Genomic DNA, 229,872 nt, shown 5'->3' with positions numbered 1-229,872 from the left:
CCGCCGCAGCGAGATTGAGCAACGTGTCTTCCGCGATCCGGTCCGACACCCTGCTCAGGGAACGCACTTTCGAGTAGGAGAGCTCGCCCCGACGGAAGCTGGCGCTGATCTTGGGCAGTTCGCCGAGCGCTCGCGCCACCCGCAGGTGCTCCCGCGCTGTGTTCGGCGCGACGCTGCAGTGCAATGCCAGCCAGTGGGCGCAGGACTTGATGCCCGCACCCGACCAGCCGTGCCGGCGGTCGAACTCGGCAATCATCTCCAACCAGCGGCAGGTGGCCTCGGCTATTCGCCCGGCCAGCTCACAGATCCGGCCGCCGAGCGCATCGTCGCTGAGGTCAGCGAACCCGGGCGCCGCGTTCTCGCTCGGTGGCGAGCCGGGCACTGGCGTGATGGAGTCGGCCGGCGATCGGTCGGTCTGCTTGTGAACGGTGCTGAGTGCCACCTGCTGTTCTCCCTGGATCGATGGGTCGGCGCGCGACGCGGCTCCCGGCGACCCGATTGCCACGGAGCCCACGCGCTTTCGTCATGACCCACACGCTAGAACACAGCACCGACACTGCCGGTTTGACCAGCTAGGAAGGCAGAATTGAAACAGCGGCTTCGACGCTTGGGTGCTGACCAGATTGCACCCCATCAGCGGTGCCGGTGGCCACCACCGCATCGGGCGCTTCCGCGGAAGCGCCCAGATGGCCCGGGTTTGGCGGTGGGGCGCTGTGGAGGCCGGTGGAAGGTCGCATGCGGTTGCTGGCGGGTAAGACCTGCGGCACGGGTACCGCCCGGCAGTGATGTTCCGTCTGCGCACCGATGAAGGTCCGGCCGTCGAGATCAATGAGGAGGGCCGACCGTCCGCATGAGTGGTGCTTCACGGAAGTATTCGTGTATCGCGGTCCGTGCGCTGCGGTGTGAACCGTTGGGATGCCGGACGATCTCACGCCCAGGGCGCTTCCGCGGAAGCGCTCGGCACGGCCGGTGGTGCTCGCCAAAGAAGCGGTGCGCTCGCCGGAGAAGCGGTGTGCGCGCCAGGAAGGATCAATCGCTGCGGGCGGAAGAAAATCCGGTCACCGGGGTCTCGTGTGACCACGCCTGCCGCGCTTCCGCGGAAGCATTATCGAGTGGACGGTGCGTGCCCGTGAAGGTCCGGTTGCGGGCCGACGCGCACCCGGTGGGGACCGGCCCGATGGTCCGCCCGTGTCGCGCTTCCGCGGAAGCAGGACACGCTCACTCTCAGACGCCCTTCCGGCGCCAGTAAGCCGTCGGGCTGCCGGCATCTGTTGTGCTGCATCCCTCGCCATCTGTGTCTCTCGCCAAACTAGTTTCTCGTCAAACTAGGAACTCGCCGCTGGTAGCGAGCTGGTTGTCGATGAGCAGGCTGATGCTGAAGTCCCGGAGAGTTGAGGCGAGTTCTGCGTCCCGCGACAGTCTGCTTGGCTTTCCGGGTTTGCCCTTCGTGAAGTACTGGCCGTTGGTGTCTGCGAACTCGGGTGCTGTCACGAGGTGGTAGGGAGTCTGCACTGCCTTCTCGGGTGAGTCCTGGAAGATCCCAGCCATCCTCAGGAAGAGTGCGAATCCTCCAGTCGCGTGTCTTCCGAGATTTGTTCGGACGAAGCCGGGATCAGCAACATTGATCGTCACGCCGCTCGTTGTCAGAAGAGGCGCGAGGGCGGTGGCGTGCAAGACGTTGAGCAGCTTCGAAGTCGAGTAGCTGTTGGCGTGCCGAAAGTCCGGGGCAGTGGCAAGTCCCTCGAGGTCGATCGTTTTGATGTGCGAGTGGTTGGACGACGAGACGGTCACGATGCGAGCGGGACGCGACCGTTTCAGGAGCGGCATGAGCAGTTCGGTCAGCAGAAACCCTGAGAGATAGTTCGTGGCGAAGTTGGTCTCGAAGCCGTCGGGAGTGATCACGCGCGTGGTTCGGACCTCCGCCGCGTTGAGGACGACTCCGTCCAACCGAGGGACCGCCTCGCGGACTTGCTCTGCGAGCGCCCGCACTTGCGTCATCTCTGACAGGTCACCGCTGACGACGCTGAGACTTGCGTCAGGGATGTCGGTGCGGATCCGCTCGGCCGCCAGCTGCCCACTCTCGGTGGTCCTCGCTCCGAGGAGAACTGACCTTCCGGTGCTCGCGAGTCGGCGCGCGAGCGCGTGGCCGATCCCGCTGGTAGCGCCCGTGACGAGGTACGTCCGGAAGATAGACATGTTCCATGTCTATCATAGAATATGTCCATGGCTGAAGACGCACTCCCGTTTGAGTCGGCAACGGGATTCCTACTCGCACGGCTCGGATCGATGGCGACGCGCAGTTGGCAGGCGATGCTGCAAACCCACGGCCTCAGCCCTCACGAGCACGCAGTGCTGCTCGCCCTGCAGTCTCACCACCAGGTTGGCCAGCAGGCGCTGGCCAGATACATCGCGGTCGATCCGCGCAACGTCGTGCCGATAGTGGACAGCCTCGAATCGAGGGGACTGGTCCGGCGAGCAGTCGACCCGTCAGACCGCCGACGGCGCTTGATCGACCTGACACCCAAGGGCCGAAGAACAGCTGAGCGACTGGCAAGCTCGGCCACCGGGAGCGAACGCGAGTTTCTGCGCGGTCTCACCCTGCGGGAGCAAGACACGCTGAATCGGTTGTTACGCAAGCTACGTGCGGCGCTCGTCGAGGCAGGGGACTGACCCGGCACCCGTCCCAGGTCGATCTCACGCCGCGCAACCAGAGAGAACACCCCAGGTGACCACGCTCAACCCGCCGACCAGGCGCTTCCACGCAAGCGCGACGATGCGAACGGAGGCAGGGCCGCACACGCCGGGCACCGTCGCGGGTGCGCGCGGACCGGACTCGCCGCGCACACTGGAGGTGTTGCGCAACAGATGCCACGCACTGGAGGGGGCGGGATCGTCCGAGTGAGACGTGATCGGACCGACCCGACGAGCGGAAGACAGGGCATCGCGAACGGGCACGAACAGAAGGAGATCCGGTGAGTATCCCGCTGACCCCACCCGAGCAGACCACGGTTGTCGTGCCAGCGCCGGCGTCCGGTGAGGGCAACTGGTCCGGTGCGGCCAGCGCTGCCGTCCTCGACGGGCGGTACTGGCTGACGTGGCGAGAGCGGCGGCCGCTGCACGCCGGCCGTGGCGTCGCGGCGCACGTTGCCGTCAGCTCCGACGGCGTCAACTTCGAGACCGAGGGCAGCGTCACCGTCGACGATTTTCCGGACGATCTACGGCCGGCGTCGCTGGAGCGTCCGGCGCTGGTACGGCTCGCCGACGGGCGGCTGCGACTCTACTTGTCCTGTGCCACAAGGGATTCCAAGCACTGGTGGATCGAGGCAAGGACCGCAGCGACTGCCCGCGAGCTCGCGTCCACCGCCGATCGTCTCGTGGTGCTTCCCGGCAGCGACGAGGTCGGCGTGAAGGACCCGGTGATCTGGCACGACGGCACCGGCTGGCTGATGCTGGTCACCTGCCACCCGCTCGACATCCCGGACGCCGAAGACCGGATGACCACGCGGCTGTACACCAGTGCGGACGGGCTCGGCTGGTCGGACCGCGGCGACGTGCTCGCGGGACGGCCGGGCGCCTGGGACGAGCACGGGGCGCGGGCCACCGCGGTGCTACCGCCGATGACGCAGGATGCCGGCCGCGGTGCCGGTCCCGATGCCCGCGCCGGGGCTGGCCACGGTGCCGATGCGGGTGATCCCGCCGGTGCGGGCACCGCTGACGGAACCGAAACGCTAGACGTCGCAACGGAATCCGGCGTCGGCGCCATGCCGCCTTACCTGTTGTACGACGGACGTCCCGACGCCGAGTCGAACTGGGAGGAGACCACCGGACTGGCCCGGTGGGACGGCCGGCGCTACGCATCGGTGCCGTTCGAGTCCGGCATGCGCGCCGGCGCCGGCGGTCAGACCTGGCCGGTGCGGCACGTCAGCGTTGTGGCGGAACCCGGTGGGGGACTGAGGTTCTACGCGGAGGCGCCCCGCCCGGACGGCGCGCACGACTTGGTCAGTTGGACGGCTGGACAGGTGGCCGGCTGAGCAGGTGCACGGTTGGTCAGTCGAACGGCGCGCACGACTTGGTCAGGTGGACGGCTGGTCAGGTCGACGGCTGGTCAGGTGGACGGCTGATCAATGGGAGGGCTGATCAATGGGACGGCTGGGCAGACCCGGCAGCAACTGCCACCGGCGTGAGCGACCCGGCACCACGCTTGCTCCAACCACGGCGCACCCGGATCGCACCGATCACCCTGCACACCAAGTAGATGGCGAATGCGAGCGAGGTGATGAACGGCGACGTCGGCAGCCCAGGCGTCAGCGAGAGAATGATGCCGCCGACCGCGCTGACCACCGCGAAGATCACCGACCACACGGTGACCCACAACGGCGACGCGGTGATGCGGGCCGCCGCCGCGGTCGGCGTGATCAGCAGCGCCAGCACCAACAACGCACCGACCACCTGCACCGTCATCGCCACCGTCAGCCCCAGCAGCAGCATGAACACCAGGGTGAGCCCGCGAACCGGAACTCCGCGTGCCGCAGCAACATCGGGGTCGACGGAGGCAAACAGCAACGGCCGCGCCATCACCGCAAGCCCGGCGATCACCACCACCGCCACGCCGGACAGCAACCACAGCTGATTGTCCGATACTGACACGATCTGCCCGATCAACAACCCGAACTTGTTCGACGAGCGCCCCGGGTACAGCGCCAGGAACAACACGCCCAGCCCGAGCCCGAACGGCAGGATCACCCCGATCGCGGAGTTGCGATCACGAGCTCGCTGTCCCAATACCCCGAACAACACGGCCGCCAACACCGACCCGACAATCGAACCGGTCGCCACGATGGTGCCCGTGGCGGCGACGCCCTGGCCGAAGAACAACAGCGCGGCCGCGCCCCCCGCGAACGACATCTCCGAGGTGCCGTGCACGGCAAAAGCCAAGTCCCGCGCCTGAATCAACGGGCCGATCAACCCGCCGAGCACCCCGAGAATCAGCCCGGCGATCAGCGCCCCGTGCACGTAAGGCAGTTGCTCGGAGATCGATGGCAACGAGAACCACTCTGACCGCAACGGATCTGGCAGCGCGGACGGCATCAGCAGGCTGGTCGACATCATGGAATCGCCTTCACCACATCGTGTTCGCCGTGATGGGCATGGTGATCGGTGCCGAGCACCACGATCTGATCGCCGGCGTGCAGCACATCGATCGGCGCGCCGTACAGCTCGCTCAGCACAGACGACGTCATCACCTCGTCCGGCGCCCCGATCCGGAACCGCCCGTCCACCAGATACAGCACCCGGTCGACCATCGGCAGGATCGGGTTGATCTCGTGCGTGACGAACACCACCGCTGTGTCGAACTCCTTGCGGCGCTTGTCAATCAGGTCGGCCACCGCCTGCTGGTGGGCAAGGTCGAGGCTGAGCAGCGGTTCGTCGCACAACAGCACGGACGGATCGGTCACCAGCGCTTGCGCGATCCGCAGCCGCTGCTGCTCACCGCCGGACAGCATGCCGACCGGGGCGTCGGCGTAGCGGGTGGCGCCGACCTGCGCCAACGCCCGGTTGACCGCAGCGGTGCGGCTGCGCGACGGCAACGGAATGCCCCAACGGTGACCGTCGACGCCGAACGACACCAGATCGCGTGCCCGCACCGGCAGCGTCGGGTCGAAGTTCCGTTGCTGCGGGACGTATCCGATCCGACGCGACCCGCGGTTCACCGGACGTCCGTCAACGGTCACCGAACCGGTGGTCAGCTTCTGCATGCCGAGCAGCACCCGCAGCAAACTGGTCTTGCCCGCGCCGTTCGGTCCGAGCACCGCGACGAACTCACCCGGCGCGATGTCCAAAGACAAGTGATCCCACAGGGTTCGGTCGCCGAACGTCAGGCCGGCGTCCCGCAGATGCACCGCCGGAGTGGGATTGCTGGCCGCCAGCGCGTGATCGTTGGCCAGCCGCTGGACCGCCGGACGCTCTGTCATCGGCCGGCCTCCGGTGCCGCCGCCAATGCCGACGCAAGGCCGCCGATGGTCCGTTGCTGCCAGGTGAGGTAGCTGTCGACACCCGGCGGCAGGGTTTCGCTCACCGGCGCCACCGGAATCCCGGCGGACTCGGCCGTGCGCTGCACCTGGTCGGTGACAGGGCCGGACGTTTGATCGTTGTACACCAGCAGCGAAACCTGGTGCTGCTTCAGCAGATCAGACACCGCGGCGACGTCCTTCACCGAAGGATCGTTCTCTTCTTCGACGGCCTCGGCGAAGCTCTCCGGGGTGGCGTCGGCGATGCCGATGGTGTCGAGCAGGTATCCGGCCACCGGCTCGGTGACCACCGCCCTGCGTCCTGGGTACTTCTTGCCGACATCCGTTGCCTGAGCGGTGAGCTTGTCCAGACCGGCAGTGAAGCTGGCGGCATTCTTCCTGAACGCCGCGGCGCCGGCCGGATCGTCAGCAGAAAGCTTGTCCGCCAGGGCATTCGCCAGCTTCGCCATTGCCGGATAGCTGTAGAACACGTGCTCGTTGAACACGCCGTGGTCGTGCCCGGCTGGTTCGCCGGCGCCCGAGGCGGCATCGGCGGATGCGTGCGGGTGGCCACCCGCGTCCAGCCCGGAGATCTCGACGGCATCGAGCAACGCGGGATGTGACGGCGCCGCCTCCACCATCTTCATGGCGAAATCGTCGTACCCGCCGCCGTTGGCGATCACCACGTTCGCCTTGCCGATGGCGACCTGGTCGGCGGGGGTGGCCTCGAACGAGTGCGGATCGGCCGACGGATCGTCCAGAATCGCCGTCACCCGCGCGCGGTCGCCAGCCACCGCGCGAGCGATCGCCGCGTACACGTTGGTGGTGGTCACGATCGACAACTGGCCACCACCGGCGCCGCTGCTGGAGGCGCCGCTAGTGGCCGACTCGGCGCTGCCACAGCCGGCGACCAGCAGGCCGAGCGTGGTGGCCAGCGCGAGCAGCGCGGTTCGACGGTGGGGCGGGTGCACGCAGCTCTCCTGGGCGAATGACAGTTAATGGGAATGGTTTCCATTAACACTAGCACCTCGACGGTTCTTGAGGAACCAAGCGCCCAAGACGCAAGCGCGCAAGGGAACCAAGCGCCCGACGAATCAAGCGCCCGAAGAACCCGCCGTCAGCAGAACTCGCCATCAGAAGAACCGTCGTCAGGAGAAACCAACAAGGGCGGCCACCACCGGAAGTCCGATGGTGACCGCCCCTGCTCGGCGGTACTGCTGTTATTTCAGGCTGTGTGGTCAGGCCGTGCCCAGGCCGTGTGCTCAGGCGTCCTTGCTCAGCGATGCCGGCTGGGTGCCGCCGGTCTGCACGGCGCCCGCCGCACCGGCCGGCCCGTCTGCGGCCGGGACCGCCGACGACGACTTCAGCCGCTCGCCGTTGGTCGGGTTGAACACGTGGACGTGGTCGCCGTCCTGCACGGTGGCGCGCACGGTGGCGCCCTGGGTGAGCTGCACCCTGGCGTCGGTGCGGATCACCAGGCGTTCGCCGTCCGGCCCGTGCCCGTGCACGTACGAGTCGGCGCCCAACTCCTCGACCAGGTCGACCGTCACCGGCACGCCCTCGCTGCCCAGGCGCAGGTTCTCCGGGCGGACACCGAAGGTGACCTCCTTGAGGCCCTCGGACGACGCCTCGGACAGAATGTCGCGCGGCAGCGGGACGATGGTCTCGCCCAGCTTGACGCCGTTGTCGGCCAGCGGCAGCGTCATGATGTTCATCGCAGGCGACCCCATGAAGCCGGCGACAAAGACGTTGGCGGGACGGTCGTAGAGCGCGCGCGGGGTGTCAACCTGTTGCAGCAGACCGTCTTTCAGCACAGCCACCCGGTCGCCCATGGTCATCGCCTCGACCTGGTCGTGGGTCACGTAGACGGTGGTGGTCTTGAGCCGGGCCTGCAGCTCGGCGATGTTGGCGCGGGTCTCGACGCGCAGCTTGGCGTCAAGGTTCGACAGCGGCTCGTCCATCAGGAAGACGGAAGGCTCGCGAACGATGGCGCGACCCATCGCGACACGCTGGCGCTGGCCGCCGGAGAGGGCCTTCGGCTTGCGGTCGAGGTACTTCTCCAGGTCGAGCAGGCCGGCGGCCTCCTTGACCTTGGTGGCGATCTCGCTCTTGGACACGCCGCGCAGCTTCAGCGCGAAGCCCATGTTCTCGGCGACCGTCATGTGCGGGTACAGCGCGTAGCTCTGGAACACCATGGCGATGTCGCGGTTCTTCGGCGGCACGTTGGTGACGTCGCGGTCGGCGATCAGGATGCGCCCCTCGTTGACGTCCTCGAGGCCGGCCAGCATGCGCAGCGCCGTCGACTTTCCGGAACCGGACGGGCCGACCAGCACCAGGAACTCGCCGTCGGCGATGTTCAGGTTGAGCTTGTCGACGGCGCGGACCGGCGGGTTACCGGGGTAGATGCGGGATGCGCTGTCGTAAATGACGTCTGCCATCGGGTGGGGTTCCTCTCGACTCTGGGAGTGCCACGCAAGCGAGTGCGCGTGCCGATTGCGGCACCACCCACGCTAACCACCCGATTGCCGACACGGAAGAGCGGCTTGGAAAGCGCTTTCCAGAATCACCCGTTCGGGCGCCGAGGAGCGCGCCGGACGGGTGCTCCGGCGGCTCCGCTACCGTGCTGGGATGCATTCGGGTCGGCTGGTCGGGCGCGGGGGAGCCACCCTGGCGTCGCTGGCGCGGGAACTCGGGGTGTCTCGCACCACGGTGTCCAACGCCTACAACCGGCCGGATCAACTCTCGCCCGCGCTGCGCGAACGGGTGATGAAGGCCGCGGAGCGGCTCGGCTATGCCGGACCCGATCCGGTGGCCAGGTCGTTGCGGACCCGCAAGGCCGGTGCCATCGGTCTGCTGCTCACCGAGCAGGTCTCGTACGCCTTCCGCGACCCGGCGGCGGTGGCGTTTCTCGAGGGCCTGACGCTGGAGTGCGATCGCGCCGGCATCGGGCTGCTGCTGGTGCCTGCCAGCCCCGATTCCGACGACGTCCGCAGTGTTACCCGCGCCGCGGTCGACGGCTTCGTCGCCTACTCGATGCCCGAGGACGACCCGTTCTTGGCGGCGATGCTGGCCCGGCCGGTGCCGACGGTGATCTCCGACCAGCCGGCGACCGACGCTGCCGATCTGGTCGGCATCGACGACAGAGCGGCCATGCGGAACATGGCCGATCACCTGATCTCGTTGGGGCACAAGCGGATCGGCGTGATCTGTATGCGGCTGGGCCGAGATCAGCACAACGGCGTGGTGGACGAGCGCCGCCAAGAGGGCGCGGGATATCACGTGCAGCGCAACAGGTTGGCCGGTCTGCGCGACGGTTTCGAGGCGGCGGGGGTGGCCTGGGACCGGATCCCGGTGGTCGAACGCTTCGACCATTCGATCGCTGCCGGAGCCTCGGCCGCCGGCCAGGTGTTGGAGCTCGACCCCGGCATCACCGCGCTGGTCGCGACCTCTGATGTGTTGGCGATGGGCGCCATCGGCGAACTGCGGCGCCGGCACAAGCGGGTGCCGCAGGACATCTCGGTGACCGGCTTCGACGGTGTCAAGGCGGCCCTCGACGCCGGCGTCACCACCGTGTCGCAGCCGGTCACCGCCAAGGGCCGCGAGGCCGGACGTCTGCTGCTAGATCCGGCGGTGCGGCACCGCGCCCGGCAGGTGATGCTCCCGACGACGTTCGTCGCTGGCACCTCCACCGCGCCGCATCACGGCTGACGCTGTTGCCCGGACGCCCGCGGCTGCCGGCGTTGGCAGTGGTAGCGCGGATGCGCACCGGCCTCGGCGCTTCCGCGGAAGCGCAAGGCGCAGATGCGCGAGCAGCAGGTGCGCAAGCGAGAGAAGCGCAGTGACGAGCGGCGCGAGCAGGTGGTGTGTCGGTGGCCGGCGTTACGGTGCCGATCATGACTGAACCGATCGGTTCCGATGACGGTGCGGCGGAACGGCATCGTGCGCTGGTGCACGAGTACTGGCGGCTGGCCGAGGCCAGACAGTGGGGCAGCTACGCCGAGTTGCTGCACCCGCACGTGGTGTATCACCTGCCGCAGACCGGCGAGACCATCCGTGGTGCTGAGCGGTACCTGCGGTTCAACACCGAGTATCCCGACATCTGGCATGCCACCGTGCGGACCGTTGTGGCCGACGCCGAGGGTGCGGTCTCGCGAATCGACATGGAGGTCGGCGCCGAAACCCTGCCTGCTGTCAGCTTTTTCACCTTCGACTCGTCCGGGCTGATCACCGGCATCACCGAGTTCTGGCCGGAGCCGTACCAGCCACCGGCCGGGCGTGAACATTTGGTGGAGCCCGCCCGACACAGCTAGCTGCGAGCTGTTGCCCGCCCGCGGCGGCGACGCTGGTCGGCCCGCTGCGAAGCGCGCTCAGTAGGCGCGGGCGACGATCGCCGTGAGCTCCGGTTCCACCGCAACGTCGTCGGTGTCCGGCACCCGGTATCCGCCCTCGACGTCGGCGTCCGGCACCACCAGACAGCGCACCGTGATGCCCTGCCCGGCGATCCGCGCTTCGCCCTCGTCGCCCAGCAGCTTCCACGGCAGCCGAGCCCAGCCGGTCTGCGCCGCGTCGACGGCCTCGTCCACCGAGCCGGCGTCGACGGTGGCGGCATCGCGGCGCTGCAGCGCCTCGTCGTAGAGTGCCTGGTGATCGGCGGCCAGTGCCGAAACCACTTGCTGGGCAACCTCTCCCACCCGCACCGGCTCCTTGCTGCCCGGCACCCGGCGAACCAGCGTCACCTGGCCGTCGGCGAGATCACGCGGCCCCACCTCGACCCGCACCGGGATGCCCTTGAGCTCGGCGTCCACCGCGCGGCGGCCGTAGGGGGTGTCCACCCTGTCGTCCAGCCTGACCCGCACACCGGCCGCGGCCAGTTCCGAAACCAGCTGTGCCGCAGTCGAATCCACCTCCGGTGCTGACTTGACGATGGTCACCAGTGCCTGGGTGGCGGCCAGCCGCGGAGGTATCCGCAGGCCGGCGTCGTCGCCGTGGCACATGATCAGCCCGCCGACCATCCGGGTGGAGGTACCCCACGAGGTGGTCCAGGCCAGCTGGCGCTGCTGATCCACATCGGTGAAGCCGATGTCGAAGGCGCGCGCGAAGTTCTGGCCGAGCTCGTGACTGGTGCCCATCTGCAGCGCCTTGCCGTCGCCCATCATGGCTTCCAGCGTCATGGTGTTGGTGGCGCCGGCGAAGCGTTCCCGCTTGGTCTTGCGTCCGGCGAGCACCGGCATCGCCAACTCGGTGCGCATGAAATCGGCATACACCTCGTGCAGGATGCGCCTGGCATAGGCACTGGCGTCCGCCTCGGTGGCGTGCGCGGTGTGTCCTTCCTGCCACAGAAACTCACTGGTACGCAAGAACACTCGCGGCCGCATCTCCCAGCGCACCACGTTGGCCCACTGGTTCAGCAGCAGCGGAAGATCGCGGTGGCTGGTCACCCACTTGGCCATGAACTCGCCGAACACCGTCTCGCTGGTGGGTCGCACCACCACCGGCTCTTCCAGGTCTTTGCCGCCGGCGTGGGTCACCACCGCCAGCTCTGGCGAGAAGCCCTCGACGTGCTCGGCCTCGCGTGACAGGTACGACTCGGGGATGAACAGCGGCAGATAGCAGTTCTCGGCGCCGGCGGCCTTGATGCGGGCGTCCATCGCCGCCTGCATCCGCTCCCAGATCGCCCAGCCGTACGGTCGGATCACCATGGTGCCGCGCACCGGGCCGTTGTCGGCCAGCTCGGCCTTGGCAATGACGTCCTGATACCAGCGCGGGAAATCTTGGGCGCGCGGGGTCACCACGGGTTGCTTGGGCATGCGGGTCAGCTTATCCGCAGGTGCCGCTGCCGAGCCGCGGCCAGGGCGGTGAACAGATCGGCCACCCGTCGTGGATTGTCGATGCGGAACTTCGCGATGGTGTCGCCCGGGCCCACCTTGATGCCGATGTCCGGGCCCTGCGCCTGCGGTTCGTCGTGCACGTCCAGCACCGCGAAGGCGTGCTCGTCCGTCACGTCGTCGCCGACGAAAAGCGCTGCGCTGGAAGACAAACCGTTCTTCAGGGCAGCAAGTGCCGCGCCCTTGTCTGCGGACACGACGGACAGTTCAAGCACCTTCTTGCCCGGGAGCAGCCGCACCCCGTCCCAGCTGCCGACACCCTCGCGCACCCGCTGGTCCACCTGCTTCTCCACCTCGGCCGGCAACCCGCGTACGTGCACCGTCACGCCGGTCGGCTTGTGCTCCAGCCTGACCCCGGGAAACTGCTCGGCGATGCTCGCGGTCTCCGCCTCGACCCTGTCCTTGAGATCCTGCTGCGCTGCGGTCAGCGTCGGCGGGGTCGGACCGGCCTCGGCGGGTTGTTGTGGTTGCGGCACCCCGAGAATGCCGGCGTCCTCGGCGCCGTGCGAGCCGATCATGTACACCGGGCCGGCGTCGCCGAGCAGCGCCCGCAACGATTCCAGCTGCCGCCCGGAGATCACCGCGACCGAGGTGTTCGGCAGCATCGCAAGGGTGCGCAGCGCCTGCACCGAGTCCGGCAGCGGCCGGGCCGAAGCCGGGTCGTCGACAATCGGCGCGAGCACCCCGTCAAAGTCCGTCCCCACCAACAGGTTCGGGGTGGCGGCGAGCTGGTCGATCACCTCGACGATGTCGCTCGGCAGCCGCCGCAGGGCCGCCCCTGCGGGATCGCGGGTGTCCTCGAGGGTGGACAGGAACGAGCGCGCCCAGGCATCGACGTCGTGGGTGGCGACCTGCCGCCGCATCGCCCGCATCCGCTTCTTCTGCTCCGTCATCGGCATCTGCAGCGCGCGACGCAGCGCCTGTTTCACGCCGTTGGTGTCGTACGGGTTCACCAGCAGCGCCTGCTTGAGCTCGTTCGCGGCCCCGGTGAACTCGCTGAGCAGCAGTACCCCGTCGCCGGCGGACCGGCAGGCCACATATTCCTTGGCCACCAGGTTCATTCCGTCGCGCAGTGGGGTCACCGCCATCACGTCGGCCGCGACGTAGAACGCGGCAAGGTCCTCCCGCGGGAACGACTGGTGCAGGTAGTGCACCGCGGGCCGGCCGATCCGTCCGTAGTCACCGTTCAGTGCGCCGACCTGACGCTCGATGTCCTCCCGGGTGCGCACGTACGAACCCAGCCGCTCCCGCGAGGGCGTGGCGATCTGGATCATCACCGCGTCGTCCACCGCCGGGTCGCGTTCGGCCAGCAACTCGCCGAAGGCGCGCAGCCGCACGTTGATGCCCTTGGTGTAGTCGAGCCGGTCGACGCCGAGGATGATCTTGCGGGGCAGGCCCAGATCCTCGCGCAACTGGGCGGCAGCCTCGGTGACGTGCGGCTGGGTGGCCAGTTCGCTCTGCGCTTCGCTGTCGATCGAGATCGGGAAAGCCCCCACCCTGATCTGCCTGTCGTCGTAGCGCAGCGTGGTGCCGGTGACCTCGGCGTCCAGCAGCGTGCGGGCCAGCCTGGTGAAGTTGCGGACGGCGCCCGGCACCTGGAAACCGATCAGGTCGGCACCCATCAGGCCCTCCATGATGGCCGCGCGGGCCGGTAGCCGCATGAACAGCTCAGCCGGCGGGAACGGGATGTGCAGGAAGAACCCGATCCGCACATCGGGCCGCAGCTGCCGGAGCATGGCCGGCACCAGCTGCAGCTGGTAGTCGTGCACCCAGACCGTCGCCCCTTCGGCGGCGACCGCAGCGGCCTTCTCCGCGAAGCGGCGGTTGACCCGCTGGTAGGCGTCCCACCAGTGCCGGTGGAACTCCGGTTCGGCCACCGCGTCGTGGTACAGCGGCCACAGCGTTGCGTTGGAGAAGCCCTCGTAGTAATTCTCCACCTCGTCGTGGCTCAACGGCACCGGGTAGAGGGTGAGTCCGTCGGTGGTGGTCGGTTCCAGCGCGACGTCGGCGTCACCCGGCCAGCCGATCCAGGCGCCTTCCCGGCGGGACAGGATCGGGGCGAGCGCGGTGACCAGACCCCCCGGCGCCTGGGTGGCCTTGGTGCTGCCGTCCGGCTGCTTCTTCAGGTCGAACGGCAACCGGTTCGCGACCACCACCATGTTGGCGCGTTCGTCCGGGGCGGGGGCCGTCGTCGAGTCGAGCGGATGGAGCTTGCGGGACGGTTTAGCCGCTTTGCCTGATCCTGCGGTGGCCTTGTCTTGCTTGGCTTTTCGTTCGCTGCTGTCCTTGCTCACAACTGCCGAGTCTAGTGATCGCGGGGGCTGAGCACCGTTGGTGGGCAGTCGGGCGAGGGTCCCTCCGGCGACGGGAGCGAGCCGGCCGTTGGACCGAACGAGGCGCTCAGTGCCCGAACGGGTCGGGCACCGAACCGGGGAGCCAGCTGTTGCCCGGCACCGTCCAGCCGTTGGCCTTGACCATCTTCTTGGCGGCCCTGGCGTACCTGCCGACCAGGCGGTCCAGGTACACGAACCCGTCGAGATGATCGGTCTCGTGCTGCAGGCAGCGGGCGAAGTAGCCGGTGCCTTCCACCTCGATCGGGTTGTTGTCGGCGTCGACGCCGGTCACCTTGGCCCAGCTGGCCCGGCCGGTCGGGTAGTTCTCTCCCGGGACGGAAAGGCAACCCTCCCAATCGTTGTCGGGATCGGGCATGGTCTCCGGGATCTCGCTGGTCTGCAGCACAGGGTTGACGACGTAGCCCTTGTGGCGGACGCCCTCGTCGTCCGGGCAGTCGTAGATGAACACCCTGCGGTCGTCACCCACCTGGTTCGCCGCCAGTCCGGCTCCGTGTGCCGCTGTGTTGGTTTCGAACAGATCGTCGACGAATTGCTTGAGCTCGTCATCGAACACGGTCACCGGGGTGGTGGCGCGATGCAGCACGGGTTCGCCGTAGATCACGATCGGGCGCACGGTCATGTCAGCAGCATAAGATGGGTCACTGAGAGTGATCCTCCCGAGAGCGTCTCACCTATTTGGTGTAATGTTCCTGCCTATCGAATTGCCGCTCTGTTACCCCGTCGGATGGATGTGAGCCCGTGCCGCCGCTGGACGCCGATCAGCAGGCTGGATTCGCCGCAGCGCTCTGTGCGCAATTGCGTGAGTCTCGCCGCCGCCAGAGTCTTACCCAGGCGCAAGTCGCCACCCGCACCAATGGACTGGTGTCGAAGGCCGCGCTGGCCAACTACGAGACCGGGCACCGCTCGCTGCGAGTCGACGTGTTCTGGGTGATCGCCAGGGCGCTCGGCGAAGACTGCGGAGCGCTGATCGCCGCGGCGGAGCGGTCGATCGTGCCGGCCGGTCAGCTCAGCGGCCGGGCCACCATCTCGTTACGGGTGGCCGACGTGCTCGCCACCACCGACGAGGTGCTGGCGCCGGTGCGCCGCTGGTTCTCCATCCGGCACCCGGAGGGCGCGGTGGACGGCGTCACCGAAAGTCTCGGCGAGGGCGCGTTGAAGGCGCTCGCGCACCTGATGGGGATGACGGTGCCCGAGTGCAGGGCCCGCCTCATCGATCTGGCCGTCGCCGGCTCGGCGGGCGAGGCGGAACGTACCGCGGCCGGCTCGCGGGCCCCCGGGTCGGCTGTCAGATCCGCCGCCGGTGGCGCTGGTGTCGGCGGTTCGGGTGTCGGCGGCGCCGGTGCCGGTGGAGCTGGGGCCGGCGGTGCCGGGGCGCGGATGCCGCGGCCGTCGGCCGAACTGTCCGGCCTGCGGGATCCCGCGCGTCACACACCGCAATTCGCGCGGCGTCCCGGCCGTTAGTCTTGGTGCTGGCCGCCGGGCGCAGGTTCGGCGTGGCCGGCCACCATGGCGCAATCGGTAGCGCAGCGCTCTTGTAAAGCGAAGGTTGACGGTTCGAGTCCGTCTGGTGGCTCCGCTTCACCATCCAGCAATTACGGGTTGCCGCTCGCAGGCCCGCTGCCGTTGTCGGTGGGGTTGTTGGCCGCCGGTTGGGCCTGCGCGGCCGCGAACCCGCCGACGGTCTTCGGCGCGGTGGTGTCCTGATCGTCCGGCACGTCGTCGACCGAGCCGATGCCCATCAGCGCCGGGTCGAGCAGCGCCGCCTCCTCGGGACGGTAGGGCAGCACGTTGTCGATGTACGAGCGGGTGGCGTCGGCCATCGACACCTCGCGACCGGCCGCCTCGGACAGGAACCAGCGGTGCTCGAGCACCTCGTGGAAAATCTCCGCGGGCTCCAGCTTGTTGCTGAGCTCCGGCGGGATCGCCTCGATGACGGGCTCGAACACGTCGGTCAGCCAGTGGTGCGCGACCGTCAGTTCGTCGACGTCGGTGTCCGGCATCACGGCCTGGCCGCGGAAGGTGTCGAGGTCGTTGAGGATCCGCCGCGCCTGATTCTCCTGCACGTCGAGTCCGGTCAGTTGCATCAACCGGCGGCGATGGTGACCGGCCTCCACCACCTGCGTCTGCAGATACTGCTGGCCACCGTTCTCGCCGTCCTCATTGATCTGAATCTGCCCGACGTCGTAGCCCAACTCGTTGAGCCGACGGATCTTTCGCTCCACCTGCCACCACTCGTCGTCGCCGAGTTGTTGCGGCGCAGTGAGTTCGCGCCACAGGTTGTTGTAGCGGGTGACCACCGACTGGGCGGTCTCGACCGGGTCCACCGATTCCGGCAGCAGCCCTGACATCTGCAGATCGAGCAGCTCCCCGGCCAGGTTGGTCTCGGCAATGTCCAAGTCTCCCAACCGTTGTCCGTCGGACAGCGTGGGGCGAATGGACCCGGTCTCGGCGTCAACCAGATAGGCGGCGAGAGCGCCGGCGTCGCGGCGGAACAACGTGTTGGACAGCGAGCAATCGCCCCAGTAGAAGCCGACGAGGTGCAGCCGGACCAGCAGCTCGGCCAGCGCGTCGAGCAGCTTGTTCTCCAGGTCGGGGTCCAGCCGGCGGGAGAACAGTGCTCGGTAAGGCAACGAGAAGCGCAGGTGCTTGGTGACCAACGCGGCGTTCAGCGGCTCACCGTCCGGAGTGGTGCGCCCGGCCACGACGCCGACCGCCTCCACCACCGGCACCCCGGTCTTCGCCAGGGCGCGCAGCAGGTCGAACTCGCGCTGGGCGAGGTCGGTGTCGATCTCCTTGACGGCGTAGACGATGCCGCCGATGCGAACGAACCGGACCACGTGCCGGGAGATGCCGCGGGGCAGGCTCACCAGCTTGTCCCGCGGCCAGTCCTCCAGCGGGGTGGACCAGGGGAGCGTCAACAGGTCCGTGGGATCCGGTCCCGCCGCGAATTGCATCCGCACCGAACCAGCCTAGGGGAGCTACGGGTGGAATACCCGGCAAATAGTTCACATTGTGAACTCTTGATCCTTCAAGCAACTCGGCGGCGTGGCCGGGCGGCCCGCTGACCGCGGCCGGCGCACGGATCGCGAACGAGCACCCCGTCCGAGTGGCGTCCAGCGCAGCTGAAACGTGTCCAGCGCAGCTGAAACGTCCTGAGCAGAACCTGAAAGAAGAGGATTCGTATGGCCCACATCCTGTTGGTGGTCGGAAGTACCCGGCCGGTCCGCGTCGGCGACCAGCTCGCCGAGCAGATCGCCCCGCTGTTGAGCGAGGGCGCCGGGCTGCCGGTGCGGGTCGTCGACCTGGCCGAACTCGACCTCCCGCTGCTGAACGAGCCGGTGATGGCCGGCGCCAGCATCGACTATGCGCACGAGCACACCAAGGCCTGGAGCGAGCTGGTCAAGGACGCCGAGGCGGTCGTCTTCCTGACGCCGCAGTACAACTCCGGCTACCCGGCCGGGCTGAAGAACGCCATCGACTATCTGTACGTCGAGTGGCAGGCCAAGCCCGCGCTGATCGTCAGCTACGGCGCCTTCGGCGGCGGTATGGGGGGCGCCCAGCTGCGCGCCGTCACCGAGTTCGTCAAGATGCGCATGGCGGCCGACAACGTCGAGATCACCATCCCGCGGGACGCCTACGTCGACTGGCGGCTGGCCGACCCGGCCGCGGTGGTCGCGCCCTACCGCGAGCAGCTCACCGCCGCCGGCCCGGCGCTGGGCAAGGACCTGGTTCCCGCCTCCTGATTGCGGCACATCTGGATTCCGGGACAACGGGATTCCGGGACAAGGGGATTCCGGGAGCAGGGTAGTTCCGGGACATCGGGGTAGTTCCGGGACATCCGGGTAGGTCTGGAACTGCAGCCGATCTCTCGGTACCGTGACGGGCAAATGTCCGTACATTCCCGGAGCTGATGACGATCGCCGCCGCCCTGCCGCCCGAACCGCTGCCCGCCGAACCGCTGGCCGCCGCCCCGCTTCCGGCCCCGCCGCCCGCTGACCCCACAACGCAAGCGCCGCTGCCCACGTCGGCGCCGTCGATTCCGCCTGGGGCCGGCCCGCTGTGGGCCCGGCTGCGCGACCATCTGCGGGACCGCGTGCTCGCCGGCGACTTCGATGACGCCTTTCCCGGCGAGCTGGCGCTGGCCGAGCAGTTCGGGGTGAGTCGGCACACCGTCAGGGAGGCGCTGCGCGAGCTGCGCGCCGACGGCACCGTCACCGCGAGTCGGGGACGGCACCCCCAGCTGGCCGCGCCGGATCAGATCAGGCAACCGCTGGGTGCGCTGTACAGCCTGTTCGCGTCGGTCGAGTCGCAGGGTCACACCCAGCGCAGCCGAGTGCTCACGCTGGACGCCCGCCGCGATCCGGCGGCGGCCGCCAGGCTGGAGCTGCCGGAGGACGCCGAACTGGTGTATCTGGAACGCATCCGGCTGCTGGACGAGGCGCCGTTGGCGCTCGATCGGGTGTGGTTGCCGGCCGCGGTCGCCCGGCCGTTGCTGCAGCTCGACTTCTCCAGAACCTCGCTGTACAACCAACTCTGGTTGGCCTGCGGGGTGCGGCTGACCGGCGGTAGCGAAGAGATCTCGGCCGCGGTGCTGAGCCAGGAGCACCGCCGGTTGCTGGCCTGCGGCGCCGACGTCGCCGGGCTGTCGATCGACCGGCTCGGCTGCTCGGCGCAGCGGCCCGTCGAGTGGCGGCACACCCTGATCCGCGCCGACCGGTTCAGCCTGACGGCGCGATTCACCCAGCACCGGTACCAGTTCACCCCGGTGGAAAGCGGTGTCGGCGCGGCAGCGCCCGAGCCGGTGCCGGACCTGGCTCCCGATCCGGTACCGGCCGCGGCTGCGGAGACGTCGGCATGAGCGCCCGACGCACGACCGTCTCCGCGCGCGATTGGGGCGTGATCGCGGTGGTGGCCGCCGTGGTGATCGGGCTCGGGATCTACCTGCTGGTCCGGCCGGCCGCCACCGACAGTTCGAACTCTTCTCGCCAGGCCAACACAGCGGGTGTGGGAAGCGCCGGAAGCGCGGCGCCGGTGAGATCGACTGCCCCGCCTGCGGTTTCGGCCACACCTGGCGCGGCCGGCGGGTCGGAAGCAGCGCCCGGTTCGGCCGTGACGAACGGCTCCGGCGCGCTCGGATCGGCGGTGAGCTCCGCCGACACTTCGGCGGGCGATTCAGCGACCGACCAGGCGGGGGTGTCGTTGGGTGACGCGCCGGAGGCTGGCGTCGCCGGATCGACGCCGGTGGCCGCGAGCACCGCGGCGAGCAAGGCGCCGAAGATCGGGCCGTTCGGCGACCTGGCCCGTCGGCAGCCGGACGATCCGCGCGCGCTCGGCAAGCGGGACGCGCCCGTCGTGATGGTGATGTACTCCGACTACCGCTGCCCGTTCTGCGCGCAGTTCAGCCGCGACACCGAGCAGAAGCTGGTCGACAAATACGTCACCCCAGGCACTTTGCGCATCGAGTGGCGGGACGCACCGATCTTCGGCGAGCAGTCGATCAAGGCCGCGATGGCCGGGCGGGCGGCCGGCGAACAGGGCCGGTTCTGGGAGTTCACTTCGGCGGTCTACGCCGATGCCCCGAAGACCGGGCACCCCGACCTGACCGACGACGCACTGGTGCGGTATGCGACAACCGCTGGCGTCAAAGATCTTTCGGCCTTCCGGGCCGGCCTCGCCGATGCCGGCACCCGCAAGGACGTGATGGCGGAGCTGGATGCCGCCAACCAGATCGGCGTGCCGTCCACCCCGGCGTTCATCATCAACGGCTACCCGTTGGTCGGTTCGCAGCCGCTGGCCGAGTTCACCCGGCTGATCGACACCGTCCAGACCCTCAAGTAGCGACTCCGAAAGAGTTGAGCCAGCAGCGATGACCGAGCAGCGATGACACCGCAGATCGGTGTGGCCGGCGCGTTTCTCGGTGGTCTGCTGGCGTTGATCAGCCCGTGCGCGGCGCTGTTGTTGCCGTCGTTCCTCTCGTACGCCTTCACCCGTACCGGAACGTTGGTGGCGCGCACCGCGGTGTTCTACCTCGGCATGGCGCTGGTGCTGGTGCCGCTCGGGGCCGGCGTCGGCGCCGTTGGCGCCGCGCTGACCCGCTACCGCACCACGGTGACGACGATCGGCGGCTTCGTGATCATCGCGCTGGGCGTTGCGACCATGCTCGGCTGGGGCTTCCGGCTGGACGCGGCCGGGCGTTGGCTCGGCCGGCTGCGGCTCGGGTCGTCGCTGTCGGTGCTCGCTCTCGGTGCCCTGTACGGGTTGGCCGGGTTCTGCTCGGGTCCGTTGATCGGCAGCGTGCTCACCATTGCCGCCACCGGCGCCGATCCTGGCTACGGCGGGCTGCTGATGGCTGTTTACGCGCTGGGCATGACGGTGCCGCTGCTTACGCTCGCGCTGCTGTGGGATCGACTGCAGCTGCGCGAGCGAAAATGGCTGCGCGGCAGGCAACTTCGGCTCGGGCCGATCACCACGCACACCACCAGCCTGATCAGTGGGCTGCTGTTTGTCGGCATCGGGACGTTGTTCGTGCTCACCGATGGCACCGCGAACCTCGGCGGGTTCAGCAGCGTCGACACCCAGTTCCAGTGGCAGGCAGTGGTGCAGCGGGTGAGCCGTGGCCTCAGCGACGCGTTGGTGTGGTGGATCGTCGCGGCGCTGGTGTTGGCGGGCCTGCTGATCAGGGTGCTGGTGATCTCCCGGCGCGGCCGCCGCTCGGTCAGTGCCCCCGAAGCGGAGCCGGAAGCGGAGTCGGAAGGGGAGAAGGCGCCGGTACCAACAGATCCCGGGTCAATTGCGCGGCCGTAGCGGCACCGCTGGATGCCAGCGCGGTGGCGAACTCGTCGGTGAGCAGGTCGAGCACCGCCCGCACCCCGTCGGCGCCGCGCGCGGCCAATCCCCATAGTGCTGGCCGGCCGATGCCGACCGCTGCGGCGCCCAAGGCCAAGGCGCGCACCACATCCGCGCCGCTGCGCACCCCACCGTCTACCAAAACGGGTACGTCGGCGCCGACCGTGTCCAGCACCGCGGGGAGCGCATCGACCGCTGCCATCACCCCGTCCAACTGGCGGCGGCCGTGGTTGGAGACCATCACCCCGGCGGCGCCCGCGGCGACCGCATTGCGGGCATCGCCGGGGTGCAGCAATCCCTTGGCCCACACCGGGAGTCCGCTGTTGTCGGCCACCCAGGCGATGTCGTCGGGAGCCAGTGCCTGCTCCACCTGGCGGCTCATCCGGTGCCAGCCGAGGTCGGGATAGGCACCGGAGTCGGTGACCAGGCGCGACTGCACCACCGACCGGAACCGGGACCAGCCGATCCGGCCGCCGAAGTCGCAGGTCAGCACGATGGCACCGGCGCCGGCCTCGCGCACCTCGTCGAGGAACTGCCGGCTGCGGCCGCGGTCGGTGAGCAGGTACTGCTGCGCCCACCACGGGCCGGCGGCGGCCGCGCCCACCTCGGCAGGGGTGCGGGTGGCCGAGTTCGAGTAGATGTACAGCGCGTCGCCGGCGCCGCGGTGGGTGGCGACCTCGCCGTCCGGATGGACCAGTCCGTGCGCGGCGGTGGGCGCGACGAAAACCGGTGTGGGGAGGGTGATCTCGGTGCCGGCACCGGCGCCGGTGCTGTTGCGGAAGGTGATGGCGGTGTCGATGTCAGGCAGCCCACGCAGGTAGCGCGGGCGCAGCAGATAGCGATCCCAGGCCGCGCGTTCGGTGTCGGTGGCGGCCGGGGCCATCGGATCGCCGGCCATCGCCTGGTAATACGCCCAGGCGTCCGGCTCGGCGTTGCGCTGCGCCTCGGCGAAGACCTCGCTCAGGCCGGCCGGCTGCCACGGTGTGCTCACCCCGTCATGCTAGGAGCCGCGGCGTCGATAGGTGCGGCTGACCGTTTCGGCCGTGCTGCGCATCAGCTCCCGCAGTTCGGGAGGCTCCAACACCTCCAGCCAGTCGCCGAACCCCAGCATCACCCCGACGGCGCCGCGCAGGGTGGAGACCTGCGCGGTGACCAGGTCGTGACCGTCGCCGTCCGGAGCCACTCGCGGCGGCGCGACCAGCGCGATGCCGAGCAGTTGCACCAGCGGGTCGCTCTGTTTCGCCACCACCCGCACGGTGATCCGATGCCCCGGCCTGGCCGCCCGCCACACCGCTTGCCGGTCGCGCCACTGCGCCAGCAGATCGAGGTTGGCCGGTTTGCGGCACGGCTGATCGATGCGGCGCGCCGACGTCATCCTGGTCAACCGGTAGCTGCGCGGCCGGCCGCGATGGGCGCCGAGCAGGTACCAGGCCGTCCCGGCCAACACCAGCCCCCACGGATCGACGGTGCGGTGTCCCGCGGTGCCACTGGACGGCGAGCGGTAGCCGATCAGCAGCCGGCGGTCGCTCAGCACCGCGTCCAACACGGTCGACAGCAGCGGCGGCGGCGCGGCCGCGCCACCCCAACCCGTCGGGTCGATGACGATGCGTGAGGCGATCTCGCCGACCGCCCCGGCCTGCCGATCGGGAAGGCCCGCGGTGAGTTTGCGCAGGGCGCTGGCGAAGGACGACCCCATGCCGAGTGCGTCCGCGACGCCGGCGCCACCGGCCACGAACAAGGCCTTGGCCTCGTCCGCGGTGAGGTCTTCGGCCGGCGGCCGATAGCCGGGCAGCAACGAGAACCCGCCGGTGCGGCCGCGTTCGGCGTACACCGGCACCCCGGCCGCCGACAACGCTTCCATGTCGCGCATCACGGTTCGGGGTGACGCCTCCACGCGTCTGGCCAGCTCGGCTGCGCTGAGCCGGCCGTGGGTGCGCAGCAGCGCCACCTCCGACAACAGCCGATCTGCGCGCATGGCAAGGATTCTTGCGCAAATACCTGTCACAAGCTGGCAGATATTGGGTTGCAGGGTGAAAGCCAGCCGCACCGCGCGGCGCCATCGGGCACCAGTGACCTGCATCGGAACTCGCCAACGCAACGACCGCTTCAAGTGCCGCTGGAGGGTCGCATCGGAAGCACCGGGCGGAACACCCCGATGGATACACCGCAACGAAAGGAATGCCGATGTCCCCGACGTCCAGCTCCGACCCCCGTCCCGGTTCCGGTTCCCATCCCGGTACTGGCACCGATTCTGAAACGGCACCGGTCGACCAGCGGGCCGAGCTCGCGGCCGCGCAACAGTGGGTGGCGCGGTTGATCGACGGCATCGACCAGCAGCAGCTGGACAATCCGACGCCGTGCACCGAGTTCACCGTGCGACAGCTGCTGGAACACCTGCTGGCGGTGCAGAACCGCATCGCGGTGGTTGCCGAGACCGGCTCGATCGAAGGCTCGCCGACCAGCTTGCCGCTCCCCGAAGACGGCGCAACGGTGGCCGCGGCGTTCCGCGCTGCGGCGGCGCGCACGCAGCGGGCTTGGTCCGGCGACGACGCGCTGACGGCCAGTTACCAACTGCCGTGGGGGACCGTCCCGGGGTTCGCCGCGGTGGCAGGCTACGTCGCCGAAAACGTCGCCCACGGCTGGGATCTCGCCGTCGCCACCGGTCAACCGGCGGAGGCTGATCCGGCGCTGGCCGAGCTGGCTCTGCGCAGCTACCAGGGCATGCTGCCCGACGAGGTACGGCTGCTGCCCGAGGTGCCGTTCGGGCCGCGCGTCGAGCCCGCCGCCGACGCCGGCCCCACCGAGCGGCTGGCCAACTTCCTCGGCCGCAGCAGTCGCTGACCGCCTCGGAACCGGCCCTGCGGCAGCATCACCCGCGGATCATCTGCGGGCCGGATCGCCCGTGCGCCGGATCACCTGCGGCAAGATGCAGGGATGGCCGACCCCCCGCCGCAGCTGCCGCGCTACCTGGTGGTGTCCGGGCCGCCTGGGTCCGGAAAGTCAACGCTGGCAACCGAACTCGCCGATCGGACCGGCCGGGTGCTGCTGAGTAAGGATGTGGTCAAGGAGACGTTGATGGACCAGCTGCCGGTGGACTCGGTGGCGCAGTCCAGTCGGCTGGGCCGGGCCGCCGCTCAGGTGATCTTGGCCGTGGCTCGGCAGGCTCCGGCGGCGGTGCTGGAGAATGCCTGGCCCGCGGACTACGCCGTCGCCGAGTTGCTGGCGTTGCCCGGCGCCCCGGAGTCGGTGGTGGAGCTGTTCTGCCGAGTGCCGAAAGAGGTTGCCTGGCAACGGTATCAACAGCGCACCGATCGACACCCTGGCCATTTCGACGCCCAGCGGCGTCCCGGCGAGCTCTACGCCGAGCGCCAACTGCGACCCCTCGCCGGGGGTTGGCGGGTGCTGGTGGTGGACACCGGCCAGCCCGTGGACGTGGCGTCCCTGCTCGCCCGGATCGCTGAGCTCGGCTGAGGCGGTGAGCTCGGCTGAAACGGTGAGCTGAGTTGGCCGTGCGGCCGACGCCACGACGCGGCGGCAGGGATGCGCCGCGTCCATCGGCACCTTCACCGCAACATTCATCAGAGACAACAACAGTGGGCGATATCCGGGATGGTGACCCGGACATCGCCCACTGTTGCACCAGGTGATGAATCGCGAGCGGCGTCAGCCTACGGTGCTGACGGTGTCTGCTCCGGCCGCGATGGCCTGGTCGATCGGGTAGCCGGTGACGGGACCGTCGGTGTTCGGCTGCCAGCCCAGCGCCGGCGCGACGTGCTTGGCGAACGACTCGAGGATGTGCAGGTTGTACTCGGGGCCGAGCTGGTTCGGGATGGTGAGCATGACGGTGTCGGCGCTCATCACCGCGTCGTCGGCCTTGAGCTGCTCGATCAGCTGATCCGGTTCCGCCGCATAGGTTTTGCCGAACGTCGAGCGGTAGCCGTCGATGATGCCGACGGTGTCGTGGGCGTCCATCCCGCCGCGGCGGATGCCGAAGTAGGCCGCGTCGGTGGCGTCCATGATCGGGAAGATGCTGCGGCTGACCGACGCGCGCGGATCGCCCGGATGCCCGGCGTCCTTCCAGGCCTTGCGGAAGGTCTCGATCTGCTGCGCCTGCAGCTGGTGGAACGGCACGCCGGCGTCCTCGGTGAGCAGCGTGGACGACATCAGGTTGACGCCCATCTCGCCGGTCCACTTGGCCGAATCCCTGGTCGCCGATCCCCACCAGATGTGCTCGCGCAGTCCCGCCGAATGCGGCTCGATCGGCAGCCGGACGCCCGGTCCGTACTGGTTCGGGTCGGCGTCGGCAACGTCGTCGCCGTCCACCGCCCGCATGAACAGGTCGAACTTGTCGCGGGCCAGATCGGCGCCGCGCGGGTCCTTCGACCCGGTGTAACCGAAGGCCTCGTAGCCGCGCAGTGCCGGTTCGGGTGATCCACGGCTGACGCCCAGCGCCACCCTGCCGTCGGCGATGATGTCCAGTGCGGCGGCCTCCTCGGCCAGCTGCAGCGGGTTCTCGTAGCGCATGTCGCGGTTGCAACACTCGCCTTATCGGTCGCTCTCGCCGCCTTGCATGCGGTCGCGCAACGCCTCATCGATCTGTGTTGCCGCCGGTGCGCCGGCGAACCCGTTCTCAGCCACATAGACACGGCACGCCAGTGAGTGAACGAGTGTTGTCGGGAACAGGTCGATGCCGTCGACGAGAATCGTAGGCGAGCCTCCGAACCCAGTGTTCGCCGCTTCGGCCTCGGTCCCGATCGTCACCAGCTCGACAGGCACGGCCCCGAGTCCGAGAGCGTCCAGCGCTGCCCGTGCGTTGGCTTCGGCGATTCCCGTGTTCGGGCAGTCGGCGATGTGCAGCAGTTCCACCTTCATGAAGCTTCTTCCGTTCGTTCACCCTCAGCTGTCGTGCGAGGGGTCTGCGTGAGGAGGTTCAGACATACCAGGCCGACACCGGCGACGACGAAGACGTCGGCGACGTTCCCGACGAACAGGTCGCCGTAGGCGAGGAAGTCCGTGACGTGCCCCTGCCCGAACGCGGGCGAGTTCACGAGCCGGTCGACGAGGTTGCCGACCGCGCCGCCGAGGACCAGCCCCAGCGCGACGCCCCACCGCGCCCCGCGCATCCGTGCGGCAAACACGACCACCGCCACGGCGGCGAGGAGGCCGCTGATCGCGAAGATCCAGGTGGCCCCGGAACCGATCGAGAACGCGGCTCCGGGGTTGTAGACCAGCGACAGCCCGAACAGGTCGCCGACCAGCGGGATCCGCTCGCCCTGGGTCAGCTGCGCCGCGGCGAGGACCTTCGAGCCTTGATCGATCGCCAGAGCGAGCGCCGCGACGACGAGGGCGACGACGAGCGCCTGCCTGCTCCTCGTGGATGCCCCGCCCGTCGACTCGACGACAACGGCGTCCTGCGCAGTCACGCGGCGCTCTTCGGGGTCCGGGCAGCCCGCAGGCCGTTGAGGATCACGACGACCTCGGCGATCTCGTGCACGAGCACCACGGCCGCGAGCCCCAGGACGCCGAAGAGGGCGAGCGGGAGCAGGGCGGTGATGATCAGCAGCGAAAGGATGATGTTCTGGTTGATGATGTGCCGTCCGCGGCGGGCGTGGTCGAACGCACGCGGCAGCAGGCGCAGGTCGTGGCCGGTGAACGCGACGTCGGCGGACTCAATCGCGGCATCCGAGCCGGTCGCGCCCATCGCGATGCCGATGTCGGCAGCGGCGAGGGCGGGAGCGTCGTTGATGCCGTCGCCGATCATCGCCACAGCCCCCTTCTCGCCGAGTTCTGCGATCGCGGCGGCCTTGTCCTCCGGGCGCAGCTCGGCACGCACGTCGCCGATCCCGGCTTGGGCGGCGAGGGCGCGGGCGGTGCGAGCATTGTCGCCGGTGAGCATGGTGACCCCGATGCCCTGTGCGGCGAGGGTGCGGACGACCTCGGGGACCTCGGGACGCAGCTCGTCGCGGACGCCAATCGCGGCGACCGGCGTGCCGTCGCGGTGCACGATCACGACCGTCATGCCCTGCTCCTCCAGCCCAGCAACCTGCTCGCCGAGCGTCCCGGCGTCGAGCCAGCGCGGGCTGCCGACCGTGATCCGCGCACCGTCGAGGGTTCCCTCGATGCCGTGCCCGGCCTGCTCGGTCACACCGTCAGCCGCGGGGGCCCCGGGGGCCGCGGCGGTGATCGCGGCCGCAAGGGGGTGGGTGCTGTGCTGCTCGAGCGCGGCGGCCCAGGCCAGCGCCTGCTTCTCGGTCACGCCCTCGGCGGTGAGGACGGCGGTGACGGCGGGCTCGTTGCGGGTCAGGGTGCCGGTCTTGTCGACGGCGACGTGGCGGATCACGCCGAACCGTTCGAACACGGCCCCGGACTTGATGATCACGCCGAACTTGCTCGCCGACCCGATCGCGGCCACCACGGTCAGCGGCACCGAGATCGCCAGCGCGCAGGGAGATGCCGCCACGAGCACGACGAGGGCGCGGGTGATCCACAGCTCCGGGTCGCCGAGCAGCGACCCGATGATCGCGACGAGGGCGGCGAGGATCAGCACGCCCGGGACGAGGGGCCGGGCGATGCGGTCGGCGAGGCGGGCGCGGTCGCCCTTCTCTGCCTGCGCCTTCTCCACCAGGTCGACGATCGTGGTCAGCGAGTTGTCGGTGCCCGCCGCGGTCGTCTCGACCTCGAGCGCCCCAGCGGTGTTGATCGCGCCCGCGGAGACGGTGTCGCCGGGTTCGACTTCGACCGGGATCGACTCGCCAGTGATCGCGGACGTATCCAGGCTGGAGCGTCCCGTGCGGACGATGCCGTCGGTCGCGATCCGCTCACCCGGCCGCACCAGCATCAGCTGACCGACAGCCAGGTCCTTCGCCGGGACCTCGACCGATGCTCCGTCGCGGCGGATGGTCGCGGTCTCCGGGACGAGCTTGAGCAGCGCCCGCAGCCCGCCGCGGGCACGGTCCATGGCCTTGTCCTCCAGCGCCTCAGCGATCGAGTACAGGAACGCCAGGGCGGCGGCCTCCTCGACATACCCGAGGATCACCGCGCCGACCGCGCTGATCGTCATCAGCAGGCCGATGCCGAGCTTGCCCTTGAACAGCTTCCGGATCGCGCCCGGGGTGAAGGTCGACGCGCCCAACAGCAGACCGATCCAGAACAGCACCAGCGCCGGGACCTCCAGCCCCGCCCACTCCAGCACCAGGCCGGTCAGGAACGCGACGCCGGAGAAGACCGGGACCATGATCCCGCGGTCCCGCCACCAGGGACGCGCCGCCTCCTCGGCTTCCTCTCCCGAAGTGGTCTCAGGCTCGTCGTGCTCGCAGCCGCACGCCGCGCTCACTCGCCCGCCCCCGTCCCGCAGCAACCCGGCACTGTGCACGAAGAGTCCACGCAGGGCGCGTGCTCGTCGACAGCGAGCGTCACGTCCACCAGTGCGGTGAGCGCCGCCGCCAGATGCGGGTCGGCGATCTCGTAGCGCGTCTGCCGCCCCTCCGGCTCGGCGACGACGATGCCGCAGTCGCGCAGACAGGTCAGGTGGTTGGAGACGTTCGAGCGAGTCAGCTCCAGCTCGCGCGAGAGCACGGCCGGGTAGCTCGGGCCGTCGAGCAGGGTCATCAGAATCCGGGAGCGCGTCGGGTCCGCCATGGCCCGGCCGAGCCGGTTCATGACGTCGAGACGAGAAGCAACAGTCAGCATGCACTGAACTATACAGTGTTGGCTGACTTATTGTCGACTCGCCAGGGCTGCCGCACGCGCTCCGCGCGCTTGCCCTCGGGAACCCTGGTCGCCTACTTTCGCCAGCGCGGCCACTTCGGCAGCCCGCGGTCCTTCCAGGTCTCCACGAGGCCAGCGACCCAGCGGACGGACGCGAAGAGCCCGTAGCTGGCCCCGGCGAGGCCCACACCGACCACGAGCCAGCGCCCGATTCCGAGCCACACGCTCCCGTTTACGTCCAGCGCCCACTGAGCGCCCGTGATGAGCCCGGCGATGCCCATCCAGAGCCCAGCGATGACCACGACCACCGGCAGGAGTGCGAGGCACATCGCGGCGGCAGCCGACCAGAGCTGACGGGTCTCCAGCTTCGCCGTGGCGGCGATGATCCGCTCGGCCCGCTCGTTCGACGCGTCGAGGTTTGCCGTCATCGTCGCCGAGGCCTCCCCGGTGACCTGCTCGACGGCCTTCTCGACCCGCTCCTCGGTGCGCTTCTCGATCCGCTGCACGGCTCCGCCGACCTGGCTCACGAGCTTCTGGTTCGCTGCGGCCTGCGCCTTGAGCCCCTCAATCGCCGAGGCCGTAGCCGCGTGATTCTTCTGCGCCTCCGCGACCAAGCTCCGCGACGCGGCGTTCAAGCTCTCGCCGTTGAGACTCCGCGCGAACTCGCCGAGCGTGCTCGCGATCTCGTTCTGCCTGCTCTCGATACTCGCGATCCTCGCGGACACGTCGCTGGAGGGCGAGGAGGTCGACGCCGGGGCCGCGATCCTCTCCAGCCGCCTCGTCGTCTCCTCGTCCATGACCTTCACGAACCCCGCGAGCTTCTTCTGCTGCTCGGCCAGCCGGTCGAGCCTCGCGTTCTGCGCCTCGACGGCGGTGAGGATCGAGGTCAACACCTCCATCGTCGCCGGACTGCCGAGCTGCTGCGGCGGCTGCTCGTGCGCGTTCTGCTGCTTCAGCCTGTCGAGCGCTGCGCTCATGTTCCTGCTCCTTCTGCTGCTGGTGGTAGTCGAAGAACGCGGCTGCGCCCTCCGGTGTGAAATCCGCCGAGAGCGCACTCGTGCGCTTGCGGCGCTCAGCGCGCCCGGACTCGCCGCGGCGGTCCTCGATGTAGAGCGTCCAGGTCTCCTGACCGGCGCGCTTGCCCTTCTTGCTGACTGGGCTGTGCAGGCGCATCCGCGGCACCCGCTCCCCGTCGCCGCCGAGCTGCTGGTTCTGCTCCGCGATCACCGCCTCAAGACCGGCCTTGTCCACCGACCGGGGATCGGCCAGGGCGGCGCTCATCCGGTCGCCCATCTCGCGGTCGAGACCGCCCTCGGCGAAGTCCTCGCGGCGCAGCTCCCAGTCCTTCGGGGCGTGCTCCAGCCGCTTCACGACCGAGAGGCCGTGATCGCGCATCAACTCGTCGTTCGCCGACTGCACGCCCCGCTGGTTCCCGGCTTTGCGGTCGTGGAACGTGCGGTAATCCGAGAGGGCCTTTCCGGTCCGGTTGCTGTGATTGATCACGAGGATGTGGTTGTGCGGCTTCTTGCCCCGACCATCCACGTGGCTGACCACGAGGCAGTCCGAGTCCGGGTGCATCTTCTTCGCGAGCTGGTAGCCCAGATCGTTCACCCGCTGCACGTCCTCCGGGCTGCTCGAGTCGAACTCCTCGTCGCTGAACGACTGCCGGTAGTGCAGTGCCTCGACGTCGCGCTTCGTGTTCTGCGTGAGCGCGCGGGCGCGGGCCGAGAATGCGCCGGGGCCTCCCGGCACGTCGCACGTGATCGCGACCCCGCGCTCGTCCTCCTTGCCACGGATGTAGCGCTCCGTGTCTCCGACGCTGGTGCTCGGGCTGTAGTGCGTGGTGCTCATGAGGCCGTCCGATCCCCGAGCAGGGTCCGGACCTCGCGCAGCAGCTCGATCAGCTCGGGCACCTCCGCCGACAGCGCGACCGCCTCGCCGGCCCGCGCGCGGCGGTCCAGGTCGTTGACGTTGATCGCCAGCGGGCGCACCTGCGCGGCAAGCTCCCGGGCGTCCGCCGAGGCCTGCACGCGCGCCTCGACGCCGAGCAGGTGCGCGGCCACGGCGGCGTCCAGCTCCTCGCTCCGGGAGGCGTGCAGAGCATCGCGCACGACGCTCCGCACCCAGGTGCTCGGAGCCAGCCCGAGCCGCTCCGCACGAGTGCGCAGCGCCCCGAGCGTGGCCTCATCGAAGCGCGTATCAAGCCGCCCGCCGCCCCCACGACGACGCTTCGCGCCGCCGTGACTCTGGCGCACAGCCTCCGCATCAGCCCGACCGGTTTTCACCTGGGAGTCGGCCTGCTGCTCCACCTGTACGCCAGAGTGGCAAGCAGTAGGCCTGTCGGACACATCGCTGACGCTCGTGTCCTCCAGCCCTGCTTGCGAGGGGGCTCCGCCCCCTTCGATCCCCTGGAAGAGCGGGTGCTGATCGGCGCTCATGCCGCACCTCCGATCAGCGCCAGCGGCACGTCCGGGCTGCGCACCGCGAGCCCGCTCAGCAGTTCGACAACCGCGCTCTCGGCGTCGTGCTCCGCGGAGGTCTCCGGACCGTAGGTGAGCTCGCGCGACGGAGCCACCTGCTGGTGGTACGAGTTGCCGTTGACGCCCGGCGTGTGCGCGGCCGCCGGAAGGCTGCACTGATGCCACTCGTAGGGCTCGATCTTCCCGATGTGCTGCACGAGGTAGCGGTTGATATCGTCGGCGCGGAACACCTTCACGACCGATGCCAGGCGACGGATGAACTGGTCCAGCGCCTCGTCCACGTTGCCCTTCTGGCGGGCGTAGAAGAAGAACTCGACCGGCTCGATGGTGGCCGTGATGACGATCAGTCGCGGAGCCACCTCGCCCTTGTTCTTGTAACGCGCCTTCGCCGGGGAGGCGTTGTACGGATCGAGCAGCAACAGCCAGTCGTTCGCATCCATCGCCGAAGCCCGCAGATCGTCGAGCAGCAGAACCTCCTCCCCGCGCCAGTCATCGAGCGGGTTGCCCGTCGCGGCCCGGTAGACCTGCCACCGCTCGCCGTTCGCGTTCGCCGCGTCAATCGCCGCCATGATGAAGTCCGTTGCGAACCGCGTCTTGCCGATCCCGGCATCCCCGTGGACGAACACCACATGCGTTGAGAAATCACCGGCGCGGAGCTTCGCTGCCGCCCGATACGCGCGGCGCTGACCATAGGCCGACAGTGCGTCGTCGATCTCCCGCTGATGCCGCGAGTAGATGTCGAACAGGCCATCGGTGAGCATGATCTGATCGCGCGTGATCTCGCCCTGGAGCACCCGCTCGCGCATGTCCTCGAAGTTCTCGGCGACGACCTTCTTCTTCACGTGGGCGCGGCCCTTGAGCCACGTCTCCCGGCGCAGGGCGTCGATGCCGAGGTAGTCCGGCCCGCGCACCGTGGCGACCTCCGAAGGGGCGTACTGGTGCTTGTCCGCGTACTTCACGTGCGTCAGGTACGACAGCATGTTGTCGAAGGCGTAGCGTCCGCGACCGGGCTTCTCGACGTACTGCGGCTCGACGCCGATGCCGAACGCGAGCCGATCCAGCGGCGCGCTCTTCGAACGACTGGCGAACTTGATCACCGCGTGCAGGTGATCCGGCTTCGGCTCGACCACGAGTGCCTTCTCCGTGTCGCTCCAGACCTCGCGCTCGTCCTTGTCGTGCACGATGCCGTAGGCCTCGACGACTTCGCAGCCGACCGCCTCGAGCCGCTGCACGATGTAGGTGAGGATCGGCCCGGCCCCCTGCTGGAGCAGCGCGGCCCCGTTCGCATCCTCGGCAGCCCAGGTCCAGTACGACGGATCGAGGTACTGCGTGAGTCCGATGCTCGTGGGGTTGTTCTCCTGCTTAGCCACGGCGACCACCGCCCGCGACATCGTAAGGAGCGTGCGGCGCCTTAAATGACCCCCTATTGACCCCCAAATGAGACCCCAAATGATCCCGCGAGGTCACGCGGCGGTGCGAGGGCGGAACCGGCTCCTGACCAGGCATGTTGGTGCATGGCGCGGCAATCGACAAGCCCTTGCCGCGCCCGTAGGAACGAATGAAGCTCCCGAAACTCTTGGAGTGCGGAACACGGCTTCCGGCGGTCATCACGACGACGGGCAGCCCGCCTCCGGCGGGTGCCAGGGCAGGCCCTCCGGGCGGGGTCAGGTCGGCGGACACGAGGGCGCTGGTGCAGTCGGTGGTGCTCATCGGGCACCGCCCTTGCGGTAGCGCTTGATGACGGCCTGATGCGTGACGCCGAGGGCATCGCCGATCCTCGCCCAGGTCACCCCATCGGCGCGGGCGTCGGCGACGGCGATCTCGACGGCTTCTTCCAGCACGGAGCGGAGCACGCCGAGGTCGTAGAGATGCGCTTCCGCGTCGGCGAGAGTGGGATCGCCCAGACGCCAGCGGAAGCCGTTCACGTGGTCGAAGGCAGCGGAGTTGGCGCTCATCAGCGACCACCACCCATCACGGCGGCGACGGCGGCGCGCTGGCGCGGGGTCAGCGGCGTGCTGGTCAGGCGCTCACCGGCACGACGACCGGCGGCGAGGGCAACGGCGATGACGGGATCGAGCCCATCAGCTTGCGAAGCGGGGATCAGGTCCTGGTCGAGCCCAGGACGGTCCAGCGCGGAGGCGCGGGGAGCGTCGATAACGACAGACATCGGAAGTCCTCAAACATGAGTGTGCTTCCGGTTCCCCGCCACGGTAGTTGGGCTGTTTGACCGGCTACTCATCCGGGAGTAGAACCCGCGCTTCTAAGTCGCGGCCCCGGTGGGATCTTCTTGTCTGCAACCATTCTCCCATGACTCGACTCACCAGTCCACTGACGAGTCGACTCGCGTGTCAGTCGCGACGCGGCTCTATTCGAATGAGGTCGGGGTCGAACTTCACGTGACCCGGCGCGATGGGTTCGATGGTCACCGTTACCAGCTCGTCCACGAGCATCCGGCGGCGGTCCATGTCCAAGGCCTTCCACTTCGACTCGACGACCTCCCGGCGCTCCATGGTGCCGAGCGACTCGTCCACGTCCCCCAGCAGCTTCGCCGCCACCGACACCGAGCGGTCGAGTATCTCCGCGTCGATCTGGTCGATGCGGGCCTTTCCGCCCCTGATCGCCTCCGTGATCTCCAGGACGGGCTGGCGCACGTCCAGCAGCAGCGGGCTCAGCTCCTTGACGCGCTCGACCAGAGCGTTCCGCTCGGTCAGCAGCGCCTCGCGGTCCGGCCCGTCGTCCTCCTGCGGCATCACGAGGTCGTGCACGTCCACCGACGACAGGCGGGTGAGCACCGCCTCGGTGACCATCGCATCGACGGGCTCGCGCTGGCGGGTGAGGTGGAACTGCTCGCCGCAGCGGTACGTCGGCTGCTTGCGGCTGTTGGTCCCCGAGACGAGCGTCGCGCCGCACTTCCCGCACAGGCCAATCGTGGACAGGAGGTACTTCGGCTGGTTGCCCTGCCTCGCCGACCTCCGCACGTTGTCCTCCAGCTTTGCCACCGCGGCCCGCCACGTCTGCTCGCCAACGATGGGCGGGAACGCGTCGCCCTGCACCGGGTACAGCTCGCCCGAGGCGTAGTGCTTGATGTAGCCAGCGTAGAGCGGGTTCGCCAGCAGGTACCGCACGGCATCGACGGAGAACGCCGACCCGCGCGCGGTCAGATGACCGGCGCTGTTCAGGTCCTCGCGGATGCGACGGATCGACAGCGACGGCTCGCCGAGGAACGCATCGAAGGCCCGCCGTACGGCGTCGGCCTCCGCCTCGATCAGCTCACCCTCCCTCGTCCAGCCGAACGCCTTCCAGGAGGACGCCGGGATGCCCTCGGCGCGGCGGCGCTCGTTCGACCTGATCTGACGCTCCGCCTTGCGGCGCGCCTCGAACCGCGCGAGAGCGGCGAGCATCGTCGCCCGGAACTCGCCGTCCGCCGTCGAGAGGTCGATCTCGCCGTCCACGGTGACGACGCGCAGGCCGAGGTCGATCAGCGTGTTCAGGTCCTTCGTGCTGCGCAGGAGGCGGTCCATGTCCACGGCGACGACCATCGAGAACCTGCCCGCGCGGGCGTCGTCCAGCATCTCGGCCCACCGGGTGCCAGCGCGGCGCTTCTTCGTCGCCGACACAGCGTTGTCGTCGTAGACCTCGACGACCTCCCAGTCCTTGGCCTCGGCGAGAGCCCTGATCTTCCGCAACTGGGTCTCGACCGTCCACCGGTCGCCCTTGCGATCCATCGAGGCGCGGACGTACGCGGCGACCTCGTTCGTCTTCCTCAGCGATACCAGTTCAACCATGCAACCAAGCTTACGTGAACGAGTGTTGCAACCGCGATATAAGCTACCGCAGGTCGATGACGCCGGTGCCCACCTCGATCCGCGAGGTCTTGGCCGCGATCGCGGTCAGCAGCGGCATCGGCGAGGCCTGCTGCGGGGCGAAGTGGTGGACCCGGAAGTAGGCGCCGTTGACGCCGATCTCATCCGCCCCAACGCCGATCTCGATGGACTGCTTGATCATGTCTGCCGCGGTTCGAGTCGCCGAACCCGGCACGTCTTGATAGTGACCGAACGAGAGAAATCCGAATGCCTTCATGTCTCTCCTAACGTTGACGTGTCAAGAAACATTCCAGGCGCCCGGGTGGGCTCAACAGGCACTCCAGTAACAACAATCCCACACGTCACGAGACCTGCGACAACCGCGCGACACGCTGACGATCCAGCGGTGCGACACTCCGCGCCGGGCTGGACCGCGACGTCGCAACGATGGTGCAATGACCCCGGGAGTTACACGGATGTGATTCCGGCGCCGCCGGGATCGCGACCGGAACGAAATCGGACCGGAACTGGACCCAAGACCGGGCTCAGGGCCCGGCACGGCCTGATCCGGAGAGACCGGGCCGGGGCGATCGGCGTCCGGCAGGTGAATCCGGCTCCCTTGGCACGAGCGGCACGGACCGGCAGCAGGCGGAGGGACGCATGGCAGGCAACACGGGCGACAACACCGCCGAGCAGCTCGGGGCGGAGCAGGTACCCGACGGGCTGAACCGTCGCGACCGCGACATCCTGCAGTTCGAGCGGCAGTGGTGGCAGTACGCCGGCGCCAAGGAGCAGGCCATCAAAGACATGTTCGACCTGTCGCCCACTCGCTACTACCAGGTGCTGAACGAGATCATCGACAACCCGGCAGCGCTGGCCCACGACCCGCTGCTGGTGCGCCGGCTCCGCCGGATGCGCGCGTCCAGGCAGGCCGCCCGCTCCAAGCGGCGACTCGGCATTGACGACTGACCGCGACGACTGACCCCGGTCCTGTCGAAGTCGGCCCGGTACCCGGCGGCGCGCGCCGCGGCGTTCTCGCAGGCAGCAGGGTCTGCCGTCGGCCGTCCCCGCTAACCTGTGCCGATGCTGCTGGCTGAGGTGGTCGAGGCGGCCGCGACGGTGGCCGGCACCCCGTCCCGGCTGGCGAAGGTGGGCACGCTGAGTGCGCTGCTCCGCCGCCTCGCGGACGAGCCGGACCAGGCGCCGATCGCGACCGGACTGCTGCTGGGCAAGCCGCGCCAGGGCCGCACCGGTATCGGCTGGCGCACGCTGTCCGCGGTCACGCCGCCGGCCGCCGAGGCCGCCACCCTGACGCTGCCGGACGTCGACGACGCGTTGCAGGCACTCAAGTCCGTCGAGTCCGGCGCCGGCGTCGGCGCCCGCCGCGGCGAACTGCTTGGCGAGCTTTTCGGCCGGGCCACCGGAGCCGAACAGGATTTCCTGCGCAGGGCGCTGCTCGGCGACATGCGCACCGGGGCGCTGGACGGGGTGCTGCTGGACGCCGTCGCCGGCGCCGCCGAACTGCCGGCGGCGCGGGTCCGCCGGGCGGCCATGTTGATCGGCGACCTTGGGCTGACGGCGCAGCGGGCGGTTTCCGGTGACGATCTCGGCGCGGTCGGACTCACCCCCGGCGTTCCGGTGCTGCCGATGCTGGCCGCCAGCGCCCCGACGGTGACGGCCGCGCTGGCCGAGCTCGGCGGGCCGGCGTCGGTCGAGTACAAGATGGACGGCGCCCGGCTGCAGGTGCACAGGGTCGGAGGTGAGGTCACCGCGTACACCCGCAGCCTCGCCGACATCACCCCGCGGGTGCCAGAGCTGGCTGAGATGGTGGCCGGCTTTCCCGGCGGCGACCTGATTCTCGACGGGGAGACCCTCACCCTCGACGCCGACGGCAAGGCCCGCCCGTTCGCCGACAGCATGTCGCGGTTCGGCGCCACGGCCGTCCGGCCGGCGGAGCTGTCGGCCTGGTTCTTCGACGTGTTGCACGCCGACGGGGTCGACTACCTCGACGAGCCGCTGGAGCGCAGAAGGATTGCGCTGCAACGCATTGTCGGCGACAGAATGATGCCGGGCGAGGTGACGGCGAGCCCTGCGGAGGCCGAGCGGGTGTTCGCCGATGCCGTCGCCGCCGGGCACGAGGGCGCCGTGGTGAAAGACCTGTCGGCGCCCTACGCGGCCGGGCGGCGCGGCAAGTCGTGGATCAAGGTGAAGCCGGTGCACACCTACGACCTGGTGGTGCTGGCGGCGGAGTGGGGGTACGGGCGTCGGCAGGGCTGGCTGTCGAACCTGCACCTCGGAGCCAGAGATCCGGACGGGCAATTCGGGCCGCCCGGCGGATTCGTGATGGTGGGCAAGACCTTCAAGGGACTCACCGACGCGGTTCTCGAGTGGCAGACGGAGTACTTCCCGACCATCCAGACCCGGTCAACCACCACGACGGTATTCGTGCAGCCGACAACGGTGGTGGAGATAGCCATCGACGGGGTACAGCGGTCGACCAGGTATCCGGGCGGGGTGGCGCTGCGCTTCGCGCGGGTCAAGCGTTACCGCAGCGACGCTTTCGAGCCGGGCAGCGGTAAACCGGCCGACCAGGCGGACACCATCGAGGCGCTGCGTGCGTTGCTGCCCATAGCCGACTGACCGGTCCGTGCGCGATCGCGGAAGATCGGCCACCGACTACGGTGCACGATCTTCCGCCAACTGACGCCGGTGCTTGCTGAGGTCGGCTAACCGATGTCGGGGGCACTGGCGCTGGGAGCACTGGCGCTGGGGTTCCAGCGGAGCCGCACTGGATCGCCGCGCCGCGGCGGTGCGCGCGCTGGTGCCCGCAGCCGACTGACCGGTGCGTGCGTGATAGCGGAAGATCGGCCACCGACTACGGTGCACGATCTTCCGCCAACGGACGCCGGTGCTTGCTGAGGTCGGCTAACCGATGTCGGGGGCACCGGCGCCGGGGGCACTGGCGCCGGGGCTCCAGCGGAACCGCACCGCCGCGCCCGGCCGCAGCTGCGCCAGCGCGTCCAGTCCCGCGTCGGCGACGACGCCGATCACCGGGTAGCCGCCGGTGGTGGGGTGGTCGGCGAACAGGATCACCGGCTCACCCGAGGGCGGCACCTGGATCGCGCCGCGCAGCATCGGCTCGCTCGGCAGCTCACGATCGGCGAAACCCGTTGCCCTGGCGAACTTCTCACCGCCGGGATGCAGCAGCCGCAGGCCGATCCGGTCGCTGTGCGGCGAGACGGTCCAGGCCGAACGCACCAACAGGTCGGGGTCGGCGAGGTAGTCGCTGCGCGGGCCGGGGATCACCGGAAGGGTCAGCGCCTCCGTGGCGTCGAGCGCCCGCGCATTGTCCGCGGGCGCCGGATCGCTGGCCACCGGGTGATGGGGGACAGCGCTGTTGGGAACAGAGCCGCGAGAAACCGGGCCGGTCCCAACGGGATCGGTGAAAACCGGTTCGCCGGGCGCCGATCCGACCGGCAGCCGATCGCCGGGTCGCACCGGCGCCGGGCCGAGACCGGACAGCGTGTCGGTGGATCGCGATCCGAGCACGGCCGGCACGTCGATGCCGCCGGACACCGAGAGATAGTTGCGCAGCCCGGATCGCGGAGTACCCAGCCGCAGCACATCACCGTCCGCCAGCTGCAGCACCGTGTCGCAGCTCGGCCGCTGCGTCGAGCGATCGGCGGCACGCTGATGCCGCAAAGGGACGCCGGCGCCGGTCACCGCCACCCGCACCGCGCCGACCGCGCGCACGGCCAACCCGCCCAGCACCACCTCAAGGGCCGGCCGGCCGACATCGTTGCCGACCAGCGCGGCACCGCGCCGGAACGCGGCCCGGTCGGCGGCGCCGCTGTCGCTCACCCCCAGATGCGCCCAGCCGGGGCGGCCCAAGTCCTGCACCAGCGTCAGCGGCCCGGTGCTGATGACGTCCAGCTGCGCGGGCGGCGTCATCGACCGTCCCGGACGGCGACGAACCGCACCAGCGTGCCGGGGGTCAGCAGCGCGGGCGGATCGCGCCGCTCGTCCCACAGCACCGCATCGGTGCGGCCGATCAGCTGCCAGCCGCCGGGCGACCGGCGCGGGTAGATGCCGCAGTACTCACCGGCCAAACCCACTGCGCCTGAGGGGATCTCGGTGCGCGGGTGGGTGCGTCGCGGCACCGCCAGCCGCGGGTCACCGCCGGTGAGGTAGGCAAAACCCGGCGCGAAGCCGGCGAACGCTGCCCGCCACACGGAGTCGGTGTGGGCGGCAATCAGCTCGGCGACGCCGAGCCCGGTGAGCGCGGCCACCTCGCCCAGGTCGGCGCCGTCGTACCGCACCGGGATCTCGACCGGCAGGTCGGCAGCCGCGCCCGACCCCGCGCCACGACCAGCGTCCGCCTCCGCGCCGGACCCAGCGGCTGACCCCGGGCCGGACCCGGCGCCGGCGCCCAGAACGGTGGCGGCCGGGTTGGGCTGCTCGGCATCGAGCCCGCCGCCAACGACACCGCCCCCAACAACACTGCCCCCAACAACACCGCCGCGCACCAGCGCGCCGAGCGCCTCCCACAACGCTGCCGACGGCACGTCGCGGGTGCGCACCAGCAGCGTCCGGGCCGCCGGCACCACTTCGACGATCTCGGACGCAGTGGCCGAACCCGACGATGCCCGCCCGGAAACCCGTTGCCGCAGCAGCTGATCCAGCGCTGCCACCTGGTCGGCGGAATCCACCTCGAGCAGCAGCGCACGGTCGCCCATCGGCAGCACCCGCACCGTCAGCTCCGTCCCGGTGCCGGCTGCGTGAAGGCGGCCACCGCCAGCCCGGCCGCCACCAGCGCGGTGCGGACCGCGGTGGCGATGGCGACGGCGCCGGGGCTGTCACCGTGCACGCAGACCGAGTCGGCGTCCACCGTCAACACCGTGCCGTCGACGGCGGTGAGGGTGTGATCACGTGCCAGACCGACCACCCGGCGGGCGATCTCGTCGGGATCGTGCAGCACCGCGCCGGGTTCGGCGCGCGGCACCAGGGTGCCCATCGGGGTGTAGGCGCGGTCGGCGAACGCCTCCCGGACGGTGCGCAGCCCGGCAGCGTCGGCCAGCTCCAGCAGCGCCGAGCCGGGCAGCCCGAGCACCGGCAGGCTGGCGTCGTACCGGCGCACCGCGGCGACAACCGCGGCCGCCTGCGCCCGGTGGTGCACCACCGTGTTGTACAGCGCCCCATGGGGTTTCAGGTAGCTGACCCGCGAGTCGGCAGCGCGCGCCAGCCCGTCCAGCGCGCCGAGCTGATACAGCACGTCGGCCTCCAGATCGGCGGGGGCAACGTCGATGAAGCGGCGGCCGAAGCCGGCCAGGTCGCGGTAACCGACCTGGGCGCCGATCCGCACGTCGTGCGCGGCGGCCCGCTCGCAGCACTGCAGCAACACCGTTGGGTCGCCGGCGTGGAAGCCGCACGCCACGTTGGCACTGGTGACGATGGCGAGCATGGCCGCGTCGTCGCCGAGCGTCCAGCGGCCGAACGACTCACCGAGGTCGGCGTTGAGGTCCATGCGGGTCATCCTGCCCGATCGCCCAGCAAGCGCCGGGCGAGCTCAGCGCAACCGCCGGCGCCCGATCGGCCGGGACGGGCGCTGCGGATCGGCCGGGCGCGGCCGCCGCTGACCGGCGACCCTGCGCACCGATGCCCGCCGGGGCCGCAGCCGCGCGTTGCGGTGCGCCCTGGCCCGCAGCGCGGACCTGCGGCGATTGTCGTACCACAGGTCGGGTTGATGCCTGATGTGCTGGCGCTTCCAGGCCGCATAAGGCAGGTGCGCCAGGTACACCAGCAGGCCGAGACCGACCATGATCACCGGCTGGTAGAAGGTCAGCGCGACGGCGACCACCAGCAGCACCAGCGCCGGCAGGATCAGCTGCGGCGGGAAGATCACCGACTTCAGCGCGATCGACGGGAGCCGCGACACCATCAACAGCCCGACGATGCCGATCCACAGCCCGGCCAGCCACTTGTTGGTCCACCAGCCGTCGCCGAACCTGGTGTCGAGCAGCATCGGGTAGATGGCCAGCAGCGCGCCGGCCGGCGACGGGATGCCGGTGAAGAAACCCTTGGCCCATGGCTGGGGCGGTCCGTCGTCCAGCACCGAGTTGAACCGGGCCAGCCGCAGCGCGGTGCACACCGCGTACAGCAGACAGAACACCCAGCCGATCGGCTGCTGATCCAGCCCCCACAGGTACATCACCATGGCCGGAGCAACACCGAAACTCACGCAATCGCTGAGTGAGTCCAGTTGCGCGCCGATCCGGCTCTCGGCGTTCAGCAGCCGCGCCGCCGGTCCGTCGAGGGAGTCGAGAATCGCTGCGGTGGCAATCATTCCGGCGGTCAGCAGCCACCAGCCGACGCCGGTCTCCATGGTGGCGCGATGAGCGAACGCCACCGACGACAGCCCGGCGCACAACGCCAGCACGGTGATGGCGTTGGGCAGGAACTTCACGCCGGGAGGTATTGCCACCTGGGCTCAGCCGCCGCTGTCGGACGCCGGCGTCAGCCGCGCCAGCACCGTCTCGCCGCCGACCATCCGCTGCCCCGGCCGCACCAGCGTCGTGGTGCCGACCGGGAGGTAGACATCGACGCGGGAGCCGAACCGGATCAAGCCGTAGGTGCTGCCGAGCTCCGCCTGGCTGCCGGCCCGCAGGTCGCACACGATCCGGCGGGCCAGCAGCCCGGCGATCTGGACGACCACCACCGGATCGCCGCCGGCGGCCGGTGCGATCACCACACTGTTGCGCTCGTTGTCGGCCGACGCCTTGTCCAGATCGGCGGACAGGAAGGTGCCGGCCCGGTACGCCACTTCGGTGACGACCCCGGCCACCGGCACCCGCTGCACGTGCACGTCCAGCAGCGACAGGAACACCGACACCCGCGGCCGCGGGGTGTCGGGCAGACCCAGCTCCGGCGGGGGAGCGGCCTGGTCGACAAGCGCCACCAGGCCGTCGGCGGCCGACACCACCACGCCGATGTCGGCCGGCGGTACCCGCTTCGGCTCCCGGAAGAACAGCGCGGTCGCTGCGGTACCGGCCAGCCCGAACCGGCCCACCGCTGCGCCGGCCCGGCGCAGCCCGACCCTGCGCAGCAGCGTGCGGGCCAGCAGCGTGCCACCGGCCGCTGCGGCCACGATGCCGCGGCCGCCGGGGTGCAGCGGCGGCACCGCCGAGCGCACCAGCTCGAGGGTGTGCCGCAGACCGCCGCCGGCGTCTGCGGTGGCAGGCGGGGCGGCGGGCGGCGCGGTGTGGTTTCCGGAATGCGACATTGCGCACCACGGTAGTGCAGGGACCTTCCGCCCCCGCGCCGCGAGCCCCGGGGCATGCGCCGCGTCGGCGCCGCGTCGGCAAGCGTCGGGTCGGCAGCGTCGCGTCAGGCACGCGCCGCCGCGTCGGCCCGCGCCCCGGCGGCGCACGGCCCCAGGCAAGCGCCGCGTCGGCCCGCGCCCCGGCGGCACACGGCCTCTACGATGACGCCGTGACGAGTCCGCAGATCATCGACATGAACACCCAGACCACCGACATCGACGGGCTGCTGGTGCTGACCATGAAACAGGTCACCGACGACCGGGGCACCGTGCGCGAGCTGTACCGGGCGTCCAGTTACGCCGACGCGCTGGCTGGTCTGGGTGCCTGGCAGCAGATCAATGCCACCGAGACCAAGGCCGGCGGCATTCGCGGGCTGCACGGCGAGGCGATGGTCAAGCTCGTCGCCTGCGTCGCCGGCGAGGCGTTCGGTGCCTACCTCGACGCCCGCGAGGATTCGCCGACCTACGGCAACGTGGTGACGGTGCCGTTGCGGCCCGGCACCCAGGTGCTGGTGCCGGCCGGGGTGTGCAACGGGTTCCAGGCGGTCACCGACTGCCAGTACCTTTACTGCTTCACCGACGAGTGGAAGCCGGGCATGGCAGGGGTGGCCTACAGCCCGCTCGATCCCGGGCTGAACATCGGCTGGCCGGTGCCGGTGGACCCGGCCAACCCGGCGCAGGTTTCGGCCAAAGACGCTGGGGCACCGGTGTTCTCGCAGGCGCGCACGCACTGACCCGGCGGCCAGCGCGCCGGTCAGCCGGGCGCGAAACCGGCGGTAGCGCCAAGCTGCCGGGCCGCACCTGAGTGACGCCGGTGCCGGTGCCGGCACCCGGGCCGGGTGCTGGTGCTGGCCTACCGGTCGGTCGCCGGCTCCACGTGCAGCGTGCCGAGCTCCTGGGTGCAGCGCGTCATCGCCACGTAGAGCGCGTTGGCGCCGCGGCGTCCATCGGCGATGGCGTCCGGATCGACCAGCAGGACCGCGTCGAACTCCAAACCCTTGCTCTGCTGGGGTGTCAGCACGCTCACCTGCGCCGACTGCAGCGGTGCCAGCGCCGGCAGCCGGGATTCAGCGGCGATGACGGCGAGCTGGCCGCCGGCGTAGTCGGCACCCCAGCGCTCCAGCACCTCGGCGGCGGTGCGCGCCAGGTTCGCTGCCGGCACCCGCTGCTGCCACGGCGCGACCCGCCCCGGCCGCACCGACCGGGGCGGCGCCACCGTGGCGCCGGCAGCCGAAAGTGCCTCAGCCGCAACGGACATCACCTGTTGCGGGGTGCGGTAGCAGACGGTCAGGTCGGTCCGGCTCCAGCGCTCGCCGAGCACCGGCGTCAGCGCCGCCGACCAGTCGGAGTGCCCGCCGGGCGCCTCCACCTGGTTCACATCACCCACCATCGTCATCGAGCCGGTGGGGCAGCGCCGCGCGATCGCCCGCCACTGCAGGTCGGAAAGCTCCTGCGCCTCATCGACAATCACATGCCCGTACGCCCAGCCGCGGTCGGCGGTCGCCCGCTCGGCCAGGGTCGGCTCGCCCTGCCGCAGGGCGGATTCCGCCGGGACCCCCGGCCAGTGCAGCACCGCGGCCAGCTCATCGAGCAGGGCGGTATCCGCTGTGCTCCAGTCAGTTTCGTGCGCGTCCCTGGCCACCGCGGTGCGCTCGGCAGCGGTGAGCTCTGGTGCGGTCCGGGCCAGGAAGGCGGATTCGGTGAGCAGCCGGTGCAGTGCCGACCGCGGGTCGATGGCCGGGCGCAGCCGCTCGACCGTGGCGTCCAGTGCAGGGTCGGCGACGACCTGCTGCCGGATCTCGGCAGGGTCGACGGCCCGCAGCGGGGTGTGCTGCTCGCCGGTTTCCTTGGCCAGAGACCGATCGACGGTGGCCAGGATGTCTTCGAAACCCCGCTCCACGTCGTCGAACTGCTGTTGCGCTTGCGCGACGGCGAGCCTGGTCAGGTCGGTGACCAGCAGCCGGCGCAGCGTTGCCGGTCCGTCCGCGGCGTCGGCCTGACGCAGCAGCTGCGCCACCCTGCCGGCGGACAACGACACGTTCTCGCCGGCCACGCTGACCTGTACCGGCACGGCCGCCGGCAGCAGCTCATCCGCGGCCCGCCGCAGGATGGCCGCCCACACCGCCCTGCCCTTGATCTCGGCGCCGGCGTCGCTGTCGGTGAGTGTCGGAACAACGCCGGGCAGCAGCCCGGCAAGGGTCAGCCCGACCACCTGGGTCTCACCGAGCGCCGGCAGCACCTGCCCGATGTAATCCAGAAACCGTTGCGACGGACCAACAATCAGCACGCCGCGCTCGGCGATCCTGGGATGGGCGAAGAGCAGATACGCGGCCCGGTGCAGGGCCACAGCGGTCTTGCCGGTGCCCGGCCCGCCCTGAACCACCAGCCCGCCCTCGCGTGGCGCCCTGACGATCGCGTCCTGCTCGGCCTGCAAGGTCGCGACGATGTCGCCCATGGCGCCGGTGCGGCGTTGCTCAAGGGCCCGCAACAGCGCCGCCTCGCCCACCAGCGCGGTATCGCCGGCCGCGGCACCGGACAGCGCCTCGTCGTCCACTCCGGTCACCTGGCGCCCCTGGGTGCGGATGTGCCGGCGCGACAACACGCCTTGGGCGTTCCGCGCGGTGGCGGTGTAGAACGCTCGGGCCGCCGGAGCCCGCCAGTCGATCAACAGCGGATCGTCGTGATCGTGACCCGGCGGGAAATCGTCTGGCTCGCCCCGCAACCCGACCCGACCGAGATGCCGGCTGCCATGGGCGTCGTCGATGCGGCCGAAGTACAGGCCTTGCTCGGCGCGGCGCAGTTCGGCCCGCCGCGCGCTGACGGCGTCCCGATGCGCCTGCCGGCTGAGCCCGTCCTCGTCCGGCTGGTCCGGGCGGTCCAGGTCGGCCTCGGCCGCGGTCAGCTCGCGTTCCCGGACCCGGTGCAGCAGATCGAGGTAGTGCTGTTCGGCTTCGAGCGCGCGGCGGTGATCAGCGGTGCTGCCGGTTGGCCGGGCTGGGCTGGGCTGGGTGGCACGCTCGGGTTCGGTGGCACGGTCGGGCTTGGTGGCACGGTCGGGCTTGGTGGCGGGGCTGGGTTTGGTAGGGCCGGATTCGGTGGCTGGCACGAGGCTCCTCGGTGTCGCGGTGGCGCTGTCACGACGGTAGTTCCGTACGCTGTACGGCGAAGAGAACGCGAGTGGTGGGAGGCTTGTTCCCGATGCCAGCAAAAAACCCGGCCGAGAATCCGGCGGATGTCCCGGCAAGGAGGCCGGCGGAGCCGGCGCCGGGCGCTGCCAGCGACCGCACCGAGCAGCTGCTGCGTTTGCTCTGGCAACCAGCCACCGGCCCCGACAGCGACGCGAGCACCTCGCCCACCAGCACCGCGTCCACCGGTAGCACCGGGCCCTCCGGTAGCACCACCAGCGCCGGAAACCCGCGCCGGACCGGCCGCACCGATCGCAAACGTCGCGCCGGTCTGACCGTTGACGATTTCGTCGACACCGGCATCGCGCTGGCCGACGCACACGGCCTCGCCGGGCTGACCATGCGGGCGGTAGCCGGTCGGCTGGGCGTCGGCGCGATGACGCTCTACGGCTATGTTCCCGGCCGGGCCGAGGGGCTGGCGCTGATGATCGACAGGGTGCACGGCACCGCCTACGCCGATCCGGACGAGCTGGCCGCGGTGGCGGCCGCGGACGGCTGGCAGGCAGCGGCCGAGCGGCTGGTGCTGGCGAACTGGCAACTGCTGCAGGCCCATCCATGGCTGATCGAATTACCGCCGGGGCGTCCGCCGATCGGGCCGGGCACCGCCCGCAAGTACGAGGCCGAGCTGGCCGGGCTGGCCCCGTCCGGGCTGCCCCCCGCCGAGTTGGACCGGTTGCTCAGCACTCTGTTGGCGCTGGTGATGCAGGCCGCCCGATGGGAGATCGGGCTGGCCCGCGACCGCGCCAACACCGGCCTCGACGACGCCGGCTGGTGGGCTCAGGTGGGGCCGGTGCTGGCCGAACTGGCCGCGGGCCAACGCTTTCCGCACGCGGAGGCGGTCGGTGCGACCATGCAGAGCGCGGGTGAGCCGTGGCAGACCCTGCAATTCGGGGTGGCGGCGGTCTGCGCCGGGATCGGCCCGCGGGAGTAGCCGCCCGCGCGACAGACTTCTCCGCGTCGGCGCCAACGAGTGGCGGCGCCCATCGGGTGGCGGCGCCCATCGGGTGGCGGCGCCCATCGGGTGGCGGCGCCCATCGGGTGGCGGCGCCCATCGGGTGGCGGCGCCCATCGGGTGGCGGCGCCGGTCAGCCTTCCCGCGCCGCTGTGCGGATGCGGTCGACGATGTCGGCGACGAACTCACGCACCGAGGTGAGTTCCTGCAGGCCGGCCCAGTAGTTGGGGTGCGGCCGGTCCCAGGCCTGCACGGCGCGGTCAACCCTGGCCGCCTGGGCGTCGAGCACACTGGCCCACTCGGACTCCAAACCCCTTGCCACCACCAGCCTTTGGGCATCCCGAATTGCGAACCGGGTGGGCCCGATGGCGCTCTGCCGGTCGGCCTTCACGGCGCGCAGTGCGGCCAGCCGATCCGTCACCGCCTCCAGCAGATCGTCGGCCCGGCCGGCGTGCTCCCTGGTGGCGGCGATGGCGCGGTCGGCACCCTCGGCGTCACCGCTACCGGCAAGCCGCTCGGCATCGGCGAACGACGAGCGAGCGGCGGCCAGCTCGGCGTCGGCCAGCCGGCCGTGATCGTTCAGATCGACGGAGTTGGCCTGGCTGAACTCCCGCCACATCGTCGACTGCGCCTCGGGCAACCGGTGCATGCGGGTGGCCAGCGAATCCAGCCGGGTGCGCAGCGACGGCAGCGTGGAGCGGACCCGTCCGGCCAGCTCCGGCGCCGCTTGCACCGCCGCGTCGAGGGCGGCGGCGGCCGAGGTCACCTGTTCGGCGGCGGCGGCCTGCTCGGATGGCGCGCCCGCCGCGTTCAACACCGCCATCGCTCCGGACAGTTGGTCGATGGCGCCGGACACCGACGTGTAGTCCAGCAGCGCCGGCTGCTTCTCGCCGAGTTCGGCGGCCCTTGTGGTGGCGGCCGTCGCCGCCTGCTTGGCCTCGCCGATGCGTTGCGGCAGCAGCGCCAACGTCCGCTTGGCCGATTCCACCTGGTCGCGGTGCCGCTGATAAAAGCTGTCGACGGCGTTGGCGGCGTCGGTCATCGCCCGATGCGCGGTGGTGAAGGCCCGTCGTGCGGTCTCGACGTTGAGGCCGGCGTTCGGCTCGCCGAAGGCGTCGGTGAGCGGGTACTGCGCCACCGCGTCCATGTACTGGGCCGAGGCCTCGAAACTGCGCTGGGCCACCGGCGTCCACCCCGACGCCAGGTCGGCGGCGGCCGGGGCGCGCAGATCCTTGAGCGAGCGGATCGCCTCGTCGACGTAGTTCTGCCTGGTGTCGAGATCGATCAGGGCCTGCGCCGCGCCGTCCATCGCCCGCTGCACTGCGGACAGGTCTACGGACGGCCGGCCGCGGCGGCCGAACCCGCCGAAGCCGCCGCCGGGGGAGCCGCCGGAGCCGCCGAAAAAGCCCGATGTCATCGGCAGCGATGCTAGCGCTGTCCGGCCGTCACGGTGAGGCTGGCCGGTCGGTGGACCCGGCACCGTCGATCGGGATCGACTGCCGGGCAGCTGCCGCGCCGTCACCGACCGCGGTGGCGGAAGCCTTGCCGCCGCTGGCCTTTCCGCCCGTCGACCCGCCCGCTGACCCACCCGCTGACCCGCCACCGGCGGCGCCGGCCGGGTCAGAGCGGCCGCCCAGCTTGGCCAGCAGCCCTGGCAGATCGACACCGGTCAGGTCGGACGACAACTGCAGCCCCTGCGCGACGTTGCTTGCCACCGATTTGGTGAGCGAGCCGGGGCCGTCCGCGGAAATCACCGTCATCTTGTCGACACCGGACAGCGGCTCAGCGGCCTTGCCGACGATGTCCGGCAGCACCCGCACCAGCAGGTCGAGGACGGCGGCCTCTCCATAGCTGGAGAATGCGTCCGAGCGCTTCTGCATGGCCTCGGCCTCGGCCTGGCCCCTGGCCAGAATGGCTGACGCTTCGGCGGCACCCTCGCGCTCGACGGCATCGGCGATAGCCTGCCGGCGCATCCGTTCCGCCTCACCCTGCTTGGCGCCCTCGATCGCTTCGGCCTCGGCCAGCGCCTGCCGGCGGGCCCGCTCGCCCTCGCCGACCAGCTTGGCCTGCTCGGCCTGCGCCGAGGCGCCCGCGATGGTGGCCTGCCGGTCCGCCTCGGCCTTGGCGATGGCCGCGTTCTTGTTGGCCTCGGCCTGCTGTTCCACCCGGTACCGCTCGGCGTCGGCGGGCTTGCGCACCTCGGTGTCGAGCTGGCGTTCCTTCAGCGCCGCATTGCGTTCGGCGACCTTCTCCTGCTCGGTGAGCACCTTCTGGTCCTGCGCCGCCTGCGACAGCGGGCCGGCGGACGCGGCCTGCGCCCTGGCCGCGTCGATCTGCGCGGACACCTCGGCCTTCTTCAGCTCCAGCTGCCGGTTGGCGACCGCGATGGCCTCCTCGGCCAGCAGCTTTTCCTGCTCGGCGGCCTGCCGGGCCCTGGCCTCGGCGATGGACGCCTCCTTGATCACCCTGGCCGCTTCCGGCCGGCCGAGATCCTGCAGGTAGCTGCCCTCCGCCTGGATGTCTTGCAATTGGAAGGTGTCAAGCACCAGGCCCTGACCGGTCAGCGAGCTCTCGGCCTCCTCGGCGACGGCGGAGGCGAACGCCGCGCGGTCGCGGATGATCTCCTCGATGGTGAGCCGGCCGACAATGGACCGCAACGCACCGGCCAGCACCTCGGAGGTGAACACGTCGATGCCGTCCTGCTGATTCAGAAAGCGTTGCGCCGCAGCGCGAACCGACGATTCGCTGCCGCCGACCTTGACGATCGCCACGCCCTCGAGATCGCACTTGACGCCCTGCTTGCTGACCGCGCCGCGGATACCGACCGGGATGCGCCGGCTGGACAGGTCGACGGTGTGCAGCTTCTGCACGATCGGCAGCACGAAGACGCTGGCGCCCATCACCACCTTCTGCCCAGACAGGTCGGTGGAGACGGACCCGTCCGAGCCGGTGACCGCCCGGCCGCGCCGGCCGGTGACCAGAAAGGCCTGGTTCGGCCCGGCCACCTTGATCCGGGAAAGGATCAGCAGCACCACCAGAATGATGAGCACCACCACCCCGCCAATGGCGTACACAATCGGAGACATCGCCAGCCCCTTCCCAACTCTGTTGCCAGCCCGCGCTGGTCTGCTCAGCGCGCGGCGGTGGACACGACCTCGACCGCGGTGGCCGAGAGCGCTTCGGTGACGAACACCGGGGTGCCGATCGCCAGCGGTTCGTCGCTGCGAGCGGCGTACTTCAAATCTTGGCCGTGCACCCTGATCCGGACCTCGCCGTAGCCGCCGGCGCCGATCGGGGTGATCACCACGCCGAGCGCGCCGGCCAGTGCCTGTTCGGTCAGCGTCGGATCGGTGCGCATGTGCATCACCGCGGCGGTCAGCCGCAGCGCGCCGAAGGCCAGCGGAAGCGCGCCGAGCAGCCCGATCACGGCCGACAGCGCGATCCGTCCGCCCGTGCCCATGGCGTCCGGCAGCAGCGCGGCCGGGATCGCACCGACGAAGCCGGCGCCGCCGACGAACGCCGCTATCACCGGCAGCGAGAACGGCCCGTCGGCGTCGGTCCCGGCCAGATGCAGGAACTCACCGCCGAGCAACGCCACCACCAGTACCACCAGGCCCAGCGCACCCACCAGCAGGAAGGCCAACGTCACCGGATCCATGCGCCCCGACCCCCTCCCGCCCTGCGGCGTTTCATTACTCGAAATCCTAATCGAAGCGGTGCGTCCGGTCGGCGGATATCCAGACAGTCGCCCCGTTGCCGGGAGCCGGCTGCCACCGGTGCCCGCCGGCTCGTCGTGCCGGGGCGTCCTTCGGTGGAAATTCAGGGCCTTCCCCCAGTGCGCGCTCGCCGGGCGTCGGTAGGGTTCTGGTCAGGATCACCACAGCAACACCATGAACCAGCAACACCACGAACACAGCACGACCAAGAACACAGCACGACCAAAGAGCACGACCACAGAGCACGACCAAGACAGCACGACAACGGAATCGTTGCGAGAGGAGTCGAGAGATATGGGTGTGAGCCTGTCCAAGGGTGGGAACGTCTCGCTGACGAAGGAGGCGCCGAACCTCACCGCCGTCACCGTCGGGCTGGGGTGGGACGTCCGCACCACCACCGGTGCCGACTTCGACCTCGACGCCAGCGCCCTGGCGCTGGGCGCGAACAACAAGGTGCTGTCCGATCAGCACTTCGTGTTCTTCAACAACCTGCGCAGCCCGGACGGCGCCATCGAGCACACCGGCGACAACCTCACCGGCGAGGGCGAGGGCGACGACGAGCAGATCAACGTCAACCTTGCGGCCACCGCGCCGGACGTGGCGTCCATCGTCTTCCCGGTCTCGATCTACGAGGCCGAGCAGCGCGGCCAATCGTTCGGCCAGGTGCGCAACGCCTTCATCAGGGTGGTCGACCAGAGCAACGGCAACGAGCTGGCCCGTTATGACCTGACCGAGGACGCGTCCACCGAGACCGCGATGGTGTTCGGCGAGCTGTATCGCAGCGGGAACGAGTGGAAGTTCCGCGCGGTGGGCCAGGGCTACGCCTCCGGGTTGTCCGGCATCGCCCGCGACTTCGGCGTCAACGTCTGACCTTCCGCTGACCTTTCGTCGGCTGACCTTTGGCCGTTTGACCGAACCGGCCGGTCGGAGGGGATCCGGTCGGAGGTGTCCGATCGGGAGCGCCTGACCCGCTGGACGCCGCAGCACCGGCGCACCGGCTCACCCGGTGAGCCGGCGCTGCGGTCGACCTGAGCTTGCATAAGAGATTGAGTCGAAGAACGCGCCGGATCGGGAACCAGTGACCGATCCGGCGCGTTCTTCGCGCTGGTGCCGTCGTCCGGTACCGATCTGAAACCGTCAACGCTCGACTCGACCGGGACGACCCCGCGGCCGCCCGGCACCGGAGTCGAACTGCCGAAAGTTGCCCGATGCGCATCTTCTTCTGGTCGATCCTGGTGACGATCGCCTCCCTGATCACGGCGTTCATCTACGGGTCGTGGACCGCCCTGGCGCTGTGTCTGATTCTCGGCATCCTCGAGATCTCGCTGTCGTTCGACAACGCTGTGGTGAACGCCAAGATCCTGGAGCGGATGTCGGAGTTCTGGCAGAAGCTGTTCCTCACCGTCGGCATCGTCATCGCCGTGTTCGGCATGCGAATCCTGTTCCCGGTGCTGATCGTCGGCATCACCGCCAAGCTCAACCCGATCGAGGCGTGGGAGCTGGCGATGAAGAAGCTCCCGGAGGACGACCCGAACTCCTACGCACACATCCTGGAAGAGGCGCATCCGCAGATCGGTGCCTTCGGCGGCATGTTCCTGCTGATGCTGTTCCTCGACTGGATCTTCGAAGACCGCGACATCAAGTGGCTGCGCTGGATCGAGGCGCCGCTGGCCAAGCTCGGCAAGCTGGACACGCTGTCCATCGTGGTGGCCGGTGTGGTGCTGGTGATCACCGCGCAGCTGGCCGACGACAGGCACTACGCGGCGGTGCTGATGTCCGGCATCCTCGGCCTGCTCACCTACCTGGCCGTCAACGGGCTCAGTTCGCTGTTCGAGAGCGCCGGCGACCTTGATGACGACTCGGCCGACGAGACCGCGCCCGCCACCGGCCCAGCCGGCACCGTGCGCGATCCGGACGCCGTCGCGGCCAATGCCACCGTCGCCGCCACCAAGGCGGCGGGCACCGACCCGGCGCCGGCCCAGCGCCGCGGCCCCACCGAGACCACCAAGGCGGTCGGCAAGGCCGGCTTCTTCCTGTTCCTGTACCTGGAGGTGCTGGACGCCTCGTTCTCGTTCGACGGCGTGATCGGCGCGTTCGCGATCACCTCCGACCCGATCATCATCGCGCTGGGCCTCGGCCTGATCGGCGCCATGTTCGTCCGGTCGCTGACGGTGTTCCTGGTGCGCAAGGGCACCCTGAGCGAGTACGTCTACCTCGAGCACGGGGCGCACTGGGCGATCGGCGCGCTGGCCGCGATCCTGTTGCTGTCCATCGGCATCGAGATCAACGAGGTGATCACCGGCCTGCTCGGTGTCGCCTTCATCGGCGCCGCCTTCGCCTCGTCCCTGCTGCGGAACAAGCGATTGCGCGCCCACGGCATCGAACCGGAGCACCTGCACGCCTGAACATCGGCTCGTGATCGGGCGCCGGCGACGACCACCCGGCCGAGTGATTGATTCGGAACGTCGTTTCATGTGAGGCTGCTGGGCGCGGGCAGGGTTGCCCGCGGGTCGGGGGCGGTTGACGCAGCACTGCCGGCGACCGCCGCTCGGCCCTTCCGTGAGGAAGGTCGGATTTCGTGCAACGCTCCCACCGCAGCAGGCACACTGCGCCCCATTCCCAGCATCGGCTCGGGGTCCATCCGTCCGGGGCCAACCAGTTCGGTGCCGGACGCACCCGCCGGGGCGTCGTCGCCGTCGTCGGCACCGCGGCGCTGGTCGCGGGTCTGGTGACCGCGACCCAGATCCCTTGGGCGGCAAGCAGCCCGGCCCCGCAGCTGGTGCGGGCGGCCGCCGGCTCACCCGGTGATTCCGACCTGCGGCGCTGCGCCCGCCAGGTCTCCGACACCGGCAAGGTGGTGCGCCCCACCAACGGGTACGCACTCGACACCGGCACCGCCAGCAACATCACCGGCCCGTCGGCCGCCGACCCGACGCCGAAGCACCGCGACTACGGCGGAAACATGAAAACCGTTTGGGACGACCCGGATTCCGGCCAGACCAACTATCTCGGCGCCAATGCGATGATCTTCGGGGTGGACGCCGGCACCGCCGCCAGCCCGTCCACCACGCTGAGCGGGCTGTGGACCGCGAGCCCGGACACCGGCAACGCGACGATCCAGAACTACTCCGCCCAATCGGGCAATGGCGGCGCGAGCTGGTCGGCGGCCGCGTTCTCCACCACCGAGAAGCCGTCCTTCATCCAGCAACTGCGCGACGGCCGGGTGTTGTCTTTGGGGTTCAAGGCAATCCGGTTCTCCGGCAACGACCAGATCCTGGTCGGTAGCCTCACCGACAGCACCGGCAACCCGGCCACCGCACAGCCGATGGAGGTGACCTTCCGGGACACCACCAGCCAGCCGTACGGGCCGCTCAGCTGGCTGCGCACGGCCGGCCGTCCGGTCCAGCGCGCCGACGGCACCGTGCTGGTGCCGGTCTACGGGGCCGACCGCACCGACCCGCGGGAGCAGGACACCGATCCGAACACCAAAGGTCATGGCTCTGTGACGCTCCTGGCAGCCACCCCGCCCGCCACCGGCGGCACGTGGGTGTTCACCCCGCTGCGTCCCGACATGAGCGCGCCGCTGTCGGCGACCAACCGTGCGGTGACGCTGGGCACCACCGTCAACAAGACCACCAACTACACCGAGGTCGGCCTGCTGGAACGGTCGGACGGGTCGCTGATCGCCGTCATCCGGAACCTGGTCGAGGGCCAGTCCAGCGGCTCCGACGTGATGCAGTGGACCAGCTCGCCCGACGGTGGCCTCAGCTGGACGGCGCTCACCAACCTGCAGGGGACGTTGACCGGGTGGAACGGCAACGGCAGCCCGCAGCCCGGCGCCGGTGCCGCCGGACTGCCCGGCATCAACCCGCAGCTGGATCTGCTCACCAACGGCGTCATCGTGTTGAGCTCGGGCAAGCCGGACAACTGGATCGCCTACTCCACCACCGGAAATGCCACCGGCTGGTCCGGCGCGTACACCTACCGGAACTGCCCAACCACGGCCGTCACGCCGAGCTACATCTACGGTGCCGGCGGCGACCCTGACCAGTGGCGGTACGGGTCAAGCGGCAACACCGCCATCACCGCGGTGAGCTCCAAGCGGGTGTTGCAGTTCGGCGACAACTGCCACAACTTCTACTGGGGTTGCGTCCGCACCGACGCCAGCAACAACCCGCAACCGCAGCAGTCGCCGTACACCGTCGATCTCACCAACCGCATCTGGCAGCGCCAGGTCGACGTCGTCACACCCAACGTCGGCAAGCTGGATCTGGCCGGCATGCAGCGTTCCGGGCAACTCAGGGTGTCCGGCAACATGACATGGACGTCGGCGGCTCACCCGCGGGCCGGCGCGGCGGGCGCCTTCGACGGCAGCAACAGCTACTGGTCGTCCGCGATCGCCAGCGGCGCCGCCGGAACCATGACCTTGGATCTGGGTCGCAGCTACACCCTGAACCGGATCGGGCTGAGCCTTCGGCCGCAGCTGCCGGAGTCGGCGACGGTGGCGGTGTCCAGCGACGGCAGCGCCTTCAGCACCGTGCACAGCGTCACCAACGCTCGCTCAAACGCGTTGGCGTACAAGGACATCACGCCGGTGACGGCACGCTACGTGCGGATCACCGTGCCGGCCACCAGCGGCTGCGATGCCGGTCTGGCGTCGACCTGTGCGTTCCTCAACGAGCTGGAGCTGTACTCGACCGTCGACGGTTTCGAGAACGACCCGTGGGGCAACCTGCCGCGCGGCGCCGACGCGGGGCGGCCGGCGTCGCAGGTGTGGGTCACCACCGACACCTCCGGCGGCAGCACCCAGGCGCTGCGGCTACAGGACAAGAGCAGCACGGCGCAGGCGAGAATCTCGTTCGCGGCCGCTGCCGCGGCCAACCGTACGCTGAGTTTCCGGTTGAAACCGCTGAGCTGGGCCGGCAACACCAGCGCCGGCGGGTTCGTGTTCACGCTCGACTCCGGGTCGGCGGCCGCGCTGCAACTTGCGGTCTACAAGGACGGCACCGTGCACGCGTTCAGCGGCGGCGGCTATTCGGCGACGCTCGGCACCGGCCGGGTGGCGCTGAATGCCTGGTCGAGCGTCACGCTCACCCGCACCGGCAGCTCGGCGACCATCAGCGTCAACGGCGCCCCGGCGGTGACCGTCCCGGCCGCGTCGGTGCCGGCCACCGTCGACGGCTACACCTTCGCCTCGTCCGGCACCGAACCCAACGGTGACGAGGTGCTGGTGGACGACGTCGAGGTGCGCTGAGCCGCGCCGGCGGGTGCGCCGGGTTCGGGCACACGATGCCGCCGTGCTCAGTTGATCCGGCGCCGGTGTCCGGTGCGCTCAGGGTTGCCGCCGATGGCGGTCCTGACGACGGCTGTGCGCGGGCCGGCGCCGGCGCCCACTAACGTGGTGCGGCGTGAGTGCTGAACAGGGCACATCGGGCGCAGCGCCCGGTGTGGTGATGCCCATCGGTGGCGCCGAAGACAAGCTGGGTCGGATGACGATCCTGCGCGAGGTCGTCAAGCTGGCCGGCGGGGCCGACGCCCGCATGGTGGTGATCTCAACGGCGTCGTCGCTCGGCGACGAGATCACCCACGCCTATCTGCGACTCTTCGCCGACCTGGGGGCCAGCGACGTGCAGGGGGTGCGCCCGGAGTCGCGGGCCGAGGCCGCCGACCCTGAGCTGGTGGCCGCCGTCGACGCCGCCACCGCAGTGTTCATGACGGGCGGCAACCAGACCAAGCTGGCCACCTTGCTGGTCGGGACGGCCCTGGGTGACGCGGTGGTGCGGGCGCACCAGCGCGGTGCCGTGGTGGCCGGAACGTCGGCCGGGGCCAGCATCCTGTCGCTGCACATGGTCAGCTTCGGCGCGGGCGGCGCCACCCCGAAGTTCCGGATCGGCCAGGTGTCCGAGGGTCTCGGCCTGGTGCGGAACGCCATCATCGACCAGCACTTCACCCAGCGGAACCGGTTCGGCCGGCTGCTGGCGCTGGTCGCGGCCAACCCGGCGCAACTCGGGGTCGGCGTCGACGAGGACACCGCGGCGCTGATCAGCCCGGACGGCAAGCTGGAGGTCAAGGGCCGCGGGGTGGTCACCATCTTCGACGCGTCCGACGTGGTGACCACCTCGTACACCGCCACCGGCACCCAGCCGCTGATGATGTCCGGGGTGCAGCTGCACACGCTGCCGCGCGGCGCCGTGTTCAACCTGAACACCCGGCGGCTGGTCTCCGCGCCCGGCCTGTCCGACGATGCGCCCGCCGGCGTGGCAACGCTGGCCGACGTGCCGCAGGGCGCCGGCCGGCCCCGGTCCCGGCGGATCGCCGCCGAGGGTCGCCACGAGACCACCGCAGAGCTGCGCCGACGCCCGGGCCGCCGCGCTTCCAGCTGAGCAGCTTCGGAAGCTGGCCAGGCCCGCCGCGCGGACCGAGCGGGGTGGCCCGCGCCGTCCGCGCCGGTGACCGATTCGGCGCCACTCGTGACGGCAAGGCACAATCTTGCCAACTGGCCACCCGGCCGGTAGGCACGCGGCAGGTGCCGGACCCGGCACGCACTCGGCGGAAAGGCGACTCGATGGCAGGCTCCAGCAAGCAGAACACCGACCGCGCCATCGACATCAGGCAGCTGCGGGTGCTGCGGGGGCCGAACTACTACGCCTACGAGCCGTGTATCCACATGGTGGTGGACATCGGTGCGCTGGAGGAGCTGCCGACCGACCAGCTGCCCGGCTTCACCGAGCAATTGCTGGCGGCGCTGCCGGGGCTGGCCGATCACCAGTGCTCCCGCGGCCGCGACGGCGGTTTCGTCGAGCGGCTGAACGAGGGCACCTGGGCCGGCCACGTCACCGAGCACGTGGCGCTGGAACTGCAACGCACCGCGGGGCACGAGATCACCCGCGGCAAAACCCGCTCCACCGGTGAAACCGGTGTCTACAACGTCATTTTCGCCTACCTGGACGAGACCGTCGGCACGCTGGCGGGCAAGCTCGCGGTGCGGCTGGTCAACCACCTGATCCAGCCGACGGCCGACCCGGAGTTCGACTTCGAGGCAGAGCACGAGGCTTTCCTGCTGACCAGCCAGCGGGTGGCGTTCGGACCGTCCACCCAGGCCATCCTCGAAGAGGCGATCAGCCGCGACATCCCGTGGCAGCGGCTGAACAGCGCCTCGCTGGTGCAGCTCGGACATGGCGTGCACGCCAAGCGGATCCGCGCCACCATGACGTCGGTGACCAGCTCGCTCGCGGTGGACATCGCCAGCGACAAGGAGCTCACCAACCGGCTGCTGCTGGCCGCCGGGCTGCCGGTACCGCAGTCCGAGGTGGTGCGCAGCGTCGACGGTGCGGTCGCCGCGGCTGGCCGGATCGGCTACCCGGTGGTGGTCAAGCCGCTGGACGGCAACCACGGCCGCGGGGTGGCGATCAACCTCGCCGACGCCGATGCGGTGCGCGCCGCCTACCCGGAGGCCGACCGACAGTCCCGGCGCGGCAACGTGATTGTGGAATCGTTCATCACCGGTCGCGACTACCGCTGCCTGGTGATCGGCGGCAACATCGTGGCGATCGCCGAACGGGTGCCCGCCCACGTGATCGGCGACGGCACCCACACCGTTGAGCAACTGGTCGAGCTGACGAACGCCGACCCGCGCCGCGGCGTCGGGCACGAAAAGGTGCTCACTCGCATCGAAATTGACGAACGTGCCATCGAACTCGTTGCGGCGCAGGGCTTCTCGATGGACAGCGTGCCGCCCGCCGGCGAGATGGTGAAGCTCGCCCTTACCGGCAACATGTCCACCGGCGGCATTTCCATCGACCGCACCTTCGAGGCGCACCCGGACAACATCGACATCGCCGAGGAGGCGGCCAGAGTGGTCGGTCTCGACATCGCCGGCATCGATTTTCTGTGCCCGGACATCACCCAGCCGGTGCGCGAGACCGGCGGCGGCATCTGCGAAGTGAACGCCGCCCCCGGTTTCCGGATGCACACCCACCCGACCGTCGGCGAGCCGCAATACGTGGCAAAACCGGTGGTGGACCTGCTGTTTCCGCCCGGCTCGTCGTCCCGGATCCCGATCATCGCGGTGACCGGCACCAACGGCAAGACCACCACCAGCAGGATGATCGCGCACATCTTCAAGTCGCTGGGCCGCAAGGTCGGGATGACGTCCACCGACGGTGTGGTGATCGACGACAGGCTGGTGATCCGTGCCGACGCCTCCGGTCCGCGCTCGGCGCGGATGGTGTTGCAGAACCCGCGGGTGGACCTCGCGGTGTTCGAGGTGGCCCGCGGCGGCATCCTGCGCGAGGGCCTCGGCTACTCCCGCAACGATGTCGCCGTGGTGTTGAACGTGGCACCGGATCACCTCGGGCTGCGCGGCATCGACACCATCGAGCAGCTGGCCAAGGTGAAACAGGTGGTGGTTGAGGCGGTTCCGCGGTCCGGCGCCGCTGTGCTCAATGCCGACGACGAGCTGGTCGCTTCCATGCGCAGGGCCTGCAGCGGCGAGGTGGTGTGGTTCTCCATCCAGCCGAACAACCGGCGCATCGCCGACCACTGCCGCCGCGGCGGCAAGGCAGTGATCCTTGAGCCCAGCGAGCTCGGCGACCTGATCGTGCTGGTGCACGGGCGGCGCCGGATGCCGTTGGCCTACACGCATCTGCTGCCGGCCACCTTCAACGGCAAGGCGATGTTCAACGTGCAGAACACGATGGCGGCGGCCGCGGCCGCCTACGTCGTCGGCGCCCCGCTGCACGACATCAGGGCCGGGCTGCGCTCGTTCACCCCGAGCTACTACCAGGCGCCCGGCCGGATGAACCTCACCGAGGTGAACGGCACCAAGGTGATCGTCGACTATTGCCACAATGCGCCGGGGATGGCTGCGTTGGGCGACTTCGTCGACAAGTTCTTCGACGAGGGCACCGGCTTCGAACGGCCGCAGAAGGTCGGCGTGATCGCCACCGCGGGCGACCGCCGCGACGACGACATGCGCGACCTCGGCCGCGAGGCGGCCAAGCATTTCGACGTGATGATCGTCAGGGAAGACGCCAACCTGCGCGGCCGAAAGCCAGGCGAGACAGCCGATCTCATCGTCGAGGGCGCCCAGAGCGCCGGCGCCGACGGACGCGTCAAGGAGCTCGAGGTGGTGCTGAACGAGATCGACGCCACCAGGGCGGCGGTGCGCCGCGCCAACCCCGGCGACCTTGTGGTGCTGTGCGTCGACCGGGCCCGCGACGTCTGGGACGAGCTGCAGACCATCGGCCAGGTGGCGCAGGCCGGCGCCAGCAGCGAGGACAGCGAGAGCTAGGCGGGGCCGCCGGCGTTTTCGTCCGCGGATCGGGCGGGGGAGGGGCCGTTGCTACACCGTTGAGCGCTGGCCCGGCTGATCCGCCCGCGGCTCGCGGGCCAGCGGCACCGCGGTGTCGCCGCCGGGGACCTGCGCCGTTGGCTGCTGGGCAACCTGGTCCACGTCGTCGCTCTGCTGCTGCCGGGCAGCGGCCAGCTCCCGCAACGCATTGATCGCCACGCTCGGCGGGGTGCCACGGTCGACGGCGAGGCCGAGCAGGTAGGCGGTGAGCGCCGGGGCGGTGTCGCCGCCGAGTTGACGCACCGCGGGCAGCAGGTCGAGCAGGCCGGTGCGCAGATCAGCCGGGATCTCGTCGATCGGGATGTTGAGGGCGCCGGCGGCGTCGGTCAACCAGGCCTGCAGTGAGGTCATGGCGCCAGGGTAGCCAGCGGACCCCGCGGCCATGAGGTTGGATGACACCGTGAGTCCGGTCGCTTCTGCAGCTATCTATGTGAGTTTCCCGGTTGTTGCCGCGATTGTCGGGTCTGCGATCGCGGCGGTGCGCCGTCCCGGCGAGGTGTTCATCAGCGCTGTTCAGCATCTCGCCGCCGGCATCGTGCTGGCCGCGGTGGTCGGCGAGATCTTGCCGGAGTTGCGCAACGAGGGCCGATTGCCTTGGGCGGTAGCCGGTTTCGCCCTCGGCGTCGCTTTGATGCTGACCTTGGGCGCCTACGGCCGGCGGGTGGACGCGCAGCGCGCCGGCGCCGCGCCCGTCGGCTTTCTGGTCGCCGTCGGTATCGATCTGCTGCTGGACGGTCTGTTGGTGGGCTTGGCGGTGCAACTCGGCTCCACCCAGGGCTTGATTCTCACTATCGCATTGACCCTCGAAGTATCGTTCCTGGCGCTGTCGGTGGTCGGCGAGCTCACCGACCGTGGCTTCGACGCCAAACGGGCAGCGCTGACCTGTGCCGGTTTGGGTCTGCTGACCGCCGTCGGCGCGATTCTCGGCGCCCTGGTGTTGGGCGGCGTCGGCCCGGCCGGCCTGGCCTTCGGGCTGGCGTTCGGCGCCGCCGCGCTGCTGTACCTGGCCATCGAGGAGCTCATCGCCGAGGCGCACGAGACCAAAGAGACCACCCTGCTCTCCGGGATGTTCTTTCTCGGGTTTCTGGTGATCTACGTGCTCGCCGAGCTGGGCGGCTGAGGCTTCGCTCGCGGAGCGGCCGGTGCCAGGCCAAAAATCGGTCGCTCGATCCCTGGTCGCAGAATGTGACCTGCGGGTTTGCGATTCCAGACCCAGATTTTGCCCATCGGCTCTCGTCGCCGGCTGGCGGTACCGCCGCCAGCTGGGGCGCGGCGCTCCGCAGCACGCGAAGGGGCCCTCGCGATCGACGCGCGATCGCGAGGGCCCCTGCGGGTCGACAGCACCGACCGGGCGATTCGGTGCGGCGGCGCCGGACTACTTGCGGGCCAGCCGCAGCGTGACGATCTGGAACGGGGCCAGCCGCAGCGTCGCCACTGTGCTGCCGGAGCCGTCCTTGCCGCCGGGGCCGTCCTTGCCGCCGGCGTCCTTGGCGGCCTTGTTGGCGGCCTTCTTGGCGGCAGCGTCAGCCTTCTTGGCGGCACCGTTCGCGTCGTCCACCAGCGCGCGGCGCAATTCGGTGGTGTGCTCGCCGGCGTCCAGCGGCCGCTCGACGATGTCCACCTCGGTCACCTCGGCCACCTCGAACCCAGCCGAAACGTCAACAACGGCACGCTGTCCGGCCGGCTCGTACAGCCGCACGATCACGTCACCGGAGCGGTCTTCGGCGAGCTTGACGGCCTCCACCAGCGCCCCGTCGCTGACCGACACCAGCGGCGGCACCTCTGCCGTGCCGGTGGCGGTGCGGGTGCCGAGGTTGATCTCGTACCCGGCCCGCGCCGCGTCGATCACCTCGGCGCCGGGCACCAGCGCGTAGCGCAGCACATGCTTGCCCTGGTCGGTCTCCGGGTCGGGGAAGCGCGGCGCCCGCAGCAGCGACAACCGCACCTGCGAGTAGGTGGCGCCGTCCTCCGAGGGATGCCGGGTGACGTCGTGCCCGTACGACGCTGAGTTGACCACCGCGGCGCCGTAGCCGGGCTCGCCGACCTGCACCCAGCGGTGCGCACACACCTCGAAACGTGCTGCATCCCAACTGGTGTTGGTGTGCGTTGGCCGGTACAGGTGCCCGAACTGGGTCTCGTACGCGGCTCGGTCGGTGTGCACGTTGATCGGGAACGACGCCTTGAGGATCTTCTCCCGCTCGCGCCAATCCAGATCGGCCTCACAGTCCAGCTGCCGGGCACCGGGCCGCAACACCATGGTCTGGGTGACGGTGGATTCGCCCTTCTCGCCGAAGGTGCGGCGCACCTGCACGCCGTTCTCGATCAGCTCGAGCGCATCCAGCTCCACCACGTCGGTGACGGCGTTGCGGTAGAACAGGTCGACGTCCCAGGCGTCCCACTGGTTCGGGAAGTCTTGGTGCAGCTGGAGTTTGTTGGCCGTCTCGCCCGGCGGCAGCACCTCGCGGTCGGCCACCAGGTCGCGCACCGACGTCACCAGACCGGCCGCGTCGATGCTCACCCGCAGCAGCCCGTTGTCCAGCACCACCGCGTCGCCGTCCTTGGTGACGGACGTCTTGCTGTCGGCGTCGGTGACCGGGCCGGCGCCCAGCGCGGGCACCCCGTCGAAGGCGAACGGCTGGGCGTTGAACACCAGCGCCTTGCTGCCGTCACCGGCCAGCGCGGCGATGCTGGTGTCGATCAGCTGGTTCAGCTCTTCGGCGACGGCCGCGTAATTCTCGGCCGCCTCGCGGTGCACCCAGGCGATGGAGCTGCCGGGCAGGATGTCGTGGAACTGTTGCAGCAGCACCAGTTTCCAGATCCGGTCGAGCTGCTCGTAGGGGTAATCGGCGGCGCCGCGGACGGCCGCCGTCGTCGCCCACAGCTCGGCCTCGCGCAGCAGGTGCTCGCTGCGCCGGTTGCCCTGCTTGGTTTTTGCCTGGCTGGTGTAGGTGCCGCGGTGGATCTCCAGGTACAGCTCACCGGCCCACACCGGCGGATTCGGATAGTCCTCGACGGCCGCCTCGAAGAACGTCTGCGGCGACTCCACCGTGACCTTGGGTGACCCGGCGAGATCGGCGGTGCGCTCGGCCCTCGCCAGCATCTCGCGGGTCGGGCCGCCGCCGCCGTCACCCCAGCCGAACGGCGCCAACGACCGGTCGGTCTTGCCCTTGTCACGGAAGTTCTCCGCGGCGTGGGCGAGCTCGGGGCCGGACAGGTCGGAGTTGTAGGTGTCGACCGGCGGGAAGTGGGTGAACACCCTGGTCCCGTCGATGCCCTCCCACGAGAAGCTGTGGTGCGGGAACTTGTTCTCCTGGTTCCACGAGATCTTCTGGGTGAGGAAGTGGTCGATGCCGGCCAGCGTCACGATCTGCGGCAGCGCCGCGGTGTAACCGAACGAGTCGGGAAGCCACACCTCGGTGGTGTCGACCCCGAAGTTGTCGAGGAAAAACTTCTTGCCCTGCAAGAACTGTCGGGCCATCGCCTCGCCGCCGACCATGTTGGTGTCGGACTCGACCCACATGCCGCCGACGGGCACGAAGCGGCCGTTCTTGACGTGCTCCTTCACCCGGGCGAACAGCTCGGGGTAGCGATCGGCGATCCAGGCGTACTGCTGCGCCGAGCTCATCGCATAGACAAGGTCGTCCCTGGTGTCGAGCAGGTTGACCACGTTGGAACAGGTGCGGGCGACCTTGCGGACGGTCTCCCGGATCGGCCACAGCCAGGCCGAGTCGATATGCGCGTGGCCGACGGCGCTGATCCGGTGCGCACCGGCGTTGGCCGGCTTGGCCAACTCGGGAGCGAGTTCGGCGCGGGCGCGGGCGGCGCTGCCGGGGATGTCGGCGAGGTCGACGGCGTCCAGCGCGCGCTCGATGGCGTACAGCAGCTCGAACCGCCGCTCGGACGTCTCCGGCAGCGAGATCATCAGACCGCCGAGTACCTCAAGGTCGGAGACCAGCTCGGCGACCTCGCGGTGGTAGATGGCGATGTCGGCGCGGGCCAAGCGATACAGCGGGGCGTCGCCCGCCGTCGACTTCTCGCCGCGCTGGGTGGGGCGGAAACCGCCCTCGTCGATCACCGGGTTGGCCGCCGCTTCGACGTACAGGTCGACGGCCTCGCCGGCCTTGACCGGTATCCAGCCGTTCATCGGATTGACGGCCTTGATGGTCGTTTCGTCCGGCCGGAAAACCAGGCCCTCGGCCTGGAAACCCGTCATCCCCGGCGCCCAGCCGAGGTCGATCACCACCTCGTAGTCGGCGGCCTCCGCGGGGACTTGTCCGGTCAGGTGGAGCCAGCTGGTGCCCCACGCCGGGCCCCAGGGCTGGCCGACCTGGAACGGCTGGTAGCGATCCGCGGCGTCCTTGCCGAGCGCATCGGTGGCGGGGACGGGTTCGCCCTGGCCGCCGTCGACATGCCATGCAGTGATGTCGAGGTCGGCGACCTTCTCATGTACCGCGGGTCGGATCCGTTGGTCCAGCACCCGTTGCAGGCGCTGTTCGATGAGCTGACGATGGTCGTGCACGTGGGCTGCCTTCTCTCCTGGCGGTTGACGTCGGTGTCTGTGAACTGCAATCCACACAGCTGTTGCACGGGCCCGGACCGATGTCCGGACCGCGCACCATCTTTGCGTAGGACAATCCTTGCGTACCTCGATGAGCCGGGGTCGTCGGGGTGACCCCCGCGCGTCGCATCCGGCGCCCGTCCCGGCGTTCGGCCTGAGGTGCGGGTCAGCGGCCGGCCCGGAAGGCGGTGGGCGGCCGGCCCCGGTCCTCGCGCAGCTGCCTGGCCAGATGCGCCGCCGAGTAGTAGCCGCTGCGGGCGGCGACCGACTCCACCGTCAGATCGGAGGTGCGCAGCAGGGTGATGGCGTGCTCGAGGCGGATCGCCCGCAACCTCGACTGCGGCGACGAACCCAGCACCCGCTCGAAGTGCGCCCGCAGCGTTGAGACCGACACACCGAGCTCGGCGGCCACCGCTGCGACCGTTACCCGCTGCTGATGCCGGTCGGCCATGATGCGCTCGGCCGCGGTGACGATCGCAGAAGCCTTGCTGGGCAACGGATCCGCGAACCTGCGCAGGCGGATATCCAACTCGCGAAGGAGCACGTCGGCCAGTTCGCCAGGGGGTTCGCCCCATGGCAGCGTCGCGGTCTCGTCCGCCAGGTCGGCCAGTACCCGGGCGAGGGCGGTGGCGCTGTCCGGGGCGATGTACGTGGGCCACGGCCACCGGTCGGGCGCGTTCACCAGCAGAAAACGGTTGGCATACCCGGTGGTTGCGTACTCGGCGTGCGCGCCCTGCGGTGGCACCACCAGCACCGCCCCAGGACGGATCTGGTGCTCGACGCCGTCCACCGTCGTGCGGATATTGCCCCTGAGGTACACCGCGACCTTCCACACCGCATGCCGGTGCGGGGGAGCATCGCGCCCCTTCGGCGCTGAGTAGTGGCCCAGCGACACGAATGTCGGCGCCGAGGCAGGCATGTGCATCAGTATGAGACACCAACGTCGGCGATCTGTAGTGGCACCCCGGCGATCAATGTCTGGTGGCGGCCGGGCGGAGCCGGAGAGCATGGACGCCATGAGCACTCAGACCCTTGCCGCGGCCGACGCCGCTGTCACCTCCACCGACCAGGCGCTCGCCGACCTCGGCGTCACCGCCGACACCCTGCCGCCACAGGCCTACCGGCAGCTCGACGAGCAGGGATTCCTTGCGCTGCCGGGGGTGATCGACCCGGCGTGGCTGGACGAACTGCGCGCCCGCACCGACGAGCTGCTGGCCTTCGAGGGCGGCTCGGCCGGCCACGAGGTCGGCGGCCAGACCGGCGTCGACATGCTGGCCGACCTGCTGAACAAGGGCGAGGTGTTCGAGCGGATGCTGCGCACCCCGCAGGTGCTGGCCGCAGTGCAGCACGTGCTCGGCGACTTCCGGGTGAACTCGCTGAACTACCGTGCCGCGCCCCCCGGCAGCGGCAATCAGGGCCTGCATTCCGACTGCGGCAACCCCACCGACGACGGCCGTTACCGCATCTGCAACTCGATCTGGCTGCTCGACGACTTCACCGATCACAACGGCTCCACCCGTTACGTCGCAGGTACCCACACCGCCGGCAAGCTCCCCGCCGACGTGATGGACGACGTTCTCGCCCCGCACCCCGACCAGCAGCTGCTCACCGGCACCGCCGGCACCGTCGTCATTTTCAATGCGCACCTGTGGCACGGCGGCACCCAGAACGCCACCGACACCGCCCGCCGTGGCATGACCCTCTCCTTCACCCAGCGCGACCTGCCGCAGCAGCTCGACCAGGCCGCCCACATCCGCAAGCGCGTCTACGACCGCCTGTCGCCGGCCGAGCGGTACTTGCTGGACGTGTGATCGGCGGGCTCCCCGGGTTCAGCGCCGCGAATCCGGGGAGCGCCACGGCCTTTCACGCTGGCCTGTCCCGGCTGGGGTCAGCCCCGCGAATGCGGGGAGCACCGACGCGCGGTGGCTCGGTGTGCCTGGCGCGACGGGATCATCCCCGCGAATGCGGGGAGCACGAGCACGTCCAGGACGGTGACCCGCTCCCCTAGGGATCAGCCCCGCAAATGCGGGGAACATGTGGCTGTCGGCGACGGTGACTCAGGTGACCGGGGATCAGCCCCGCGAATGCGGGAAGCACGTGGTTGGGGACTTGCCCACGCCGCCCTTGTCGGGATCAGCCCCGCGAATGCGGGGAGCACTTCACCGGACCGCGGATTTGTCGGTCTCCACCCGGATCAGCCCCGCGAATGCGGGGAGCACCCAGTGGTGTACCGGATGACCTCGACCTCGGGGGGATCAGCCCCGCGAATGCGGGGAGCACTTCCCATCAGACCCACTAGCGCTACTAGGCGGCGGATCAGCCCCGCGAATGCGGGGAGCACAAACTTCACCGCAACCGTCCCACCCGTCGGCAGGGATCAGCCCCGCGAATGCGGGGAGCACTTCCACGTCGAATCCTTCGTTGACGCCCTCGCCGGATCAGCCCCGCGAATGCGGGGAGCACGAGATGCTTTCCGACCCGAGGTTTGAGACCTTCGGATCAGCCCCTCGAATGCGGGGAGCACTCCGTACCGATGGGCTCGTCCGGGCCGACCTTCGGATCAGCCCCGCGAATGCGGGGAGCACCCAAACGGCGTGACCACCGCCGCCGTTCCAGCGGGATCAGCCCCGCGAATGCGGGGAGCACGGACGTGGGCGGACCGGCATGCGGTGTCCGGGCGGATCAGCCCCGCGAATGCGGGGAGCACACCAGAAGAAGCTCGACCCGAAGACCGCGAAGGGGATCAGCCCCGCGAATGCGGGGAGCACCCAGGCGTAGGCCACGTCCCACCAGCCAGCTTGCGGATCAGCCCCGCGAATGCGGGGAGCACTGGCACCGGCCAGCAGGGCGCCAGCTCAACCGGGGATCAGCCCCGCGAATGCGGGGAGCACTGGCTGCACGCCATCGACGTGCGCGTCCCCAAAGGATCAGCCCCGCGAATGCGGGGAGCACTAGCTGGTCCCGGCCGACAGATTCAGGTACAGGGGATCAGCCCCGCGAATGCGGGGAGCACCCGCGCCGCTCGGGGGGAACGGTGGCCTTGAACGGATCAGCCCCGCGAATGCGGGGAGCACCGCTCCGAATCGATCGCCGCTTCCTGGTCGCGGGGATCAGCCCCGCGAATGCGGGGAGTACGACATGAGGTGTCCCACGGTCGAGCGGTTGGTCGGATCAGCCCCGCGAATGCGGGGAGCACGGGAACCCCGCCCTGTTCGAACTCGGCGGCCAGGGATCAGCCCCGCGAATGCGGGGAGCACTACGGCTGGCCGTACGCGTACCACCGGTCCTCGGGATCAGCCCCGCGAATGCGGGGAGCACCACGACACCGGATCAACGACCTGCACCCGGGTGGGATCAGCCCCGCGAATGCGGGGAGCACAAGGGCGACCCGGGGCAGCGCGGGTCGCAGTGGGGATCAGCCCCGCGAATGCGGGGAGCACGGGCAGGTGAACAACTCCCGGGCCGGCGGCACCGGATCAGCCCCGCGAATGCGGGGAGCACGTGGGTGTATCCGATCACCGGAACACCGCCCGCGGATCAGCCCCGCGAATGCGGGGAGCACCTGAGCTGCCTGTCCGACTCGGGTCCGATCCTGGGATCAGCCCCGCGAATGCGGGGAGCACGTCGCCTAGCCGGGCGGCATAGTCGGTGAGGTCGGATCAGCCCCGCGAATGCGGGGAGCACGGATGCCGCTTGCGCTGCCGCTTGGTATGCCGCGGATCAGCCCCGCGAATGCGGGGAGCACCAGGTTCTCGACAAGGCCGACGCTTTGGTGGAGGGATCAGCCCCGCGAATGCGGGGAGCACGCGCTGGGGGTCGCCGCCCAGTACGGGGACATGGGATCAGCCCCGCGAATGCGGGGAGCACTCGGAGTGGTACCAGGTCGGCTGAGCATCCTGGGGATCAGCCCCGCGAATGCGGGGAGCACCGACAGTGAGCGCTGCTGCCAACGTTCGGCACCGGATCAGCCCCGCGAATGCGGGGAACACCGTACGTAGTCGTGAACCTCATTCCTCGCTCGGGGATCAGCCCCGCGAATGCGGGGAGCACGCCCTCGCCCTGAAAGTCGCTGCTGACAAAGGGGGATCAGCCCCGCGAATGCGGGGAGCACGACTGCGCCCCGCCGGTCGCGCCGAGCCAGGTGGGATCAGCCCCGCGAATGCGGGGAGCACGGATGCCGCTTGGGGTGCCGCTCGGGAGGCCGCGGATCAGCCCCGCGAATGCGGGGAGCACGGCTGGGTAACGCGTTCGACGTGCAGGTCGATGGGATCAGCCCCGCGAATGCGGGGAGCACGGATTCGTTGCCCTGTACCAGAAATCGGAAACAGGATCAGCCCCGCGAATGCGGGGAGCACCGGGGGCTGGGCCGGCTGCCGGCAGGCTGGGTGGGATCAGCCCCGCGAATGCGGGGAGCACGTGCGGCGCCGGTTGGCACGGTTTGTCGTAGGCGGATCAGCCCCGCGAATGCGGGGAGCACGCCGCCGGAGGTGGTGACGTTCTGTGTGCCGGCGGATCAGCCCCGCGAATGCGGGGAGCACGAGCATCCGCAGGGCCGGCCGGCCGGCGGGGTCGGATCAGCCCCGCGAATGCGGGGAGCACGCCCGAAGCGCTCCGCCTGTCCCGCACCGACGGGATCAGCCCCGCGAATGCGGGGAGCACGTGAGGAAACCCACTAGGGCGCTCTCGCTACTCGGATCAGCCCCGCGAATGCGGGGAGCACTGCAGGCGGTCAGCGATCGGTGGGCTCCGGCGAGGATCAGCCCCGCGAATGCGGGGAGCACGCCGTGGGCTACGAGGTCGCCGGAGAGAGCATCGGATCAGCCCCGCGAATGCGGGGAGCACTTCCTGTCAGCGCTCGGTGTGAATGCATTGACGGGATCAGCCCCGCGAATGCGGGGAGCACCCCTGGGGTTATGCCGCGACGGAGGCGGTCAGGGGATCAGCCCCGCGAATGCGGGGAGCACGTTCTGTGATCACCGCAAATCACCACCCGATACGGATCAGCCCCGCGAATGCGGGGAGCACCGCACCGCGATCATGGCCTGTGCCGGCGGTGTAGGGATCAGCCCCGCGAATGCGGGGAGCACTGTAATTCAGAATATCTGGTCCGGCATTAGTGGGGATCAGCCCCGCGAATGCGGGGAGCACTCGAAAGCCTTTGCCGCGTCCTGTGTTTCCTTGGGATCAGCCCCGCGAATGCGGGGAGCACGTGACCGCACCCACCCCCGTGGTGAACACCTCGGGATCAGCCCCGCGAATGCGGGGAGCACGTTGCGGGGCGATATCGCATGAGCACCAACACGGGATCAGCCCCGCGAATGCGGGGAGCACTTTGAGGAGCAGCGAGCCCGGGAGGACGAGCTGGGATCAGCCCCGCGAATGCGGGGAGCACCCGGCCGGGTGAGCAGTCGGTGTTCGAGGACACGGATCAGCCCCGCGAATGCGGGGAGCACGCTGTTCGGTTGGTGCGGTCACAATGGGTGCCCGGATCAGCCCCGCGAATGCGGGGAGCACTCGGCGCCGAGCCGGTCGGCCACCATGCTGGGGGGATCAGCCCCGCGAATGCGGGGAGCACCCAGCAGCGACACTTCGGGTGGCGACGAAACCCGGATCAGCCCCGCGAATGCGGGGAGCACGTGGCCATCGCCGAGGCGTTCGGCCCAGTCAGGGGATCAGCCCCGCGAATGCGGGGAGCACGTATCTACTGTCGGCAGCACGGTCGGCATCGCGGGATCAGCCCCGCGAATGCGGGGAGCACGGTCGAATCCTCAGCGGGCACGGGCTGGCCGAGGGATCAGCCCCGCGAATGCGGGGAGCACGCGCAGCACGCCCGCGGCCTCGTCGGCGTCGACGGATCAGCCCCGCGAATGCGGGGAGCACATATCGACTTCCCACAGCGTGCACTTTCCGGACGGATCAGCCCCGCGAATGCGGGGAGCACTTTCAGGCCGATCCCGTAGTCCGCCGTCTGCCAGGATCAGCCCCGCGAATGCGGGGAGCACGAGCTGTACGCGCGCTACCTGGCCGGCCAAGGTGGATCAGCCCCGCGAATGCGGGGAGCACGGACTACATGAACGCCGGCGGTGTCATCCCAGGGGATCAGCCCCGCGAATGCGGGGAGCACGAGTACATGAACTCCGGCGGGATCATCCCCGGCGGATCAGCCCCGCGAATGCGGGGAGCACTGTAGCTGTACTCGCCACCGCGGTAGGTGATGGGGATCAGCCCCGCGAATGCGGGGAGCACCTGATCAGCCGCAGGTGCTCGGCCAGCGGCAACGGATCAGCCCCGCGAATGCGGGGAGCACCCACGTCCATCGGCGGAGACTCGACTGTCCAACGGATCAGCCCCGCGAATGCGGGGAGCACGCGCTCCCAGCCGACCGGGCGACCATCAACGCGGGATCAGCCCCGCGAATGCGGGGAGCACAGCTCGCGCGCGAGCACCGTTTTCCCGAGCCGGGGATCAGCCCCGCGAATGCGGGGAGCACAAGTCGGCGCTAAACAGCATTTGCTCAGATGCAGGATCAGCCCCGCGAATGCGGGGAGCACAATCCAGTGAGCGCCCGATGATTGACATTCAGGGGATCAGCCCCGCGAATGCGGGGAGCACCTGAAGATGACCGGGCAGTACTCCAAGCAGAACGGATCAGCCCCGCGAATGCGGGGAGCACGGCGATTCCAGCCATGAGTTGCCTCCAAATGGGGGATCAGCCCCGCGAATGCGGGGAGCACCATGACCGGGACGTGAATGCCGCGAAGAACATCGGATCAGCCCCGCGAATGCGGGGAGCACAGAGTGTCAGCACGACGTGATGCCAGCCGGTGCGGATCAGCCCCGCGAATGCGGGGAGCACCTGGGGGGTACGTGCTCATATCAGGTCACGTCCGGATCAGCCCCGCGAATGCGGGGAGCACGCGCCGCAGGCTTGAGTTCGATGCAGCCGGAAGGGATCAGCCCCGCGAATGCGGGGAGCACGGGGTACGCCTTGACGAGGTTCAACAGCGCGGTGGATCAGCCCCGCGAATGCGGGGAGCACGGGATGATCCAGTGCCGCAGGTGCGATGCGTAGGGATCAGCCCCGCGAATGCGGGGAGCACGAAGTGAGCACGAACAACATTTGGACCGGCACGGGATCAGCCCCGCGAATGCGGGGAGCACGTACTCGTACCCATCGGGAACGCGCAGACCTGTGGATCAGCCCCGCGAATGCGGGGAGCACTCGGTCATCGACGCCTTGATCATCGTGGCGATCGGATCAGCCCCGCGAATGCGGGGAGCACCCAAGTTGCGGCACAGTCCGCACTCGGCGTGAGGGATCAGCCCCGCGAATGCGGGGAGCACACCACCTCGATCGCGCAACGCCGTATCTCGGCGGGATCAGCCCCGCGAATGCGGGGAGCACTCCACACCACCAATCGTCTCAACTGGATACACCGGATCAGCCCCGCGAATGCGGGGAGCACTTCCTGTCAGCGCTCGGTGTGAATGCATTGACGGGATCAGCCCCGCGAATGCGGGGAGCACGACCTGCACGAGACAGCCGCCCTCGGCTGGGACGGATCAGCCCCGCGAATGCGGGGAGCACACCTGCCGACTGCCCCCCGGCAGTGACGTGCAGGGATCAGCCCCGCGAATGCGGGGAGCACCTGCTGCTGGCCGACGAGCACGATTCGAAGCTGGGATCAGCCCCGCGAATGCGGGGAGCACGTCCCACTGATGATCGCTCAGACCGATCAGGTCGGATCAGCCCCGCGAATGCGGGGAGCACTCACGACGCGTCACCGCCTGCCCGGATGATCCGGGATCAGCCCCGCGAATGCGGGGAGCACCAGGGTCAGATCAGCCAGCAATCCGACGCCTCCGGATCAGCCCCGCGAATGCGGGGAGCACTGGCCTGCGCCTCGGTCTTGGCCGAGATGGTGAGGATCAGCCCCGCGAATGCGGGGAGCACACTCCCAGCACGTCCGGGCGGTTGGTCTTCGGGGGATCAGCCCCGCGAATGCGGGGAGCACTCACTCTCATCGGCCTAATGGTCGCGGGACTCGGGATCAGCCCCGCGAATGCGGGGAGCACTTGATCTACCTGCGGTGAGCCACGCCTTGATCCGGATCAGCCCCGCGAATGCGGGGAGCACAAGGTTCAAGGGTTCCGCCGGCCGCCCACCACGGGATCAGCCCCGCGAATGCGGGGAGCACTCAGAGAGCAGCGCGCCGGCGCCGGCCTTCTGGGGATCAGCCCCGCGAATGCGGGGAGCACCCGGTTGCAAGCACTGTTGCGCAGTTTCTACGGGGATCAGCCCCGCGAATGCGGGGAGCACACTTCTTGACCAGGCACGATACAGACGTCAGGACGTTACCAGGTTCGGTTGGTCAGCCGGTGCCTCCTCGGCGGCGCTGTCGGAGGCGCCGCTCGGCATGGCTCCACATCCGAGGAGGGCGGCTGGCCCAGGCCTTTGGCCCAGTAGCTTCCACTGACTTGGTGGCTTCCGGGGGCGTTTTCCGGTCGGGACGCATCATCAGATGCAATCCGTCGAAGTCGGTGGGTATCCAGTCGTGGCCGTGCACGCGGAAGTCGAGGTGCTGCTCGGACCGCTGCGAGTGCACCATGATCGCGCGTCCGCGCCCGATGTCATCGACGATGCGGGCCCACATCAGATCGCGCACTCGGGCCGAGGTGCGTCCGACGAAGACCCCAGGAGCAATCTCCAACAACCAGCGTGTCAGCACCCCTCGTAGCCGAGGCGGCACGGCGGTCAACACGATGACGATCAAAACGGATCCTCGTCCGGAAGATTGTCGAAGTCGACCTCGCTGCCGCTGTAGTTGACGCCTCCGGCGACGACTCGGGCAGCCCCGTCCCACAGCATCAGGACGTCGCGCCACTCGTCATCGATATCACCGAACTCTGCGTCTCCCAACAACAATCGCCGGATGTCGCGGATACAGCGCTCCAACAAGCGCTGCTCGTACACGCGGTCCCGCATCACCCTCCGGGTGTACGCTGGTACGTCTTCGACACCTTCCGCGACGGCGTCGAAAGCCGCCGGGATGGTGATCTCGGCCTTGTACAGATCCGCAACGTCATGGACGAAGGCGCGATCGCCTCCGGTGTGCACAAAACCGAGTCCGGGCGAGCATCCGACGGCAACCACCATCGAGTGGACCACGCCGTACAGCGCGCTGTTCGCCGCCGACAGCGCCTTGTTGACCTCGTCGGACGCGTCGAAATCGTCCGGTCGGTAGTCCCTCCTGTGCCAAGCCACCCCCGTCCGCTCGGATTCTGCCCGATAGATGGCTCGAACCCGTGCTCCTTCTCGGCCGCGCAGCTGTTGCATGGTCAAACTGCTGACATCCTCGTCGGGGAACCGCATCTCGTACATCGCACGCGCGACGCCGAGTCTGTTGCGCTCGTTGGTGACCAGCTTCGCCTGCGCCTCGAGCAAACGAGTGGAGCGCGCCAAACCTCGCCCACCGGCATAGAAGCGGACGCCGTTCTCGCCTACCCAAACCGCAGTCGTCCCTGAGTCCCCAAGAAGCATCATCGCGTGATGCGTTACCCGGCATCCCGGACCGAACAGGATGCAGGCCAGTTGGGCGGACGGCACGTGGATCGTGCCGCGGGAGTCTGTGACGGTGATGGCGCTGTCCGCTCGATGGACGATGCCCCGCTCCACGTATAGGAACGAGATTCGGTCACTTGCCCGCACTAACTCGGTGGGTGTGGGTGGGCGCGCGCCGGGGATCTTCTTCATTGCCTGGCCGGCGCCAGGGTCAGCAGACCACATCCATATGCCTTCGCCGGACCGAACCCGCTGACCAGGCGATCTTTGAAGGCCCCCGCGTTCGCAACGGTCAGCTGACCCTCGTAGGTCGCGGTGGAGATGGTCACCCGCTTTCCGGACCTGTTGAACTGCCATACTTTCCGCTCGACGACGTCGAAGGTCGGTTGATCGGGGTCGCCTATCGAGATCCCCCAAGCCTCCGCCCGCTTGACCAGCCACCGCCGCTGCTGATCGGCGGTTACGTGCCCGATCCGCTTGGTCGGTGCGTCCTCGTCGGACTTGGCGGTCCGAACACTATGTGTCGGATTGGCGCGCAACCGGAACGAGAAAACCGCCCTGTCTACGACGGAGGCGAGAACCGGTGCATAGTCGCGGGTTTGCCACGAACCGTCGACATCCCACCCGTACTGCTCGACGAATCCCTTGGCGTCCGGCGTCGTCGTACTCAACAAGTAGAGCAGCAGTCCGCGGTTGGTCTCGTCGAGCCGCCAGAGGATGCGGCCCTCCCGCCCACTCGGAGGGAAGCATGCATTCACCGCGCCGTGCAACCGATGTGGTGATGCCAACAACGGTTGGGTTCCGCGGCGCCGTGGATTCACCTCAATCTGCGTCAGGTGCATCGGCCTTCTCCCACATGTCGAAGGGGTCGTGACTTGTCCGGACTCTGCGCCGACTGACGTCGTTGGTCAGCCGACACACGTCGGTGACGACACTGCGGGTGCCGAACCGCCGGTGGTGAGGATCGAAGGACAACGGCACGTCGCGGACCCGGTCATGCTCGAGTTCTCCCGGATCAGCATCGCGGACGATGTCGAGGTGGACATCGACCGGCTGTTTGCGTTGCCACCATGGCGATGCCAGCCAGGGGACACCAGACTCCCTCGCCGTTGATGTCAGCACCTCCGAGACCGGCCGGGTAAGCACGGCAACGAACGGGGGTGATGCTGGTGGGCACGATCGTCGTCCCAGATACAACGGAAACCTGGGCTGCCGCAACGCCTTTGCCAGCCCTTCCACCAGATCGTCATTTCCCTGCACTGCTGCGGCGAACACGGCATCGGAGAGGTAGTAGCGATAGGTCAGCGGCTGCACCATCGATCGATCCGGCCGAGCAGCAGTGTGAAAGTCTCGGATCACTCTCCCCGGCTGATCCCGCCGGATCCCGAACCGAAGGCCGAGCAGGTCCTCGATCGAATCGGACCTCCGGCGGCCTTGCGCCGCTGCCAGCAGTCCGATAACCCCGCTCTTCGACGGATGCGGGTCGGTGTGCCGGTAGGCGAACCGTGAGTCAGTGCCCCAGGCCTGCAGTGGACCAGCCAGTTTCAGCACTAGCGTCTTCACGACGCTGCCGCTTCGGCGACCATCCCAACGGCTGCCGCGGCCGCCGCTTCGGGTAGCTCGGCGAAACTCATCGGCGTACCCCAGCCGGTGAGCGCGGACGCTGCTGCGCCGACGCCGATGGTCCATACCGGCCGTTCCCCACCGTTGGACAGGCTGCTGCCGTAGGCCTTGTCGAGAGCTTCGGCCTGGGCCCGCATCGCCTCGGCGGCAGGTGCCATGAATCCGCCCGAGCCCTTTGCCAGTACTGGGCTCTCGAACCCGCCGACCAGCGACAGCGGATGGTCGTCCCGAATGGTGACGACGATGGCGTCGGGGAGCGTGTGATTGGCGAAGGTGTTTGCTTTGCCAGTCGGCATGGATCGGGTGAACGATCGGATGAACGCGCTGATCGCTCGGTCGGCCATGTCGCGATCGCCAAGGCTCTCAACCAACTCATCGACGTTGATGGTGGCGTAACGGTAGAGGGTTGAGGAGGTGAACTCGACGGTGCCGATCATGCCGGCGCCGGCGTCGGCGGGTTCATCATCGTCGCTCTGACCTCCCTTGAGGTCGTCCACGGCGGTGAAGTAGTCGAATTCGGTTTCTGACGCGTGAACGGAAATCGCATGTGCGACTTGACATGCCGCGTCGACGTTCAGGTCGGTATCGTCGGCGACCATACGCCCGAAGAGAGCCAGATCGATGGAGTTCGTGCCATCGAGGGCCGCCTTCGCGCCCTTCTTGTTCTTGCCTATAGACTCCACCGCAGTCTTCACGTCACCGCCGGCATCCTGCAGCGCCGACGCTGCCAGGTCGGCGAGGGTCGACGCCTGCTGCTGCGAGACCAACACCAGGTAGTTGGTGACAGGCTTGCCGGGCTTCGAGTTCTTGCTGAGCTTGAGGCCGGTAGCTTCGACCACCGCTTGGGCGAGCGCGAGAGCATCGTCCGATTCGACTCGCGAGTTCTTGAGCTTGTCGGTGACGAGTTCTACCACCCGCAGGGTTCGGACACCGAGTTCAGCGATGTTCAAGGTGTTCTCGAAATCCTTGCGGGTGGCGCGTTTCCATGCCTGACTGGACACTCGGGCTCGGCGGACACCGCCGTACACAGCGGTTTTCGGGCTGCCGGTGTCGTCACGATTGATGCAGCTCGGCGGGACCGATTGCAGAACATGGACATCAACGAAGGTAGTCATCTGGTTCTCCTGGGTGGGGTAGTCGTTGGGACGATGGTTGATTGCTGTTCGAAGGTCCGTTACTCGTCGGCTTTCGGCGCGCCGGTGTTGTCCGCCGCCGCGTTGGCGTCACTTGCAGTGGAGCCTGCCGGGGCGGCTGTGCGATCGCGCCGATAGTCCCGGGCCCAGCGGAGCCGGACGGCGTCAGCGCGGCCGGGCGTCCAGAGGTCGACAAGATCGCCGGCCAACAGGCCGTAGTCGAGGGCGATGTCCTCGGACTTGAGCAGGGTGACGATGCCGCGTAGGTGCCGGGCAGCCTCGTCTGGAGTGGTCGAGGTCAGCAGAGCGTCGAACCGACGCCGTACGGATTCGGCCTCGGTGCCGTCTGAACTGCGCGCCCGAGCGAGCCGGATCAGAGCGTGACCGAAGGGAACGTCATTCCGATGGGCGATTGCTGTCGCGCCCTGGCGATGCAGAGCGAACAGTGTCATTGCGTGGTGCGCCGCCTGCTCGAAAGTGTTCGGCTCGTCGCCGCGGCCAGTCAACTCGGGCGGAACCAGTCCGACGGTGTCCTCCCAGACGTCGGCCACCGCGCCGACGGGCTTTCCGGCGGCGTGCCGGAGTCGGGCCAGCGTGGCAACCGCACCCGGAACTCGGTTCGGTGGAGCGGTTCTGGTCTGCAGCGCGGTGGCGCGAGACGTGACCGCTGCCACCAACCTCGGGTGCCGCACGTGGTAGGTGCGCCGCACCTCCGGCTCGGCCTGCACCGATCCGGACACTTCGTCGGTAGTCACCTGGGACATCACGAGACCTCCTTCTTGTCGACGGAACCGTCGGAAACGGTGTTGCTGCGATGGGGAAATGCCTTCGCCAGCGCGTTGCGGAACCAGACGAACACCCGGCCGACGTCGTCACGTTTGCCTTTGGCGTCGTAGCCCCGCCACGCGTTGGGCGGCACCTGGGCGACCATCTCCCGTCCCAGCTCGTCGAGGAGTCGGGAGGCTTCGTCGTGCCAGCGGGCCTGGGCGGCGATCGGCCCCAGAGCCGGCAAGGTGGTGCGCAGCCACGCGCGGTACGGGCCGTCGAGCCGCGAATATGCATTCTCTTGCGCACGTTCTTTAGGACCCTCCAAAGACTCCCGCGACGCCCCGCACGCCTTGGCCAAGTTCTCGCCAAGTTGGCGGGCCGCGTTGGCACCGGCCCGTGCGGCATCCACGGCGTCGATGGCCGCCTGCCGCAGTTCCGGGTTCTGCGGGTCGAGCAGCGCCGCAGGGAGATCGAGGTCGTCTTCGTAGATGTCGTCCAGGACCGAGCTCTGGCTGCCGTAGACGGCCCCAACGGCCTGAAGACGCACGAGGCCGTTCGGTAGCAGAGGTGAACCCGCCAAGACCAGCTTCGCGGCATGATCGATCAGCCGCGATGGCAGGCCTTCCTCGACCGGCCGAAGATTGACGGGTCGGACCAGCGGCCCCATGCCCTGCCACAGGCGGGACTCTGCGCGATGCTCTCGTGGCATGCGGATGTCTCGCTTGTACTTGGCCGTCTGCGGTTTCGAGTATCGCCAGCCGGTCATCGGCTCGACGCCCAGGAGGTCCTGGCGTTCCTGGATCACGAATCGGTCGCCGTAGGTCAGTACCACTCCCGTGACAGCGTCACGGGAGCCGACCAGTCGGACCCTGCGCGCCTGCCAGGTGTACAGATCCACCGGGCCGAAGGGCCGTTCGGCGAGGTGTTGTTCTTCGCCGACAACGGCGACTTCTCGTTCCCAGGGCGGCAGATCCCGGCGCCGCCGGTTGGCGTCGACCTCGGCGGCCGCGACGTTCAACAGCAGCGTGTCTTTGAGGTTCGCACCGACCAGATGTAGGCCGCCAAGTTGGCCGGCCCAGCCGACACCTTCCGGATATACCTTGCCGCCCTTGGCCCGTGGGTGACCCGCCACTCCGGTCTTGATCCCCGAGACGTCGAAGGCATGCACATGGACCAGCCAACGGGCCGCGTCGGCTGGATCGATGCTGCGCAGACCGCGTCGCGATCGGGTGGCCAAGAACGGCGGCCGCTCGGCGACGATCTTGTTGAGGCTCGAGACCTCACCCTTGTCCGTGGTCATTCCCGCCACCTGGAAGAACGGCGCCGTCGGATGGAATAGGAAGAACCGATCGCGATGCTGTGCCAGGTAATCGACGATGTCCGGTACCGCCGCATCCGTCCACTGCTCCCGCAGATCTTCGACCATGGGGACTGGGTCGTATCCCTCGTCGAGATAGTGATCGAAAGCCCGTTGCAGGATCGCCAGGCACAAGCGCAGCAACGCGAACGACTGGGTGCCGATCTCACCATCGATGCGGCGCAGTTCCGGAGCGCGGCGGAAAAGGTCAGCCAGGGACACGGTTTCGGCACCACCGTCGAGCGTGACGACGGGGATCCATGGCTCATCAATGAGGTTGAAGTCCGGGGCGACCGGTGGGTCGTCACCGTTCTGTGATGCGGCCATCTGAAACCTCCAATCCGGTGGTGGGGCTGTAGGAGAAGCGCAGTGAGCCCAGCTGCGCAGTGCCGTCGGGGCCGAGGAGCAAGATCCACTGGCCGGCGAGCAGTGGCTCCTTCTGCCAGGCCGGGTAGTAGTTCTCGTTCAGGGCGGCGATCACCTCGGTCAGATGCCGCTCGCTGACCCAGCCGGGAACCCGCACTGCGCACCGGGCGATCTCCTTGGCCGCTACGCGATCTGGTCGGCAGTCGGTAGGAATACGCATGGGCGCCCCCGTCTCGAGATGGTGCGGCAATCGCAGACCGTCCTCGGCCTGTTCCAGTAACAGGACCTCGAATCCGCCGTCGTCCTGCCGGACCTGGCGTGCGGCGTCAATCTCGGTCTTGGCACCGGGAGTGGGTAGCCAGCTGAGCAGACTCCTAGTGGCGCCGGGACTTTGGATGGTGCCGCTGGCAGCGTTGCGGGAAACCTTCAGCCGGGCTTCGTTGTCCCGGACCGCGGCATCGTCCATCGTCTGCTGCCACTCGTCGGGGCGGAGTGGTTCGTCGGCGTAGGCCCGGCGGACCAACGTGGGGACATCGCCGGGCAGCCGAATCGCCTTTCCACCAACATGTTCGGTTAACAGACAGGCCGCCCGCAGCAGGGGGTGTTCGCCGTACACGTGTTTCCCGCCGGGATCCACGATCGGCCCTGCGGCGGGGTCGAAACCAGTGATGAGACACCGTGGCGTCCGCAGTCGGGTGGGTCGAGTGTCGCCTCGCGGATGCCGATGCAGCCGCCCCATCCGCTGCAGGATCAGATCGATCGGCGCCAGGTCCGTAATCAGCAGGTCGAAGTCGACATCCAGTGACTGTTCGGCGACCTGAGTGGCGACTACGACGCGACGATCGCGGGCCGGGTTCGGTGCCGGACCGTCTGCGTCCGGCGGACCGAAGTCCGCGCGCAGCTCGGCGTCGTTCCGCATTCGATCGGCAGCGATGAACCGGGAGTGCGCCAGCGTCACCGTCCACCCAGACGTTCCCGTGAGTGCTTGGTACCGCTCCACCGCGCGTTTTACGGTGTTGCACACGACCAGCGCACAACCACCGTCGGCAAGTTCGTTCTTCAGCAGGTTGAGCAGGTGTTCGACCGGGTCGAGCAGCCAGTCCACCCTGACCTCGACCGTGCTGGTCGAAATCGTGGCGGATCGGTGCCCGCTCTGGCCGGCGGCCAACGTGGTGAGGAGCGGATAGTCGTCGGTGACGAGCGGCTCCGGCAGTGGAGTGTCGTCGACTTGATGGATCGGCGGCTTGCTGTGTTTGAGACGACCGGCGGGACGCGGCTGCACCTTGGGAACGGCAGGCGGTGGCAGCCCCGCTCGGCGACCCCGTTCGTACGCTTGCACCAGCTCGCGACGCAGCTCCGGTGCCAATGTCGCCGACAACGCGATGACCGGAACACGAAGGCGGGCAAGCCATTCCAGAGCTCGCAGCAGGAAGGTGCGCATCCACGTGTCTGCGGCGTGTACTTCGTCCAGCACCACTACCTGACGAGACAGCCCCAACTGCCGCAGGACGAAGTGTCGGGCGGCCAGCGCCGCCATCAGCTGGTGATCGACGGTTGCGATGGTGAAGTCGGCCAGGGACGCCCGCTTGTGCGCGCTGGTCCAGGAGTGGACCACAGCCTGGATCGCGCGGCTGCTGAGATCGTCGACGTTTTCGTCGATCCCGACGCCGGAGAACTGCGCGTCATCGAAGGTAGGCGGGTGGTCGGCCCATTGCCGCGGAATGGTTTCCAGGTCGGGATTGAGCGCTGCGGTACCATGACGGAGAACGAGCGACTTCACCGAGCTCCCGGACCGATCGGGAACCTGTTCGAGCCAGCGGGTGATGCGCACGAACATGGCGTCCGCCGTCGCCCGGGTGGGCAATCCATAAAAGATGCCGGACATGCCGAACTTGGCGGCCAGTATCTCGGCGGCGAGTAGCGACGCCTCCGTCTTGCCGACACCCATCACGGCCTCGACGATCAATAGACCAGGCTCGGGCATGTTCCTGGCGGCCTCGACGGCAAGCTCCTGCACCGGATTGGCGGTGACATGCTGAAGTCCGGTGAACCTGCTCCGCAGCAGTTCTGTCGCATCGAGATTCTCCACCGGCGCCGGCTGCCAGCGCCTAGGGAGCGCCAGCTTCTGCCAGGCAGCCTCGGCGCGTTCGTGTGGGGACGTCTTGACCGGGTTGAACCGGGGTGCGAGCGGAAAGTGATCGGCCGAGGATGCGATCCAGTCGGCCATGATCACCAACCCGGTGATCAGCACCTGCGCAGCATCGGACAGCTTTTTGGTGGTCGCGACGCGGAGCGCGTCGCGCAGATTCGCGGTGGTCAGGAGGTAGTCCAGGAGTTGGTGCCGCGCGTCGGCCCACTCCTTCGGGCCGAACAGATCCGGCCGGTGGTGGGCCTGTAGGAGTTGAGCGCTGGTCGGAGGCACCCCGTGGTGCCCTCCGATGATGACGGCGAACGCGGTAGCGATCTCGTCGTTCGCCCCCGCCTCGACGAGGAATCGGTGAATCAAGACGTGCCCCGCGAGGCCGTGCGGAAGCTCTCTACTGTGCGCAGCAGTGATCCCGTTGAATGGAAACCCGTTGGCGTGCATGTGGTTCCGCAGATCGTCCACCTGGGCGGCAAAGGCGGGCGTCAGCTTCCCAAGATCGTGCACGGCCGCCGCGAGTCGGACGATCTCCCCGGCTTCGGTCGGGCCGCCGACATCCTGGGCGATCACGTCGAGTGGTCCAGGACCTAACCACTCCCTACATAGTCGACCGGCGATCTCCGCCGTGTCGGTGAGGTGCACGTGCAGTGGCAGCCATTGCGGACCCTCGAGGTCGCCCTCGATCGAATCATCGGAGTAAGGGGCCTTCGCCCACGCGTGCTGAAACGGCGATGCGGGATGTGGCGTATGTCTCATTCGACCCCCCTCGTCGCCAGTTTGCCTTGAGCGCCGCTATCTCGCGACTCGAGTAGTGACTCTGGAGTATGATCAAAGTATGAGCGGCAAGGTGCGCAAGACTCTGACGCTTGACCCGGAGGTGGTCGATGCGTTCGGGCAGGACGCTGCGGCGCTGTCGGCGACGGTCAACGGGATCCTGCGGGAGGAGCTCGACCGTCGTCAGCGCCGCGCGGCTCTGCGCCGTTACGTGGATGCGCTGGCCGAGGAGTTCGGCGAGCCCGATCCGACCGACGTCGAGCGGTTCCGTCGCGCGCTCACCGACTCGCCGTGACGACGCTGGTGCTCGACTCAGAGGCCATGTCCGTGCTCGCGCGGGCGAGGGGTGGGCGGAACCCCGGCGCCGTGCTCGCGGCATTGCGAGCGGCAGTGGAATCCGACAGACCCGTTGTGGTCCCAGCCGCCGTCCTCGCGGAGCTGTATCGGGGCGGCAGCCACGACCAGTCCGTGGATTCCTGCCTCGGCGCCTACACCGGCATCGCGGTCGCCGACACGGATCGCTCGTTGGCGCGGCGCATCGGCCACCTGCTCGCCAAGGCCGGGCGTGGCTCGCGCGACCACGTCGATGCCACTGTGGTCGCGGTGGCGCTCCGCTCCAGCAGCGCCGTGATCGCCACCGCCGATCCGGACGATCTGCGCGACCTCGCTGATGGTTTGCCCAGTATCAAGATCGAGCCGGTCTGAACCGGCGGTCATACGCTTGCTCAAGTCGGCTCGATTTCCAAAGGCCAGCGCTGCTTGGCCTCTCGCTCAGCCTTCCTTGCCCTCAAGGGCGACCAGAACGCCAGCGAGCGCGAAGTACTTGTTGGCGCCGAGCTCGCGAACGGTCTTGATGTTGAGGGCCTCCTTGAGCAGCGCGTCGTGCTTCTCGGTCAGTCCGGCGAGCGCGGACGGCCGGGCGTCCAGGATGTCCCCCAGATCCTTGTTCTCGTAAGCCTTGTCGAGTCCTTTGGCGAGATTGACCTGCACGGCCATGGTGACCTCCGGTGGTATCGCGGGGAAGGAGAGCTGGTGCAGCTTCATCATGCTGGGCAGGCGTCAGTCGCACAATGCCTTGGCTGCAGGCATGATCGGCCGATCAGGTTCCGGAAAGGTCCCAGACGGTCACCTCGGCGCCGGCCGGCAGATCGGTGACGTCGGCGGGAATCTCGATGAGGCTGTCGCTGTGTGCCAGCGCCGCGAGCAGGTGGGAGGACGCGCCGCCGTGCGCTCGGACGGTGCCGGCGGCGCGGGTGGCACGGCGGAACTGGGCCTTGCCCGGCACCGACGTCAGCGGCTCGGCCAACGGTAGCGCGGCCTTCGGTCGGTGTTGCGCCGCAGCGGAAAACCCTTGCGCGGCACGGATAGCCGGGCGCAGAAACACCTCGAAGGAGACGAACGAGCTGACCGGATTCCCCGGCAGCGTCACCACTGGAATCTCCCGCGAGCTGTCGTCCGGGGTGTCCAGCGTGATGCGGCCACTGCCCTGCGGCATCCCCGGCTGCATGGCCACCCGGGTGAAGCTCACCCCGCGGTCGGCCAAGGCCTGCTTCACCACCTCGAAGGCGCCGGCGGACACCCCGCCGGAGGTGACGATCAGGTCGATGGGATTCGCTGCCCCGGCGACCGCTGTGCCCAGGGCGTCGAGAAACGCCGGCACGTCGTCGGCGACGAAGTGCGCCAGCGTGGCAACCGCCCCGGTCTCGGCCAGCGCCGCAGCCAGCATCGGCCCGTTCGACTCGTAGATCTGCCCTGGCCGCAACGGTTCTCCCGGTGCCACCAGCTCCGATCCGGTGGACAGCACCAGCACCGACAGCGGCCGGTGCACCTGCACGTCGGCCACGCCGATGGCGGCAAGCAGCCCGATCGGCGCGGCGGTCAGCACTGTCCCGGCCGGCAGCACCACATCGCCCTCGGTGACGTCCGAGCCGCGACGCCGGATGAACTGACCCGCCGATGAAACACTGTGCAACCGCACCGTTGTGCCAACAACGGACCCGTCGGTACCGCGGCCGCTGGTCTGCTCCACCGGCACGATGCTGTCGGCCCCGGGCGGCACCGGCGCGCCCGTCATGATCCGTGCGGCGGTGCCCGGCTGCAGCGGCTGCGGGTCGACGCCGGCGGGAATGTCTTGGGAGACAACCAGTTCGACCGGTAGGGCGCCGATATCGGCTGCGGCAACGGCGAATCCGTCCATCGACGAGTTGTCGAACGGCGGCAGCGTCACCCGCGCCACCACGTCGTGAGCCAGTGCCAGGCCGCGAGCCTCGGACAGTGCCCGCCGCTCAACGGCCGTGCGCGGCAACAGCTGTGCGATCCGGGCGGCATGGTCGGCAACGCTCGCCAGCGGCTGGCCGCTCACGTGCCGCTCGTAACGCCACTCACGTTGCCGCTCATAACGCGGCTCACACCGCCGCCCCGGCGGCCACCCTGGCGGCGACGCCGGCCGGGCTCAACTCACCGCCGCCGCGACGCAGAATTTCGGCGACCGTTTCCTCACGGTCTTCCAGCGAGCACACGGCGATGGCCGATCCGGGCGGCAGACCGGCGTCCAGCAGTTGCTGCACCCCGGCCACTTCACTGGCCACCGCGTCCACTGCCGAGACGCCGGCCTCGGCGGCGCCCGCGGCCCAGAGTTGTTCCATCTCACCGGGTTCGCGCTCACGCAGGTACTTGTGTTTACCGGCCACCACCAGCCGATCGGCGGCCTCGGCGGCCATCGCTCCCATGGCATGGATGGCCTCGTCGGTGCGGTCACCCGCCGTCGAAGCGACCACCGCGAGTTCGCCGCCGGGCAGTCGCAACGCCGCGGCGACCTCCAGCAGCGACTGCAGCGATGCCTCGTTGTGCGCCAGATCGAGCACCACAACGGTGTCGCCGACGGTGTAGCTGTTGAGCCGCCCGCTGTTGTGCGCGGCGTCCGCGGCGAACGAACGCAACCCGGCGCGCAGGTCGGCCCTGCGCACCCCCAGCGCGATGGCGGCGGCGGTGGCGGCCAGCACGTTCGCCACGTTCGCCCGCGACGTCCCGGCGAGGGTCAGCGGCACCTCGGTCACCGGGAGAATGCGCACCGGGTCGTAACCCCGGTGCAGCACAACGATTTCGCCGTCAACCACGGTGATCGCCCTGCCACCAGCGGTCAACGCCTCGGCCAGGTGCGGATTCTCCGGATCCAGCGAGTAGAACCACGGCCGGGCCCTGGTGAACCGGCGCATGCCGAGCACCAGCGGATCGTCGGCGTTTAGCACGGTCCAGCCGGTCGGCTTGGTCACCTGGACCACCACCGACTTCACCTGCGCCAGCTGCTCCAGCGTGTGAATCCCCAGCAGCCCAAGGTGATCGGCGGAAATGTTGGTGACAACGGAGACGTCGTTGCCGGCAGTTCCCAAGCCGCGCAACAAGATCCCGCCCCGCGCCGTCTCGGTGACGGCCACCTGTACCGCGGGGTCGGCCAGCACCCTGGCGGCCCCGCCGGGACCGGACCAGTCGCCGTCCTCCACCTGCTCGCCGTCGATCACGATGCCGTCGGTGGACGACCAGCCGGGGGTGCGGCCACCGGCCTTCACCAGGTGTGCGATCAGCCGGGTGGTGGTGGTCTTGCCGTTGGTTCCGGTCACCGCCACCACCGGCAGCTGCGGCCGGAGCGGCCGCACCGGCTCACCGGGTTCGACGCCGGCCAGGCGTTCGGTCAGTGCTGCCAGCGCTGCCCGCACCGAAACAGCGCCGGAGGTGATGGCGATGAACGCCTCGGCCACCGCCTCACCGAAAGCCCGGCCGATGTCCGCGTGCCGCACCGGAAAGGCGACCACGACGGTGTCGTCGTCGCCGACGTGCCCGACCGCGGCCAGCCGACTGCGCAGCCCCGACGCCGCAGCCCGCCGAACCAGCGCCGCCGCCAGATCGGCAATGCCCTTGGCCCTGGCTGCCGAGTGCGGCAGGCCGACCGAACCGCCGTACACCCGCAGTTGTTGCTGCCAGCCCAGTACGGTCCCGGCGTCGGCGCCGAGCGCGGCCCCGGCGTCCAGGGTCAGCTTCACCGCCGGACGGGGGAAATAGAGATTGGCGCCGGTGAGCAGTCGCACCTCGAACGCCGGGCTGGGGTCAGCGGCCATGGCCGCACCCTACCGGCGGCCGGGCGGCGCTTATCGCGCATCTCCCGCCGGTCGCGGCCCCGGCAGATTAGGGTCGGGGTGTGTCAGTAGCTGATCGACCCGATGGCCGAGAACCGCACTCGGCTGACCACTCGACTGACACTGCGGCTACCGAGAGTTCGGCGGCGGGCCCGGCCGACCTCACCGGCCAGACCATGGGCCACTACCGGATTATCGACGTCCTCGGTCAGGGCGGGATGAGCACGGTGTACCGCGCGGTGGACGCCAGGCTGGACCGTCCGGTGGCGTTGAAGGTGATCAGCGAAAAGCTCTCGGCCGACGAGGAATTCCGCGAGCGGTTCGTCGCCGAGGCGAGGGCGGCGTCGGCGATTGACCACGTCAACGTGGTGCCGCTGTACGACTTCGGCGAGGCCGGCCAGTGGCTGTTCATCGCCATGCGCCTGGTGGACGGCACCGATCTGGCCAGGGAGATCGCGGCGGCGCCGCTCGCCCAGCACCGCGCGCTCGACGTGCTCGGCCAGGCCGGTGAGGCGCTCGACATGCTGCACGAGCGTGGCCTTGTGCACCTGGACGTGAAGCCGGCGAACGTGCTGCTCACCCGCAACGAATCGGTCGGCCGCGAACACGTGTATCTGGCGGACTTCGGGCTCACCATGCGCGGCAGCTCGGGCCACCGGACCAAGTCGGGCGACTTTCTCGGCTCACCGACCTACGCCTCACCCGAGCACCTGCGCGGCGAGGCGGTGGCGCCGGCCTCCGACATCTACTCGCTGACCTGCGTGCTGTTCGCGACGCTGTCCGGCCGGGCCCCGTTTGTCGGCACCGTCAAGGACGTGGTGTCCGGCCACTTGTCCGGACAGGTGCCGTCGCTGTCCGCGCTCACCGGCCTGCCGTCGGCGGTCGACCGGGTGATCGCCCGCGGCATGGCCGCCGAGCCGACGCTGCGCTACGAGACCAGCGGTGATCTGCTCGGCAGCGTGCGCCGGGCGCTGACCGACTTCTCCGATGACGAACCGACCCCGACCTCCTCGGCCGGCGGGTCCGGGGTTGGCAGGGCCTCGGTTGCCGGGTCAACGGTGGGCGGGTCCCGGTCCAGCGACGACGATTCCGCGCCGGCCGCCGCCGGGGCCGATGGGCCGGGCGCTTCCGATGTTTCGTCCCGTCCCGAGACTCCCGCCGGGTTCGGGTCGGCTGCCGATCCCGGGACGGCCCACCCCGATCGCTTCGCGGGCGCGCCACCCACGTCCGTTCCTTCAGCGGTTGCCGAGACGTCCCAGCCCGTGCCGCCTCCGGCCACCGCTGCTCCGAGTGCTCCGGCCGCGGGCAGCCGAACTTTCGGGGGCACGGCGGGTCCTGGCACCCCAGCGAGCCCCGGCGCCACAGCGGGTCCCGGCAACCCAGCGGGCCCCGGAAACGCAGCGCGTCCCGGAAACGCGGCGGCGCAACCGAAGGTGGGCACCTCCATCCGCGACGTCGGGCCGGGGCCGGGCGGCCGACCATCGGCACCGGGGCCGGCAGGGTCCGCATCAGCCGGGTACGCAGCGGCACCGTCCGCACCCGCGGGGTCGGCACCGGGCGCGGCCGGCGCGCCGGGCCAGCGCTCGGGTCCGCATGCGCAGCCGCTCCCGCGGACCGCGGTACTGCCGGCGGCCGCACTGAACCCGTCGGCAGCGCCGAACCCGTCGGCACCGCCGGCGCCGAGCACCGCGCAGCATCGCGCGAGCTCAGGACGACCGTTGTGGCCCTGGCTGCTGCTCGCGGCCGTGGTGGTGGCGGCCGTCGTCAGCGGAATCGTGACGCTGAGCTGAGTAACGCCGACCCGGGCGACTCCGGCCTAACACCGACCCCAGCGACGCCGGCCCGAGCAACGCCGCTGACCGGCGCCGCGCCAACGGGGCGTTCAGTGTCGCTCTACAGCCGCCGCAGTGCGGCCCGACAACACCCGCCGTCGAGCGGGGATCGGACGGCTCCCTCGTCTTGCACTCGCGATGGTCGAGTGCCAGACTGTGATTGGCACTCGGGGACCCTGAGTGCCAGTCGGTGCGGTGAGAGGTCGCGACCGTCCCCCACGGGTCACGGCGCGGCTTCGTCCGTCGCGGGCATCGGTGCCGGCATTCCCCAGAGAACAGGACAGGACTGACCTACTCATGGCGAAGCTGATCGCTTTCGACGAGGACGCGCGCCGCGGTCTCGAGCGGGGTATGAACACCCTCGCCGACGCCGTCAAGGTGACGCTCGGCCCGCGCGGCCGCAACGTGGTACTGGAAAAGAAGTGGGGCGCTCCCACCATCACCAACGATGGTGTGTCGATCGCCAAAGAGATCGAGCTCGAGGATCCGTACGAGAAGATCGGCGCCGAGCTCGTCAAAGAAGTTGCCAAGAAGACCGACGATGTCGCCGGTGACGGCACCACCACCGCGACCGTGCTGGCTCAGGCCATGGTGAAGGAAGGCCTGCGCAACGTCGCGGCCGGCGCCAACCCGATGGGCATCAAGCGCGGCATCGAGCAGGCCACCGAGGCCGTCGCCAAGCAGCTGCTGGCCGACGCCAAAGAGGTGGACGGCAAGAAGGAAATCGCTGCCACCGCAACCATTTCCGCCGGCGGCGACGCCGCCATCGGCGAGCTGATCGCCGAGGCCATGGACAAGGTCGGCAAAGAGGGCGTCATCACCGTCGAGGAGTCGAACACCTTCGGGCTCGAGCTGGAGCTCACCGAGGGCATGCGCTTCGACAAGGGCTACACCTCGCTGTACTTCGCCACCGACCTCGAGCGCCAGGAAGCGGTGCTGGACGACCCGTACATCCTGCTGTACGCCGGCAAGATCTCCTCGATCAAGGATCTGGTCCCGGTGTTGGAGAAGGTCATGCAGACCGGCAAGCCGCTGCTGATCATCGCCGAGGACGTCGAGGGCGAAGCCCTTGCCACCCTGGTCGTCAACAAGATCAAGGGCACCTTCAAGTCGGTTGCCGTCAAGGCCCCCGGCTTCGGCGACCGCCGCAAGGCCATGCTGCAGGACATCGCCATCCTCACCGGTGGTCAGGTGATCAGCGAAGATGTCGGGCTCAAGCTGGAGAACGCCACCCTTGATCTGCTGGGCCAGGCCCGCAAGGTGGTTGTCACCAAGGACGAGACCACCATCGTCGACGGTGCCGGCGACGCCGAGCAGATCGAGGGCAGGGTCAAGCAGATCCGCGCCGAGATCGAGAAGTCGGACTCCGACTACGACCGCGAGAAGCTGCAGGAGCGGCTGGCCAAGCTGGTCGGCGGTGTTGCGGTGATCAAGGCCGGTGCCGCCACCGAGGTCGAGCTCAAGGAGCGCAAGCACCGCATCGAGGACGCCGTCCGCAACGCCAAGGCTGCGGTGGAGGAGGGCGTCGTCGCCGGCGGTGGCGTCGGGCTGCTGCAGGCCGCCGACAAGGCCCTCGACGGGTTGAAGCTGGAGACCGGCGACGAGTCCACCGGCGTCAACATCGTCAAGGTGGCTGTTGAGGCTCCGCTCAAGCAGATCGCCGTGAACGCCGGCCTCGAGGGCGGCGTCGTTGCCGACAAGGTCAAGAACCTGCCGGCCGGCGAGGGTCTGAACGCCGCGACCGGCGAGTACACCGACATGCTGAAGGCCGGCATCATCGACCCGGCCAAGGTGACCCGCTCGGCGCTGCAGAACGCCGCGTCCATCGCGGCGCTGTTCCTCACCACCGAGGCCGTTGTCGCCGACAAGCCGGAGAAGGCTGCCCCGGCCATGCCGGGCGCCGACGGCGGCATGGGCGGCATGGACTTCTGATCCGCCCGCGGTAACCGCTTTGCACCGACAGCGGCCCGCCACTCGCGCGATGCGAGTGGCGGGCCGCTGTCGTTTGCGCTGCGGAGTTTCGACCTGAGCTGCCTCCAGTGGGCAAATACCGGGGATGGGAGCCGGTTTTGCTGCACTGGAGGCGGCTCAAGGACAACCGACCTTGGCCGCCGGGCGCGTTGCCGCCACCGCGACTCGATCCGGAACACCCCTCGACGTTTCATCCCGCATCGACTCGTCCGGTATCGACCAGGTCGGCAACGCCCGGCGGTCTTATCGAAGATTAGGCAGCGGCGGGCGAGTCGGGCCGGTATTCTGGACGGATCTGGACGCTCACCATTCCCACTCCAACCCGTGCGATCCCGCCGGCATGTTGCGCAGCGCCAGTTCGGCCGCACCGAAATCGTTCAGCTGAACCAATTCTCGAGTCAACGCCGGGGCGCTGGGCTGGCTGGCATAGACCCGCCAGACCTTGGCCGGGCGAACGCTCGGCGAGAACTGCACGATCAACTCGTAGTGCGTCGGGCTGTGCCGGAAGGAACGGCCCTGGCCCTCGACGTTATCGGTCGACGAGATCGGGGCGGCCGCTCCGGCGGGGTCGCCGGCCTGCCGGTAGGAGTCGGTGTAATCGACGGCGTAGTTCAGCGCGGTGAGTTCACCGGCGGCCAGCGCGCGGCCGAACACCTTGCGCCACACCACAATCGTGTCGGCCGCCGGATGCTCGATGAATTCGAAACGGAAGTTCACGATGTCGGTGAAGCGGATCCTGCTTGCCACATACTCCGGGTCGGGCCAGACCACCCCATAGATGCCGTCCGCCCCGTCCTGCTGGGCCTGGTACGTCTCGAACACGCGGGCGCTGCGAATCATCCGGTCCGCTCCGACGAGGAACGTCTCGGAGACGCCGACCGTGCGGAGACTGTCGTCCGGGCCGAGCAGCGCCGCAGTCTCCTCGTCCAGCTGCGGCGTCGTCAGTTCGGTGAGCGTCTTCCCGTCGCGCGAGGCGGCAGCGGGGCTGCCGGTGAGGCGATTCCAGGCCCGCGCCAACGCCTTCTGCTCGGCCGGTGAGGCGCCGAGCGTTGTGCCGAGAACCGCGAGTGCTTCAAGCGAGGGCAGCGACTGGCCGTTCAGATAGGTGTACAGCGTTGACCGCGGAATGCCGGTGCCGGACGCGAGTTTGTCGACGGCGAGTTTGGTGGCGCGTCCCGCCCGTGGCGACTCGCCGCGCAGCCGCTGCAGCATCGCCGCGAGGTCGCCCCGCGACTCGATGCGTTCGATCTGTTCCAATCTGGTCAGCACCGGCCACTCCCTTCCGTCATCAGCTCGGCGAACCGCCGCACCCCGCGGTTGTCAGTACAGATTCTGCCGCAGCGCTTGGTGTTGGCGTCCGGTGGTTACCCGCCGGATCTCTTTCTCTCTGGTCGGACGACGTGCCCCGGTGGCGCGTTCCCGCCGGAGTGCGGGGTCGCTCAGCCGGCTCGGGCATGATGGCGCCATGCTCCAGCTCATTGCCCGCACCGTTGCCACCGCGCTGGCGGTGGCGCTGGCCACCTGGCTGATCCCCGGCATCACGCTGGTCGGCGAGCACGACACCAAGCGGGTGCTCACCCTGCTGGCGGTCGCGCTGATCATCGGGGTGATCAACGCGGTGGTGCGTCCGGTGGTCACCTTCCTGACCGGATGCCTTGTGCTGCTGACACTTGGCCTTTTCCTGCTGGTGATCAACGCCGCGATGCTGCTGCTGGCCTCGTGGGTGGCCGAGAAGCTGTCGCTCGGTTTCGGGGTGGACGGGTTCTGGCCGGCATTGTGGGGTTCGCTGATCATCAGCATCGTCGGCGCCCTGGTGTACCGGGTGCTGAATCCGGAGCGCCGCGGCTGATCAGCCGATCCGCAGCGCGGCGATGTCCGGCGCCGACTCCAGCAGGGTCAGCGCGCGCAGCCCGGACGCAGCTCTTGGGTCGGCCACCGACACCGCCGACACCCGGCTGGCCGGCTGGCCCTGATTCAGCTGGGCGGCCGAATCCGTTGGGCCGTAGAGGGAATCCGGTGACGCAGCGGATTGGCTGGCGAGAATCCGCGTTGCCGCCGAGCGGGTGAGGTTCTGTTCGGTGCACATCGCGGTCAACGTTCGTCCCCAGAACTGGCCGGTGGCATACCCTTCCAGCGTCCTGGCACCGAGCGGGCGTTCGGTGCCGAACGCATCGCGGAACGCCGCCGTGACGGCGTTCGCCCCCGGATGCTCGGCGGTGGCCGCCGGGGTGACGGTCGCCACCAGCAGCCGGTCAAGCTGCTCCTGCGGCAGCGCGCCGAGCTGGAACGCGTCCAGCGAGGTGGCGATCACCGGTCCCCCCGCGGTGTTCACCCCGGCCAGAGTGGCTGCCGCCGCGGTCGACGTCACCGCCGCCGGTCCGCCGTTCGCCGTCTGCCGCAACAACTCCGTCACCTGGTCGGCACTGCCGGCGGCGTACACGGCGGGCACGCCTGCGTCCGGTCGCTGGCCGGGCGCGTACTCGCGCAGCTGCACCTGGTGCCTCGGCGCCCACCAGCGCAAACCGGCCAGTGCGTCCTGCCCGTCTGCGGAGTCGTCCACCACCACGCCGAGGCTGCCACCCGACCGGATCACGTTGCGCCGCAGCAGGTACGACGCGGTGTTGACGGCCAGCACCGATTCCGGTGCGCCGAGAACCACCGGCCCGGTCCGGACCGCGATCACGCTGCTGGTGCCCTCGGGGGTGAGCGTCGGGATCCGGTCAGCGCTGATCAACGCCGTCAGCTCGGGAGTACCGACGGTGATCAGACCGAGCACGTCGCGGCCGATGGAGCGGTAGACCACCTCGGGCGAACCGAAGACCGAACGCACCGTCACGGTGCGCTCACAGATGCCGCCCTCAGCGTTGACCGCGTCCGACCACAACCGCAACCCGTCGCGAAACCCCATGTCGGTGGCGGCATTCGGGGCGATCAGCCCGAGGCTGATGCTGGTTCCGGTGACGCCGGGGCCGCTCAGCATTCCGGGTTCGGTCGCCGGGGTCACCGTCGGTGTGGTGGCCGCGCCGGTCGCGCTCGCCGGCGCCGCGCTGGCGTTGCTGCCGCCGGTCCCGGCGGTGTTGTCGACGCTGCTGTCGGAGGTGGCTGGGGTGTTCGGCGGCGCGGCTGAGCCGTTGCTCGGCGCGGTGCTGGCGGCACCGGTGGGGCGATTGCCGGTAGCGTCGACATGAGTGGAGTCGGTGCACGAGGACAGCCAAGGAACGCCCATCAGTACAGCTGCCAGCAGCGCGGCGACCCGTCGGCGTCTCACCCGACCAACCTATGTCCCGCGGGCGCACCGGCGTCCGCCAACCGGAAGGCCGATGTGAAAGCCGTCGTCTACACCGCGCCACACCAGTTCACCGTCGCCGAGGTGCCGGTACCGGATCCGGGACCCGGCCAGGTGCTGATCACCGTGCTGCAGGCCGGGCTGTGCGGCACCGACCTGCACCTGGACGCCGGCGAGTTCATGGCGGCCTTCCCGATGACGCCCGGCCACGAGGTGGTCGGGGTCGTCGACGCGCTGGGCGACGGGGTTGAGCAGTTCACCGTCGGGCAGCAGGTGACGGTCAATCCGAACCGGGCGTGCGGCCACTGTCCGTTCTGCCGGGAGGGCCGGCCCATCCTGTGCCCGAACATGACGGGCCTTGGCACCAACCTGCCCGGCTTCTTCGCCGAGTACGCGGTAGCGCCGGTGGATCAGGTGTTCGACGCCGAGGGGCTGGATCCGGACACCGCGGTGCTCACCGAGCCGACTTCCTGTGCGGTGCACGGTGTTGAGACCGCGGCCGTCCGGCCCGGCAGTAGCGCCCTGGTGATCGGGGCAGGGCCGACGGGTCTGCTGCTGGCGCAGCTGCTCGCCACCGGCGGGGCGGCGCACGTCGCGGTGGCCGCGCCGACCCGTTTCAAGCTGGACACCGCCGCGGCGTTGGGCGCCGATCTGGTGATCGAGATCCCGCGGGGCGGCGTCGATGTCGAGGCGCTGCGCGGGTCGTCACCGACCGGCGACGGGTTCGACCTGGTGGTGGAGGCGACCGGCTCGGCCGCGGTGGCGCGGCTGTGCGTGCCGGTGACGCGATCCGGTGGCACCACGCTGATCTACGGCGTCGCCGACCCGGACGCCGCGTTCTCGGTCAATCCCTACGACGTCTTCCGCAGGGAGATCAGCGTCAAGGGCTCGTTCGCCGAGATCACCTCGTTCGACGCGGCGCTGGCTGCGCTGCGCTCCGGCCGGGTGCGCGGCGGTGTCGGCGACCAGCAGCTCATCACCCACCGGTTCGCCCTTGCCGACTACGGTGCCGCGCTTAAGGCGCTGCGCGGCGACAAGACCGCCCACAAGATCGTCATCACGCCGTAGTCGAGCTGCGCCGTCGTCGAGCTGGGGGCTGCCGTCGCTGCGGGCCGTCCGGGATCGTGGTCGGGCGGGCGGTGGGAGCTGGTGAGAACCGTTACCCCGCAGGGGTTTCACCGATAGCGGGGCCGAGCAGATCGTCGGCGTCGACGATGTGGTAGGCGTAGCCCTGCTCGGCCAGGAAGCGCTGCCGATGGGCGGCGTAGTCGGTGTCGACGGTGTCGCGGGCGACCACCGAGTAGAAGTGCGCCTGCTTGCCGTCGGCCTTGGGCCGCAGCAGCCGGCCGAGCCGCTGTGCCTCTTCCTGACGCGACCCGAAGGTGCCGGAAACCTGCACGGCCACAGCGGCTTCGGGCAGGTCGATGGAGAAGTTGGCGACCTTGCTCACCACCAGCGTCTTGATCTCGCCGGCCCGGAAGGCGTCGAACAGCCGCTCCCGCTCGGCATTGCGGGTGTTGCCCTTGATGACCGGCGCGTCGAGAGCCTCGCCCAGCTCGTCCAGCTGCTCGAGGTAGGCGCCGATCACCAGGGTGGGTTCGTCCGGGTGCCGATCCAGAATCGCTTGGACCACAGGCAGTTTGGTGCGAACGGTGGCAGCCAGCCGGTACCGCTCCTCCGGGTCCGCCAGCGCGTACGACAGCCGCTCGGACTCGGTCGGGGTGACGCGCACCTCGACGCACTCGGCCGGCGCGATCCAGCCCTGCGACTCGATGTCCTTCCACGGGGCGTCGTACCGCTTGGGCCCGATCAGCGAGAACACGTCGCCCTCGCGGCCGTCCTCGCGTACCAGGGTGGCCGTCAACCCGAGCCGGCGCCGGGACTGCAGATCGGCCGTCATCCGGAACACCGGAGCGGGCAGCAGGTGCACCTCGTCGTAGATCACCAGGCCCCAGTCGCGGGAGTCGAACAGGTCGAGATTCTTGTAGCTGCCGCCGGACTTGCGCGTCATCACCTGGTAGGTGGCGATGGTGACCGGCCGGATCTCCTTGCGCTCGCCGGAGTACTCGCCGATCTCCTCCTCGGTGAGGGAGGTGCGGGCCAGCAGCTCCCGCTTCCACTGCCGGCCGGCAACGGTGTTGGTGACCAGGATCAGCGTCGTCGCCTTCGCCTGCGCCATGGCGGCGGCGCCCACCAGCGTCTTGCCGGCACCGCAGGGCAGCACCACCACTCCGGAGCCGCCGGCCCAGAACCCGGTGACGGCGTCCGCCTGGTAGTCGCGCAGCTCCCAACCCTCCGGCCGCAGCTCGATCGGGTGGGCCTCGCCGTCGACGTAACCGGCCTCGTCCTCCGCCGGCCAGCCCACCTTCAGCAGGGTCTGCTTGAGCCGGCCGCGCTCGGACGGGTGCACCAGCACCGTGTCGTCGTCGATGCGGGCGCCCAGCATCGGCGCCACCTTCTTGTTGCGCAGCACCTCTTCCAGCACCGCGCGGTCGGTGGTCACCATGACAAGGCCGTGCGCCGGGTTCGACTGGAGCACCAGCCGGCCGTAGCGGCTCATGGTGTCGACCACGTCGACCAGCAGCGCCTGCGGCACCGGGAAGCGGGACCAGCGCACCAGCGCGTCCACCACCTGCTCCGCGTCGTGCCCCGCGGCCCGCGCGTTCCACAGCGCCAGCGGGGTGATCCGGTAGGTGTGCACGTGCTCGGGGGAGCGCTCCAACTCGGCGAACGGCGCGATGTTCGCCCTGGCCGCCGCGGCGTCACGGTGCGCGATCTCCAGCAGCAGCGTCTTGTCCGACTGGACGATCAACGGGCCGTCGTTCACCCTGTGCTCCTTCTCCCTCGGTGCAGTTCCGCCGGCGCGGCGGAACGGCCTTGGCAGCGCCGGGGCTGCCGATCTCCCATTGTCCAACCAGGCACGGACACTGCACATTCCGTGCCGGCAGCCCAACGAACCGGCCTCGTCCGCGCGGCGCGTCGGTTACCGTCTATCCGTCCGATCGCGCCGATCAGCTGCGCCGGCCGCCCCCCACGGTGGCCGCATCCCGAGCAACCACCCCTTCGAAACGAGGATCCCGGTGACCACACCACCCAACGACGGCCGTCCGCAGCAGCCAGGCGATGTCGGCCGGCCCGGCTCGGGGCAGCAGCCCGAGTGGAACCAGCAGCCGGGCTACGGCCAGCAGCCGGGTTATCCGTCCGGCCAGCCCGGCATGACGGGGCAGCCCGGTGATCCGCAGCAGCCCGGGCAGCAGGGCTACCCGTCCGGCCAGCCCGGCATGACCGGGCAACCCGGCGGCTACGGGACTACCGACCAGCAGGGGTACTCCGGTCAGCCCGGCATGGCGGGCCAGCCGGGTCAGTGGGGCCAGCCCGGCACGCCCGGTGCACCGGACAACGCAGCCGCCGAGCAGGCGCGCAAGCAGCGCAAGACCCGGATCATCTCGGCCATCGTCACCGTCGCGGTGGTGGCGGCCGGCATCGTGTTCTTCATCGTCCGCAACAACCAGACCTCCACCACCAAGGCCTACGTCGGGAGCTGCATCGAGGTGGAGGACGCCAGCAACGTCAACAACGTGAAATCCAAGCAGCAGGACTGCAACAACGCCGCCGCCGCATATGTGGTGACCGAGACCGGCGAGGGCGTGACCTGCGACTCGTCCGAGGCGTCCATCGAACAGGAGGGCGGGGTGCGGGTGTGCCTGCGCCCCAACATGAAGACCGGCGACTGCATGGCCGAGGACGGCAACGCCATCAAGAAGGTCGACTGCGCCGCGGCCGGTGCCAACGACGTGAAGGTGGTGTTGGCGCAGGAGGGCACCACCGACGAGGCCAAGTGCCCGGCCGGCTCGGTCGCCGAGGCGCTGAAGAAGCGCAACTTCCTGTACTGCTACGGCCCGGCGAAGGGCTGACCCCGCTCTTGACGGCTGAATCTTCCGACACCGCCGAATCTTCCGAACCCGCCGCCCCCTCCGAGAGCGCCGCCTGTTCCGGACCCGCTGATTCTTCCGGACTCGCTGAATCCGCCGGCCAGGCCGGGCGCTCCCGGCTGATCGATCTGCTGCCGGACGGCCGAGGGTCGCTGCCCGACCCTGACCGGGTGCTCGAGCTCTTCACCGAATGGGCCGCTGCCTCCGGGCGGGAGCTGTACCCGCACCAGGAAGAGGCGGCGCTGGAGATCGTCGCCGGCTCGCACGTGATTGCCGCCACCCCAACGGGTTCGGGGAAGAGCCTGATCGCCGTGGCGGCGCTGTTCAACGCCCTCGCGCACGGCCGCAGGGGCTTTTACACCGCGCCGATCAAGGCGTTGGTGAGCGAGAAGTTCTTCGAGCTGGTCGACTTGTTCGGTGCCGAGAACGTCGGGATGATCACCGGCGACTCGTCGGTGAACCCGCATGCCCCGGTGATCTGTTGCACCGCAGAGATTCTCGCCGGGGTGGCGCTGCGCACCGGCGGCACCGCGGCGGCCGTGACCGCGCCGGCGGACGGTGTCGACGTCGCGGTGATGGACGAGTTCCACTACTACGGCGACCCGCAGCGCGGCTGGGCGTGGCAGGTGCCGCTGCTGGAACTGCCGCAGACCCAGTTCGTGTTGATGAGCGCAACGCTGGGCAACGTCGACTTCTTCGCCGACGATCTGCGGGAAAGAACCGGCCGCGAGGTGGCCGTGCTGACCGGAGTGCAGCGGCCGATCCCGTTGTTCTACAACTACGTCACCGAGCCGCTGCAGGAGCACCTCACCGAACTGCTGCAGACCCACAGGGCGCCGGTGTACCTGGTGCACTTCACCCAGCAGGCGGCGCTGGAGCGGGCCCAGGCGCTCACCTCGATCGCGGTGGCCGACCGCGCGCAGCGCGACAAGATCGCCGAGTTCATCGGCGATTTCCGGTTCAGCAGCAAGTTCGGCAAGACCCTGTCCCGGGTGCTGAGGCACGGCATCGGCGTGCACCATGCCGGGATGCTGCCCAAGTACCGGCGGCTGGTGGAGAAACTGGCGCAGGCCGGCCTGCTGAAGGTGATCAGCGGCACCGACACCCTCGGGGTCGGCATCAACGTGCCGATCCGCACGGTGCTGCTGACCGGGCTCAGCAAGTACGACGGGCAGCGCACCCGGCTGCTGAACGCCCGCGAGTTCCATCAGGTGGCCGGCCGGGCCGGCCGCGCCGGGTTCGACACCGCCGGCGACGTTGTGGTGCTGGCGCCGGAGCACGAGATCGAGAACGCCAGGCTGCTGGCCAAGGCCGGCGATGACCCGGCCAAACGCCGAAAGGTGGTGCGCCGCAAGCCACCGGAGGGTTTCGTCTCGTGGAGCGACAAGACCTTTGAGCGGTTGGTGAGCGCGCAGCCGGAGCAACTGACCTCGCATCTGGCCATCACCCACACCGTCGTGCTCGGCATGCTGGGCCGGCCGGGCGACGCCGTCACCGCCATCCGCCGGCTGATCGAGACCTCGCACGAGCCGCGGGAGCGGCAACGGCGACACCTGTTGCGGGCCATCGCGATCGGCCGTGGGCTGCTCGCCGCCGGGGTGGTGCGCCGGCTGGACGAGCCGGACGAGCTCGGCCGCCGCTACGTGCTCACGGTCGACCTGCCGCCGGACTTTGCGCTGGACCAACCGCTCGCCCCGTTCGCGCTGGCCGCGTTGGAGTTGCTCGACGCCGATGCCGAGACGTACCACCTCGATGTGGTGAGCGTGGTGGAGTCGGTGCTGGACAGTCCTGGGGTTGTGCTTGCCGCGCAACGCTTCCACGCCCGCGGTGAGGCGGTGGCGGCGATGAAGGCCGATGGCATCGAGTACGACGAGCGGATGGAGCTGCTGGAGGACGTCGAGTACCCGCAACCCCTGGCCGAACTGCTCGATGCGGGATTCACCAGCTACCGGCGCGGGCATCCGTGGGTGTCGGAGTTCGCGCCGGAGCCGAAGTCGGTGGTGCGCGACCTGTACGAGCGGGCGATGACGTTCAACGAGTACATCTCGTTCTACGGGCTGGCTCGTTCCGAGGGGGTGCTGCTGCGGTACCTGTCGGACGCCTACCGGACGCTGCGGCGGATGGTGCCGGCCAGCGCCCGCAGTGCCGAGCTGGACGATCTGATCGCCTGGCTCGGCGAGGTGGTGCGCGGCGTCGACTCCAGCTTGTTGGACGAGTGGGAGGCGCTCACCCACCCGGCCGATCAGGTGGACTCCGACGGCGAGCTTCGCCCACCCAGCGCGCCCCGCGGCATCAGCGGCAACGAGCGCGGGTTCACCGTGCTGGTCCGCAATGCGCTGTTCCGGCGGGTTGAGCTGGCCGCCCGCGGCGCCTGGGAAGCCTTGGGGGAGTTGGAGTCCGGGCCCGGCGGCTGGACCGCCGCCCGCTGGCAGGCGGCCATGGACGGCTATGCCGGCGAATACGGGCCGAACCTCGGCATCGGCCCGGACGCCCGCAGCCCAGCGTTGCTGCACATCAGCAAGGCGCCGGGCCAGTGGCAGGTGCGCCAGGTGTTCGACGATCCCGAGGGCGACCACGACTGGGGCATCACCGGCACCGTCGACCTGGCCGCCTCCGACGAGGCCGGCGAGGTGGTGCTCACCGTCACCGATGTCGGGCCGCTGTCGACCGCAGTGGGCTGACCCGGACTGGACCGCGCAGCAGCGGCCCCGTTGCGCTGTGCCGTCCGCTTGGCGTCGGTTGGCAGCACGCAGCGTCGGTACCGCCACCGGTCGTCGAATGCTCAGGTCAATCGCAGGCCCAGTGCGCGAAATGTCGTAAACGGATCGGTACTGGCGAGGCCGTGCGAATCGCACGCATCGGGGATCTTGATGACCCTCTTTGCGCCTGGTGCGCGCTGCTCCCGGGTGACGACCGTCGCGCCGGATGCCATGGCATGAGCAATCAGTTGGTAGTCGGCCGAGCCAAGGAAGAGGTCGATCGCTTCCTGGCGGTAGGCGCGCTCCGGGGCGGTGGCCCAGTTCGCCAACTCGACGAGTGCAGTGGCAACGCCAGCCGAATCCGGTAGCCAGAAAGAGCTCGGTAGGGTGCGGGCCCAGCTGACCAGGTCTCCCTTCCCGGCTGTGATCTCATCTCGCACGGCGGGAATCGAAGCGACGCGGCCGAGCATCGACGGATCCGCAAGCCAGCGCCAGAATCCCGGTGCCAACTCGAAGCTGTAATAGAGCCTGCTCGCCTCCATGAATACGTTGGCGTCGAGCAAGTACATCAGGCTGCTCCGAGCCGCTTCGCGTACTCATCGAAGGTGCTGAGCGACTTCATGGACATGAGTTGCATGGCGTCAGCGATGGAGGTACGGCCTTCCAGTGCATCGGAGATCAATGCGCGCGACAGGCGTTCTCCCACGCGAAACGGATAGACATTGTAGGAATCCCCGCCCGCCGATGTGGTGGCGTTCGCAAGCGTCGCTAAGCGTTGGCTTTCGCGGTCGTACGTTGTGTCGAAGCTCTCGAATCGCCGGAGTCCGGCGTCGCGGAGCGCTTGCAAAACAACCAGGGTCCCGCAACGAAAGTCGTGCGCCAGCCTGTCGAGCAGATCGGGCAGGGGCAGTCCTTCTACCTCAGGGTAACGACGCTCCAATTCGGCCCTGGGAACAAGGATCTCGGACGCGACGGCGTTGCACCAGCGTTCGATCACACCCCGATGCCGGCTCCGTGGCTCCTCGTCACCGATTCCGCTGATGCCTCGCCATACGTGGGCAAACTCGTGAGCGAGGGTGAAGATCTGGCCGTTGACCGTCTGGCTGGTGTTCACAAATACCAGCGGCGCAACCTGATCGACGAGGGTGAACCCCCTGAACTCCTTCTCGTCCAGTCGGCGATGGGAGTTGTTGCCGACGACGGAGGTGGCGACGGTGAGGCCGCCGAGCGCTTCGAAGTTACGGAGCATGACCTTCCGGGTGTCGTCCCAGCCCCCGTACCGTTCCGAAACGTCAGAGTGCAGAGCGGCTCTGATCGTGGCCGCAGCTTGGAAAGGTTCTGCTGCGGCAGCGGAGCCGACGAACGAGAGCGGCTCGATGCCAATACCAAGCGCGTATTCGCGGTACCACTCCTGACGTCGCTGAGACTGGCTGACCACCGCGATGAGGTTTGCGCTGGGAACCGTCCGCTGTTCGAACCCCTCCCGGAAATCCGCTATCGGCAGCGTCCAGCGCGGCGGGTCCGCGAGTACCAGGTAACCGAATGGAACTCCGGCTGCGCGTGCGAAGTCCCTGAGCTGATTGAGGGTGGGCCGTGCCTGCCCCGTCTGCCAGCCGGCTACCGCGAATCGACGCTGGAGAGATCCCCGGTCGGCTTGGGTCACACTGAGGGCCCAGTCCAGCACGGAAGGCGAGACGTCGATCCTGACCGTCACGATTCCTCCCCTGCTCGGCGTCGAACACACGCTCGGTTCGCGCTCTTGCCGGATACCTGCATCAGCCAGTATCCCGCGTGTGGGCAGCGGCGCGCGGAGTAATCCCCAGGCCTCGTGCGGCAGCTCCGGCCGCGGCAACCGTGCGGCCGGCGGCGGCTGGGCTCTCCGGCACTATGGAGGGCAGTCCCGCTTCGACAACGAACAGGAATTGACGTGTCTGTCTCCGCCCGACCGACCGCACGCGTGTCCGCCGAGCAGTGGACGAAGGCGTTCCGCGCCGTGGCGATCCTGGAGGCGGTGAGCTGGGTCGGGCTGCTGATCGGCATGTTCTTCAAGTGGATCGTGCGCAGCACCGACGTCGGCGTCAGCATTTTCGGCCCGATCCACGGTGCGATCTTCATCGGCTACGTGGTGATCGCCATCGCGACCGCACGGGTGCAGCGCTGGCCGCTGCTGTGGACCACCGTGCTGGCGCTGGCCGCCTCCATCCCTCCGCTGGCCACCATCTGGTTCGAACGCTGGGCCACCCGCACCGGCCGGCTGCAGCCGCCCGCCCAGCCCGCCGCGGCCTGACCCGGACGTGTCGTCGATCGGCGGCTCGTTGCGATGTGGCGGCCGATTTTTGCCTCGAGATGCGTACCAGCCGGCGATTCGCGACATCTGATCGTTCAGCCGGCGGTGGCCGGAACCTGGCCGATTGCGGGTGACCTGGTTCAGCCGATGGCCGGCAGCAGCCGGCCGAGAGCGTTGACCTCACGCTCGCTCAGCGCGTTCAACGGCGAGCTGGCGCGCAGTTCGTCCAGCACGTGTTGCCGGCAGGAGCGGCCCTTCGCGGTGAGCACCACCTGCTTGGCGCGGCGGTCGCCGGGATGTTCCCGCCGCTCGATCAGCCCCTGCTCGTGCATCCGCTCGACGATGTAGCTGGCGTTGGAGGCCTCGCAGGCCATCTTGTGCGCCAACGACTTCAGCGTCATCGGTTCGGACAGCTCGCGCAGCGCCACCACCTGGGTCGCGGTGATCCCCAGCTTGTCGCCGACCTGGCGACAGTGCGACGCCACCGCCCATGCTGCCCTGGCCAGCACTCCGGCCAGCTCCTGGTGTGCAGCGGCCGCGGTGTCCTTCATGCCGACCACTCTACCACCGGACACTCCGAACTGTTATGGTCCGAACTCGAATCATCCGAACTCGGACTAATGCGAGGAGAGCCCGGCATGACGATCGAGGCGCATTCAGATTGCGGCCGCCGCGCCGCGACAGCGCGGGGAGCCGCCGGCAACAGCCGGAGCAGCGGGATCAGCGGCGACAGCGGGGTCAGCGGCGACAGCGGGAACGCCGCTGCGGCGACCGACGGTGAGGTCAGTGGGATCGGGGGGAGTAGCAGCGCAGCGGGCAACAGCGGGGTGTTGCTGGCGGCCGTCGCCCTGGCCCAGTTGTTGATCGGCCTGGACTACAACATCGTTTTCGTGGCGCTGCCCGACATGACGGGGGTCGGGCTGGACGGCGGCAACCGGCAGTGGGTGGTCTCCGGCTATGCGTTGGCGTTCGGCGGATTCCTGTTGCTGTCAGGGCGGTTGGCCGACCAGTGGGGACGCCGCCGGATGTTCCTCACCGGGCTGGCGCTGTTCGCGGCCGGCTCCGCCATCGGTGGCCTCGCCAACGGCTCGGCGATGCTGATCGCCGGCCGGGTGGTCCAGGGCCTCGGCGGCGCCGCACTCGCCCCCGCGACGCTGGCCATCCTCACCGTCGGGTTCCCGCAGGGCGCGGCGCGCAACCGGGCGCTCGGCATCTGGGGAATGACGGGTTCGGCAGGCATGGTGCTGGGGTCGGTGCTGGGCGGGCTGCTCACCCAATGGTGGGGCTGGCGGGCGGTGTTCTTCGTCAATCTGCCGCTGGTGGCGATGGTGGTTCTGCTCGGCCTGCGCGGCATTCGCCGCGACACCGGGGCGCAGCGCCGGGCCGGCGTCGATCTGCCCGGCGCCGTGCTGTCCACCGGTGCGGCGCTGGCGTTGGTGCTCGGCGGCACCCTGGCCGGTGGCGAGGGCTCGGCGCCGGCGGCCGCCGGGATGCTGATGCTCGCCGTGCTGCTCGGTGCGGCATTCCTGGTGGTGGAGCGGCGATCTGCGCATCCGCTGGTACCGCTCAGCCGGTTCCGCAACACCTACCTCAGCGTCGGTGTCGGGTCGACGCTGCTGTTCATGGCCGGTTTCGGTGCGGTGGCCTACTTCCTCACCGACTACTTCCAGCGGGTGCGGGAGTTGAGTCCGGTGGTGACCGGGCTGGCCTTCGTGGTGCCGTGCGTCGCCGTGCTGATCGGCACCAACCTCAGCGGACGGCTGATCGCCAGGTACGGCCTGCGGGCCACCCTGGTGGCGGGAAACCTGGTGGGCGCCTTGGGAATGCTGGCGCTGGCGCTGGTGGTGACCACGGACGCACCGTGGCTGCTGGTATTGCCGGTGACCGCGGTGTTCTCGCTGGGACAGGGCGTGGTGTTCACCGCCATGTTCGCCACCGCCACCACCGACACCACGGATGCCGAGCAGGGTGTCGCGTCCGGCATCGCCACCACCGGCCAGCAGTTCGGTGCGGCGCTCGGCCTTGCGCTGCTGGTCTGGCTGGCCACGGGCGCGGCGCTGCCGCTGCGTCCTGCCGCGCTGGCCATCACCGTGCTCATCCTGCTCGGCGCGGTGCTGGCGCTGGCGCTGCCACCGCGGCGAGCCGGCGGACAGTGAGGCGGGGTGCCGTCAGGGGCTGGTCGATACCCGGGAAATACGGTGCAGCGCAAACGATCTCATCGAACCGCGGAGCTGGTCGAAACCGACGAGATTGCCGCCGGACACCACCACCGGCTGCACGTGGCGGGTGACGGTGGAGCCGTCCCGCTCGGCGTAGGTGATCCACACCGGGTACGAGCCGGCCACCGCCTCCCGCAGCGCGGTGACGGTCTCGGTGACCGACTGCGGACTGTCCGGCACCTCGTCGCCGCCGCTGGTGGCCAGCAGCCGGTCGACCAGCCTGGTGAGCTGCTCGGTGGTCGGTGCTGCCGGCTCGCGGCGCCGGTGCAACAGCGCCGGTTGCGCCCGGTTCGGGCGCCGACGCAGGTCGGTGACGACGCCGCGGGCGTCCTCGGCGCTCACCCCGATACCGCCGGCGGCCAACGCATTCAGCACATCGACGGCGTCAGCGGGACCGACAGCGACGGTCGGGGCGAGCAACCGCAGGGTGAACCCGGCGGCGCCGGCCGCGCTCACCGCCTGAGCCAGCAGCGCAGGGTCGTCGCTGCGCAGGTAACAGCCGGCGCTGCCCACCCTGAGCACCCCGTGCCGGCGGGCGGTGTCGTCGATCAGATAGCTCAACGCCTGCGGCACCGGGGTGCGGGAGTGCTCGCTGAACAGCCGGTGCAGATCGGTGGCACTGTGCCCGGAATCGAGGGCCCGCTGGATGCTGCCGGGGGTCACCCGGTAGACGCTGGCCATGCCCGCTGATTCCAGGTCGGCCACCTGACCGAGGCGCTCGGCCAGCGCGGGCGCCAGCCGTCCCGGCGCGACGACGGTCAGATCCGCCTGCACCATCACCTCGTTCACCGGTGGCGGCAGTGCGGCGGCGAGGGCGGCCGCCAGCCGGCCGGGTTCCGGGTCGGTGAGCAGTACCCGCCCGGCGTCGGCGATCGCGTCGAATGCCACCAGTCCGAGCCAGGTGGCCTCCGGCAGGGTGTCGTCGATCAGCGCGCTGCGGCGGGCGGCGGAGCGCTGCGGCGCCAGGTAGCCGAGATACTCGCCGAGGGCACCGTGGCTCAACCCTGCCCCCGGCGGCAGGCTCGCCAGTGCCTCGAGCAAGAACCGGCGATCGGCCGGCCCGCGAATCCAGGTCAGCTCAGAACCCAAGGCCGGCAACGCTTTTGAACCGGAGCCGCTGTTCGGGTCGGGTCGCCCGGCCCGAGCCGGGTCGCGGGTCAGCGCGAGCCAGCCGATCGCCAGCTCGGCCCAGGCCTGCTCGTCCGGCAGGTCGAGAAAGTCGTCGGCCAACCCGGTGACCTGCCAGGTCAACGCGCCCGCGCGCTCGGGGTGATCGGTGTCCTGGGTGATCAGCCGGCCGGTGTGCAGCAGTTCCAGACCGAACGCCACCCGATGTTCTTCGGTCTTCAGGTCTTTCGCCAACCGGCGCAACTCGCGCACCCCGATACCACCGGATTTCAGATCGGGGATGGCTCGCCCGCCGATCAGCTCGATCAACTCCTTGACAAGACCCAGCGTCGCCAACGCCTGCCCGGCAGCGGTGGAGTCCACCCTGGCTGCGTCCGCGGCGGAGGCGGTGGGCAGTTCCGGCGGCCGCGGCCAGGCCCGCAACGGCAGCCCGTCCCGCAGCGCGATGGCCACTTCCCTCGGCAGCCGCACCGTCGCCGGGTCCAGCCGCTCCAGCAGACCCGCAGTCACCAGCTCGTCCACCACCCGCGACGACGGTGACGACGGTGGGCTGTAGCCCAGCGGACCGGTGCGGTCCAACAGGGTCAGCACCTCACGCTGCCGGTCGTCGACGGCGGCGAGCGCGGCCGACACCTGGTCGTCGCTGAGGCCGGCCGGCGGTGCCAACCCTGCGGGGAAGTCGCCCAGCGCCGCGGTCACCGCGTCCGGCACCTGAATCGCGTCGTCAACGGTGAGCAACAGGCCGAGCGACTCCAGCCGCCACGCCGCGCCGGCCAGCTCGTCCGGCTCCGCGTCCGGCACCCAGTGGCCCAGGTCCGTCACCGTGACCCCGGCGTGCCGCTCGTCGGCCACCGCGGCCGCGGTGAGCGCGCTGCGCTCGGCGGCGGTGATCTGTTCAAGGGCCCGGTAGATCGACGTCGGGATCACCATGCGGCGCGCCAACACCGCAAGATCGGTCGGCGCCGGCAGCGTCAGATCCGGCCGGGCGCGCAGCAACGCCACCAGTTGCTCCGGCGTTCGCTCGCGCAGCCAGGCCAGCACCAGCGCGGTGCTGCTCGGCGCCGAAGTTCCTGGCCCACCGGCCGAACCGGGGAAGGACGTGGGAACGGACATTGCCTCCACGGTATCGTCGCCGGTGACAGCGGTGCTGCGATGCGCGCGGAACCACCCGCACCTCGCCGTCCCGCAGTCCCGCCGACGCACCGGCCCCGGTCGGTCGCCCGGCGCACCACCGTCAGGCGAACCGAGGAGCCGCAGTGTCCCGCAAGGCCGGCAAGCGCAGCAAGAACATCGACCCGACGTGGCCCGACGTCCCCGAGGGTGAGCACGCCCTCAGCGAGTTCAACGCGGACCGGCAGGGGCCGCTGTCGCCGTTCGGCGACGTCGAGTTCCCGCGGGATCCCACCGAACTGCCCTACGTGCACCCGCACACCGTCATCAACCGGTAACCGCCGGTCACCGACAAACTCGGTCACCACCGGTCACCGACAACCCGGTGACCAACGACCGGAAAGCGGCCAGTTCCCGGCGCCACCTGCTCCCACCGGCAGCGGTCGCGGCGGTTTACGCTCGACTCGCCGGTTCCGCCCGTTCTGCGCGGGCAGCGACGCCGGCGTCACGCGTTGGCGAAGCATAAGGAGCAGTGATGGCGGTACCTGGGCCCGGCTATTCGATCACCATGCGGGTCTCGGCGCCGCCGTCGGCCACCGTCGCCGGCGATCTCACGACGGCCGTCGGCCAGGCCGGCGGGGTGATCACCGGCTTCGACGTGGTGGAGTCCGCCAACGACGCGATGGTGGTGGACATCTCCGCCAACGCGCAGTCCGAAGACCATGCCGAGCAGATCACCGAGGCGCTCAACGCGCTCGACGGTGTGCAGGTGCGCAAGGTCTCCGACCGCACCTTTCTGGTGCACCTGGGCGGCAAGATCGAGGTGCAGAGCAAGGTACCGCTGCGTACCCGCGACGATCTCTCCCGGGCCTACACCCCTGGCGTCGCCAGGGTGTCGATGGCGATCGCCAAGAACCCGGACGACGCCCGCCGGCTCACCATCAAGCGCAACACCATCGCGGTGGTGACCGACGGCACGGCCGTGCTCGGCCTTGGCGACATCGGCCCGGCCGCCGCGCTGCCGGTGATGGAGGGAAAGGCCGCGCTGTTCAAGCGGTTTGCCGGTGTCGATGCCTGGCCGGTGTGCCTGGACACCACCGACACCGAGGAGATCATCCGTACCGTGCAGCTGCTCGCGCCGGTGTACGCCGGGATCAACCTCGAGGACATCTCCGCCCCGCGCTGCTTCGAGATCGAGGCAAGGCTGCGGGAAATGCTGGACATCCCGGTGTTCCACGACGACCAGCACGGCACCGCGATCGTGGTGGTGGCGGCGCTGCGCAACGCGCTGCGGGTGGTCGGCAAAGACATGTCCGACTGCAAGATCGTCGTCTCCGGTGTCGGTGCCGCCGGCAGCGCGATCATTCGGTTGCTGCTGCACAACAAGCCCAAAGACATTGTGGCAGTTGACATCAACGGCATCGTCACCCGCGACCGGGCGAACATGGACACCAACATGGCGCAGATCGCGGAGCTCACCAACGCCGACGGCGCGGCCGGCAAGCTGTCCGATGCCATCGCCGGCGCCGACGTCTTCATCGGGGTGTCGGCACCGAACATCCTCACCGAGGCCGACGTCGCGTCGATGAACTCCGACGCGGTGGTGTTCGCGCTGGCCAACCCCGACCCGGAGATCGACCCGCTGCTGGCCCAGCAGCATGCCGCGGTGGTGGCCACCGGGCGGTCCGACTACCCGAACCAGATCAACAACGTGCTGGCCTTCCCCGGGGTGTTCCGCGGGCTGCTCGATGCACAGGCGCACAAGATCACCGACGAGATGCTGCTGGCCGCCGCCGAGGCACTGGCCGACGTGGTGTCACCCGACCAGCTCAACTCCTCCTACATCGTGCCGAGCGTCTTCGACGAGAAGGTCGCGACCTCGGTGGCTCGGGCGGTCTCCAGCGCGGCCGGCGGCGGCACCAAAACCGGTGGGGGAGCGAAAGAATCGGCCCTGCTGTCGGACGTCCGCGACTGATGGGCGTCGCGGGCGGAACCGGGCGGCACGCCGCCGCCGAACCGCACACCGAGTCCGCGGCCGGCCCCGCAGCCGATCCCGGCGCCGGCGCCGGTGCTGGCGGCGATCCCGGTGCCGGGAGCGAGTTGTCGCACGTCGACGCGCGCGGCGCGGCGCGGATGGTTGACGTCTCCGGCAAGCCGGCGACCACCCGCACCGCGACCGCGTCCGGCGTGCTGCACACCACCGCGCAGGTGGTCGAGCTGGTGGCGGCCGGGTCGATCCCGAAGGGTGATGTGCTGGCCACCGCACGGATCGCAGGGATCATGGCAGCCAAACGCACCAGCGAGCTGATCCCGCTGTGCCACCCGCTGCCGCTGTCGGCCGTGCAGGTGGACGTCACGCCGGCCGGTCACCAGCTGCGGATCACCGCGACGGTGCGCACCACCGGCGCCACCGGGGTGGAGATGGAGGCGCTGACCGCCGTCGCCGTCGCCGGGCTGACGCTGCACGACATGATCAAGGCGGTGGACCCGGCCGCCACCCTTGACGAGGTGCGGGTGGACCGCAAGGAGGGCGGCAAGACCGGCAGCTGGACGCGCGCGGAGCAGCGGCGATGAGGGCCGCGGTGATCACCGTCTCCACCCGCGCCGCCGCCGGCAGCTACGCCGATGCCAGCGGCCCGGTGCTGGTGCAGTGGCTCACCAACATCGGCGCCGAGGTGGCGCCGCCGCTGGTGGTGCCGGACGGTGCCGCCGTCGGTGCCACCCTGCGGGCCGCCGTCGCCGACAACGACGTGGTGCTGACCACCGGCGGCACCGGGATCAGTCCGACCGACGTGACCCCGGAACAGACCGCGGGTCTGCTGGCCCAGCAGCTGCCCGGCATCGCCGAGGCGCTGCGCAGCTACGGGACGGCGAACAAGGTGCCGACCGCGATGCTGTCCCGCGGGCTCGCCGGCGTTGCCGTCGCGCCGGACGGGCACCGCTGCCTTGTCATCAACCTGCCAGGCTCGACGGGCGCCGTCGCCGACGCGATCAACGTGCTCGACCCGGTGCTGCCGCACGCCGTTGCGCAACTCGGCGGCTCCGACCACCGGCGGCAGCCGTGAGCCGGGTGGGCCGGGCCGGCGTCACCGACCAGCCGCTGGAACCCGAGGTGATCGACGCTTCGGTGAGCGATCCGGTTGCCGGCGCGGTGGTGTCGTTCGCCGGGGTGGTCCGCAATCACGACTCCGGTCGCGAGGTGCGCGAGCTGGAGTACTCGGCGCATCCTTCCGCCGACGAGATCGTCCGGCGGGTCTGCGAGGAGATCCTGCGCCGCCATCCCGAGGTGACGGCGGTGGCGGCCGTGCACCGGGTCGGCACCCTGATGGTCGGCGAAATCGCCTTGGCCGCAGCGGTTTCCGCTGCCCACCGGCAGCCGGCCTTCCGTGCCTGCGCCGACCTGGTCGACCTGGTGAAAGAGCGGTTGCCGGTCTGGAAGCGCCAGGTGTTCGCCGACGGCAGCGACGAATGGGTGGGCTCCACCTGACCCCGGCATGGCCTTGTGCGCAGCGAGCTTTCGACCGTCGCCCGCGAAGGGGTCGAGCACCAGCGCTGGCAAGACAAACCCACGTCCAAGGGCGATGCCAGGATCTGGTTCTTCGTCGTGGGAAATGTGGTGTTTGGAGAACAGGTGCATACCCACCACCCGAACCAGACGACGTAGCACCGGCCGGGGTGTGCGACGCTCGGCTGATGGGTGCTGGTGTGCTGGTGTTGATCAACGGGCTGCCCGGATCGGGAAAGTCGACGCTGGCGCGGGAGTATGCCGATCGGCATCCTTCAGCGGTGGCGCTGGACATCGACGTACTGCGCACCATGATCGGTGGCTGGCGTGCCGATCGGGAGGCAGCCGGGCTGCAGGCCAGAGCGATGGCGCTGGCGGTCGCCGCGGATCAGTTGACGGCCGGGCGGACGGTGCTGGTGCCGCAGCTGCTGGCGCGGCCCGGCTTCATCGATCAGCTGGCGGCGCTGGCCGATTCCCGCGGTGCCCGATGGGTCGAAACGGTGATCGATGCCCCGCCGGCGTTGTGCCGCACGCGATATGCCGAGCGGACCGCTCGGGCCGTCACCCAGGCCGATGCCGACGCTCCGGTGTGGCTGGCCACCGACGACGATGCCGGCTGGGCCGAGCTCGAGCAACGACTGACGGAGCTGCTGGCGCAGCGGCCGGGCACGCTGCGGCTACCGGCCGCGAGCGCGCTGGACAGCCTGGAACAGGCACTCGCCGACGGCGCTGCCGGAAGCTGAGCGCGTCGGCCGTCAGTGCCGCCGGCTGAGCACAGTCAGCTCGCGGCGCGCTTGGCCAGCCGCAACCAGGTCTCCACCACGGTGTCCGGGTTCAGCGACATCGACTCGATGCCCTGATCCAGCAACCATTCCGCCAGATCGGGGTGATCGCTCGGCCCCTGGCCGCAGATGCCGACGTACTTGCCGGCGTCCTTGCATGCGGTGATCGCTAGCGACAGCATGTGCAGCACCGCGGGGTCGCGTTCGTCGAACTCGTCGGCGACCAGGCTGGAGTCGCGGTCGAGGCCGAGCGTCAGCTGGGTCATGTCGTTGGAGCCGATCGAGAAGCCGTCGAAGTGTTCGAGGAACTGCGCGGCGATGACGGCGTTGGACGGTACCTCGCACATCATCACCACCTGCAGATCGTTCTCGCCGCGGCGTAACCCGTTCTCCGCCAACAGGTCCACCACACCCTTGGCCTCGTCGACGGTGCGGACGAACGGGATCATCACCTTGACGTTGGTCAGACCCATCTCGTCGCGCACGTACCTGAGCGCCGCACACTCCATCGCGAAGCACTCGGCGAAGTCGGGCGACAGGTACCGGGAGGCGCCGCGATAGCCGATCATCGGGTTCTCCTCGTGCGGCTCGTACCGCTCGCCGCCGAGCAGCCCGGCGTACTCGTTCGACTTGAAGTCGCTCATCCGGACGATCACCGGCTTCGGCGCGAACGCCGCTGCCAGCGTCGCCACCCCTTCCGCCACCCGCTGCACGAAGAACTCGCGCGGGCTGGGGTAGGCCGCGATCAGCTCGTCGATCTGCCCGCGCAGATCGGCCGGTAGCTGGTCGTGTTCCAGCAGTGCCTTGGGGTGGATGCCGATCTGCCGGTTGATGATGAACTCCAGCCGGGCCAGCCCGATCCCGGCGTTCGGCAGCCGGGAGAACTCGAATGCCTGTTCCGGGGTGCCGACGTTCATCATGATCTTGACGTCCAGCCCCGGCATGGCGTCGAGCTCGGTCTCCTCGAGCTGGAAATCCAGTGCGCCGGAATAGATGTAGCCGGTGTCGCCCTCGGCGCAGGACACCGTCACGTCGGCGCCGTCGGTGAGCGTCGTGGTGGCGTTGCCGGTGCCGACGACGGCCGGGATGCCGAGCTCCCTCGCGATGATCGCGGCATGGCAGGTGCGGCCGCCGCGATTGGTGACGATGGCGCTGGCCCGCTTCATGATCGGCTCCCAGTCCGGGTCGGTCATGTCGGCCACCAGCACCTCGCCGGGGCTGAACTGGTGCATGTCCTCGATCGAGGCGAGTGACCGCACCGCGCCCGACCCGATCTTCTGGCCGATGGCGCGGCCCTCGGCGATCACGGTGGCGTCACGCTTGGCGCTCTTGTCGATGGTGTAGCGCTGCAAACTGCTTGCCCTGGCCCGCGATTGAACCGTTTCAGGGCGGGCCTGCAGCACGCAGAGCTTGCCGTCGATGCCGTCCTTGCCCCACTCGATGTCCATCGGCCGGCCGTAGTGCTCCTCGATGCGCAGCGCATGCCGGGCCAGTTCGGTGACCTCGTCGTCGGTCAGGCTGAGCCTGCGCCGTTCGGCCGCATCCACGTCGACAAACTCGGTGGTGCGGCCCACCGCGGCGTCGTCGGTGTAGATCATCTTGGTGGCCTTCTCGCCGACGCCCCGCTTCAGGATCGCCGGCCGGCCGGCGCGCAACGCCGGTTTGTAGACATAGAACTCGTCGGGGTTGACGGCGCCCTGCACCACGGCTTCGCCAAGGCCGTAGCTGGAGGTGAGGAAAACCGCGTCGGCAAAACCGGATTCGGTGTCGATGGTGAACATCACCCCGGACGCTCCCACGTCCGAGCGCACCATCCGCTGCACGCCGGCCGACAACGCCACCTCGACGTCGTACCCGCTGTGCACCCGGTAGGCGATCGCCCTGTCGTTGTACAGCGAGGCATACACCAGCTTGATGGCGTGCAGCACGTTGTCGATGCCGCGGATGTTCAGGAACGTTTCCTGTTGCCCGGCAAAGGATGCGTCCGGCAGATCTTCGGCGGTGGCGCTGGAGCGCACCGCGAAACTCGCGACGGCGCCGCCGGGATCGGTGGTGTTGCCAGCGGTTTCCGTTGTGGTGCCAAGGCTTTCGGCGTCGGCGGCGACCTCGGACTCCAACCTGGCGTAGGCGTCGCGGATCTCCGCCTCGAGGTCGGCCGGGAACGGTGCGGCCTCGATCAGGCCGCGGATCTGCTTTCCGGCGCTGGCCAGGGCCTGTACGTCGTCGACGTCCAAACCGTGTGTGACGGCGGCGATCTGCTCGCGCAGCCCGGACTCGTCGAGAAAGCGCCGGTAGGCGTCGGCGGTGGTGGCGAAGCCGTCCGGCACCCGCACCCCGGCGCTGGCCAGGTTGCTCACCAGCTCGCCGAGCGAGGCGTTCTTGCCGCCGACCTGGTCGACATCGTCCATGCCGAGCTCGGCGAACCACCTGATGCTGTTCATGGAGTGCTCCCTTGCGTGGTCTGCGGCGGGGTTGCGGGTGCCTGCTGGGTTGCCGGTGCCGGCTGGGTCGGCGGTGTCAGCGGGGCGGGCACACCGCGGCCGAGGTGGCCGTCGGTGTTCAGGTCGAGGCGCTGCATGATCATCGCCGACATCTCCTCCACCGACATGGTGGCCGAGTTGAGCGACGGGATGCGGTGGGCCTTGAACATGTTCTCGGCCCTGCGCAGCTCGTAGCTGCACTGCTGCAGCGACGCGTACCGCGACCCAGGGCGGCGCTGGCCGCGCACCTCGGACAATCGCCCAGGGGTGCTCAGCAGGCCGAACAACCGGTTGCGGTACGGCCGGATCGGCGCCGGCAGCTGGGTCGACTCCAGGTCTTCGTCGACCAGCGGGTAGTTCGCCACCAGCAGGCCGTGCTGCAGCGCCAGGTACATGGTGGTCGGCGTCTTGCCGCACCGCGACGGCGCCGTCAGGATGATGTCGGCGCGTTCCAGGGCGCGCAGCGACTGGCCGTCGTCGTGCTCCATCGCGAACTCGACCGCCGCCATCCTGGCCTCGTAGCGGCCGACGTCGCCGAGGCCGTGGGCGCTGCCACCCACCCGGGCCGCGTTCACGTGCAGCACCCGTTCCACGTTCTCCAACTGGGAGCCGACCAGATCGATGACGGCGCAGCGGGTGGTGGCCACCTCGGCGCGCACGTCGTCGTCGGCGAGGGTGGAGAACACCAGCGGGGTGACCGAATCGCTGGCCGCGGCGTCCATGGTGCTCACCACCCGGCGGGCGGCCTCGACGGAGTTGACGAACGAGAACAACCGCCGGTCGAACCGGACGGTGGGGAACTGCTGCAGGATCGCGTTGCCGAGCGCCTCCGCGGTGATGCCGGTGCCGCCGGCGAGAAAGAACACCGGCGTCACGTGCGGCGCTGTGCCGGCTTCGAGCACCATCTGCCGAGTCTGGCACAGCACCGTGCCCGGTGAGCCCTGCCGCGTCCGCCGCCGGCGGTAACGAGCGGGCCCGGCAGGTCCGGAGAAGCCACGGTGACCTGCACGATTGCTTTCTTGAACCGACTGGTCTAAGAATGAGACTGTGGCTGACGTCAAACACTTCGACCCGGACCGGGCGCTGGGCGCCGTTGTCGAGCTGTTCTGGTCGAGAGGCGTCGACGCCGCCGGTCTGCGCGACATCGAGGCCGCGACCGGGCTGGCGCGGTCCAGCGTCTACAACGCCTTTGGTGACAAGCGCCGGCTGTACCTGGCGGCGCTCGACCGTTACCTCGACCAGCGGGCGTTGCCCAGCTTCGCCCGGCTGGCGCAGGCCTCGGACCTCGCCGGCATCAGGGAGTTCTTCGCGCGGCTCATCACCGACCGCTGCACCGGTGCGCACCGCGGTTGGGGTTGTCTGATCGTGAACGGGCACCTCGGGGAGTACAGCGGCGACCCGCAGGTGCAGCAGCGGCTGAATCGGCACGCCGACGCGCTCCGGGAGGCCTTTCACGCTGCGCTGCAACGCATCTGCTCCCGAGCGCCGCACACATCCGTGGCCGCCGCGGGCAGTTCCGGCACCGCGCTGGCTGCACAGGCCGGCATGCTGGCCACCCTGGCCTACGGCATCACCATGCGGTCCCGCGCCGGAGCCGAGGCTGCGGAGCTTCGTGCCCAGGTGGACAGTGCGCTGGCCGGTTGCTCCCTATCTGCTTGACGCCCAACAACTCTCGCCAGTCAGCCTTGACCCCGGAGATCGACCCACGTCAGAACCGAGGAGCCTTTCATGCCCATCGACTTCACCGTCCACGACGAGACCACCGCCCCCGACGAGGCGGCCCCGATGCTCGCCGGCGCCCGCAGCCGGCTGGGATTCGTCTCCACCCTGGCCGGGGTGATGGCCGAGTCGCCGCAACTGCTGGCCGGGTACAACGCGGCGTACGACGCCTTCATGAAGACGTCGCTGCCGCTGCTGGCCAGGCACACCGTGTTGATCGCCGTCAGCGTCGAAAACCGTTGCGAGTACTGCGTTGCCGCCCACTGCACCATGGCGCTGCGGGCCAGGATGCCCGACGCTGTGCTGCGCGCCCTCCGGGCCGGGCGGGAGCTGCCGGATCCGCGGCTGCAGGCCGTCGCCGCGCTGGCCATGGCGCTGGTCCGGCAGCGCGGCTGGGCCGACGACGCCCAGCTCCAGGCGTTCTTCGATGCCGGCTTCGACCGGCGGCAGGCACTCGACGTGGTGCTCGGCGTCGGCGTCAAGACCATGTCCAACTACACCAATCACGTTGCGCACACCCCGCTGGATCCGGCCTGGCGGGATCAGCGTTGGTCCGCGCCAGAACTCGGCGACCGGCCCGCTCAGGGCTGAGCAGTTCACAACTGGGCGGTTCACAGCTGAGCGGATCGAAACGTCCAGCGCGCCAGGTCGTCAGCCAGCGCCGCGCCCCGGTCCGGGATCGGCTCACCGGTGAGCTCGATGCCGCGCACCCGATCCGGCCGGAAGCCGCGGATGGCCTGCCGCAGCCGGCACCAGCCGGCCACCACCCAGCGGCCCCGGACCGACAGCAGCGCAAGCGGTTCGACCGCGCGGTGGGTGACGGTGCCGTCGTCACCGAGATAGTCGATGACGACGACGGTGCCCTCGTGCAGTGCGCGGCCGAGGACGGCGGCGGCCTCGGTGTCCGCCGGACCGGCGTCCTGGAGAAAGAAGGTGTCGGCGACCTGCGCGGCCGTGGCCGCCGCACCCTTGCCGGGCAGCGCGGCCCGCACTTTACGGAGCGCGGTCACCGCGTCGGCGGCGAACGGGGAGCCGGCCATCGCCGCCAGCCCGGTGATCAGCGCGTAGGCCTCCCGCGGCGTGAACTGCAAGGGCGGCAACGAGAATTCCCGTTCGATGAGGTAGCCGCCGGCCCGGCCGGGTCTGGCATGAATGGGTACCCCGGCGGCCAGCAGGCTGGCCAGGTCACGCTCGATGGTGCGGTGGGTGACCTCGAACTCCGCGGCCATCCGCGACACCGACAGCGGGGCAGGGCTGTTGGCGCGCAACAGATCCACGATGGCGTACAACCGCTCTGCCCGCTTCATGGTGGCCCGATGCTACGGCTCGCTGCCGCCGGCGGTGCTATCGGATCCCGGCCGACCGTTGCCGCAGCTGCGCCGCGGCCAGGAAGCGGCGGTCGCCGGCCAGCGCCTGCTCGGCCGCTGGAATGTCGAGCAGGGTGAAGGCGTGCGCCGCGCCGCACACCACCTCCACCTCGGCCGGCGCGAACAGCTGCCAGCGGGCCGCCATCATCAGCGTGTCGCTGAGCAGCGCGTCCCTGGTCCCGACCACGAACCGGGCGGGCGGCATCTGGCGCAGGTCGCCGAACAGCGGCGAGTACCGCGGATCGCGGCGGGCGGTGCGCGGCACGTCCGGCAGGAACAAATCCTGCGCGACGCCCGACGAGGTGGAATCCGGCGTGAGCGCCACATCGAAGCACCCGTAGATCAGCAGCGCGGCGTCGAAGTACTGCCCGCCGGCGGCGGCCAACCGCTGCAGCGCCAGCGCCGCCAGGTGTGCGCCCGCGGACTCGCCGCCGATGGCCGCGACCGGGTACCGGCCGGCCAGCGCCGTCGCCACCGCCAGCACGTCGTCGATGGGCGCCGGGTACGGGTGTTCGGGCGCCAGCCGGTAGCCGACGCTGATCACCTCGAGACCGGTCTCGTCGGCCAGCGGCTGCAACCTGGCGTCGGAGCTGCGGTGCGAGCCCAGCGACCAGCCGCCGCCGTGCAGATGCAGATACATCCCCAGCGGCGCCCCGTCGGCCGGCGCCAGCCTGCGCACCGGCACGCCGGCGATCTCGTCGTCGACGGCGGTGGGCGATTCCCACGGGGCGCCCAGCCGGATGCTCTCCCGGTGCTCGGCGAAGCTCTGGCCGGGCTGCGGCCGGTAGATGCCGTCCAGGTCGAGAAACTGCGCGGTGGCGGCGATGGTGTGCTCGGCGTCGTCCGTCCCGAGGGTGGCGAGCGCGCGCTCGCGGTCGGAGGCGGTGGGGCCGGTGAAGGGCGGTGTTGGTGTCATGGCGACCACCCTGCTGGACCGCCGCGACAACAGACTGTCGGTATTTAGCCGCTGGGCGCGGTGAGCTGCACCACTGCTCGTTCGGCGGCGCCCGCGCTCAGTTGAACAGATCGTCCGGGTCGTCCGGACGCCGCAGCGCCGGGTCGCTCATCGCGGCGACGATCAGCGCGCCGGTGAGCACCACGCCGCCGGCCAGGCACACCCACACTCCCCAGGCGTTGCCGTTGTCCGGCAGCGCGGCGATCGGGATCCAGATCGCCGCCGTGCTCAGCAACAGCGGGAGCAGCGCGCCGATCGCGCGGTCCGGCGGCGGCAGCATGCGCACCAGATGGATGATCGCCGCCAGCAGCGCGAGCACGCCAGCCGGCCACAGCCCGGTGGTCCAGGCGTTGCGCCAGGCACCGAAATCCGGCGTCACCCACGAGAGGAAGGTGGAGGCGAACGCGGCCAGCGCCGACACGATGATGATGATCTCGCCGCCCCCGAACCGCCGCGGCGGCATCGGGTTCGGCGGCAGCGTCACCGGCGGGTGCGCGATCGGGCTGACCCTGCGCTCCCTCGGGTCGGCCGGCCCGCCCGGCGGCGGAGTGCTGGGCTGGGCCGGCAGCCTGGCCGCGCCGGCTGTCCCGGGCTCCCCGGTGGCTGCCCCAGCCCCTGGCTCCCCGCCGGCGGGTGCGCTCGCGCGGTGCGCGGCTGCGCCGGCTTCGGCGGGCGGGTTGCCCGGGTGACGGGGTGCGGCCTGGTCGCCGGTGACGGGTTCGCTCTGGCCGGACGGCTGATCGGACATGGGCATGAGTGTGCCGCACCGGGCCCCGTTGCTCCATCCGGTGACACGCGACCCGCTGACGAAATCTGATTGTTCGGCTCCGCGCTCGCTGCGCTGAATCGTTCGCCTCCGCGCTCGCTGCGGGCCTCGATCCTGCGCTCGTCCCTCGCTGCGGATCGCGTTGCCTCCGCTTGCTGTCGGCTCACCCAGGGCCTCGCCCCTGCGCTCGTCCCTCGCTCCAGGGCTCGTTGCCTCCGCTCGCTGTCGCCTCACGGATCTGATTGTTCGGCTCCGCGCTCGCTGCCGGCTACCACTGGTCAGGGACGGGGCACGTTGCGCAAATTGGACTTCGCCATCGCGACGGCCTCGCCGGCGCCACCGTTCAGCACGATCTTGCTCAGCGCGGTCGCGAAGCCGAACACCTGCCCGGAGCTGATCTTCGGCGGGATGGACAGCGCCAGCGGATCGGTGACGATGTCGACGAACGACGGCCCCCGGTGCGCCAGCGCCTCGGCGTAGGCGTCCGGCAGCTGCTTCGGGTCCTCCACCCGCACGGCGTGCCAGCCCATTGCCCTGGCGATCGCCGCGTAGTCGGTGGACGGCATGTCGACGCCGAAATCCGGCAGCTTGTCCACCAGCATCTCCAGCTTGACCATGCCGAGCGTCGAGTTGTTGAACAGCACCACCGTCAACGGCAACTGGTAGGTGACCGGGGTGAGCATGTCGCCCATCAGCATGGACAGCCCGCCGTCACCGGCCATCGCCACCACCTGCCGGTCCGGGTAGGCGAACTGCGCGCCGATGGCCTGCGGCAGCCCGTTGGCCATGGAGCCGTGCAGGAACGAGCCGATCAGCCGGCGCTGCCCGGTCGGATTGATGTACCTGGCCGACCAGACGTTGCACATGCCGGTGTCCGCGGTGACGATCGCGTCGTCGGCCAGCTGCTGGTCGAGCACGGCCGCTGCGTACTCGGGGTGGATCGGGACGATGGTGTCGGCCTTGCGGGTGTAGGCGCCCACCGCCTTGGTCATCAACCGCTCGTGCTTGGCGAGGGTCTTCTCCAGGAACTTGCGAGACTTCTTGGGCTGTACCAGTTTCAGCAGCGCCTGCACGGTGACCTTGACGTCGCCGTGCACCGCGATGTCCACCTCGGTGCGGCGGCCGATCACCTCGGCGCGCACGTCGACCTGGGCGGTGCGGACGTTCGGCAAGAACTGGTCGTAGGGAAAGTCGGTGCCGAGCAACAGCAGCAGCTCGGCGTCCTCGATGCCCTCGGCGGCGGCGCCGTACCCGAGCAGGCCCGTCATGCCGACGTCGTAGGGGTTGTCGTACTGGACGAAGTCTTTGCCGCGCAACGAATGTCCGATCGGCGCGCCGATCCGCTCGGCCAGCTCGACGATCTCGTCGTGCGCGTCTGCGGCGCCGGCACCGGCGAAGATGGCGACGGTCTTGGCGTCGTTGATGGCGGTGGCCAGCTCGGAGATCACCCCGGCGTCCGGCACCAGCATGCCCTTGGTGACCGGGGTGAACGGCACCGCCTCCGCGGTGGCCTGCTCGTCGGCGATGTCGCCCGGCAGGGTGATCACCGCGACGCCGCCGAGCCCGGTGGCGTGCGCCATCGCGGCGTTGACCACCCGCGGCGACTGGTCGGGGGTGGAGATCAGCTCGGAGTACACGCTGCACTCGTTGAACAACCGGTCAGGGTGGGTCTCCTGGAAGTAACCCTGGCCGATCTGCACGCTCGGGATGTGGCTGGCGATGGCCAGCACCGGAGCGCCGGTGCGGTTGGCGTCGTACAGCCCGTTGATCAGGTGCAGGTTGCCAGGGCCGCAGGAACCCGCGCACACCGCGAGTTCGCCGGTGAGCTGGGCGTCGGCGCCGGCGGCGAACGCGGCGGTCTCCTCGTGCCGGACGTGGATCCAGTCGATGCCGCCCTTCGCCGACCCGCCGGTGCGGCGCACCGCGTCGACGATCGGGTTCAGCGAATCCCCGACGATGCCGTAGATGCGCCGGACCCCGGCGCGCTGCAATTGCGAGACGATCTGATCTGCAAGCTTCACCCCACCCATCTTGCTCGTTGTCGGCGGGCGGCGCAGGGCCGGGTTGCGCCGGGTGAAACCTGCTGGGGGACGAAGCGGAATAACAGGGCGGCGGAACAAGGGAAGCGGAACAGAGGAAAGGCCGGAACTAGGGAAGCGGAAGGAAGCGGAACGCGAACCGGCCGCCGCACCTGTGCGGTGCGACGGCCGGTGGCGAAGCTCGTCCCGTCGGTGACGGGCCGGTGCCGGAGGTTAGCTCACTGGCCCCACTGTTGACCCTGCTGGCCCTGGCCGTAACCGCCCTGCGGACCGTAGCCCTGGCCCGGCCCGCTCTGCGGACCGTAACCGCCCTGCGGGCGGGGACCCTGCTGGCCGTAACCGCCCTGCTGACCGTAGCCGCTCTGCTGTCCATAACCGCTCTGCTGGCCGTAGCCACCCTGGCCGAACCCGCCGGCCAGCGCCGCCGGGCCGCCGGTGACCTTGCTGCGCCGGGCGTACTCGTAGGTGAAATAGGCCAACGCCAATGCCATGACCAGTCCGACCCACAGGCCCCAACCCGGGCCGTAGTTGAACGACCCGCCGGATGCTTCCGCCTGTTGTTTGGCCTCGCTCGCACTGATGCACTGGCCTTGGAAGCACGCAGACGGCCCGACAAAGGTATGAATCAGCACACCGATCACCGCGAGTGCGACAACCACGGCGCCATAGAACACCCACATCGGCTGCACCTGGCTGGCGCTGAGCACGTGGAAGATCACCAACGCGGCCAACACCGTCACGATGATTCCCAGAACGATGGACAGCCACCACCACGAGTTCCATCCGTTGGCGGTGACGCTCAGCTCGGTGGGAATAGCGACCTGGCCTTGCAGATCTTCCGGGATCTCACGTTTGACCGTCGCGCTCCACCACGGCAAGAAGCTCGAAATGATGAACAGCACCCCGGCAGCCAGCGCCGCCCAGGCCGACCAGTGCACGGCGCCGGCGTTGAAACCGCCCCCGCTGCTCGCCCCGCCGAAGCCCGGGCCGCCGTAACCACCACCCGGCTGTCCGGCCGGACGCTGCGGCTGGCCGTAACCACCCTGCTGCCCGTATCCGCCCTGCTGGCCGTAGCCACCGGGCTGGGCCGCGTGCTGACCCTGCTGGCCCTGGAAGCCGCCGGATTGATGCTGGCCCTGCTGGCCGGGGTAGCCGCCTTGCTGACCTGGGCCGCCATGCTGGCCCTGGCCGCCCTGCCCGTACCCACCCTGCGGGTAGCCCTGAGGTGGCTGCGTCACGATGTCCTCCCTGATTCGGCCCGCGCGTTGGTGGCGGGTGTTCGGGCAAACCGTAACGCGTGTGACCGGCTTCGGCCGACAGGATGGGCAAATCCCTGACGGCAGCGCCGGATTCCGCCCGGCGAGACTGCCCGGTTTGGTGCCGGAACGGGGTTGGCGGTGGCCGATGCCCGGTCAGCCGCCGGCGAACGGCGGCAGCACGTCGACCAGCGATCCGCCGGTCAGCGGTGTCGCCGGGCGGGCCACCACGCCGTCCACCAAGAAGGAACAGGTCGGCAGCACCGCTGTCATCCGCTCCCCGTACTCGGCGGACAGCGCGTCCGCGAGGCCCTGCACGGTGCAGGGGTGGGGCAGCGGACGCACCTGTTCGCCGGTGCCGGCTGCGGCCTTGGCAGCGGCGAAGAAGCGGACCGTCACGCCCTTGTCGGCCGGGCTCTTCGCCGGCGCCCGGTGCCGCGGCGCGGGTGCTGGCGCTGGACGGTGGTGGTGTTGGTCGGGCTGGGGCTGGTCGGGCTGGGGCTGGTCGGGCTGGGGCTGGTCGCGGTGGTGCTGGTCAAGGTCGGTCGACATCTCACCCTCCGATGGCGCTCATCGGGCGCCGCGGCTGCAGGAAATCCGGACGGTCGATGCCGTGCCCGGCCGGCTTGCCCCACATCGCGCCCCGCCACACCTGCGCGAGCTGCTCGTCCGAGGCGCCCGCGCGCAGCAGCCCGCGCAGGTCGGTCTCGGTCTGCGAGAACAGGCAACTGCGGACGGCGCCGTCGGCGGTCAGCCTGGTGCGGTCGCAGTCGCCGCAGAACGGCCTGGTCACCGAGGCGATGATGCCGACGGTGCCGCGCACCTCGCCGGCGTCCAGCACGTCGAAAAGCTCGGCCGGTGCGCCGTCCCGCGGCGCCGGGTGCGGCCGCAGCGAAAAGCGTTGCGCGAGTTGCTGTTGGATCTCCCCGGCGGTCACCATGTCGCCGCGCTGCCAGTGGTGGCCGGCGTCCAGCGGCATCTGCTCGATGAACCGGAGCTGGTAGCCCTGCTGCAGCGCGAACTCCAGCAGCTCGACGGCCTGGTCGTCGTTCACCCCGCGCAGCAGCACCGCGTTCAGCTTGATCGGTCGCAGCCCGGCGTCCGCTGCGGCCCGCAACCCGGCCAGCGTGTCGGTCAGCCGGTCGCGGCGGGTGAGCTCGGCGAAGGTGTCGGGGCGCACCGAGTCCAGCGAGACGTTGACCCGATCGAGACCGGCCGCCGCCAGCGGACCGGCCAGCCGACCGAGCAGCAGCGCGTTGCTGGTCAGCGACATCGACGGCCGCCGCGGCAGCTCGGCCACCCGCCGCACGATGTCGACAATGCCCTTGCGCAGCAAGGGTTCCCCGCCGGTGAACCGCACCTCGGTGACGCCCAGCTCGGCGGTCGCCACGGCGATCAGCCGGACGATCTCGTCGTCGGTGAGCAGCTCGTCCTTGGGCAGCCATGGCAAACCGTCGGCCGGCATGCAATAGCCGCAGCGCAGGTTGCACTTGTCGATCAGCGAGACCCGCAGGTCGGTGGCGGCCCGGCCGAAGCGGTCCACCAGCCCGGGAACGGCGGGCCGCGCGGGATCGGTCACCGCGGCAGCCGCGGCGTCGGCACGCCGGCTGATCGGCATGCCGAGCGCCACGGACGTCATGTCGACCAGCCTAGGCGTCCGGCCGGCGGGCGGTGGACCGGCTACTGCAGCGCCGGGATCACCTGCCGCTCGAACAGTTCCTGGCTGGCGGTGTCGTAGGCGGCGTCGGCGAAGTAGCAGATCGAATAGCTCAGGCCCTGGTCGCGCAGCGCGGTGAGCTTCTCGATGATCTGTTCCGGGGTGCCGCAGCCGGCGGAGTTGCGCAGCTCGGAGACGATCTTGTCGGCCTGCTCGGCGTTGACGGCGCGGGTGTAGTGGTCTTTCACCCAGGCCAGCCGGTCTTCCACGTGCGCCTCGGTCTCGCCGATCGCGATGTTGAAGTTGGACGAGCGGGTGATGGCGTCGAAGTCGGTGCCGACCTCGGCGCAGTGCTGCCGCAGGATCTCCGACTTGGCCGCGAAGACGTCGCCGCCGAAGTTCGTGTACTGCGCATACTGGGCGGCGATGCGTAGCGTGACCTTCTCGCCGCCGCCGGCGATCCAGAGCGGAATGCCGCCGTCCTGCAACGGTTTCGGCTGCACGATGGCGCCGTCCACCTGGTAGTACTTGCCGTCGAGCGTTGCGGTGCCGGTCTGCCAGGCCTGCCGCATGATCTGCACCCCCTCGTCCAGCATGCCGAGCCGAACCCCGGCCCGCGGGAAGCCGTAACCGTAGGCGCGCCACTCGTTCTCGTACCAACCGCCGCCGATGCCCATCTCGGCGCGACCACCGGAAATGATGTCGACGGTGGCGGCGACCTTGGCCAGGTAGGCCGGATTGCGGTAGCCCATGCTGGTGCACATCTGGCCGAGCCGGACCCGGCTGGTGCTGGCGGCGAACGCCGACATCAGCGTCCAGGCCTCGTGGGTGGCGTCCTGGCTCGGCAGCGGGACGGTGTGGAAGTGGTCGTACACCCAGATCGACTCCCAGGGCCCGGCGTCGGCGCGAGAAGCCAAGCGGGACATGGTGTTCCATTGCTCGGCCGGGTCGATACCGACCAGATCCATCCGCCAGCCCTGCGGGACGAAAACACCAAACCGCATGGCAGGTGAATCGGTGCCGGAATGGGATGGCCCGGAACTGGATGGGCCGGGTGTGGATGGGCCGGAGGTGGTTGTGGCAGTAGCGGTTTCGCTCATGTGGCAGACGGTACAACCAGCCCCACTGTCGGTGGCCGGTGGCAGGGTGCAGAGCAACAGGGCCGTGCCGCGGATGGGGCCGGCGAGGCAGAATGGGGGACAGGATGGCGGACAAGACACTGAGCAGGATCGCGGCGCTGCTGCGGCAGGCCGAGGGCACCGACAACGAGCACGAGGCCGAGGCGTTCATGGCCGCGGCGCAGCGGCTGGCCACGCTGGAATCGGTCGACCTGGCGCTGGCCCGCAGCCACACCGCGGCCAAAGAGCGGCGCAAAACTCCGGAGCAACGCACCATCAGCATCGGCGAGGCAGGCAAACGCGGCCTCGGCACCTACGTGCAGTTGTTCGTGGCGATCGCCGGGGCCAACGAGGTCACCTGCGACGTCGCCCGCAACTCCACCTACGTGTACGCCTACGGCTTCGGTGAAGACATCGACGTCTGCGAGGCGCTGTACTCGTCGCTGGTGGTGCAGATGGTGGCGGCCTGCGAGCGCTTCCTGCGGTCCGGCACCCACCGCGCCGAGCTGGTGTGGGGCCGCGACCGGGGCAGGTGGGTGCAGCGGCCGGTGCACGCCACCACCGCCCGCATCAACTTCCAGAACGCCTTCGCCGTCGAGGTCGGCAGCCGGCTGCAGCACGCCAACCAGCAGGCGAGATCCGAGGCCGAGCAACGCCTCGCCCGGCAGGCAACCGATCAGGCGGCAGGGGGATCGGACGTCCCGGTCGATGCTGCGGCTGGAACAACTCAGGGCAGGTCCAGCTCGGTGGCGGTGGCGCTGCGGGCGAAAGAGCTTGAGATCACCGACTTCTACCAGCGCACCTCGCAGGCCCGCGGGTCATGGCGGGGTAGCAGCGCCGGCTATTCCGAGTCGTCGCAGCGGGCCGGCAAGCGCGCCGGGAAGCAGGCGCAACTGGGTCGTCGCACCGCGATCGGTGGGCAGCGCAAGGCATTGCGGTGACGTCGTTGTCGCCGGCGGTCTTGCTGGGACGTCCGTCGTCGGCCGCCCGGCTGTTCGTCTTGGCGGGTCTGCCGTCGGCGGCCCGGCTGTTCTTGGCGCCCCCGCAGGAGGCGGCCCGGCTGGTCTTGGCAGGTCTGCCGTTGGCGACCCGGCTGTTCTTGGCACGCGCGACGTCGGCGGCACCGCCGGTGTCGGCTCCCGCGTCCTCTCCGATGACGCTGCCGCGATGACGCAACCCGGCAGGGACGCCGATCGCAGCCGGGTCTACGAGGCCGAGGGACTGGTGCGCCGGCTGCTGGAGCGTCCCGGCGCCCAGCGCACCGTTCAGGTGGCCGGCTCCACCATCGACCTGCCCGCCGAGCGCCGGTTCGCCTCGGTGGAGTCCGTGCAGCACTACGTCGACACCGTGCTCGCGCTGCCCGCGGTGCGCGGCCACTGGCCGGAACGGGCGGCCGCGCCGGTCACCGTGCGCCGCCGGCGCGGCACCGGCAGCGCGCACTACGAGTACACCGGTGCCGTCATCGCCGTCCCCGATCAGCGCGATGCCGCCACCGCCGGACCCTGGGCGATGCGCGAGCTGGTGGTGCTGCACGAGCTGGCGCACCACCTCGCCGGCGATGCGCACACCGCCCACGGGCAGCGGTTCCGGATCACCATGATCGAGCTGTCCGAGATCGCCCTTGGCCCGCAGCTGGCGCTGCTGCTCAGGGTCATCTACGCCGATCAGGGCCTGCGCTGAGCGTTTCGGCGCTCCCGGCGGCGGCAGCAGAGGAAAATCGGCGGGCCGATTCGCGTTCGCCCAGGTCGACCTGCACAAACGCGAATCGAGCTGCCGATAATTCTCGCCGAGTTGGTGGACTCGGCCGGGCCAGTTCAACCGGGTCAGTACACCCAGACCTTCATGCCGATGGGCGCGAGGTCGTTGGCCCAGATGAAGTCGATGGCCGCGTTGGACATCCGGGCGCAGCCGTGGCTGGCCGGGTAGTTCGGGATGTACTCGGCGCCGTGAATGGCCCAGCCCTCGTAGAAGTAGCGCGGCCGCCACAGCTTGCCCAGCTTGCTCTTGCGCATGCCGTCGATCCCGCGCTGGATCTGGTACTCGCCGGTCGGCGTGATGGCGACGTCGCTCACCACCTCTTTGGTGGTGGTGCCGTCCGGGTTGTCCACCTCGACCTCCTGGGTGTACGGCTGCCCGGTGCCGGTTGAGGTGTTGATCGTGTACTTCAGCTCGCCGCCCTGCACGATGTAGATGAGCTGCTTGGGCAGGTCGATCTCGATGGCGTCGCCGGACGTGGTGCGCGGCTGCGGCTGCACCTGCTGCTTGATCGCCTCCAGCGTCTGCGGACCGGCGACCCCGTCGGCCGGGATGCCCGCCGCCTTCTGGTACGCCATCACCGCCTGCTGGGTGGTCTGCCCGTAGTTGCCGTCCGCCGTCTCCAGCCAGTAGCCAAGGTCGAGCAGCTGTTGCTGCAACTGCTGCACCTCGGTGCCGGACGAGCCGGTCTTCAGCAGCGTCGGCTTCGGCGGCGGGGTGCTGCTGGCGGTTGCCGAACTGCTCGACGAGCTGCCGGTCGAGCCGTCGGCGGACGAAGAGCTCGCCGCGGTGCTGGAACCGGCGGTGCCGGACCCGGCGGTGCCGGACCCGGCTGCGGTCGAGCTGGCGGTACCGGACGCGCCGGTGCCGGAGGTCGCGGCAGTAGAGGCCGTCGCGGCCGGGCTGGTGGCGGCCTTGCTGGTGGCGGCGGTGCCGCCGACCGTGCCTGCGGCGGACCCGGCGGCGGTCGAACCAGCGGCGTCCGTGCCCGCGGCGTCGTCGGAACCGGCGGACGAGCCCGCCGTCGCACCGCCCGATGCCGGGGCATCGGCGCCGGTGGTGGTGGCACCGGCGAGACCGGCGTCAGTGTTGCCTCCCGTGGTGCTGGTGGTGGCCGCAGGTTGCTGGGCGCCGGACGACCCAGCGTCGTTGGTGCCGGACGAACAGGCAACCAGCAACGCGGCGGAGATGCCGACGGCGGCAAGGCGAGCGGTCTTGGAACTACGCACGAGATCCCCCGAACGAGAGTGGGCGGGCTGACACACGACAAGTGGGCTCCGAAATCGGAGTCCACCATGGTGAGACGAACCATGCTGGCATTCGTTGCGCGGTGCTCGGTATCGATCCGGTCACAAACGCCTGGGTAGCAGTTGAGAAGCAGATGGCAAGGCAGCCGCTGCGCGCTGGCAAGCTGGGCAGCATGAGCCCCCGCAAGTCTGCCACGCCGCCCGTCGCCGGCCGGCGCTCGGACTCCGGACGTGCCGGAGCCGCGGCACCCGGGTCGAGCCGGTCCGGGACTTCCAACGCTCCGAGCGATTTCGCCGGGATTCCCGAGGAAGCGCTCGACTTCTACGACGACCTTGAGCAGGACAACTCCAAGGCGTTCTGGGAGGCCCGCCGCGAGCAGTACCAGCGGGCGGTGCGGGACCCGATGGAGCGGCTGGCCATCGCCCTGCAGGACGAGTTCGGCACCACCAAGCTGTTCCGGCCGTACCGCGACGTGCGCTTCGCCAAGGACAAGACGCCGTACAAAACCCATCAGGGCTTGTTCGTCGCGGTCGGCCCGGCAACCGGTTGGTACGCCGAGGTTTCCGCCAGGGGTTTCCGGGTCGGAGCGGGCTTCTACCACGCCGAGCCCGCATGGCTGGCCGCCATCAGGGAGGGCATCGCCGGGCCGGACGGCGCCGAACTGCAGCGGCTGCTGCGGTTGCGCGAGCGGCAGGGCTGGACGGTCTCCGGTGACGCGGTCAAGACAACGCCCCGCGGCTACTCGGCCGAGCACCCGCGCATCGAGCTGCTGCGCTACAAGTCGATCTTCCTCGGCCGCGGGTACGGGTTCGATCCGGTGCTGCACACCGGCGAACTCGTCGACAGAGTGCGCGCCGACTGGCGCGCCGGGCGCCCGCTGATCGACTGGATCGAGGCGCACACCGCCGGGTTGCAATAGCTCAGCTGCGCGCGCCTCGCCGCTGGGACCGGCGCCTGCGCCGTCGTGCCGCTGGGACGGGCGCTGGCGGCACGTGCGTCGTCCGGACCGGCGCCGATGCCGTCATGCCGCTGGGACCGGCGCCTGCGCCGTCGTGCCGCTGGGACGGGCGCTGGCGGCACGTGCGTCGTCGGGACCCGCGCCGATGCCGCTGGAACCGGCGGCGATGCCGCGGGAACCGGCGCCGATGCCGAGGGATGCCGCTGGTCCGGTGCTTCGCGGGGCCGTACCATGGGTGTGCGGCTACGCCGGGAACGTGTGCAGACCGTTCCAGCCGGCCGCTTCCACCGGCCCGACCGGATCCCGGCCCTGCGCCGGAACGCTCAGTGACGAGCACACCCATCAGCCCCACCCGCCGACGTCATCGCGTCGGCGACCCTGCCGTGCCCGTCTGTTGCCGTCGCTGTGCCCGTCCCGTGCTGCCCCGTCGCAGCGCCGATCCGTTCCGGAGTTTTCCCATGCGTTCCCCCTCGTTCGCGCTGCTCGCGCTGGCCATCGCCGCGTTCGGCATCGGCACCACCGAGTTCGTGATGATGGGCGTGCTGCCGCAGGTCGCCGAGACCTTCAACGCCAGCATTCCCACCGCCGGCAACCTGATCACCGCCTACGCCGTCGGGGTGGTGGTGGGCGCGCCGCTGATCACCGCCACCTGCGCGCGGGTGCCGCGCAAGACGTTGTTGCTGGCGATGGCGGGGCTGTTCGTCGTCGGCAACACGCTGTTCGCGCTGGCGCCCAGCCTGGAGTGGGGAGTGCTGTTCCGGTTCGTGGCCGGGCTGCCGCACGGCGCCTTCTTCGGGGCGGGCGCCATCGTGGCGGCCGGGCTCGCCGGCGCCGGCAAGCAGGCCAGCGCGGTCGCCAAGATGCTGGTCGGGCTGACCATGGCGAACGTCGTCGGGGTGCCGCTGGGCACGCTGCTCGGGCAGCAGGTGGGCTGGCGTGCCACTTTTGCGGTGGTGGCGCTGATCGGCGTCATCGCGCTGCTGGCCATCGCCCGCTGGGTTCCGGTCATGCCGCGGCCGCAGGGCGCCGGGCTGCGCAGCGAGCTGGCGGCGTTCCGCCGTCCGCAGGTGTGGCTGGCGCTGGCTATCGTCACCTTCGGGCTGGGCGGGGTCTTCGCCTGCATGAGCTACCTGGCGCCGATGCTCACCGACGTCTCCGGTTTCGCGCCAAGCAGTGTCACCGCGCTGCTGGCGCTGGCCGGCCTCGGTATGACGGCCGGTGTGTTGGTCGGCGGCAGGCTGGCCGACCGGGCACTGATGCCCAGCATGTACGGCGCGATGGCGCTGCTTGCGGTGGTGCTCGGTCTGTTCATGTTCACCGCCGGCAGCAAGGTCGGCGCGGCAATGACGTTGGTGGCTATCGGGTTTGCCGGCTTCATGATCGGCCCGATGGTGCAGACGAGAGTGATGCTGAAGGCCGGCGGCAACCCGTCGATGGTGTCCGCCGCTGTGCAGTCCGGATTCAACATCGCCAACTCGATCGGCGCCTACCTCGGCGGCCTGGTGATCGCCGGCGGTTTCGGCCTGCTGGCACCGAACGCCGTCGGCGCAGTGTTGTCGCTGGTCGGGCTGTCGCTGGCGCTGGTGTCCGGGTTGCTGGATCGCCGCGAGCTCCGTTCCGCCGGGCCTGACGGGTGGGTGGGGACGCCGGCGCTGCCGGCGCGCGCCGCCGTCGGTGGCCGGAACGGGTCAGCGGCAGACTCGGAAGCTGCCGCGACACCGGCGTCCTAAGCTCCGCAGATGCGGAGATACGATGCGCATTGTGACGCACATCAGGATCTCCCAGGCGGCGTCGTTGCTGGGTGTCAGCGACGACACGGTGCGTCGACTGATCGACGCCGGCCAGCTCAGCCCGGTACCGGGAGCGGCCGGCCCCACCGTGCTGGACGGCGCGGAACTGGCCGCCTACGCCCGCAGGCAGGCCGAGCAGCGCGACCGCGCGGCCGGTGACCCGACCGGCGTGGCGCGGTCGGCCCGGAACCGGTTCGTCGGGCTGGTCACCGCCATCACCGCCGACACCGTGATGGCCCAGGTCGACCTGCAGTGCGGCCCGCACCGGGTGGTGTCGTTGATGTCCGCCGAGGCGGTTCGCGACCTCGGACTCGAGGTCGGCTCGATCGCGGTGGCCGTGGTCAAGGCGACAACGGTGATCGTCGAGGTGCCGCGCTCTGGTGAGCATGCCGCGCATGTTGCTTCTGCCGCACAGCCAGCTTCTGTCGCGCCGCCCGCTTCTGCCGCGCAGCCCGCTTCTGGCGCAGCGTCCGCTTCTGCCGCACCGTCCGCGGACCGCGGGGCGCTCGGCGGAGCCGGCGCCGCGGATCGTGCCGGTACCTCGGGCGCTGATGCTGGTGTTGATTCCGGCAGGTCAACGGTCGATGGCACCGACGCCGACGTCGCGGACGCGGCGGATGCGGGATGGGGCGCGTGATGTCGGTCAGACACCGCGCGACGGCGGACGGGTATGTCGGCCGTGGCCGCGACCGGACAGCCGAGTTGCAGTGGGCCGGAGGCCGGTGCGGACGGCTGCTGGCAGGGGTGACGGCCGGCATCCTGCTGGTGGGTTGTGCCGGTAGCGGCGATGCTGCGTCCGGTGAGTCCCCGACCGCCACCGCCGGCGCGAGCAGCACCGCCACCGCCGGGCACGCTGCGACGTCCGGAGCGACCGATACCGCCTCCGGCGCAACGGGTTCGGCCGCTGGATCGGCTGTTGGTTCGGGTGGTTCGGCTGGTGGCTCGGCTGGTTCGGCTGGTGGGTCGGGTGGATCGGCGAAGGCAGCGCCCGGCGGTGCCGCTGCGGTGTCCGGCGTTGTGACCGTCTACGCGGCTGCCTCGCTCACCGCCAGCTTCACCGAACTCGCGAAAACCTTTGAGCAGCAACATAAAGGTGCCAGCGTCAGGCTGTCCTTCGACGGCAGTTCCACGTTGGTGACGCAACTGCGGGGCGGCGCCCCCGCTGACGTCTTCGCCAGTGCCGACGAGAAGAACATGGCAAAGGCCACCGACGCCGGGCTGGCCGGTGACCCGGTCGCTTTTGCCAGCAACACCCTGCAGATCGCCGTGGCCCCAGGCAATCCGAAGAAGATCACTGGTCTGAAAGATCTCGCCTCCAGCGAGCTCACCACCGTGCTCTGTGCGCCGGAGGTGCCCTGCGGCTCGGCCGCCGGCGCCGCCGAGAAGGCCGCCGGCGTCGACATCCGACCGGTCAGCGAAGAACAAAACGTCACAGCGGTGCTCACCAAGATTGAGACCGGCGAGGCCGACGCCGGGTTGGTGTACAAGACCGACGTCAGCTCCGCCGGCGGCAAGGTCGCCGGGGTCGACTTCCCGCAAGCGGCGGCGGCCGTCAACACCTACCCGATCGTCGCGCTGAACGACGCGCCCAACCCCGCCGGCGCTGCCGCCTTCGTCGAGCTGGTGACCAGTGCGCAGGGGCAAAACGTGTTGGCGCGCTACGGGTTTGGCAAGCCGTAACGGCGGCCGCGCGCCGGACCCGGCGACGGCGCTGCCGCGCTGGGCGTTGCTGCCCGCCGGGCTCGGTCTCGCGCTGCTGCTGCTGCCGTTGGCGGCGCTGATCGGCAGGGCCGACTGGCCGGGGGTGCCCGCCGCACTCGCCGGCCAGGACGCCCGTTCGGCGCTGTGGCTGTCGCTGCGCTGCGGGCTGGCCGCGACCGCGCTCTGCCTGCTGCTCGGGGTGCCGCTGGCGCTGGCGCTGGCCAGGGGCACCGGGCCAGGCACCCGGCTGCTGCGGGCACTGGTCACCGTTCCGCTGGTGCTGCCGCCGCTGGTCGGCGGCATCGCGCTGCTGTACCTGTTGGGAGTCAACGGGTTCGCCGGGCGCTATCTGCAATCGTGGTTCGGTATCAGGGTGGCGTTCAGCACCGTTGCCGTGGTGCTGGCGCAGACCTTTGTGGCGCTGCCGTTCTTGGTGCTGACCCTCGAGGGTGCGGCCCGCAGCGCCGGCAGCCGGTACCAGCGGGTGGCCGCCGGACTCGGGGCCGGCCGCTGGCGCATCCTGTTCCGGGTGACGCTGCCGCTGCTGGCGCCGGCGCTGGCGTCGGCCACCGCGCTGTGTTTCGCCCGTGCTCTTGGCGAGTTCGGGGCGACGGCGCTGTTCGCCGGCAACCTGGCCGGCGTCACCCGCACCATGCCGCTGGCCATCTACACCGCCTTCAACGGTGGCGGCACCAGCCAAGACGCCGCCGTCGCGATGGCGGTGCTGCTGGTGGTGCTGGCGCTGGCCGTCCTGCTGCTGATCCGCCCGCGCGGCCGGGTGCAGTGATGGTGCGACGGCCGAAACCGGTTGTGCCGCAGGGCGACAGCACGAGCATCGGTGCCGCGGTGCCGACCGGTCACGGTGTCTCGGCGGCAGCGACCCGGCCGGGCGCTGCCGGCCTGGTAGCCAGGGTGCGGGTGCCGCGGCGGCTGTTCGACGTCGACATCGAGCTGACCGTGCCCGCCGGCACCGTCACGGCCATTCTCGGGCCGAACGGCGCCGGCAAATCCACTGTGCTGCAAGCTCTTTCCGGAGACGTGCCGGCCATCGGCAGCATCCGTCTGGGCGATCGGCAGCTGCTGGACAGCGCGCGCGGGCTGGTTGTCCCGATGGCCCGGCGGCGGATCGCCAGCATGACGCAGGATCCGCTGCTGTTCCCGCACCTGTCCGTCGCCGACAACGTGGCGTTCGGCCCGCGGGCCCGGCGGGTGCCGCGCCGGCGCGCCGCCGAACTGGCCGACGAGTGGCTGCGCCGCCTCGACCTGCCGGACGCCGCCCGGCGCCGGCCGGCGGAGCTGTCCGGCGGGCAGCAGCAGCGGGTGGCGCTGGCCAGGGCACTCGCCGCCGAGCCCGACCTGCTGCTGCTGGACGAGCCGCTGGCCGCCGCCGACGTGCAGACCGCGGCCGAGTTGCGGCAGTTGCTGCGCCGGCACCTGTCCGAGACCGGGCAGACCACGCTGCTGGTGACCCACCAGGTGCTGGACGCTGCGGTGCTGGCCGATCGCATCGTGGTGCTGCAGGACGGTGCCGTCGTTGACGAGGGACCCGCCGCCCGGGTGCTGGCCGAGCCGGCCACGGCCTTCGCCGCCGCGCTGGCCGGTGTCAACCTGCTGCTCGGCGCCGCCTCCGAAACCCCCTCGGGTCGCCGCTTGACCAGCGCCCCGCGGGCGAGCGTCGGCCCGGCAAGCGGCGCCGCGGACCCCGAGCCCGGACCTTTTGCCGGAGCCGTCACGGCCAGAGCCACCACCCAGGAGTCGGACCGCGGAGCGATCCTGCTCCGGCTGGGGGCGGGGCTCGCCGTCCGCGGACATTGGACCAGACCGGCCAATCCGGGTGGCTCTGCCGCCGCGGCCTTCGCGCCGGCCGCCGTCACGGTGCGGGCCGCTGCGTCGGGGTCGGCCACGGTGGCTGCGGACGCCGCGGACACGGTGGAGACTGTCGGGGCGGACACCGTGGGAGCGGGCACTGCTGAGACGAGTACCGCTGGGACGGACACCGTGGGGACGAGCACTGCGGAGACGAGCCCCGTGGGGACGGGCACTGTGGAATCGCCTGCGGTGGGGGCAGATATCTTGGGGCGCAAGGCGTGTGAGCCCACCGGAGTCGCGCCCGACTCAGCCGGGTTACCCGCAGCAGGATCGGACTCGGCGGGATCCGACTCGGCGGGATCAGAGGCAGCGGGATCGGGCCCGGCGGGATCAGAGGCAGCAGGATCGGACCCGGCGGCAAACCGGTGGCCCGCGGTCGTCACCGGCGTTGTGCCAGGACCGGCCGGCGTCCGGCTGCACCTGCAGCTGACGGATCTGTCCGGCGAGCCTCTCGCCACCGCGGGCGAACTCGCCGTCGACCTGACGCCTGCCGAACTGCTGGAGCAAGACCTGACGCCCGGCAGCCGGGTCAGCGTCGCGGTGCCCCCCGAGGCGATCCGGCTCTATCCGCTGTAGTCCCGGAGTCCCGGAGTCCCGGAGTCCCGGTGGGGCGTCGCGGTGTTCGGGCGTCGCGGTGTCCCGGAATTCCGCGAGCACAACGGTTTCAGTACGTCACAACCGCTGCAGCAGGCTGGAACGGTTGTGACGTACTGAAAGGTGTGTGCTCGTGGTGGCAAACCGGTTCGGTCCTCGGGTTCCGATTACCCGGCCTGGCCTGCCGGCCGGGCAGCCCAGTGAGCGTCGTCCCCGGAGTCCGGGTGCGCGGCTCGTCCATCGTGGGCGTCGCCCTCGGAATCCGGGGGCGCGTCTCGGCCATCGAGCGTCCTCAGCGTCCGCGAGCACAAACAAGTCCGCGAGCACAACGGTTTCAGTACGTCACAACCGCTGCAGCAGGCTGGAACGGTTGTGACGTACTGAAAGGTGTGTGCTGGTCGAGTCCAGGCGCGGGGCTCGGGCGGCTGCCCGGATCACGCGTCGTCGAGCACCCCGCACACATGGGGCGCGTCCGCGGGCTCCCGCGGAATTGGCCCGCCCGCTTGGCCGCCGCGGATGAAACAATCAGCCTCGTGCCTGCCCCCTCGTCGTCACCGTCCGCTCCGCCGTCACCGCCGTCACCGCCGTCACCGTCGGCATTGTGGCGCCCCCATTTCGACCCCGCCGGATCCGGACCCGCCACGGCCGGATCAGCCACGGCCGCATCAACCACGTCCCGTTCAGCCACGGCTGTACCCGTTGCCGCGTCCTCTCGGCAGTCCAGCCGGCCCGCAGGCACCGCGCCTAGCGCTGCCGAACCCAGCGCCACGCAGTCGGCCGGCAAGCAGGCGGCCGACCCGGCCGGCAAAACGGGGGCGGAACCCGCGCCGCAGCCGGACCCCACTATGCAGGCCGAGAACCCGGCCAAGTGGTCGTATCTGATGGACATGGACGGGGTGCTGATCCACGAGGAGCACCCGGTGCCAGGCGCGCCCGAGTTCATCGCCGAGCTGACCAAGGACGACATCAACTTCTTGGTCGTCACCAACAACCCGATCTACACCCGACGCGACCTGGCCGCCCGGTTGGCTGCCACCGGCCTGGTGATTCCCGAGGACCGGATCTGGACCTCCGCGATGGCGACCGCGCAGTTCCTGAAGGCTCAGCATCCCGGGGGCACGGCGTTCGTCATCGGCGAGGTGGGGCTGACGACGGCGCTGCACGAGGCCGGGTTCATCATCACCGACCGCGACCCCGACTACGTGGTGCTGGGGGAGACCCGCACCTACTCGTTCGAGGCGCTCACCACCGCGATCCGGCTGGTCGACGCCGGGGCGAAATTCGTTGCCACCAACCCGGATCCGACCGGGCCGTCGCGGTACGGCGTCCTGCCGGCGGCGGGGGCGGTGGCTGCGCTGATCGAGAAGGCGACCGGTCGCAAGCCCTACTTCGTCGGCAAGCCGAACCCGCTGATGATGCGGTCGGCGCTGCGCAGCATCGGCGCGCACTCGGAGTCGACCTTGATGATCGGCGACCGGATGGACACCGACATCATCGCCGGCCTTGAGGCGGGTCTTGCCACCATCCTGGTGCTCACCGGCATCTCCAACGTCGAGACCATCGCGCGGTACCCGTTCCGGCCGTCGTTGGTGATCGACTCGGTCGCCGACCTGATCGGCCACGTGGAAGATCCGTTCTCGGTGCGCGGCGTGCAGGTCTGAGCGTTCGGGCCCGGCCCCGATCGGCTTGGTTCCGGACTGCGCGCCTGACGGAGTTGCCGGCTGCGGGCGCGGTCCGCGCCCCGAGTCCCGCGCGCCCGCGGCCCCTCGACCGTGTCTTGCGTCCCGGCACCGAGCCCGCGCCCCGAGACCGCGTCGGCGGCGGCCGGCGGCCTGAACCCGCCGAACCAGCGGAACCCGTCGACCCAGCTGCAGAACCCACAGGCGCAGACCGCATGCAGCGCACAGCACAACGCCCCCGCACCTTGTTCGGTGCGGGGGCGCTGTGGTGATCGGTGGGCGGCGATCAGCCGCCGCGAATCACATCACTCCGTGGTGAGCGGCTTGGCGTCAATTACTTGACGACGAGCTGCTGGCCAACCTCGATCCAGTCGGGATCGGCGATGACGCTCTTGTTGGCCTCGTAGATGGCCTCCCAGCCGCCCTCGATGCCGTTGGCGCGAGCGATCTTGAACAGGGTGTCACCGGACTTGACGGTGTAGTTCGCACCCTCGGCGCTCTTGCCGGTGTAGCTGGCGTTGGAGTAGCTCTTCTTCGAGGAGCTGGAATCCGACGAGCTGCTGCTGGAATCCGAGCTGCTGTCGTGGTTGTGGCTCTTCTTCGACGAGTAGCTGCGCTCGCTGGAGCTGGAGTCCGACGAGCTGCTGTCGCTGGAGCTGGAGTCCGAGGAGCTGGAGCTGCTGTCGTCCGAGCTGGAGTCGCTGGAGCTCGAGTCCGAGGAGCTGGAGTCCGACGAGCTGCTGTCGTCGGAGCTGGAGTCCGAGCTGCTGGAGCTGGAACCCGAGTCCGAGGAGCTGGAGCTCACGTCGCGGTTCTCCGGGGAACCGGAAGCACCGACATTGTCGGCGCAGGCCCAGGCACCCCAGCCCTGGCCGGCCAGGGTCTTCTCGGCGATGGAGATCTGCTGGTCCTTGGAGGCGAGATCAGCGCGCGGAGCGTACTGCTGGCCACCGAAGGCGTCCCAGGTCGACTGGCTGAACTGCAGGCCACCGTAGTAGCCGTTGCCGGTGTTGATGCTCCAGTTGTTGGTCGACTCGCACTGGGCAACCTTTTCCCAGGTCGAGATCGGAGCGGCGTTCGCGGGCGCCGAGGCGGCGACTGCGGCGACGGCCGGTCCGCCGATGAAGGCGCTGGCGACGGCGGTACGCACGACGACGGTCTTGGCGGTGGACTGCTTGCGGTGACGGCCCTTGTAGCGGGTCATTGACTTCTCTCCCGTGATGCCCGCGCCTGCGAAGTGAGCTGTCGGGTTCGGGCACGTGAAGCGCTCCCGTGGTACGAGAACGCGGCCACGCTGGCTTTGCCCGGCCGGTCAGCTGCCCCGGCTTCACCCCAAGACGGCAGACTCTGCCGCCGCACATCGTTGGGTCCCCCGCCGCTGTCCGTGCGTCTTTGTGTCGGGTACCTGAGAGCGTGGACAGCGTTCGGCGCCGCTCTCAGGGGAGTTGGCCACAAGGCGGTTCCCAGGGCCGGGGACGACGATACGTACGAGCGCCAGCGATGGGAAATGGCCCGCAAACCGATTACGGAACGATAACTTTCGTGACCGAACCGATATGTCCAGCGTTTCGCCAGGTCATCGGCGGGTCCGAGACAAGATCGCAGAAATCGTGCGGGTTGCGTTGTGAACTAGAAATCACTCGAATGGCGTAATGGTTTTGGGGCGTTTGATCAGGGTTTTGTGGCCTGGGTCACTCAGGGTCGCTCGGTTTCCACCAGGTTCCATCGGCAGAGCTCAACACAGCCCGTGAGCAGCATGCCGGACCTGACGGCGGCGGCGCGCCTGCCTCAGAGCATGGCCGGCGTGTTCCGCTGGGGCCGTCTGTTCGCTGAGGTGTCGTCAATCCGGGTCTGGTGGCGATGTCGAGGCCGTTTTTGGGGGCGAGAGTGTCACGCGACCCGGATTGACGACATGCAGGCGTGGCAACGCAGTGCGTAGTGGTGCAGCGGAGGTGGGGCGACGCAGCGCAGCACAGCGCGGACGTGCAGTGCAACGTAGACCAGGCCGGTCAGCGCAGCGACAGCCCCGCGCGGCGGATGGAGAAGGTCCCGACGATCAATCCGATGGGCGCCAGCGCGATGGCCAGGTACAGCCAGGTGGGGATGTGCTCGCGCGCGCCGGAGGCGAACATGATCGCGGCGGCGAGCAGGGCGAGACCGCCGACGAAGAACAGTGCCATGGCGATCCGGAACGTCAGCGGCGCGCGACGCAGACCCGAGGGCCGCGGGCTCGGACGTACCGACCCCGCCTTCGGCTTCGCCGCGGCGGGACCGCCGGAACCGCCGTCGGGTGCGGCGGCGCTGGAGGCTGTCACGACTCTCAGGCTAGGTGACGCGGTACCGGGCAAGCCATCCGCGTCGGCGATCACGCAGCCCAGGCAAGCCATCCGCGTCGCCGATCGCCCGCAGCGCCCGGCAATCCACCCCGTCGGCGTTCACGCCGTCCGCATCAGCGATCAGGCAGCCAGGGCCGGCCATTGGTTCCCCGGGAGGTTCGGGAGCTATCGGCGTTTCGCCGGCCGCTGCCCGAGAACTCGGCGGACGTGCGGGCCTTGCGCCAGTAGGCTCGTACGGTCCCGCCGGTGGTCCGGCGGTGGGCGGTGCGTCGGGTCATGGAGGCGCGGTGCCCCTGCCCAAGACAGCTGGCCCAAGACAGCTGGCCCAAGACAGATACCAATGATCGCGGCTGCCAGAGCCCGCGAGCGTGTGAAGGAAATTGCTGCAGATGCCGACCGGTCGTGTGAAGTGGTACGACGCCGAGAAGGGTTTCGGATTCATCGCCCAGGAGGGCGGTCCGGACGTGCACGTCCGCTCGTCCGTGCTGCCCACTGGGGTGACGGCGCTGAAACCGGGCCAGAAGGTGGAGTTCAGCGTCGCCGACGGCCGCCGCGGCCCGCAGGCGCTGCAGGTGGTGGTGCCGCAGGCCCCGCCGTCGGTCAGCAACGCCACCCGCCGGCCGGCCGAGGAGTTGCACGGGCTGGTCGACGACATGATCAAGCTATTGGAGTCGAAGGTGCTGCCGGAACTGCGGCGCGGCCGCTACCCGGACCGCGCGATCGGCACCAGGGTGGCCGACGTGCTGCGTGCGGTGGCCAAAGAACTGGACTGACCGTCGGCACCACCGCTGCAGTGCACAGCCGCGGCGGAAGGTCCGCAGGCCAAAGGCCCTGCAGTCGAAAGGCCGCAATCGAAGGGCCCTGCACTCTAACGCCTCTGCGATCCGAAGGCTCTGCAGCTAACGGCGTTGCACTCCAAAGGCCCTGCGGACGAAAGGCCCTGCGGTCCAAACGCCCTGCACTCCAAACGCCCCGCACTCCAAAGGTCCGCGTCCGCGCGTCCCACTGCCGACAAGCCGGCCACCTGCCGAGCAGCAGCTGTCAGCTCGGGCGTACCGCTATCGACCAGGTGCGGGTGGCGGCGTAGTCGACGCCGGAGCCGGTATCGGTGGCGACCGGCGTCAGGCCCGATTGCACCTCGATCCGGGTGATCTGATCGGTCGGCTGGGGTGGGTGCAGCACGTACTGCAGTTGCCGCTCGGTCTGCAACGGGCCGCGGTAGGAGTCGGGCGTGCCATCGGCGTTGGTGTATTCGAACAGGACCACCCACGGCGCCGCGCCGACGTCGGCCGGCACGTTGATGGACACGCCCTCGCCGCGGGGCACCACTATCGAACCGGTCGGTGTGCCCGCGTTCTTGCTGCAGTTGAGTTGCTGCTGCACCGAATCGGCGACGCACCACAGGGTCGGCGGCACCACGGCGCGCGCGCCGTCGGCGAACGCGGTGATGTTGGGCAGCGGTGCGGTGCAGCCGGCGGCGAGCAGGACGAGCGGCAGCCCGAGCGCCACCAGCGTCCGCCGGACCCGGCCGACCCGGCCGACCCCGCCGACCCGGCTGACAGAGCGGACCCGGCCGACAGCGCGGATGCCGCTGACAGAGCGGATGCCGCCGACAGAGCGGAGCCGGCCGACAGAAGGGTTGCGGCGGGGCGGCGTCATCGGCGGTCTCCGGCTCGTCGCGGCTGCTTCCGCTGCCGGATGGACCCGATGGGCTGCTCAGCGGCGGTGTCCGGCCGGGTGGAGGGAGCGGCCGGACCGGCCGGTGCGGGAGGGTAAGCAGCGGGGTCCGGGGTGGTGGCCGGGCCACCCGCGGGCGCCCGCTTGCCGCGTCGTCCCGGGCGGCGCCACGGCAGCGCCTCCGCCGGCAGCAGCGAGCGTCCCGACCTGGCGACGTAGCTCTGCACGAGGGCCAGCGCCAGCAGTACCGTCACCACCGCGAAACCGATCATGTACACCGGGCGGCCGTGCAACTGTGCGACGCCGCCGAGCAGCAGGCCGACGACCCCGCCGAACACCCACGCCAGCTGCAGCGCCGACTCGCTCCGGCCGAACGCCGACGCCCGGCTGGCCTCCGGCAGGTCGCGCTGGATCACCGAGTCGAGGCAGACCTTCGCCAACGACGACGACGCCGAGCCGATCAGCCCGACCACCACGGCCATCGCCAGCCCCGGCATGGCGACCGTCAGCAGCGTCGTCACGCCGACGATCGAGACCGACCAGAACGCCAGCTTCTCCGGTTGGCCGAGCGACAGCTGCGCGCCCAGCCCGTTGCCGATGAACCCGCCGATGCCGGCCGCGGCGCCCACCGCGCCGAGCAGCAGCAACTGCCCGAACCCACTGGTGTCGGCGTACTCGGTCTTGACGACGAACGCGATGAACAGCGCGAGGAAACCGGTCTCGATCCGGTTGGCCATGTTGGCCCACAGCGTCGCCGACACCGGTGGCGGGAACACCCTGGTGGTGGAGTGTCCCGCCGGGTCGCGGTACAGCACCTGGCTGTGCTGGATCGGCACCTCGCCGTCGGTCGACTCCACCCAGGCCGGGATGCGCAGGCACAGCACCCCGCCGACAATCGCGCAGGCAGCGGTGAACAGCAGCGCCCCGGCCGAACTGGTCAGCCCGGCCAGCGCGCCGGCAATTGCGCCGGAGACGCCGCCGGCGGCCAGACCGAACACCGTCAACCGGGAGTTGGTCTTGACCAGGGTGATCTGCTCGGGCAGCACCCTGGGGGTGAGCGCGGCCTTGAGCACCCCGAACGACTTGCTCAGCACCATCGCCAGCAGCGCGCAGGGATACAGCATCCACGAGTCGAAGTTGAACGCCATCACGATCGCCAGCAGCGCCCGGCCGAACGCCGACGCTGCCAGCGCGATCCGGCGGCCGTGCTGCAGCTTGTCCAGCAGCGGCCCGATGAACGGTGCGATCACCGCAAACGGCGCCACAGTAATAACGAGGTACAGCAGCACCTTGCCGGTGGACTCGCCGGCGGCGGCCGCGAAGAACAGGGTGTTGGCCAGGCCGACCATCAGCGCGGCGTCGATCGCGTAGTTCGCCATCACCGCATAGGTGAGGTGGGTGAGCCCCGACCGGTCGGCGCCGTCGGCGGTCGCCGCCTTGCGGAACAGCTCGACGCCCTTGTTGGTGAGTTGCCGGCTGCGCAGCGCGGCGACCCTGGTGACCGTCATCTTCTTCGGGCCGGTGACGCCCGGCTGCCCGTCGGTCGGCAACTGCGGCGGCGTGTAGGGCGGCAGCGGGTTCGCCTTGCCGGACGGGCGTTGGGTGGCCGGTGCCTGGTCCTCGTACGGTGCCGGACGCTGTGCTGCCGGACGCTGTGGCGCCGGACGTTCCGGTGCCGGACGGCGGGGCGCCGCGGCACCGCGGATTCCGGGGCCTTGGTTGCTGGGGCCTTGGTTGGCGGGGCCTTGGTTGGTGGGGCCCTGGTTGGTGGGGCCCTGGGTTGCCGGGCCCGGGTGCGAGCGGGCTCGGTCTGAGCGGGTGCGATCAGCGCGCGTCGGGTCCGACCGCTGGTACCCGCGGCTGGGCGGCGCGTCCGCGGCCTCCCCGGACGGTGTGAGCTGGCCGCCGCCAGGCACGGCACGCGGATCCGGCTGATTCCACCGGCCCGGGGCGGGGGGCATGGCGCGGCGGTCCCGCCGCAGCTTGACGGTGTCGTGCTGGTCCGGCTGCTGCGCCGGCGGGCGGCCGGGCGGCGCGCCGGCGGGCGCCGGATGTGCTGAGGGCGCCGGGTGAGCTGCGGGCGCCGGGTGTGCTGCGGGCGCCGCGGACTCGCCCGCACCCGCTGGTCCAGCGGGCCCGGCCGACGTAGCGGGATCGGCCGGGCCGCCGTCGGTCCGGGCTGATCGGTTCTCGGCCGCGCTCGTCCGCTCCGGACGCACTCTCGGGTCGGCGGGACGGTGCCGCGGGGTGGCCGTGGGCGCGGGCGACGGCTGCTGCTCGGCCCGCTGCGGGCGTTCGAACGGCTCGCGGCTCACGACGCTTATCCTGCCGCACGCGACCCCGCGAAAGACACGGCCCGGCACAATCGCCGGCCGAGTTTCCGGCTGGGTTCCGGCCAGACGCCCGCCGAGCTTGGCCCGCCGCCGCGGGCTGCGGCATCATGGCCGACGTGATGACCACCGCGCAGAACGGCACAGCGCAAACCGGCACCATGCAGGACGACACCCCGCCAACCGGCACCGGCTTCGACCGGGTCGCCGAGTTGCCGGACGAGGTGGTCGCGCTGGCCAGGCAGGCCGCGATCGACGCCGCGGCCGAAGATGCCGGCACCGGCGGCGATTTCCCTGACGCCGGCGCCGCCGCCGTCGGCGACTACCTCGGCAGCCTCCGCGAGGACGACGTCGCGGTGAGCGCCAGGTTCGGCAGCCGGCAGCCGGGATATCAGGGCTGGAACTGGACGGTGATCCTGGCCAGCGTTGCCGAGGACGCACCGTGGACCGTCAGCGAAGTGGTGCTGTTGCCGGGGGCCGAGGCGTTGCTGGCGCCGGAGTGGCTGCCGTGGCAGGAGCGGGTGCGTCCCGGCGATCTCGGCGCCGGGACCCTGCTGCCTACCGAGCCGGACGACGAGCGTCTGGTGCCGGGCTACCTACAGTCCGACGACCCGGCGATCGAGGATTCCGAACGCAGCGAGTTCATCGGTGTTGCCACCGAGCTCGGGCTCGGCCGGCCAAGGGTGATGTCCAGGGACGGCCGCGCCGATCTGGCGCAGCGCTGGCACGAGGGCGAGTTCGGTCCGGCTGCGGAGATGGCACAGCAGTCGCCGGGGCCGTGCGTCACCTGCGGGTTCTACCTGCCGCTGGCCGGTTCGCTCGGCGCCGGTTTCGGTGTGTGCGGCAACGAGTATTCGCCCGCCGACGGGCACGTGGTCGACGTCGGCTACGGCTGCGGCGCGCATTCCGAGGCCGCTGCCGAGCTGCTTGCCGACCACCAGCCGCCGCCGGCGCCGGTATCGGTGCTGGACGAAGAACGGTTGGACGTGCACCCGCGCCCGGCCGGCGCTGCGGCTACCTCTGATGCGGACGCCGATCGGGCAGCTGACGCCGGCGCCGCGGTCAGCCTGCAGCAGGTGCTGGCGTTGTTGCCGCCGCCGGGGAACGCCCAGCTGCTCGCCGGGGTGGCGCGGGCGGCGCTGACCGCGGCGACCCTGCCGGCGCAGCTGCTCGCCGGCACCTCCGCTGTGCCGGCCGAGCTCGGTGGCGCCGGTGAGTCCAGCGACGCCGATCGGTCCAGCGACGCTGATCGGTCCAGCAACGCCAATCGGTCCAGCAACGCCGATCGGTCCAGCAACGCCGATCGGTCCAGCAACGCCGATCCGTCCGGTGACGCCGACGCCGACAGCGGGTCGGCCCGCAGGTACACCGCGGATTCTTTGGGTGCGATCGACGTCACCGAGCTGAGCCCGAGCGGGACCGATACCGCCGAAGCCGGCGACACCCAAGAAGGCTGACCCGGGAAGACTGACCGAGAAGATTGGCCCGAGAAGACCGACCCAAGAAGATTGATTGCTGAAGTTTGTTTCCGGCAGGGCGGCCGGGCCGGCCGTCCTTCTGGTCAGCCTGGTCAGCGCACCTGATCAGTGCTTGACGGTCAGGAGGTCTGGTCGTGCTCCGCTCTCCGGGGTCCGTCCGGGTCTCTCGGGGTCCGTCGGGGCACCGTCAGTGGTGGGTGGATCGAGCCGCTCGTCAGAGCTGTTCGTCAGAGCTGTTCATCAAGGGCCATGGACGATGAGCCCCTGGTGCCGCGGCGGGCGGCCCAGCGCTGCCAGGCGTAGATCGACAGGCCGATCAGCCCGAGCACCCAGCCGGACAGGAACGTCCACAACCAGTTCATCGCACCGTTTTCCCGCAGCGACGGGATGAAGAACAGCAGCACGACGAAACCCGCGAACCACAGCGCCGTCCCCGGAATCACCACATGCGCCAGCCCGGCCTTGACCGGCGGGATCGGCGGGGGAGGGGCGTCGGCACTGCTCACCCGGCGATAGTAGACCGCGCCCCGGCCGCGCTGGTGGTGCCGGTGGCGCCGCCGCGCGGCCGGCACCGGCCGGCGGCACTCGTGAAATCGGGTTCCTTCTTGACTCCCCATGGCGCGGATTTTTGTCGTAGGCTAACGACCGCAGGTTTTCGGTATCGGTAGCGCGCAGCGCATCAGCAGGCGGTGAGTCAGACGAGTCAGCATCCCGACTCGGAATCCGCCTTACCCACTTCGTCAGCTTCACCGGCACCGGCCGGTCCCGATCCGATCCGCGATCGGCCGCCAACACCGCAGCCGGACGACAAACTCGCTGTGGCGCAAGACGTTTCGACGGCCTCCGGCGGTGACGCCGACACCCACCCGGTGCCGGCGGACAACCCGGACCCCGACGAGCCCTGGGATCCGGCCGACGTCCGCGGCGCCGGCGAGCGGCCCCGCCGTCAGCCGAGCCCGGCCCGCCGCCGGACCAGCAGAGACACCCCGGCGGCCCAACGCCGCACCGCACGCACCAGCGAACGCCTTGCGCTGCAACGCGACTCGGACCCGGAAGCGCCCGGCGCGGCATCGCCCGACGCAGGGCCGGCCGACGCTGCCCCGTCCGAGCCGGCGCCCCCCGACGGACAACGAGCCGATGCGGGCCCGGGCGACGATCAACGGGCCGACCCGGCCGCCGACGCACAACGGACCGACCCGGCGTCCAACCCGGCAGCGCCCAACCCGACAGCGCCCAACACGACAGCGCCCGACACGACAGCGGCCAACAAGACAGCGGCCACGACAGCGTCCGACCCAGCAGCGTCCCGGCCGGGGGCGCCGCCCCCGCAACCGCCCGGCCCCGACCACCAGCACGCGGACCAACAGCACACTGACCAACGGCACGCGCCGGACGACCCGCTCACCCACGGCGAGGTGCGGGCGAGGGCCGGCGTCGTCGACCGTCCGGCCGAGATCGTCACCGCATCGCCGGTGATAGCGCCTAGCGCGGGAGCGGCGGCCGCTGTCGCGTCCGACGGCAGTGCATTGCAAATCGATCAATCCGCCGGGCAGGGCAGCGAACGCGCCACCCGAGCCGACGGGCCGCCGGCGGCGAAGGACCGCAAGGATTCCGGCAGCACCAACAGCGACGATCGGCCGGCGGCCGAGCCCGCCACCGGTGGAACGTTCCGTTCGCTGCGGATCCGCAACTACCGGCTGTACTTCACCGGCAACGTCATCTGTCAGACCGGCACCTGGATGAACCGGGTGGCGCAGGACTGGCTGGTGCTGCAGCTCACCAACGACGACCCGGTCGCGCTCGGCATCGCCACCGCGCTGCAGTTCGGGCCGACGCTGCTGCTGTCCGCCTGGGCCGGCACCATCGCCGACCGCGTCGACAAGCGGGTGCTGCTGCGCTGGATCCAGGTGGTGCTCGGCGCCGCCGGGGTCACGCTCGGCATCCTGGCCTGGACCCATGCGGCGCACATCATGCACGTCTACATCGCCTGTCTGGTGGTCGGCATCGCCGCCGCCTTCGACGGCCCGGTGCGGCAGGCGTTCGTCTCGGAACTGGTACCCAGCCGCGATCTCACCAACGCGGTGGCGTTGAACTCGTTGGGGTTCAACGGTGCTCGCATCGTCGGCCCGGCCATCGCCGGGTTGCTGATCGCGGCGGTCGACACCGGCCCGGTGATGACGTTCGCCGGCCTGTCGTACATCGCCGTCATCGTCAGCCTGATCCTCATCAACCCGGCGGAACTGCGGCGCAGCCCGCCGGCACCGCGCCGCAAGGGGCAGACCAGGGAAGGTCTGCGGTACGTGCTGCGCCGTCCCGACCTGATGCTGGTGATGGTGCTGGTCTTCATGGTCGCCACCTTCGGGATGAACTTCCAGGTGACGCTGGCCATCGTGGCGCGCATCGTGTTCGGGCTGGATGCCGACTCCTACGGGCTGCTGTCCACCGCCATCGCCATCGGGGCGCTGCTGGGTGCGCTGTTGTCCGCGCGCCGGTCCCGGATCCCGCGGCAACGGTTGTTGCTCGGCACCGCACTGGGTTTCGGCATTCTCGAGGCGATTCTCGGGTTCGTGCACTCGTATGTGCTGCTGGCGATTCTGCTGATACCCACCGGCATGCTGATGCTGTCGTTCGTCAACGCCGCCAACTCGATGGTGCAGCTCACCACCACACCGTCCATGCGCGGCCGGGTGATGGGCATCTACACCCTGGCGTTTCTCGGTGGGGCACCGTTCTATTCGCCGCTGATCGGTGTGCTCGCCGAACATTTCGGCGGTGGCGCACCGCTGGTGATCGGCGGGGTGCTCTCCGCCGGGGCCGCGCTGGTGCTCGGCGGCTGGTTGCTGCGCACCAAGGACGTGCGCTTCCAGGTCCGGGTCGCGCCGGTGCCGCATGTGCACCTGCAGAACGCGGCCGTCGACGGCGACGACGACGAGCATCTGTCGGAGAGCGTCGCCCACTCGCTGCAGCGCATCGGCGGCGGGGCGCGGCGCAGCGTCCGGCCGGCCGTCAGGGCCGCCCGGCGTGCCAGGTCCGCCGGCCGGCGCATCGCCCGCCGGCCGGGTGCCCGGCGCGGCCGGCGCTGATCCGGCTCACCGCTTCGGCCGCGCCCCGACCTGCACCCGGTCGAGATCCCGCGCGACGGTGACCTTGCCGCGGTAGCCGCGCTGCGCCCACTTGCGCCACTGCCCGAGGTTGATCGGGTTGTCGACGAAGTCGGCGATGTGCGACAGCACAAGGTGTTTCGCCCCGGCGCGCTGGGCGATCGGCCCGGCCTGCTGCACCTCGATGTGCGACTCGATCAGGTGGTCCCTGTGGGCGTCGGTCAGCCCGGCGGCGCCGGCGATGTTGATGGCCTCGTGCACCAGAACGTCGGCATCGCGCGCCAGCGTGACGATGTTGTCGGTGTAGGTGGTGTCGCCGGAGAACACCACGGAGCCGTAGTCGGTGTCGAAGCGAAACGCGAACGCCGGGAACACCGGGCCGTGCGGCACCAGGATCGCCGACACCTTGACGCGGTCGTCCTCGGCGATCACGAACGGGTCCATCTGTGGGGCCCTCGGGCCCAGCGGCCGGGCGCCGACATCGGGCACCTCGATCTCGTGGACCTGCGCACGACCCGAGCGAGGCCTCGATGGTGCCGAGCTTGGCACCGTCGACCGCCACCACGATGTCGGCGAGGCAGACCAGCCCGAAGCCGCCGGCCAGTGCGTCGCCGTTGAGCGCGGCGACCAGCGGCGTTCCCATGGTGTGCAGCAGCTCGAACAGTTGCACGGCGGCCTCGGCGAACACCGCGGCGGTCCTGCTCTCGCGCAGGTACGGGCCGTCGGCGCCGCCGCAGAAGGTGGTGCCGGCGCCGGTCAGCACGATGGCGGGTGGGGCGTCGGCGTCCGCCCTGCGGAGTTTATCAAGCAGCCAGGTGGTGAGGTCGGCGTCCAGCATGTTGCGGTCGCCGCGGTCGAGTGTGATCCACACCGAGCCGTCCGGCCGGCCTTCGGTGCTCGACTGATGGGCTGCTGGTTGGTTCACGACAGCGTCTCCTTGGGCAACCGACTCGTCCGGACTGGTGGTCTGGTGTGGGTGTGGTCCGGTCCGGTGTTGGTCCAGTGTCGGCGGCCCGGCTGCGAGGTCGCCATGTGGCAACGCAACAAGCCGCCGTGCTGGCGTTGTGCGCCGTCAACAGTTGCGCCGGCGGTCGACGGTGACCGGCCAAGATTCAGCACCAGCCGCACAACCGGTCGTTTTTGCCAGGGATTCGGGGTAAATCGCGCCGCTTCTGTCGGTGGTGCTGAAATCCCGGCGGCGATCGGGTGGCTAGGACGATCTGCTCTTGACCGAGCCCGGTCAGGCTGCCAGGGTCAGATGCTGACAACGATGTCGGGAGCGGTTGGTCGTTGCGCCTGTGAACTCGATGCCTGCTTCAGGCCAAGAGCTGCGTCCCCCCGGACGCGGCACCGGACGGAAAGAGGACCTGTGCTCGGACAACGTCGTCGTCGCCTGTTGCTGCCCACCGCGCTGGTGGCCATTGCCACCCTCACCGCCGGCACCGCGCTGGCCGCCCCGGCCGCCGGCAAGCCAGCGGCGCCGGCGGCCGTCGACCTCGCCGCCGCGGCACCGCAAGCTGCTGCCCCGGCCGCCGCCGACGATCTCACCCGCTGGGTGAACCCGTTCGTCGGTACCCAGAACTTCGGCAACACCTTTCCCGGTGCCTCGGCGCCGTTCGGCATGGTGCAGGTCAGCCCGGACACCGGCGGCCAGGGCGGCTACGACTACCAGCAGGACGAGATCTACGGCTTCAGCCAGACGCACCTTTCCGGGGTCGGCTGCGGCGTCGTCGGCGAACTGCCGGTGATGCCGACCACCGGCGCCGTCGACACCGTCGACTACCGGCAGTACGGCTCCAAGTACTCGCACGACGACGAGTCCGCCACCCCCGGCTACTACTCGGTGGGGCTGGCCGACTACGGCATCAAGGCCGAGCTCACCGCCACCGACCGGACCGGTTGGCAGCGCTACACCTTCCCAGCGGGCAAGCAGGCCAACGTGCTGTTCTCCACCGGCAAGGCCAACATGACGGTGCTCGACTCCGAGATCACCGTGGTCGGCGACCGCACCATCGAGGGCCGGATCCGGGACGGCAACTTCTGCGCCGGCAAAGACCAGCACACGGTGTACTTCACGGCGCAGTTCGACAAGCCGTTCGCCAGCTTCGGCACCTGGACCGGCAACACCATCACCGCCGGCAGCCGCGACGCCGCGGGCAAGGGCGGCAACAACGTCAACAACGGTGCCTACGTCACCTTCCCGGACGGCACCAGCAACGCCACCGTCAAAATCGCGCTGAGCTACACCGGCCTTGCCGGCGCCCGCAAGAACCTGCAGGCCGAGACCAAGGACGGTTTCGACTTCGACGCCACCAGGGCCGCCCTCGCTGGGCGCTGGAACACCGAGCTCGGCAAGGCCAGGATCACCGGCGGCACCGACGAGCGACGCACCGCCTACTACACCGCGCTGTACCACGCCATGCTGCACCCGAACCTGGCCGGCGACGTCGACGGCAACTATCTGGGCTGGGACGGAAAGGTCCACAAGGCAACGGATTTCACGCCGCGGCAGAACTTCTCGCTGTGGGACACCTACCGTCCGCAGAACCAGCTGCTCGAGGTGCTGGCCCCGGACGTCGCACGCGACTCGTACCTGTCGATCCTGGCGATCGGTGAGCAGGGTGGCTGGCTGCCGCGTTGGGCGCTGGTGAACAGCGAGACCAACATCATGACGGGCGACCCGGTCACCCCGTTCTTGGTGGAGGGCTGGTCGAAGGGCTTCCTGGCCGGCAACGAGGAGCGGGCGTATCAGTTGATGCGGCGAAACGCCACCGAGCTGCCGCCGCCGGACTCGCAGTACAACGGCCGCTCCGGTCAGGAGTATTACGCCCGGCTCGGCTACATCCCGTACGGCCTGAGCATGGGCAAGCCGGGCACCGCCGACTGCGTCAGCCACGGCGGCGACAACGACTGCGACCATCCGGCGTCGGCCACCCTGGAGTACTCGGCCGCAGACGCCTCGCTCGCGTTGATGGCGAAAGCCTTGGGCCACAAGGACGACGCCGCGATGTTCACCCAGCGCGGGCAGTGGTACCGCAACCTCTGGGATTCCCGGATCCAGCAGTTCCGGCCGCGCGCCGAGGACGGCAGCTGGATGACCCCGTACGACCCGGTGGCAGCCGCTGAGCAGTTCCACGAGGGCGGCGCCTACCAGTACCGCTGGCTTGTGCCGCAGGACCCGGCGGGTCTTGTCGGCCTGCTCGGCGGCAAGCCGGGCACCATCAACGCGCTCGACGAGTTCTTCGCCTACGACGATTTGCTCGCCGACCCGGAGGGGACCGCGCGGAACGAGTGGATCGCCGGCCCCTACGACTACTACGCCAAGCACACCTACAACCCCAACAACGAGCCGGACCTGTTGTCCCCGTACATGTATGCCTGGGCCGGTGAGCCGTCGAAGATCGCCACCGTTGTGCGCGCGGCGTTCACGCTGTTCACCACCGGACCGGACGGCATGACGGGTAACGACGATCTCGGCACCATGTCGGCCTGGTACGTGTTCTCCTCGTGGGGCATCTACCCGACCATGAGCGGCGCCAACTTCTTCGTGCTGTCGTCCCCGCAGTTCCCGAAGACCGAGATCACCGTCGGCGACGCGAACTCGGGTGCAGCGGCGCAGGGCGGGAAGCTGACCATCACCGCCGACGGCGTCAGCGACGACAACCGCTACGTGCAGCAGGTGAGTGTGAACGGCAAGGCCACCAGCAAGAGCTGGGTGAGCTGGGATGCGTTGCGGCGCGGGGGATCGCTGGACTACACCGTCGGGCCGCAGCCGAGCACCTGGGGCACCGGCCCGGCCGACGCCCCACCGAGCGTGAGCAGCCGGCCGGTGCAGGTTCCGACGTCGTTGTCGATGACGGTCAGCCCGAGTCCGGTGCTGCTGCCGACCGGCACCCGCAGCACCACCCTCACCGCCGCACTGGTCGGCCAGACCCAGGGCAGCCTGCCGGTGACGCTGACGGCCACCGCCCCGTCCGGCTGGACGGTGAAGCCGGCCAAGGCCACGGAAGTGTTGCGCAGCAAGGGTTTGCCGGCCAGCGCCGACGTGCCGTTCACCCTCGGCATCCCGGCCGGTGCCGCTGCCGGTGAGTACCAGGTGACGGTGACGGCGAGTGCCCCCGGCGCGAAGACCGTCACCCGGACCGTGACCGTGACGCTGGCGCCGGCACCGCAGTGCGCCACCACCGGCAGCAACTGCGCCGTCGACCTGACCGCCGCCTACAACCACGACGGTGTCGCCACCGTCGCGGCCAGCACCGAGGGCAACTTCGACGGTGTCGGCTGGAGCTTCGACGCGGCCCTGATGCCCACACCGGGCGTCGGAGAGCTGGCGGGCAAGACCTACACCTTCCCGCAAACCGCAGGCACCGCAAAGAACTTCGTCGAGGCCCGCGGGCAGACGCTGCTGTTGCCGGCGGGCAAACATGCCAGCATGGCGGTGCTCGGGGCCGCGCACAACGGCACCCAACGCACCGAGCTGACGGTGCAGTACACCGATGGCACCGCCGGCGCGGTACCGCTGACCATGACGGACTGGGCCTCCGGCAACCCCGCGTCCGGCAACACCCTGGCGTTGAACATGCCGCACCGGATCAAGGCGGGGCAGGGGCAGGACGGCCCGCCGGTGCAGCTGTACGCGGCCGAGCTGAAACTGGACCCGACCAAGACGGTGCAGTCGGTGCAGCTGCCGAACCAGACCAACCTTGAGCTCTACGCGATCACCCTGTCGTAGCGCGGTGCCGCCGGCCCGGTGACACCGCTGGCCCAGTGAAACCGCCGGCCCCACGGCACCGGCCACAATGATGCGGTGGCGCAGCGCATCGACATCGACGACCCGGCCGATCCGCGGCTTGCCGACTTCCGCGACCTCAAGCGCGCGGACCGGCGGCCGGATCGGCCGGGCGGCAAGGGTTTGGTGATCGCCGAGGGCACCGTTGTGGTGCGCCGGATGATCGCCTCGCCGTACCCGATGCGGGCGCTGCTCGGCGTCGCCCGGCGCTACCACGAGCTGGCTGACGACCTCGCGCACCTCGACGTCCCGTTCTTTGTCGCCGACGCCGAGGTGATGGCCGCGGCCGTCGGTTTCCACCTCAACCGCGGGGTGCTGGCCACCGCCGACCGGGCGCCGCAGCCGGACGCCGCTGGGCTGCTGGCAGCAGCGCGCAGCGTCGCGGTGCTTGAAGGCGTCGGCGACCACGAGAACCTCGGCAGCATCTTCCGCAACGCCGCCGCGCTCGGGGTGGACGGGGTGCTGCTCGCCGCCGGCTGCGCCGACCCGCTCTACCGGCGCAGCGTTCGGGTCTCGATGGGCCACGTGCTCGCCGTGCCGTTCGCCACCCTGCCCTGGCTGGACGACGGAGTGGACCTGTTGCACGCCAACGGGTTCCGCATTGCCGCGCTGACGCCGCGCGCCGATGCCGTCCCGCTGGGGAGCGCCGGGCTGGCCGCCGGCAAGACCGCGATACTGCTCGGCTCCGAGGGGCCAGGGCTGACGGACGCCGCCATTGCCGCCGCCGACCTCGCCGTCCGCATCCCGATGTCCCGCGACGTCGACTCCCTCAACGTCGCCACCGCCGCCGCCATCGCCTTCGCATCGCTCGCTTGAGTCGGCGCTCGTTCGAGTTGGCGCTCGTTTGAGTTGGTGCGGCGCCGCCTCCGGGATGAGGCGCGCCGCTAGGCTTCGCACCGCCTGCCCGGCTGCGCTGCGCTCGCTCGGGCCGCCGCCGCTGCAGAGACGCGGCCGCGCCCCACCCCTGCGGCTGCGCCCCTCGCAGCTCCCCCTCGTTCGGGCAGGTCACATGTGTCGTTCGGCCGACACGCCTCGCCGAACATCCACTGCCCGAGGAGCCCGTCAGCAGTGCCACGCTCCGGTGGTCAGGCAGCAGTGCCCGACCCAAGGGCGCCGACGCAGGGGTGAGGCGCCCCGCGATTCTGCAGCGGCAGCTGGCCGGCGAGCGCGCGAGCCGGACAGGTGCGGCGAAGCCCAGCGGGGCGGCTGCACACCGGAGTCGGCGCCCACCACTCCCAGCACCGGCCGGAGCCGAAGAAGTGGCAGGCTGCAAGGGTGACGAACCTTCCGAAGGGACCTCATCCTGAAGCGCAGAGCCATCGCGAGGTGCGGGTGAGGCGCACCGGTGCCGGGCGGTTCCGCGCCACCAATGCGCGTGGCGGCACCATCGAGATCGGCTCGGGGCACGACGACGATTTCACCCCGGTGGAGTTGCTGCTGGCCGCGGTGGCCGGCTGCTCGGGCATCGACGTCGACATTCTCACCAGCCGGCGCGCCGAGCCCCAGACCTTCGACATGGTGGTCGGCGCCGAGAAGATCCGCGACGAGGGTGGCAACCGGCTGCAGGACGTCACCCTGAGCTTCTCGGTGACCTTTCCCGAGGGCGAGGCCGGCGACGCCGCCCGGGAGGTGCTGCCCGACGCGGTGCGCCGCTCGCACGAGCGGCTGTGCACGGTCAGCCGCACGGTGGAGCTGCCGACCTCGGTCACCAGCTCGATCGCCGACGCGGCCGACCGGTAGCCGAGCGCCGCCGGATCGTCAGCCCGGTGCCGGAGTTGAGGTGTCGTCGAGCACCTCGCGGAGTTGCGCCATGGTGTCCGGCACCAGATCGGGTCGACGGTCAAGGGCCCAGCGCACCAGGTCAACGTGCTGCAGCAGCCGGTAGCTGACCAGGGTGTCCCACTCGGCGATCAGGTCGACACCGGCGGCCTCGGCGAACCGTCCGAGCTGTCGCCAGCTGGTGACGCCTTCGCGGCGCCGGTCGCGGTCGACCTGGTAGAGGTCGCGCCAGGGGACGGGCCCGAAAGCGGCGCTGCCCCAATCGATCAGCGTCGGCGCGGCATCGCCGGCCAGCGACGGGTCGGGCAACATCAGATTGCGGAGCGCGAGATCGCCGTGGCTCAGGCCGAACCGCGGCGGCAACGCCCGCAGCACCTCGATCCGGTCGGCGACCTGGCGCTGCTCGGCGGTGCTGAGCGCCCCGATCCGCAGCAGCCGGTCGTCGGCGTCGAGCTGATCGAGGTTGTAGTCAAGGTGCGCGGTCCAGGCTGTCGGCAGGTCGGCACCGAAGCGGGAGAACAGCACGTCGGGGGCCCCCTCCGCCGGCTGGATCCGGCCGATGCGCAGGCAGTACTCGCCCAGCGTCGTCCACAGCTCGTCGTGGCGGTGCGGTGCGTCCAGGGCGGGTGTTCCGGCGACGAAACGCTGTGCGCTGAACGGACGATCGTCCAGCGTGCCGACGTGCGTCACCGCGGGGGTGGCGATGCCGAGCGATCTGGCCTGCCGGGCCGACCACTGTTCTGCCGCGAAGACGTCCGCCGAGCGCAGGTCCTTCGGCGCCCGGATCACCCACCGATCGGCGCCGGTCCCCACCACGACGACGACGTTGACGCCGCCGGCGTCGGTGAGCGGCCGCGGCGTCCCCTCCGGCAGGCCGAGCTCGGCCGCTACCCGGCGCAGCCATGCGGCCGACACACTCGATGATGGCGAGGACGACATGGGCTCAGGTTCCCAGACGCCGCGCAGGCTCGGCACGCTGCGGGTCGGTCGCCCCGCGGCAGGCGTGCGCAATGACGTGCGATGACCAGCCGCGCCGGTGGTGTCAGACTGGAGCGGTGACCGACCGATCGACGCCAGCAAGCTGGCCGGAGACGCCGCTGTCTGTGGTGCCCGATCTGCCGGCCGCGCCGTCCGACCACGATGGGTCCGGCGGGGACGGCGGCGACCATCGGCGGCGGGAATGGCGCTGGGTCGAGCAGTCCCGGCGTGAGCAGGCGCCGACGCCGTGGGGCCAGGGTCTGGTGCTCGCGGCCTTCATCGGCATCATCGTCGCGCTGGCAATCGTGGTGCTCAGCTCCGGCCTGTCCAATCGCGGTCAGGGCTGGCTGGCGGTGATCGTCAATCTGGTGATCGCCGCCGGGATGGCACCCGCGTTGTGGTTGTCCCGCGGCATTCCGGTGCTGCGGTTTCTGGCCGGCGGGGCCGGTGTCGGCATTCTGATCGGCTGGTTCATGGTGCTGGCCGGCTGAGGCTGCCGCGGTCACCCACCATCGCCAGGCCCCAGCGACCGCCCGAGCTGCTCAGCGGAAAGATGTGCGGCTCGACACCAGTTTGCGCAGGTCGGCCTGGGCAAACGCGATTCGACACGCCGATTTTTCGCCTGTTGCGGCGCCACTGCCCTGGTGGCGCCACCACGGTGCCGACGCCACCAAGTCGGCGGCACCGTGCCAGGCAACCTGCACCGTCCGGTGAAATCCCAGTGAGCTCAGCGCTGGCTGATCGCGTTGCGCCACAAGGTGTACAGCTGGTCGGCGACGTTCGGCGCGGCGAGCAGAATGCCGCCGTCATCTGGGCCGGTGGTGGCGTTGCCCTGCTCGTCCAGGCAGACCGCGCCGGCCTCGACGCCGATCAGCACCGCGGCGATGTTGTCGATGGGGGACCAGCTGGCGATGGTCGCGCCGGCGGCCCGCCCGGCGCCCACCTGCAGCAGGGTCAGCGCCGACGAGCCCATGATGCGGCAGGTGCAGGCCACATCGGCCAGCGATTGCATCATCGGGAAAAGCCCGTGCCACGGTTGGTGCGCCAGCAGCTCGGTGGTGAAAACGGTGCCGCCCAACGAGTCTGTGGTCAGCGCGTGCACCGGCTTCGGTTCGCCCGTCACGGCATGGTCGGCGTCGAGCAGATAGCGGTGCGCGCCCTGCCCGCGCACCGCAAGCAGAATCTCCCGGCGGGTGGGATGCGCCACCGCCCCGATCAGCGGACCGGACGCGTCGGCGGCCGCCAGCGAGAATGAGCTCCAGCCAAGGTCATTGGCGTAGTTGGTGGTGCCGTCCACCGGATCGCAGTACCACACGACGCGGGCATCAGCGGCGCCGGACGAGCCGTCCTCCTCGCCGATGAAGTGCTGGTCGGGAAAGGCGTCGAGCACGGCGGCGCGGACCGAGCGTTCGATGCCGGTGTCCAGCTCGGTGACCAGGTCGGCCGCGTGAGCCTTGGTGGTCACGGTCTCGGCGCGGTGGGTGGCGATCCGCCTGGCCGCGTCGGCGGACAGCGCCAGCAGCAGTTCGGTGGCCTGCGCCGGATCCCACCGAGCGGGATCCGCTGTGGTTCCAGTGGTTCCGCTGGGTCCGGTGGTACCGGCGGTGCTCATCGGGGCTCGCTTCCATGCGGTTGGCGGTGCGGAGGGACAAGGGGCAGTGGCCGTGTCATCGTGCCGGATGGGCTGGGCCACAGGGGGCTTGGCGGCGGGACTCGGGGACGGGGCTCGGCGACTGGGGCTCGGGGCGGGGGCTCGGTGACTGGGTTAGGTGATGGGTTCGGTGGCTGCCGGGACGGCTGCTGCCACCTGCACCAGGTCGGCAATGCGGTTGCTGGTGATGGCGTCGGCGCCCTGGGCATAGGCCGCGGCCATGTCGCGGGGATGGTCAACGGTCCAGACCGAGACGCGCAACCCGCGGGCGTGCATCCGGTCGGCGAGATCGGCGTGCAGCAACCGGTAATGCGGGTTGAAGAACTCCGGTGCGCGCTCGGCCAGCAGTTCTTCGGTGGGTTCTTCCAGTTGGTACCAACTCAGCGCGATCCTGGCCGATGCGCTGTGCGCCCGCAGCGCCTTGGTCTGACCGGCGAACAGCGCGCCGTCCAACGCGCCCAGCTTCCGGATGGCCTCGTGCGCCACCGGCCCGGCGGCCTCCCGCGGCAGGTCCACCATCAGCTGTGCGCCGGCGCCGTCGGCCAGCTCCACCACCTCGGCAAGGTCGGGGATCCGTTGCCCGGCAACGGAAGGCAGCTTGCGAACCTGCGCCCTGGTCAGCTCTTCGATCGGCTCCTCGCGGCCCCAGATCCGCTCAAGGGTGTCGTCGTGCAGCAGCATCGGGGCGCCGTCGGCGGTCAACCGGACGTCGATCTCCACCATGTCGGCACCGGCGGCGATGGCGGCCTGGACCGCTTCGACGGTGTTCTCCACCGGCCCGCCGGCCGCCGGATCGCCCCAGGCGCCGCGGTGGGCGATGGTGCGGACGCTCACTGCTGCACCAACACGCCGTCGGCGTACACCAGCGCGTCGGTGGCCCGCACCCCGACCGCCTGCTCGGCCTCCGGTTCGGTGTCGGTGAACGAGCGCAGCGTTGTGCCGTGGCACTGCAGCAGCACCTCGCGGTAGTGCCCGCGCGGGATCACCCGCAGCACAACGGCTCTGGTGCTTCCGGGCGCCCCCTCCGGCTCGATCACCAGATCTTCCGGACGGATCCACACCGCGTCTCCGGCGTCACCCGACATCCGCTCGCACGGCAGCACGGTACCGTCGGCCAACGGCACCCCGCCGTCCCGCGGGGCGACGTCAAGGGTGTTCATGCTCCCGACGAAACCGGCGACAAAGCTGGTGCGCGGCAACCGGTACAGCTCGGCCGGGACGTCCAGCTGCTCGATCTTGCCGTTGTTCATCACCGCGACGCGGTCGGCGATGGACAGCGCCTCCTCCTGGTCGTGGGTGACGAACACGGTGGTGATGCCCAGCCGCTGCTGGATCTCCCTGATGGTCTCGCGGACCGAGACCCGCAGCTTGGCGTCAAGGTTGGACAGCGGCTCGTCCATCAGCAGCACCTCCGGCTCCAGCACCAGCGCCCGCGCCAGCGCAACGCGCTGCTGCTCGCCGCCGGAGATGCGCGCCGGCATGGAATCGCGGTGGTGGGTCAGGCTGAGCAGATCGAGGGCCCAGTCAACCTTTTCCCGGATCGCCGCGGCGCTGAGCTTGCGCACCTTGAGACCGAATCCGATGTTCTTGGCCACCGTCATGTGTGGCCACAGCGCATAGTTCTGGAACACCATCGCGGTGGGCCGATGCTCCGGCTTGGCGAAGGTGAAGTCTTTGCCGTTGATGGTCAGCCGGCCCTTGTCCGGCTGCAGGAAGCCGCCGATCATCCGCAGTGTGGTGGTCTTGCCACACCCGGACGGGCCGAGCAGGCACACCAGCTCACCCTTGGCCACCGTCAGGTCGAGGGTGTCGACGATGGTGCGGCCGCCGAGAATCTTGGAGATACGGCTCAGCCGCAAACCCTCTGCGCCGGCGGGAATCTCGGCGTTGCCGCCGGCGGTGGGCGCGACGTCCGCCTGGACCGCCCCGGGGGCAGCGCCGGACGGCCCGGACCCGGTGGCACCGGTGGACCCGGTGGACCCGGACCCGGTGGCGGGCGCCGCGGTTCGCGTGTTCGGCGCCGGCGACGGTGCCGCCGGCTGATCGGTGGACAACTCGGCACTGTCGGTGCCGGTGGGGCCGGTGCTCACTTGATTTGGAATCCTTCTGCCAGATGGCCGCCGAGAATGTACTTGCGCACCGCCAGCAACAACAGCACGCTGGGGATGGTCAACGCGATGGCGAACACCGCGGCGGCCTGCGCCGGGTAGTTCTCCACCAGGGTGTACATCATCGTGGGCATGGTCGAATAGCTGCCCGGTTTCACCAGGTAGGTGCCCTGGGCCTCGTCGAAGCAGGCCAAGAAGGCCAGGATCAGCGCCACCGCGATGCCGGGAATCGCCTGCCGCAACGTGATCGAGAAGAACGTCCGCAGCGGGCCGGCGCCGGCGTCCCGGGCCGCCTCCAGCAGGCTCGGTGGCACCGAGGCGAACGCCGCCGCCGGAATCCACACCATGGTGACGATGGTGCCGAGCAGCTGCACGATGACGATCGCGGTGCCGGTGTTCATCAGGTTCATCGCGTAGAACAGCGTCGCGATCGAGGTGTACAGACCCATCTTCGGGAAGGCGTTGGTGGCGAACAATCCGATCAGCACCACCCGGCGTCCCGGGAACTTGGTGCGCCCCAACGCGTATGCCGCCGGCAGACAGATCGCGGCCGACACCGCGGTGGCGATCAGCGCGAACTGCAGCGACCGCCAGAACGACTCGACCAGCTCGGGCTGGTCCAGCACGGTCTTCCACCAGTCCAGCGTCCAGCTCTGCGGCAGCAGCCGAGGGGCGGTCCACTGGTCGGAGAAGGCGGCCAGCGCCAGCCAGATCAGCGGCCCGACGATGAACAGCACCAGCACCGCGGAAGCCAACGCGCCCAAGACTTTCCACAACATCCGCCGGCGCCGCTCCGCGGGGGTGAGCTGGCGGGTGTCGTCGGCCAGCTCACCGTCGGTGTCGACAGTGGCCGGGCCCGAGGGGATTCCGGCGCTGACGGTGGTCATCAGTTCATCACCGCCGACGAGCGGGCCTGCCTGGCCTGCGCCCAGACGTAGCCCCAGCCGATCAGGATGGCCATCAGGAACAGCACCACCGCCATGGCCTGGGCGTCCTGCGGCAGACCGTAGGCGTTGTAGGTGGTCACCATCTGCACGCCAAGCATCGTGGGGCTGGTGGCTCCGATCATGAACGGGACGGTGAACGAGCCGAGCACGCCGACGCCGGTGAACGTCGCGACGATCACCGTCGGCACCGTCGCCATCGGCACCATCACCGACCAGACCGCCCGCGCCATCGAGGCGCCGGCATCGCGGGCGGCGTGGATCAGCGCATCAGGCACCGCCGCCACTCCGGAGGAGATCAGCAGCACCGCGAACGGCAGCGATGTCCAGATCTGCCCAATGATCACACCGGAGGTGTGGTAGCTCAGCGGATCCATCTGCACGCCGAGCAGTTGCCACACGCTGCCCCAGAATCCGGAGCCGAGGTAGAAGTTGCGGATCGCGTAGGCGCCGATCACCACCGGGATGAACATCGGCACCACTGCGATGCCGGTGAGGATCCGGCTCCAACGGCTGCCGGAAAGCCTGGCGTACAAGGCGATTCCCCAGGCCAGCACGGTGACGACCACGACCGTCACCACCGTCACGGTGATGGTGATCCAGAAGCCCTTGAGGAACAGCGGGTCGTCGAAGATCTTGGCGAAGACGTCGAGCGTCGGGGCACCGTTGTTGCGCAGCACCGAGTTCGACAGCATGGTGGCCATCTCGTTCGGGCCGCCGGTGTACCCCAGCGCATAGGCGATGCCGGTAACCACCGGGATGCCGACGAACACCAGCACCACCAGCACCGGCGGCGAGACCATCAGGGCGCTGAAACCGATGCGGCGGAGTCTGCGCGCTCCGGTGCCGGCGCCGTTGCGGCCACCGGCGCCGTCGCCGGCCGACCCGGACGGGCCCGCCGGCGACGGCGAAGTGTCTTGCGAGGTAAGGACTGTCATCAGCCGGCGACGGCCTGGGCCCACTGCTTCTGCAGGTCGGAGTTGGTCTTGGACTCGAACCCTGGCCGCAGGTTCTGGGTCTCAACACCATCGAAGGCGCCCTGCGCCGAAGCCGGCAGATCCGCATTCGGGATGGCCGGGAAGCCGGCAATGGTGGTGACGATGGTGGCCTGCTGCTCCGGCTGCAGCAGCCAGTTGACGAACGCCGCGGCCGACGCCTTGTGCTTGGTGCCCTTGATGACGGCCATGTAGGCCGCACCACCGGTGAACGACGGATTGGAGATCTGGGTGACCTTCACCGTCTCCGGAAGCTGCTTGTTCTTCTGCGCGGACAAGAACATGTCGGACCACACCGGTGCCAGCTGGATCTCACCCTTGGCGAGCAGGTCGAGCACCGCCTGGTTCCCGTTCGGGTTGGTCTTCTGGTACAGCGAGCCCTGCAGATCTTTCAGGATGTCGAGGCCAGGCTTGAAGTTCGATTCCAGCGAAGGGTCGTAGTCGGTCTGCATCTTGCTCAGCACGTCAGGGGCGATCTTGGACGCCACCACCGTGCCCATGAAGGAGTCGCCGCTGCCGCCGGTGGACGGGCTGTTGTAGGTGAACTTGCCGGGGTTCGCCTTGATCCAGGCGAGCAGCTCGTCAAGGGTCTTCGGCGGGTTCTGGATCTTGGTGGAGTCGTAGGCCAACAGCACCGACGAGCCGCGGAACGGCACCGCCGCGCCCTTCACGGCGTCCAGCGCGGTCTTGGAGACCTTGCTCAGCGCAGGCACATCGGAGGCGGTGAGCACCTCGGTGAGCCCGGCCTTCGCGGCCTGGTTGGAGAAGTTGTCGGTGAGGTCGACCGGCACGTCCTTGCCGGTCTTGATGGCCGCCGCCACCTTCGACACATCGAGGTTCGCGTTCTGCGAGTGGGTGTCGAAGTTGAAGGTGATCTTGACGTTCGGGCAGGCCTTCGACCAGGCCGGCAGCAGCGTCTTCTGCCACAGATCCTGGATGTTGACGTCGCCGCCGGAGGCAAAGGTGAAGGTGTCCTCGCCGGCCGGGCAGCTGAAACCGGTGGCGCCGGCGGCGCCGGAGCCGGCGGCCGAACCAGCGGCCGCACCCGAGCCCGCCGCACCCGATCCGGCAGCCGCCGCACCCGAGCCCGCGGCCCCGGAACCCGCTGCTGCCGCGCCGGAACCGGCCGCACCGGCGCCGGCTGCGGCACCGCCGTCGGTGGCGGTGCTGGAGGTGCTGGTGGTTCCGCTGGAAACCTCGGTGGAGCTGCCGCACGCGGTGAGCAGCATGGCCACGGCCGTGGTGGCCGCCGCGGCGACGACCGCGCCTCGGGTGGAGCGGGCGGATCGGGTGGATCGGTGGGACCGGCTGCCGTTCAAGGCGATCTCCGTTTCGTGTGGGAATTCTTGGGGGCGGTGAGGAAGGGGGAGGAGCGGGGAAAGCATTGGGGGAAATCCTGGCGGGTACTCGAGGGGGCTTGGGTCGGCTGCCGCCGGCGCCGTGCCCCTGGACGGGGTCAGGCTCGGCTAGCGCCGCCGGGTCGCAGCGGGGGGAACCTGCCCGCGAGCGGCGTCGTCGCTGGGGCCCGGCGCGTGACGGCCGTCGGCAAGACTGCTGCCGCCAAGTGCCCGAAAAGCGGGAGCACGGTGACGAACAGGTGAACTGCGCGCCAACAGCTTCATTTCACACCCAATCGTCTGAGTTCGGACTGTGGACCGGCTGCATAGTCGCGGTTTTCACCGGCGCCGTCAAGAGCTGGGGCAGGGAGGGCGACGGGGCCGTCGCCGCCGGTCAGAGCTGGGAAACCGCTGTGTGACAGCGGATCAGGCCAGGTCGAGACGAGAATTCGATCGGTCGCGCGGAATGCTTACAATTTGGTCAAGAATCGAGCCGCGCGGTTTGCGTATTGCCAAAGTTCGAGTTTGTCAGTTAATCGAGATTCACCGCGGAAAGCGCGAACAATGGGCCGGCAGCAAAAGCCGCTCCGGACAATTGCGGCGCGGAATGCAGCCGCCGGTCGGTCAGACCAGCGACTGCTTCCACGCCTTGTGCAGCCCGGCGAAGTGGCCGCTGCCGCCGATCAGCTCGTCCGGCGAGCCGTCCTCCACGATGCGGCCGTGCTCCATCACCAGCACCCGGTCGGCGATCAACACGGTGGACAGCCGGTGCGCGATGATCACCGCGGTACGTCCGGCCAGCACCGACTGCAGCGCATGCTGCACCGCGCGCTCGGACGGGATGTCCAGCGACGCGGTCGCCTCGTCCAGGATCAGCACGGCAGGGTCGGCAAGGAAAGCTCTGGCGAACGCCACCAGCTGCCGCTGACCGGCCGACAGCCGGCCGCCGCGCTTGCGCACGTCGGTGTCGAAGCCCTCCGGCAGCGAGCGGATGAACTCTCCGGCACCGATGGCGTCGGCCGCTGCTTCGATCTCGGCGCGGGTGGCGTCCGGCTTGCCGAGCGCGATGTTGTCCGCCACCGAGCCGCTGAACAGGAACGACTCCTGCGTCACCATCACAACGCCGCGGCGCAGGTCGGGAACCGTCAGCTGATCGAGGCTGATGCCGTCCAGGCTGACGGTGCCTTCGGTCGGGTCGTAGAACCGGGACAGCAACTTGGCCAAGGTCGACTTGCCGGCCCCGGTGGCGCCGACGACGGCCACGGTCTGCCCTGCCGGGATCTCCAGCTGAATGTCCGGCAGCACCTTGGCGTGCTCGTTGTACGCGAACTGCACATCGTCGAAGCGGACGTCGCCGTGCACCTTCGCCGGCAGCGCGGTCGGCTTGGCCGGTTCCGGGACGCTCGGCTGCTCTTCCAGCAGGCCGGAAATCTTTTCCAATGCAGCCGTTGCCGACTGCAGGCCGTTGTAGAAGTACGCCAGTTCCTCCAGCGGGTCGTACATCCGCCGGACGTACAGCGCGAACGCAGCGAGGGCGCCGATCTCGAAGGTGCCGTCGATGACGCGCATCGCGCCGAGCACCATCACCACGGCAAGGCTGATGTTGCCGATCAGCCGCAGCGCCGGGGTGAAGATCGCCAGCACGAACATGGAGTCGCGGGTGGCGTCCGAGTACTCCTTGTTCAGCGAACCGAAGATCTGCTTGTTCTTCGACTCGCGGCGGAACGCCTGCACCGCCCGCATCCCGTTCATGGTCTCGGCGAACTGGGTGATGGTGGCGGCGATGGCGGTGCGGGTACGCCGGTAGATCTTCTGCGATGCCCGCTGGTACCAACGGGTCAGGAAGGCGATCGGGATGAACGCCGCCAGCGCCACCAGCCCCAGCTTCCAGTCGTAGACGACCAGGGTCACCGAGACGACAAGGACGCTCAGTACCGAGTTGGCCAGGTTGTCGAGGCCCTCTGCGGCCAGATCGCGCAGCGTCTCAACGTCGGAGGAGAGCCGGGAAATTACCTTGCCCGAGGTGTACTTCTCGTGGAAGTCGACCGACAACCGCTGGGCATGACGGAACGTGCGCTGCCGCAGTTCCAGCAGCACCAGCTGGCTCAGTGTCGCCGTCAAGCGGGTGAACAGCGCCCTGGTGAGGGCGTTGATCACCCCGGCGCCGAGGTAGGCGATGGTGGTCAGCACCAGCGGCCCGCCGTCCCCCCGAATCAGCGCAGGGATGGCGGTGTCGATGCCGTAGGCGACAATCAGCGGCCCGGCCAGGTAGCTGCCCTGCGTCACCGCGGTGACCAGCAGCAGCACGAACATCCGGAACTTGTACGGGCGCAACAGGTCTGCCAGCAGTCGCCGGGACCGGGCCTGCAGGTGCACACCGGTGGCGACGGAGACCTCCTGGTCTTCGGCGGCGACGCCGCGCCAGGACTCGACCTTGGGTTCCAGCGCGGTATCGGACTCGGGGACCTGGTCTGGGCCCGGGGTGGTGGCCTGGACGCTCATCGCTCGGCTCCCTCCTGGCTGGTCGCGGTGCGGTGGCTGGTGCTGCTGGTGTCGGCGCTGGCGGTGCTGTCGGTGCGGTGGTTGCTGCCGGCGCGGTCGGGGTGGGTGCCGTCCGGTGTGTCGGACGCCAGCAGGTGGCGGTAGTCGGGGTTGCTGGCCATCAGCTCGGAGTGGGTGCCGACCGCCGTGATGCGGCCGCCGGACAGCAGCGCCACCCGGTCGGCCAGCATCACCGTTGACGCCCGGTGGGCGATCACCAGCGCGGTGGTGGAGCCGAGCACCGACCGCAGCGCGGCCTCCACCTGCGCCTCGGTGTGGATGTCCAGCGCGGACAGCGGGTCGTCCAGCACCAGCACCGACGGCCGCCCGACGACCGCCCTGGCCAGCGCCAACCGCTGCCGCTGGCCGCCGGACAGGCTCATGCCCTGCTCACCGATGCGGGTGTCGAGGCCCCACGGCAGGTCGAGCACAAAGTCGGCCTGGGCGACCGAAAGTGCTTGCTGCACATCGGCATCCGTCCCGCCCTCCATGCCCAGCAGGACGTTCTCGCGGACCGAGGCCGAGAACAGGATCGGCTCTTCGAACGCCATCGCGACCCGCTGCCGCAGGTCGGCAAGCTCGAACTCGCGCAGGTCGACGCCGTCCAGCGTGATCGACCCGCCGGTGACGTCGTACAGCCGGCTGACCAGCGCGGTCAGCGTGCTCTTGCCCGACCCGGTGGCGCCGACGACGGCGATGGTCTCGCCCGGCTGGATGTCGAGATCGACGTGGTCGAGCAGCGGCGGGGTGCCCGGCTTCGCGTCGGCGAAGGAGTAGGAGACGTCGTTGAAGGTGAGCCGGCCGGCGCGGCCCGGCGCCCGCTCCGGGCGGTCGGGGCTGGCGATGGTGACCGGCGCGTCCAGCACCTCGAAGTAACGATCGCTGGCGGCGGCGGTGTTGTTGGCCTCGGTGAGTAGCCAACCAATGGATTCGATCGGCCAGCGCATGCCCATCGCGATGGCGAAGAACGCGACAATGTCGCCCGGGGTCATCGCGCCGTCCGCGACCCGCTCGATGCCGAGCCACAGGCAGATGCCGAGTGCCAGCTCCGGCAGAATCACCACGACGGCCCACAGGTACGAGACCACCCTGGCCTTGTCCAGCTCGGTCTTGCGCAGCTGCAGCGCCTGATCGACAAACCGCCGGCCGATGTGCGCGCTGCGGCCGAACGCCTTGATGATCCTGATGCCGAGCACCGACTCCTCGACCGTTGTGGTGAGGTCGCCGGCCTGGTCCTGCGACAGCCGCGCCAGATCTTTGTACTGCCGCTCGAAGACCTGGCAAAGAATGATCAGCGGGATGCTCAGCCCCGCGACGATCAGCCCCAGCTGCCAGGAAATGCCGAGCAGCAGCACGACGCCGACCACGAACGTCGCGATGTTGACCACGAGGAAGACCCCGCCGAAGGCCACGAACCGCCGGATGATGCCGAGGTCCGACGCCGACCGCGAGATCAACTGTCCGGCCGGCCACAGGTCGTGGAAGGCCACCGGCAGCCGCTGCAGCTTCTCGTACAGGTCGTCGCGCATCCGCTGCTCGAACCGCACCGCAGGGGTGTTGATGACGATGCGGCGCAGGAAGAACAACACGGCTTCGCCGACGCCCAGGACGAGCAGCAGGGTGGCCGGCCACCAGATCGCCGACATGTCCCGATGTGCGATCGGGCCGTCGATGATCGCCCGGATCGCCATCGGGAACAGCAGACCGAACAGCGAGGCGCCGCCGGCCAGCAGACACGACAGAATCAGCCGCGGGAACATCGGCTTGACGTACGGCCACAGCCGGCCGAGCGAACTCAGCACCGAGCGGTGCGGTCGGTCCTTCTCGTCGAGCGGCCCGGAAATGACGGGGGTGTCCGGTGATTTCTGGTTCGTCGCATCAGCCGCTGGGGCGGTCGAAGAGATACTCACGATGGTGCCTGACGTTCCTGGTGTCGTGTGCTGACGTTGCTGATGCTCGAGGGTGGTGGGCTGCCGGCTGCCGGCTGCCGGCTGCTGGCTGCCGGACAGCGTGCGCCCGGTGCGGGTGGCCCGGTCAAGGTTAGAGCGGGCCACCGACAACCGGAAATCCTTTTCTGCTTGGGGTCCTGCTCGGCCTTCTGCTCGGCGTTAGTTGTTGTGGTCGACGTCCGTCTCCGGGTGTTGACCCCCTCCTAGGTTGAGGCTAGAAGCTCAACCGGACTTGAAGTCAACGTCGCCGCCGGTCTCCGGGCGTGAGGGATCCGCCTAGGCTTCGCTGGCTGACCGAGGTCGCTCCGCTCCCTCGGTCAGCTGGCGCTGCAGAGTGCGGCGGATCCTGCACGCCCTGCGCCCGGCTCTGCTCGGCGGACGCCGCCCGGTGTGAGCGAAGTGGTTTGCGGCTGCTTGCGAGAGTCGGAATTCAGCACCACCGACAGTCCCGGGCGGAAAGCGTCGGTGGAGAGCGCAGATCGGTCCGGGATTGGCAGTGGTGCTGAATCCTTGTTGGTGCAGCCGGTGCGGGAAGGGCGGTGGTGCCGGATCGTCGCTGGCGGAGTTCGGGTCAGTCGGGCAGCAGCCGGTCGGCGGGGACCGGGACCGGGAGGCGGTCCTGGTCGCCGATGTTGCCGTCGTAGCCGACGACCTTGCCGAACTCGTAGTTGCCCACCACGACCTCGTCGGCGCTGACCTCGATGATCCTGACCCGGCGCCGGGAACCGTCGCTACCGATCAGCAGCCACGGCTCGGCCAGGTAGGCGAGCCCGCGTTCTTCCAGCAGCGATTCCGCGTCGTCGTACTCGGTCGGCTCGCTCAGGGCGCGTCCGAAGAGGTCCATCGGCTCGAACCTGTCGCCGACGGGTCGTAGGTAGCCGAGCACCTCTTTGTCGCGGCCGCGCCGGTGCGCGATCCAGTCCTGCGGAATCATGCGCCCAGCCAAGCACGAACGGGATCCGGGGTCAGCTGCATTTCCTGCGAGCCGGATTCATCACCTGCTGCGTCAGTGGCGCGATAGCGGCCCTGCGGCCCGGACATCGGCCACTGTTGCAGCAGGTGATGAATCGTGCACCGACAAGCCGGACAGCCGAACCGCGGAACCGTGGGGCAGTCGAACCGCGGGGCAGCAGCAGGGAAGATCAGCGGCGCTTGGATCCGCCGAGCAGCACGTCGTCCCAGCTGGGCATGGCGGGCTTGGAACGACCGGACTTGCGGCCGCCATGGCGTGTCGGCGCGCCGTCGGTGCCGGTGTGCGCCTGCGCCTGCGCCTGCATCGGCTCTGGCTGTTCTTCGACCCCGGCGGCCGCGGAGCGGTCGTCCTGCACGGTGTCGGCGACCACGTCCTCCGGCTCGCGCGGCGCCGGCTTCGGGTGCGACACCTCGGCGCGGACTGCTTGCTCGGCCCGGCGGTCGACCGGACGCTGCGGCGTTGCCGCTGGCTCCGTTGCTACTGGCGCCGACGCCACTCGTTCCGGCGCCACTCGTTCCGTCACCGCGGGTTCCGGCACAGGCTCTGACCTCGCGGCCTCCGACGATGCTGCGTCGGCCTGGTGACCGGAGTTGGCCTTGGCAGCAGACCCGGCCTTGGCGGAGTCGGCGTTGCCGGAATCTGCGTTGCCGCTCGGAACCGTCGCGGTTTCCGGCTTGGCCGGCTCGGGCGTGCGCACCGGCCGGCGCTCGGCGCGGCCGGTCGGCACCGCCGGCTCGGGGCGCGCGGCGTCCTGGGCGGGCGCAGTGGGGACAGCGGCGGGCTGCTCCAGCAGCGAGGCCATCGCCCGCTTGCCGGCCTTGGGCGCCGGGCGCTCGGTGAGCTGCGCAACGCTGGAGAGCCGCAGCGGCTTCGGCGCCGGGTCGAGCAGGTCGCCGGCGGCGTCGTCGCGGGGGACGACGGTGCCGCCGTTGCTGCCAAGGTGCAGGTCGAACCGCGCGGTGTTCTCGCTGCGGCCGGCCTGCCAACTCACCACCAGCACCCAGCCGCGGCTGTCCTTGTAGGCGTCCCACTGCGGCTCGGCGGGAATGCCCCTGGTCGCCAGGGTGTCGGCGACGATCTCCGCGATGGAATGCGCAGCCGGGCCGGCCGCTCCGACCGGCCGGGCGACCTGCGCGCGCTCGGCCATGGTGGACCGTTCCATCAGCACCGGGTAGGCGAACCGATCGATCCGTGACGGCGACGTCCCGGCGGCCGCGGCCACCTCCTCGACGGTGGCGCCGGCGCGGATCCGGGCCTGAATCTCCTTGGGGCGCAACTGCGATTCCATTTCGATCTGCAGCTGACCCAACCGCGACAGATCACCACGCACCGCGGCGCGCAGCCGCTCGTCGCAGGGCAGCGAGAACTCCTCGCCGGAACTCGGATCCTGACAGAGCAGGTGAACGCCGTCGGCGTCCAGCCCGAGAACTTCCAATGCGCGCATGCGGCGGGCTCCTCCCAGAAAGGCTTACCGATCACCGTATCGAGAGCGCAGGATCGAGCCGTCCAGGCGCGCCGCGGCCGGGCGCGACAGACCGGCAATCAAGACCAGCCGGCAATCAAGACCGGACGGCGATCGGTGGCCAACCCGGCTACCGGTGGCCGGTCCGGGCGTCAGCCTGGTGAGTTCGGCTGCGGCTGGCCACCACCAGGTGTCGCCGACGCCGATCTGGGTGAACCCGCAGCTGCTGTAGAGCAGCTTGCCGTCGGGTGTGGCATTGAGCACAGCACGGGTGGCGCCGGCCTGCATGGCGGCCCGGCACACCGCACTCAGCAGGGCGGTGCCGAGCCCCTGCCGCCGGAACGGCGGCCACACCGCCCTGTCGAAGATGCCGGCGAGCCCACGCCGGCGAGCGCCCTGGCGGACAACCCGGGCGGGAACATCAGGTTCAGCCCGTCCGGCCCGTCGACCCAGCGCAACGGCCCGTCACTCCACACCGGCCACCGAACTGGCCGGCCCGGAGCGAGAACCAGTGCGTCCTGGACTCGTTCGCAGTCCGCCACGCTCACCATGACGGACAGTGTTGCCCGCTGTTGTCCGCTAGAGATTGACCTCGCCGGCCAGGTGCACCTTGACGCCGAGGGCGTCGAACATGGCGGCCTTGGCGGCCAGGGCCTTGTCGGCGGTGTCGGCGTCGGGGGCGTAGGCGACGTTCGCATGGTTGGCCTTGTGCCGCGCCATCAGCTGGTCGCGGTCGACGCCGTGCAGCACCGCATGCATGATCGGCCACTCCGGGTTGGTGGCGTCCAGCCGCCGTCGGGTCTCTTCCTCGGGCAACTCGACGACGGTGCCGCGGCCGAGATCGACGTTCAGCTCACCGTTCTCGATGTACACCCGCGACCAGACGATCTCGCCCGGCTTGGACACGCCGGACAGGGTGCCGCCGCCCAGCGGGAAGAACATCGGCGGCTGCCGCATCGAGTAGCTCTTGTGGTACCCGCCGTTGTGGCTGGCCGGCACCGACCCGGAGATCTCGAAGACCCAGACGAAGCTCTCCGGCTTGTCAACCCCGTCCACCGGATAGCTTTCGCCCCAACGGATGTCGTGCAGGGTGGTCGCCGGGTCAAGCCCCATCGCCGTCCAGGTCCGGTTGGTGACAAGGGAATCCACCGCAACGCCCTCGTCCACCTCGTTGAAGTGCGGCAGCGGCGCCCCGGCGTACAGCTCGCGGCTGCCGTCGCGGGAACGTACCGGCGGGCGCTCGACGTTGTTCAGCAGACCCTCGGCCAGATCCGATGCCGGCACGGTGTCCTTGAGCCCCTGCTGATACTGGATACCGACCGCGTCCAACCCGAAATCCTCGGCGATGCGTAGCGCGGCAATGTACATCTTGAACTGGCTGTGCAGCTGCTCGTCGGTGAGCTCGGTCGCCTCGTCGGTGCCGGTGCGGAAGTCCATGCCGCGCTCGTCCAGCCAGGCGCGCACGTCCTTGGCCTCTTCGTCCGGCACCCGGTTCATCTCGGCAACCAGCGCCGATTGGCTGAGCCGCTCCTTGAAGATGCCGAGCGGGTTGAGCAGTTCGTCGTCGACGATGGCGTTGTACATCCCCATGCAGCCCTCGTCGAAGACGCCGATGATGGCCTTGTCCTGCTGCAGTTGCGCCGCAAGAGCTTTGCCGAGTTCGACCTCGGGAGTGTCCGGCAGCTCCGGCAGGGCGCGGACGTGGCTGGTGTCGTGGGTGACGCTGCCGGTCTGCAGCCACTCGGCCAGCTTGTCCTTCGCCCACTGGTCGGTGAAGTCCTTGCTCCACAGCGCCGAGTAGTTGACGCCGGCCTTGGTCAGCGATCCGGCGAGCCCGAGCAGGCCGACCAGTCCTGGAAACTCACCGGACCAATTGGCCACCAACAGGATCGGCCCGCGGTGGCTCTTCAGGCCGGCCAGCACGTGGTGGCTGTACTGCCACACCGCCTCGACCACGATCAGCGGCGCGTCCGGCGGGATGTCCTTGAACACCTCGATGCCGGCGCGCTGGCTGTCGATGAACCCGTGCCCGGTGTCGGGATCGACCTGGTGACCACGAATCACCTTGTACCCCAACGATTCCACCGCTGCGGTGAGATCGGACTCCAACTGCTGCTGGGTCGGCCAGCAGGTGACGTTGGCGGACAGGCGCAGGTCGCCGCTGGCGACGGTGTACACCGCGCCGGGCTCGGCCTTGGGGTAGGTGCGTGGCTGCGGCAGCTGATAGCCAGTTGCGGCCTGAGTTGTCATGACGGCGGCTCCTCTGCCCGACACCGGTGACTCCCCGGGCAGCAACCGGCGAGGTCCGCGGCGGTACTCGTTGAATCGGCGGTGATCGTTTGAATCCGCACAAAGACTGCCGGAAATCGATTACTCAGTCAAGCGCTAGTTGCGGGCGGCTCTCCGGCGCTGATGCCGGCCGGGTAGAACCACCGCGCGAGCAGCGGGCGAGCGCGCCGCTGCCGACGCGCGAGCATTGCGGGCAGTGCGGGCAACGGGGCGGCACCAGCAGTGGGCGGGCGCGTTCAGCCGCGCGGGCGCAGCCGCAGTTCCTGCATGCCGCCGTCCACCGCCAGCCCGACGCCGGTGGTCGATCCGGACGCCGGCGAGGCCAGGTAGGCGACGGCGCCGGCGACCTCGTCCGCCGCGACCAGCCGCCCGTGCGGCTGGCGCGCATTGAGCGCGGCCCGCTCGGCCGCCGGATCCGGCGCGCTGTCCAGCAGCCGGCCGATCCACGGGGTGTCGGCGGTGCCGGGGTTCACCGCGTTGACCCTGATGCCTTCCGGCAGGTGATCGGCCGCCATGGCCTTGGTCAGCGACAGCACCGCGCCCTTGGTGGCGCTGTACAGCGCCCGCTGCGGCAGCCCGGCGGTGGCGGCGATCGACGAGGTGTTGACGATCGCCGCCACCGGCGATTCCCGCAGGTGGGGCAGCGCGGCCCTGGCCACCCTGACCATGCCGACCACATTCACGTCCCACACCTGGTGCCACTGCTCGTCGTCGTTGTCGGCCACCGTGCCCTGCGCGCCGATGCCCGCGTTGTTGATCACGATGTCCAGCCGACCGAGTTCGGTGACGGTCCGCTCGACGGCCGCGCGCACCGATGCGTCGTCGGTGACGTCGCAGGCGATCGGCAGCGAGCCGTCGGGCGCGGCGGCCGGGTCCCGGTCCAGCACGGCCACCCTGGCACCGCCGGCCTGTAGGCGGCGGGTGATCGCCGCGCCGATGCCGGAGGCGCCGCCGGTGACGATCGCGACCAGCGAGTCGAACTCGCCGCCCGCCGGGGTGGGACTGGATTCGTTGCTGACTGTGCTCACCTTGCTCACGGCGGGGGTTCTCCTTGGGTGGTGCGCTGGTGCGCGGCCTTGGGTGGTGCGCGGATCTCGAGTGGTGCGCGGACCGGCGCGCTGGTCATCGGATCGATCCGCGGACTGCGGCCGCCGATCTTGTCGCAGCATAGCGTTGACGCGGCAAACATCCGATGTCTAGTCTGTGCCGGTGTACACACGTCTGAGTGCCGGCCCGCGCACCGCCGGGCCCGCCCCCGTCGACAGCGCCGCCGACGGTACCGCTGCCAGCTTCCCGTCCAACGCCAGCTCTCTCGACGGGGTGGTGATCAGCGGCATCGACACGGTGGACGTGCGCTTCCCGACCTCGCAGTTCCTCGACGGCTCCGATGCGATGAACCCGGACCCCGACTATTCCGCGGCCTACCTGCGGGTCGATCTGGGTGTTCAAGGTCGCGGTGTTCAAGGTCGCGGGGTTCAGGATCATGGTGTTCAGGAGCAGGGTGTTCAGCGGCAGGGTGACCACCCGGCGGCACCGGACGGCGACCTGCCGTCCGGACACGCCTTCGTGTTCACCATCGGCCGCGGCAACGACATCCAGCTGGCGGCGGTGGCGTCGGTCGCCGAACGGCTGATCGGCCGCCCGGTGCGGGCCGTGCTGGACGATCTGGGCGGCCTCTGGCGCGAGCTGGTGCACGATTCGCAGCTGCGGTGGCTGGGCCCGGAGAAGGGCGTCATGCAGATGGCGATCGGGGCCGTGGTCAACGCCATGTGGGACCTGAAGGCCAAGCTGGCGGGAAAGCCGTTGTGGCTCTTGCTGTCCGAGATGCCGTCCGAAGCCCTTGTCGACCTCGTCGACTTCCGGTACCTGACCGACGTGCTCACCCCCGAGCAGGCGCTGAGCCGGCTGCGCAGGTGGGAGGACAGCCGCGGTGAGCGGATCGAAGCGTTGCGGCGCAACGGATATCCGGCATACACCACTACGCCGGGTTGGCTCGGCTACTCCGACGAGAAGCTGGCCCGGCTGTGCGCCGAAGCGGTGCAGCAGGGTTTCGCGCAGATCAAGCTCAAGGTTGGCGGCAACGTCGCCGACGACCGCCGCCGCATGGCCATCGCCCGCGAGGTGGTCGGCACTGAGATCCGCATCGCCACCGACGCCAACCAGCGCTGGGAGACCGCCGAGGCGATCGAGTGGGTGCGGCAGCTGGCCGAGTTCGATCCGGTGTGGATCGAAGAACCGACCAATCCGGACGATCTGCTGGCGCACGCCGAGATTGCCAGGGGAGTGGCCCCGATCCGGGTGGCGACCGGTGAGCACATGGCAAACCGGGTGATGTTCAAGCAGTTCCTGCAGGCCGGTGCGCTGCAGGTCGCGCAGATCGACGCCACCAGGGTGGCCGGCGTCAACGAGAACCTGGCAATGCTGTTGCTGGCGGCCCAGTTCGACGTCCCGGTCTGCCCGCACGCCGGCGGGGTCGGCCTCTGCGAGGCGGTGCAGCACCTGTCGATGTTCGACTACGTCGCGGTGTCCGGCACCGTCGACGGCCGCGTCATCGAGTACGTCGATCACCTGCACGAGCACTTCGTCACCCCGGTGGAGCTGCGGCAGGGCAACTACGTCGCGCCGCTGGCGCCCGGGGCCGGCACCGAGATGCTGCCGGCGTCACTTGAGCGGTACCGCTGGAGTGGCCGTGGCTGAGGGGGCGGCGCCCTCGGGGCCGGCCGCCCGGCGGCTGCGCTTGCCGGAACTCGGTTACGGCGCGGCGAATGTCGGCAACCTGTTCCGGGCGTTGTCCGACGCCGAGGCCGAGCAAATTCTGCAGACCGCATGGGACAGCGGCATCCGCTACTTCGACACCGCGCCGCACTACGGTCTCGGCCTGTCCGAACGGCGGCTCGGCCGATTTCTTTCCGGCAAACCGCGGGCCGAATTCGTGGTCTCCACCAAGGTGGGGCGACTGCTCGTCGACAACCCCACGGGCGCTGACGAGCTGGATCTGGCCAACGACTTCCATGTGCCGGCGGTACGCAAGCGGCACTGGGACTTCAGCGTCCGCGGCATCCGGCGCAGTGTCGAAGAGTCGTTGCGGCGCATGGGATTGGACCGGGTCGACATCATCTACCTGCACGACCCGGAGCGCAGCGACGCCGGCCTTGACGCCGCGCTCGACACCGGCATCGAGGGGGCCGCGGCACTGCGGGAGGAAGGCCTGGTGAACGCCATCGGCGTCGGCAGCATGTCGACGCCGGCGCTGGCCGCCGCCGCGACCCGCGCCGAGCTGGACCTGCTGATGGTCGCCGGCCGGTACACCCTGGTCGACCAGAGCGCCGCCAGCACCGTGCTGCCCCGCTGCGTGGCCAACAACATCGGCCTTGTGGGTGCGTCGGTGTTCAACTCCGGGGTGCTGGCCAGCGCACGACTGGCACCAGATACGCGCTACGAATACGGCCCGGTGCCGGACGAAATCCGGCGCCGGCACGGCGAATGGGCCCGGCTCTGCGAGAGCTTCGGCGTACCGCTACCCGCTGCCGCACTGCAGTTCTCGCTGTTGAACCGCCGCGGCGGCCAGCTCCCCGGCGGCGTCGGCAGCGTGGTGGCGGGCGCCGGCCGTCCGGAGCAGATCGCGCAGACGGCCGCCTGGATGCGGCTGCCGATCCCCGCGGCGTTGTGGCGATCCGCCGCCGAACGGAAGTTGTTGGTTCCGCTCGGGCAACCGGCGGCCGAGCGGTTCCTGGCCGGAGCGAGCTGACGAAGATGACGAACTGGCAACAACACGCGCCGCACTGCCGACACACCGCGACAGCGGCGGCCGATCGGGTGTAGCACGGACAGCACCGAGCGGGGTACGACCTCCGGTCGGTGGCAGCGGTCCGCGCCGCCGGCGGGCGAACCGCAGGCAGCACCGGCAGTACCGGGCTCCGAGCAGCACCGGACGACAGGCAGCACTGAACGACAGGCAGTACCGGACGACAGGCAGAGTTGCCGATCCCCGCACAGGGACGGCGAGGGAGGTTGAAGCAGCGATGAGCGCAGCCGCAGCGCCGTGTCCCGGCGGTCGGCGCGGACCGGGTGATCCGGCGTGCTGAACGGGATTCCGTCGATCCTGACCGGCCGGGTACTGGCCGCGCTCGACGGCATGGGGCACTCGGACATGGTGGTGATCGCCGACGCGCACTTCCCGGCTGCCCGGCTCGGCGTCGAGGTGGTTGAGCTGCCAGGAGTGACGACACCGCAGGCGGTCAGGGCACTGCGGGCGGTGCTGCCGCTGGACACCGGCCCCGACCCGGCCCCCCGACTGACCCTGATGGCGTCGGCGGACGGACGCAGGCAACCGGTGCAACGGGAGTTGGCCGAGGCCCTCGACCTGGAGCCGGATGCCGGCGCGCCCGACGTACTCGAACTGGACCGGGCCGCGTTCTACACCGAAGCCGGTGCGGCGCAATTGATCCTGCGCACCGGCGAACTGCGGGCCTACGGAAACGCGCTGCTACGCAAGGGCCTTGCCGAGCCGGACGAGAGCTGGCGGGACCGATGAGCACCCCAGGTACCGGCCCGACCGCCGCCAACCTGCGCAAGCCGGCAATGTCCGACCCGCAAGGGTCCGATCCGCAGGGGTCCGATCCGCTAGGGTCCGAGCAGGGGCCCGATTCGCAGGGCGGGCCGGCAGGTGCACCGGAACAGCCGTACCTGCTTGAGGTTTCCGGCGTGGACAAGAGCTTCCCCGGCGTGAAGGCACTGTCCGGGATGCACCTCAACCTGCGGCACGGCGAGGTGCTCGCCCTCGTCGGCGAGAACGGCGCAGGCAAGTCCACCCTGATGAAGCTGCTGTCCGGGATCTACCAGCCCGATGCCGGGCATTTCGCGTTGGACGGCAAGCCGTTTCGGGTGAGCAGCCCCAAGCAGGCGCAGGACCTCGGCATCGCGATCATCCATCAGGAGTTCAACCTGATGCCCGACCTGACGGTCGCCGAGAACATCTTCATCGGTCAGGAACGGGCCAAGGCGGGGATCTTCACCAACGACAGGTCGCTCAACCGGCGCGCTCGAGAGCTGCTGGACCGGTTGCAGCTGCCGCTGAATCCGCGGGCAAGGGTCGGCACGCTGACGGTCGCCAAACAGCAGATGGTGGAAATCGCCAAGGCACTGTCCTACGACGCCAGGGTGCTGATCATGGACGAGCCGACCGCGGCGCTCAACGATGCCGAGGTGGCCACTCTGCACGGGCTGATCCGGCGGTACGTCACCTCGGACACCGGGGTCATCTACATCTCACACAAAATGGATGAGCTGCAAGCGATCTCGCAGCGCATCACCGTCATTCGCGACGGGGCTTTCATCGACACGCTTGACACCCGCACCAGCACCATGAAGGACGTCATCTCCCGGATGGTCGGTCGGGAACTGCGCTCGGACGCCGCACCCGAGAACGTCCGCGGCGACCGGGATGTGGTGCTGCAGGTCTCCGGATTGAGCACCAAAGACCTGCTCAAGAACGTGAGCTTCGAGCTGCGGGAGGGCGAGATCCTCGGTTTCGCCGGGCTGATGGGAGCCGGCCGCACCGAGGTGGCACGGGCCATTGTCGGCGCGGACAAGCGCTCGTCGGGCAGCATCCTGTTGCGGGGCAAGCGCATCGACCCGGCGAACCCGGCGCAGGCCGCCGAGAAGGGCATCGGATACCTCTCCGAAGACCGCAAGCACTACGGCCTGTTGCTGAACCAGAACGTGACCTCGAACGTGGCGCTGAGCTCGCTCGGCGACCAGTTCTCCCGGTTCGGTTTCGTCGCTGACGGCGCGGCGCGCAACCGCACCAAGGAGTTGGTGCAGACGCTGCGGGTGAAAACCCCGTCGGTCAACCAGATTGTGCAGAACCTCTCCGGCGGCAACCAGCAGAAGGTGGTGATCGCCAAGTGGCTGGTCAAGGACTGCGACGTGCTGATCTTCGACGAGCCAACCCGCGGCATCGACGTCGGCGCCAAGGAAGAGATCTATCAGCTGCTAAACCGGCTGGCCAAGGACGGCAAGTCGATCATCATGATCTCCTCCGAACTGCCTGAGGTGCTTCGCATGTCGCACCGGGTGATCGTGATGAGCGAGGGCCGGGTGACCGGCGAGTTGAGCGCCGGCGAGGCGAACTCGGAGAGCGTGATGCACCTGGCCACGCTGCGGCCGGACGAGAACCCGCAGGACGCCGCCGAACTCGGGCTGCCCACCGCCGGCACCGGCACAGCCTCATCCGACGGGCCGGCGCCGCCGATCGACAGCAGCAGCACCGCAGCCACCCCCAGCGTGAGCACCGACAGCTCCGACAGCACCGACAGCACCGACAGAAAAGGACAGCAGCGATGACCAGCGCAGAGGTTCCCGTCGCGAGCGGCGGGATGAGTGATTCGGTGCGGCTGCGCCTGCAGCAACTCGGCGCGTTCGCCGGACTGATCATCATCGTGATCTTCTTCGCGATCGTCTCCGACAACTTCTTCAGCTACGACAATCTTGTCAACAACGTGCTGGTGTCGGTGGTGCTGGTCGGCATCCTCGCGCTGGGCGGGACGTTCGTGATCATCACCGGCGGCATCGACCTTTCGGTCGGCTTCGGCATGGGCGTGATGGGCATGATCGCCGGCCGCACGCTGATCAGCATGAACCTGCCGCTGTGGCTGGGCATTCTGCTCACCCTGCTGGCCGGTGCGCTGATCGGATTCATCAACGGCTTCAACATTTCCATCCTCGGGATGCCGCCGTTCATCGCGACGCTGGCGATGATGCTGATCTGTCAGGGCCTGCGGATCGTGCTGTCCGACGGCGGTGCGTCGATCTACTTCGACAAGCTGCCGGCCTTCCAGGACATCGCCAACGGCGAGTTGATTCCCAAGGTCCCCAACCAGGTGCTGGTGTTCATCGGCGCGGCGATCATCGCGTGGATCCTGTTGAACCGCACGCTGTTGGGCCGTTACACCTATGCCATCGGCAGCAACGAGGCGGCCACCGCGCTGTCTGGCATCAACACCCGCAAGTGGAAGATCATCGTGTACACCGTCGCCGGTGTGTTCACCGGTCTTGCCGGCATCGTGTCGGCGGCCCGGCTCGGCGCCAGCCCGGCGGCCGGCACCGGCTACGAGCTGCAGGCCATCGCCGCGGTGGTGATCGGCGGAACCTCGCTGGCCGGCGGCAGCGGCACCATCGTCGGCACGGTGATCGGCGCCTTGATCATCGGCGTGCTGAACAACGGCCTGCAGACCATGAGCGTCCCGCAGCAGTGGCAGTACGTGATCCTCGGCGTCGTCATCTTGATCGCGGTCTATATCGACATGCTCCGCAAGCGCTCGACCAGCACGTTGGGTTGACCGTCCGCACCGCAGCACACACCCCCGACCCCCCAGCAGCACCTCGTCCATCCTCGTCAAAAGCACCGAGAACAAAGGAGTTCCCCCTCATGCGCACCATCTCACCCCGAGTGAAGATCGGCGCGGTCGCCACCGCCGCCGTGCTCGTGCTGGCCGGCTGCAGCCGGGCCAGCGACTCCGAGAGCAGTACCGCCGACGCCGGCGGCAACACCGCGGCCGCCACCACCGACACCGGCTCGGCCGGCACCGCCGGCAGCAACGGTGCAGCCGGCAGCAACGGCGCGGCCAGCGGCGATGCCGGTAGTTCGGCAGCCCCAGGATCGGGCGGGGCGGCGCAGAGTTCCGGCGGCGCAGCCGGTTCCGGTTCGGCAGCCGGGTCGGGAGCGGCCTCCGCCGAGGCCACCAGGGTGATGGCGAACTGCACGCCGTCCACCAAGGCCAACCCGTACATCGCCATCGTGTCCAAGGGTTTCCAGCACCAGTTCTGGCAGGCCGTCAAGCAGGGTGCCGAGTCCAAGGCCAAGGAGCTGGGGGCCACCATCACCTTCGACGGACCGGCCTCCGAATCCGACATCCAGCCGCAGCTCGACATGCTGAAGACGGCACTGAACAAGAAGCCGGACGCGCTCGGCTTCGCGGCGTTGGATTCCAAGGCTTCCGAGCCGATCCTGAAGCAGGCCCAGGACGCCAAGATCCCGGTGATCGCCTTCGACTCCGGTGTGGACTCCGACATCCCGCTGACCACAGCGGCCACCGATTCCAAGGCGGCGGCCGCAGAGGCCGCCAAGCAGATGGCGGACCTGATCGACCACAAGGGAACTGTCGGCGTCGTGGTGCACGACCAGACCTCGCAGACCGGCATGGACCGCCGGGACGGGTTCCTCGAGTACATGAAGGCCAACGAGCCGGACATCAAGGTGCTCGAGCCGCAGTACGGCGGCGGCGACACCGCGAAGTCTGCCGACCTGGCCAAGTCGATCATCGCCGGAAACCCTGATATCGCCGGCATTTACGGCTCCAACGAGGGCTCGGCCATCGGCGTGGTGCAGGGCGTCAAGGAGTCCGGCAAGAAGGGCATCACCGTTGTCGGCTTCGACTCCGGCCAGGCCCAGATCGACGCCATCAAGAACGGCACGGAGGCCGGGGCGATCACCCAGAACCCGATCGGCATCGGCGAGCAGGTGGTCGAGTCTGCGGTGAAGGCGCTCAAGTGCGAGCCGCTGCCGGAGAAGGTCGACACCGGATTCTTCTGGTACGACAAGTCCAACATCGACGACCCGAAGATCCAGGCGGTCATCTACAAGTAACGGCGGCCCACTGGTAACGGTTGGGGCGTGCGGGCTCAGAAGCGATAGACCCGGGCGGCGGTTCCAGCGCGAATCGCCGCCCGGGCGCTTTCGTCCAACCCGGCGATCGCGTCGAGACCGGCCTGCCAGGTGACCGAGTAGCTGCCGGCCAGCAGGGCCACCGGCCAGTCGCCGCCGAGCATCAACCGGTCCGGCCGGAAGACGGCGACCGCGTGGTCGACGGCGTCCTGCCAGTCCACCGCCGAGAAGGGCTGCGGGGAAACGGTGCCGAGCCCGGACAGCTTGGCGACCACGTTGGGCTCCGCCGCCGCGGCGGCCAGCAACTCCCGCCAGCGCCCCAGATCGCCGGTGAGCGGCGGTTTTCCGAGATGGTCGAGCACCACCGTGAGGTTCGGATGCCGGCGCGCCACCGTCGGCACCTGCGCCAGCAGGTCTTCGCGTTCGGCGACCGCCTCGAAGGCGAGCCCGGCATCCGCGAGCACCTGCATGCCGGCGGCGACGTCGGTGCGCAGCAGCCACTCCGGGTCGGGTTCGTCATGGATCAGATGCCGCACCGCGACCAGCGCGTCGGCATCGGAGCGGGCCCGCAGCGCGGCGGCGGTGGCCCCCGCGTCGTTCAGTGGCAACCATCCGGTGACCCGTGCCGGCCGGGGCGACCCGGCGGTCACCCGCAGCAGTTCGTCGGTCTCGGCCAACGAGTCGGCGGCCTGCACCAGCACAATGGCGTCGACACCGGCGGCATCCAGTTCCGGATTCAGCTCATCGAGCCGATAGGTTCGATTCAACAGCGGAAGATGATCACCCAACCACGGGTAGCTGACACCGAACGGCCCACCTCCGTCGAGATCCCAGACGTGCACGTGGGTGTCGATGAAGGCCGGTGCGGGGTTCGCGGCGGTGGACATCACCGGCACAGTGTCGCACCGCGGTCGCCGATCACGGTGCCGGAGCAGGCTTGTCAGCGGTGTCGCAGAGAGAGAAGGTCGACCATGGCAGTCACCGATGAGGCGATCGACAAGATCAAGCAGATGATCGTCTCAGGGCGGTTGGGGCCCGGTCAGCGGCTGCCCCGCGAACCCGATCTGGCGGCCGAGCTCGGTCTGTCCCGGAACTCGTTGCGGGAAGCGGTGAAAGCGCTGTCCATGGTCCGCATACTCGAGGTGCGGCAGGGCGACGGCACCTACGTCTCCAGCCTGGAACCCCAGGTGTTGTTGGACGCCATGGGGTTCTTGATGGACTTCCACTCCGACGATTCGGTGCTGCACTTCTTGCAGGTCCGCCGCATCCTGGAGCCGGCGGCCACCGCGATGGCCGCCGCGGTGATGCCGGCGGACCAGGTGGCCGAGCTCAGACAGACCGTTGAGCAGGACAGCCTCACCACCTCCGTCACCGATTTGGTGGCACGGGATCTGGCCTTCCACTCGGCGATAGCGAAAGCCGCAGGGAATCCGGTGCTGGCCGGCATGCTCGACTCGATCTCGATGCCGACGCAGCGGGCCAGGGTGTGGCGCGGCCTCACCCAGGAGGATGCCGTCGCCAAGACCATCGAGCAGCACCAGGGCATTCTGGACGCCATCGAGGCGGGGGACTCGGTGCTGGCCTCGTCCTGCGCCACCGTGCACATCGCCGGGGTCGAGGCCTGGTTGCGGCGCGCCCAGGTGGCCACCGGCGATGCGCCGGAGCCGGGCGAGTTGGCCGGTGACGGTGCCGAGCCGGGTGCCGCCGAGCAGCGCTGACCCGCCGGCAATCGGGCCCTGCCGGCAATCGGCGGCTTTCGGCCGGTAATCAGTCGGTGCGGAGCCGGTCGACCACCGCGTCGATGCACGCGGTCAGCACCGTGACGTCGTCCGGTTCCACGGCCGGGAACATGCCGATCCGCAACTGGTTGCGGCCGAGCTTGCGGTACGGCTCGGTGTCGACGATCCCGTTGGCCCGCAACGCTGTGGCCACCGCCGCGGCGTCAACGGCGTCCGGCCCGCTATCGGCGAAGTCGATGGTGCCGACCACCGGTGAGCGGTACCGCGGGTCGGCGACGAACGGCTCGGTGAACGGCCGCTCCTGCGCCCACCGGTACAACCGGCCGGACGAATCGGCGCTGCGCTCGATGGCCCACGGCAGCCCACCGTTGGCCAGCAGCCAGTCCAGCTGGTTCGCCAGCAGGAAAAGGGTGGCAAGCGCCGGGGTGTTCAACGTCTGGTTCTTGGCCGAGTTCTCGGCGGCGAGGGTCAGCGACAGCGACTCGGGGATCCAGCGGTCGGTGCCATCGATCTCGGCGGCCCGCTGCACCGCCCGCGGCGACAGTGCGGCCAACCAGAGCCCACCGTCTGAGCCGAAAACCTTTTGCGGCGCAAAGTAATACGCATCCACCTGGGTGGCATCCAGCGGCAGCGCACCTGCGCCCGAGGTGGCGTCCACCAGCACCAGCTGATCCTCGCCCGCACCCTCAGGACGCCGCACCGGGACCGCCACCCCGGTCGAGGTCTCGTTCTGGGCGTAGGCGTAGACGTCGACATCGGGGTCGGCCACCGGTTCCGTCGCCGAACCTGGTGGCACCCGCAGCACCGACGGTTCGGCCAGGAACGGGGCGGCGCCGACGGCCGCGGCGAACTTGCCGGAGAACTCGCCGCACACCACGTGCTGCGACCGTTCACGGACCAGGCTCAGCGCCGCCATGTCCCAAAAGGCTGTGCTGCCACCGTTTCCCAGCACCACCTGGTAGTCCGCCGGCAGCCCGAGCAGGGTGCCCAGCGACTCCCTGATGTGCCCGACCAGGTTCTTCACCGGTGGCTGCCGGTGCGAGGTGCCCAGCAGTGTCGTCCCGGTCGCGGCCAGCGCCGCCACCGCATCGGGCCGCACCTTGGACGGGCCGCAACCGAACCGCCCGTCGGAAGGTTTGAGCTGCTGCGGGATGACGATCGACTCCGGGGCTGGGCTCATCGTGACGTACTCCCTGGCGGGCCGGGCGCGCCCCAACAAACTGGAGCCCGGCAAGTTGGCTCGAAGCCGCCATTCTCCCATCGCGGGCCGCCGCCCGATCCGCGGGTGCCCCCGCCGAGCGCCGCGTCACAGCCGAGTTCGCGCGTCACAGCCCGGTTCGTCAACGAAGCCGGCTGTGATGCGCAATCTCGGCTGTGAGGTGCCGGCCGGCCGGCTCACCGGCTGGATAGGGTCGGGAGTATGAGCGATGCGGTGAGTCCGGACGTTGCGGCCATGCGGGTGGAGTACGCCGGGGCGCCGTTCGATGCGGTGGACCTGGCGCCGAGCTGGGACGAGCAGTTCGAGCGGTGGCTGGCCGAGGCGGTCAGCGCGCAGGTCACCGAGCCGAACGCGATGGTGCTCGGCACCGTGTCGGCCGACGGCCGGCCACACACCCGCAACGTGCTGGCCAAGCAGGTTGACGCCGGCGGTGTGGTCTTTTACACCAACTATGAATCGACCAAGAGCACCGATCTGGGCGCGCACCCGGTGGCCTCCGCAACGTTCTCCTGGTTGCCGATCCGGCGCCAGGTGCACGTACGCGGCCGGGTCGAGAAGGTCGATGCCGCAACGACTCAGGCCTACTGGCAGCAGCGTCCGCGGGGCAGCCAGATCGGGGCATGGGCCAGCACGCTGTGCCCACAGTCGTCCGTGGTGCCCGACCGGGCCACGCTGGACGACGCCCAACACCAGATCGAGCAGCGCTACGGCGGCCTCGACGACGGGCCGGACGCGCAGCCGGTGCCGGTGCCGCCGCGCTGGGGCGGCTGGCGCATCGTGCCGGACGAGGTGGAGTTCTGGCAGGGTCGCGAGGGCCGGTTGCACGATCGGCTGCGCTTCCGCATCAACGACAACCGCTGGGTCACCGAGCGGTTGGCGCCCTGAGCCGGCGCGGGCCACCGGCTCAGACAGCCGACGCGGGCTACCCGCCTCAGGAGACGGCCGGCGCGGCCTGCCTTGCTTGCTCGACCGCCTGCAGGGTCTGCTCGATGACGCCGAGCCGATCCTGCAGGCTCGGGTCGCCGGCGCTGCCGTCCAGCTTGCGGGCACTCACCTTGGCGCCCAACACTTTCGGGTTACCGGCCGCCTGCAGGCTGCGGGCCATCTCGGCCACTGTCATCAGCGACGCCGGCGCCACCGGCGTCGGCGGAAGGTGACCGTCGGTCCAGGCCGCGCCGTAGCTGTTGTCGGTGTCGGCCACCCCGGAGAACATCAGCCCGGTCAGCTTGCCGGCCGCCGCCGTGGCGTCAAGGTGCCGCACCGGGCCGTCCGCCGACCGGGTCTCCAGCGCCGAGCGGCCCCAGTTGACCAGCACCCCGACGTTCGGCAGATCGGCGACCGCCGCCAGCTCGTCGTCAAGGGTGAGGAAGCCCTTCTCCGCGGTGTGGCCCGGTGCCGGCGCGTCGGAGTGTTCGATCGCCAGTTGCGCTGTGCCCCAGTCGATGTCGGCCAACTCGGTCAGCGAGCGGCGCAGCGCCGCGGCGCTGCCGCCGCGCGGCGCAGAGTGCAGCAGCACGGTGCCGATCTCGCCGCCGCCGGTGGCAACGAACCCGGCGATGTGCTCGGCCAGCGCCCGTATCCTGGCGACGGCGCGGCCGCGGGCGGCGTCGTCGTCGGCGGCCAGCCCCGCTGTCGGGTCGTCGGCAAGGGCGAACATGGTGCCGGGGAAGCAGGTGACGATGTGCCGCCAGCCGGCGGGGCCGGCAGCCGCGGCGATGGCGGCCGTTGCGGCGGGGTCGGCGAGGTGGTGGCTGGGCAGTTCAAGGCCACCGACCAACGGATTGTCGGCCAGCCGCTGATACAGCTGGGCGAATTCCTTGCTCTTGGTGTCGGTGGGACTGGCGGCGTAGGCGCCAACGATGTAGCTCACCGAAATCATGTTTCACCATGCCTGGTCGACCTGCAAGGGTGGGGCGGCGTGTCCGGCTCGTAGAGTCCCTCCGGTGAGCACGCCAGAGGCCGAACCGCCGGCACCGCAGCAAGCGGAACTGCCGCCGCGGAACAGATTCGGACCGGATCTACGGCCGCTGCGCTACCCGGCTTATCGCCGCCTGTTCCTCGGCGGCATCCCGCCGGCTGTCGGCTCGATGATCACCACCGTCGCCGTGCAGCAACAGATCTTCGACATCACCGGCAGCAACGCGCTGATCGGGGTGGCGTCGCTGGTGGCGCTAGTCCCGCTGGTGGCGTTCGGACTGCTGGGCGGGGCCATCGCCGACACCTACGATCGCCGCAAGCTGCTGATGATCACCTCGACCGGTATTGCGGTGTGCGCGCTCGGGTTGTGGATCCAGGCGCTGGCGCACTCGCCTTCGGTGGTGGTGATCATGGCGCTGATGGCGGTCCAGCAGGGCTTCTTCGCCGTCAACCAGCCGACCAGGTCGGCGGTGATCCCGCGGCTGGTGCCCACCGAGCTGGTGCCGTCGGCAAATGCCTTGGGGTTCACCGTGTTCGGCTTCGCCGTGCTCGGCGGGCCGTTGCTGGCCGGGATCCTGCTGTCGGTCACCAGCGTTGCCTGGCTGTATGCCATCGAGGCGATCGCGGTGTTCGCCGTGCTGTACGCGATCTTCCGGCTGCCGCCGCTGCCGCCGCTGGAGCGGACCGGCAAGCGCGCGTCGGTGCTGGACGGGCTGCGGTTCCTGCGCACCCAGCCGCTGATTCTGATGACGTTCGTCGTCGACATCATCGCGATGGTCGCCGGCATGCCGCGCGCGCTGTTCCCGGACATGGCGGAGCAGACCTTCGGCGGGCAGCCGGGCGGCGGCTGGCAACTCGGCCTGCTGAACGCCGGGATGGCCATCGGCACGCTGCTGGGCGGGCTCACCAGCGGCTGGCTCAGCCGCGTCACCCGGCAGGGCGTCGCCATCGTGCTGGCGATCCTGCTGTGGGGCGTCGCGGTGATCCTGTTCGGCACCACCTCACTGCTGTGGCTCGCGGTGTTCTACCTTGCGGTCGGCGGCTGGGCCGACATGGTGAGTGCCACTTACCGTTCGTCGATCCTGCAGACCGCGATCTCCGACTCGATGCGCGGCCGCATGCAGGGCGTGTTCACCGTGGTGGTGGCCGGTGGCCCGCGGCTGGCCGACCTGGTGCACGGGCTGGCCGCCGACGCCTGGTCCACCTCGGCCGCGGTGATCGGCGGCGGGGTGCTGGTGATTGTCGGCACGGTGATCGCCGCGCTGCTCGGCCGTTCGCTGTGGCGCTTCGACAGCCGCTCGGTGACGCCGCAGAACACCGTCGATCGCGTCGAGTGAGACGTCGGCCCGGCGGGAGAGTGCCCGATCATCGAGCGACATCGCTGGTAACGGTTCGGATCGGGGCGGGCATCCGGCACAATCATGTCCAGTCTGTCCGGACGTGGGCGACCGTCGGTGATCTTCCCGGCGGTCGGTCGCGACCGGGCGCACCGGCCGCCGCGGCGTCGCCGCCGGCTGAGTCACTGGGATGAGCAGGACGAACAGGGGAGTCTGATGAGCCAGCCTTGGAACACCGGCGGCGACAGTCAACCGTCGGGGGAGCAGTTCCCCCAGTACGGGCCGGGACGGCCGGAGACCGGCGGCTACCCGTCGTCCGAGAAGCCTTATGCCGCAGCGGAATCCGGCTACGCGGGCTACCCGCAGGGTTATCCGCAAGGTTATCCGCAGGCCTACGGTGCCAACCTCCGCCCCAGCAGCGTCACCGCCACCGCGGTGCTGGCCTACGTGCAGGCGAGCCTTGTGCTGTTCGGTGCCATCGCCGCGTTCGCCGGTGGACAGGTATTGCAGGACGACTTCTTCGGCGCGTCCGGCAACAACATCGGTGCCTGGCTGATCGCGCTCGGTGTCGCTGGGTTGCTGGTCGGCGGGCTGCTGATCGCTGGCGGCGTCCAGGTGGCCGGTGGAAACCCGCGCCTGGTGCAGATCGCCAACTACGCATCGATCGCGCTGTCGGTCGCCTGGGCGTTCACCTTGGTGATCCCGTCAGGAGCGGACGCCTCCGGCGTGTTCTGGGCCGTGGTGTATGCGGTGATGCCGATCATCGGACTGGCGCTGCTGGCCACCGAGCCGGCCAAACGCTGGCTGAACAGCAAGCGCTGAACCTGCCGCCGCACCGGCACCCGCACCCGCAACCGCCGCGGCCACCGTTGCGCTGACCGCTGAAATCCGGGGCGAGCGGCACCGCTGGTCGCGACGCTCGCCGCAATGGCAGGCAATACTGCTGGGCAGGGTTGCCGCGATGGGAGAAGGTTCGTCGCGCGCCCGGCGGCGCCGCGGACATCGTGAGGTGCGGGGCGCGATCCGAGCCACCACCGACCACCGGCATCGACCATGCCGTCTTTCTTGGAGAGGACCAGAGCAGATGACTCAAGCCCACAACCCACAAGACTGGGCGCCCTACCAGCAGCTCGACGAGGCCGTCCGGGCCTATGTGCGCGATTCCGACGCCGCGCTGGAAGCGGTGGCCGGGGTGATGGATCTGGGCCAGGTGCAGGCGTTCACGCTGGAGCGGGTGGCCTCGCCGCAGCCGTGGGGCGAGTCGTTGTGGCAGGAGGTCGCCGTCACCGACGGGCGCCGGCTGGTGCTCTGGCACGGCGACGACGAGGCCGACGAAGATCGTCCCGACCAGCTGATGTTCTCCTCGTCGGTGCGCACCGTTCCGCTGAGCGCCATCGTCGATCAGGGGCTGCGCACCCGCTTCCGCACCGAGCCGAACGGCAACCGCACCCTCAACGCGGTGATGCTGTACCTGTCGACGCAGACCCCCGAGCGGTCGATGACGGAGCTGTCGGACGCCAACGAGACCAGGACGACGCAGTTCGTCGAGACCTACCGGTTCTCCAAGTCGGTGAACGATGGCGGCCTCGCGCAGATGCAGCGGCTGCTGCAGTTCGGCCGGGCGCTCTCGCACTTCGCCGGCCTGGCTCGCTGAGTCCCTGCCTCCATGAGCAGCACAGATGCGATGAGCAGCACAGATGCGGTGAGCAGCACAGATGCGGTGAGCGGCACGGATTCAGTGAGCAGCACAGATGCGGTGAGCACCGCAGATTCGGTGAGCGGCACGGATTCAGCGAGCACCGGGGCGGTCGGGCAGCGCCCGGCCAGCGGCGAGCAGTTCGTGCTGACCCGCGGCCCGGCCAGGGCGGTGATCGGCCAGGTGGCCGCGGTGCTGCGCGAGTTCAGCATCGACGGCACGCACTACACCGAGACCTGGCCGGACGAGCAGCTGCCGCCGATGGGCTGCGGCATTGTGCTTGCGCCGTGGCCGAATCGCACCGAGGACGGCCAGTGGACCGCTCCCGACGGGTCGGCCCAGCAACTCGACATCACCGAGGTGTCGCGCAACACCGCCATCCACGGGCTGCTCCGCAACACCGTCTACCGGGTGGTGGAGCAGACGCCGGAATCGGTGACGCTGCACGCCGAGGTGGTGCCGCAGCACGGCTGGCCGTTCAACCTTGATACTTTCGTTCGCTATGAACTCGCCGACGCCGGCTTGCTGGTGACGCACACCGTGACCAACCGCGGCGCCGAGCCGGCGGTGTTCGGCGTCGGCGCGCATCCCTATCTGCGGGTCGGCGACACGCCCGTCGAGCAGCTCACCCTGCAGGTCACCGGTGCGACCAGGGCCGTGACCGACAAGCGTTTCCTGCCAACCGGTTTCGAGCCGGTCGGGAATCAGGGCGCCGACCTGCGGGACGGTGCGCTGCTGGGCGAGGTGAGCTGCAATGACGCGCTCACCGATTTCGTCGCCGTCGCGGCGCCCGGTGGCGGTGAGCGGTTCGAGCACCGGCTCAGCGGCCCCGACGGCCGCACCCTCACGCTGTGGACCGACCCAGACTTCCGCTGGGCGCAGGTCTACACCCCGCCGGATTTTCCCGGTCACGGCTCCGATCGTCGCCTTGCCGTCGCCGTCGAGCCGATGACGTGCTGCGCCAACGCGTTGCGCTCCGGACGCGACCTGCTCACGGTTCAGCCGGGCGAGAGTTGGTCCGCGCGTTGGGGTTTGACACCGGGCGACTGATCGGGTTCGGCGTAACGATCGGCGGCGCCATTGCCGCCGTTGCTGGGGCCGGGCCGGGAATCCGTGCCAACGGGTGGAAGCCGTTGCACCCCGAGCAGGGCCCGGTTGGCTGCCGTGCCGGCGCCGGCACCGCAAACGCCGAACCGCGGTGGCGGGCGGTCCGATCAGCAGGTGATCGATGACCGCTCGCCACCGCGGTGGCCGCTGAGGCTGGGCGTCAGCCGTTGATGTTCTTGTACCGCCACGGCTTGGCGGTGAAGGCACCGCCGGCCGTCGGGTAGTTGATGGCGCGCTCGTACTGGATGGCGCCGTGCCCGCCGCCGCGCTCCTCCAGCGTGACGAAGCGGGTGTGCTCGGCGTTGGCCCACCGCAGGAACAGCACGACGTGTCCGGCCGCACCGCCGGTGCCGGGCCCGATGGTCCCGACCGCGTCACCGGGCTGCAGGTCTTCCCACTCGATCCGGGTCGCGACGCTGCCAAGGCTCACGGTGCTCAGCGCGCTCGGCAGCCGCCAGGCCATCGAGACAAAGCCGGAGCAGTCGGGTCGGTAGCCCTTGCCCTGCGGGTCAGGGTAGGTCACGTTGGTGTCCATCGAGTAGGGGATGTTCTGGTTCACCCAGAAGTAGCCGCGGCTGATCACCTCGTCACGGGAGATGGCGCCGCCGACACTGCCGCCGCCGGCCGGCTGGTCGTTGTCGCACCGCGCCATGCCCTCCACCATGCCGTCGGTGCCGGTCTTGAGCTGCTGATCCGGAATCCACAGGTTGTCGGTGGTCTTGTTCCAGATGTTGGAGCCCGCCGCCGAACCGCCGTAGGCCTGGCAGACCACCTCGACCTGGAACCCGGCGGGTACCGTGCGTACCACCCTGGCGTCGGCGCGCTTGCCGTCCATGATGGTGGCCTCGGTCTTGGCCGGGAACACCCTGACACCGTTGGCCGGCTGGGGCTCCGCGGGCGGCTGAGGTTGGGCCGGCGGCTCCGGCTGCGGCGCGGGTTCGGGTGCGGGCGGATCAGCCGGCCGCTGCTCGAAGGGAACCCCCTGATCCTCGCAGCGCGGGACGCCGTCGGCGAACCCGTCGGTGCCGGTCTTCACGTAGGCGTCGGCGACGTAGTAGCCGTCGGCGGTCTTGTCCCAAATCGTGCTGCCGTAGGCGGTTTCGCCGGTGGCCTGGCACACCACAGGGACGTTGTCGCCCATCCGGTAGGCGTCCTCCACCAGGGTCTGCGCGTTCAGCGACGTTCCGGCCCTGCCGTTCAGGTCGGCCTTGGCCGGGAAGTAGTGCACCTGCGGATCGGTGTCCGACTGCCACTGGGCGTCCCACATCCGCGGATTGCCGCCCCGGTCCGTCACCGACTGCTGTGCCGCCGCGGCGTTGCTGGGCGCGGTGGTGGACTGCTGCGCCCCCAACACCACCAGCCCGCCGACCAGGGCAGCGGTGCCGGTCACAGCTGCGACGATCTTCTTGCCGTTCATACAGATCCCCTCGTCGTGCACCCGCAGTTCGGGCACTCGGGGAATGCGACGCGACCCGGTTCGATCTGGTTCGCCGACGCCCATGGGGACAACTCCCCAGGCCGCCGCACCAGCGGGGTCAGGGCCGGGGGAGCGTCCGTTCCAGCAGCGCGCGCAGTTCGGTGAAGGCGCGCTCGGCGCCGGCCCGCTGGAACGACGAGGTGTCTTCCATGGTGTAGCCGTGCGGCGCGCCGGGGTAGATCTCGTTGCGGTAGGTCAGTCCTATCTTGTCCATGGCGGCGCCTAGTTCCGCGACGGCCTCCGGTGGCATCGATCGGTCTTTGTCGGCGTGGCCGAAGACGAACTCGGCGCGCGCCGTCGCCAGCCGCCAGTGCGGGCTGTCGTCGGCGTCGGTGGCCAGTCCGCCGCCGTGAAATCCCGCGCAGGCCACCACGTTCGGGTCAAGACCTGCCGCTCGGACGGCCAGCCGGGCACCCATGCAGAACCCGACCACCGCCACTTCGGCGTCCGGGTCACCGAGGGTGTGCCGCAGCGCGGCCAGGTAGCCGGGGATGTCGCGTTCGGCGAGCTCGGCGGTGAGGGCGTTCACCCGCGGCATGGCCTTGCGGAAGAACGCCTCCCGCGCCTTCGGGACGCGCAGATCCTCCCTCGGCGCCAGCTCCGCGGCGGATCCCTTGCGGTAGAAGACATTCGGCGCCAGCGTCGGATAGCCCCAGCCGGCGATGCGGTCGGCCATCCGCTCGAGCTGCGGGCGCAGCCCGATCGCGTCCATGACCAGCAGCACCCCGCCGCCGGAGACGTCCCGCCCGCCCGGCTCGGCCAGGTAGGCCTCCGCGGTACCGGCAGGTCCCGGCGCGTCGGGTACCTCGATGCTGATCATCGGCATGGGTCGAGTCTTGCCGCTGCCGTTGGCTGCCGGCAACCCGGACGGTCGCGTCGGCCCGGGGCATCGGCCGCGGGAGCGAGGTACCTGGCACTCAGTCATGCCACACCTGGGCGGCCGGCCCGTTCTCGCGATCGAGGTACGGGGAACGGCGGTCCGCCATCCCGGAGCCCGCGGCGAACCGGGACGTCCATGCGGCAGGCCGCCGGATCCCCGTCAGGGTCGGCGCGGCTATTGACTCATTGCACTAGGGATATGGTGTAATTGTGTCCGTGATCGAGTTCCGGATCGATCGGCGGTCGGGGACACCCCCGTATCTGCAGATCGTCGACCAGGTGCAGCAGGCGCTGCTGCTGGGTCGGCTGCGCGAGGGCGGCCGGCTGCCGCCGGCCAGGGAAGTCGTTGCGGTGACACCGATCAACCCGAACACCGTGCTCAAGGCCTACCGGGAACTGGAACACCTCGGTCTGGCCGAAGGGCGGGTCGGCGCCGGCACCTTCATCACCCGGTCGACCGCACGGCCGCAGGTCGATCCACGCGGAGAACTCGGCGTCGCCCTCGGCGATTGGCTGCGGGCGGCCAGCGCGGCCGGGCTGTCACGTCAGGAGATCGAGACCTGGCTGGGCGCAGCGCTCGACGACGTCTTCACGCCCGCCGCCCCAGCGCCCCCGTCCGGCAGCGCTTCCAACAACCTCGGGAGGACCAGATGACGACCTCACCACACGCTGCGCACCAGCCGGACACTGCCGCCGCCGAGACCGACGACGTCCTGCGGATCCGCAAGGCGGGTAAGAGATTTCGTAGCGGGTGGGCGCTGCGCGACCTGACGCTGACGGTGCGGCGCGGTTCCATCACCGCGCTGCTCGGGCCGAACGGTGCCGGCAAGACGACGCTGCTCAGGGCGGTGTCCGGCCTGCTGGACCTCACCGAGGGGACGGTGAGCTTCAACGGGCGCCAGGTGAGCAGTACCGGTACGCCGGAACGGATCTCGTTCCTCGCGCAGGACAAGCCACTGTACCGGCGCAGCACGGTAGCGGACATGCTGCAGATCGCCAGACATCTCAATGTCCGCTGGGACGCGGCGTTGGCGCGGCGGTTGTGCGACGAGGCGGAGCTGAATCAGCGAGCCAGGGTCGGCGCCCTGTCCGGTGGCCAGCGCAGCCGGTTGGCGCTGGCGATCGCGTTCGCCCGCCGGCCGGAGCTGCTGTTGCTGGACGAACCGCTGGCGGATCTGGATCCGTTGGCGCGCTTGGAGGTTCAGCAGACCCTGCTGTCGACGGTGGCCGAGCAGGGGACGACGGTGGTGCTGAGCTCCCACATCCTCGGCGAGATCGAGCATGTCTGCAGCGACCTTGCGGTGATCACCGACGGCCGGGTCTCGCTGCGCGGTGAGACCGACGAGGTGATCGACGGGCACACCCTGCTGATCGGCCCCGGAAGCGAACCGGCTGCGCTGCAATGGATTCCACGCGAGCAACTGGTAGAAGTCCGGCGCACACCGCGGCAGACCGCGGTGTTGCTGGAAGGCCCGGCACCGCTGCCGCCGCCCGGCTGGAGCGCCGAGCGGCCCAGCCTCGACGAGATCGTCATCGCCCAGCTGCGCCGGTCCAGAGGTACCGCAGTTGCCGGACTCTCCGATCTGGACTCCGCCCCGACTCGGGAGGCATCATGACAACGGACCTGGCCCCCGCGGCCCGGACGCCGGGCACCGACGAGCAGCCAAGAGGCCTTGCGCCACACGGGATGTGGTGGGTGGCCTGGCGTCAACACCGGCTCTTCGTGCTGGTCGGCGTCGGGCTGCTGGCACTCACCGTGCTGGCCCAACTGTTCATCCGGTGGCGGTTTGTCAGCACCCTTGACACCCTGCGCAACACCACGCCGGCCTGTCCGGACCCGACGGAGAACTTCGGCGTCGCGATGTGCGGTCAGGACTGGCTCAAGGTGCAGGACTGGGTCGACGCCTGGTCGCTGGCGCGGCTGCCGATGCTGGTGCTGCCGGTGTTGCTGGGCGTGCTCGGTGGGGCCACCGTGGTCTCGCAGGAACGCGATCGCGGCACCGCGGTGTTCGCGCTCACCCAGTCGGTCAGCCGAACCCGCTGGTACCTGACGAAGTGCGCCGTGGTGGCGGTGCCGTTGCTGGTGGCGCAAGCCGCGGCCGGGCTGCTCTGTGGTTGGCTCGGGAACGTTGCCGGCATCAGAGCGTTCCCGTCGGTCGAAGCGACAGCGTTCCAGGCGAATGGCCTCGTTCCGGCGGCGCTGATGTTGCTCAGCTTCGGCATCGCCATCCCGGTTGGCACCTATGTCCGCGGCGTGTTTGCGGCCTTGGTGGTCGCGCTCCCCGTCGCGGCGGCCGTGATCGTAGGAATCGGATATCTCGGATATGGATATCTGGTCCCGCACGATCAGATCTACGGCCCCCCGGACAATATGGCGGTGCAAGGAGTTCCGGACGGGGCCACGGACTTCACCACAGGATTCGTCACGGTCAGTGGAGCGACCGTCGGGTACTTCGACTGCGACTACGGTGATGGGGAACTGACCGAGGCTCAGGTGCGGAAAGTGTCGGAGGCCTGCGCCCAACGAGCCGGTGTCACGAACAAGTACGTGAGCTTTCTCAGCCCGGCGCGCTACGGCCAGCTGGTCGCGACGCTGAGCCTGATCTGCGCTGTGATCGCCGCCTTCGGCATCACGCTCGGCCGGTGGCGCATTCGCCGGCGGGTCCTGTAACGCCAAGTGTCGCAACAGTTCCGGCAGGTACTCCATCGCGGCCGGCTCGGCGTCGGGGCGAGCCGGCCGCGGTGTTGTCGTCGTTCTCCTGCATCGACTGTTGACCACCCGATGCGCGTCCGCGGAACCGGCCGGCGCGGGGGTGACGGGGCCGCCGCACCGTGCAGGTAGCGCTGATCACCGGGTGCGCGTCCGCAGGAGCGGCTGGCGCAGGGGTGACGGGGCCGCCGCACCGTGCAGCGAGCGTTGAGCACCGAGTGCGCGTCCGCGGAACCGGCCGGCGCGGGGGTGACGGGCCCGCCGCACCGTGCAGCGAGCGCTGACCACCGAGTGCGCGTCCGCAGAACCGGCCGGCGCAGGGGTGACGGGCCCGCCGCACTCTGCAGCGGCAGCTGCTCGAGGGAGCGGAGCGAGCTCGGGCAGCCAGCGAAGCCTAGGCGGGCCCGTCACCCCGGAGACTGCCGCCACTCCGAATCAACGCGCCGCGACAACAACAAGCGACACCAACAAGCGCAAACAACAAGGCCCGCACCACAATCGGTGCGGGCCTTGCCGAGAGTCCGAGTCAGCGCTTGTCAGCGCTTGTCCATCGGGACGTAATCCCGCTCGGTCTCGCCGACGTACACCTGACGCGGCCGGCCGATCTTCGAGGCCGGATCTTCGATCATCTCGCGCCACTGCGCGATCCAGCCGGGGAGTCGGCCGATCGCGAAGAGCACGGTGAAGAACTTGGTCGGGAAGCCCATGGCCTTGTAGATCAGGCCGGTGTAGAAGTCGACGTTCGGGTAGAGCTTGCGGGAGATGAAGTAGTCGTCGGTGAGGGCGACCTGCTCCAGCTCCTTGGCCAACTCCAGCCGCGGGTCGGTGACGTGCAGCTCGTTCAGGATGTCGTCGGCGGTGGCCTTCACGATGGCGGCGCGGGGATCGTAGTTCTTGTAGACCCGGTGGCCGAAGCCCATCAGCTTGACGCCTGGCTCCTTGTCCTTGACCCGCTTGACGAACGACTTGATGTCGCCGCCGTCGGCCTGGATCGCGTCCAGCATCTCCAGCACCGCCGAGTTGGCGCCGCCGTGCAGCGGCCCGGCGAGGGCGTGAATACCGGCCGACACCGACGCGAACAGGTTGGTGTGCGCGCTGCCGACCAGCCGCACCGTCGAGGTTGAGCAGTTCTGCTCGTGGTCGGCGTGCAGGATGAAGAGCAGGTCAAGAGCCTTGGCCAGCTTGGGGTTCACCTCGTACGGCTCGGCCGGGAACCCGAAGCACATCCGCAGAAAGTTTTCCACCAGCGTCATCGAGTTGTCCGGGTACAGCAGCGGCTGCCCGACGGACTTGCGGTGGGCGTAGGCGGCGATGGTCGGCAGCTTGGCCAGTAGCCGGACGGTGGACAGCTCAACCTGGTCCTTGTTGAACGGGTCGAGCGAATCCTGGTAGAAGGTCGACAGCGCCGACACCGCCGAGCTGAGCACCGGCATCGGGTGCGCGTCGCGGGGGAAGCCGTCGAAGAAGCGCTTGAGGTCTTCGTGCAGCAGGGTGTGCCGGCTGATCCGGTCGGTGAAGGCCTGCAGTTCGTCCTTGCTGGGCAGTTCGCCGTGGATCAGCAGGTAGCTGACCTCGAGGAAGCTGCTCTTCTCGGCGAGCTGCTCGATCGGGTAGCCGCGGTAGCGCAGGATGCCGGCGTCACCGTCGATGTAGGTGATTTTCGAGGTGGTCGAGCCGGTGTTGGTGTAGCCAGGGTCGAGGGTGACAACGCCCTCGGTGCTCAGCAGCTTGCCGATCTCGAGTCCGCCTGCGCCCTCGGTGGCCGGCACGAACGGCAGGTCCATCTCGGTGCCGTTGTAGCTCAGTTTGGCTGCGGTGTCGCTGCCGGCTTTGGTATCGGTGGTTGAGGTGCTGGCCTGGGTCATCGTGGTTTCGCCCTTTCAGCTCGGCCAGGGCTGATGCGGCGAGGTTCTCGCACCTGCCCACGACGCGTGTCGTGGACGCAGCCCAGGATCATGACCGTGACGCTGCCGTGAGCCTGCTGGGCCGGAGACAACGCCGTCGAATCGTTCGAATCGTTCGTCTCCACGCTACTGTCCGGGGGGTGCGAGGGTTCAACCGGGCGGGCGTGAACTTGCCCTCATCCGGGCCACCGTGAGCAGGATCGCGCCGACACCGGCGGATGTGGTCGGCAGGCCCACCCGGTTATGTCACCCTGGTTAAGGCGGGGGTCGAGGTCGGCGCTCTCGCCCGGGGGAGTAGCCGCCGACCGATCACACCACCCACATCGACGAAGGGATGCGGATGCGCCTGCGACGAATCGTCCCGGCAGCAATCATCAGTACGACGGCCGCGCTGGTTGCGGGCTGCTCAAGTGGCAGCAACGAGGGCGCTCCGGTCACCCAGACCGTTTCCACCACCATCACGGGGGAGACCGGCGGCACCGCCGGCGGCTCTGGTGACGGCTCAAGCGACGGGGCTGCCACCGACAGCGCCGGCCAGGACGGCTCAGGGTCCGCCGGTTCGGCCGGCTCGACAGCGGGCAGCGGCCCGGCCGCGTCCTCGTCCGCGCCGCCCGCGTCGTCGGCTGCCGAGTCGACTGCGGGGTCGTCGGCTCCGGCAGCGTCGGATTCGGCGAAACCGTCGGCGAGCAAGCTGGCGCCGAAGCCGGGTGCGGACGGGCGTCCGGCCAGCAACGTGCCGATGACGAAGCTCAAGCCGGGCGAGAAGCCGCCGCAGTTCATCATTTTCAGCTTCGACGGCGCCGGCAGCCACGACAAGTGGGAGGCGTTCAGCAAGGCGGCCAAGCCCACCGACTCGAGGTTCGTCGGCTTCCTCACCGGCATCTACCTGCTGGAGACGGCCAACAAGGACGCCTACACCGGGCCGGGCCACGCCAAGGGCAAGGCCTCGATCGGGTTCGGCGGCAGCCGCGACGAGGTGGTGCTTGAGGTGGAGGACCTGAACAAGGCCTACGCCGCCGGGCACGAGATCGGCACCCACTTCAACGGTCACTTCTGCAGCGACAACCCGCCGGGCGGTGACGACTGGTCGACGGCCGACTGGGAGTCCGAGCTCGGGCAGTTCTTCACCTTCATGAAGGACTGGAAGAAGATCAACGGCGTCGGCGCCGACGCGCCCGACCTCAAGGTGCCGACCGACGCCATCAAGGGCGGCCGAACTCCTTGTCTTGAAGGCGATCTGAAGAAGCTGACGCCGGCGCTGAAGAAGTTCGGCATGACCTACGACACCTCGAAGCAGCAGGCTCCCGGCATGGTCTGGCCGACCAAGGTCGACGGCATCTGGGAGTTCTACATGCAGGACGTCTACTCGCCGGGCTTCGCCAAGCAGGGCAAGAACCCGATGGTCACCGCGATGGACTACAACTTCTGGATCAAGTTCAACCAGGGCAAGGAGCAGCCGGAGACCGCGCCGGAGCTGCGCAAGATCGTCCGCGGCACCTACGACTACATGTACGAGCAGGCGTTCAACGGCAACCGGGCGCCGATGCTGGTGGCGAACCACTTCAACAACTGGAACGGCGACTCCTTCAACGCCCCGGCGCTGAGCTTCATGAAGGAGACCTGCGGCAAGAAGGACACCATCTGCACCACCTACCAGGACGTCATCGCCTGGATGGAGTTGCAGGATCCGAAGGTGCTGGCCGACCTGCAGGGCCTGCCGCCGGTGGCCACCGGGCCGAGCTCCGGCCAGGGCTGAGCTGCAGCCTGGGCTCAGCTCCGGCCAGGCTGAGCTGCGGCCAGGCTGAACTGCGCCCAGGACCGAGCTGCGGGCTCGCGTCTTCCGGAAAGCCTCCCGGCGCAGAATTCAGCAAGAGCAACAAAAGCGGCCGGTTTCCGACCCGCCGGGGTCGGAAACCGGCCGCTTTTGGCTGTGGTGCTGAATATCTGAAGAGCACCCCACGCTGCTGCCGGGCCCTGCTGGTCCCAGGCCCTGTTACTGCCAAGTCGCGCTACTGCCAGGCCGTGCAGTCGTGGGCCGGGGCGCCGTGCCGGTCGGCGTTGGCGTTGATGGCGTCGTGAATCCATTGCGCCAGACCAGGTTCGACGTCGTCGTAGGTCTTGCTGAACCGCTCGTCGGCCAGGTACATGTCGGCCAACCCGCGCTGCATCTGGTAGCTGCAGTCGTAGAAGACCTCGACGCCGGCCCTATGCTCCTCGGCGAGCTGCATCGCCTCGGGGCTGGCCGGGTCGACCCCGCGGCGCTTGGCAGCGGCGATCTTCGCCAGGTAGGCGTCGCCGTCGGCCTTGATCGCGCGCCACTGCTCCTTGCTGAACCGCGTGGTGCGCTGCGCCGACTGCTGCCACGCAACGGTGTGGCCCCAACGCTCTTCGGCCTCGCCCTCCCAGGACGGGTCGTACTCGGCGCCGAAGATCTCCAGCTTCTCCTCCGGGGTGAGTTCGGTTCCCATGGTGTCTGCCTCCAGTTCTTTGTCGACGGCGGCCAGCATCTCGGTGAGCCGGTCGATCCGGCGCTGCAACCGCTGCCGGTGGCTGCGCAGGTGGTCGACCGGTCGGCGCTGCGGATCGTCCAGCAGGGTGCCGATCTCGTCGAGCGGCATCCCCAGTTCCCGGTAGAACAACACGTGCCGGAGCCGCTCCAGGTCGGCGGCGGAGTAGCTGCGGTAGCCGCCCCGGGTGCGCCTCGGCTGCAGCAGGCCGAGTTCCTCGTAGTGGTGCAGGGTGCGCACGGTGATCCCGGACATCCTGGCCACCGCGCCGACGCTGTAACCGTCGGCGGCCGGGGCCGCCGCCTCGTGATGCGCGGGCGCCGAGCGAACGTTCACGTTCGTGCTCCTTCTGGCCGAGACCGGGCCGGGGCCGAGCCGGCCAGGGGTTGGTCGGCGTCGGTCCAGTGCTGGTCCAGCGCCGGTCCAGTGCCGGTCCAGCGCTGGTGTGACGATGCTGGTGGTGCCGGGCGTCGGTCGACGCCGCAGCCCACCCTGCAGCCTCACGTTACGGAAGAGTCCAGTCTGTTGCCCGAGCGTGCGGTCACGGGAGTAGTCCCCATGCCGCCCACCGTGGGGACCTGGAACTATCCAGGAGAGGGTTAATCTGCGGTATGGGCGACTTCTCCGTCGATGAGGCGGACACCTGCGATCCGGCCGCACTGAGCAGCCAGCTGCGGTTCGCGCGGGACGGCTACCAACGCGCGATCCGAGCGGCGCTGGACGAATCCGGCTTCGAGGATCTGTCGGCGTTCGGGGTCTACGTGCTTGACGGCATCTATAGCCACGGGCATATCGCCGAGCTGCTCGCCAGACAGATTGTGCAGCCGGCGGAACGACACCGGGCCCTGCTCATCGAGCTGGTCCGCACCGGCTACCTGATGTCGGCCGCGGGCCGGCAGCGGTTCCGCATCGCCGATCGAGGTCGGGCCGCCGCCGAGGTGATCGAGGTGGCCAGGCAATCGGTCGACGTCGAGATCGACAGCGTGCTGACCCCGGCCGAGGTGCACGGCCTGCGCACCGGGCTGGCCGCGCTGGCCCGGATCGCCGAGCGCAACGCGCCGGCCGAGGCCGTCTCAACCGACTGACCGTGCCGGCGCACTGACCGGGCCAGCCCACTGACCGGGCCAACCGCCCGACCGGGCCAACAGACTGACCGTGCCAACGGCGTCAGCTCACTTGGTGGAGAAACCACCGTCGACGTAGAGCAGTTGGCCGTTGATCCAGGCGCCGGCCGGCGACAGCAAAAAGGCGACGACACCGCCGATGTCGCTGGGGGTGCCGAGCCGGCCGGTGGGCTGCTGGGCGGTGCCGGCGGCGCGGACGTCGTCGTCCATCCAACCGGTGTCGATCGGGCCAGGGTTGACCACGTTGGCGGTGATCCGCTGCTCGCCCAGCTCGCGCGCGGCGGCCAGCACGATCCGGTCGAGCGCGCCCTTGCTGGCACCGTAGGGCAGGTTGAACGCGGTGTGGTCCGAGGTGAAGGCGAGGATGCGGCCGGGCAGCTGGGCCGCGATGCGCTGCTCGGCGTAAGCCTTCACCAGCAGCCAGACTGCCTTGGCGTTCACCGCGAAGTGCCGGTCGAAGGCCTCGACGGTGGTGGTCAGCAGCGACGAGTCCACCGACTCGGTGTGCAGCATCACCAGCGCGTCGACCGGGCCGAGCGTCTCGGCGGCCGCGGCCAGCAGTGCGGCCGGCGCCGAGGGGTCGGCCAGGTCGCCGGCGAGCGGGACGACCGTGGCACCCAGCGCTTCCAGCTCGGCGATCACCGGGGCGATGCCGGCGTCGTGACCGACCAGGCCGAGCCGATGGTCGTAATCGGGCAGGTGTGACAGCGCCAGGTCCCAGCCGTCGGCGGCGAGCGCTCTGGCGACCCCGGCGCCGATGCCCTTGGCCCGCCCGACGCCGGTCACCAGCGCGGCCGGGCGCCGCGCGTCGGCCGGCATTCGCTTGTCTGTCACCTGGCCGACGGTAAGGCATGTGGCAAGCCGAATATCGGTAGCCGCACGGTGAACGTGGTGCGCCCCGGCGCGGACGCCACCTCGACGCTGCCGTGGTGCGCCAGCACCACCGCCTGCACGATGGAAAGGCCCAGCCCGGTTGACCCTGCGGTGCGCGAGCGGGAACTGTCGCCCCGGACGAACCGCCCGAAGATCTCGCTCTGCAGTTGCGGCGCAATGCCTTCGCCGGTGTCGGTGACGGTCAGCACCGCATGGCCATGGCCGCCGCTCACCTCGGTGGTGACCACCGTGCCCGGTGGGGTGTGGGTGCTGGCGTTGGCCAGCAGATTGGTCAGCACCTGACGAAGTCGGTGCTCGTCTCCGGTCACCAGCACCGGTTCGGCCGGCACCTGCAGCCGCCAACGGTGCCCGGGGTCGGCGGCGTTGGCGTCGGCCACTGCGTCAACGGCCAGCGCCGTCAGGTCCACCGGTCCGCTGGCCAGCGGCCGGCCGGAATCCAAGCGCGCCAACAACAACAGGTCTTCCACCAGCGAGCTCATCCGCTCCGACTCGGACCGTACCCGGCCCAACGCATGACGCACCGCCGGCAGATCGTCAGGGTTGCTGCCGGCCAGTTCGGCGTAGCCGCGGATGGACGCTAGTGGGGTGCGCAGCTCGTGCGAGGCGTCGGCGACGAACCGGCGTACCCGGGACTCGGACTCGTGCCTGGCGGTGAGCGCGCCGGACACGTGCCCCAACATCTGGTTCAGCGCCGAGCCGACCTGGCCGATCTCGGTGCGGGGGTTGGTGTCTCGGGCAGGTACCCGCACCCCGAGATCGACCTCGCCGCGGTCCAGCGGCAGCGTCGTCACCTGCCGCGCGGTCGCGGCCACGCGGTCCAGCGGGCGCAGTGATCGGTGCACGATCCACCACACCAGCAGCCCGCCCGCCAGCAGCGCGCCGGCCCCGACCGCCACCACGATCAGCGTCAGCCGCTGTTCGGTTGCCGTCACCTCCGCCAGCGACAGCCCGGTGACCAGCACCTCGCCGCCCGGAAGCTGTTGCGCCGCAACGCGATAGTCGCCGGCATCGGCGATCGTCACGGTCACCGGCCCGGCGTCGGGGGACAGCGCAGCGGTACTCGCCAGCTGGGCGGGATCGAGAACGAGGCAGCCGCCAGGGCCGTAGCGCAGCGCGCCACTGCGCACGGTGGCGCCGTCCAGCAGCACGTACAGCGTCTGTTCCTGCGGGGCGCCGCCGCGGCCGGACGGGCCGCCCCCACCGGGTCGACCGCCCTGCCCCGCGGTGTCGGCGCGGCCAGCGGTGTCGGTGCGCCCCGCGGTGTCGGCGCGACAGTCTGCCAGCGCGCCGGCGCGCCGCGGCCCGGTGGCGGCTGCGGGTTCCGGCGGCTGCGGGCCGGGCCGGTCGGGTTCCCTGATGCCTTGCGCCACCTGCAGTCTGGAGTCGAGCTGCGACATCAAGAAGTCGGACAGAAGCACCTGGGTGACAATGCCGATGGTGGCGGTGACCGCGACGATCACCAGCACGCAGCCGGCAATCAGCTTGCCGCGCAACGTCATCGCCCGGCGCGGCTGCGCTTCGGGGTGAGATTCAGCAGGTGGGCTTGAGGACATACCCGAAGCCGCGCATGGTGTGGATCATCGGTTCCCGTCCGGCATCGATCTTCTTGCGCAGGTACGAAATGTAGAGCTCAACAATGTTGGCCTGGCCGCCGAAGTCATAGTTCCACACCCGGTCCAAAATCTGCGCCTTGGACAGCACCCGCTTGGCGTTCAGCATCAGGTAGCGCAGCAGCTCGAACTCGGTGGCCGTCAACGCGATCAGCTGGCCACCGCGGTGCACCTCGCGGGAGTCCTCGTCCAGGGTCAGGTCGCCGACCTGCACCAGCGCGGAGGCGTCACTGCTGGCCGCACTGCGGCGCAGCAGCCCGCGCAGCCGCAGCACCAACTCCTCCACCGAGAACGGCTTGGTCACGTAGTCGTCGCCGCCGGCGGTGAGCCCGGCGATCCGGTCCTCCACCGCGTCCCGCGCCGTCAGGAACAGCACCGGCGTCTGGCTGCTGGTGGGCTCACCCTCGGCGGCCCTGATGGTGCGCAGCACCTGGAAACCCTCCATGTCGGGCAGCATCACGTCCAGCACGATGACGTCCGGCTGGAAGCTGCGGGCGGCGGCGACCGCGGCGGCACCGCTGTACTCCAGCTGCACCTGCCAGCCCTCGTAGCGCAGCGCCATGCCGACCAGCTCAGCCAGCGTCTGCTCGTCGTCCACCACCAGCACCCGCAGCGGGCGCCCGTTCGGTCCGCGCAGCAGCTCGCGGGCGGGGACGGGACGGTCGGTGCCGGTGAGTGAGCTGATCATGTGCCCGATTCTGGGCCGGGTCGATGTGCCCGCCTTGCAGCGCGGCTGTGCGCGGGCTGTGAGCCTGGCCGGGCAGCCGCCGGCCGGTTCGGCTCCACCCGCTCAGCTCCAGCCGTGTTCGCGGGCGTGCCAACCCAACTGCACCCGGCTGGTCACCCCGGCGCGTTCATCAGTGCGCTGATCCGGCGCTGCACCGTCCGCAACGACAGCTCCAGTTGGCTGCTGGCGGCGCCGTCGGTGAAACCGGCCAGCAGCAGCTGCAGGATGCGTCGGTCGATCGGGTCGAGTTCGTCGCTGGTGGTGCCGTAGGGCCTGGCGTGCTGCCAGACGGTGTCGAACAGGCTCTGGGCCAGCTGCGCCGGGCCGCCGCGGAGCACCAGGCTGGGGTCGACACCGGTGCCGCGGCCCTGCACAGGCAGCATCGCGATGCTGCCGTCGAAGACGATCAGCTTCAGCGGAATCTGTCCGGTGGTGCGGACTTCGATGCCGGCGCCGAGTGATTCCTCGACGTTCGGCACCGCGGCTGGGCCGCTGAAGAAGTCCCGGTCGATGACGGCGCGGGCCCTGATCCCGCGGGCCATCACCGTTGCTTCCTCGGTGTTGTCGTGCGAGACGGCCTGATGCGACCCGGTGACGAAGGTGTCGATCCGGCTGCGGGCGCCGAGCTGCAGCTGCAGGTAACGGTGCCGCACCGCGTCGGTGCCGGCCACCACCTCGATCAGCTCCCGCTCGGCATGGCCGAGGGTGCTGGAGCGGTAGATGTCGACCAGCTCGGCCAGCGCCTGCTCGGCCAGCTGCACCGCGGTGCGTTGGCCGGCGAGCGCCGGTCCGAGCGCGACGTCGGGGGAGGTGGCGGTGTAGCGGCCACCGGCGCGGCCCTGCGCGAGGCCCAGCTCGACCAGTCGGTCCAGTGTGCGCAGCACCCTGCCCTCGGGCAGCGAGACGGCGTCGGCGAGCTCGGCCACCCGCGCGTCGGTCAACGGCAGCAGCGCTCGGTAGACACGTTCCTGCTCGGCGTCCAATCCCAGATACTGCAGCCCCACGGATCTCCCCGGTCGCTCGCGACGCCGGCGGCGGTGCAGACGTCACGGGCATTGTGACGCACGGTGCGGCGACGCGACCAGCGGCCGGGCGGAGACAGCATCACGGGCATGGCGACGCGCGGCGGGGATAGAAGGGGATAGAACCAGCAGTCGGGCGGGATGCCCCGATTATCGGTGGAAGAATCTGCGGCTCGATCGACGTTTGCGCAGGTCGGCTTTCGGCGCAGGGCATGGAGACGCCGATTATTCCTCTGGGCCTACCTGGATACCCATGTCGCCACTTGCTCACGCGACCGCGGCGCTACTCGCCCAGCGGAAATATCGGCGGCTCGACGTGCCGAACTGAAAACCGACCTGCGACAACGGGATTCCGGGCGCACATTGTTCCGCTCGGCGGCGCCGCAACCACCGGCGCCGCAACCACCGGCGCCGCAACCACAGCGGCGGACGGGCGCGGCGCCGGCGCGGCGACCGAGAGGGTCAGGACACCAGCGTCACCACCGGAGAGGTCCAGGTCTGCTGAGCCGGGGCACCGTCCGGATCGCCCATGGCCTTGTCGAACACCAGCCGCAGCCGGTACTCGCCGGCCGGCGCGGTGCCGCCGCCGGGCAGGGTGGCGTCCCAGCTCAAGAAGTCCATGCCGGTGCCGGCGCCGGAATTGCGGGTCACCCACGATTCGTCGACCGGGGTGGCCACCACCCTGCCCTTGGCGTTGAGCACCTGTAGCCGGAACCGTTCCAGCAGCGGGAAACCGTGCGAGACCATCACCCAGGCGGAGTCGTTGCCGGTGTCGTCGTCGGTGAGGTCGACGGTGATCGGCTCGCTCTTGCCGAAGCTGAAGTCGGCCGGCCGCAGCGCCGGATTGTCCAGACCGGGGTTGAGGTCGGTGAAGGTCGGGTTGATGGCCGACACCGCATCCAGATCGCCGCTGACGGCCTGGTACGGCACCCGGATGGCTCGCTGCCCCGGCGTCACGGGGGTGAGCTCGAACCAGCCGCCGAGCAGGGTGCCGGCGGGCACACCGGCGGGCTCGCGCACGGTCACGTTCACCCTCGTGGTGGCGCCGGGGCGCACCGTGACGATGCTCTTGGTGGCGCGGGCGCTGGCCGCCGCCGCTGTCGGTTTCCACGAGCCGGTGTACGGCGGTGCGGCCGACACCGCGGGGCGATGCTCCACCCGGTAGCTGACCGGGGTGGCGCCGGGATTGGTCACCTGCAGCTGCCGAACCGCCTGCCGGCCCTCGAGATCGCCGAACGCCAACCGCGACGGCGTCACCGTCGGTGCCTTTTGCTGCAGCAGATCGAGCGCGGCGGCGGCGTTCACCAGACCGGAACCCTGCTGCGCCGTCGGGTGCAGCCGGCTGGCGTCGCCGGCGGTCAGCGCGGCGGGCCGCGCGGTGTTGGCCACCACGGTGGCCAGCTGCTCAGGGGTCAGCGACCGGTTCGCCTGCCGCAGCAGCGCGATCACGCCGGTGACGTGCGGCGCCGCCATCGAGGTGCCGGAGTTCTGGGCGTAGTAGCCCATCTTCGGCGGGACGGTGGAGAAGATGCCCTCCCCCGGCGCCACCACGTCGGGCTTGAACTCCAGCTCGTTGCCCGGCCCCCACGACGACAGCAGCGCCGGCCGGCCCTTCAGGTTGTCCGGCAGCTGCTCGCCGGCGTACGCACCCCAGCTGATGGTCGGGTTGTCCGTCGCCAGGATGCGCTTGGCGTCGCGCCCGCGCAGCATCGCGATCGGCATCTGCACGGCCGGCCCGCAGCAGATGGTGAACGGGAAGTCTTCGTCGTTGAACTGGTCGTTGTAGTAGAAGGCGCCGGCGGCGCCGGCCGCCTCGGCGACCCTGGCCTGGTCCATGCCGCGGCACTCGAAGCCGTCGAGCGCGCCGAACAGCGCGATCTTGCCGGTGAGGCTGCCGGCCGGCAGCGGGTCGCAGCCGCCGGTGAGCTCGACCACCGGGAAGGTTCCGGTCGCCGGCGTTCTGCCGTTGCTGGAACCGAGCACGTACGGGATGGCGTCGCCGGAGCCGTCGTTCAGGGTGAAGGCCAGCCACGGCAGCTGCTCGCTGTACACGCTGCCGACGGCGATCGCCGAGCGGGCCACCGCGGGGGAGCCGGCGTTGAACGGGCCGGCGAGGCCGTTGCCGATGGCCACCACCACGGGGATGCCGGAGGCGCTGACCTGGTCCACCGCAAGGGAAATGGGGCTGTTGCTGCGCATCCCGGTCTGGCCGAGGCTCATGTTGATCACGTCGACCTTGTCGGCCGCCGCCCGGTCCAGCGCGGCCAGCAGCGACTGTTCGCTGGCGCCCTCGTCGTTGAACACCCGGTAGGCGCGCAGCTTGGCGGCCGGCGCGACGCCGGTCATCTTGTCGTCGTTGCCCAGCGCGATCCCGGCGACATGGGTGCCGTGCCCTGATGCCCCGAAGGTGCCGTCGTCGTAGGGATCGGGGTCGCCGTCGGCGAAGTCGTAGCCGCCGACCACCCGCTCGTTGGGGAAGGTGCCGCCGCCGAAGGCCGGCAGATCCCAGGCGATCCCGGAGTCGAGAATTCCGATGGTGACGCCCTCGCCGTCGAAACCGCGCTGGTGCGCCTGCCGCACGCCGGTGAGCTTGGTGACGGTGACGTTGTCCCTGCCAAGGTCGGTGGCCGCGGCCAGGGCGCGCTGCTGGGCCTGCTTGGCCAGCCGGGGGATCGGCGGCGGCGGGTCGAACCGCTGCGGCTGCACCACCTGGGTGACGCCGGGCAGCGCGGCCAACTCGTCCACCTGGTCGGCCGGCAGGCTGACCGCGAGACCGTTGACGACGTGCTGGTAGGTGTACGTCGTCCGCAGCTTGATACCGGCCGCCCGCGCGCCGGCCTGCAGCGCCGACTGCTGGGCGCGCACCCGGCCGAGTGCCTTGCCGCGCTGGGCGGTGGGCGCCAGCTGTGCGGCTTGGTTTGGGTCGAGGACGACGATCCGCTCCACCTGCGTGCCGGGCGCATCGGACTTGGCGCCGGAGCTTCCGGGCTTTTCGGTTGCGGCGCCGGGCTTTTCGGTTGCGGCGGACTGTTCAGTCGGGTCAGCGGGGGTTTTGGCGTTACCGCTCGCGTCGGCGGTTGCCGCGGCCCGGGTGGCGTCGGCGGGCGGTGTCGGCTCGCCCACCGCGGCGGTGGGCGAGCTCAGCGCGATGACGAGCGGGACGGCCAGCAGGGCGGCGGCGGCCGGCGGCCGGGTGCGTTTCATCGGTCAAGCACACCGCCTGCCCGCGCTGCGGGCAATGCCCGGCGGCGGCGGGTGTCCGCATTGGCGCAGATGCGCCGTGCCGGGCGGTGAGCTCGGGTCTGCCCGGCCGCGGCCCGGCAGCCGGGCACGGGGCCAGTCGGTGGGTGCCCGGGTCGGCCCGGCCGCGGCGCTCAGGCTTGGAACACCCCGCCGGAGCGGACGGTCACCGGTACCGCCGGCAGTGGTTCGGTGGCGGGCCCGTTGACCACCGCGCCGGTGGTGGCGTTGAACACCGAGCCGTGCAGCGGGCAGCGGGCGTCGGCGCCGTCCGGTGCCACCGTCCCGCCCTTGTGGGTGCAGGTGGACGAGTGCCCCATCACCGTGTCGCCGGTGCGGGCCAGCAGCACCTTGCCGCTGACCAGGCAACCGCCGTCCGGAATGTCGCTGACCGCGGCGAGCTGAGCCTGGCGGTCGGCGCCGCCCGAACCGCCCGGCTCCGAGGTGCTGCTGGACGGTGACTCGTCGGATCCGCTGCTGCATGCGGCGGCCGTCGCGGCCACCGCCAGTCCCGCGGCGGCGAGCGCCGAGCGGCGCGACCAGCCCTGGCGACCAGCGGCACCCGAGCCGCCGACGCAGGCCGTGCAACCGGCGCCGGGGTCGAGCCCGGGTTCGGTGCCGGGTTCGGTGCCGGTGGTGGCAGTGGTGCCGGTGGCGGCACTCGCCGTCGCCGTTGGTGCTGTCGGGGCGGCGGGTCCGCCGACTCGCGAGGTGAGGTCGGGTGCTGCCGGGATGACGGTGTTCTGCTCAGGCATGACGCTCCTGTCGGGTCGGACCGGGCAGGGCCCGGCGCCGGATCGATGGACCGGATCACCCACTGGCACGGCCGGGCAGCCCGAACGGTTCAATCGCCTCAGCGACCGGCCGGAACGTCCTGACCTGCCACGGGAAGGCAGCGGCGGGTAAAGCTAGGTGCTCGCACCGGCTCCCCGCGCCCACGTCCGGCCGGGTGGCATCGTCACGTCCGGCCGGGTGGCCTCGGCGGGTGAAGCCGGGGCAGCGGTTTGGGGGTTGAGGGCGAAAATCTGCGGCAACGGCGTCGTTGCCGGGGAAAAGTTGCGGCCACCCGCGCTACCCGGTGAGTAACCGAAACGTCACTTCACCGTCACCGGCGGTGCCGGTTTCATCGCACCGGGGTCGTGTCGCCGCCCCGGGATGACGCTTCGTGTACCGCACTCTCCCCAGAACGAGCGACTGTGTTGTGCCAAAACAGCTTTCGTTCCTACGGTCGGTGAACCGCTGTTCACGACGGCGGGTTACCCATCCGGTGGGGGCCTGCAGCTCCGAAAGGTGTTGCAGCGAAACGAGAAAGGAAATCGCGTTGAAGCGATTCACTTCTGCAGCAGTGCTGACCACCCTCCTTACGGCGTCCGCCGCGGTGGCGACGGCCGTGCCGGCCGCTGCCGGACAATCGGGACAGGCGGGACAAGCGACCGCGCAACGAGCCGCGGTGAGTTCCGCGGAGCAGCAGGACGTCGTCAAATACTGGACCAAGGATCGGATGCGCAACGCCATCCCGATCGAATCGAAGTACAGCCTCAAGCTTTCCAAGAGCCAGGCGCAGGCGCTGAAGAAGAAGCCGATGGCCGGGTCGGCGGCCACCCAGCAGACCCCGCAGCCCCGGATGGGCAAAGTGTTCTTCACCCTCGGCGGTGCCGATTACGTCTGCTCGGGCACCGCCACCAACAGCACCAACGGCTCCGTGGTGACAACGGCGGGCCACTGCGTGAACGAAGGGCCGGGCGCATACGCCACCAAATTCGCTTTTGTCCCGGCGTATTTGAACGGCAACGCCCCGTACGGAACCTGGACGGCCAGGGCGCTGGTCACCACCAACGCGTGGAAGAACTCGGGTGACTTCAACTACGACGTCGGCTTCGCCATCATGAACACCAACGGCGGCAAGACGCTCACCGGCGCCGTCGGCGGTTACCCGATCGCGTTCAACCAGGCCCGCGGCGGCAGCTACACCGCCTATGGATACCCGGCGGCGTCGCCGTTCAACGGCCAGACCTTCTGGTCGTGCCAGGGCACCGTGATGAACGACACCTACGGCGGCTCCAACGACCAGGGCCTGCCCTGCAACATGACCGGCGGCTCGTCCGGTGGTGGTTGGATCAAGAACGGAAACCTGAACTCCGTCAACAGCTTCGGCTACACCGCGATCCGAGATGTGATGTGGGGGCCGTACTTCGGCAGCACCATCCAGTCCACCTACACCACGGCAGCCAACTCCTGATCCAGGTCTGACGCTGCTACCTGCGTGATCCGCCCGGCTCCTCGCGAGCCGGGCGGATCGCGTTATTCCCCTGAGATCGTGTTATTCCCCCTGGTACGTCCCGAAGCTCCACTGATTGCCCTCGGCGTCCCTGACGGTGCATTCCCGGCCCCCGTAGTCCGGATTGTTCGGCGCCTGCACCGACCGGCCGCCGGCCGCGATGGCCGCGGCGTGCACCCGGTCCACATCGGCGTCGGTTTCCACCACGCAGTAACACTGCGCCCGGCCCACTCCGTCGACAAAACCGGCGGTGTCTGGAGTGCCGGCTGGGTCGGCGGTGTCTGCAGTGTCTGCGGTGTCGCCGGTGTCGGTGGTGCGTGGCCGCTGCTGGCCGAACATCACTCCGCCGGTGTCGCGCCAGTTGTACTGCGCGTGCACCACCACGGCGTCGGCGCCGTCGCCATCGGTGTAGATGGCCGCCCGGGTGAAGCCGACCGCCTCGAGAAAGGCGATGCCGCGGTTGACGTCGGCATAGGCCAGGACGTGGAAAAGCGTGCGGTTGCTCATGTTTGCCATGATGCGCGCTGGCCGACAGCCAGGTCTTGAAGAAATGTGTAGTCCGTCCGCCGGGTCTGGGTCGGCGTCCGGCCAGCCATCGAGCGGAACTCCCTGGTGAGGTGCGCCTGGTCGGCGAACCCGGCGCCGGCTGCCACCTCGGCCAGCGGCACCGCCGCGTCGGCGAGTTTCCTGGCGTGGTCGAACCTGGCGATCCGTGCCGCCGCTTTGGGTGAAACCCCGTACTCGGCAAGGAATTGCGCGTGCAGCTGCCGCCGGCTCCAGCCCACCGCGGCGGCCACCGACGCGACCGGAGCCGTTCCCCGGCTGCGCGTGACGAGCCGCCACGCCTGCTCCAGCTCCGGCCTCGCCCGGCGAAAGTCGTTGCCCAGCCGGTCGATCAACAGCTGTTGCAGTGCGCCGGTGCGCTGACTCGGCGGCAGCTCCGCCAGCCGCTGGTACTGCGCGTCCGGCAGTGGGCGATCCAGGTCGGCCAGGCCCTCCACCGCGTTGGCGAAGGCACCGATCGGTGCGCCGAACAGCGCCCGCACCCCGAGCGGGGTGAGCGTCAGTTGGATGCCGTGTTGGTAGCCGTTGGTGCGGATCAACGCCGGTCCGGAGTGCAAACCCGACGCCGACGTCCAGTGCCGCTGGTGCCGGTGCGGATCGGCCAGCCAACCGACGTCGAGCGGTTCGTCGAACGCGACGATCACGGTGGCGTACGGCGACGGCAGGCCCAGGTGCACCTCGTCATGGCGATGTGTGCTTCGGTACGGGACGCAGCGCACCACCAACCCGGCGAGCGCCGGATGGATCGGCAGGTCGATGAGCGCCGCCATGCCGGACGACGTTACCCGCCTGGCAATCGGGCAGCTCGGAGAGGTCCAGCGCCGGCGAACGGGACACCACCGGAGAACGGAACGGTGCCGCCGAAGGGAAGTGCCTTGCCGACAGGCGAATGCTGCTGACCCGACGCCGCTGCCGATCCGACACCGCTGCTATCCGACAATGCTGCTGATCCGACAGCAGACGATCCGCAACGTTGTCGATCCGACGCCGCTGTCGATCCCGCAGCACTGTCGATCCCGAACGCTGCGGAGCGGTGAACCGCGGTGGTGCCCCCAGCTGGATTCGAACCAGCGACACCCGCTTTAGGAGAGCGGTGCTCTATCCCCTGAGCTATGAGGGCCGTGCCGGATCAGGGTACCCGGCGCGGGCGCTGCGCTTGGCCGCCGAGTGCGGTGGCGGCCGCACCTCAGGTGCCCGTGTCGCTGACGTAGACCTCGGTGCGGCCGGCGGCCGGGCGTTCGGCCTGCCAGTCGGTGAACACCCGCAGAATGGCGCGGTAGCCGCTCGGGTCGGCGTCGCGTAACCGGGCGACGTCGCACCACCACAGCGGTGGAGCCGTGGCCGGCCGGTCGCGCAGGCAGTCCAGCAGCGCGTCGAGGTTGCCGCCGAAGTAGTCCGGGAAGTGCAGCGCCGCGGCGAATGCGGCGAGCGAGGCGGCGGTGCTGGGTGCGGCCGGCACCCGGACGGCGCCGAGCCGCTCGGCCAGGGCGGCGGCCGAGTCGGCGGGCAGAAAGGTCGTCACGTCAAGGTCATCCTTCGCGATGCGGTGCTGCCCGGTGCAGCGGGCAGCGGCGGGTCGGCACCAGCGGGTCGGCACCGGCGGGTCGGCACCGGAGGGTCGGGCAGCAGGGGTCAGCCGCGGCGGTCGATGGCGGCGGTCCGGTGGCTTCCGGGCGTGCGCAACAGACGCGCTCGGCCGGCGTCCGGCAGCGGAGCTCGGGCACCCTGGCCGAGCCGGTCAGCGGTCTGGTTGGTGGCACCGTGGTTCACCCAGCACACTAGGGGCATGGACATCTTGCCCGTGGTCGGGGACATCACCACACGTCACGTCGACGTGATCGTCAACTCGGCAAGTTCGAGTTTGCTCGGTGGTGGCGGGGTCGACGGTGCCATTCACCGGGCCGGTGGCCCGGCGATCATCGCCGAGTGCCGGCAGATTCGGCGCGACCGGTTCCCGGACGGCATGCCGGCGGGCGAGGCGGTCGCCACCACGGCCGGCGACCTGCCGGCCAAGTGGGTGGTGCACACCGTCGGCCCGGTGTACGACGCCCGCCGCGACCAGCGGGCGGTGCTGCGCTCGTGCTACCGGCGCAGCCTCGAGGTGGCGGACGAGCTGACGGCGAGCAGTATTGCGTTCCCGTTGATCTCCGCCGGCATCTTCGGCTGGCCGGTGGAAGATGCTCTGGTGCAAGCGTTTGCGGCGCTGTGCGGCGCCGACACCGGGCTGGAGCAGGCCGAGCTGGTGCTGTTCAGCGACGCCACCATGACGATCGCCGAGCAGGTGCTCTACGGCGACGAAGCCTGACCCTCGTCAGCTGCCGCCCGAGGCCGGCCCGGCGGCGGGCGGGCGTGGGTCGGCTGGGTCGGGATCGTCGGCGCCGCGGGCTTGCAACGCCTCGCCCATCGCGTCGGCCACCCGCAGCGTCCTGACCACCGCCGGCACCGCGATCGCCCGCACCGACCAGCCGGCGCCGCGGGCCTTGCGGGCCTGGTTCACCTCATCGATGACGCCGGCCAGCAGCGGAACACAGCGGATCGTCATGGCCAGCACCAGTGCGATACGATCGGGGTCGATAGCCAACCGCCGCAACGGTTTCCGGCGCAGCGGCGCCAGCGCCCGAGCCACCAGGTCGAGCGTGTGGCTGACCCTGGTGGTCAGGGTGTAGAGCGCGGCCAGCGCGACGGTGACGGACAGCACAAGGCAGACCCGCAGCGCCGTCGGCCAGCCGGCGATCAGCAGCTGGATCACCGCGACGAACAGCAGCATCCACCGCAACGGCCGCAGCTGAGCCAGCAGCACCCGCATTCCGAACCCGCCAAGCAGATACAACACCAGCGTCAGGGCCGCGGCGATGGCCAGCTGCCACCACTGCCGCAGCAGCAGCGCCGCGGTGACGGCGACGGCCATGCCCAACAGCTTCCAGCCGGCCGGAATCCGGTGCAGCACAGAGGTTCCCGGCTGGAAGACACCGATCGGTCCGCCCCGGCTCATCGCCGGCCCCTCACGAGCCCAACACCAGCTCGTGGTAGCGGGCCAGCGTCGGCTCGGGCGGCCCGTCCGCGGCGATGCGGCCCTCGTGCACCACCAGTACCCGGTCCATGTCGGTGAGCAGGTCCAGTTGGTGCGTCACCAGAATCAGCTGCACCGGCAGCTCACGCAGCAGCGCGTTCACCATGCGGGTGTTGCGCAGGTCCAGCAGCGTTGTCGGCTCGTCGCACACCAGCGTCTGCGGGTCGCGGACCAGCATCGCGGCCAGCGCCAACAGCTGCTTCTGCCCACCGGACAGCAGGTGCGTCGGGTGGTCGGCGTGCCCGGCGAGGCCGAACTGCCGCAGCGCGTTGTCCACCCGCTGCTGCACCTCAGCCTTGCTCAACGTGCTGCGCCGCAACGAAAATGCGACATCTTCCGCCACGGTTGGCATCACGATCTGGCTGTCGGGGTCGGTGAACACGAAGCCGACCTGGCGCCGCACCGCCGCGCCGTGCTTGGCCACGTCCAGCCCGTTCACCAGCACCCGCCCGCTGTCCGGGGTCACCAACCCGTTGATCATCCTGGCGAGCGTGGACTTGCCGGAGCCGTTGCCGCCGACCACGCCGATGCGGTGTTCGGTCAGCCTCAGGTCGATGGTGTGCAACACGGGACGCTCGCCGTAGGCGTGCGAAACACCGTCGAAGCGGACCTCTCCGGTGCCGCCGGTGCCGCCGGTGCCGCCGGTGCCGCCGGTGGCGCCGGTGCCCGCCGCGTCGCCGCTCACGGCCGGCTCGGCTGGTGCGGTGGGCTCGGTGGGCTCGGCCGGCTGGGCGTGCCTGCAGCGCTCAGCGTTCGGCCCGGTGCTGCGTCTGGGCACCGTCGGCGGTTGCGCGAGCGCCCGCATCCGGCCCGCCAGGCAGCTGCCGACGGCGCGGCGCGGCCAACAGACCGGGGTAGGCCCGGTGCACCTGCTTGGCGGTGAGCGCGGTGACCACCACCTTGATGGCATCGCCCGGCAGGTAGATGCCGGAGCCGGCGATCGCCGTCCAGAGCGGGGTTTCGGTGCGGATCGCCTGCCACGGAATGCCGATCAGGTAGACGCACAGCACGCCGCCGACCGCGGTCGCGAGAATGCCCAGCCACAGCGGGTAACGCGGCAGCAGCCGCTTGGTCAGCGTGCCGACCACAATGGCTCCGAGCAGCCAGCCCCACAGATACCCGGACGTCGGTGCCGCGAACACCGCGCCGGGGCCGCCGCGGAAGCCGGCTAGCAGCGGCAGCCCACACGTGGTCAGCGCGATGAAGGTGAGGACCGCGAGGCCGCCCTTGCGCGCGCCGAGCATGGCGCCCGCCAGCATCGGCCCGAGGCTCTGCAGGGTGATCGGTACGGCGTTGCCGCCAAGGTAGAGGGTGCCGGGTAGGCCGAGCGCCGCGATCAGGGCGGCGAAAACGGCGATCTGGGCGAGGTCGCGGGCAGTGGACCGGGGGCTGGGCATGGCGCTCCTTGACTGCTCGGGTGTTCGGTTGTCCGTCCGCCGGGGCGGCAGCCGCCTGTCCCGCTGCCGTGCGGCCGGGAAAGGTGACGTGCGGCGGTCATACCCTAGCGAGCAGGACCGCGTGACGAGGCAGCAGGAGGTGAGGCCCGTGCTGGTGCTCGACATCCCGATCGAACGCCGGGTGGTGACGGTGCGGCGGGGCGACCGGCAGCAGCGCATCTCGCTGCTGCTGGCCGGTAACCCTGGCCCGCGGCCGCCGGTGCTGGCCGTCCATGGCCTCGGGTCGTCGGCGGAGGACACCTGGCAGCGCACCGGGCACCTGCTCGGGCTGGCGCGGGCGGGGCGCTGGGTGATCGCCCCGGACCTGTTGGGGCACGGGCAATCCGACGCCCCCGACGACCCGGCGGAGTACACCGTGCCCGCGCTCACCGAGTGGCTGACGGGGGCGGTGACGGCGGTGCTGGCCGAGCAGCCCGGCACGTCGGTGCCGGATCGGCTTGACCTGCTGGGCTACTCGCTGGGTTCGCGGCTGGGCTGGACGCTGCTCGCCGGTGGCCCGGTGCCGGTGCGCCGGGCGGTGCTCGGCGGGTTCGACGGGCGGGCGCTGCTGGCCGAGGTCCCACCCGAAGACTTGCCGGCCGCTCCGCCGGCGGTGCTGGCCGGGCTGGACGGCACCCCGCGCGCCACCGGGCGGCCGGAGCAGCCGCTGCTGTTGGTCGCCGGAGCCGACGACAAGGTCGCCGCCGGGGCCGAGCGGCTCGCCGCGTCGTTGCCGGCCGGCCAGTTCTTGTCGATCCCCGGCCGCGATCACGTCAGCGCCGTGACCGCGAGGGCGTTCCGGCACGGCGCGGTCGACTTCTTGGCTTCGCAAGCTTGTACCTGAGCTGCCTCCAGTGGCGCAGAACCGGCGATTTCCCGCGGTTGTGCGCCACTGGAGGCAGCTGAGGTCGAAACTGCGGGCGGCAGTGGCGGCCGGTGGAGTTGACCGGCGGCACCGACGGCCCGGCGTGGCCGGGCCGGATCGGCGGGTCGGCACCGCCATCGTTACGCTGACCAGCAGCCACGGCCGACGCCACGAACCGTCGGACGCAGGTCGGCCCAACTGCCGACATTCCACCGAGTGCACGCGACGCTCAGCCGAACAGGAGAGTGCAGTGACCAATCCCGCGACCAGCCCCGCCGGACGCGCTTTGATCGTTTCCATTTCCGATGATCTGGTGCACGGCCAGGACGACGGTGGGGCGGCGGCGCTGGTCACCGAGTTGCTCACCGAGGCCGGGTTCGTGGTGGACGGTGCGCTGGCCGTGCCGTCGGAAGCGGTCGACATCAGGTCGGCGCTGAACACCGGCGTGATCGGCGGCGTCGACCTGCTGGTCACGGTCGGGGGCACCGGCGTCACCCCACGCGATGTCACCCCGGACGTCACCGACGAGGTGATCGACCGGAAGCTGCCGGGCATCACCGAGGCGGTGCGCTGGTCGGGGATGACGGCCGGTGTGGTCGACGCCGTCGTTTCCCGCGGGGTGGTGGGGGTGTCCGGCTCGACGCTGATCGCCAACATCGCCGGCTCGCGGGCCGCCATCAGGGACGGCCTCGCGACGCTGATCCCGTTGGCGCGCTATGTGATCGAGGAGTTGTCCGACCCGGCCGTCGAGTAGCCGACCACTCACCCAACCGCACTCCCGTGGATCCATCGGCCGCCGATCCATCGGCCGCGGGTCCATTGGCCGCAGGTCCATCACCAGCGAATCCAGCACCAGCCAATCCACCACGGCGCCCGGCAAGGTCCAGCAAGCCGCCCACCAAGCACAGTGGCCCCGCCGGAACTGGCGGGGCCACAGTGTTGTGCCAGCTGGTGTTGTGCCGACTGGCGTTGTGCCGGCTGGCGTCGGTGATCTGTCGGGGTGATCTGTCGAACGGGTTGCCGGGCCTGACCAGTGGCTGGTCACGGCTGTCGCGGCGGGTTGTCGCAGCGGCGGGTTGTCGCCGCGGCGGGTTGTCGTCGTGACCGGGCCGGCGGCTACTTGTTGTCGAGCCGGTCCTTGGCGGCGTCGGCCGCGTCCGAAACCTTGTCGGCCACCGTGCCTTTCGCGTCGGCCGCGGCGTCGGAGACGGCGTCACCGGCGTCTTTCGCGGCAGCCTTGGCGTCACCGGCGGCATCGGAGACGGCATCGCCGGCGTCGTTCGCGGCGCGCTTGGCATCGTCGGCGGCGTCGTCGTCACCGAAGACCTTGTCCTTGAGGTCGCCAGCAACGTCCTTGGCCTTGTCGCCGATGTCCTCCGCGACGTCCTTGGCCTTGTCCCAGGCCGGACCGGCCTTCTCGCCGATGTCGTCGGCGACGTCCTTGATCTTGTCGACGGCGTCGCTGGCCATTTCCTTGGCCTTGTCGATGAAGCTCATCTGCTCGGAACACCTTTCGTGTTGAACTGCTCGGGGGAGTGGGGAATGGGAGGGAGTCTGCGAAGCCACCGGTTGCGCGGCGGACGATGATGATGGTGATGAACCTACCGGGCCGTAGCACCGACGGCACTGACAACACCGGCGGCACCGACAACACCGGCGGCACCAACAACACTGACAACACCGGCGGCACTGACAACACCGGCGGCACCGACAACACCGGCGGCACTGACGGCCACCGTGGGAGCAACAGCCGCACCCGCCCGGCCGGCGGCGACGGTGCTGCTTCCGCGCGGGACGCTGACGCCGCTATCGCGGCCGCCCGCCGCCGGCTCGCCGAGACGCTCGGCGCGCAGCTGCTTCCCAGCACCACCGCGGACGAACGCGGTGATGACCCGCGCGAGGACCAGCGCGGCGGCACCGGCCGCGGCGCCGACCCGCAAACCCGTTGGCTTCATGAAAACCGGCCGCCACACCACGATCGTTGAGATCGCGGTGCGGCGGCCGGTGATCAGGTCGCGCCGGAGGATGCTGGGCGTCCTGCTGGTGGTGAGCCCGGAGACGCGACGAGCGTCGCCGGAGGCTCGGACAGCGCAGTGCTGCGGCTGGTGCCTTGGCCTAATTACAGAGCCTTGCCGCCACCCTGCTGAGCGCTCAGCAGATCGCGGATCTCGACCAGCAGCTCTTGCTCGGAGGCCGGCTCCGGGTCCTCGATGATGCCAGCGGCGGCACGCTTGGCGGCGCGACGCTCGTTGAGCTTATTCATCGGGACCACGAACACCAGGTAGACCACCAGCGCGGTCAGCAGGAACACGATGATCGCGTTGATCACCGCGGAGAAGTCCATGTAGGTGTTCTCCTTGCCGCTGCGGACGAAGAACCCGAGACCGGCCGAGCTGGGTCCGGTGAAGGCGTTCAGGATCGGGGTGATGATCGAGGTCACCACGACGTCCACCACCTTCTGGAATGCGGTACCGATGACCACGGCGATCGCCAGTTCGATGACGTTGCCGCGCATGATGAACTCTTTGAAGCCCTTGATCACGCCGTTGCCTCCTGTGTGGGGGCGCACCAGATGCGGCGCCCGTGCGGGTGGCACACTACCCAAATTTGAAACATTTGCTGTGAACGGACTCGGCTCTGCTGGTGACGATTCACATACTTTTTGGAATTGCATTTCACTTGGCCTACGCACGGTAGGCAGGACCCTCGATACATGCATCCTTTCAGGTGAATCGTACCGCCAGACGGCCGCTCAGACTCGCTGAAGCGAGCGCGTCGGCGTCTTTCGCAGACACAGCCAGCAGGCATCCAATCGTGTGGGTAGTGCCACTTCCGGCCGGTCCCGGCCGGTCCGGTGAGCGGGCTACCGAGAGCAGCACCGCGTCCGGAGTGATCACCCTGCCGGCCCCGGCGTCGTCCACCGCCAGCACCGCAAGGTGCACACCGGGAACCAGCAGGCCGCCGGGACCCGGATCGGTCAACCGCACCGGAACCGCCACCCGCCCACGGCCCGGCTGCGGACCGGTCGCCGGCACCACGGCGGTATCGGTGAGGATCTGGCCGCGTCGGACGCCGGCAGCGAGCGGCCGGCCCACCAGCGTGGCGACGTCGGCGACGGCACCGTCGGGTGGATGAGAATCGGTGCGGCGCTGCACATCTTGGGCGGCAAGGACGGTGCCGGGCGGCAGATCGCGCGCCGCGGTCAGCACCCGCACCCCGTCGGACGCCGGTGGCGGTGCCAATGCCAGCACCGCGGCGACCAACACCAGCAGCAGCGCCAGCGCGCGGCGCAGCGTCCGGAAGTGCTTGCCGCCGCGGCGATGGTGACGCAGCGCGGCGCCGACCCGCTCCGGCCAGCTGGGGTGCAGCTCGCGCTGCGACGATCGGATCGAGGTGCTGCCCGGTGCGCGGGCCGAGCGCCGCTCGCCGCGAGAACCCTTGTGGCGCAGCAAGAATGCGCGCTCGGATCGGATCGGCTCAGCGGTGGCGATGGACATGCACCGACGCTAGGGCGGCTACCTCACCTGCACCAGCGATGTCGATCGGCTGTTGATGGATTTCGCGGGTGTGGACAGGCCGCCGCGCGACCTGTGGACAACCCACAGTCGAAGCCTCGCGGGGTCCAACCCCGGGCGGCGGTGCCAAGCCGCGGTTCCGGTGCGTTGCGGTGTGGGTCGGCGTCGCAGGCGTTCAGCCGGTCAGCTGGACGGGGAGGCCGCCTTGCTCCCGGCGGACGACGACGATCCCGCTGTGCTCTTGGAGTCCGACTTGCCGGATGAACCGCTGCTCTTGTCGGAGCTCTTCGCCGCCGCCTTGTCCTTGCCGGAACTGCCCGAGCCGCTGGAGCTGCCCGAGCCGCTGGAGCTGTCGCTGGAGCCGCCGGAACTGTCCGTGCTCTTGCCCGACCCGGACCCCGACCCGGAGCCGCTGCCGGCCCGCGAGTCGTTGTGGTACCAGCCGCTGCCCTTGAACACCACGCCGACCGAGCCGTAGTGCTTGCGCAGCGACCCGCCGCATTCCGGGCAGGTGGTCAGCGGGTCGTCGGTGAACTTCTGCACCGCCTCCAAGTGGTGCCCGCAGTCCCGGCAGACGTATTCGTACGTGGGCAAGAGCCACCTCCATCGAACGGCGCAACACCGGCCGGCCAGACCGGGCATTAGCACTCTCGCAATAAGACTGCCAACTCGCCACGTGCAACGCAAACCATGGAAGGGTTGTTCCGCGGTCCAGCGGCGCTCCCCGGGTCAGCCGCGGTGCGCCCGCGGGTGACGGGTTGCCAGGATGGCCGGCGCGATCGCCGATTCGGTGCGGGCGTGCGCCCCTCGGGTGACGGGTTGTCAGGGTCAGCCGCCGAGTGCGGTCAGCCCGCCGCTGGGGGTCACCGCGTACTGCACCGGCCGATCGAACACCTCCACCGGCAAGGGTTCGGGCACCAGCTCGTCGTCGAACAACACCGCGATCAGCAGCGGCGCCCCGCCCGACCCGTTCGCCCCGCCTGACCCGTCCGACCCGTCCGTCCGGCCAGACTCGTCCGGGACCGCCGGCCCGCCAGATCCGCTCGACCCCTCCGGCACCGGCGGCCCGCCAGACCCGCTCGACCCGCCCGGCACCGGCGGCCCGTCCAGTCCGCCCGGTGCCGGAGCGACGGCATCGTCCAGCAGCGCAAGGCTGCGGTCGTAGTAGCCGCCGCCGCGGCCCAGCCGCCGGCCCGCGCGGTCGACCAGCAGCGCCGGCGCCAGCACAGCGGCCGCGTCCTTGATCGCCGCCGCGCCCAGATCGGTGCCGGCCAGCTCGTCGAGACCGTGTGCGGCCGGCCGGATTTCGGCGCCGGGCCGCCACTCCCGCCAATCCAGCGGCTCGTCCGGCCTGGCCACCGGCAACAGCACCCGCAGCCCACCGGCGGCCAGCAGCGCGGCCGCGTCCGGCGGCAGCGGCTCGCTGCCCAGCGGCAGGTAACTGCACACCGTCACGGTGCCAACAGCGGGCAGCACGTCCGGCAACCGGCGCAGTGCCGCGGCGATCCCGGCGCGCGCCGCTGACCGTTCGGCGTCGGTCCGTCCGGCCCGGCGCCGCAGCGCGGACCGGCGCAGCACCGCCTTCTCCGATCGGAGACGATGCGTTGCCCCGGCGCGCTCGGTGTTGCCATCCATCTGCCCATGCTGACCGGCGCGCTAGCGTAGGGCCACCCCGACCCCGACCCGCCGCAGGAGCCATTGGATGCGATCGGTGACCGAACAGCTGGACACGGTGCTGTCTGCCGCGGTCCCACCGCACCCCGTCCGGGTGGCGATCTCCGAGGCGCAGGGCCTGCTGTGCGCCGAAGAGGTGGTGGCCAGCTCCGCGCTGCCGGCGTTCGACCAGGCCGCCGTTGACGGCTACGCGGTGCGCTCCATCGACGTGCAGGGCGCCAGCGAGCAGGTGCCGGTGTCGCTGCCGATGGTCGGTCAGATCCCGGCCGGCTCCCGGTCGGCCCACCGGCTGCAGCCGGGGCAGTGCGTTTACGTCGACACCGGCGCCGCGCTGCCCACCATCGCCGACGCCGTCGTGCCGCTGTCCGGTGCCGAACCCGAGGGTGGCGCCAGGGTGCGGATGACGCAGTCGGTGCGGTCGGGTCAGTACGTCCGCCGCACCGGCGAGGACGTCCAGCCCGGCGACGTCGCGGTGCGTTCCGGCGCGTTCATCGGCGCGGCCCAGGTCGGCCTGCTGGCCGCTGTCGGGCGCGACAAGGTGTTGGTGCACCCGCGTCCGCGGCTCACCGTCATCTCGCTCGGTGACGAACTGGTCGACGTCTCGCGCAAGCCGGGGCCGGGACAGGTGTACGACGTCAACTCTTTCGCGCTGGCCGCGGCGGCCCGCGACGCCGGCGCCGAGGTGACAAGGGTGGGCATCGCCGGTGACGACCCGCGCCGATTCGCCGAACTGGTCGAGGCAAGGGCGCTGGTGTCCGAGGTGATCGTCATCGCCGGCGGTGCCGGTGGCCGGTACGCCGACCGGGTCACCGAGGCGCTGGCCGACCTCGGCGAGATCGACCGCACCAGAGTGGCGATGCAGCCGGGCTCGACGCAGGCGTTCGGGCTGCTCGGCCCCGACCCGAAGGTGCCGGTGTTCATGCTGCCGAGCAACCCGGTGTCGGCGCTGGTGGTGTTCGAGGTGATCGTCCGTCCCGTGGTGCGGCTGATGCTGGGCCGGCGCAACCCGTACCGGCGCACCATCACCGCAAAACTGTTGGCACCAGTCACTTCTCCCGAAGGTAGGCGGCAGTTTCTGCGCGGTCAGCTGATGCGCGACGACAACGACGAGTACGTGGTGCACGTGCTCGGCGCCGGCGGCACCCATCTGCTCGCGTCACTGGCGGAGGCCAACTGTCTTGTGCTGATTGACGAGGACACCACCAAGCTGGCCTCAGGGGCTCGAGTGGCGGTGTCCTTCCTGGCGCAGCGACCATAGGGCATGCAGGCCATTCTGGGCGGGCCGAGCGGTGCACTGCCCGCGTCGCTCGGGCCGGCGATGTCCGGCGCAGGGCGGGTGACGCTGCGACCGCTGCGCCGCAGCGACGGAGCCGAGTGGCGCCGCATCCGGATCCGCGACGAGAAGCTGTTGCGGCCATGGGATGTCAGCGGGTCGATGACGTGGGAGCAGCGGCACTCCCGCCCGGAGTGGCGCCGGCACCGGGTACAGCTGCAGCAGGCCACCGCGCGCGGCGAGGCCTTCGGGTTCGCCATCGAGGTTGACCCGGGATCGGCCTCGGGGGAACCGGCCGAACGGTTCGCCGGCCAGGTCACCTTCGGCGCCATCCAGCGCGGTGCGCTGCGGTCGGGCTGGGTGGGCTATTGGGTGGATTCGGAGCTGCACCAGCAGGGGGTGGCTTCGGCCGCTGTCGCCATCGGGGTGGACTACGCGTTCACCTTCGGCGGGCTGCACCGGGTGGAAGCGACCATCGCGCCGGCCAACGAGGCGTCGCAGAAAGTGGTGCGGCGCTTGGGGTTTCGTCAGGAGGGACTGCTCAAGCGGTACCTCGACATCGACGGGGCCTGGCGCGACCATCTGCTGTTCGCGCTGACCGTCGAAGACGTTCCCAACGGGGTGATGGCCCGGCTGCGGCACCGGACGGCTCGCTGAGAACCCGCCGGAGGTGGCTGTGGGTGCGCTGCGGTCGGCCGCTGCCGCCGCGTGTCGGCACTGAGATGGTGACCGGAGTGACTAGCGTGACGAGCACGGGTCGTCCTTGCTGATGTTCCGGCGCTGATGTTCCGGCGCCCACGGTGCGGCTGGATTCCCAGGTTGCCGCCGCGGGTCCGCCGGTTCGCAACGAGGGCCGACCCCGTGCCGTTAAGTGCCGTGGATGTTTCAGTGCCGTGAACGTCGGTGACGGAGGGGCCCCGCAGCGCCGGGCGCCCGCCCCGGACGCCGGTGCACCACGCCGTTGCCGAGGGGAGCCGCCGTCATGCCGAGTGTGCCGACCTCGCTGCTGCTGGTGCTGCTGGTGGCGGCGTGGCTCTGGGTGCTGGTGCCGATGTTTGCCCGCAGCCGCGAGGCGGTGCCGGAAAGCGACGACACTGCCGCCGGATTCCGGATTCTGCGCCGGGCCGGCCGGGTCCGGCGCAGCCGCGCCGGCGCCGCCCGAACCACCGGAGAGGTCGAGACCGTGCAGGACAACACCATCGATGCGCAGCAGCCACGCGAGCGCGACGACGCCGACGAGCGTTGGGCCGAGGCCGACGCCGCCGATGCCGATCAGTGGGACGGCTACTCCGATGATGCCGATGCCGCTGATGCCGTGGATGATGCCGCTGCCGATGACGCGGACGCCGCGGCTGGTGCTGGTCGCTCCGCTGCCGCTGGTGCCGCTGGCGCCGACCCCGATGAGGCGCCGACCCAGCAGCTGCCCCGGCTGCGCGATGCCGATGCCGATCCCGATGCGGCCGACCCGGCCGACCGTCCGGTGCGGCGGCACAAGCCCGGCCGCGGCGGGTTCGACCCCGAGCACGCGGCGGCGACGGCCAGGTACAAGTACCGCCGCCGGCGGCTGATCACGCTGGTGCTGGCCGCGGTGACGGCGGTGCTGTTGCTGGGCGCGGTAGTGGTGAACGGGTCGCTGTGGATCGGTGTCGTCGCCGGCGTGCTGTCGCTGGCCGGGTACCTCGGCTACCTGAGCCGAACCGTGCGGATCGAGCGCGAGATTTCCGAGCGGCGGATGGCGCGGTTGCGTCGGGCCAGGGAACTGCGGCCCTACGAGGTGCAGCAGGCCCAACCGCAGTCGCCGTACCAGCGGCGTGCGGACCAGCAGGGCGCCGCCCGGAGGCTGGCCGCGGAGGCTGCGTTGGCGGCGCCCGCTGTGCCGGTTGCTGGCGCGGCGGATCAGCCGGCCGCCAGCCAGGTGCCGCCGCACGGGCGCACGGTGGTGCGCCGCGGCGCGTCCGATGGTGCGGCCGACGCTGTGACTGCTGGGGCTGTTGAGACTGGAGTGGCTGCACGGACGGAGCCGGGCCGCTACACGGTTGTCGATTTGGACGACGACGACCCGGCGTTCGATGATCTGGACATGTACGAACCTGTTGTTTACCGGCGCGCTGCAGGCCAGTGACGTCAAGACCGGAAGCCAGACCGCTGGCGTCCGCGCCGTACACCCAGAGCTCCGCCAGCATTCGATTCGATTGGGGGCTGCCCGGCGCCCTCGCGGTCGCCCAGGGCACCCAGATCGTCGTGGTGGTGGACGTGCTGTCGTTCACCACGGCACTGTCGGTGGCCACCGAGGCGGGCATCGAGGTGTTCCCGTACCGGGTGCGCGACGCATCGGCGGCGAGTTTCGCCGCCTCCAGGCAAGCCGTGTTGGCGGTCGGCCGCTCGGAGGCTGGCAGCGCCGGCGTCAGCCTTTCGCCGTTGTCGGTGCAGGCCGCGTCCCGGCCCGGCGGGGTGCTCGCCGACCGCGGCCGGCTGGTGCTGCCGTCGCCGAACGGTTCGGCGATCTCCCGTGCGTTGTCCGAACGCGGCGTGATGGTGATCGGCGCCAGCCTGCGCAACGCTCCCGCGGTAGCACTCTGGGTGAAGCGGCACGCCGCCGGCGCACCGGTTGCGGTGGTCGCGGCCGGCGAGCGCTGGCCCGGCGACGCGCTGCGACCCGCCGTCGAAGACCTCTGGGGCGCCGGTGCGGTGATCAGCGCGCTGAGCGGTGCGCCGTCGCCTGAGGCCCAGGCCGCGGTCGCGGCCTACCGGCAGGTCGCCGCCTCACTGCCCCGCGCGCTCGCCGCCTGCGCGTCCGGCCAGGAACTGATCGCCGACGGCCACGGCGACGAGATCGCGCTGGCCGCCGAGCTGGGCACCTCGGTCGCGGTGCCGGTGCTGCAGGGGGAGTGCTTCCGCCCGGCCTGATTCCGGTGCTCGGGTAACGGCTACTCAAGTTTCGGGGACGGTCGGGTGGCGGCTACTCAAGTTTCGGAGCGCTCGACGGCGGTTCTGGGTGGATTTCCCGTCCGTGCGGGCGTTCAGCGCTCCGAAACGTGAGTAGCGCCGTGGTGGCGGGTCGGCCGGCGTGGGCGCGGAAGGAAGAATGTGCGCCTCGAACCGAGTTTGTGCAGGTCGACCTGGGCAAACCCGGTTCGAGCTGCCGATTCTTCTCGTGGGGCGCGGTGGCCGCCTCGGCGCTGCGCGTATCGGGTCGGGGATTGGTCGACGTGCTGTGTGGACGACGCCGATGCGGACGGTCGGGTGGCGGCTACTCAAGTTTCGGAGCGCTCGACGGCGGTTCTGGGTGGATTTCCCGTCCGTGCGGGCGTTCAGCGCTCCGAAACGTGAGTAGCGCCGTGGTGGCGGGTCGGGCCGGCGTGGGCGCGGTGGAAAAATGTGCGCCTCGAACCGACTTTGTGCAGGTCGACCTGGGCAAACGCGATTCGAGCCGCCGATTTTCTCGTGGACCGTGGAGGCCGCGGTTCACCGGCGGGGCGAGGCCGCGTTGCCGGCGGTGGCGGGCCCGGCGGCGTCGATCCGAGCGCCGCCAGACTGATAGCATCGTGAGGCTCACGCAGTCGAGGTGAGCATGGGGCTGTAGCGCAGTTGGTAGCGCGCTTCGTTCGCATCGAAGAGGTCCGGGGTTCGATTCCCCGCAGCTCCACGAGTTCTAATAGGTTGCCGGTATGTGCCCAGGCGGACACCTATCAGGCGCTGTTAGAACCCGGAACGCCCACTCCGCCTCAGTCGTCAACTCGGGCACGGCGCCGGCTGGACCGCCCGGTAGTACGGCACTGCCCATGTGTGGCATGTTCTCTAGGTGGTTTCGGGTGAAGATCTCTGTGTAGATCGTCCGGTCCTCCAGTGTCGGCTCTTGCCGTCGAGCCTGAGCTCGACCCAGCGTGGATCTCTGGTGTTATGGCCACTCGTCGCAGATCGGCCGTGATCTCTCGCAGGTGGATCGGCCGGATCGCGCTGAGCCGTTCTGCGACCAGCTCGCAGTCGATGTGGCTGTAGGGCTTGACGGTCCGGTCGAACTCGATCGTTACACTCGGCGGGCGCGCGACGCGTATGGGGGCCTGCTGCAGACACAGTCGACCCTGGCGGGAGATAGGTAGTCGACGGCGAGTCGCATGGTGCTCGCGTCCCGGCGGAAACCCGAACCGGGCGCGTCTCACGCTGATAACGTCACGTTCTGTGAGCAGCCCCGACGCCAACCGCTTCAGCGCCGCGGGGTCGACGCTCGGGTATCTGGCTCAGGTCGAGTACGCGCTGCTCATTGCCCTGCAGCGCATGGACGGCGACGTTGAGCTACGGTTATCCATCGAGACGGCCGACGACATTACCTTCGAGGTCGAGGGGTCGCCGCGCGAGTTGTGGCAGTCGAAGCATCACGTTTCTCGGCACGGGTCGCTCGGGGATGGCAGTCCGGACATCTGGAAGACCCTGCACAACTGGATTGAGACCGCAGGTGATGGGTCCGCATGCTTTTTGATCACCACCGTGACGGCACCTGCGGGATCCGCGGCGCGCCTCCTCGGCCCATCGCGGGGCCCGCAGGACGTGCTCGCAGCGCGAGACAAGCTGGACGCGATTGCTCGAGAAGCAGGTAACAAGGCACACGCTACGTACCACGCAAGATATCTCGGCTTGACGGACGACGAGCGGCTGGAACTGCTCGGTCGCGTCACCGTCCTTGAAGGGGCGGTTGACGCGGCAACGCTGACGGATCGGCTCGTCGGTTCGGTGCGAAAGTCTACGACCGCCCAGCGTCGTCTGCCGCTCGTCGAGCGGCTCCGCGGGTGGTGGTACAGACGGGCCTTGAGTCACCTCTCCCTCATTGCCGGCGGCACGAGTGACTGGATCAACCTCACAGAGATCGAGGACCAATTGCTGTCGATTGCGCAGTCGCTGCGCGACGACAACCTGCCCCTTGACTACGGCGATCAGCCTGAGCCGACCAAGAGCGAGGTGGACGAGGACGACCGCGTCTTCGTCGAACAGCTGCAGATCATCCTGTTGCATCACGAGCGCATTCGGCAGGCGGTGTACGACCACAACCGGGCCTTCCTGCAACGCTCCCGATGGCAGCGCGAGCAACTCCTTGCGATCGGTGAACTGGATACCTACGACCGGCGCCTTATTGAGGAGTGGAAGCGCGTCTTCCTACCCCTGGTGGAGCCCTCCGGGTATAGCGCGATCAGCGACGCGGACAAGCGCCGCGGTGCGCAGCAGCTTTATCTCAAGCTCCAAGAGCGAACGCTTCCTGAAATTCGTGCGGAGGTGCAGTCCGGGTATATCCCTCTCGGTTCGCTCCATATCCTCGCCGACCGGCTTCAGGTTGGCTGGCATCCCGACTGGATTGACCTGCTGAAGCACCGTCTGGACGAAGCGCAGGGGGTGGCGTGAGTAGCCCGACTACCGTGCTGGATTCCGAGACCAGCACGCTGTTCAATCCGGCGTTTTGTGCCATGGTGCTCAATAAGGCATGTGCGGCGTTTGATGTGAAGGCCGGCGAAGCGATGCCGGTCACGTTCGGATTCCTGATCTTGCCCAGCGCGCTGCACAAGCCCATGCGTGACGGACTGCCGTCGACGACGGCGTCCTCGATGTGGAGTTGGCTGCGGGCCAATCCGGTGCTGCTTATGGACCTTGCCGACCGCGTCCGGACCTTCCGACCGTTCACGGCAGCTGGAATCAGGTACGGCTTGACGCGGGGTGTACTCACCGGGTCGCCGGGGATGATCGCTGCGGGCAATATCGGCCGCCGTCCGCGCACTCTATACCCTACCGACGACTGGCAAGCCTGCGTCAAGGCATCCGAATTTCTGGGCCGATGGTTCGGCGGATCAGATGCCGACGAAGCCACCACGCTCGCGCAATGGGGGGTACGACCGTGATGCAGCTCGACGCTCTGATTCTCTACAACGCCGACGGCGAGCTCCGCCCGATACTTTTCCGACCTGGACGCCTCAATGTCATCACGGGCGAGTCGGGCACCGGTAAAAACAGCCTCATCGGCATCCTTCGGTTCCTCTTAGTCAGCGACAGCCCGCACGTGCCGCTCGGCGCCATCCAGAACACCGTGGCCTGGTATGGCCTCTTGGCCCATGTGGGCGATACCCACTTCTTCGTGGGGCGTCCCGCGCCGGCGCACGGCGCCACGACCACGCAGGCGATGCTCTCGATCGGTGAGACCGAGATCCCGCCGTTTGAGGCGCTCGATGCCAACACGAACATGAGCGAGGTCGTGGACTACCTCGGTGGCCTTATTGGAATCGAGGAGAATCTTCACGTCCCGCCAGAAGGCCAGACGCGGCGCTCGCTGGCCGCGAACCTCCGGCACGCGCTCTACTACTGCTTCCAGGGCCAGGGCGAAGTCGCGAACCCCGACATCCTGTTTCACCACCAGAATCGCGAGTTCCAGAAACAAGCGATCCGCGATACCTTGCCGTACTTCCTCGGCGCCCAGAAAGCCGATGCACTTCGCAAACGAGAAGAACTCACCGACCTTCGTCGTGAGATCCGGCGACAGAGGCTGCAGCTCGACGAAGCACGGGCGGCTCGCGATCTGGGCGTGGGCCGGGCCGCGGGGCTCCTTGCCGAAGCGCGCGCGAGCGGCCTGCTCCTCAGTGATGTCGTTGCGAGGAGTGTCGGTGACGCCTTCGAACTGCTGTCGGCGGTGATTGAGGAGGAATCGCCGCCCCTCAGCGTTGACGATGTCGATAGCTCTGATGAGTCGGAGCGCCTCATCGCTCGTCGTGCTGAGCTGCGGAAAACGTTGCGGGAGATCAACGACAAGATTCGTGGCCTCGACGACTTCGCCCGTGTCGGTACGGAGTACGGCGCGGAACTGAACGAGCACCGTGTCAGGCTCGCGTCGATCGGGCTCATCCCCGACACGACCGATCCAGAAGCTGTGTGCCCGGTCTGCCAGAGCTCGCTCAGCGACACCGCGACGCATGCGGCCATCGAACATAGCCTTGGGCGCATTGCCCGGCGGATCGAACTTGCTCGGCGTGACCAACCCCGGATTACCAGTGCGCGTACTGGCCTGGTTCAGGAGCGCACCAAGGCGAAAGCCGAACTTGCAGATACCGATTCAGCGCTCGAAACCCTGGCCCGTACCGATGACCTTCGCACCGCCGCCCAACGGACCTGGGATCAGCAGAGTTTCGTTCGAGGTCGGATCGCCCAGTATCTAGATACCACGACGGTCGAGAGCGATGAGGCGATCAGCGCCTTAGAACGTGTCGTCGTCGAGCTTGAGGAGAAGGCGGCCAGGCTGACCGAAGAACTCGACCCCGAGGCGCTGCGCTCGGCGGTCGTTTCCATCCTGAACATCGTCGACGTAGCATGACGACCTTGGCGCAGTCACTGCCGCTTGAACACTCCGACCACGGCGTCCGCATCGACCCCTACCGACTCACCGTCGTCGCAGACACGCTCCATGGCCCGGCGTACATGGATGGGGGGGCGATCGGGAGTGGCATGAGCTGGGTCGGCTACCACCTGACGGCCTACCTCGCGCTGCAGGAGTACTTCATCGAGATGAATCGGCCGGTGCCTCGGTTCATCGTCTTCGACCAGCCGAGCCAGGCCTTTTTCCCTCGTGACCGGACGACCGGGGGAGATGTGGCGAAACTGTCGGACACGGATCGCGACAACACCCGCAAGTTGTACAAGCTGATGTACAACGCCGTCGCTCAAAGCGAAGGCCGGCTGCAGATCATCGCCTTTGACCACGCCGACTTCAGCGATCCGTGGTTCCAGGAGTCGATCATCGAGCTGTGGTACGACGGCACCGCGCTGATCCCGCGCGAGTGGTATGCCACAGCGCCAGACGCGCAGCCTCCGCTCTCAGCGGCCGGACCTGGTGCCAATGATGCATAGGTATCGCGGTTCACCTGCATGACGAGCGTTCCTCGTACGATGCACTCGTGACGAAGCGCATCTCGACGGAGGCCTACCAGGCGCTTCGAGACGCGCTTGCAGTGGTGACCTGGTACAGGCGACCGTTCCAGGCGCTCGTGACGATGTCACTCCGCGACAGCCCGGAGCTGGTCGCTGACCTCAACTTCACGTCCGACACCAAGCGGAACGTTGCCGACGAGCTCGTGCAGCGGTTGGTCGTCCAGGAGAATCGATACCAGGACGTGGCCATCCTGTTCATGCTGGAGATTGCCGCCATGACGCGGTTCCCCGACATCGAGCAGCTGCCTGAACCGGATAGGACAACTCGACTGGCTGACGCGCGGCAGGCAGTTGCGCGCCTCCAAGAACTCACCGAGCAGTTCAGCGAGCGGCTGCAGGAGCAGGAAGGGCTCCAGGCCGAGCGTGAGGCGAACAAGGTGCAGGCCGACGCCCTGCGCAGGTTCGAGGACGATATCGCCGAGCTGAAGGACCAGTTCCTGGAGCTTCGGGCCGCGGTGGATCCGCACCAGCGTGGGTACGACTTCGAGGAGCTGCTATCGGAGCTGTTCAAGTTGTTCGACATGGAGCCGCGACTGGGCTACCGGACTGAGACAGAGCAGATCGACGGCTCGCTGAGCTTCGACACTGACGACTATATTCTGGAGGCGAAGTGGATCGTGGAGCCGGTGTCGCGCGAGGCGGCTGATGCCTTCGCCGCAAAGGTTCGGCGCAAGGGCAAAAACGCTCTCGGGCTTTTCGTAGCTGTCAACGGCTTTTCTTCCGCCGCGCGCACGACGTACGCGGAGTCGACGCCGTTTATCTCGATGGACGGAAGTGACGCTTATCTGGTGCTCGATGGTCGAGTGCGCCTTGATGACCTCCTGAGGGCCAAGCGCCGCCACGCTAACGAGACTGGTTCGTGCTTGCTATCAGCGTCGGATATCCTCTCGACGCGTCAATGCGATTAACCCCGATCTTTCGTGAGTCGGTCGGGTTGGTCTGACGGGGCCGAGTCTTGATCATTTTCTCCTTTCGTTCGCTGTTGGTCGTGGCTGGATGACCGCGTGTCGCCGCGGTGGGTGCGTCGG

General features: G+C 69.7%; 195 protein-coding genes, 3 tRNA genes, 5 pseudogenes, 1 CRISPR repeat array and 1 riboswitch (1 of these 205 only partly in view). Of the genes and pseudogenes, 90 read left to right on the top strand and 113 right to left on the bottom strand.

What is annotated here, in order from left to right:
- A protein-coding gene (locus tag HKD39_RS07140) for a DUF222 domain-containing protein (RefSeq protein WP_171199168.1) crosses the window boundary here: on the bottom strand, nt 1–442 show its 5' portion. It extends 158 nt beyond the left edge of the window; 442 of the gene's 600 nt are visible here — the first part of the coding sequence; its start codon is at nt 440–442; the stop codon falls past the left edge of the window.
- Nucleotides 443–1,320: 878 nt separating this feature from the next.
- A complete protein-coding gene (locus tag HKD39_RS07135) occupies nt 1,321–2,196 on the bottom strand; it encodes an SDR family NAD(P)-dependent oxidoreductase (protein ID WP_171199167.1) in 876 nt (291 codons plus the stop codon).
- A gap of 27 nt (nt 2,197–2,223) precedes the next feature.
- Here HKD39_RS07135 and HKD39_RS07130 point away from each other — a divergent pair, with 27 nt between their 5' ends.
- Together HKD39_RS07130 and HKD39_RS07125 are read left to right on the top strand one after the other, a co-directional pair.
- Nucleotides 2,224–2,670: a MarR family winged helix-turn-helix transcriptional regulator gene (locus HKD39_RS07130; protein ID WP_171199166.1), complete on the top strand. Its 447-nt coding sequence runs from the start codon at nt 2,224–2,226 to the stop codon at nt 2,668–2,670.
- Nucleotides 2,671–2,972: 302 nt separating this feature from the next.
- Nucleotides 2,973–4,031 (top strand): hypothetical protein, encoded by a 1,059-nt coding sequence (locus HKD39_RS07125; protein WP_171199165.1) that lies wholly within the window; start codon nt 2,973–2,975, stop codon nt 4,029–4,031.
- Nucleotides 4,032–4,137: 106 nt separating this feature from the next.
- Here the strand turns inward: HKD39_RS07125 and HKD39_RS07120 are convergent, their stop codons facing one another.
- From HKD39_RS07120 to HKD39_RS07105, 4 genes are all read right to left on the bottom strand, one after another.
- Nucleotides 4,138–5,088, bottom strand: a complete 951-nt coding sequence (locus tag HKD39_RS07120) for a metal ABC transporter permease (protein ID WP_171199431.1) — start codon at nt 5,086–5,088, stop codon at nt 4,138–4,140.
- 17 nt (nt 5,089–5,105) lie between these two features.
- Nucleotides 5,106–5,972, bottom strand: a complete 867-nt coding sequence (locus HKD39_RS07115; protein WP_171199164.1) for a metal ABC transporter ATP-binding protein — start codon at nt 5,970–5,972, stop codon at nt 5,106–5,108.
- Complete coding sequence (locus HKD39_RS07110; RefSeq protein WP_171199163.1) at nt 5,969–6,979, bottom strand: metal ABC transporter solute-binding protein, Zn/Mn family; 1,011 nt, start codon at nt 6,977–6,979, stop codon at nt 5,969–5,971. The genes HKD39_RS07115 and HKD39_RS07110 overlap by 4 nt, the downstream gene beginning before the upstream one ends.
- 291 nt (nt 6,980–7,270) lie before the next feature.
- The gene (locus tag HKD39_RS07105) at nt 7,271–8,446 is read right to left on the bottom strand and encodes an ABC transporter ATP-binding protein (RefSeq protein ID WP_171199162.1); all 1,176 of its coding nucleotides are present in this window, start codon (nt 8,444–8,446) and stop codon (nt 7,271–7,273) included.
- Nucleotides 8,447–8,636: 190 nt separating this feature from the next.
- On the opposite strand from HKD39_RS07105, the gene HKD39_RS07100 reads away from it, so the two are divergent.
- Both HKD39_RS07100 and HKD39_RS07095 read left to right on the top strand, forming a co-directional pair.
- Nucleotides 8,637–9,716: a LacI family DNA-binding transcriptional regulator gene (locus HKD39_RS07100; protein ID WP_171199161.1), complete on the top strand. Its 1,080-nt coding sequence runs from the start codon at nt 8,637–8,639 to the stop codon at nt 9,714–9,716.
- A gap of 185 nt (nt 9,717–9,901) precedes the next feature.
- Entirely contained in the window at nt 9,902–10,318 is a 417-nt protein-coding gene (locus tag HKD39_RS07095) for a nuclear transport factor 2 family protein (protein WP_171199160.1), read from the top strand.
- Nucleotides 10,319–10,375: 57 nt separating this feature from the next.
- On the opposite strand, the gene proS is transcribed toward HKD39_RS07095, so the two are convergent.
- The 3 genes from proS to HKD39_RS07080 all read right to left on the bottom strand — a co-directional run bounded on the left by proS (nt 10,376) and on the right by HKD39_RS07080 (nt 14,866).
- The gene (gene proS, locus HKD39_RS07090) at nt 10,376–11,815 is read right to left on the bottom strand and encodes a proline--tRNA ligase (RefSeq protein ID WP_171199159.1); all 1,440 of its coding nucleotides are present in this window, start codon (nt 11,813–11,815) and stop codon (nt 10,376–10,378) included.
- Nucleotides 11,816–11,820: 5 nt separating this feature from the next.
- A complete protein-coding gene (locus HKD39_RS07085; protein WP_212754165.1) occupies nt 11,821–14,187 on the bottom strand; it encodes a bifunctional alpha,alpha-trehalose-phosphate synthase (UDP-forming)/trehalose-phosphatase in 2,367 nt (788 codons plus the stop codon).
- A 106-nt stretch (nt 14,188–14,293) separates the two neighbouring features.
- On the bottom strand, nt 14,294–14,866 hold the full coding sequence (locus tag HKD39_RS07080; RefSeq protein WP_171199158.1) for a peptide deformylase: 573 nt from the start codon (nt 14,864–14,866) through the stop codon (nt 14,294–14,296).
- A gap of 119 nt (nt 14,867–14,985) precedes the next feature.
- Between HKD39_RS07080 and HKD39_RS07075 the strand changes: the two genes are divergently transcribed.
- Both HKD39_RS07075 and HKD39_RS07070 read left to right on the top strand, forming a co-directional pair.
- A complete protein-coding gene (locus tag HKD39_RS07075) occupies nt 14,986–15,708 on the top strand; it encodes a helix-turn-helix domain-containing protein (protein WP_171199157.1) in 723 nt (240 codons plus the stop codon).
- Nucleotides 15,709–15,747: 39 nt separating this feature from the next.
- Nucleotides 15,748–15,820, top strand: a tRNA-Thr gene (locus HKD39_RS07070).
- A gap of 19 nt (nt 15,821–15,839) precedes the next feature.
- On the opposite strand, the gene HKD39_RS07065 is transcribed toward HKD39_RS07070, so the two are convergent.
- A complete protein-coding gene (locus tag HKD39_RS07065; RefSeq protein ID WP_171199429.1) occupies nt 15,840–17,201 on the bottom strand; it encodes a DUF4032 domain-containing protein in 1,362 nt (453 codons plus the stop codon).
- A 228-nt stretch (nt 17,202–17,429) separates the two neighbouring features.
- Between HKD39_RS07065 and HKD39_RS07060 the strand changes: the two genes are divergently transcribed.
- The 4 genes from HKD39_RS07060 to HKD39_RS07045 all read left to right on the top strand — a co-directional run bounded on the left by HKD39_RS07060 (nt 17,430) and on the right by HKD39_RS07045 (nt 21,051).
- The gene (locus tag HKD39_RS07060; RefSeq protein WP_171199156.1) at nt 17,430–17,990 is read left to right on the top strand and encodes an NADPH-dependent FMN reductase; all 561 of its coding nucleotides are present in this window, start codon (nt 17,430–17,432) and stop codon (nt 17,988–17,990) included.
- A gap of 167 nt (nt 17,991–18,157) precedes the next feature.
- Complete coding sequence (locus HKD39_RS07055; RefSeq protein WP_171199155.1) at nt 18,158–19,105, top strand: GntR family transcriptional regulator; 948 nt, start codon at nt 18,158–18,160, stop codon at nt 19,103–19,105.
- Nucleotides 19,102–20,085 (top strand): DsbA family protein, encoded by a 984-nt coding sequence (locus tag HKD39_RS07050; RefSeq protein WP_171199154.1) that lies wholly within the window; start codon nt 19,102–19,104, stop codon nt 20,083–20,085. The genes HKD39_RS07055 and HKD39_RS07050 overlap by 4 nt, the downstream gene beginning before the upstream one ends.
- A 42-nt stretch (nt 20,086–20,127) precedes the next feature.
- The gene (locus HKD39_RS07045) at nt 20,128–21,051 is read left to right on the top strand and encodes a cytochrome c biogenesis CcdA family protein (RefSeq protein WP_171199153.1); all 924 of its coding nucleotides are present in this window, start codon (nt 20,128–20,130) and stop codon (nt 21,049–21,051) included.
- Here the strand turns inward: HKD39_RS07045 and HKD39_RS07040 are convergent.
- Nucleotides 20,963–22,084: an alpha-hydroxy-acid oxidizing protein gene (locus tag HKD39_RS07040; RefSeq protein WP_171199152.1), complete on the bottom strand. Its 1,122-nt coding sequence runs from the start codon at nt 22,082–22,084 to the stop codon at nt 20,963–20,965. The two genes, HKD39_RS07045 and HKD39_RS07040, sit on opposite strands and share 89 nt — an antisense overlap.
- A 9-nt stretch (nt 22,085–22,093) precedes the next feature.
- Nucleotides 22,094–23,068 carry a helix-turn-helix transcriptional regulator gene (locus HKD39_RS07035; protein ID WP_171199151.1) on the bottom strand — a complete coding sequence of 325 codons (975 nt, stop codon included), beginning with the start codon at nt 23,066–23,068 and terminating at the stop codon, nt 22,094–22,096.
- Between the two features lie 209 nt (nt 23,069–23,277).
- On the opposite strand from HKD39_RS07035, the gene HKD39_RS07030 reads away from it, so the two are divergent.
- Both HKD39_RS07030 and HKD39_RS07025 read left to right on the top strand, forming a co-directional pair.
- Nucleotides 23,278–23,934: a TIGR03086 family metal-binding protein gene (locus HKD39_RS07030; protein WP_171199150.1), complete on the top strand. Its 657-nt coding sequence runs from the start codon at nt 23,278–23,280 to the stop codon at nt 23,932–23,934.
- 93 nt (nt 23,935–24,027) lie between these two features.
- Nucleotides 24,028–24,564 carry a P-loop nucleotide/nucleoside kinase family protein gene (locus tag HKD39_RS07025; protein ID WP_171199149.1) on the top strand — a complete coding sequence of 179 codons (537 nt, stop codon included), beginning with the start codon at nt 24,028–24,030 and terminating at the stop codon, nt 24,562–24,564.
- Between the two features lie 192 nt (nt 24,565–24,756).
- Here the strand turns inward: HKD39_RS07025 and HKD39_RS07020 are convergent, their stop codons facing one another.
- The 13 genes and pseudogenes from HKD39_RS07020 to HKD39_RS06960 all read right to left on the bottom strand — a co-directional run.
- On the bottom strand, nt 24,757–25,617 hold the full coding sequence (locus tag HKD39_RS07020; protein WP_171199148.1) for an LLM class flavin-dependent oxidoreductase: 861 nt from the start codon (nt 25,615–25,617) through the stop codon (nt 24,757–24,759).
- Nucleotides 25,618–25,638: 21 nt separating this feature from the next.
- Nucleotides 25,639–25,965 carry a hypothetical protein gene (locus HKD39_RS07015; RefSeq protein WP_077350327.1) on the bottom strand — a complete coding sequence of 109 codons (327 nt, stop codon included), beginning with the start codon at nt 25,963–25,965 and terminating at the stop codon, nt 25,639–25,641.
- The gene (lspA, locus tag HKD39_RS07010) at nt 25,962–26,516 is read right to left on the bottom strand and encodes a signal peptidase II (protein WP_138572848.1); all 555 of its coding nucleotides are present in this window, start codon (nt 26,514–26,516) and stop codon (nt 25,962–25,964) included. The genes HKD39_RS07015 and lspA overlap by 4 nt, the downstream gene beginning before the upstream one ends.
- On the bottom strand, nt 26,513–28,426 hold the full coding sequence (locus HKD39_RS07005; protein ID WP_171199147.1) for a heavy metal translocating P-type ATPase: 1,914 nt from the start codon (nt 28,424–28,426) through the stop codon (nt 26,513–26,515). The genes lspA and HKD39_RS07005 overlap by 4 nt, the downstream gene beginning before the upstream one ends.
- Nucleotides 28,423–28,782 (bottom strand): Cd(II)/Pb(II)-sensing metalloregulatory transcriptional regulator CmtR, encoded by a 360-nt coding sequence (cmtR, locus tag HKD39_RS07000; RefSeq protein WP_077350333.1) that lies wholly within the window; start codon nt 28,780–28,782, stop codon nt 28,423–28,425. Before cmtR ends, HKD39_RS07005 begins: the two co-directional genes overlap by 4 nt.
- Nucleotides 28,783–28,874: 92 nt before the next feature.
- A complete protein-coding gene (locus HKD39_RS20390; RefSeq protein WP_343074628.1) occupies nt 28,875–29,777 on the bottom strand; it encodes a hypothetical protein in 903 nt (300 codons plus the stop codon).
- A gap of 412 nt (nt 29,778–30,189) precedes the next feature.
- A pseudogene (locus HKD39_RS20385) lies at nt 30,190–30,651 on the bottom strand (relaxase/mobilization nuclease domain-containing protein); the annotation flags it as partial.
- A complete protein-coding gene (locus HKD39_RS06985) occupies nt 30,648–31,238 on the bottom strand; it encodes a hypothetical protein (protein WP_119030964.1) in 591 nt (196 codons plus the stop codon). The pseudogene HKD39_RS20385 and the gene HKD39_RS06985, both read right to left, overlap by 4 nt.
- Nucleotides 31,235–32,659 carry a Rep family protein gene (locus HKD39_RS06980; RefSeq protein ID WP_077350339.1) on the bottom strand — a complete coding sequence of 475 codons (1,425 nt, stop codon included), beginning with the start codon at nt 32,657–32,659 and terminating at the stop codon, nt 31,235–31,237. The genes HKD39_RS06985 and HKD39_RS06980 overlap by 4 nt, the downstream gene beginning before the upstream one ends.
- Before the next feature lie 327 nt (nt 32,660–32,986).
- Nucleotides 32,987–33,235: a hypothetical protein gene (locus HKD39_RS06975; RefSeq protein WP_077350343.1), complete on the bottom strand. Its 249-nt coding sequence runs from the start codon at nt 33,233–33,235 to the stop codon at nt 32,987–32,989.
- Entirely contained in the window at nt 33,235–33,447 is a 213-nt protein-coding gene (locus HKD39_RS06970) for a hypothetical protein (protein WP_171199145.1), read from the bottom strand. The genes HKD39_RS06975 and HKD39_RS06970 overlap by 1 nt, the downstream gene beginning before the upstream one ends.
- A 181-nt stretch (nt 33,448–33,628) precedes the next feature.
- Entirely contained in the window at nt 33,629–35,065 is a 1,437-nt protein-coding gene (locus HKD39_RS06965; RefSeq protein WP_138572852.1) for a recombinase family protein, read from the bottom strand.
- Nucleotides 35,066–35,111: 46 nt separating this feature from the next.
- Nucleotides 35,112–35,360: pseudogene (locus tag HKD39_RS06960) on the bottom strand (LLM class flavin-dependent oxidoreductase); the annotation flags it as partial.
- Between the two features lie 383 nt (nt 35,361–35,743).
- Here HKD39_RS06960 and HKD39_RS06955 point away from each other — a divergent pair.
- Entirely contained in the window at nt 35,744–36,052 is a 309-nt protein-coding gene (locus HKD39_RS06955; protein WP_171199143.1) for a DUF3263 domain-containing protein, read from the top strand.
- A 114-nt stretch (nt 36,053–36,166) separates the two neighbouring features.
- On the top strand, nt 36,167–37,723 hold the full coding sequence (locus HKD39_RS06950) for an ATP-dependent DNA ligase (protein WP_171199142.1): 1,557 nt from the start codon (nt 36,167–36,169) through the stop codon (nt 37,721–37,723).
- A 285-nt stretch (nt 37,724–38,008) separates the two neighbouring features.
- Here HKD39_RS06950 and HKD39_RS06945 read toward each other — a convergent pair whose 3' ends face one another.
- From HKD39_RS06945 to HKD39_RS06925, 5 genes are read right to left on the bottom strand one after another with little or no spacing between them, the layout of a single operon-like run.
- Nucleotides 38,009–39,034 carry a 5-oxoprolinase subunit C family protein gene (locus tag HKD39_RS06945; protein ID WP_171199141.1) on the bottom strand — a complete coding sequence of 342 codons (1,026 nt, stop codon included), beginning with the start codon at nt 39,032–39,034 and terminating at the stop codon, nt 38,009–38,011.
- The gene (locus HKD39_RS06940) at nt 39,031–39,834 is read right to left on the bottom strand and encodes a 5-oxoprolinase subunit B family protein (RefSeq protein WP_425488425.1); all 804 of its coding nucleotides are present in this window, start codon (nt 39,832–39,834) and stop codon (nt 39,031–39,033) included. Before HKD39_RS06940 ends, HKD39_RS06945 begins: the two co-directional genes overlap by 4 nt.
- 2 nt (nt 39,835–39,836) lie before the next feature.
- A complete protein-coding gene (locus tag HKD39_RS06935) occupies nt 39,837–40,616 on the bottom strand; it encodes a 5-oxoprolinase subunit PxpA (protein WP_171199140.1) in 780 nt (259 codons plus the stop codon).
- Between the two features lie 33 nt (nt 40,617–40,649).
- Nucleotides 40,650–41,564 carry a CDP-alcohol phosphatidyltransferase family protein gene (locus tag HKD39_RS06930; RefSeq protein WP_171199139.1) on the bottom strand — a complete coding sequence of 305 codons (915 nt, stop codon included), beginning with the start codon at nt 41,562–41,564 and terminating at the stop codon, nt 40,650–40,652.
- A 6-nt stretch (nt 41,565–41,570) separates the two neighbouring features.
- Nucleotides 41,571–42,362 (bottom strand): phosphatidylserine decarboxylase, encoded by a 792-nt coding sequence (locus HKD39_RS06925; protein WP_171199138.1) that lies wholly within the window; start codon nt 42,360–42,362, stop codon nt 41,571–41,573.
- Between the two features lie 233 nt (nt 42,363–42,595).
- On the opposite strand from HKD39_RS06925, the gene HKD39_RS06920 reads away from it, so the two are divergent.
- The gene (locus tag HKD39_RS06920; protein WP_171199427.1) at nt 42,596–43,135 is read left to right on the top strand and encodes a dTDP-4-dehydrorhamnose 3,5-epimerase family protein; all 540 of its coding nucleotides are present in this window, start codon (nt 42,596–42,598) and stop codon (nt 43,133–43,135) included.
- Nucleotides 43,136–43,254: 119 nt separating this feature from the next.
- Here HKD39_RS06920 and HKD39_RS06915 read toward each other — a convergent pair whose 3' ends face one another.
- Entirely contained in the window at nt 43,255–45,507 is a 2,253-nt protein-coding gene (locus HKD39_RS06915) for an AAA family ATPase (protein WP_171199137.1), read from the bottom strand.
- Nucleotides 45,508–45,599: 92 nt separating this feature from the next.
- On the opposite strand from HKD39_RS06915, the gene HKD39_RS06910 reads away from it, so the two are divergent.
- Nucleotides 45,600–46,517 (top strand): TetR/AcrR family transcriptional regulator, encoded by a 918-nt coding sequence (locus tag HKD39_RS06910; RefSeq protein WP_171199136.1) that lies wholly within the window; start codon nt 45,600–45,602, stop codon nt 46,515–46,517.
- A gap of 154 nt (nt 46,518–46,671) precedes the next feature.
- On the opposite strand, the gene HKD39_RS06905 is transcribed toward HKD39_RS06910, so the two are convergent.
- From HKD39_RS06905 to HKD39_RS06895, 3 genes are read right to left on the bottom strand one after another with little or no spacing between them, the layout of a single operon-like run.
- Complete coding sequence (locus HKD39_RS06905) at nt 46,672–47,955, bottom strand: hypothetical protein (RefSeq protein ID WP_171199135.1); 1,284 nt, start codon at nt 47,953–47,955, stop codon at nt 46,672–46,674.
- A gap of 28 nt (nt 47,956–47,983) precedes the next feature.
- A complete protein-coding gene (locus HKD39_RS06900) occupies nt 47,984–49,624 on the bottom strand; it encodes a flotillin family protein (RefSeq protein WP_171199134.1) in 1,641 nt (546 codons plus the stop codon).
- 44 nt (nt 49,625–49,668) lie between these two features.
- A complete protein-coding gene (locus tag HKD39_RS06895) occupies nt 49,669–50,196 on the bottom strand; it encodes an NfeD family protein (protein WP_171199133.1) in 528 nt (175 codons plus the stop codon).
- A gap of 352 nt (nt 50,197–50,548) precedes the next feature.
- On the opposite strand from HKD39_RS06895, the gene HKD39_RS06890 reads away from it, so the two are divergent.
- From HKD39_RS06890 to cphA, 5 genes are all read left to right on the top strand, one after another.
- Nucleotides 50,549–51,124 (top strand): TerD family protein, encoded by a 576-nt coding sequence (locus tag HKD39_RS06890; RefSeq protein WP_171199132.1) that lies wholly within the window; start codon nt 50,549–50,551, stop codon nt 51,122–51,124.
- Nucleotides 51,125–51,462: 338 nt separating this feature from the next.
- Complete coding sequence (locus tag HKD39_RS06885; RefSeq protein ID WP_171199131.1) at nt 51,463–52,659, top strand: DUF475 domain-containing protein; 1,197 nt, start codon at nt 51,463–51,465, stop codon at nt 52,657–52,659.
- A gap of 173 nt (nt 52,660–52,832) precedes the next feature.
- Complete coding sequence (locus HKD39_RS20380) at nt 52,833–55,508, top strand: discoidin domain-containing protein (RefSeq protein ID WP_171199130.1); 2,676 nt, start codon at nt 52,833–52,835, stop codon at nt 55,506–55,508.
- A gap of 154 nt (nt 55,509–55,662) precedes the next feature.
- Entirely contained in the window at nt 55,663–56,637 is a 975-nt protein-coding gene (locus HKD39_RS06875) for a cyanophycinase (protein WP_343074627.1), read from the top strand.
- Nucleotides 56,638–56,819: 182 nt separating this feature from the next.
- Nucleotides 56,820–59,546, top strand: coding sequence for a cyanophycin synthetase (gene cphA, locus HKD39_RS06870; protein ID WP_171199129.1), 2,727 nt, complete (start codon nt 56,820–56,822; stop codon nt 59,544–59,546).
- Nucleotides 59,547–59,597: 51 nt separating this feature from the next.
- On the opposite strand, the gene HKD39_RS06865 is transcribed toward cphA, so the two are convergent.
- On the bottom strand, nt 59,598–59,957 hold the full coding sequence (locus HKD39_RS06865; protein ID WP_171199128.1) for a DUF6457 domain-containing protein: 360 nt from the start codon (nt 59,955–59,957) through the stop codon (nt 59,598–59,600).
- Nucleotides 59,958–60,036: 79 nt separating this feature from the next.
- On the opposite strand from HKD39_RS06865, the gene HKD39_RS06860 reads away from it, so the two are divergent.
- A complete protein-coding gene (locus HKD39_RS06860; protein WP_212754157.1) occupies nt 60,037–60,726 on the top strand; it encodes a ZIP family metal transporter in 690 nt (229 codons plus the stop codon).
- A 255-nt stretch (nt 60,727–60,981) separates the two neighbouring features.
- On the opposite strand, the gene HKD39_RS06855 is transcribed toward HKD39_RS06860, so the two are convergent.
- Complete coding sequence (locus HKD39_RS06855) at nt 60,982–64,125, bottom strand: glycoside hydrolase family 38 N-terminal domain-containing protein (protein ID WP_171199126.1); 3,144 nt, start codon at nt 64,123–64,125, stop codon at nt 60,982–60,984.
- 205 nt (nt 64,126–64,330) lie between these two features.
- Nucleotides 64,331–65,083: a helix-turn-helix domain-containing protein gene (locus HKD39_RS06850; protein ID WP_171199125.1), complete on the bottom strand. Its 753-nt coding sequence runs from the start codon at nt 65,081–65,083 to the stop codon at nt 64,331–64,333.
- A 97-nt stretch (nt 65,084–65,180) separates the two neighbouring features.
- On the opposite strand from HKD39_RS06850, the gene HKD39_RS06845 reads away from it, so the two are divergent.
- Nucleotides 65,181–65,975, top strand: a complete 795-nt coding sequence (locus HKD39_RS06845) for a phytanoyl-CoA dioxygenase family protein (RefSeq protein ID WP_171199124.1) — start codon at nt 65,181–65,183, stop codon at nt 65,973–65,975.
- A 15-nt stretch (nt 65,976–65,990) separates the two neighbouring features.
- A CRISPR array of direct repeats spans nt 65,991–72,484; the repeat unit is 28 nt; unit sequence GGATCAGCCCCGCGAATGCGGGGAGCAC.
- A 52-nt stretch (nt 72,485–72,536) separates the two neighbouring features.
- Here HKD39_RS06845 and cas2e read toward each other — a convergent pair.
- Genes cas2e through cas3 form a run of 8 tightly spaced genes read right to left on the bottom strand, consistent with a single transcriptional unit; the run spans nt 72,537 to nt 81,872 of the window.
- Entirely contained in the window at nt 72,537–72,938 is a 402-nt protein-coding gene (gene cas2e, locus HKD39_RS06840; RefSeq protein ID WP_171199123.1) for a type I-E CRISPR-associated endoribonuclease Cas2e, read from the bottom strand.
- The gene (cas1e, locus tag HKD39_RS06835) at nt 72,935–73,918 is read right to left on the bottom strand and encodes a type I-E CRISPR-associated endonuclease Cas1e (protein WP_171199122.1); all 984 of its coding nucleotides are present in this window, start codon (nt 73,916–73,918) and stop codon (nt 72,935–72,937) included. The genes cas2e and cas1e overlap by 4 nt, the downstream gene beginning before the upstream one ends.
- Nucleotides 73,915–74,568 (bottom strand): type I-E CRISPR-associated protein Cas6/Cse3/CasE, encoded by a 654-nt coding sequence (cas6e, locus tag HKD39_RS06830; protein ID WP_171199121.1) that lies wholly within the window; start codon nt 74,566–74,568, stop codon nt 73,915–73,917. The genes cas1e and cas6e overlap by 4 nt, the downstream gene beginning before the upstream one ends.
- Nucleotides 74,549–75,277 carry a type I-E CRISPR-associated protein Cas5/CasD gene (cas5e, locus tag HKD39_RS06825; RefSeq protein WP_343074643.1) on the bottom strand — a complete coding sequence of 243 codons (729 nt, stop codon included), beginning with the start codon at nt 75,275–75,277 and terminating at the stop codon, nt 74,549–74,551. The genes cas6e and cas5e overlap by 20 nt, the downstream gene beginning before the upstream one ends.
- Before the next feature lie 8 nt (nt 75,278–75,285).
- Nucleotides 75,286–76,464, bottom strand: a complete 1,179-nt coding sequence (gene cas7e / locus HKD39_RS06820; RefSeq protein ID WP_171199119.1) for a type I-E CRISPR-associated protein Cas7/Cse4/CasC — start codon at nt 76,462–76,464, stop codon at nt 75,286–75,288.
- 59 nt (nt 76,465–76,523) lie between these two features.
- The gene (gene casB, locus HKD39_RS06815) at nt 76,524–77,246 is read right to left on the bottom strand and encodes a type I-E CRISPR-associated protein Cse2/CasB (protein WP_171199118.1); all 723 of its coding nucleotides are present in this window, start codon (nt 77,244–77,246) and stop codon (nt 76,524–76,526) included.
- Complete coding sequence (casA, locus tag HKD39_RS06810; protein WP_171199117.1) at nt 77,246–78,934, bottom strand: type I-E CRISPR-associated protein Cse1/CasA; 1,689 nt, start codon at nt 78,932–78,934, stop codon at nt 77,246–77,248. The genes casB and casA overlap by 1 nt, the downstream gene beginning before the upstream one ends.
- The gene (cas3, locus tag HKD39_RS06805) at nt 78,912–81,872 is read right to left on the bottom strand and encodes a CRISPR-associated helicase Cas3' (protein WP_171199116.1); all 2,961 of its coding nucleotides are present in this window, start codon (nt 81,870–81,872) and stop codon (nt 78,912–78,914) included. The genes casA and cas3 overlap by 23 nt, the downstream gene beginning before the upstream one ends.
- Before the next feature lie 79 nt (nt 81,873–81,951).
- Between cas3 and HKD39_RS06800 the strand changes: the two genes are divergently transcribed.
- Together HKD39_RS06800 and HKD39_RS06795 are read left to right on the top strand one after the other, a co-directional pair.
- Entirely contained in the window at nt 81,952–82,185 is a 234-nt protein-coding gene (locus HKD39_RS06800; protein WP_171199115.1) for a hypothetical protein, read from the top strand.
- Nucleotides 82,182–82,595 (top strand): PIN domain-containing protein, encoded by a 414-nt coding sequence (locus HKD39_RS06795; RefSeq protein WP_171199114.1) that lies wholly within the window; start codon nt 82,182–82,184, stop codon nt 82,593–82,595. The genes HKD39_RS06800 and HKD39_RS06795 overlap by 4 nt, the downstream gene beginning before the upstream one ends.
- Before the next feature lie 66 nt (nt 82,596–82,661).
- On the opposite strand, the gene HKD39_RS06790 is transcribed toward HKD39_RS06795, so the two are convergent.
- The 3 genes from HKD39_RS06790 to HKD39_RS06780 form a co-directional block, all read right to left on the bottom strand.
- Complete coding sequence (locus HKD39_RS06790; protein ID WP_171199425.1) at nt 82,662–82,886, bottom strand: hypothetical protein; 225 nt, start codon at nt 82,884–82,886, stop codon at nt 82,662–82,664.
- 103 nt (nt 82,887–82,989) lie between these two features.
- Nucleotides 82,990–84,252 (bottom strand): molybdopterin molybdotransferase MoeA, encoded by a 1,263-nt coding sequence (locus HKD39_RS06785; protein ID WP_343074626.1) that lies wholly within the window; start codon nt 84,250–84,252, stop codon nt 82,990–82,992.
- Nucleotides 84,253–84,295: 43 nt separating this feature from the next.
- Complete coding sequence (locus HKD39_RS06780; protein WP_171199113.1) at nt 84,296–86,002, bottom strand: Mur ligase family protein; 1,707 nt, start codon at nt 86,000–86,002, stop codon at nt 84,296–84,298.
- Nucleotides 86,003–86,196: 194 nt separating this feature from the next.
- On the opposite strand from HKD39_RS06780, the gene HKD39_RS18690 reads away from it, so the two are divergent.
- Nucleotides 86,197–87,810, top strand: a complete 1,614-nt coding sequence (locus HKD39_RS18690) for a serine/threonine-protein kinase (protein WP_212754155.1) — start codon at nt 86,197–86,199, stop codon at nt 87,808–87,810.
- 339 nt (nt 87,811–88,149) lie between these two features.
- Entirely contained in the window at nt 88,150–89,784 is a 1,635-nt protein-coding gene (gene groL / locus HKD39_RS06770) for a chaperonin GroEL (protein WP_171199112.1), read from the top strand.
- Between the two features lie 342 nt (nt 89,785–90,126).
- Here the strand turns inward: groL and HKD39_RS06765 are convergent, their stop codons facing one another.
- Complete coding sequence (locus tag HKD39_RS06765) at nt 90,127–91,092, bottom strand: helix-turn-helix domain-containing protein (protein ID WP_171199111.1); 966 nt, start codon at nt 91,090–91,092, stop codon at nt 90,127–90,129.
- A gap of 196 nt (nt 91,093–91,288) precedes the next feature.
- Between HKD39_RS06765 and HKD39_RS06760 the strand changes: the two genes are divergently transcribed.
- Entirely contained in the window at nt 91,289–91,672 is a 384-nt protein-coding gene (locus HKD39_RS06760) for a phage holin family protein (protein ID WP_171199110.1), read from the top strand.
- On the opposite strand, the gene HKD39_RS06755 is transcribed toward HKD39_RS06760, so the two are convergent.
- The gene (locus tag HKD39_RS06755) at nt 91,673–93,091 is read right to left on the bottom strand and encodes an ABC transporter substrate-binding protein (protein WP_171199109.1); all 1,419 of its coding nucleotides are present in this window, start codon (nt 93,089–93,091) and stop codon (nt 91,673–91,675) included. It lies immediately after the preceding gene.
- 54 nt (nt 93,092–93,145) lie between these two features.
- On the opposite strand from HKD39_RS06755, the gene HKD39_RS06750 reads away from it, so the two are divergent.
- On the top strand, nt 93,146–94,177 hold the full coding sequence (locus tag HKD39_RS06750) for an alcohol dehydrogenase catalytic domain-containing protein (RefSeq protein WP_171199108.1): 1,032 nt from the start codon (nt 93,146–93,148) through the stop codon (nt 94,175–94,177).
- A 91-nt stretch (nt 94,178–94,268) separates the two neighbouring features.
- Here HKD39_RS06750 and HKD39_RS06745 read toward each other — a convergent pair whose 3' ends face one another.
- Entirely contained in the window at nt 94,269–95,936 is a 1,668-nt protein-coding gene (locus HKD39_RS06745; RefSeq protein ID WP_171199107.1) for a DNA repair helicase XPB, read from the bottom strand.
- 253 nt (nt 95,937–96,189) lie between these two features.
- On the opposite strand from HKD39_RS06745, the gene HKD39_RS06740 reads away from it, so the two are divergent.
- Nucleotides 96,190–97,023, top strand: coding sequence for an LppU/SCO3897 family protein (locus HKD39_RS06740; RefSeq protein ID WP_171199007.1), 834 nt, complete (start codon nt 96,190–96,192; stop codon nt 97,021–97,023).
- Between the two features lie 146 nt (nt 97,024–97,169).
- On the top strand, nt 97,170–99,722 hold the full coding sequence (locus HKD39_RS06735) for a DUF3516 domain-containing protein (protein WP_171199423.1): 2,553 nt from the start codon (nt 97,170–97,172) through the stop codon (nt 99,720–99,722).
- Nucleotides 99,723–99,823: 101 nt separating this feature from the next.
- Here HKD39_RS06735 and HKD39_RS06730 read toward each other — a convergent pair whose 3' ends face one another.
- A complete protein-coding gene (locus tag HKD39_RS06730; RefSeq protein WP_171199106.1) occupies nt 99,824–100,309 on the bottom strand; it encodes a DUF4411 family protein in 486 nt (161 codons plus the stop codon).
- Complete coding sequence (locus tag HKD39_RS20375; RefSeq protein WP_171199105.1) at nt 100,309–101,454, bottom strand: ImmA/IrrE family metallo-endopeptidase; 1,146 nt, start codon at nt 101,452–101,454, stop codon at nt 100,309–100,311. The genes HKD39_RS06730 and HKD39_RS20375 overlap by 1 nt, the downstream gene beginning before the upstream one ends.
- A gap of 213 nt (nt 101,455–101,667) precedes the next feature.
- On the opposite strand from HKD39_RS20375, the gene HKD39_RS19995 reads away from it, so the two are divergent.
- Nucleotides 101,668–102,027 carry a DUF3817 domain-containing protein gene (locus HKD39_RS19995; RefSeq protein WP_212754151.1) on the top strand — a complete coding sequence of 120 codons (360 nt, stop codon included), beginning with the start codon at nt 101,668–101,670 and terminating at the stop codon, nt 102,025–102,027.
- A gap of 140 nt (nt 102,028–102,167) precedes the next feature.
- Here HKD39_RS19995 and HKD39_RS06715 read toward each other — a convergent pair whose 3' ends face one another.
- Nucleotides 102,168–102,578, bottom strand: coding sequence for a MarR family winged helix-turn-helix transcriptional regulator (locus tag HKD39_RS06715; RefSeq protein ID WP_171199104.1), 411 nt, complete (start codon nt 102,576–102,578; stop codon nt 102,168–102,170).
- An 87-nt stretch (nt 102,579–102,665) separates the two neighbouring features.
- Here HKD39_RS06715 and HKD39_RS06710 point away from each other — a divergent pair, with 87 nt between their 5' ends.
- Nucleotides 102,666–104,183, top strand: a complete 1,518-nt coding sequence (locus tag HKD39_RS06710) for an MFS transporter (RefSeq protein ID WP_171199103.1) — start codon at nt 102,666–102,668, stop codon at nt 104,181–104,183.
- A gap of 12 nt (nt 104,184–104,195) precedes the next feature.
- On the opposite strand, the gene HKD39_RS06705 is transcribed toward HKD39_RS06710, so the two are convergent.
- A complete protein-coding gene (locus HKD39_RS06705) occupies nt 104,196–106,487 on the bottom strand; it encodes a helicase C-terminal domain-containing protein (RefSeq protein WP_171199102.1) in 2,292 nt (763 codons plus the stop codon).
- A gap of 143 nt (nt 106,488–106,630) precedes the next feature.
- Between HKD39_RS06705 and HKD39_RS06700 the strand changes: the two genes are divergently transcribed.
- The 6 genes from HKD39_RS06700 (at nt 106,631) to HKD39_RS06675 (ending at nt 110,732) form a co-directional block, all read left to right on the top strand.
- Nucleotides 106,631–106,822: a hypothetical protein gene (locus HKD39_RS06700; protein WP_171199101.1), complete on the top strand. Its 192-nt coding sequence runs from the start codon at nt 106,631–106,633 to the stop codon at nt 106,820–106,822.
- A 197-nt stretch (nt 106,823–107,019) separates the two neighbouring features.
- Nucleotides 107,020–108,459, top strand: a complete 1,440-nt coding sequence (locus tag HKD39_RS06695) for an NAD-dependent malic enzyme (RefSeq protein WP_171199100.1) — start codon at nt 107,020–107,022, stop codon at nt 108,457–108,459.
- Nucleotides 108,459–109,058, top strand: a complete 600-nt coding sequence (gene moaC, locus HKD39_RS06690; protein ID WP_171199099.1) for a cyclic pyranopterin monophosphate synthase MoaC — start codon at nt 108,459–108,461, stop codon at nt 109,056–109,058. Before HKD39_RS06695 ends, moaC begins: the two co-directional genes overlap by 1 nt.
- Nucleotides 109,055–109,549, top strand: coding sequence for a MogA/MoaB family molybdenum cofactor biosynthesis protein (locus HKD39_RS06685; protein WP_171199098.1), 495 nt, complete (start codon nt 109,055–109,057; stop codon nt 109,547–109,549). The genes moaC and HKD39_RS06685 overlap by 4 nt, the downstream gene beginning before the upstream one ends.
- Complete coding sequence (locus HKD39_RS06680; RefSeq protein WP_171199097.1) at nt 109,546–109,971, top strand: molybdenum cofactor biosynthesis protein MoaE; 426 nt, start codon at nt 109,546–109,548, stop codon at nt 109,969–109,971. The genes HKD39_RS06685 and HKD39_RS06680 overlap by 4 nt, the downstream gene beginning before the upstream one ends.
- Before the next feature lie 206 nt (nt 109,972–110,177).
- Nucleotides 110,178–110,732: a P-loop nucleotide/nucleoside kinase family protein gene (locus HKD39_RS06675; RefSeq protein WP_171199096.1), complete on the top strand. Its 555-nt coding sequence runs from the start codon at nt 110,178–110,180 to the stop codon at nt 110,730–110,732.
- A 35-nt stretch (nt 110,733–110,767) separates the two neighbouring features.
- On the opposite strand, the gene ppsA is transcribed toward HKD39_RS06675, so the two are convergent.
- Both ppsA and HKD39_RS06665 read right to left on the bottom strand, forming a co-directional pair.
- A complete protein-coding gene (gene ppsA / locus HKD39_RS06670) occupies nt 110,768–113,212 on the bottom strand; it encodes a phosphoenolpyruvate synthase (RefSeq protein ID WP_171199095.1) in 2,445 nt (814 codons plus the stop codon).
- The gene (locus tag HKD39_RS06665) at nt 113,209–114,156 is read right to left on the bottom strand and encodes a pyruvate, water dikinase regulatory protein (RefSeq protein ID WP_171199094.1); all 948 of its coding nucleotides are present in this window, start codon (nt 114,154–114,156) and stop codon (nt 113,209–113,211) included. The genes ppsA and HKD39_RS06665 overlap by 4 nt, the downstream gene beginning before the upstream one ends.
- Nucleotides 114,157–114,298: 142 nt before the next feature.
- On the opposite strand from HKD39_RS06665, the gene HKD39_RS06660 reads away from it, so the two are divergent.
- Nucleotides 114,299–114,910 (top strand): TetR family transcriptional regulator, encoded by a 612-nt coding sequence (locus HKD39_RS06660; RefSeq protein ID WP_171199093.1) that lies wholly within the window; start codon nt 114,299–114,301, stop codon nt 114,908–114,910.
- A 69-nt stretch (nt 114,911–114,979) separates the two neighbouring features.
- Nucleotides 114,980–115,561 (top strand): carboxymuconolactone decarboxylase family protein, encoded by a 582-nt coding sequence (locus HKD39_RS06655; RefSeq protein ID WP_171199092.1) that lies wholly within the window; start codon nt 114,980–114,982, stop codon nt 115,559–115,561.
- 20 nt (nt 115,562–115,581) lie between these two features.
- Here the strand turns inward: HKD39_RS06655 and HKD39_RS06650 are convergent, their stop codons facing one another.
- The 8 genes from HKD39_RS06650 to HKD39_RS06615 all read right to left on the bottom strand — a co-directional run bounded on the left by HKD39_RS06650 (nt 115,582) and on the right by HKD39_RS06615 (nt 124,014).
- Nucleotides 115,582–116,277, bottom strand: a complete 696-nt coding sequence (locus tag HKD39_RS06650; protein WP_171199091.1) for a helix-turn-helix transcriptional regulator — start codon at nt 116,275–116,277, stop codon at nt 115,582–115,584.
- A 37-nt stretch (nt 116,278–116,314) separates the two neighbouring features.
- The gene (locus HKD39_RS06645) at nt 116,315–117,253 is read right to left on the bottom strand and encodes an alpha/beta hydrolase (RefSeq protein ID WP_171199090.1); all 939 of its coding nucleotides are present in this window, start codon (nt 117,251–117,253) and stop codon (nt 116,315–116,317) included.
- Nucleotides 117,254–117,350: 97 nt separating this feature from the next.
- Nucleotides 117,351–118,040, bottom strand: coding sequence for a hypothetical protein (locus tag HKD39_RS06640; RefSeq protein WP_171199089.1), 690 nt, complete (start codon nt 118,038–118,040; stop codon nt 117,351–117,353).
- 296 nt (nt 118,041–118,336) lie between these two features.
- Nucleotides 118,337–120,088, bottom strand: a complete 1,752-nt coding sequence (locus HKD39_RS06635; RefSeq protein ID WP_171199088.1) for a pyruvate dehydrogenase — start codon at nt 120,086–120,088, stop codon at nt 118,337–118,339.
- A 227-nt stretch (nt 120,089–120,315) separates the two neighbouring features.
- On the bottom strand, nt 120,316–121,335 hold the full coding sequence (locus HKD39_RS18685) for a hypothetical protein (RefSeq protein ID WP_212754149.1): 1,020 nt from the start codon (nt 121,333–121,335) through the stop codon (nt 120,316–120,318).
- Between the two features lie 174 nt (nt 121,336–121,509).
- Nucleotides 121,510–121,905: a MoaD/ThiS family protein gene (locus HKD39_RS06625; protein ID WP_171199087.1), complete on the bottom strand. Its 396-nt coding sequence runs from the start codon at nt 121,903–121,905 to the stop codon at nt 121,510–121,512.
- Nucleotide 121,906: 1 nt separating this feature from the next.
- Nucleotides 121,907–122,992, bottom strand: a complete 1,086-nt coding sequence (gene moaA, locus HKD39_RS06620; RefSeq protein ID WP_171199086.1) for a GTP 3',8-cyclase MoaA — start codon at nt 122,990–122,992, stop codon at nt 121,907–121,909.
- A 41-nt stretch (nt 122,993–123,033) separates the two neighbouring features.
- Complete coding sequence (locus HKD39_RS06615) at nt 123,034–124,014, bottom strand: LLM class F420-dependent oxidoreductase (RefSeq protein WP_171199085.1); 981 nt, start codon at nt 124,012–124,014, stop codon at nt 123,034–123,036.
- A gap of 200 nt (nt 124,015–124,214) precedes the next feature.
- Here HKD39_RS06615 and HKD39_RS06610 point away from each other — a divergent pair, with 200 nt between their 5' ends.
- The 3 genes from HKD39_RS06610 to HKD39_RS06600 are packed head-to-tail and all read left to right on the top strand — an operon-like array spanning nt 124,215 to nt 125,808.
- Entirely contained in the window at nt 124,215–125,069 is an 855-nt protein-coding gene (locus tag HKD39_RS06610; RefSeq protein WP_171199084.1) for a DUF2786 domain-containing protein, read from the top strand.
- The gene (locus HKD39_RS06605) at nt 125,066–125,299 is read left to right on the top strand and encodes a hypothetical protein (RefSeq protein WP_171199083.1); all 234 of its coding nucleotides are present in this window, start codon (nt 125,066–125,068) and stop codon (nt 125,297–125,299) included. The genes HKD39_RS06610 and HKD39_RS06605 overlap by 4 nt, the downstream gene beginning before the upstream one ends.
- Complete coding sequence (locus HKD39_RS06600; RefSeq protein WP_171199082.1) at nt 125,296–125,808, top strand: TIGR04338 family metallohydrolase; 513 nt, start codon at nt 125,296–125,298, stop codon at nt 125,806–125,808. The genes HKD39_RS06605 and HKD39_RS06600 overlap by 4 nt, the downstream gene beginning before the upstream one ends.
- 143 nt (nt 125,809–125,951) lie before the next feature.
- Here the strand turns inward: HKD39_RS06600 and HKD39_RS19990 are convergent, their stop codons facing one another.
- A complete protein-coding gene (locus HKD39_RS19990; protein ID WP_212754147.1) occupies nt 125,952–127,112 on the bottom strand; it encodes a peptidoglycan-binding protein in 1,161 nt (386 codons plus the stop codon).
- A 191-nt stretch (nt 127,113–127,303) separates the two neighbouring features.
- Here HKD39_RS19990 and HKD39_RS06590 point away from each other — a divergent pair, with 191 nt between their 5' ends.
- From HKD39_RS06590 to HKD39_RS06555, 7 genes and pseudogenes are all read left to right on the top strand, one after another.
- Complete coding sequence (locus HKD39_RS06590; RefSeq protein ID WP_171199081.1) at nt 127,304–128,050, top strand: DUF2461 domain-containing protein; 747 nt, start codon at nt 127,304–127,306, stop codon at nt 128,048–128,050.
- 497 nt (nt 128,051–128,547) lie between these two features.
- The gene (locus HKD39_RS06585; protein WP_171199080.1) at nt 128,548–129,819 is read left to right on the top strand and encodes an MFS transporter; all 1,272 of its coding nucleotides are present in this window, start codon (nt 128,548–128,550) and stop codon (nt 129,817–129,819) included.
- A 31-nt stretch (nt 129,820–129,850) separates the two neighbouring features.
- Nucleotides 129,851–130,264, top strand: a pseudogene (locus tag HKD39_RS20370) (TOBE domain-containing protein); the annotation flags it as partial.
- Between the two features lie 359 nt (nt 130,265–130,623).
- The gene (gene modA, locus HKD39_RS06570) at nt 130,624–131,559 is read left to right on the top strand and encodes a molybdate ABC transporter substrate-binding protein (RefSeq protein ID WP_212754143.1); all 936 of its coding nucleotides are present in this window, start codon (nt 130,624–130,626) and stop codon (nt 131,557–131,559) included.
- On the top strand, nt 131,546–132,367 hold the full coding sequence (locus HKD39_RS06565; protein WP_171199078.1) for an ABC transporter permease: 822 nt from the start codon (nt 131,546–131,548) through the stop codon (nt 132,365–132,367). Before modA ends, HKD39_RS06565 begins: the two co-directional genes overlap by 14 nt.
- A gap of 59 nt (nt 132,368–132,426) precedes the next feature.
- Entirely contained in the window at nt 132,427–134,025 is a 1,599-nt protein-coding gene (locus tag HKD39_RS06560; protein ID WP_212754141.1) for an ATP-binding cassette domain-containing protein, read from the top strand.
- Nucleotides 134,026–134,888: 863 nt separating this feature from the next.
- Nucleotides 134,889–135,704: an HAD-IIA family hydrolase gene (locus HKD39_RS06555; protein ID WP_171199076.1), complete on the top strand. Its 816-nt coding sequence runs from the start codon at nt 134,889–134,891 to the stop codon at nt 135,702–135,704.
- Nucleotides 135,705–136,056: 352 nt separating this feature from the next.
- On the opposite strand, the gene HKD39_RS19985 is transcribed toward HKD39_RS06555, so the two are convergent.
- Together HKD39_RS19985 and HKD39_RS06545 are read right to left on the bottom strand one after the other, a co-directional pair.
- Nucleotides 136,057–136,926 carry a LysM peptidoglycan-binding domain-containing protein gene (locus tag HKD39_RS19985; RefSeq protein WP_171199075.1) on the bottom strand — a complete coding sequence of 290 codons (870 nt, stop codon included), beginning with the start codon at nt 136,924–136,926 and terminating at the stop codon, nt 136,057–136,059.
- A gap of 27 nt (nt 136,927–136,953) precedes the next feature.
- Nucleotides 136,954–137,112: riboswitch (cyclic di-AMP (ydaO/yuaA leader) on the bottom strand.
- A gap of 619 nt (nt 137,113–137,731) precedes the next feature.
- Nucleotides 137,732–138,037, bottom strand: coding sequence for a hypothetical protein (locus tag HKD39_RS06545; protein ID WP_171199074.1), 306 nt, complete (start codon nt 138,035–138,037; stop codon nt 137,732–137,734).
- Nucleotides 138,038–138,447: 410 nt separating this feature from the next.
- Between HKD39_RS06545 and HKD39_RS20365 the strand changes: the two genes are divergently transcribed.
- Nucleotides 138,448–138,831 (top strand): cold shock domain-containing protein, encoded by a 384-nt coding sequence (locus HKD39_RS20365; RefSeq protein ID WP_171199073.1) that lies wholly within the window; start codon nt 138,448–138,450, stop codon nt 138,829–138,831.
- 268 nt (nt 138,832–139,099) lie between these two features.
- Here the strand turns inward: HKD39_RS20365 and HKD39_RS06535 are convergent, their stop codons facing one another.
- Both HKD39_RS06535 and HKD39_RS06530 read right to left on the bottom strand, forming a co-directional pair.
- A complete protein-coding gene (locus HKD39_RS06535; protein WP_171199072.1) occupies nt 139,100–139,717 on the bottom strand; it encodes a DUF2771 family protein in 618 nt (205 codons plus the stop codon).
- Nucleotides 139,714–142,050, bottom strand: a complete 2,337-nt coding sequence (locus tag HKD39_RS06530) for an MFS transporter (protein ID WP_212754139.1) — start codon at nt 142,048–142,050, stop codon at nt 139,714–139,716. The genes HKD39_RS06535 and HKD39_RS06530 overlap by 4 nt, the downstream gene beginning before the upstream one ends.
- 125 nt (nt 142,051–142,175) lie before the next feature.
- Between HKD39_RS06530 and HKD39_RS19980 the strand changes: the two genes are divergently transcribed.
- Nucleotides 142,176–143,522, top strand: a complete 1,347-nt coding sequence (locus HKD39_RS19980) for a DUF3027 domain-containing protein (protein WP_212754137.1) — start codon at nt 142,176–142,178, stop codon at nt 143,520–143,522.
- 248 nt (nt 143,523–143,770) lie between these two features.
- Here the strand turns inward: HKD39_RS19980 and HKD39_RS06520 are convergent, their stop codons facing one another.
- The gene (locus HKD39_RS06520) at nt 143,771–144,049 is read right to left on the bottom strand and encodes a DUF2530 domain-containing protein (RefSeq protein ID WP_212754135.1); all 279 of its coding nucleotides are present in this window, start codon (nt 144,047–144,049) and stop codon (nt 143,771–143,773) included.
- Nucleotides 144,050–144,361: 312 nt separating this feature from the next.
- On the opposite strand from HKD39_RS06520, the gene HKD39_RS06515 reads away from it, so the two are divergent.
- Nucleotides 144,362–146,626, top strand: a complete 2,265-nt coding sequence (locus tag HKD39_RS06515) for an MFS transporter (protein WP_212754133.1) — start codon at nt 144,362–144,364, stop codon at nt 146,624–146,626.
- 6 nt (nt 146,627–146,632) lie between these two features.
- Here the strand turns inward: HKD39_RS06515 and HKD39_RS06510 are convergent, their stop codons facing one another.
- Nucleotides 146,633–147,133 carry an MBL fold metallo-hydrolase gene (locus HKD39_RS06510; RefSeq protein WP_171199070.1) on the bottom strand — a complete coding sequence of 167 codons (501 nt, stop codon included), beginning with the start codon at nt 147,131–147,133 and terminating at the stop codon, nt 146,633–146,635.
- A 73-nt stretch (nt 147,134–147,206) separates the two neighbouring features.
- Nucleotides 147,207–147,482: pseudogene (locus HKD39_RS20765) on the bottom strand (enoyl-CoA hydratase/isomerase family protein); the annotation flags it as partial.
- A 609-nt stretch (nt 147,483–148,091) separates the two neighbouring features.
- Between HKD39_RS20765 and HKD39_RS06500 the strand changes: the two are divergent.
- The 3 genes from HKD39_RS06500 (at nt 148,092) to HKD39_RS19975 (ending at nt 153,173) form a co-directional block, all read left to right on the top strand.
- A complete protein-coding gene (locus HKD39_RS06500; RefSeq protein ID WP_425488428.1) occupies nt 148,092–151,376 on the top strand; it encodes a GH92 family glycosyl hydrolase in 3,285 nt (1,094 codons plus the stop codon).
- 75 nt (nt 151,377–151,451) lie between these two features.
- Nucleotides 151,452–152,249: a TrmH family RNA methyltransferase gene (locus HKD39_RS06495; RefSeq protein WP_171199068.1), complete on the top strand. Its 798-nt coding sequence runs from the start codon at nt 151,452–151,454 to the stop codon at nt 152,247–152,249.
- A gap of 459 nt (nt 152,250–152,708) precedes the next feature.
- Nucleotides 152,709–153,173 (top strand): OsmC family protein, encoded by a 465-nt coding sequence (locus HKD39_RS19975; protein WP_171199067.1) that lies wholly within the window; start codon nt 152,709–152,711, stop codon nt 153,171–153,173.
- Nucleotides 153,174–153,191: 18 nt separating this feature from the next.
- Here the strand turns inward: HKD39_RS19975 and HKD39_RS06485 are convergent, their stop codons facing one another.
- The gene (locus HKD39_RS06485; protein WP_171199066.1) at nt 153,192–154,151 is read right to left on the bottom strand and encodes a phosphotransferase family protein; all 960 of its coding nucleotides are present in this window, start codon (nt 154,149–154,151) and stop codon (nt 153,192–153,194) included.
- A 116-nt stretch (nt 154,152–154,267) separates the two neighbouring features.
- On the opposite strand from HKD39_RS06485, the gene HKD39_RS06480 reads away from it, so the two are divergent.
- On the top strand, nt 154,268–154,681 hold the full coding sequence (locus tag HKD39_RS06480; RefSeq protein ID WP_171199065.1) for a DUF2537 domain-containing protein: 414 nt from the start codon (nt 154,268–154,270) through the stop codon (nt 154,679–154,681).
- Nucleotides 154,682–154,917: 236 nt separating this feature from the next.
- Here the strand turns inward: HKD39_RS06480 and HKD39_RS06475 are convergent, their stop codons facing one another.
- The 13 genes from HKD39_RS06475 to HKD39_RS06415 form a co-directional block, all read right to left on the bottom strand.
- Nucleotides 154,918–155,802 carry an inositol monophosphatase family protein gene (locus HKD39_RS06475; RefSeq protein WP_171199064.1) on the bottom strand — a complete coding sequence of 295 codons (885 nt, stop codon included), beginning with the start codon at nt 155,800–155,802 and terminating at the stop codon, nt 154,918–154,920.
- A gap of 153 nt (nt 155,803–155,955) precedes the next feature.
- Nucleotides 155,956–156,675, bottom strand: coding sequence for a glycerophosphodiester phosphodiesterase family protein (locus HKD39_RS06470; RefSeq protein ID WP_171199063.1), 720 nt, complete (start codon nt 156,673–156,675; stop codon nt 155,956–155,958).
- Nucleotides 156,672–157,931 carry an ABC transporter ATP-binding protein gene (locus HKD39_RS06465; protein WP_212754130.1) on the bottom strand — a complete coding sequence of 420 codons (1,260 nt, stop codon included), beginning with the start codon at nt 157,929–157,931 and terminating at the stop codon, nt 156,672–156,674. Before HKD39_RS06465 ends, HKD39_RS06470 begins: the two co-directional genes overlap by 4 nt.
- Nucleotides 157,928–158,836, bottom strand: a complete 909-nt coding sequence (locus HKD39_RS06460) for an ABC transporter permease (protein ID WP_212754128.1) — start codon at nt 158,834–158,836, stop codon at nt 157,928–157,930. The genes HKD39_RS06465 and HKD39_RS06460 overlap by 4 nt, the downstream gene beginning before the upstream one ends.
- Complete coding sequence (locus HKD39_RS06455) at nt 158,836–159,831, bottom strand: ABC transporter permease (RefSeq protein ID WP_171199062.1); 996 nt, start codon at nt 159,829–159,831, stop codon at nt 158,836–158,838. Before HKD39_RS06455 ends, HKD39_RS06460 begins: the two co-directional genes overlap by 1 nt.
- Nucleotides 159,831–161,207: an extracellular solute-binding protein gene (locus tag HKD39_RS06450; RefSeq protein WP_171199061.1), complete on the bottom strand. Its 1,377-nt coding sequence runs from the start codon at nt 161,205–161,207 to the stop codon at nt 159,831–159,833. Before HKD39_RS06450 ends, HKD39_RS06455 begins: the two co-directional genes overlap by 1 nt.
- A gap of 642 nt (nt 161,208–161,849) precedes the next feature.
- Nucleotides 161,850–163,727, bottom strand: coding sequence for an ABC transporter ATP-binding protein (locus tag HKD39_RS06445; RefSeq protein ID WP_171199060.1), 1,878 nt, complete (start codon nt 163,725–163,727; stop codon nt 161,850–161,852).
- On the bottom strand, nt 163,724–165,526 hold the full coding sequence (locus tag HKD39_RS06440) for an ABC transporter ATP-binding protein (protein ID WP_171199417.1): 1,803 nt from the start codon (nt 165,524–165,526) through the stop codon (nt 163,724–163,726). Before HKD39_RS06440 ends, HKD39_RS06445 begins: the two co-directional genes overlap by 4 nt.
- A 760-nt stretch (nt 165,527–166,286) precedes the next feature.
- Entirely contained in the window at nt 166,287–166,649 is a 363-nt protein-coding gene (locus HKD39_RS06435) for a hypothetical protein (RefSeq protein ID WP_171199059.1), read from the bottom strand.
- Between the two features lie 208 nt (nt 166,650–166,857).
- Nucleotides 166,858–168,132, bottom strand: a complete 1,275-nt coding sequence (sepH, locus tag HKD39_RS06430; RefSeq protein ID WP_171199058.1) for a septation protein SepH — start codon at nt 168,130–168,132, stop codon at nt 166,858–166,860.
- A 24-nt stretch (nt 168,133–168,156) separates the two neighbouring features.
- On the bottom strand, nt 168,157–168,603 hold the full coding sequence (locus tag HKD39_RS20360) for a GNAT family N-acetyltransferase (protein ID WP_171199416.1): 447 nt from the start codon (nt 168,601–168,603) through the stop codon (nt 168,157–168,159).
- 126 nt (nt 168,604–168,729) lie between these two features.
- Nucleotides 168,730–170,400, bottom strand: a complete 1,671-nt coding sequence (locus HKD39_RS06420) for a fucose isomerase (protein ID WP_171199057.1) — start codon at nt 170,398–170,400, stop codon at nt 168,730–168,732.
- 275 nt (nt 170,401–170,675) lie between these two features.
- Entirely contained in the window at nt 170,676–171,467 is a 792-nt protein-coding gene (locus HKD39_RS06415; RefSeq protein WP_343074642.1) for an SDR family NAD(P)-dependent oxidoreductase, read from the bottom strand.
- A 292-nt stretch (nt 171,468–171,759) separates the two neighbouring features.
- Here HKD39_RS06415 and HKD39_RS20355 point away from each other — a divergent pair, with 292 nt between their 5' ends.
- The 6 genes from HKD39_RS20355 to HKD39_RS06385 all read left to right on the top strand — a co-directional run bounded on the left by HKD39_RS20355 (nt 171,760) and on the right by HKD39_RS06385 (nt 179,086).
- Entirely contained in the window at nt 171,760–173,136 is a 1,377-nt protein-coding gene (locus HKD39_RS20355; protein WP_343074641.1) for an enolase C-terminal domain-like protein, read from the top strand.
- On the top strand, nt 173,129–174,187 hold the full coding sequence (locus HKD39_RS06405; RefSeq protein WP_212754120.1) for an aldo/keto reductase: 1,059 nt from the start codon (nt 173,129–173,131) through the stop codon (nt 174,185–174,187). The genes HKD39_RS20355 and HKD39_RS06405 overlap by 8 nt, the downstream gene beginning before the upstream one ends.
- A 330-nt stretch (nt 174,188–174,517) precedes the next feature.
- Nucleotides 174,518–174,973 (top strand): RbsD/FucU domain-containing protein, encoded by a 456-nt coding sequence (locus tag HKD39_RS06400; protein ID WP_171199055.1) that lies wholly within the window; start codon nt 174,518–174,520, stop codon nt 174,971–174,973.
- Nucleotides 174,970–176,784: a sugar ABC transporter ATP-binding protein gene (locus HKD39_RS06395; protein WP_246232164.1), complete on the top strand. Its 1,815-nt coding sequence runs from the start codon at nt 174,970–174,972 to the stop codon at nt 176,782–176,784. Before HKD39_RS06400 ends, HKD39_RS06395 begins: the two co-directional genes overlap by 4 nt.
- Nucleotides 176,781–177,779, top strand: coding sequence for an ABC transporter permease (locus tag HKD39_RS06390; protein ID WP_171199054.1), 999 nt, complete (start codon nt 176,781–176,783; stop codon nt 177,777–177,779). The genes HKD39_RS06395 and HKD39_RS06390 overlap by 4 nt, the downstream gene beginning before the upstream one ends.
- Before the next feature lie 410 nt (nt 177,780–178,189).
- Nucleotides 178,190–179,086, top strand: a complete 897-nt coding sequence (locus HKD39_RS06385; protein ID WP_343074640.1) for an ABC transporter substrate-binding protein — start codon at nt 178,190–178,192, stop codon at nt 179,084–179,086.
- Nucleotides 179,087–179,121: 35 nt separating this feature from the next.
- Here the strand turns inward: HKD39_RS06385 and HKD39_RS06380 are convergent, their stop codons facing one another.
- Nucleotides 179,122–179,991, bottom strand: a complete 870-nt coding sequence (locus tag HKD39_RS06380) for an amidohydrolase family protein (protein ID WP_171199052.1) — start codon at nt 179,989–179,991, stop codon at nt 179,122–179,124.
- An 84-nt stretch (nt 179,992–180,075) separates the two neighbouring features.
- Between HKD39_RS06380 and HKD39_RS06375 the strand changes: the two genes are divergently transcribed.
- Entirely contained in the window at nt 180,076–180,822 is a 747-nt protein-coding gene (locus tag HKD39_RS06375; protein ID WP_171199051.1) for a FadR/GntR family transcriptional regulator, read from the top strand.
- 49 nt (nt 180,823–180,871) lie between these two features.
- Here HKD39_RS06375 and serC read toward each other — a convergent pair whose 3' ends face one another.
- Nucleotides 180,872–182,023: a phosphoserine transaminase gene (gene serC / locus HKD39_RS06370; protein ID WP_171199050.1), complete on the bottom strand. Its 1,152-nt coding sequence runs from the start codon at nt 182,021–182,023 to the stop codon at nt 180,872–180,874.
- Nucleotides 182,024–182,263: 240 nt separating this feature from the next.
- Here serC and pdxH point away from each other — a divergent pair, with 240 nt between their 5' ends.
- The gene (gene pdxH, locus HKD39_RS06365) at nt 182,264–182,947 is read left to right on the top strand and encodes a pyridoxamine 5'-phosphate oxidase (protein ID WP_171199049.1); all 684 of its coding nucleotides are present in this window, start codon (nt 182,264–182,266) and stop codon (nt 182,945–182,947) included.
- A gap of 46 nt (nt 182,948–182,993) precedes the next feature.
- On the opposite strand, the gene HKD39_RS06360 is transcribed toward pdxH, so the two are convergent.
- Nucleotides 182,994–183,932, bottom strand: a complete 939-nt coding sequence (locus tag HKD39_RS06360) for a DUF4862 family protein (RefSeq protein WP_171199048.1) — start codon at nt 183,930–183,932, stop codon at nt 182,994–182,996.
- A gap of 73 nt (nt 183,933–184,005) precedes the next feature.
- Between HKD39_RS06360 and HKD39_RS06355 the strand changes: the two genes are divergently transcribed.
- From HKD39_RS06355 to HKD39_RS06340, 4 genes are all read left to right on the top strand, one after another.
- A complete protein-coding gene (locus tag HKD39_RS06355; RefSeq protein ID WP_343074624.1) occupies nt 184,006–185,316 on the top strand; it encodes an MFS transporter in 1,311 nt (436 codons plus the stop codon).
- Nucleotides 185,317–185,532: 216 nt separating this feature from the next.
- Nucleotides 185,533–186,138 carry a hypothetical protein gene (locus tag HKD39_RS06350; RefSeq protein ID WP_171199046.1) on the top strand — a complete coding sequence of 202 codons (606 nt, stop codon included), beginning with the start codon at nt 185,533–185,535 and terminating at the stop codon, nt 186,136–186,138.
- A gap of 262 nt (nt 186,139–186,400) precedes the next feature.
- Nucleotides 186,401–186,970, top strand: coding sequence for a hypothetical protein (locus HKD39_RS06345; protein WP_171199045.1), 570 nt, complete (start codon nt 186,401–186,403; stop codon nt 186,968–186,970).
- A gap of 12 nt (nt 186,971–186,982) precedes the next feature.
- Nucleotides 186,983–188,062, top strand: a complete 1,080-nt coding sequence (locus HKD39_RS06340) for an aldose 1-epimerase family protein (RefSeq protein ID WP_212754118.1) — start codon at nt 186,983–186,985, stop codon at nt 188,060–188,062.
- Nucleotides 188,063–188,279: 217 nt separating this feature from the next.
- On the opposite strand, the gene HKD39_RS06335 is transcribed toward HKD39_RS06340, so the two are convergent.
- Both HKD39_RS06335 and HKD39_RS06330 read right to left on the bottom strand, forming a co-directional pair.
- Entirely contained in the window at nt 188,280–189,572 is a 1,293-nt protein-coding gene (locus tag HKD39_RS06335; protein ID WP_171199044.1) for a hypothetical protein, read from the bottom strand.
- An 82-nt stretch (nt 189,573–189,654) separates the two neighbouring features.
- Complete coding sequence (locus HKD39_RS06330; protein WP_171199043.1) at nt 189,655–190,422, bottom strand: dienelactone hydrolase family protein; 768 nt, start codon at nt 190,420–190,422, stop codon at nt 189,655–189,657.
- 263 nt (nt 190,423–190,685) lie between these two features.
- Here HKD39_RS06330 and HKD39_RS06325 point away from each other — a divergent pair, with 263 nt between their 5' ends.
- The 3 genes and pseudogenes from HKD39_RS06325 to HKD39_RS06315 all read left to right on the top strand — a co-directional run bounded on the left by HKD39_RS06325 (nt 190,686) and on the right by HKD39_RS06315 (nt 193,146).
- Nucleotides 190,686–191,129, top strand: coding sequence for a GntR family transcriptional regulator (locus HKD39_RS06325; protein WP_425488424.1), 444 nt, complete (start codon nt 190,686–190,688; stop codon nt 191,127–191,129).
- Nucleotides 191,126–191,665 (top strand): annotated as a pseudogene (locus HKD39_RS20760) (ATP-binding cassette domain-containing protein); the annotation flags it as partial. The gene HKD39_RS06325 and the pseudogene HKD39_RS20760, both read left to right, overlap by 4 nt.
- 422 nt (nt 191,666–192,087) lie before the next feature.
- Nucleotides 192,088–193,146, top strand: coding sequence for an ABC transporter permease subunit (locus tag HKD39_RS06315; RefSeq protein ID WP_171199041.1), 1,059 nt, complete (start codon nt 192,088–192,090; stop codon nt 193,144–193,146).
- A 575-nt stretch (nt 193,147–193,721) separates the two neighbouring features.
- On the opposite strand, the gene HKD39_RS06310 is transcribed toward HKD39_RS06315, so the two are convergent.
- Nucleotides 193,722–195,050, bottom strand: a complete 1,329-nt coding sequence (locus HKD39_RS06310; RefSeq protein WP_171199040.1) for a citrate synthase — start codon at nt 195,048–195,050, stop codon at nt 193,722–193,724.
- Between the two features lie 348 nt (nt 195,051–195,398).
- The gene (locus tag HKD39_RS06305; RefSeq protein ID WP_171199039.1) at nt 195,399–195,842 is read right to left on the bottom strand and encodes a hypothetical protein; all 444 of its coding nucleotides are present in this window, start codon (nt 195,840–195,842) and stop codon (nt 195,399–195,401) included.
- Here HKD39_RS06305 and HKD39_RS06300 point away from each other — a divergent pair.
- Nucleotides 195,829–196,845 carry a polysaccharide deacetylase family protein gene (locus HKD39_RS06300; protein WP_171199038.1) on the top strand — a complete coding sequence of 339 codons (1,017 nt, stop codon included), beginning with the start codon at nt 195,829–195,831 and terminating at the stop codon, nt 196,843–196,845. The two genes, HKD39_RS06305 and HKD39_RS06300, sit on opposite strands and share 14 nt — an antisense overlap.
- A 253-nt stretch (nt 196,846–197,098) precedes the next feature.
- On the opposite strand, the gene HKD39_RS06295 is transcribed toward HKD39_RS06300, so the two are convergent.
- On the bottom strand, nt 197,099–197,932 hold the full coding sequence (locus tag HKD39_RS06295; protein ID WP_343074623.1) for a MerR family transcriptional regulator: 834 nt from the start codon (nt 197,930–197,932) through the stop codon (nt 197,099–197,101).
- A 275-nt stretch (nt 197,933–198,207) separates the two neighbouring features.
- Between HKD39_RS06295 and HKD39_RS06290 the strand changes: the two genes are divergently transcribed.
- The gene (locus tag HKD39_RS06290; protein WP_171199037.1) at nt 198,208–198,681 is read left to right on the top strand and encodes a hypothetical protein; all 474 of its coding nucleotides are present in this window, start codon (nt 198,208–198,210) and stop codon (nt 198,679–198,681) included.
- Between the two features lie 87 nt (nt 198,682–198,768).
- Here the strand turns inward: HKD39_RS06290 and HKD39_RS06285 are convergent, their stop codons facing one another.
- The 6 genes from HKD39_RS06285 to HKD39_RS06260 all read right to left on the bottom strand — a co-directional run bounded on the left by HKD39_RS06285 (nt 198,769) and on the right by HKD39_RS06260 (nt 206,968).
- A complete protein-coding gene (locus tag HKD39_RS06285; RefSeq protein WP_171199409.1) occupies nt 198,769–199,539 on the bottom strand; it encodes an SDR family oxidoreductase in 771 nt (256 codons plus the stop codon).
- A gap of 11 nt (nt 199,540–199,550) precedes the next feature.
- On the bottom strand, nt 199,551–201,167 hold the full coding sequence (locus tag HKD39_RS06280) for a sensor histidine kinase (RefSeq protein WP_171199036.1): 1,617 nt from the start codon (nt 201,165–201,167) through the stop codon (nt 199,551–199,553).
- Complete coding sequence (locus HKD39_RS06275; protein WP_171199035.1) at nt 201,145–201,912, bottom strand: response regulator transcription factor; 768 nt, start codon at nt 201,910–201,912, stop codon at nt 201,145–201,147. Before HKD39_RS06275 ends, HKD39_RS06280 begins: the two co-directional genes overlap by 23 nt.
- Before the next feature lie 152 nt (nt 201,913–202,064).
- Nucleotides 202,065–202,955: a helix-turn-helix domain-containing protein gene (locus HKD39_RS06270; protein ID WP_171199034.1), complete on the bottom strand. Its 891-nt coding sequence runs from the start codon at nt 202,953–202,955 to the stop codon at nt 202,065–202,067.
- 480 nt (nt 202,956–203,435) lie between these two features.
- The gene (locus HKD39_RS06265) at nt 203,436–206,177 is read right to left on the bottom strand and encodes a S8 family serine peptidase (protein ID WP_171199033.1); all 2,742 of its coding nucleotides are present in this window, start codon (nt 206,175–206,177) and stop codon (nt 203,436–203,438) included.
- Nucleotides 206,178–206,347: 170 nt separating this feature from the next.
- Nucleotides 206,348–206,968 carry a Rieske (2Fe-2S) protein gene (locus HKD39_RS06260; RefSeq protein WP_171199032.1) on the bottom strand — a complete coding sequence of 207 codons (621 nt, stop codon included), beginning with the start codon at nt 206,966–206,968 and terminating at the stop codon, nt 206,348–206,350.
- Between the two features lie 695 nt (nt 206,969–207,663).
- Between HKD39_RS06260 and HKD39_RS06255 the strand changes: the two genes are divergently transcribed.
- Nucleotides 207,664–208,452 carry a trypsin-like serine peptidase gene (locus HKD39_RS06255; RefSeq protein ID WP_212754114.1) on the top strand — a complete coding sequence of 263 codons (789 nt, stop codon included), beginning with the start codon at nt 207,664–207,666 and terminating at the stop codon, nt 208,450–208,452.
- Between the two features lie 81 nt (nt 208,453–208,533).
- Here the strand turns inward: HKD39_RS06255 and HKD39_RS06250 are convergent, their stop codons facing one another.
- The 4 genes from HKD39_RS06250 to HKD39_RS06235 all read right to left on the bottom strand — a co-directional run bounded on the left by HKD39_RS06250 (nt 208,534) and on the right by HKD39_RS06235 (nt 210,577).
- Nucleotides 208,534–208,998 (bottom strand): VOC family protein, encoded by a 465-nt coding sequence (locus tag HKD39_RS06250; RefSeq protein ID WP_171199031.1) that lies wholly within the window; start codon nt 208,996–208,998, stop codon nt 208,534–208,536.
- Nucleotides 208,995–209,825, bottom strand: a complete 831-nt coding sequence (locus HKD39_RS06245; RefSeq protein WP_171199030.1) for an AraC family transcriptional regulator — start codon at nt 209,823–209,825, stop codon at nt 208,995–208,997. The genes HKD39_RS06250 and HKD39_RS06245 overlap by 4 nt, the downstream gene beginning before the upstream one ends.
- A gap of 274 nt (nt 209,826–210,099) precedes the next feature.
- Nucleotides 210,100–210,175 (bottom strand) — tRNA-Arg (locus HKD39_RS06240).
- A 66-nt stretch (nt 210,176–210,241) separates the two neighbouring features.
- Nucleotides 210,242–210,577, bottom strand: a complete 336-nt coding sequence (locus HKD39_RS06235; RefSeq protein WP_212754112.1) for a barstar family protein — start codon at nt 210,575–210,577, stop codon at nt 210,242–210,244.
- A 264-nt stretch (nt 210,578–210,841) separates the two neighbouring features.
- On the opposite strand from HKD39_RS06235, the gene HKD39_RS06230 reads away from it, so the two are divergent.
- Nucleotides 210,842–211,360: an O-acetyl-ADP-ribose deacetylase gene (locus HKD39_RS06230; protein ID WP_171199029.1), complete on the top strand. Its 519-nt coding sequence runs from the start codon at nt 210,842–210,844 to the stop codon at nt 211,358–211,360.
- A gap of 6 nt (nt 211,361–211,366) precedes the next feature.
- Here HKD39_RS06230 and HKD39_RS06225 read toward each other — a convergent pair whose 3' ends face one another.
- The 3 genes from HKD39_RS06225 to HKD39_RS06215 form a co-directional block, all read right to left on the bottom strand.
- Nucleotides 211,367–212,047, bottom strand: coding sequence for an energy-coupling factor transporter transmembrane component T family protein (locus HKD39_RS06225; protein WP_171199028.1), 681 nt, complete (start codon nt 212,045–212,047; stop codon nt 211,367–211,369).
- A 10-nt stretch (nt 212,048–212,057) separates the two neighbouring features.
- Nucleotides 212,058–212,693 carry an energy-coupling factor ABC transporter ATP-binding protein gene (locus HKD39_RS06220; protein WP_343074639.1) on the bottom strand — a complete coding sequence of 212 codons (636 nt, stop codon included), beginning with the start codon at nt 212,691–212,693 and terminating at the stop codon, nt 212,058–212,060.
- Nucleotides 212,694–212,871: 178 nt separating this feature from the next.
- The gene (locus HKD39_RS06215) at nt 212,872–213,522 is read right to left on the bottom strand and encodes a biotin transporter BioY (RefSeq protein WP_171199026.1); all 651 of its coding nucleotides are present in this window, start codon (nt 213,520–213,522) and stop codon (nt 212,872–212,874) included.
- Nucleotides 213,523–213,643: 121 nt separating this feature from the next.
- Here HKD39_RS06215 and HKD39_RS06210 point away from each other — a divergent pair, with 121 nt between their 5' ends.
- Together HKD39_RS06210 and HKD39_RS06205 are read left to right on the top strand one after the other, a co-directional pair.
- Nucleotides 213,644–214,405, top strand: a complete 762-nt coding sequence (locus tag HKD39_RS06210) for an alpha/beta fold hydrolase (RefSeq protein ID WP_171199025.1) — start codon at nt 213,644–213,646, stop codon at nt 214,403–214,405.
- 271 nt (nt 214,406–214,676) lie between these two features.
- On the top strand, nt 214,677–215,180 hold the full coding sequence (locus tag HKD39_RS06205; protein WP_171199024.1) for a molybdenum cofactor synthesis domain-containing protein: 504 nt from the start codon (nt 214,677–214,679) through the stop codon (nt 215,178–215,180).
- A gap of 362 nt (nt 215,181–215,542) precedes the next feature.
- Here HKD39_RS06205 and HKD39_RS06200 read toward each other — a convergent pair whose 3' ends face one another.
- Nucleotides 215,543–215,923, bottom strand: coding sequence for a hypothetical protein (locus HKD39_RS06200; protein WP_171199023.1), 381 nt, complete (start codon nt 215,921–215,923; stop codon nt 215,543–215,545).
- 98 nt (nt 215,924–216,021) lie between these two features.
- Between HKD39_RS06200 and HKD39_RS06195 the strand changes: the two genes are divergently transcribed.
- Nucleotides 216,022–216,411 carry a hypothetical protein gene (locus tag HKD39_RS06195; RefSeq protein WP_171199022.1) on the top strand — a complete coding sequence of 130 codons (390 nt, stop codon included), beginning with the start codon at nt 216,022–216,024 and terminating at the stop codon, nt 216,409–216,411.
- 134 nt (nt 216,412–216,545) lie between these two features.
- On the opposite strand, the gene mscL is transcribed toward HKD39_RS06195, so the two are convergent.
- The 4 genes from mscL to HKD39_RS06175 form a co-directional block, all read right to left on the bottom strand.
- Entirely contained in the window at nt 216,546–216,968 is a 423-nt protein-coding gene (gene mscL / locus HKD39_RS06190; RefSeq protein WP_171199021.1) for a large conductance mechanosensitive channel protein MscL, read from the bottom strand.
- Between the two features lie 181 nt (nt 216,969–217,149).
- On the bottom strand, nt 217,150–217,923 hold the full coding sequence (locus HKD39_RS06185) for an SAF domain-containing protein (protein WP_171199020.1): 774 nt from the start codon (nt 217,921–217,923) through the stop codon (nt 217,150–217,152).
- A 201-nt stretch (nt 217,924–218,124) separates the two neighbouring features.
- Entirely contained in the window at nt 218,125–218,535 is a 411-nt protein-coding gene (locus HKD39_RS06180; protein WP_171199019.1) for an FmdB family zinc ribbon protein, read from the bottom strand.
- A 234-nt stretch (nt 218,536–218,769) separates the two neighbouring features.
- Entirely contained in the window at nt 218,770–219,576 is an 807-nt protein-coding gene (locus HKD39_RS06175; RefSeq protein ID WP_171199018.1) for a 5-formyltetrahydrofolate cyclo-ligase, read from the bottom strand.
- Nucleotides 219,577–219,643: 67 nt separating this feature from the next.
- On the opposite strand from HKD39_RS06175, the gene glp reads away from it, so the two are divergent.
- The 10 genes from glp (at nt 219,644) to HKD39_RS19970 (ending at nt 229,752) form a co-directional block, all read left to right on the top strand.
- A complete protein-coding gene (gene glp, locus HKD39_RS06170) occupies nt 219,644–220,873 on the top strand; it encodes a molybdotransferase-like divisome protein Glp (RefSeq protein WP_171199017.1) in 1,230 nt (409 codons plus the stop codon).
- A gap of 3 nt (nt 220,874–220,876) precedes the next feature.
- Entirely contained in the window at nt 220,877–221,545 is a 669-nt protein-coding gene (locus HKD39_RS06165) for a GNAT family N-acetyltransferase (protein ID WP_171199016.1), read from the top strand.
- 325 nt (nt 221,546–221,870) lie between these two features.
- Nucleotides 221,871–223,010 carry a divisome protein SepX/GlpR gene (gene sepX, locus HKD39_RS06160; protein ID WP_171199015.1) on the top strand — a complete coding sequence of 380 codons (1,140 nt, stop codon included), beginning with the start codon at nt 221,871–221,873 and terminating at the stop codon, nt 223,008–223,010.
- A complete protein-coding gene (locus HKD39_RS06155) occupies nt 223,007–223,795 on the top strand; it encodes a 2-phosphosulfolactate phosphatase (RefSeq protein WP_212754108.1) in 789 nt (262 codons plus the stop codon). The genes sepX and HKD39_RS06155 overlap by 4 nt, the downstream gene beginning before the upstream one ends.
- Before the next feature lie 666 nt (nt 223,796–224,461).
- Nucleotides 224,462–224,534: transfer RNA gene (locus HKD39_RS06150), tRNA-Ala, on the top strand.
- A gap of 533 nt (nt 224,535–225,067) precedes the next feature.
- Nucleotides 225,068–226,279, top strand: coding sequence for an ABC-three component system protein (locus HKD39_RS06145; protein WP_171199014.1), 1,212 nt, complete (start codon nt 225,068–225,070; stop codon nt 226,277–226,279).
- A gap of 14 nt (nt 226,280–226,293) precedes the next feature.
- The gene (locus HKD39_RS06140; RefSeq protein WP_171199013.1) at nt 226,294–226,770 is read left to right on the top strand and encodes a three component ABC system middle component; all 477 of its coding nucleotides are present in this window, start codon (nt 226,294–226,296) and stop codon (nt 226,768–226,770) included.
- On the top strand, nt 226,767–228,230 hold the full coding sequence (locus HKD39_RS06135) for a coiled-coil domain-containing protein (protein WP_171199012.1): 1,464 nt from the start codon (nt 226,767–226,769) through the stop codon (nt 228,228–228,230). Before HKD39_RS06140 ends, HKD39_RS06135 begins: the two co-directional genes overlap by 4 nt.
- Nucleotides 228,231–228,235: 5 nt before the next feature.
- Nucleotides 228,236–228,763 (top strand): DUF3732 domain-containing protein, encoded by a 528-nt coding sequence (locus HKD39_RS06130; protein ID WP_171199011.1) that lies wholly within the window; start codon nt 228,236–228,238, stop codon nt 228,761–228,763.
- Between the two features lie 47 nt (nt 228,764–228,810).
- Entirely contained in the window at nt 228,811–229,752 is a 942-nt protein-coding gene (locus tag HKD39_RS19970; protein WP_171199010.1) for a restriction endonuclease, read from the top strand.
- Nucleotides 229,753–229,872: the final 120 nt, after the last annotated feature.

This window comes from Nakamurella aerolata, from assembly GCF_013002705.1.
GTDB classification, from domain to species: Bacteria; Actinomycetota; Actinomycetes; order Mycobacteriales; family Nakamurellaceae; genus Nakamurella; species Nakamurella aerolata.
Note: the sequence above shows the minus strand (reverse complement) of the source record. Positions and strands in the feature narration are given on the sequence as shown.

Excerpts from the sequence above, each read along its gene's own strand:
- HKD39_RS06455 (WP_171199062.1), bottom strand. The coding sequence starts at position 159,831 with ATGACAGTCCTTACCTCGCAAGACACTTCGCCGTCGCCGGCGGGCCCG.
- HKD39_RS07060 (WP_171199156.1), top strand. The coding sequence starts at position 17,430 with ATGGCCCACATCCTGTTGGTGGTCGGAAGTACCCGGCCGGTCCGCGTC.
- HKD39_RS06265 (WP_171199033.1), bottom strand. The coding sequence starts at position 206,177 with ATGAAACGCACCCGGCCGCCGGCCGCCGCCGCCCTGCTGGCCGTCCCG.
- HKD39_RS06590 (WP_171199081.1), top strand. The coding sequence starts at position 127,304 with ATGAGCCCCCGCAAGTCTGCCACGCCGCCCGTCGCCGGCCGGCGCTCG.
- HKD39_RS06280 (WP_171199036.1), bottom strand. The coding sequence starts at position 201,167 with ATGTCCTCAAGCCCACCTGCTGAATCTCACCCCGAAGCGCAGCCGCGC.
- HKD39_RS06275 (WP_171199035.1), bottom strand. The coding sequence starts at position 201,912 with ATGATCAGCTCACTCACCGGCACCGACCGTCCCGTCCCCGCCCGCGAG.
- HKD39_RS06485 (WP_171199066.1), bottom strand. The coding sequence starts at position 154,151 with ATGTCGTCCTCGCCATCATCGAGTGTGTCGGCCGCATGGCTGCGCCGG.
- HKD39_RS07105 (WP_171199162.1), bottom strand. The coding sequence starts at position 8,446 with ATGGCAGACGTCATTTACGACAGCGCATCCCGCATCTACCCCGGTAAC.
- HKD39_RS06260 (WP_171199032.1), bottom strand. The coding sequence starts at position 206,968 with ATGCCTGAGCAGAACACCGTCATCCCGGCAGCACCCGACCTCACCTCG.
- HKD39_RS06850 (WP_171199125.1), bottom strand. The coding sequence starts at position 65,083 with ATGCCTGCCTCGGCGCCGACATTCGTGTCGCTGGGCCACTACTCAGCG.
- HKD39_RS06685 (WP_171199098.1), top strand. The coding sequence starts at position 109,055 with ATGAGGGCCGCGGTGATCACCGTCTCCACCCGCGCCGCCGCCGGCAGC.
- HKD39_RS07055 (WP_171199155.1), top strand. The coding sequence starts at position 18,158 with ATGACGATCGCCGCCGCCCTGCCGCCCGAACCGCTGCCCGCCGAACCG.
- HKD39_RS06395 (WP_246232164.1), top strand. The coding sequence starts at position 174,970 with ATGAGCACCCCAGGTACCGGCCCGACCGCCGCCAACCTGCGCAAGCCG.
- HKD39_RS06290 (WP_171199037.1), top strand. The coding sequence starts at position 198,208 with ATGGGCGACTTCTCCGTCGATGAGGCGGACACCTGCGATCCGGCCGCA.
- HKD39_RS19980 (WP_212754137.1), top strand. The coding sequence starts at position 142,176 with ATGGCCGACGTGATGACCACCGCGCAGAACGGCACAGCGCAAACCGGC.
- HKD39_RS06965 (WP_138572852.1), bottom strand. The coding sequence starts at position 35,065 with ATGGTTGAACTGGTATCGCTGAGGAAGACGAACGAGGTCGCCGCGTAC.
- HKD39_RS07020 (WP_171199148.1), bottom strand. The coding sequence starts at position 25,617 with ATGCGCTACGAGAACCCGCTGCAGCTGGCCGAGGAGGCCGCCGCACTG.
- HKD39_RS06675 (WP_171199096.1), top strand. The coding sequence starts at position 110,178 with ATGGGTGCTGGTGTGCTGGTGTTGATCAACGGGCTGCCCGGATCGGGA.
- HKD39_RS06215 (WP_171199026.1), bottom strand. The coding sequence starts at position 213,522 with ATGCCCAGCCCCCGGTCCACTGCCCGCGACCTCGCCCAGATCGCCGTT.
- HKD39_RS06635 (WP_171199088.1), bottom strand. The coding sequence starts at position 120,088 with ATGGGTGGGGTGAAGCTTGCAGATCAGATCGTCTCGCAATTGCAGCGC.
- HKD39_RS06185 (WP_171199020.1), bottom strand. The coding sequence starts at position 217,923 with ATGTCCATCGCCACCGCTGAGCCGATCCGATCCGAGCGCGCATTCTTG.
- HKD39_RS07120 (WP_171199431.1), bottom strand. The coding sequence starts at position 5,088 with ATGCCGTCCGCGCTGCCAGATCCGTTGCGGTCAGAGTGGTTCTCGTTG.
- HKD39_RS06310 (WP_171199040.1), bottom strand. The coding sequence starts at position 195,050 with ATGACCCAGGCCAGCACCTCAACCACCGATACCAAAGCCGGCAGCGAC.
- HKD39_RS06925 (WP_171199138.1), bottom strand. The coding sequence starts at position 42,362 with ATGTCGCATTCCGGAAACCACACCGCGCCGCCCGCCGCCCCGCCTGCC.
- sepX (WP_171199015.1), top strand. The coding sequence starts at position 221,871 with ATGCCGAGTGTGCCGACCTCGCTGCTGCTGGTGCTGCTGGTGGCGGCG.
- proS (WP_171199159.1), bottom strand. The coding sequence starts at position 11,815 with ATGCCCAAGCAACCCGTGGTGACCCCGCGCGCCCAAGATTTCCCGCGC.
- HKD39_RS06970 (WP_171199145.1), bottom strand. The coding sequence starts at position 33,447 with ATGTCTGTCGTTATCGACGCTCCCCGCGCCTCCGCGCTGGACCGTCCT.
- HKD39_RS06445 (WP_171199060.1), bottom strand. The coding sequence starts at position 163,727 with ATGAGCGTCCAGGCCACCACCCCGGGCCCAGACCAGGTCCCCGAGTCC.
- HKD39_RS06640 (WP_171199089.1), bottom strand. The coding sequence starts at position 118,040 with ATGTCCGATCAGCCGTCCGGCCAGAGCGAACCCGTCACCGGCGACCAG.
- HKD39_RS06715 (WP_171199104.1), bottom strand. The coding sequence starts at position 102,578 with ATGAAGGACACCGCGGCCGCTGCACACCAGGAGCTGGCCGGAGTGCTG.
- HKD39_RS06250 (WP_171199031.1), bottom strand. The coding sequence starts at position 208,998 with ATGAGCAACCGCACGCTTTTCCACGTCCTGGCCTATGCCGACGTCAAC.
- HKD39_RS06390 (WP_171199054.1), top strand. The coding sequence starts at position 176,781 with ATGACCAGCGCAGAGGTTCCCGTCGCGAGCGGCGGGATGAGTGATTCG.
- HKD39_RS06285 (WP_171199409.1), bottom strand. The coding sequence starts at position 199,539 with ATGCCGGCCGACGCGCGGCGCCCGGCCGCGCTGGTGACCGGCGTCGGG.
- HKD39_RS07065 (WP_171199429.1), bottom strand. The coding sequence starts at position 17,201 with ATGCAATTCGCGGCGGGACCGGATCCCACGGACCTGTTGACGCTCCCC.
- HKD39_RS06985 (WP_119030964.1), bottom strand. The coding sequence starts at position 31,238 with ATGAGCGCCGATCAGCACCCGCTCTTCCAGGGGATCGAAGGGGGCGGA.
- HKD39_RS06225 (WP_171199028.1), bottom strand. The coding sequence starts at position 212,047 with ATGAGCCGGGGCGGACCGATCGGTGTCTTCCAGCCGGGAACCTCTGTG.
- HKD39_RS06300 (WP_171199038.1), top strand. The coding sequence starts at position 195,829 with ATGACGAAGCTCAAGCCGGGCGAGAAGCCGCCGCAGTTCATCATTTTC.
- HKD39_RS06440 (WP_171199417.1), bottom strand. The coding sequence starts at position 165,526 with ATGTTCCCGCGGCTGATTCTGTCGTGTCTGCTGGCCGGCGGCGCCTCG.
- HKD39_RS06615 (WP_171199085.1), bottom strand. The coding sequence starts at position 124,014 with ATGCGGTTTGGTGTTTTCGTCCCGCAGGGCTGGCGGATGGATCTGGTC.
- HKD39_RS06435 (WP_171199059.1), bottom strand. The coding sequence starts at position 166,649 with ATGATTCCGCAGGACTGGATCGCGCACCGGCGCGGCCGCGACAAAGAG.
- HKD39_RS06350 (WP_171199046.1), top strand. The coding sequence starts at position 185,533 with ATGAGCCAGCCTTGGAACACCGGCGGCGACAGTCAACCGTCGGGGGAG.
- HKD39_RS07115 (WP_171199164.1), bottom strand. The coding sequence starts at position 5,972 with ATGACAGAGCGTCCGGCGGTCCAGCGGCTGGCCAACGATCACGCGCTG.
- casA (WP_171199117.1), bottom strand. The coding sequence starts at position 78,934 with ATGGCCGCATCACAGAACGGTGACGACCCACCGGTCGCCCCGGACTTC.
- groL (WP_171199112.1), top strand. The coding sequence starts at position 88,150 with ATGGCGAAGCTGATCGCTTTCGACGAGGACGCGCGCCGCGGTCTCGAG.
- HKD39_RS19985 (WP_171199075.1), bottom strand. The coding sequence starts at position 136,926 with ATGACCCGCTACAAGGGCCGTCACCGCAAGCAGTCCACCGCCAAGACC.
- HKD39_RS06245 (WP_171199030.1), bottom strand. The coding sequence starts at position 209,825 with ATGGCGGCGCTCATCGACCTGCCGATCCATCCGGCGCTCGCCGGGTTG.
- cmtR (WP_077350333.1), bottom strand. The coding sequence starts at position 28,782 with ATGCTGACTGTTGCTTCTCGTCTCGACGTCATGAACCGGCTCGGCCGG.
- HKD39_RS06945 (WP_171199141.1), bottom strand. The coding sequence starts at position 39,034 with ATGACGCCGCCCGCGCAGCTGGACGTCATCAGCACCGGGCCGCTGACG.
- HKD39_RS06890 (WP_171199132.1), top strand. The coding sequence starts at position 50,549 with ATGGGTGTGAGCCTGTCCAAGGGTGGGAACGTCTCGCTGACGAAGGAG.
- moaA (WP_171199086.1), bottom strand. The coding sequence starts at position 122,992 with ATGACGTCCGTGGCGCTCGGCATGCCGATCAGCCGGCGTGCCGACGCC.
- cas7e (WP_171199119.1), bottom strand. The coding sequence starts at position 76,464 with ATGACTACCTTCGTTGATGTCCATGTTCTGCAATCGGTCCCGCCGAGC.
- pdxH (WP_171199049.1), top strand. The coding sequence starts at position 182,264 with ATGAGCGATGCGGTGAGTCCGGACGTTGCGGCCATGCGGGTGGAGTAC.
- HKD39_RS06380 (WP_171199052.1), bottom strand. The coding sequence starts at position 179,991 with ATGTCCACCGCCGCGAACCCCGCACCGGCCTTCATCGACACCCACGTG.
- glp (WP_171199017.1), top strand. The coding sequence starts at position 219,644 with ATGCGATCGGTGACCGAACAGCTGGACACGGTGCTGTCTGCCGCGGTC.
- HKD39_RS06585 (WP_171199080.1), top strand. The coding sequence starts at position 128,548 with ATGCGTTCCCCCTCGTTCGCGCTGCTCGCGCTGGCCATCGCCGCGTTC.
- HKD39_RS07095 (WP_171199160.1), top strand. The coding sequence starts at position 9,902 with ATGACTGAACCGATCGGTTCCGATGACGGTGCGGCGGAACGGCATCGT.
- HKD39_RS06695 (WP_171199100.1), top strand. The coding sequence starts at position 107,020 with ATGGCGGTACCTGGGCCCGGCTATTCGATCACCATGCGGGTCTCGGCG.
- HKD39_RS06730 (WP_171199106.1), bottom strand. The coding sequence starts at position 100,309 with ATGTACTTGCTCGACGCCAACGTATTCATGGAGGCGAGCAGGCTCTAT.
- HKD39_RS06645 (WP_171199090.1), bottom strand. The coding sequence starts at position 117,253 with ATGACACCAACACCGCCCTTCACCGGCCCCACCGCCTCCGACCGCGAG.
- ppsA (WP_171199095.1), bottom strand. The coding sequence starts at position 113,212 with ATGAACAGCATCAGGTGGTTCGCCGAGCTCGGCATGGACGATGTCGAC.
- HKD39_RS20390 (WP_343074628.1), bottom strand. The coding sequence starts at position 29,777 with ATGAGCGCAGCGCTCGACAGGCTGAAGCAGCAGAACGCGCACGAGCAG.
- HKD39_RS06900 (WP_171199134.1), bottom strand. The coding sequence starts at position 49,624 with ATGTCTCCGATTGTGTACGCCATTGGCGGGGTGGTGGTGCTCATCATT.
- HKD39_RS06230 (WP_171199029.1), top strand. The coding sequence starts at position 210,842 with ATGGACATCTTGCCCGTGGTCGGGGACATCACCACACGTCACGTCGAC.
- HKD39_RS07025 (WP_171199149.1), top strand. The coding sequence starts at position 24,028 with ATGGCCGACCCCCCGCCGCAGCTGCCGCGCTACCTGGTGGTGTCCGGG.
- HKD39_RS06165 (WP_171199016.1), top strand. The coding sequence starts at position 220,877 with ATGCAGGCCATTCTGGGCGGGCCGAGCGGTGCACTGCCCGCGTCGCTC.
- HKD39_RS06955 (WP_171199143.1), top strand. The coding sequence starts at position 35,744 with ATGGCAGGCAACACGGGCGACAACACCGCCGAGCAGCTCGGGGCGGAG.
- HKD39_RS06710 (WP_171199103.1), top strand. The coding sequence starts at position 102,666 with ATGACGATCGAGGCGCATTCAGATTGCGGCCGCCGCGCCGCGACAGCG.
- HKD39_RS20365 (WP_171199073.1), top strand. The coding sequence starts at position 138,448 with ATGCCGACCGGTCGTGTGAAGTGGTACGACGCCGAGAAGGGTTTCGGA.
- HKD39_RS07015 (WP_077350327.1), bottom strand. The coding sequence starts at position 25,965 with ATGAAGGTGGAACTGCTGCACATCGCCGACTGCCCGAACACGGGAATC.
- HKD39_RS06345 (WP_171199045.1), top strand. The coding sequence starts at position 186,401 with ATGACTCAAGCCCACAACCCACAAGACTGGGCGCCCTACCAGCAGCTC.
- HKD39_RS06780 (WP_171199113.1), bottom strand. The coding sequence starts at position 86,002 with ATGGCCGCTGACCCCAGCCCGGCGTTCGAGGTGCGACTGCTCACCGGC.
- HKD39_RS06760 (WP_171199110.1), top strand. The coding sequence starts at position 91,289 with ATGCTCCAGCTCATTGCCCGCACCGTTGCCACCGCGCTGGCGGTGGCG.
- HKD39_RS07045 (WP_171199153.1), top strand. The coding sequence starts at position 20,128 with ATGACACCGCAGATCGGTGTGGCCGGCGCGTTTCTCGGTGGTCTGCTG.
- HKD39_RS06200 (WP_171199023.1), bottom strand. The coding sequence starts at position 215,923 with ATGAGCTTCATCGACAAGGCCAAGGAAATGGCCAGCGACGCCGTCGAC.
- HKD39_RS06420 (WP_171199057.1), bottom strand. The coding sequence starts at position 170,400 with ATGACAACTCAGGCCGCAACTGGCTATCAGCTGCCGCAGCCACGCACC.
- HKD39_RS06950 (WP_171199142.1), top strand. The coding sequence starts at position 36,167 with ATGCTGCTGGCTGAGGTGGTCGAGGCGGCCGCGACGGTGGCCGGCACC.
- casB (WP_171199118.1), bottom strand. The coding sequence starts at position 77,246 with ATGTCCCAGGTGACTACCGACGAAGTGTCCGGATCGGTGCAGGCCGAG.
- HKD39_RS06625 (WP_171199087.1), bottom strand. The coding sequence starts at position 121,905 with ATGTCGACCGACCTTGACCAGCACCACCGCGACCAGCCCCAGCCCGAC.
- HKD39_RS07050 (WP_171199154.1), top strand. The coding sequence starts at position 19,102 with ATGAGCGCCCGACGCACGACCGTCTCCGCGCGCGATTGGGGCGTGATC.
- HKD39_RS06845 (WP_171199124.1), top strand. The coding sequence starts at position 65,181 with ATGAGCACTCAGACCCTTGCCGCGGCCGACGCCGCTGTCACCTCCACC.
- cas3 (WP_171199116.1), bottom strand. The coding sequence starts at position 81,872 with ATGAGACATACGCCACATCCCGCATCGCCGTTTCAGCACGCGTGGGCG.
- serC (WP_171199050.1), bottom strand. The coding sequence starts at position 182,023 with ATGAGCCCAGCCCCGGAGTCGATCGTCATCCCGCAGCAGCTCAAACCT.
- HKD39_RS06885 (WP_171199131.1), top strand. The coding sequence starts at position 51,463 with ATGCGCATCTTCTTCTGGTCGATCCTGGTGACGATCGCCTCCCTGATC.
- HKD39_RS07035 (WP_171199151.1), bottom strand. The coding sequence starts at position 23,068 with ATGCGCGCAGATCGGCTGTTGTCGGAGGTGGCGCTGCTGCGCACCCAC.
- HKD39_RS06340 (WP_212754118.1), top strand. The coding sequence starts at position 186,983 with ATGAGCAGCACAGATGCGATGAGCAGCACAGATGCGGTGAGCAGCACA.
- HKD39_RS07130 (WP_171199166.1), top strand. The coding sequence starts at position 2,224 with ATGGCTGAAGACGCACTCCCGTTTGAGTCGGCAACGGGATTCCTACTC.
- cas6e (WP_171199121.1), bottom strand. The coding sequence starts at position 74,568 with ATGCACCTGACGCAGATTGAGGTGAATCCACGGCGCCGCGGAACCCAA.
- HKD39_RS06600 (WP_171199082.1), top strand. The coding sequence starts at position 125,296 with ATGACGCAACCCGGCAGGGACGCCGATCGCAGCCGGGTCTACGAGGCC.
- sepH (WP_171199058.1), bottom strand. The coding sequence starts at position 168,132 with ATGCGCGCATTGGAAGTTCTCGGGCTGGACGCCGACGGCGTTCACCTG.
- HKD39_RS07030 (WP_171199150.1), top strand. The coding sequence starts at position 23,278 with ATGTCCCCGACGTCCAGCTCCGACCCCCGTCCCGGTTCCGGTTCCCAT.
- HKD39_RS18690 (WP_212754155.1), top strand. The coding sequence starts at position 86,197 with ATGGGCCACTACCGGATTATCGACGTCCTCGGTCAGGGCGGGATGAGC.
- HKD39_RS07135 (WP_171199167.1), bottom strand. The coding sequence starts at position 2,196 with ATGTCTATCTTCCGGACGTACCTCGTCACGGGCGCTACCAGCGGGATC.
- HKD39_RS06555 (WP_171199076.1), top strand. The coding sequence starts at position 134,889 with ATGCAGGCCGAGAACCCGGCCAAGTGGTCGTATCTGATGGACATGGAC.
- HKD39_RS06705 (WP_171199102.1), bottom strand. The coding sequence starts at position 106,487 with ATGTCCGTTCCCACGTCCTTCCCCGGTTCGGCCGGTGGGCCAGGAACT.
- HKD39_RS06330 (WP_171199043.1), bottom strand. The coding sequence starts at position 190,422 with ATGCCGATGATCAGCATCGAGGTACCCGACGCGCCGGGACCTGCCGGT.
- HKD39_RS06475 (WP_171199064.1), bottom strand. The coding sequence starts at position 155,802 with ATGAGCACCGCCGGTACCACCGGACCCAGCGGAACCACTGGAACCACA.
- HKD39_RS06800 (WP_171199115.1), top strand. The coding sequence starts at position 81,952 with ATGAGCGGCAAGGTGCGCAAGACTCTGACGCTTGACCCGGAGGTGGTC.
- HKD39_RS06460 (WP_212754128.1), bottom strand. The coding sequence starts at position 158,836 with ATGACCACCGTCAGCGCCGGAATCCCCTCGGGCCCGGCCACTGTCGAC.
- HKD39_RS06655 (WP_171199092.1), top strand. The coding sequence starts at position 114,980 with ATGCCCATCGACTTCACCGTCCACGACGAGACCACCGCCCCCGACGAG.
- HKD39_RS06905 (WP_171199135.1), bottom strand. The coding sequence starts at position 47,955 with ATGACATCGGGCTTTTTCGGCGGCTCCGGCGGCTCCCCCGGCGGCGGC.
- HKD39_RS06315 (WP_171199041.1), top strand. The coding sequence starts at position 192,088 with ATGACAACGGACCTGGCCCCCGCGGCCCGGACGCCGGGCACCGACGAG.
- HKD39_RS06385 (WP_343074640.1), top strand. The coding sequence starts at position 178,190 with ATGGCGAACTGCACGCCGTCCACCAAGGCCAACCCGTACATCGCCATC.
- moaC (WP_171199099.1), top strand. The coding sequence starts at position 108,459 with ATGGGCGTCGCGGGCGGAACCGGGCGGCACGCCGCCGCCGAACCGCAC.
- HKD39_RS06650 (WP_171199091.1), bottom strand. The coding sequence starts at position 116,277 with ATGAAGCGGGCAGAGCGGTTGTACGCCATCGTGGATCTGTTGCGCGCC.
- HKD39_RS06610 (WP_171199084.1), top strand. The coding sequence starts at position 124,215 with ATGGCGGACAAGACACTGAGCAGGATCGCGGCGCTGCTGCGGCAGGCC.
- HKD39_RS06195 (WP_171199022.1), top strand. The coding sequence starts at position 216,022 with ATGAACCTACCGGGCCGTAGCACCGACGGCACTGACAACACCGGCGGC.
- HKD39_RS07080 (WP_171199158.1), bottom strand. The coding sequence starts at position 14,866 with ATGACCGTGCGCCCGATCGTGATCTACGGCGAACCCGTGCTGCATCGC.
- HKD39_RS06910 (WP_171199136.1), top strand. The coding sequence starts at position 45,600 with ATGCCAGCAAAAAACCCGGCCGAGAATCCGGCGGATGTCCCGGCAAGG.
- HKD39_RS06175 (WP_171199018.1), bottom strand. The coding sequence starts at position 219,576 with ATGGATGGCAACACCGAGCGCGCCGGGGCAACGCATCGTCTCCGATCG.
- HKD39_RS06865 (WP_171199128.1), bottom strand. The coding sequence starts at position 59,957 with ATGACCTCACTGCAGGCCTGGTTGACCGACGCCGCCGGCGCCCTCAAC.
- HKD39_RS06975 (WP_077350343.1), bottom strand. The coding sequence starts at position 33,235 with ATGAGCGCCAACTCCGCTGCCTTCGACCACGTGAACGGCTTCCGCTGG.
- HKD39_RS07100 (WP_171199161.1), top strand. The coding sequence starts at position 8,637 with ATGCATTCGGGTCGGCTGGTCGGGCGCGGGGGAGCCACCCTGGCGTCG.
- HKD39_RS06935 (WP_171199140.1), bottom strand. The coding sequence starts at position 40,616 with ATGACCCGCATGGACCTCAACGCCGACCTCGGTGAGTCGTTCGGCCGC.
- HKD39_RS06665 (WP_171199094.1), bottom strand. The coding sequence starts at position 114,156 with ATGGTGCTCGAAGCCGGCACAGCGCCGCACGTGACGCCGGTGTTCTTT.
- HKD39_RS06790 (WP_171199425.1), bottom strand. The coding sequence starts at position 82,886 with ATGGCCGTGCAGGTCAATCTCGCCAAAGGACTCGACAAGGCTTACGAG.
- cphA (WP_171199129.1), top strand. The coding sequence starts at position 56,820 with ATGGCAGGCTCCAGCAAGCAGAACACCGACCGCGCCATCGACATCAGG.
- HKD39_RS06375 (WP_171199051.1), top strand. The coding sequence starts at position 180,076 with ATGGCAGTCACCGATGAGGCGATCGACAAGATCAAGCAGATGATCGTC.
- HKD39_RS06535 (WP_171199072.1), bottom strand. The coding sequence starts at position 139,717 with ATGACGCCGCCCCGCCGCAACCCTTCTGTCGGCCGGCTCCGCTCTGTC.
- cas1e (WP_171199122.1), bottom strand. The coding sequence starts at position 73,918 with ATGAAGAAGATCCCCGGCGCGCGCCCACCCACACCCACCGAGTTAGTG.
- HKD39_RS06895 (WP_171199133.1), bottom strand. The coding sequence starts at position 50,196 with ATGGATCCGGTGACGTTGGCCTTCCTGCTGGTGGGTGCGCTGGGCCTG.
- HKD39_RS06920 (WP_171199427.1), top strand. The coding sequence starts at position 42,596 with ATGAACACCCAGACCACCGACATCGACGGGCTGCTGGTGCTGACCATG.